The following is a 177365-nucleotide window of genomic DNA, read 5'->3' as shown; positions in this document are numbered from 1 at the left end:
CCAAAACAGAAACTCGGCGGGAAAAACCCCCGGAACAAACCAGAAACATAGGCCAAAAAACAAAACCCTTTGTTAACCCGCCGCTCCCCATGCGACCCCAGGGTGTCATCGGCCGTCCTGCACTGACCGCCATTGCAATCGCCCTTGCACTGGCCCTCGGCGTAACCGGCGCTGCGTGGGCCAAAAATGGGGTTGGTGGTGGGGGCGGCGGTGGTGGTGGTGGCGGTGGGACCGCCAAGCCCCCCACCAAGGGGGCGGTGGCGCCATTCGCCACACCCACACTGCCTGATCCCGTCTTCACTGATGTTAATGCGATTCACGGTTTCGACATCACGGGCTTTATCCAGGACATGACAGTAGACTCCCCTGCCGATACCTGCCCAGGGGTTGCCACCCCAGCGGACCGCAGTGGCGGCAAGATCATGGTCAATGGCACGACCATTACCGTCCCTTGCAACATGATCATCCAGATGCCGGCCAATACCCTTAGTTGGCGCGATTTCGTCAACGGTGGAGCATTGGGGCTCAATAGCTCCCGGGCTTACCCATCGTTCGAGATCCACGTGGTAGGCAATACCGTCAATGGCAAACAGATCGCCGGGTTGATCGATGTCTCCCAACAGACAACCCAGACAGGCAGCGGCTACATCAGTCGGATCGACCTGGACACTGGCAATATCGAGGTGACCAGCACCAACTCGCCGCAGCCCACGATACTGCAGATAAACGACCCGAATGGACGCTTCGGCCGAATCAGGACCGCAGACCCGCGTTTCTCCGTGGATGATGCCAACCCGACCATTCACGCAGCCACCGGCTATCCCATGTGTGTGCCACGTGGCACCAATGACGCAGCGTGCCCGCAGAAAAACCGGCCACTGGCCAAGACGGCGACCACAACCAACAACTGCCGTAATTTCAGCCAGGCCAGTGTCAGTCCGCTGCCAGCCAGTGGCGAATTGAGCCCACCTGCGTTGGGCCAGGTTTATTGCAGCCAGTTCGTCATGAAAGGACCAAAAGACCCTACAAGACTCCCGACGGATCCTGACCCATCCCAGCAAGCACCTTTCGAAGTCGGCGACTTCATCAGCTATTCCGGCACCCTGTTCAAGTCGACAACATCCGGAAGTCCGGACTTCATCTCTGCCCACACCATCGAAGCCAACGTCGGTATCTACACGCAGCCCGGCACGCAGCCCAGCTACCTGTCCATCGGCGAATTCGGCATCGGCAGCGCCGATCCGAACCCGACAGCCGTCAGCGGCGTGGCGCAGGAAACCCAGGACCGGTTGTTCCTTGAGACATCGACAACCGACATCCTGACGCCGGTGGATATTTACCTTATCGATGTGGACAACAACGGAGTGGAACATAACCGTTGGGTGACCCCCTATGAGATGACCGGTGAATGCAATCCCGCACTGACCCTGGCAGCGACTTGCCGTGGTGTTTCGGGCGGCATTACCACCCAGAACACCGGTGCTCAACCACAGCGTGCCAGGCTGCGGGCAAGCAAGGCGCCAACCGGACTTCTCAGCCAGCCGACCCGGACCCTGCGGGTGATGGCGCGCTCAATGTGCGCTCCGGACCCGTCGCAACTCTCACAGGCCCTGGTGGACAACTGCCTCAAAAGTCAATCTCCAGTGGCCAACGGGCTGATTGCGGGGCAATACGTGGCTCCAGTGTTCGAGTTCATCTTTCCGGAGAACGTCAAGCCGGGTGACCCTGTCGTTCCTAACGACTTCTGGCACCTTCCGTTCATTCGCAATGGCGAAGGTTCCGCCATCCCGACGGGTGCTGGACCACTGGCCCCCACCCCATGGTGAGCAATGCCTGACGATGGCGCAAAAAAAAACCGCCGCTCCCAAAGGAGCGGCGGTTTTTTTGAAGAACTGCGTTAAGCCTTAGTAGCCCAGCGCGAAGTCTTCTTCTTTCATGTCCATCAGGTTGTTGGCGCCCGACAGCATGGTTGCTACGTGAGTGCGGGTACGCGGCAGGATGCGCTGGAAGTAGAAGCGCGCCGTCTGCAGCTTGGCGGTGTAGAACGCCTCTTCGGATGTGCCGGCAGCCAGTTTCTCGGCAGCCAGGCGCGCCATGTCGGCCCAGAAGTAGGCCAGGCAGGCATAACCGGAGTACATCAGGTAGTCCACCGAGGCCGCGCCGACTTCTTCGCGATCCTTCATGGCAGCCATACCGACCTTCATGGTCAGCTCACCCCATTCCTTGTTCAGTGCAGCCAGCGGTGCGACGAATTCCTTGACCGCTTCGTTGCCTTCGTTGGTCTGGCAGAACTTGTGCACGATCTTGGTGAAGCCTTTCAGAGCCTCGCCTTGAGTCATCAGCACTTTACGGCCCAGCAGGTCGAGTGCCTGGATACCGGTGGTGCCTTCGTACAGCATGGAAATACGGCTGTCGCGAACGTTCTGCTCCATGCCCCACTCGGCGATGAAACCGTGGCCGCCGTAGATCTGCACGCCGTGGTTGGCCGATTCGAAACCAACTTCGGTCATGAAGGCTTTGGCGATTGGGGTCATGAAAGCCAGCAGTGCGTCGGCCTTCTTCTTCTCTTCTTCGTCCACACCGTACTTGACGATGTCGACCTGCTTGGCGGTGAAGTAAACCATTGCGCGGTTGCCTTCGGCGAACGCCTTCATGGTCAACAGCATGCGGCGTACGTCAGGGTGCACGATGATCGGGTCGGCGGCTTTTTCCGGCGCTTTCGGGCCAGTCAGCGAGCGCATTTGCAGGCGATCGCGAGCGTATTTCAGACCGCCCTGGAAGCCGATTTCGGCGTGGGCCAGGCCCTGCAGCGCAGTCCCCAGACGTGCGGTGTTCATGAAGGTGAACATGCAGTTCAGGCCTTTGTTCGCCGGGCCGATCAGGAAACCGGTCGCGCCGTCGAAGTTCATCACGCAGGTGGCGTTGCCGTGGATACCCATCTTGTGTTCCAGGGAACCACAAGCCACCGCGTTGCGCGCACCCACCGAACCGTCTGCGTTCGGCAGGAATTTCGGCACGATGAACAGCGAAATGCCTTTGGTACCGGCCGGTGCATCCGGCAGGCGGGCCAGCACGATGTGGACGATGTTGTCGGCCATGTCGTGTTCACCGGCGGAGATGAAAATCTTGGTGCCGGAGACTTTGTAGGAGCCGTCAGCCTGAGGCTCGGCCTTGGTGCGCAGCATGCCCAGGTCGGTACCGCAGTGAGGTTCGGTCAGGCACATGGTGCCGGTCCATTCGCCGGACACCAGTTTGGTCAGGTAAGCCTCTTGCTGCTCAGGCGTACCGTGCTCGGAGATGGTGTTCATCGCGCCGTGCGACAGGCCCGGGTACATGCCCCACGACCAGTTGGATTCGCCAACCATTTCGCTGATTGCCAGGCCCAGGGACTCCGGCAGGCCTTGGCCGCCGTGCTCGACGTCATGGGCCAGGCTTGGCCAGCCGCCTTCGACGAATTGCTTGTAGGCCTCTTTGAAGCCGGTCGGGGTTTTAACGCCGGACTCGCTCCAGGTGCAGCCTTCGAGGTCGCCCACGCGGTTCAGCGGAGCCAGCACCTGCTCACAAAACTTGGCGCCTTCTTCGAGAATGGCGTCAACCATGTCCGGAGTGGCATCTGCGCAAGCCGGAAGGCTCTGATAGTGCGCTTCGTAACCAAGCAGTTCGTCACGAACGAAGCGAATATCACGCAAGGGGGCCTTGTAGTCAGGCATAGCGATAAACCTCTGCTGATGTAACCGTGAATGAACGACCGCGTGGATTTGTTGTGGCGGTCAAACAGTTGTTTGAAACATACGTTTACGCCTAAATCTTGTCAAGCGTCGATCTTTTGCCGCTCGTCATCGCCTGCTTCGATTCAGGACGCGCGAAGGCTCGGCGCCGTTGCTCGAAGCAACACGCAGTGTAGGAAAGAATAGTTTGCGGAGAAGGACTTACGCAGAAAAACGCCGCGAATGATCGCGGCGTCAGCGGTGCGGGTTCAGCGAAGAATCAGGCAAAGGTATCGATCAGCGTACCGAGCATTTCATCGGAGGCTTTGGCGACTTTGGCGCCCAGCTCCACCTGAAATTTACCCTGGTCCATTTCCACCAGGTTGCTGGTCAGGTCCGATTGCTGGCTGCGATCAACCGAACGCAGGCGATCGGCTTGAGCCTCGGAAGACTGGCTGGTGACCGAACGCTCGATGGTATTGTTGGCGATCTGCCCGGCGGCTTGATCGACACGGTTCTGCCCTGTCTGAATAGTGCTCAGACCGGCATAAAAAGCGGTGTTTCCTGAGATTTCCATGGGAGAACTCGTCCTTGCAAAGGATCAACAGCGGCCATTGAAACAGACGCGTGGGCAAAACACCCGACAAAAACACTAATGGCACAGTGCCTTGTCATAGGCAAAATTTAGTCGAGCAAATCCAGTTGCAGATGCTCGGCCACCGCTTCTGCCGTCACCACCTTGAGTTTCGGCACCCGCCCCAGGCACGGCGCGGGGATTCGCTCGGCAAGCGTCGCCAGGTTTTCTTCCAGCCGCGACGTCTTCGCATCGATGATGTTGGCCACCCACCCCGCCAGTTGCAAACCATCCTGGGCAATCGCCTCGGCAGTCAGCAACGCATGGTTGATGCAGCCCAGGCGCACGCCGACGACAAGAATCACCGGAAGATCCAGTGCCATCGCCAGATCCGACAGGTTGTCCTGATCTGCCAGAGGCACGCGCCAGCCTCCGGCGCCTTCGATCAAGGTGAAATCGGCCTGCAGGTCGAGAATCTGCCGCATGGGCTCTAACAGCGACTGCACCGTCAGCGCCACACCCGCCTCCCGTGCAGCCAGGTGCGGGGCGATGGGCGGCTCAAAGGCCACCGGGTTGACCTGCTGATAAGTCAGTGGCAGCGAGCATTCCGCCAACAGCGCCAATGCATCGGCGTTGCGCAAGCCTTTGGGCGTTACATCACAACCGGAGGCGACCGGTTTGCCCGCCGCCGTGCTCAAGCCGGCCGACCGCGCCGCGTGCAGCAAACCGGCGGCCACTGTGGTTTTGCCGACATCGGTGTCGGTGCCGGTGATGAAATAGGCTGCACTCATAAGGGTTTCTCCATAACGGCGTACACCACTTGATAAGTCGCCGGCAGGCCCTGTGCCTGACGAAACTGCTCATAAGCCTCGATCAACCCCAGAATCCGCGCCCGGCCAGTCAATCCGCCTGGTCGACCCGGGTTGATGTTGTGTGCGCCCAGTGCCTTGAGTTCATGGGTCAGACTGCGCACATCCGGGTAATGCAGCACGTGGGGACGGGTCTGCAGACTGAGCGCCTGCAGGCCGCTGGCCGCGCATAACTGCTGATAAACCGCGAACTCGCGGAAGCGGTTGACGTGCACCATGCCATCCACTTGCCGCCAGCTGTCACGCAGTTCAAACAACGTGCCCACGCACAGACTAGCAAACGCGAAGATTCCGCCCGGTTTCAGCACGCGATGGGCTTCGCTGAGCACCGAGGCGAAGTCCGCACACCACTGCACCGCCAGGCTGGAGAAGATCAGGTCGCAGGTCGCGTCGCGCAGCGGCAATCGCTCGGCATCGCCGGCAATGAAGTGCGTGGCGCCGCCCAATGGCCGCGCGTGATTGAGCATGCCTTCGGCAATGTCCAGCGCCACACCCTGGCCGGCGGGAAACCGCTCAGCCAATGAGCGACTGAAATGCCCGGTGCCGCAGCCCAGGTCGAGCCAGCGCCCCGGTACGAAATCACCCGGCAACCGGCTCAGCAGTTGACTGCCCACATCACGTTGCAACTCGGCCACGCTGTCGTAGCTCGCCGCCGCCCGGGAGAAGGACGCCGCGACCTGGCGTTTGTCGGGCAAACCGCCGGGTTGCTTTGGAAAGGGAAGCGCAAGAGATAAATCAGTCATCACCGGACTCATGCAAAAAGGCCTGGATCGCCCCCGCCACACCGTGGGGGTCTTCCAGAAGAAATGCGTGGCTGGCCCGTTCAATCAGGCCGATTTCGACATCCGGCAGCAACCTCAGCAAGTCCCCCGCCGCTTCGGCCGGGACCAACCCGTCGAGGCCGGCAAACAGATGCAGTTGCGGACCGCGAAACGTCTGCAAGGCGTATCGGGTATCCAGTTGCGCGAGCACTTCCAGGCCGCTCATCAAAACCGGTGCCGCCGTATGCGGCGCCCCGCCAAGCAGTAATCGCGACAATCCGCGCGGGTCTTCGGCACCTTGTGCGCAGAGCAGCGAAAAGCGTTTCAAGGTCATGCGCGGATCAGCCGCGCAGCCCGCCAGAAACGCATCGAAGGTTTCGCCGGGCATCGCGCTCGGCCACTGTTCATGACTGACAAAAGAAGGATTGCTCGCCAGGGTCAACAAGCCGCAGCAACGATCGCCGCGACGCGCTGCCAACGCCGACGCGAGCATGCCACCCAAGGACCATCCGCCGAGCCAGGCGTCCTGGGGGATCGCCGAATCAAGCTCATCCAGCCACTCTTCAAGATCGCTCGACTCCAGCTCCGGCAAGGGTTCGATTTCCACCCTAAGGTGTTCGTCCAGGCCTTGCAAGGCCGCCGCCAAGGGTTCCAGCGGCGAAATTCCGAGGCCCCAACCGGGCAGCAGAATCAGTCGATCACGCATGGCTTGGCTCCGCTCCCAGTTGTCCGAAACAATCGGCCAATCCCCCTAACAATAGCTGCACCTGCGCTTCGCTGTGGGCGGCAGTCAGGGTCACGCGCAGTCGGGCGCTGCCGGCAGGCACGGTCGGCGGCCGGATGGCGGTCACCATCAACCCGCGTTCGCGCAGCATCTGCGACAAGCGCACTGCGCGTGCGGCGTCGCCGATCAGGATCGGCTGGATCGGCGTGAAACTGTCCATCAGCTCCAGGCCAATCTGCTCGGCGCCCTGGCGGAATTGGCGGATCAGCGTCTGCAAATGCTCACGACGCCAATGCTCGCTGCGCAGCAGTTCCAGGCTTTTCAGCGTGGCGCAGGCCAGGGCCGGCGGTTGGCTGGTGGTGTAGATGTAGGGCCGGGCAAACTGGATCAGGCTCTCGATCAGTTCTTCGCTGCCGGCGACAAAAGCCCCGGCCGTGCCGAATGCCTTGCCGAGGGTGCCGACCAAGACCGGCACGTCTTCCATGCTCATACCGAAATGCTCGACGATGCCGCCGCCGTTGGCGCCCAGAGGACCGAAACCGTGAGCATCGTCAACCATCAGCCATGCCCCCTTGGCCTTGGCTTCCCGGGCCAGCGCCGGCAGGTCGGCGATGTCGCCGTCCATGCTGAACACGCCATCGGTGACCACCAGCGTATTGCCGGTGGCTTTCTCAAGGCGTGTCGCCAGGCTCGCCGCATCGTTGTGCAGGTAGCGATTGAAACGCGCGCCGGACAACAGCCCCGCATCCAGCAGCGACGCATGGTTGAGCCGGTCTTCCAGCACCGTATCGCCTTGCCCCACCAGCGCTGTGACCGCGCCGAGGTTGGCCATGTAGCCTGTGGTAAACAGCAAGGCGCGCGGGCGACCGGTCAGGTCGGCCAGGGCTTCTTCCAGGGCGTGATGCGGGCCACTGTGGCCGATCACCAGATGCGAAGCCCCGCCACCGACGCCCCAGCGTTCGGCGCCGGCACGCCAGGCTTCGATCACTTGCGGGTGATTGGCCAGGCCCAGGTAGTCGTTGTTACAGAACGCCAGCAATGGCTGGCCATCGACCACCACTTGCGGGCCTTGCGGGCTTTCGAGCAGCGGACGTTGGCGGTAAAGATTTTCGGCACGACGGGCAGCCAGGCGTGCGGCGAGATCGAAAGACATGCAGGCCTCGCGAATAGGAAAAAATTGGTCCCCTGTGGGAGCAAAGCTTGCTCGCGATGGGATCGCCGCGGACTTTCAAATTGGACCGAGGCGCCTGCATCGCGAGCAAGCTTTGCTCCTACAGTGACTGGAATCCTTAAACAGCCGCGTTATAGAACTGCTCGCTGCTCTTCTGCTCCACCAGCGCCTGTTCGATGGCCGCCTGATGCACTTCATCAGCGTGCTCTTCACGGGCTTCCGGCAGGATGCCCAGGCGTCCGAACAGCTGCATGTCCTTGTCGGCCTGCGGGTTGGCGGTGGTCAGCAGTTTTTCGCCGTAGAAAATCGAGTTGGCGCCGGCGAAAAACGCCAAGGCCTGCATTTGTTCGTTCATGGCTTCGCGGCCGGCGGACAGGCGCACATGGGATTTGGGCATGAGGATCCGGGCGACGGCGAGCATGCGGATGAAGTCGAACGGGTCGACGTCATCGGCATTTTCCAGTGGCGTGCCGGCCACTTTCACCAGCATGTTGATGGGCACCGACTCCGGATGCTCCGGCAGATTGGCCAGCTGGATCAGCAGGTTGGCGCGATCGTCGAGGGACTCGCCCATGCCGAGGATGCCGCCGGAGCAGATCTTCATCCCCGAGTCACGCACATAGGCCAGGGTTTGCAGGCGCTCGCTGTAGGTGCGGGTGGTGATGATGCTGCCGTAGAACTCAGGCGAGGTGTCGAGGTTGTGGTTGTAGTAATCAAGGCCGGCCTTGGCCAGCGCTTCGGTCTGTTCCTGATCGAGGCGACCGAGGGTCATGCAGGTTTCCAGGCCCAGGGCCTTAACGCCTTCGACCATCTTCAGCACATAGGGCATGTCCTTGGCCGATGGGTGCTTCCAGGCCGCGCCCATGCAGAAACGGGTCGAACCGATGGCCTTGGCACGAGCGGCCTCTTCGAGGACCTTCTGCACTTCCATCAATTTTTCTTTTTCCAGGCCGGTGTTGTAGTGACCGGACTGCGGACAATATTTGCAATCTTCCGGGCAGGCGCCGGTCTTGATCGACAACAGGGTCGACACCTGGACGCGGTTGGCGTCGAAATGCGCGCGGTGCACGGTCTGCGCCTGGAACAGCAGGTCGTTGAATGGCTGAACAAAGAGTGCTTTGACTTCGGCCAAAGACCAGTCATGACGCAGGGTGGCAGAGGTGCTGGCGCTCATGGGCATTACCTTTCTTTTATGCAGGGCACGGTTTTATGCTGGGCAAGCGACTGAGGAATGGAATACCCACAGCCGCGACACGGATGTTCGGCATATTTAAGGAAGAGCGATGCACTGTCAACCACGACACAAAGGACCGGTTTACATCTGGTTAAAAAACGAACAGACCTGTTTGCTCTGCGATGAACCCGCCGATGGTGCCACACCATTGTGCATGGCCTGCGAAACCGAGCTGCCATGGCTCGGCGATCATTGCCAGACCTGCGCACTGCCGTTGCCTGCGGCGGGCCTGACCTGCGGCCAATGCTTGAAACAACCGCCGGCTTTCGAACGGGTCATCGCGCCCTGGACCTACAGCTTTCCGATAGACAGCCTGATCACCCGCTTCAAGCACAGCGCGAAGTGGCCGTTTGGCCACCTGCTTGCCGAACTGCTCGCTCAGGCCCTGCAACATCGCTTCGAGGATGATCTGCCGCGCCCCGATTTACTGCTGCCAGTGCCGCTGGCCACCCGGCGACTGCGTCAACGGGGTTTCAATCAGGCCGCGATGCTGGCGCGCTGGCTCGGCAGCCGGTTGAACCTACTCGGCGACGAACGGTTGTTACTGCGGATTCAGGACACCGACGCGCAGCAAGCGCTGAACGCCAATGAACGGCGCAAGAACCTGCGCAATGCTTTCGCGCTGGCACCCGATGCATCGGTCAAAGGGCGCCACCTGGCATTGGTGGACGACGTGCTGACCACCGGTGCCACGGCGCAGGCGCTGGCCCGCTTGTTGATGAACGCGGGCGCCGCACGGGTCGACGTCTATTGCCTGGCCCGCACCCCCAAACCCGGCGACACAATTTGACCTCAACACACAAAACCCCTGTAGGAGCGAGCCTGCTCGCGATGATCTCAAATGCGCCAAACTAACCCTGACAGTAAGCGTCATCGTTAACGACCATCGCGAGCAGGCTCGCTCCTACAAAGGATTGTGGCTTGACTTGACTCCTGGGCCTCCAGCAGCCAACGTCCTCACCATCGTCACAGCCCGAAGCGTCCTGCCATGTCCTTGCCTACGCTGTTGTCCCAGCACATTGTCCGCCGTCCACAACGAATCGCACTGCTGCAACACATTGCCGAACAGGGCTCGATCACCCGCGCGGCGAAAAGCGCTGGCCTGAGCTACAAAGCGGCCTGGGACGCCATCGATGAACTCAACAACCTCGCGCAGAAGCCGCTGGTGGAACGCAGCGTCGGTGGCAAGGGCGGTGGCGGAGCCAGGCTGTCCAGCGAAGGCGAACGGGTGTTGCGCTTGTATCAAAAGCTGCAAGCCTTGCAGGCCCAGGTGCTGGAAGCCGCCGAGGAGGCCAGCGACCTCGACCTGCTCAGCCGCCTGATGCTTCGGACCAGCGCGCGCAATCAGTTGCACGGCAAGATCGCGGCCATCGAAACCCAGGGCCACAACGACCGGATTCGCCTGGAACTGGCCGAAGGCCTGAGCATCGATGCGCAAATCACCCACGACAGCACCCTGCGCCTGGAGCTGCAACCCGGCACCGAAGTGGTGGCCCTGATCAAGGCCGGTTGGCTGGAGGTGTTGGGCGCCGGGGACAGCGCAACACCTGGTTACAGTTGCCTCAAAGGCACTGTCGAAGAAGTGCTCGATGCGCAAGGCGGTCCCAGCGAAGTACGCATCGGCCTGCCCAATGGCCAGACACTCTGCGCCCTGGCCGAGCCCGCACATCTGCAATCCCGAGGATTGAGCGTCGGAAAACCGGTGAGCGTGCAGTTTTCGCCGTCCAACGTACTGCTCGGCACGCCGCTGTAAACGCGCTGCAACAAAACCTTCATCACCCATCATTAAGGTGACTGCAAAAACCGCAGGGAGCCTGATATGAGCCTTTTGGAAGAAAACCAAACCACCGACCTCGAACAGATGGTCGGCCTCAGCCGCCGTGGTTTCATCAGCGCCGGTGCCCTATGTGGCGCCGCGATGTTCCTGGGTGGCAATCTGTTGAGCCGCAGCGTGCTGGCCGCCAGTGTCAGCGCCGGCACCAGCCAGTTGCTGAGTTTCGACAGCATTCCCGCCGCCACCGCCGACAGCATCAGCCTGCCGCCCGGCTATAAATCTTCGGTGTTGATCAGCTGGGGCCAGCCCCTGCACAAAGACGGTCCGGCATTCGACCCAAGCGGCAATGGCAGCGCCGAGCATCAAGAGGTGCAGTTCGGCGACCACAACGACGGCATGAGCCTGTTCGCCTTTCCCGACAACCCCAACCGGGCGCTGATGGCAATCAACAACGAGTACACCAATTACCGCTACCTCTACCCCCATGGCGGCATGCCGCAGTCGGCCGAAGAGGTGCGCAAGGCTCTGGCCGCCGAAGGCGTGACGGTCATCGAAGTGCAGCGCAACAATGGTCAATGGCAATTCGTCCAGGGTTCGCGCTACAACCGGCGCATCCATGGTAATTCGCCGATCAGCCTGAGTGGCCCGGCTGCCGGTCACGAGCTACTGAAAACCAGTGCCGATCCGCACGGCAAGGCGGTCCTGGGCACCTTCCAGAATTGCGCCAATGGCAAGACCCCGTGGGGCACCTATCTGACCTGCGAAGAGAACTTCACCGACTGCTTCGGCAGCAGCAATGCCGAGCAGAAGTTCGACGCCGCACAGAAACGCTATGGCGCGGTGGCGGCCAGCAAGGAGATCAACTGGCATCCACACGATGCGCGCTTCGACCTGGCGAAAAACCCCAACGAACTCAACCGTCACGGATGGATCGTGGAGATCGACCCCTTCGATCCACAATCCACCCCGGTCAAGCGCACCGCGCTGGGTCGCTTCAAACATGAAAACGCCGCACTGGCTGAAACCGGTGACGGTCATGCCGTGGTGTACATGGGCGACGATGAGCGCGGCGAGTTCATCTACAAGTTCGTCAGCCGCGACAAGATCAACCACAAAAACCCCAAGGCCAATCGTGACCTGCTGGACCACGGCACCTTGTACGTGGCGCGTTTCGACGCCGGCGACGGCAACGCCGATCACCCCAAGGGCCAGGGCGAATGGGTCGAACTGACCCACGGCAAAAACGGCATCGATGCCAGCAGCGGTTTCGCCGACCAGGCTGAAGTGCTGATTCACGCGCGCCTGGCGGCCAGCGTGGTGAAGGCCACGCGCATGGATCGCCCGGAATGGATCGTGGTCAGCCCTAAGGACGGCCAGGTTTACTGCACGCTGACCAACAACGCCAAACGCGGCGAAGACGGGCAACCGGTGGGCGGGCCGAATCCGCGGGAGAAAAACGTCTACGGGCAAATCCTGCGCTGGCGCACTGACCGTGACGATCACGCCTCGAACACTTTTGCCTGGGACCTGTTCGTGGTCGCCGGCAACCCGCAAGTGCATACCGGCACCCCGAAAAGCGGTTCGTCGAACATTACGCCGCAGAACATGTTCAACAGCCCCGATGGCCTGGGCTTCGACAACGCCGGTCGCTTGTGGATTCTCACCGACGGCGATGTCAGCAATACCGGTGATTTTGCCGGCATGGGCAACAACCAAATGCTCTGCGCCGACCCGGTGACCGGCGAAATTCGCCGCTTCATGGTCGGGCCGATCGGCTGCGAAGTGACGGGCATCAGCTTCTCGCCAGATCAGAAGACCTTGTTTGTCGGTATTCAGCATCCGGGCGAAAACGGTGGCTCGACCTTCCCCGAGCACTTGCCCAACGGCAAGCCGCGGTCGTCGGTGATGGTCATTACCCGTGAAGACGGCGGGATCGTCGGCGCCTGATCCGGCCCCATCGCGAGCAAGCATTACTCCCACAAGGAAGCATATTTGACCTGTGGGAGCAAAGCTTGCTCCCGATGACGCCAATGCAGACACCTCACCTCTCAACCCCCTAAAGCAGCCCCGTCTGCGCTACCATGCCTGGCCGGACGCAGCAGCCTGCTGCGCGCAGGAGTCAGCATGGCCCACCCGTTTGAAACCCTCACCCCAGACCTCGTGCTCGATGCCGTCGAAAGCATCGGCTTCTTGAGCGATGCCCGTGTCCTGGCGCTCAACAGTTACGAGAACCGTGTCTATCAAGTCGGCATCGAAGACTCCGAGCCGCTGATCGCCAAGTTTTACCGCCCGCAGCGCTGGACCAACGAAGCGATTCTGGAAGAACACCAGTTCACCTTCGAGCTCACTGAGGTCGAAGTGCCGGTGGTTGCGCCGATGATCCACAACGGTGAAACCCTGCACGAACACAACGGCTTCCGTTTCACCCTGTTCCCCCGTCGCGGCGGCCGCGCGCCGGAGCCTGGCAACCTCGATCAGCTGTATCGCCTGGGGCAACTGCTCGGTCGCCTGCATGCGGTCGGTGCAACCAAACCGTTCGAGCACCGCGAAGCCCTGGCGGTAAAAAACTTCGGCCATGACTCGCTGGCGACCCTGCTCGAAGGCAATTTCATCCCCCGCAGTTTGCTGCCGGCCTACGAGTCCGTCGCCCGCGACCTGCTCAAGCGGGTCCAAGAGGTCTACGACGCAACGCCGCACCAGAACATCCGCATGCACGGCGATTGCCACCCCGGCAACATGATGTGCCGCGACGAGATGTTCCACATCGTCGACCTCGACGACTGCCGCATGGGCCCGGCGGTGCAGGACATCTGGATGATGCTGGCCGGTGACCGCCAGGAATGCCTGGGGCAGTTGTCGGAACTGATGGACGGCTACAACGAGTTCCACGACTTCGATCCACGGGAACTGGCGCTGATCGAACCGCTGCGCGCCCTGCGCCTGATGCACTACAGCGCCTGGCTCGCCCGCCGCTGGGACGACCCGGCGTTCCCGCGCAGCTTTCCGTGGTTCGGCACCGAACGCTATTGGGGCGATCAGGTATTGGCGTTGCGTGAACAGTTGGCGGCGCTGAACGAAGAGCCCCTCAAACTCTTCTAATCACCGCAATACCTGTAGGAGCAAGGCTTGCCCGCGATGGAGTCCTTGAGATCGCCATCGCGGCGGTGCGGCGATCCGACAAGCCTTGCTCCCACAAAAAAAGCGACACAGCACTTCACATAAAATCTCCTTACAATCCCTTCTTTGTTAGCTGCCTAAGCAAGGATTCTGCATGCAAGCCGCCAACCCGCGTCGCGGGTACATTCTGGGCCTGAGCGCCTACATCATCTGGGGACTGTTCCCGCTCTATTTCAAAGCCATCGCCAACGTGCCCGCCGTGGAGATCATCATCCACCGCGTGCTGTGGTCGGCGCTGTTCGGTGCCTTGTTGCTGATGGTCTGGAAGCATCCTGGCTGGTGGCGTGAGCTGCGAGAAAATCCGCGGCGGCTAGCGATCCTGGCCTTGAGCGGCACGCTGATCGCAGCCAACTGGCTGACCTATGTGTGGTCGGTGAATAACGGGCGCATGCTCGAAGCCAGTCTCGGCTACTACATCAACCCGCTGGTGAACGTGCTGCTGGGCATGTTGATCCTCGGCGAACGGCTACGGCGCATGCAATGGATTGCCGTGGGCCTGGCAACCATCGGTGTGGCGCAACAGGTGTGGCAGGTCGGTAGTTTGCCGTGGGTGTCGCTGGTATTGGCACTGACCTTCGGCTTCTACGGGCTGATTCGCAAGCAGGCTCCGGTCAAGGCACTGCCGGGCCTGGTGGTGGAAACCTGGATGCTGGTGCCGATAGCCGTCGCCTGGTTGCTGCTCAACCCGACCGCCAGTAGCGCCCAGGCCGAGTTCTGGACCACGTCCGAAGCCTGGTGGCTGGTGGCTGCCGGACCAGTGACGCTGGTGCCGTTGGTGTGCTTCAACGCTGCCGCCCGGCATTTGCCCTACACCACCCTGGGTTTTCTCCAGTACCTGGCACCGACGCTGGTCTTGCTGCAGGCCGTGTTGTTGTTTGGTGAGCATTTGTCGTCAAGCACGTTAGTGGCATTCATCTTTATCTGGGCCGGTCTGGCGGTTTACAGCGTCGATGCGTGGATAAGTCTGCGCCGTCGCAGCTGATCAAAAAACGCACAAAACCCTGCAGGCCACGGCTGACGTGGTCCGCAGAGTTCCTTCCCAAGGTTATCCACAGCGTGATCCCCGGCGTTTGTGCGCAAGTCACTGAATGCTGGCGGTTTTTTGATCAAACCTCGCCAAGCCACGGCGGATGTGGCCTGGCGGGCTGTCTCTACAGGTTATCCACAGGCAGGTGCACGTTTAACTTGGATAACCCGATCAGGGTTCGCTGCGCAGCACCAACTCCACCATCAGGTCATCGGCCAGGGTTTCCAGGCGTGATTGCAGCACCTCCAGTGACAGCGTCAACGGCACCGCGAGAATCGCTTCGGCGTGAAACAGCGGCTCGCTGCTCATCGGCGCCGGACGCACTTCCGTTACCAGGCGTTCCAGGTTGACCCCCTGCTCACTCAGCAATCGGGTGATATCGCGCACGATCCCCGGCCGGTCATTGCCCACCAACTCCATGGCAATCGGTTTCCAGGTGCACGATTGCTCGATGCTGCTTTCGGCAATCAACACGCGAATGCCCTGGCTGGATAACCCTTTCAGGGCGTCGACCAGCGCATCGTAGGCTTCGGCCGGTACACCCACCCGAAGAATCCCGGCGAATTGCCCGGCCATGCGCGACATGCGGCTTTCCAGCCAGTTGCCGCCATGCTCGGCAATGCATTGGGCAATGCGCTCGACCTGCCCTGGCTTGTCCGGAGCGAAAACAGTGAGTACGAGGTGGTCCATGGCGCAGCCCTCTGGTCATGACTTTTGTTATGGAAAACCAAGTATAGGCAAGGGAAGTTTCTGCGGTGAATCAGTTCCTACAAGGATTGCGCAGGCCTTGTAGGAGCTGGCTTGCCAGCGAATGAAGGCACCGCCAATCCGTGGGCGAACAACAAATCGTGTACAACTTCTTATATTTAGCTGGAACAATCTCATAGTTTTTTGAGAACATCCCGATCCCCGGCGTGACTGCAATGCGTCATGGGGTCGCAGAACGACGTTAATAGTCTAATTTTCACAAGCGCAATTCATCATGTAGTATGCCGCAGCGCGCACTACATAACGTTGGATCGATGTCTGCCACCGGCGCAGTCGCATCCCTGAAAGCCCCGTCAGCAAGGCCTCAAAGCCGTTGATTGGTCCCAACCCAGCCGTCAGAAATGGCATGCACTGGTCGCAGGGTTTGTGGTTTAAATGCCAGAGGCTTCATTGTTAAATTGAAGAGCTGAAAAGCGAAATAGCTGAGCAGAGTGAGGCAAGCAATGACTGAACACGTTCAAGTCGGTGGCCTGCAGGTCGCCAAAGTCCTGTTCGACTTCGTGAACAACGAAGCCATTCCCGGAACCGGCCTCACCGCCGATCAGTTCTGGGCCGGTGCCGACAAGGTCATTCATGACCTGGCCCCGAAGAACAAAGCCCTACTCGCCAAACGCGATGATTTCCAGGCTCGTATTGATTCCTGGCACCAGGAACGCGCCGGTCAGGCGCACGACGCCGTGGCTTATAAAGCCTTCCTGCAAGACATCGGATATCTGCTGCCAGAAGCGGCGGATTTCCAGGCGACGACGCAAAACGTCGATGAAGAAATCGCCCGCATGGCCGGTCCACAACTGGTGGTACCCGTAATGAACGCCCGCTTCGCCCTCAATGCTTCGAACGCCCGCTGGGGTTCGCTGTATGACGCGTTGTACGGCACCGACGCCATCAGCGAAGCCGATGGTGCGGAAAAAGGCAAAGGCTACAACAAGGTTCGCGGCGACAAGGTCATCGCCTTCGCCCGCGCCTTCCTCGACGAAGCGGCGCCTTTGGCAGCCGGCTCCCACGTCGACTCCACCCGCTACTCCATCGTCGGCGGCAAACTGGTCGTCGCCCTCAAAGGCGGCAGCAACACCGGTCTGCGCAACGACGCGCAACTGATCGGCTTCCAGGGCGACGTGGCGGCACCGACCGCGATCCTGCTGAAAAACAACGGCCTGCATTTCGAAATCCAGATCGATGCCAGCACCCCGGTCGGCCAGACCGACGCAGCCGGCGTCAAAGACATCCTGATGGAAGCCGCGCTGACCACCATCATGGACTGCGAAGACTCCGTCGCCGCCGTCGATGCCGATGACAAAGTGGTGATCTACCGCAACTGGCTCGGCCTGATGAAGGGCGATCTGTCGGAAGAAGTCGCCAAGGGCGGCAAGACATTCACCCGCACCATGAACGCCGACCGCACCTACACCGCCATCGATGGCAGCGAATTGAGCCTGCACGGCCGCTCGTTGTTGTTCGTGCGCAACGTTGGTCACCTGATGACCATCGACGCGATCCTCGACAAGGACGGCAACGAAGTACCGGAAGGCATTCTCGACGGTCTGGTGACTTGCCTGGCGGCCTTGCACAACCTCAATGGCAACACGTCGCGCAAAAACACGCGCACCGGCTCGATCTACATCGTGAAGCCGAAGATGCACGGCCCTGAAGAAGCCGCGTTCACCAACGAGCTGTTCGGGCGCATCGAAGAGGTGCTGGGCCTGCCGCGCAACACCCTCAAAGTCGGGATCATGGACGAGGAACGCCGCACCACGATCAACCTCAAGGCCTGCATCAAGGCGGCGAGCGAGCGTGTAGTATTCATCAACACCGGTTTCCTCGACCGTACGGGCGATGAAATCCACACCTCCATGGAAGCCGGCCCAATGGTGCGCAAGGCGGACATGAAGGCGGAAAAATGGATCGGCGCCTACGAGAACTCCAACGTCGATATCGGTTTGAGCACCGGCCTGCAAGGCCGTGCGCAGATCGGCAAGGGCATGTGGGCTATGCCTGACCTGATGGCGGCGATGCTGGAACAGAAAATCGCTCACCCGATGGCCGGCGCCAACACGGCCTGGGTCCCTTCGCCAACCGCCGCTGCGCTGCACGCGTTGCACTACCACAAGGTTGACGTGTTCGCCCGTCAGGCCGAACTGGCCAAACGTGCCCACGCGTCGGTGGACGATATCCTGACCATTCCGTTGGCGGTGAACCCGCAGTGGACTGCCGAGCAGATCAAGAACGAACTGGACAACAATGCCCAGGGCATCCTGGGTTATGTCGTGCGCTGGATCGACCAGGGCGTCGGCTGTTCGAAAGTGCCGGACATCAACGACGTCGGCCTGATGGAAGACCGTGCCACGCTGCGTATTTCCAGCCAGCACATCGCCAACTGGCTGCGTCATGGCATCGTCACTGAAGATCAGGTGATGGAAAGCCTCAAGCGCATGGCGCCTGTAGTTGACCGCCAGAATGCCAACGATCCGCTCTATCGCCCGCTGGCACCGAACTTCGACAACAACATTGCCTTCCAGGCAGCGGTCGAACTGGTGATCGAAGGCACCAAACAGCCGAACGGCTACACCGAGCCGGTTCTGCACCGTCGTCGTCGCGAGTTCAAGGCTGCCAATGGCCTGTAAGTAAGCGCTGATGTCGGACACGAAAAAGCCCTGATCGAAAGATCAGGGCTTTTTTTGTTCGCGTGTCTCGACCTGTAGGAGCCGGCTTGCTGGCGAAGGCGGCGCATCAATCAACACTGATGACGCCTGATACACCGCTATCGCCAGCAAGCCGGCTCCTACAGGTCAACCCCTTAAGGATCCATGCCAAGCTCATGCTTGACCAACCCCAGCAACTTGCCGCTATCGATAGGCTTGAGCAGGAAATCGACCACACTCAAATGCATCGCGGCAATGGCGTCTTTTACGTCGGCGTCGCCGGAAACGATGATGAACGGCATCGCCGCCCGCACCGATTCGCGCACCTGACGAATCAGATCCAGGCCATCGACATGCCCCATGCGCAGATCGGTAATCACCAGGCCGATCGAGGGTTTTTCTTCCAGCATCTTGAGTGCGGTTTCGCCGCTGGCCGCCGTCATGCAATGAATACCGTCCAGCGCCAGAATTTCTGACAGCAACTCTCGGGCGTCCTTGTCGTCGTCAACGATCAGCACCCGTTGCGGCGGCAGGTCGGGTTCCAGCATGACGGCACTGAGCGCCTCGCGCTCGGCGTCACTCAAAATATCGTGGTCGGACATGGCGCTCTCTACATGTTCAGTACAATTCCCTAGCACAGTGGTGAGACATCGCTAAGCAGAGCTTCAATGTGCACTTCGTCGGATACTTTTCCAATAGCAGGATAGAGCGATTTTTCTCTCAATTGCGTAGGGTTTTTCCGACATTCCATCACACTGATTGCCTACCTAGACTTACGTCCAATGGGCACCCTGACCGCAGGGGTCGACCATGGGTGAGTCATCCGACAACAACAACTCCAAAAAAGACTGCGGTAATGGTTATGAGTAAAGCGGACGCCTTCACACAGGCAGGGAAAACCGCGGTGTTGCAGAACATCCAGGGCACGTTGCAATTCCTTCAGCGCTTCCCGCCCTTCAACCAGATGGAACACGCTCACCTGGCGTACCTGGTCGAGCAATGCCAGCTGCGTTTTTATGCCCCCGGCGAGAGCATCATCAAGCCCGCCGATGGCCCGGTTGAGCACTTTTACATCGTCAAGCAGGGTCGGGTGGTGGGCGAGCGTCCGCATTCGGCCAAGGGTGGCACCGAAACCACGTTCGAAATCACCACCGGCGAATGCTTCCCTCTCGCCGCGCTGCTGGGCGAGCGTGCAACTCGCACCGAACACCTGGCCGCCGAAGACACCTTTTGCCTACAACTGAATAAGTTGGCGTTCATCAAGTTATTCGCCATTTCCCACACCTTCCGTGATTTTGCCCTACGCGGCGTGAGCAGCCTGCTGGATCAGGTCAACCAGCAGGTCCAGCAAAAAGCGGTGGAGACCCTCGGCACCCAGTACTCGCTCAATACGCGCCTGGGTGAATTGGCCATGCGCCATCCGGTGACGTGCAACCCGGCCATGCCACTGCGCGAGGCCGTGACCCTGATGCATGAGCAGCAGGTCGGCAGCATTGTGGTGGTCGATGAACATAAAGCGCCGCTAGGGATTTTTACCCTGCGCGATTTGCGCCAGGTGGTGGCCAATGGCACCGGTGATTTCAATGAAGCCATCGCACGGCACATGACCCAGGCGCCGTTTTACCTGAGCCCGGACCACAGTGCTTTCGATGCGGCGATCGCCATGACCGAGCGGCATATCGCCCACGTCTGCCTGGTCAAGGATCAGCGTTTGTGCGGCGTGGTGTCCGAGCGGGATCTGTTTTCCCTGCAACGGGTCGATCTGGTGCATTTGGCCCGCACCATCCGCAGCGCCCAGCGCGTGGAAAACCTGGTGGCGCTGCGTGGCGAGATCGGCCAACTGGTGGAACGCATGCTGGCCCACGGCGCGTCTTCAACTCAGATCACCCATATCATCACCCTGCTCAACGACCACACCGTGTGCCGGGTGATCGAACTGACCCTGGCCGAGAAAGGCGACCCCGGCGTGCCGTTCAGTTGGTTGTGTTTCGGCAGCGAAGGTCGCCGTGAACAGACGCTACACACCGATCAGGACAACGGCATTCTGTTCGAAGCCCGGGACGCGGCCCATGCAGCCGAGATTCGCGGCAAGCTGCTGCCCATCGCTCACCAGATCAACCACAGCCTGGCGCTGTGCGGCTTCACGCTCTGCAAGGGCAATATCATGGCCGGCAACCCCGAGCTGTGCCTGTCCCGGGTCGAATGGGCACGGCGCTTTGCCGCGTTTATTCGCGAGGCCACGCCGGAGAACTTGCTGGGCTCGAGCATCTATTTCGATTTGCGCGTGGTCTGGGGCAGCGAACAGGGCTGCGAACAGTTGCGCCGCGGGATTCTCGACCAAGTGGGCGACAATCGCCTGTTCCAGCGCATGATGGCCGAGAACGCGTTGCGTAATCGTCCGCCGGTAGGACGTTTCCGCGAGTTCGTGCTGGCGCGCAAGAATGGCGAAAAAGCCACCCTGGACCTGAAGATTCAGGGCCTGACACCCTTTGTCGACGGCGCCCGCTTGCTGGCCCTGGCCCATGGCATCGAGGCCAACAATACGCTGGAGCGTTTCCGCCAACTGGTGGATAAAGAGGTCATCGAGCCGCTGGATGGCGCGGCGTACGAAGAGGCGTATCACTTCATCCAGCAAACCCGCATGCAACAACATCAGCTACAGACCCGCGAGAACCTGCCCTACTCCAACCGGGTCGATCCGGACAGCCTCAATCATCTGGACCGGCGAATCCTGCGCGAGTCCCTGCGCCAGGCACAGCGCCTGCAAAGCAGCCTGGCCCTGCGGTATCAACTATGAGCTACCAGCTATGAGCCTGTTTTCATGGCTACGCCCGGCCACCCTGAGCCTGTCCGCTGAACTGCAAGAACGTCTGCAACGCTTGCCGGCGGCCACCGCGCTGAGTGAATGCAGCCTGCGCGAACAACGCTGGGTGGTAGTCGATCTGGAAACCACCGGGCTGAACCTACATAAGGACCGGGTGCTGTCGATCGGCGCGGTGGTGATCGAGGACGGTGCGATCGATTTCCGTCAGCAGTTCGAACGCACCCTGCAATGTGCCGAACTCAAACTCGGCCCCAGTGTTCTGATTCACGGCCTGGGGCCCAGCGCGATTGCCGCCGGCAGTGACCCGGCGCAGGCGCTGCTCGAGTTCATGGAGTTCGTCGGCGACAGCCCACTGCTGGCCTTTCATGCGCCGTTCGACCAGCACATGCTTGGGCGCGCATTGAAAGACCATCTGGGCTACAAGTTGCAGCATGCCTTTCTGGACGTGGCGGACATCGCACCGTTGCTGTGCCCGCAGGCCAATATCCGCGAGGCGGGACTGGACGAGTGGATCGACTGGTTCAAGCTGCAAGTCTTCGAGCGCCACAACGCCAGTGCCGACGCCCTGGCCACCGCCGAACTGGCACTGATCCTGTTCAGCCGCGCGCGGCAGCAGCAGGTGCATAGCCCGTTGAATTTGCAGCAGCGATTGAATCAATGGAAGCGGCGGCAGCATACGCCGTCCTTCTGAATCTCCATCGCCTGTACTGGCCTCATCGCGGGCAAGCCTTGCTCCCACAGGGATAGAGCAAAACCCTGTGGGAGCAAGGCTTGCCCGCGATGAACGATTACACGGTCCATTTGAATACCCACAAACCACCCGACCAGCGCCAATTGCTTTACCGCCCCTGCCTCTGCCACAATCGCGAACAATTCTCGTTAGTTAAAATCTCCCAATCGGTGATGCTGCGTGTCGTCAATCCCAAGCCCTCAAAGTGAGCTCGTCGGTGCGTTGTATCGCGACCATCGCAGTTGGCTACTGGCCTGGCTTCGTCGCAATGTCGCTTGCCCGCAGCGGGCCGAAGACCTGAGCCAGGACACTTTCGTACGTTTGCTGGGTCGTGAAGAACTGAAGGAACCGCGTGAACCACGGGCGTTTCTGGTGGCGATTGCCAAGGGCCTGCTGTTTGACTATTTCCGTCGCGCCGCGCTGGAACAGGCTTACCTCACCGAACTGATGCTGATTCCCGAAGCCGAGCAACCGTCGGTGGAGGAGCAGCAAATGATCCTCGAAGACCTGAAAAACATCGATCGCCTGCTCGGCACACTGTCGAGCAAGGCCCGGGCGGCGTTTCTCTACAACCGGCTCGATGGCCTTGGCCATGCAGACATCGCCGAACGCCTCGGCGTGTCGGTCCCGCGCGTGCGCCAGTACCTGGCCCAGGGCATCCGTCAGTGCTACATCGCGCTGTACGGTGAGCCGACATGAACCCGATCAGTTCCAAACCGGTGTCGACGCAAGTACTGGATGCGGCGATTGCCTGGCAATTGTCCCTGGACTCCGGTAACCCGGTGGAGCGCGAAGAGTTCGCCAGATGGCACGCCGCCCACGAAGAACACGCGCGGGCCTGGCGCCAGTTGGGCATGCTCGACCAGCGCTTCAGTGTCGCCAGCGGCCCGGCCCGCACTGCCCTGCTGCAATCGCGTGAAGGCATTCGCCGCCGGGTGCGCAAGCTCGGCAGCGGCCTGGCCAGTGTCGTCGCGGTGATTGGCCTGGCGCTGTTTGCCGCTGAGCGTTACCTGCCGGTCGACTATTGGCTGGCCGACCAGCGCACCGCCACCGGCGAACAACGCGCCATTCGCCTGGCCGACGGCACGCTGATCAACCTCAACACCCACAGTGCCGTGGACGTGCGCTTCGATGAGAAGCAGCGGCTGATCGTCCTGCAGGAAGGGGAAATCCTCGTCGAGACCGGTCATGGCGACGCCCGGCCGTTTATCGTCGAAACCCGAGAAGGCAGCATGCGCGCATTGGGTACCCGGTTCCTGGTCAAGCGCGAAGAACAAGGCACGCGCCTGAGCGTATTGCAGTCGGCGGTGGCCGCCCATCCGCAATCGAGCCCTGACGAACAGATCCTGCGCGAAGGCCAGCAAGTGCTGATCAGCAACGATGGCCTGGGACCGATTGTGGCGCTCAACCAGGGCGCCGATGCCTGGACCCGCGGCATGCTGGTGGTGGACAACGCGCGCCTGGAAGATCTGGTCCGTGAAATCGGTCGCTATCGCCGTGGGCACCTGGGTGTTGCGCCGGAAGTGGCCGACCTGCGGATCACCGGCAGCTTCCCGCTCAAAGACACCAACCTGGCCTTGAGTGCCCTGCTGCCGACCCTGCCGGTGCAGATCGAACAGCACACGCCGTGGTGGGTGACGGTGGCGGCGAAGACCGAGGTCAAGCCCTGATTCGGTAGTGTCTGGACTGACGCCATCGCGGGCAAGTCGGGTCGCCGCATCGCTTGCTCCCACAGGATGTTGGGTCGTGCACACAATGACTGGTCAATACAAAATCTGTGGGAGCAAGGCTTGCCCGCGATGGGGCCATCAGCCTTATTAAAAATACTGAATCGAAATTATTTTCATCCACCCCTATCACTTTTTGATTCTCGTCCGGCACACAGGCAATTGAGAAGTATTCCCTTTCAGGAGCCGCTGTATGTCCCGTTCGCTAAACACCTTGTTGCGCCCCAGTTTGCTGGCGGTTGCCATAGCCTTTTGCACCCCTTTGGCCAGCAGCCAACTGATCGCCGCTGAACAGGCATCCAGCGTTCGTGCATACAACCTGCCCGCCGCGCCTTTGGCCAGCACCCTGAACCAGATCGCCAGTCAGGCCGGCCTGGCGCTGTCGCTGAACCCTTCCCTGGCTGCGGGCAAGACGTCCGCCCCGGTCAAAGGCCAGTTCGATGCGCCCGGCGCCCTGCGCGAAGCCTTGCGCGGCACCGGTCTGCAGCTGGAACAGAGCGGCAGCACCTACACCCTGGTGGCCGTGCCCGAGGGCGTTATGGCCCTGCCGGCGACCAGCGTGATCGGCGTGGAAAGCACTGAAAGCGCCTGGGGCCCGGTGGAAGGTTATGTGGCCAAGCGCACCGCCGCCGGCACCAAGACCGACACGGCGCTGGTCGAAGTACCCCGCTCGATTTCGGTCGCGACCCGCGAGCAGATGGACGACCGCAGTGTGCACAACCTCGACGACGCCGTGCGCTACATGCCCGGCATCACCGCCAGCAGCTTCGGCAGCGACACCCGTGCCGACTGGTTGCGCGTGCGCGGCTTTGAACCGACCCAGTTCCTCGATGGCCTGCCACTGCCAAAAGGCGTGTACGCCAACCCGAAACAGGAAACCTGGAACCTGGACCGCCTCGCCCTGCTGCGCGGCCCCGCCTCGTCGGTCTACGGCCAGACCCCTCCGGGCGGCCTGCTGGACATGGTCAGCCGCCGTCCCAGTGCTGAATCGAGCAATGAAATCCAGCTCCAATACGGCAGCGACAATTACCGCCAGATCAACTTCGCCAGCACCGGCAAGATCGACGAGGACGGTCAATTCCTCTATGGCGTGAGCGGCGTGGTACGCGACAGCGACACCCAGATCGACCACATCGACAATAAACGCTACAACATTGCACCCAGCCTGACCTGGAACATCGACGAAGACACCCGGTTCACCCTGCTGACGCAGTTCACTCGCGACGATACCGGCATCACCAGCCAGTTCCTGCCGATCCAGGGCACCCGTATCCATTCGCCACTGGGTGAAATTTCCCACCACAAAAACCTGGGCGACCCGGACTGGGAATTCTACGACCGCACTTACTACGCCCTGGGTTACGCCTTCGAGCACCGCTTGAACGATGTCTGGCAGTTCCGGCAGAACCTGCGTTACACCAAAACGGACCTGTCCTTCCAGGCCCTCACGCCCGGCGCCTATCCGTTCACCCAGGTCGACGCCAATGGCAACGTTGGCCGCACGAGCACCAGTGTCGACGAGGACATCAGCCAGTTCGCCGTGGACAACAACTTCCAGGGCGACTTCGCCACCGGCGACATCCTGCACACCCTGTTGATCGGCCTCGATCACCAGCGCAACAACACTAACTTCACGTCGATCTTCGGTGATGGCCTGACCACCAACGTACTCAACCCGATTTACGGACAGCCGATCGTTCGTCCGCCACGCTCCTCGGCGTTCTATGACTACGATCAGAAAACCCATCAGACCGGCCTGTACGTCCAGGACCAGATGGCCCTCGACCAATGGCGCCTGACCCTGGGTGGCCGCGAGGACTGGGTGCACACCGGCACCAAGTTCTTCAACCACGCCGACGCCACCAACACTGAGCGCGACAAGAACTTCAGCGGTAACGCCGCCATCAGCTATGTGTTCGACAACGGTGTCGTGCCTTATCTGTCCTACGCCGAGTCGTTCCAGCCAACCAGCAATGCCACGGCCTCGCCGACCGACTCGTTCAAGCCGACCGAAGGCAAACAGTGGGAACTGGGCATCAAGTACCAGCCACCTGGCAGCAATACCTTGCTGACTGCGGCGGTGTACGACCTGACCCAGAAAAACGTTTCCGTCACCACCACCAACGCCGACGGCGTCTCGATCACCAGCCAGACCGGTGAAGTGAAAGTCAAAGGCCTGGAGCTGGAAGCGGTGTCCGACGTGAACGAAAACCTCAAGCTCATCGCGGCTTACACCCTGGCCAAATCCGAAGTCCAGGATGGCACCTTCAAAGGCAATCGCTTGCAACTGATGCCAAACCAACTGGCCTCGGTGTGGGCTGATTACACCTGGCACAACGGCGTGTTGGACGGTTTCGGCCTCGGCGCCGGCGCCCGTTATACCGGCAACACCTACGGCGACCAAGCCAACACCGAGCTGGGCAAGGCAAACGCCTACACCGTGTTCGATGCGGCGGTCCATTACGACCTCGGTCGCCTGGACAACAGCCTCAAAGGCGCCTCGCTGGCGCTGAACGCGACCAACGTGTTCGACAAGGACTACATCTCGACTTGCGACAGTTTCTACTGCTACTACGGCGACCAACGCAGTGTCGTCGCCAGTGCCACTTACAAGTGGTAACGGCTTGATCTGACACGCCCGGTACCCAGGCCGTCCTTCGAGGACGGCTTTGGTATTTCTGGAGGCTTTATATTGAAAAGCAAAACCATTCGCCGCTGGTCCTTCGTCCACACCTGGACCAGCCTGATCTGCACGGTTTTCCTGCTGCTGCTGGCGGTGACCGGCCTGCCGTTGATCTTCCACCACGAGATCGACCATCTGCTGGGCGATGCGCCTGATGTGAAGGACATGCCGGCGGACACTCCGCGCCTGAATTTGCAGCAGTTGGTGGCGGCAGCCGAGAAACATCGCCCGGGCGAAGTCCTGCAGTATTTCGGCTTCGAGGACGACGAGCCCAATGCCGTGCTGATCATCATGGCGGCGACCGCCGGCACCGAGCCGAACTCGTCCCACACCTTCATGCTCGACGCCCGTACCGGCGAAGCGCTGGAGATGCCCTCGGCCAATGGCGGCTTCATGATGGTCATGCTGCGCTTGCACGTGGACATGTTCGCCGAACTGCCGGGCAAGTTGTGGTTGGCGTTCATGGGTGTGCTGTTTGTCGTCGCGATTATCTCCGGCACCGTGTTGTACCTGCCGTTCATGCGCCGCTTGAATTTCGCCACCGTGCGCCAGGACAAATCCACCCGCCTGCGCTGGCTCGACCTGCACAACCTGATAGGCGTGGTGACGTTGACCTGGGCCTTGGTGGTCGGCGTGACCGGCGTCATCAGTGCCTGCGCCGACCTGCTGATCGCCGCGTGGCGCAACGACAGCCTCAGCGCCATGGTCGCGCCCTACCGCGACGTGCCGCCGCTGACGCATCTGGCACCGGCCACGCGTTTGCTCGACATCGCCCGGGACGTTGCGCCGGACATGCAACCCGACTTCATCGCCTTTCCCGGTACCCGTTTTTCCAGTGAGCATCACTATGCGGTGTTCATGAAAGGCAGCACGCACCTGACGTCACACCTGCTGACGCCGGTGCTGATCGACGCCAGCACCCTGCAAGTCACCGCCGTGGCCGAGCGCCCGTGGTACATGGACGCCATGGGCATGTCGCAGCCACTGCATTTCGGTGACTACGGCGGCATGCCAATGAAAATCCTCTGGGCCACCCTGGATGTGCTGACCATCATCGTGCTCGGCAGTGGCGTTTACCTGTGGGTGGTGCGGCGCAAGGCGGCGAGACCCGTGCTGGAAAAAGCGGAGAGCGTGGCATGAAACCACGACAATCGAACTTCTGGAAGGTCTTCGGCACGCCCACCGTCATCGCCCTGTTTACTGCAGCCGGACTGTTCGCCGCGCTGCTCGGCGATGGCATTTGGGACGCCCTGAGCTGGCTCGGCCTGGGCATCCCCGCCGTCCTCGCCCTGCGCGGCCTCCTGCAACGCCACTGATCCCTGCAGGAGCGAGCCTGCTCGCGATGCACCTGAGAGCGCCTCGGGGTGTCAGGACTCCAGCGTCATCGTTGGCGACCATCGCGAGCAGGCTCGCTCCTACAAGAGTCTGCATTCGTTGGGATATTGAGCAATCGCCTCAACACGCTATGCTGCCTCGACTCCGCCACCGATCGAGACGCTGCCATGTCCGCCCCGAGCATGACCCTGTACCACAATTCCCTCTCTCCCTTCGTCCGCAAGGTCATGGTGCTGCTGCACGAAACCGGTCAACAGGACCGCGTGGCCCTGCAGAATTGCGTGCTCACGCCGGTCGACCCGGACAAGGCGCTGATCGACGACAACCCCCTGAGCAAAATCCCCGCCCTGCGCCTGGCCGACGGCCACGTCATCCACGACAGCCGGGTGATCCTCGACTACCTCGACCACCAGCACGTCGGCAACCCGCTGATCCCCCGCGAAGGCTCCGCCCGCTGGCGGCGCATGACACTGGCGTCAATGGCCGACGGCATCATGGATGCCGCCGTACTGGTGCGCTACGAAGTCGCCCTGCGTGCCCCGGAAAAACACTGGGACGCCTGGCTCGACGGCCAACGCGACAAAATCCGCCGCACCCTGGCGCTGCTGGAAAAAGACGCGATTGCCGAACTGACCAGCCATTTCGATGTGGCGGCGATCAGTGTCGCGTGTGCGTTGGGGTATCTGGATCTGCGCCATCCGGACCTGGACTGGCGTGAGGCGAATCCGCAGTTGGCGGCGTGGTATTTCGAGGTGAGTCAGCGGCCTTCGATGATTGCGACGATGCCGAAAATTTGAAATCTGCAAGTGCACAGGACTAGCAGTTCTGATAGTAGGCAATAGCTGAGAAATCTCCGATGCTAAGTCACCCACCTCATGGACTTTGTTCGGAGTTCAGCTAATGCCTACGCATTCAAGCAAAACTATTCTGTTGGCAACCGATCTGCAGAACTCGGTGTTGAATGCCCTTGTTGCGAGTCAACCTCATCCTATCGTCTATACACCCTATGGTCATTGCCCTCGGGGAAGTGACTTGCTTAACCTGCTTGGGTTTAACGGCGAACTGCCGGATCCGATGACGGGGCATTATCACTTGGGGAGAGGGTATCGGCAGTTCAATCCAGTGTTGATGCGGTTCAACAGTCCGGATAGTTGTAGTCCGTTTGGGGAGGGGGGTTTGAATATCTATGCGTATTGCGGGGGGGATCCCAGAAATCGCAGCGATCCGACAGGGCACGTATTTGGGCTGAACACTGCGCTAAAGAGCACTGGAATGGGGATATCCAAACAGTCGAAAGTCATCTCCAAATCAGCATCTATTAGCAAACATGGCAGACGGGCAGCCAATGCTTCTTCCACATCAATAGAAGCTGTGACACCAGCATCTGGAAGCTCAACTACCGCGTCATCCGCGACGAAAATCGCCGAAATCAATAATGCAGTCGCAAGAATTAATACCAACGAACCAATCGCTGAAATCATCGGAAACTATACTAACCGAGTAAATACTCCTGATATGACCATAAGTGCCAACCACTATGGTGATGCGTTGAAGAACTATCCGTTCATCCCTCTACGTCAAAATCAGAATGTTTTTGTGCCTGATGTCGGGACGCCTCGATGGACGAATGCTGGTCAGCTAGATGTCCATCACTTCGACGTATCGATATCCCTCTTCAGGAATGTGGCAGCCTTTCGCAATCAAAAAATTCCTGGAGATGGTCGCAGATTGTCCATTCTCGCTGACGTACAAGAAATCAGACGGGCCAACTACATCCGGACGCATACAGGTATCAACCTACTTCGTTAGCATCTGCAAGTCTCAACAATCAACAATCAACAATCAACAATCCGGCTTATCCGCCGTAAACCTTCTCGCCGGATTCACCGCCGCCCCAAACTCACGCAACGCCTTGGCCCCAATCAACAACGGATAGTTGAAGCTGCTGCGATCCGTCAGGTTCACCTCAACCGTGCGCTTGACGTTACCCAGGCACAATTCCAGATCAACCACCGGCCGCTTGGTGGGCGCTGCTGCTTCATCCTCGTCCTCTTCGGACCGCGTCTTGATCTTGCTGATCCGCGCGATCTTGTGCTCATACACCTTGTTGCTCGCGTCCTTGGTGGCGAGGCGGAAACGTACCCAGTCTTCGCCATCGCGGGTGAAGGTTTCGATGTCCTTGGCTGACAGCGACGCGGTCAGGGCGCCGGTGTCCATCTTGGCCTTGAGCACTTCGCCGCCGATTTCCGGCAGGGCGATGTATTCGTAGCGTCCGTACAGGGTGGGCTCGGCGGCAAGGACCGGCAGGGCGAGGAGGGACAGCAGGGCGAGGAGGGATTTCACTTGATCGTTGTCCTTGAGAGATGGGCAGCGGGATTTTAGACAGTCAGGCAGCTATTCGTTCGTTCTTGGGACCGAATCGCGGGCAAGCCCGCTCCCACAGGGTTCCGGGGCGCACACAAAACTTGTGGGAGCGGGCTTGCCCGCGATGAGGCCTGTACAGTCACCCGAGCATCTGCACATGGCATCTTCACTCCAGCCTACCGCCACAAACGTGAAACATTCGTCACCCCCGATTTGGCCTGCCGCCCGAAGCCACTTATCATGGCGCGCCCAAACGTTTCCAAGAGTTACCCATGCGCCGCCTGTTCACCGGCTGTTTCGTCACCCTGCTACTGTTGCTCAACACCCTGGTCCTGTTCGGGCCGTTGATGGTGTTTGCCCTGCTCAAACTGGTCCTGCCGGGCCATTTTCGTGATTACGCCTCATGGGCGGTGATGTGGATCGCCGAGACCTGGGCCGAGATCGACAAGTTGATCTTCCGCCTGTGCATTCCCACCCAATGGGACATTCGTGGCGGTGACGATCTTCGCGGCGACACTTCGTATCTGGTGATCAGCAACCATCAATCCTGGGTCGACATCCCGGCGCTGATCCAGACGCTGAACCGGCGCACGCCGTTTTTCAAATTCTTCCTGAAAAAAGAGCTGATCTGGGTGCCGTTTCTGGGCCTGGCGTGGTGGGCGCTGGATTACCCGTTCATGAAGCGCTACACCAAGGCGTTTCTGGCGAAAAACCCGGAGCTGGCCGGCAAGGATCTGGAGATCACCAAACAAGCCTGCGAGCTGTTCAAGCGCCAGCCCGTGACCGTGGTCAATTACCTGGAAGGCACGCGCTACACCCGCGCCAAGAGCACCCAGCAACAATCGCCATTCACCCACCTGCTCAAACCCAAGGCGGGCGGCGTGGCGTTCGTGCTGGCGGCGATGGGCGAGCAGCTGGATGCAATTCTCGACGTAACGGTCGTGTACCCGCAGCAAAAGATTCCGGGTTTTTGGGACTTGATCAGCGGCAACGTGCCGAGGGTCATCATCGACATCAAGACCCGCGAACTCGACCCGGCGCTGTGGCAGGGCGATTACGAAAACGATCCGCTGTTTCGTGAAACGGTCCAGAACTGGGTCAACCAGCTCTGGACCGAGAAGGACTTGCGCATCGACGCCTTGCGCGCCGAAAGTCGCTGATCAGCTGCCGGTTCCGGCACCCCAGATCCCGCCCAGGCTTTGCAGCAGCGGACCCGCGACGCCCTGCTGACCAAGGTATTGCAGGATCACCGGGGTGAACAGGCCGATCATGCCGCTGTCCATGCCCAGCGTGGTGAAGGCATTGTTCAGGTCATTGGTGCTCTTGACGTTGCCCAAGGCGTTATCCAGCCCCGCAGCCTTGCCGCTCGCCCCGAGCAAACCGGCGAGCGCGCCCAGTTCACCACCACCCGAGAGAATGTCGATCCCGGGCACGCTTTTCGCCAGTTCCGAGTAGTCGGTCGAACTCAATTGATTCTTCGCCAAACCGAGCATCGCCCCCGCGCCGCCGATGGCTTGTTCCGGCGTCACGTTCAATTGGCTCAAAGCGCCCAGCAAGTCTGCGGTCTCTGATGTCGGTGCAGCTTGCGTGGCTGCGTTGCCGCCGTTCATCCCGGAAATGGCATTGGCCGCATCGCCCAGGCTGAACTGGGCAAAAACCGGGCTGGCCGCCAGAGTCATGAGCGATGCCAGTGCAAAACCGCGTGAAATCTTCATCCAGACATCCTCAATGAAAACCGCCCGAGAATGGGCGGCGAAAAACTGTGCGTTTGACTGATAAGCCCCAACATTGTTCCCAACCTCCCTGTAGGAGCGAGCCTGCTCGCGATGGTCGTCAACGATAACGCGTACTACCTGAATCAACGTGTTGCCCTTGCGTCTATCGCGAGCAGGCTCGCTCCTGCAAAGGTCAGGGGATCAGGTACAAAAATAATTCTCCGACGCTGCATCCAGTCCGCCCCCACGCCCGTATATCAAGCACGGACAGACATTCCTGGCCGATTCTCCACAAAAGGATCATCACCATGAAACGCACTTCGATCAAAACGCCGTTCATTGCCACCCTGCTGACCTTGGCCCTTGGCGGCGCATTCGCCCTGAACACTTTGCAAGCGGCAACCATGAGCCACGACAACGTGACAGTCGGTGGCCAAGCCATGCTGCCGAGCAAAGACATCGTCGATAACGCGGTGAACTCCGCCGACCACACCACCCTGGTCGCCGCCGTGAAAGCCGCCGGTCTGGTCGATACCCTGAAAGGCAAAGGCCCATTCACCGTGTTCGCACCGGTCAACTCAGCCTTCACCGCCCTCCCCGCCGGCACTGTCGATACCCTGCTCAAACCGGAAAACAAGGCCACCCTGAGCAAAATCCTCACCTACCACGTGGTCGCCGGCAAACTCGACATGGCGACCCTGGCCGAGAAGATCAAGGCCGGTGGCGGTAAAACCGAGCTCACCACCGTTGCTGGCGGCAAACTGTGGGCAATGATGAACGGCCCGCACAACATCACCATCAAGGATGAAAAAGGTGACGTCGCCGACATCACCACTTATGACGTGTACCAGTCCAATGGCGTGATACAGGTCATCGACAAAGTGCTGATGCCGAAAAGCTGAGCCCTGCCGCCGACCTCGTGCCTCGGGGTCGGCGGGTTTGCCGAGGTGTCCGCCCGTGAATGGAACAACTGCACGCCGTGAACTAACCTCAGCCCTCACACAACCCACCTCGTGTGCCTGGAAAACCGTGACCCTCATCGCCGACGCCGATCAGCTCAGGCAACTCCTGGCCCAGTGCTCACTGGGCGACCGCCGCGCTTTCGAGACGCTCTACCGCAGTGTCGGTCCACGGCTGCACGGTGTAGCCCTGCGCTTCATGGCGCGTCCGGACCTGGCGGAAGAAGTGCTGCAGGAAAGTTTCGTGCGCATCTGGAACAACGCCTCGCGCTATGAGGCGCACCTGTCGGCGCCGTTGACCTGGATGATCAACATCACCCGAAATCAAGCCATCGACCAGTTGCGCAAGCATCGCGACAGGCCGTTGGGCGAACTCGAAGAACAGGCGCTGGTGGATGAAAGTCCCTCGGCCGACGAACAGTTGAACAGCGCCCGCGAAGCCAGCGCCTTGAACCGCTGCCTGGACAGCCTCGAAGGCATGCAACGCCAATCGATCACCGTCGCGTACTTTCAGGGATTGTCGTGCGCCGAACTGGCGGAACACCTGGCGGCGCCACTGGGCTCGGTGAAGTCGTGGATCCGCCGTGGCATGGAGCGCCTGCGCAGGTGCCTTGAATCATGAACTACCAAACCCCGACCCTGCGCCGCGCCCTCGCCGCCGACTACGCCATCGGCCTGATGCCCCCGACCGCGCGTCGACGTTTCGAACAGTTGCTGCGGGAGGATGCGGCGCTGCGTGTGGAACTGGCCCAGTGGCAAGAAAGCCTCATAAGCCTGACCGACGCACTACCCGAGCAGCCTGTGCCGGATCGGGTCTGGCAAGGCATAACGGCGCGGATCGAGCCGCAAGAACTGCATCTACCGCAGAAGCGCCCGTTCTGGAATTGGCTGCGAGTGGCTGCGGCAGTTTGTTCACTGGTGATCGCCGTGACCCTGGGCGTGATCTACAACCGCGACGACGCCCGCTACAACGCCACACTCGTCAGCGCCGACGCCCAGCCCGCGCTGAGGATTCGGGCTCACGAGAACTACCTGCAAGTCGAACCGCTGACACTCGCGGCGATCGATCCGGGACGCAGTCTGGAGCTTTGGGCGATTCCGGCGGATGGCAAACCGGTTTCCCTCGGCGTGATTCCGGTGGGGGGCAAAGGCAAGGTAGAGCTCAATGACGCGCAGAAAACGCTGATTGGCAAACCGATTGCGCTGGCGGTCAGCCTTGAACCCAAGGGGGGGTCGCCGACCGGACAACCGACGGGGCCGGTGCTGTATCAAGGGGCGTTGGCGGCGCTGTGACACTATCAGTTCTGCTAGTAGGCAGCTTTGGTTGATTGCGCCAGAGTAAACCCTGAATCGACTGAGGTTTCGGGGAGTCCGCTCCATGCCACGCAATAGCGAAATCCTGCTTTGCCAGTACCACTACGACGCGCTGAATCGACTGGTCGATTGCGCTCCTTCGACGCAACCCACCACCCAACGCTTCTACCTGAAAAATCTCCTGGCCACGGAAATTGAAGGCGCGGAGCAGCGTTCAGTCATGCTGAGCGAAGACCATTTACTCGCCCAGTTACAGCGCCAGAGCGGCACGGTGGAACCCCATTTGCTCGCCACCGACCAACAGCGTTCAGTGCTGAACGTGCTCACTGCCAACCGCCCCAATCCTCTCGCCTACACGCCCTACGGTCATCGCCCGCTCGGTAACGGCTTGCTCAGCCTGCTCGGCTTCAACGGCGAACGGCCAGATCCGGTGACGGGGTGGTATTTGTTGGGAAATGGATATCGGCCGTTTAATCCGGTGTTGATGTGCTTTACCAGTCCGGATAGTTGGAGTCCGTTTGGGGGTGGTGGGCTGAATGCGTATGCGTATTGCGTGGGAGATCCGGTGAATCAAAATGACCCCACTGGGCATACACCAGTCTTGCTGAAAAGATTTCTACGTTCGATAGGGTTAATGAGTCCTCCAACACAAACTTCTCCCAATGTCTTTTCCAGAGCAGAAGGACAGTTTCGAAATCCAATGGCAAGATCGCTCCATCCCCATCCAAACTCGAAAACTCCAGCGTGGACGACGCAAGACAGGTTGGCTTTCGCAGGCACGGAAGCACGTGCCGTTGATGCGGCCGATCTTCCTTCACCACTAACTGCACCTCCGAGCAGTAGCCCCAACACCTCACCACAGCTATATAGGCGTGCAAGAAGTAACGCAAACGTATATGACGCTAGGACATCACGAGGTTTGCGCGATTTAACACCGCGATTTGGTAGCAATAACTCAATCAACTCTACGAGTAGAGTTGGATCGCCAAACAGGCGTGGGTCACTTCCCCCATATACCGACGCGACCTCGTACCCCCTGCTAGAGTATGTAGATGAAGGCTTGCCAGATTATGCGCATGCAATAGCGAACCAAACGAGCCTTGATCTCTCCGAACGACAGAACAGCGTAAGACGAGGCTCACAATCCACGAAGTAAAAAAACGGCGACCCGTAGGTCGCCGCTTTTTATTCCTTGAACCCCTTACGCCGCACTAAACAACTTATGCGGATCAATCACAAACTTCTTCGGCACGCCCGCATCAAACTCGCCATACCCTTCCGGTGCCTGATCCAGGCTGATCACCTGCACGCCCACCACTTCGGCAATGTTGATGCGATCCCACATGATCGCCTGCATCAGCTGGCGGTTGTACTTCATCACCGGGGTCTGGCCGGTGTGGAAGCTGTGGGATTTGGCCCAGCCGAGGCCGAAGCGGATGCTCAGGCTGCCCATTTTCGCGGCAGCGTCCACGGCACCTGGATCTTCGGTGACGTAGAGGCCAGGGATGCCGATCTTGCCGGCAACACGGACCACGCCCATCAACGAGTTGAGCACGGTAGCCGGGGCTTCGTGTTTCACGCCGTCGTGGCCGTGGCCGCGCGCTTCGAAGCCTACGGCGTCGATGGCGCAATCCACTTCCGGTTCACCCAGCAGCGCAGCGATTTGCTCGTGCAGTGGGGTGTCGAGGGACAGGTCGGCGATTTCGAAGCCCTGAGATTTGGCGTGAGCCAGGCGCACGGTATTGACGTCACCGACGATGACCACCGCCGCACCCAGCAGGCGAGCGGAAGCGGCAGCGGCCAGACCAACCGGACCTGCACCGGCGATGTACACGGTGCTGCCAGGGCCAACGCCGGCCGTCACGGCACCGTGGTAGCCGGTTGGCAGGATGTCGGAGAGGCAGGTCAGGTCGCGGATTTTTGCCATCGCGCGATCGCGATCAGGCAGTTTCAGCAGGTTGAAGTCGGCGTACGGCACCATGGCGTATTCCGCCTGACCACCGGTCCAGTCGCCCATGTCCACATAGCCATAAGCACCGCCCGGACGCGCCGGGTTAACGCTCAGGCACACGCCGGTGTGCATTTCCTTGCAGGAACGGCAGCGCCCGCAAGCCACGTTGAACGGTACGGATACCAGGTCGCCGATTTGCAGGTTTTCGACGTCGCGGCCCTTCTCGATCACTTCACCGGTGATCTCGTGACCCAGCACCAGACCGGTTTGAGCGGTGGTACGACCGCGCACCATGTGCTGGTCGGAACCACAGATGTTGGTGGAAACCACACGCAGGATGACGGCGTGCTCGATCTTCCTGCCGCGCGGGTCCTGCATTTTCGGATAGTCGATTTTCTGTACTTCGACCTTGCCAGCGCCGAGATACACCACACCACGATTGCCAGACATGCTTTCACCTCGCTGTTTTGTTTTTATGGATCCGCGTTGCCCAGGCAGGCAGCGCGTTAAGTGCTCGGGTACAGATGCTGTTTCTTGTGTTGCCTGTTAGGGCCTCATCGCGGGCAAGCCTTGCTCCCACGGGATTGGGGCTTACCGCAAAAAAATGGGAACTACCTTAAGCCCTGTGGGAGCAAGGCTTGCCCGCGATGGGCTGCGAAGCGGCCCCAAAAATCTAAAGAACGACCGTGCGATTGGCGTTCAAAAACACCCTCCGCTCAATGTGATAACCCACAGCCCGCGCCAGGGTCAGGCCTTCGATATCCCGCCCCTTGGCGATCAGGTCTTCCGGGTAATGACTGTGATCCACCACCTCGACGCCCTGGGCGATGATCGGCCCTTCGTCGAGGTCGTTGTTGATGTAATGCGCCGTCGCGCCAACCAGCTTCACGCCCTTGTTGTAGGCCTGGTGGTAAGGCTTGGCGCCCTTGAAACCCGGTAGCAGGGAGTGGTGGATGTTGATTGCCTTGCCGTCGAGCTTGCGGCACAGCTCCGGCGACAGGACCTGCATATAGCGGGCAAGGATCACCAGTTCGGCGCCGGACTCTTCGATCACCTGCAACACCTGACGCTCCTGTGAAGGCTTGTCGTTGGGGTCCAGCGGGAAGTGGTAGTACGGAATCTGGTGCCAGTCGGCCAGCGGCTTGAGGTCCGGGTGGTTGGACACCACCGCCGCCACGTCCATCGACAACTGGCCGATGCGCTGGCGGTAGAGCAAGTCGTTGAGGCAGTGATCGGCCTTGGAGACCATGATCACCACTTTCGGGCGGTGATGCGGCGGGGTCAGTTCGAAGATCATGCCGAACGCTTCGCCGCGCTCGGCAAGGCCCGCGCGGAAGGACTGCTCGTCAAAACCGTCAGGCTGGCGAAACTCCACACGAATGAAGAAACGCCCCGAAAGGCGATCATCGAAGGAGTGGTGTTCGGTGACGTAGCAGCTCTGCTCGAACAGAAAGCGGGTCACCGCGTCCACCGTGCCGAGCACGCTGGGGCAGTCGGCGGTCAGAATCCATGTATCCGGGGCGCGGCTCATAGTGCGGTGACTCCTTTTGTTATGGGCAACCGCTGCGCGGTTGATCGCTGGCAAGCCAGCTCCTACAGATCATCACAATCCTGTAGGAGCTGGCTTGCCAGCGAAGGCGATTCAAGCCTGAACGCTAAGGCCATACTCGGCCGAAGCATCCTGCAACCACAACCACCAGTAATCCGAGAAGCTGCGACGAATCAGCAGTTCCCAGGTGTCTTCGGCAGTGTGGCGAATCATCAGTTGCGACTTGGCGAACACCGTGCCCACAGCCTTGCCCACCGGGAAGTTGTTGGGGTGCACGTCATAGCTGGTGGATTTCATCAGCACCTGGCGCACGTTCGGGCCGCTCAGTTCGAGGATCTGCTGGCCGCCGCTGACGTTGACGATCTGGATGTGCAGGTCGCCCAGCGCTTTGCGCAGCTTTTGCTCGGCGGCGAACTCTTCGCCGCTCGGCACGATCAGCAACCACTCATCCGGGCCCATCCATTGCAGGCTGGTTTCGCCCTTGACGATGACGGTCAGCGCCCCCGGCAATTCGATGCCCAGCGCCTTGTGTACGCCGGCGGCGAACGCGGCATCGTGGCCATCGCCACGAATGGTCAGGTGGCCGAGGAGTTTTTTCTCGCGCACGGTCACGCCGGCGCTCTTGCGCCCCTTGCCCACCAGGCTGGCGAGGTCGGCATGATGCAGCGACGACTCGGCCTTGGCCCCATTGGTTGGGCGTTGTTGGTAAACATTGGCTGCGGTCATAAAGCACCTGTTCCTGAATTCGTATTTTCTGTGGGAGCTTGGCTTGCCCGCGATGGGAGCAACTCGGTCTATCCGAAGCACCGCGTTATCGTTCATCGCGGGCAAGCCTTGCTCCCACAAAGGGCTGTGGTGTTAAACGTTCTGGCGTTCGCCTTTCGGATCGAAGAACACCGAAGACACGATTTCCGCCTCGATCACGCTGCCGTCCGCCAGTGGCGCAAACACACGCTCACCCATGCGGTTCAGGCCGCCCTTGACCACGCCCATGGCAAACGAATAGCCCAGGGAGTTGTGCAGGTAACTGGAGGTCACGTGACCGACCATGGTCATCGGGATCGCTTGCTTGGTGTTGAATACCAGTTGCGCGCCTTCCGGCAGCCATACGTTCGGATCGATCGGCTTCAGGCCAACCAGCTGCTTACGCTGATCACGCACGCAGTCTTCACGGTTCATGCCACGCCAGCCGATCCACGAGAACGGTTTGGTGCGACCGACACACCAGCCCATGTTCAGGTCATCCGGGGTCATCGAGCTGTCAGTGTCCTGACCGACGATGATGAAGCCCTTCTCGGCCCGCAGTACGTGCATGGTTTCGGTGCCGTACGGCGTCAGGTTGTACTTCTTGCCGGCGTCGACGATTTTTTCCAGCACGCCCATCGCATAGTCGGCTTGCACGTTGACTTCGTACGACAGCTCACCGGTAAACGAAATCCGGAACACCCGCGCCGGCACACCGCCTACTTCACCTTCTTTCCAGGTCATGAACGGGAAGGCTTCGTTGCTCAGGTCGATGTCGGTGACTTCGCTGAGCAGCTTGCGGCTGTTCGGCCCGGACAGGGTCATGGTCGCCCAGTGGTCGGTCACGGAGGTGAAGTACACCTTCATATCCGGCCATTCGGTCTGGTGGTACAGCTCCAGCCATTGCAGTACGCGTGCAGCGCCACCGGTGGTGGTGGTCATGACGAAATGGTTGTCGGCCAGGCAGGCGGTCACGCCGTCGTCGAACACCATGCCGTCTTCTTTGCACATCAGGCCGTAACGGGCCTTGCCCACGTCGAGCTTGGTCCAGGCGTTGGTGTACACGCGGTTGAGGAACTCCCGGGCATCCGGGCCCTGAATGTCGATCTTGCCCAGGGTCGAGGCGTCCAGCAGGCCGACGCTGTCGCGCACGGCTTTGCATTCACGCTTTACTGCCGCGTGCATGTCTTCACCGGATTTCGGGAAGTACCACGGACGTTTCCACTGGCCGACGTCTTCGAACTCGGCGCCGTTTTTCAGGTGCCATTGATGCAGCGCGGTGTAGCGCACTGGCTCGAAGATGTGCCCGCAGTGACGGCCGGCCACGGCGCCGAAAGTCACCGGCGTGTAGTTCGGACGGAACATGGTGGTGCCCATCTGCGGGATGGTCACGTTCAGCGAACGGGCCGCGATGGCCAGGCCGTTGACGTTACCGAGCTTGCCCTGATCGGTGCCGAAGCCCAGCGCGGTGTAGCGCTTGACGTGCTCCACCGACTCGAAGCCTTCGCGGGTCGCCAGTTCGATGGCCGCGGCGGTCACGTCGTTCTGCAGGTCGACGAATTGCTTCGGCGCCCGTGCGGTGTTCTTTTCATGAGGCACCTGGAACAGCGCCAGGGTCGGCTCTTCCAGACGGGCCAGAGCCTTCGGCAGCGTCGCTTCGACCGCACCGAAACCGGCTTCGCTGGCAGCGCGCACGCCCCCTTCAAAACCATCGGCCAGAGAATCGCCAAGGCCATAGACGCCGTTGATGCCACCGACGCATACGCGTTTCTGCGGTGCTTCGCCCGGTACGAAACCGAGGATGTCTTCACGCCAGATCGGCTTGCCGCCCAGGTGCGAAGCCAGGTGAACCACCGGGCTGTAGCCGCCGGAGCTGGCGACGATGTCGCAGTCGAGCCATTCGCCAGGGCTGGTGACTTTGTGGCCTTTCACATCGATGGCCGCGACACGGGCAGCGGTCACGTGCTTGCTGCCACGGGCCTCGATCACGGCGCTGCCAGTGAGGATGCGAATGCCCTTGGCGCGCGCTTCTTCCACCAGCGCACCGCGAGGGTTGCTGCGGGCGTCGGCGATGGCCACCACTTGCAGGCTGGCGTCGAGCCAATCCAGTGCAACGCGATAGGCGTGATCGTTGTTGGTCGACAGCACCAGCTTCTTGCCCGGAGCCACGCCGTAACGGCGCACGTAAGTCGACACAGCGCCAGCCAGCATGTTGCCCGGCACGTCGTTGTTGCCGTACACCAGCGGGCGCTCGTGGGCGCCGGTCGCCAGGACCACGCGCTTGGCACGAACCCGGTGGATGCGCTGACGCACCTGGCCAATCGGCGCACGGTCGCCGAGGTGATCGGTGAGGCGTTCGTGAATGGTCAGGAAGTTATGGTCGTGGTAGCCGTTGACCGTGGCACGCGGCAACAGCAGCACGTCCGGGGTGTTCTTCAGCTCGGCGATGACGCTGGCGACCCACTCCACGGCAGGCTTTCCATCCAGGCTTTCGCGGGAGTCGAGCAGGCTGCCGCCGAACTCTTCCTGCTCATCGGCGAGGATCACACGGGCACCGCTGCGTGCAGCCGCCAGTGCTGCCGCCAGGCCAGCAGGGCCGGCGCCGACGATCAGTACGTCGCAGTGCTGGTTCATGTAGTCGTAGGTGTCCGGATCGTTCTCGGTCGGCGAGCGGCCAAGACCTGCGGCCTTACGAATGTACTTCTCGTAGGTCATCCAGAACGATTGCGGGTACATGAAGGTTTTGTAGTAGAAGCCCGGCGGCATCAGCTTGCCGCCGACCTTGCCGAGAATCCCCATCATGTCGTTGTTCACGCTCGGCCAGCCGTTGGTGCTGGTGGCGACCAGGCCCTGGTACAGCGCCTGTTGCGTGGCGCGCACGTTAGGAATCTGCGTGGCTTCGGTGGCGCCGATCTGCAGCACCGCGTTCGGCTCTTCGGCACCGGCGGCGAAGATGCCGCGCGGACGGGAGTACTTGAAGCTGCGACCGATGATGTCGACACCGTTGGCCAGCAGTGCAGCGGCCAGGGAGTCGCCTTCGAAGCCTTTGTAGCTCTGGCCGTTGAAGGTGAAGCTCAGGACTTTGTTGCGGTCGATCCGTCCGCCGTTGGACAGGCGATTGATCTGGCTCATACCTTCTCTCCCAGAGCCGTGCTGGCCGCTTTCGGGCTATCGGTCTTGTCGGTGAATTGTGGCTTGGTGCCGATCTTGTAGGTTTCGAGAATCTCGTAGGTCACGGTGTCGCGGGTGACGTTGAAGTACTGGCGGCAACCGGCGACGTGATCCCACAGCTCGTGGTGCAGACCGCGAGGGTTATCGCGGAAGAACATGTAGTCGCCCCACTCCTCGTCGGTGCAGCTGTTCGGATCCAGTGGGCGCGGAATGTGCGCCTGGCCGGATGCATGGAATTCCTCTTCGGAGCGCAGTTCGCCGCAGTGAGGACAGAAGATATGCAACATGGGGATTTCTCCTGTTAGTGGGCAACCGCAGCAGCGCCGTGTTCATCGATCAACGCACCGTTGTGGAAACGGTCGATGGAGAAAGGTGCGGCCAATGGGTGCATTTCACCCTTGGCCAGGCTCGCGGCAAATACGTTGCCCGAGCCAGGTGTTGCCTTGAAGCCGCCGGTGCCCCAACCGCAGTTGAAGAACATGTTCGGCACCGGGGTTTTCGAGATGATCGGGCAGGCATCCGGCGTGGTGTCGACGATGCCGCCCCACTGACGGTTCATGCGTACGCGCGACAGCACCGGGAACATTTCGACGATGGCCTGGATGGTGTGCTCGATCACCGGGTACGAACCACGCTGGCCGTAGCCGTTGTAGCCGTCGATACCGGCGCCAATCACCAGGTCGCCCTTGTCGGACTGGCTGATGTAACCGTGTACGGCGTTGGACATAATCACGCTGTCGATGATCGGCTTGATCGGCTCGGACACCAGCGCTTGCAGCGGGTGTGATTCGATCGGCAGGCGGAAACCGGCGAGCTTGGCCATGTGCCCGGAGTTACCGGCGGTCACTACACCGACGCGCTTGGCGCCGATGAAGCCCTTGTTGGTTTCCACGCCGATGCACACGCCGTTTTCCTTGCGGAAACCGATCACTTCGGTCTGCTGGATCAGGTCCACGCCCAGTGCGTCGGCGGCACGGGCAAAACCCCAGGCCACGGCATCGTGACGGGCCACGCCGCCGCGACGCTGGACGGTAGCGCCCATCACCGGGTAGCGGGTGTTCTTCGAGCAGTCCAGGTACGGAATCTCGTCTGCGACCTGCTTGGCATTGAGCAGTTCACCATCCACGCCATTGAGGCGGTTGGCGCTGACCCGACGCTCGGAATCACGGATGTCCTGCAGGGTGTGGCACAGGTTGTAGACGCCGCGCTGGGAGAACATCACGTTGTAGTTCAGGTCCTGGGACAGGCCTTCCCACAGTTTCATCGCGTGTTCGTACAGGTGCGCCGACTCGTCCCACAGGTAGTTGGAGCGAACGATGGTGGTGTTGCGCGCGGTGTTACCGCCGCCCAGCCAGCCTTTTTCGACCACGGCCACGTTGGTGATGCCGTGTTCCTTGGCCAGGTAGTAGGCGGTCGCCAGACCATGCCCGCCACCGCCGACGATGACCACGTCGTAGACCTTTTTAGGGGTCGGTGTGCGCCACATCCGCTGCCAGTTTTCATGGTGGCTGAGGGAGTGTTTGAAGAGGCCGAAGCCTGAGTAGCGTTGCATAGTCATTTACTCCAAAACCGCACTCAGCGATAAACCGGGAAGTCCGCGCACAGGGCCGAAACCTGCTGGGCAACATTGGCTTCGACGTCGGCGTCGCCGAGGTTGTCGAGGATGTCGCAGATCCAGCCGGCCAGCGTGACGCACTGGGTCACCTTGAAGCCGCGCGTGGTCACCGCCGGGGTGCCGATACGCAGGCCGGAGGTCACGAACGGCGACTGCGGATCGTTCGGGACAGCGTTCTTGTTCACAGTGATATGGGCGCGACCGAGGGCTGCGTCTGCTTCTTTACCGGTGAGGCCCTGACGGATCAGGCTGACCAGGAACAGGTGGTTATCGGTACCGCCGGACACTACATCGTAGCCGCGTTTGATAAACACGCCGGCCATCGCCTGGGCGTTGTCGATCACTTGCTGCTGATAGGCCTTGAAGCCTGGCTCCAGCGCCTCTTTGAAGCACACCGCCTTACCGGCGATCACGTGCATCAATGGGCCGCCCTGGGCGCCGGGGAAAACCGCCGCGTTGAGCTTCTTCTCGATTTCTTCGTTGGACTTGGCCAGGATCAGGCCGCCACGCGGACCGCGCAGGGTCTTGTGGGTGGTGGTGGTCACCACGTCGGCGTAAGGCAGCGGGTTCGGGTACAGGCCGGCAGCGACCAGACCGGCCACGTGGGCCATGTCGACGAACAGCAGCGCGCCCACCTTGTCGGCGATCTGACGGAAGCGCGGGAAGTCCAGGGTCTTGGAGTAAGCGGAGAAACCGGCAACGATCATCTTCGGCTTGTGCTCAACGGCCAGGCGCTCGACTTCGTCGTAATCGATCAGGCCGGTCTTGGTGTCGATACCGTATTGAACGGCGTTGTACAGTTTGCCCGAAGACGACACCTTGGCACCGTGAGTCAGGTGACCGCCGTGGGCCAGGCTCATACCCAGGATGGTGTCACCGGCTTGCAGCAGGGCCAGGTACACGGCGCTGTTGGCCGAGGAACCGGAGTGCGGCTGCACGTTGGCGTAATCGGCGCCGAACAGTTGCTTGGCGCGTTCGATGGCCAGGGCTTCAACCTTGTCGACGTGTTCGCAGCCACCGTAGTAGCGCTTGCCCGGATAGCCTTCGGCGTATTTGTTGGTCAGGCCGCTGCCTTGCGCTTCCATCACGCGCTTGCTGGTGTAGTTCTCGGACGCGATCAGCTCGATGTGATCTTCCTGACGTTGCTCCTCGGCATTCATCGCCGCCAGCAGTGCATCGTCGTAACCCTGGATCTGGTCTTGCTTGCTGAACATCGCGTCTCTCCCAGCGGCATCTGTGCGCCATTCGTCTCGGTAAGGCACTGGCGTTTCGGCAGTGCCCTTTGATAGCGATGGTATGACCGAGGCAGACAGGTCAAATGCCTATGGGCGCCACGTAAAGGTGCGTTTACGACATGTCGGGAAATGGCAGGCCGGGTACAACTCTCAACTCAGCGGCAAACCCTGTGGGAGCTGGCTTGCCAGCGATGACGGATTCACATCCAGCATTGATGGCGGCTGGCCTACCGCTATCGCTGGCAAGCCAGCTCCCACAGGGTTATGCGATTGCCTGTCGTAAAGCGAGCAGAATGAGGAAATGCACGGGATACAGGGCATACGCCCAGCGCCGCATCGGCGGTGGTTTTACGGCATGGGCGTGTCGCAACAGGAACAGCCCCAGCCATGGCGCAATCAGACAAGTGGCAATCGCCGCCATCGCCACGTGATTACCCAATCGAATGGCGTAATACAGCACCTGCCATTGATTGCCCGCCAGGCAGACCAGCCCCGGCAGCAATGCGAAATACCAGGGACGCCGAATCACCAGCAGCATCGCCAACGGCAACAGAACACCGAAAAAACCGAACATCAGCCGCCCCCAAAACAACACCGCCAGAACCAGCGCTGCGCCAGCCAACAATCGCGCCTGCAGCGTGCGGTCTTGCCAGCCCCGCGCCACCAGCAAGCCCAAGGCAAGGGTGGGCAACACGTTCAAGGTGTCGGGATCGGGGATGTAGATTCGGTAGGGAATTTCGCTCACGGCGCTAAACAGCAGCAACCAGCCCAGGTATCGCCACTGCCCGCTGGCCGCGACCACCTCGGTCCGCGCCAGATTCGCCGCCATTGCCAGGCAGAACCACGGGAACGCCAGACGCCCCGGCACATACAGCCAATCGGCGGAGTAACCGACATATCGCAGGTGATCGAGCACCATGCTCAGCAGCGCCAGCCACTTGAGCAAATCCAGTGCGCGGTCGCGCTGCTTTAAGTCAATAGACACGTGCATAATTGCCCGGCATCCCCGTAAATTTCTGACAGTGACATCCCGTGCGCCCCCCGGACGATCTTCGGTAAAGTGCGCACCATCATCGACCACGAGGCGCCTCACCATAGGCGCCTCGACCACGGAAGCAGGCCATGACCGATAAGAGCCAACAATTCGCCAGCGACAACTATTCCGGCATTTGCCCTGAAGCCTGGGCTGCCATGGAACAGGCCAACCATGGCCACCAGCGCGCCTACGGCGACGACGAGTGGACCGCCCGCGCGTCCGACGATTTCCGCAAGCTGTTCGAAACCGACTGTGAAGTGTTCTTCGCCTTCAACGGTACCGCCGCCAACTCCCTGGCCCTGTCGTCGCTGTGCCAGAGTTACCACAGCGTGATCTGCTCGGAAACCGCCCACGTCGAAACCGACGAATGCGGCGCGCCGGAATTTTTCTCCAACGGTTCCAAACTGCTGATCGCCCGCACCGAAAACGGCAAGTTGACCCCGGAGTCGATCCGCGAAATCGCCCTCAAGCGCCAGGACATCCACTACCCCAAACCTCGCGTGGTGACCCTGACCCAGGCCACCGAAGTCGGCAGCGTCTACACCCCGGACGAAATCCGCGCCATCAGCGCCACCTGCAAGGAACTGGGCCTGAACCTGCACATGGACGGCGCACGCTTCTCCAATGCCTGCGCGTTCCTCGGCTGCTCACCGGCCGACCTGACCTGGAAAGCCGGTGTCGATGTGCTGTGCTTCGGCGGCACGAAAAACGGCATGGCCGTGGGCGAAGCGATTCTGTTCTTCAACCACAAACTGGCTGAAGACTTTGATTACCGCTGCAAACAGGCCGGACAGCTTGCTTCAAAGATGCGCTTCCTGTCCGCACCCTGGGTCGGCATCCTGGAAAACGACGCCTGGCTCAAATACGCCCGCCACGCCAACCACTGCGCGCAACTGCTGGCCGAACTGGTCAGCGACATCCCGGGCGTGGAACTGATGTTCCCGGTGCAGGCCAACGGCGTGTTCCTGCAACTGTCGGAACCGGCCATCGCCGCGCTGACGGCCAAGGGCTGGCGTTTCTACACCTTCATCGGCAACGGTGGCGCACGTTTCATGTGCTCGTGGGATACCGAAGAAGAGCGCGTGCGGGAATTGGCTCGGGACATCCGCCAAGTCATGTCTGCATAAGACACCCTGTAGGAGCCGGCTTGCTGGCGAACGCCGCAACGCGGTCCGCTTGACACACCGCCTTCGCTGGCAAGCCAGCTCCTACAGTTTCGCGTACACGGTCTACATTGTCTGTCGAGCCGTACAGACAATAACAACCAGGAGCGTACGCATGTCACTGCAAGGCAAAACCCTGTTCATCACCGGCGCCAGTCGCGGCATCGGTCGCGAGATCGCACTGCGCGCCGCTCGCGACGGTGCCAACGTCGTGATCGCCGCCAAGAGTGCCGAACCGCACCCCAAACTGCCGGGCACGATCTACAGCGTGGCCGAGGAAGTCGAAGCGGCTGGCGGCAAGGCACTGGCCTTGCAAGTGGATGTGCGCGATGAAGTGGCCGTACATCAGGCCCTGGCTCGGGCCAATGAACATTTCGGCGGCATCGATGCGCTGGTCAACAACGCCGGGGCGATCAAGCTGACCGGGGTTCAGCACCTCGAACTCAAGCGCTTCGACCTGATGCACCAGATCAACACCCGCGCCGTCTTGTTGTGCAGTCAGGCGGCGTTGCCATACCTGAAAAAATCCGCCGGGCACATCCTCAACCTGTCGCCACCGTTGAACCTGGCGACGAAGTGGTTCGCCCAATACAGCCCCTATACCGTGACCAAATACGGCATGAGCATGCTGACCCTGGGCATGAGCGAGGAATTCAGGAATTACGGTATCAGCGTCAATTCGCTGTGGCCGCAGACCATGATTGCCACGGCGGCCATTGAATTTCAGCTGGGGTCACGGGAATCGTTCAAACATGCGCGCACGCCGGCGATCATGGCGGATGCCGCCCACGTGATTCTGAGCAGCGCAAACCGCAGCTTGACGGGGCGCTTGCTGATTGATGAGGAAATACTGCGGGAAAACGGCGTAACCGAGTTCGAACACTATCGGTTTGCGCCAGGCACCAGCGACAAGCTGATGCCGGACCTGTTCATTGATTGAAGAAACACAAAAACCTGTGGGAGCGAGCCTGCTCGCGAAAGCGCCGGATCAGTCAACATCAATGTTGAATGTCAGTACGCCTTCGCGAGCAGGCTCGCTCCCACAATGGGATTACCGGTGCGGGTTAGTACTCGATCCGCACATCCCCCTTCGGCACACTGCAGCACGACAGGATGTACCCTTCGGCTTCGTCCTCTTCGGTGATCCCGCCGTTGTGTTCCATCTCCACTTCGCCGCCCAGCTTCAACACCTTGCAGGTGCCGCAGATGCCCATGCCGCAGGCTTTCGGTATCAGCAAACCGGCCTTGGCGGCGGCTGCATGAACGGTCTCGCCCGGCGCCACCCGGATGCTCTTGCCGGACGCGGTGAACTCCACTTGATGCAGGTCCGCGGCATCGACTTGCGGCGCATCGGCGGCCTGTTCGGCATTCTCCACGGCATCGGCGATGGCCTCTGGCGGCGTGGCACCGAATGACTCCTCGTGGTAGCGCTTCATGTTGAAGCCAGCGTTTTCCAGCAGGCGCTTGACCGCATTCATGTAAGGCGTCGGACCGCAGCAGAACACTTCGCGTTCAAGGAAGTCCGGAACCATCAGTTCGAGCATCTTGTGGTTCAGATAACCGCGATAGCCGGCCCAGGGTTCACCGAAACCATGTTTTTCACAGATCAGGTGCAGGCTGAAGTTTTCGATCCGCGCCGCCATGTGTTCCAGCTCGCGGTGATAAATAATGTCTTTCGGTGAGCGGGCGCTGTGGATAAACGCCATATCGACATTGCCGTTGGTATCGAAGAACCAGCGCGCCATGGACATGCACGGCGTGATGCCCACGCCGCCGCTGAGATACAGCACTTTGGGGTTCGGGAAGTCGATGGCGTTGAACAGCCCGACCGGGCCGTGCACCGCCAGTTCGTAGCCTTCATGCAAGGTGTCGTGCAGCCAGTTGGAAACCTTGCCGCCCGGCACACGCTTGATGGTCACCGAGAAGCTGTACGGCACCGACGGCGAGCTGGAAATGGTGTACGAGCGCATGATCGGCTGGCCTTCGATCTCCAGCTCCAGGGTGACGAACTGCCCCGGCTTGAAGAAGAACATGATCGGCTGATCGGCCATGAAGCAAAAGGTGCGCACATCCCAGGTTTCCTGGATGACTTTGACGCAACGGACGATGTGCCGACCATTGGCCCAGGTCTGGGTGGTTACCGGGTTCAGGAAGTTGTTGGACATGCTGATCTCCACGGCCGACTGTCGGCCTTCATGTTGGCGATTCTGCGTATAGCGCAGACCAGCCATTTACCTATCTGCGACATTCACATGCTTATCGCGACCAGCCCCCAACTACCGGGGCTTGCGCGTCGGGAACAGATTGCACCATGTCGCCCATGGATAAGGTTCCGGGCAGCGCCGGCCCCACACTCGCCCCATACCAAGACACAATCCTTACACCTTGCGCAGCAACCCTGACCCAACCTGATTAGCCACTTTCGCCGGCCACGCAGATGGCCTTGAGGATTAAACGATGGACGTCACTACTACACTGAGCCTGGGCGATCCGCTGGAACCCGCACGCAAGGCCACCGCCCAGATGCTGCAAGAGCGCGAGCGCACCTTCTCGCTGCCGCAGCCGTTTTACTCTGACGAGCGCCTGTTTGATATCGACATGCAGGAGATTTTCCAGAAAGAGTGGTTGATCGCCGGCATGACCTGCGAGATTCCCGCCAAAGGCAACTACCTGACCCTGCAAATCGGCAAGAACCCGATCATCGTGATTCGTGGTGCCGAAGGCGTGGTGCACGCGTTCCATAACGTCTGCCGCCACCGTGGTTCGCGCCTGTGCACCAGCGACAAGGGCAAGGTCGCCAAACTGGTCTGCCACTATCACCAGTGGACCTACGAACTGGACGGTCGCCTGCTGTTCGCCGGCACCGAGATGGGCGACGACTTCGACATGAAGCAGTACGGCCTCAAACCGGTGAATGTGAAGACGGCTGGCGGCTACATCTTCATCAGCCTCGCGGAGAACCCGCCGGCCATCGATGACTTCCTGTCGACGCTCAACCATTACATGGAACCGTACGACATGGAGAACACCAAGGTGGCGATCACCACCACCTTGATGGAAAAGGCCAACTGGAAGCTTGTGCTGGAAAACAACCGCGAGTGCTACCACTGCAACGCGTCGCACCCGGAACTGCTGAAAACCCTGCTGGAGTGGGACGACGTCACCGACCCGCGCGCCGACCAGGCGTTCAAGGACCACGTCGCTGCGTCCGCCGCGTCCTGGGAAGCCGAGAAAATCCCTTACGCCCACGCCAGTTTCGGCCTGCGCAACCGCATTGTGCGCATGCCGCTGCTCAAGGGCACCGTGTCGATGACCATCGACGGCAAGCAAGGCTGTGCCAAACTCATGGGCCGCATCAAGAACCCGGACCTGGGCTCGATGCGCATCCTGCACCTGCCGCACTCCTGGAACCACTGCATGGGCGACCACATCATCGTCTTCACCGTGTGGCCGATCAGCGCCCAGGAGACCATGGTCACCACCAAGTGGCTGGTCCACAAGGACGCCGTCGAAGGCGTGGACTACGACGTGGAGCGCATGCGCCAGGTCTGGGACGCCACCAACGACCAGGACCGTCGCCTGGCCGAAGAGAACCAGCGCGGGATCAACTCCACCGCCTACCAGCCAGGGCCGTACTCCAAGACTTATGAGTTCGGCGTGGTGAACTTTGTGGATTGGTACAGCGAGCGCCTGCTGAGCAACCTGGGGGCCGAGCCTGCGCCGTACCTCAAAGGCGTCCCGGTCACCGGCTGACTAGCCTGTCCCTGAACCTGCAGGAGCGAGCCTGCTCGCGATGGATGCCCGAACACCGCGGATTGCCTCATACCCCGCGTTATCGTTCACGACCATCGCGAGCAGGCTCGCTCCTACAGTAGATCTGTGTTGTTCACAAATCCTGTAGGAGCGAGCCTGCTCGCGAAAACGATCTAACTATCCACAAATAAACTCCTGACACCCTCCGCCTCAGAACTGTACGAAATATGATCTATTCCGTTCAGCGCTATGCCCTTCGCGGCTCCCAGCCTTCCGCAAACAAGTTATCCACATCTCCACCCACAGCAAATGGGGACAACTGTGGACATGTTGAAAACTTTCTCCACAGAAACCGAAGAAAATCCGTGACTTATTCAGAACCAGGGTTTTCACCAGCGCCTGATCAATTTTTGATCAAACCTTTGAAAGCCCCGCATTGCATGACTTGTAGCGTATAGCGAACACCTTATCCACAGAAGCGCCAACAGACTTTGGGGGCAACTTCTCCACCGCTGTGGAAAACCGCTATAAGCCGTGAAATTTATGGCTTCCAGCACGATTGAACCGTTAAAAACGATGGATTGATCGATTTTTAACCAGAAGCACGAAAGCCACGTCTTGTAAGGCCTGTAGCGGTAAGTGAACATCTTATCCACAGAAGCGCCAACAGAGATTGGGGGCAAGTCCTGTACTTATCCTCTGAAAAAACCCATGAAAAACCGCAGCTTAGGCTGGTTGTTTTTTGAACGAAGGGCTACAGACCACGGTTTACAAGGTGTTTAGCAAGGGGCGAACATGTTATCCACAGAACCGCCAACAGGGATTGTGGGTAAACACCGCCAGGCGCTCATCAAACCTTGTTGAAACACGACCGCCCCGCGTCGATATCCAGATTCAACTCAAAATCATCGAATGCCCGCCACCCCAGTAGAACCGACGGCACATACCGCCCGCTCACCCACGACGGCGGGATGGTGAAGCCCGGGTAGTATTTGTAAGTGATCGGCAGGCTATGGCCAGGCAGGTTCAGCACGCCTTTGAAGCGTTGGTAGCGATGTCTATCGGGGGTATCGGGAGGGGAATTGCCAGGGGTCATGGACTGCACGACATTGACCTGCTCACCCGGCATGGCCGACGTCAGGTAGTCGACATTGCCGGTATCGACGATGGCCTGCGTCGTCCGGTTGTCCAGGCTAGCCGCGATGGTCAGTCGCTGGTTGAGGTCGGTGCGGGTGTAGTTGATCGGTGAGTCGCAGCGCGGGGACCGGGCGGGGTTGAGCTCCAGGGTTTTACGGGCCAACTTCAGGTGCCCTAACTTGCTGATCAGATCCAGCCCCAGCAAGTTGTCCCGATCGCTGACAAACACCAGCACGTTGTGGAATTCGCTGGCGCCCACCTTCAGCGAGTCGAGAATGCCGAGCCTGGCGGGCAGGTTGCCCTCGCCGTAGAACGTGCCGTAGGCGTAGTGGGAGTCGGTCAGCAACTTGATCCCCATCTGCCGGGCGGTGTCGACATTGACCCGGGTTTGCGGGGCGCCGGTGTCGAGAACGAAACGGGCCGAATGACCATTGGCCGCAGCGACATCAATGAAGGGCAGCTGCTCTCCGGCAATGAAATAGTCACTGGCATACGAATGAATCCTGAGGACTTCACGCTGTGATGTTCTTTTCACCGTGAAATCGCCAGTCGTCCTCAGGGTCAACAGAGACTGCTCCCCGAACATCGAGAACAACATTTTCAGCTCTTGATCGGCCTCTATGGCCGGCGCGTGTTTGCGCTTGATCGCCAGATAGTAATCAGGCAGCTGATTGGCGGCCTTGAGCTCGAACATGCGGGCGATCACCGTCACGGAGCAATCCAGGTTCTTCGCAGCATCCAGCACACGGTCGCAACGCTCGCGCATTTGCGTCAGGGAGGCTTTTGGTCCCTGATCAGATGCCAACCATTGATTGAAGTCCTGCTCGGGCTCATAAAGCGGTACAGGCTTGTTCAGCCGTGTATCGGCCAACGTTCCTGGCGAAAAAATGGCAACCCATACAAACAGAAACAGCGTTAGAGGCTTCATCGCCAACCCGCTCATAAAAACCAGGTTTTATGATCAGCGCTGAATCTATGAAAGCTCCGTAACAGCGTGCTGCACCCTTACCAGCGCACAGTAAAATGTAGTCCAACGCGAAGGGGAAAGGCTTCCTGTAGGAGCCGGCTTGCTGGCGAAAGCGGTGTGTCAGGCGACATCCTTGTCGGATGAGATGGCCTCTTCGCGGGCAAGCCTCGCTCCTACAGAGGATCGGCGCTAGGGCCGATACATGAGATAAGCCTCACCCGTCACCCGAATCATCGGATGTGGCGTGATCTGGCATCGATCAACGATACGGAAACCATGGCGTTCATAGAATCGCCGGGCGCCGGTGTTGGCGGCGTAGTCGATCAGGCTCAGGCCGTTGAGCCCCAGCTGATTGGCGCGATCGTAGGCGTAGGCGAGGAACACTTTGCCCAGCCCCTGATTGCGCCAGCCTTCATGCAGCGCCAGGCTGGAAATGTAGAGGGTGTCGGGAATTTCCATCGTGGCATAGGGTGCCAGTACAGGATCGGTCACCGGCACCGCGAATGGATCGTAACGCATCACATAGCTGTGCATCATGCCCACGACCTGCCCTTGCGCTTCGGCGATCAGGCAGTTTTGCCAGGAAAAATCCACGTCGTCACGGGCGTAGCGCAGGGCGCCGACGTCCAGCAGATCCTGGCCGGGCTCTGCGATCTGGCTCCAGATGTAATCCGAAGCGCCCTCTGATGAAATCTGGAACAACCGCGCAATCTCCCGCGCATCGGCGCGGACTGCCGAACGAAATTCAACTGCCATTGTTTCCCCATGAATTCTGGTAATGCGGGCATCCGGTGGGAGATCAAAATTGTAGGAGCGAGCCTGCTCGCGAAAAACCTGAGGACACCACGTTCATTCAGGCATCCCGCGTCATCGTTGACCACCATCGCGAGCAGGCTCGCTCCTACAGAAGATCTAGCGAACCACGCCTTCCTCGATCAGAAGTTTGAGGATCGCTTCAGCCCCAGCTTGCGCCGTAACGCCCTTGAGCACTTGTCCACCGCCGCCACTGGCTTTCGCCGTTGCGGCTTTCATCCGGTCAGCGCCGCTCTTGGCCTTGATGACTTTCAAGCGTTTTGGCCGCGGCTTGGCCGGTTGCAGAGTGGCGACCGCCAACAGTTCATCGTCGACGATTTCCACCTCATCGGCCTGCAATACCCCGCGCCGGGCCGGGCCGTAGGCGCTCTGCCGTGGCTTGGGCGCGGCGTTATCCACAGTCGCCAGAAACGGCAAACGCACCTTCAAGCGACGACGCTGGCCACGGGGCAAGGCTTGCAACACCAAAGCCGAACCTCCGTCGATGGACTCGACCTGGGCCAGCCCCACCACCAGCGGCCAGCCGAGGCCTTCGGCCAGCAGGAACGGCAGCATGCCCGAGCCTTCACCGGTTTCCGCCTGGCTACCGGTCAGCACCACCTGGGCCCCGGCATCACGCAGATAGCTGGTCAACGCTGGCAGCGCGTCCGCGCCTTGCGGCTGTTCCAGCACATGCAGCTGTTCCAGGCCCATGCCCAGATAAGCCCGCAACGCCGGCTCGGCAACATCGCCGGCATGCAGCACCTGCAAGTTATCCCCAGCCAATTGCAGACCCAATTCCACCGCCCGCGCATCCTGCTCCGCGCGACGTGGCCGGCCGGACGTCGGGTGGGCGCCGATGGACACCAGGCTGATGATTTTCGTGCTCATAACCCTTTCCTTCCCTTAAGCCGCATCGCGCTTGGCGTCGTTGCGGTAAGCCTCTACCGCCGCGATCAAGGCTCGAAGAATCTCGGCGCTCTCGCCGATCACCGACAGGTCGGCCCGTTTGATCATGTCGCAGCCAGGGTCGAGGTTGATCGCCACCACCTTGTCGCAGGCACCGATGCCTTGCAGGTGTTGGATCGCCCCGGAAATCCCCACCGCCACGTAGACCCGTGCAGTGACCCAGGTACCGGACGCACCGACCTGGCGGTCCCGGGCCATGAAGCCATCGTCCACCGCCACCCGGGATGCCCCTTCGGTGGCGCCGAGCGCGGCCGCCGTCTGGTGGAACAAGTCCCAATCCTTGACCCCGTTGCCGCCGGAGAAGATGAACTCGGCCTCGGCCATGGGAATTGCCGCCGGGTCCACCGCCACCGCGCCCAGATCCTCGATGCGCGAGAGACTGCGCGCGACGGTTGTGGATAACTCCACCGGCAAGGCTTCGTGACGGGTTTCGCTGACCGGCTCGGCGCATTCGACGGCAGCCAGAATCAGGCGCGCGACCGGACGGGCCAAGTCTTGCAAGCCAGCACCGGCGCGGCCGATGCACTCCTGATCCTTGACCTGCCAGACCCGCGTGGCCGGGCGTTCGCCCAAAGCCGCGGCGAAGCGCCGACCCAATTCGCCGCCACCGCTGCGGCTGTCCGGCAGCAACCAGTGACGCGGGTTGAACTGGTTATCCACAGCCCGCAGGCCCTGGACCCGTTGTTCCGGTGCATAACCGCTGAATTCGTCGCCTTCAAGCACCAGCAGGCGGTCGACGCCCGCCGTGGCAAAGGCGCTTTCCTTGTGTTCGCCGAAAACCACGGCCAGTACCGCGCCGTCCTTACCGGCCAGTTGATGGGCCAGGCCCAGCAAATCCTTGTCGTGACTGCTCAAACGGCCACCGACCATGTCCGGCACCACGCTGATGTAGAACGCCGGTGCAGGCACCTGATGCAATGGCAGTTGCACTTCAACGGCGGCCGAGCGCTTGGCCGACCCGCCCTGTTGCGCGCCGCTGCGGTCGATGCGCTTGATCCCGTTGGGGCCGATAAAGCCCATGCCATGCAGATTCTTGCGGATGACGCCATTGGGCCCCATCCAGCTGTGTTGCGCCGGTTGCATCGCCGCGTGCAGCGGGTGCAGACGGTTACGGGCGATCCATTCGGCGCGGGGGTCGCGGCGGATAATGTCGCTCATCAGTGCACCTCCGCAGGTTCACGTTTGGCCGGTGTTGACGACTTCGGGACTTCGTCTTCCAACAGCGCATCAGCCACCAGTTCGGCGATGTCCTTGATCAACGGCCGTGGTTCGACCACACCTTCAAGCATCGCGGTGCACTGTGGGCAACCCACGGCCACCAGTTCGGCGCCCGTCTCGCGAATGTCTTCCATGCGCATGTCGGGAATTCGTTGTTTGCCCGGAATGTCGGTGATCGGCGCACCACCGCCACCGCCGCAGCAGCGCGAACGGAAGCCGGAACGTTGCATTTCCTTGATCTCGATGCCGAGGGCGCGCAGTACCTCGCGCGGTGCCTCGTACTCGCCGTTGTAGCGGCCCAGATAGCACGGATCGTGATAGGTCACGCTGTTGCCTTTGTGCTGGCCGAGATTGAGCGCGCCGGCGTCGATGATTTCGGCCATGTAGGTGCTGTGGTGCTGCACCAGGTAATTGCCGTCGAAGGCGCCGTACTCGTTTTTCAGCACGTGGAAGCTGTGTGGGTCGCAGGTGACAATGCGGTTGAAGCTGTATTTGGCCAGGGTCTGGATGTTTCGCTTGGCCAGCAACTGGAAGGTCGCTTCGTCGCCCAGGCGTCGGGCCACGTCACCACTGTCACGCTCTTCGAGGCCCAGCACCGCGAAGTCGATTTTCGCCGCTTTCAGCACTTTGACGAAGGCACGCAGAGTGCGCTGGTTGCGCATGTCGAAGGCGCCGTCGCCAACCCAGAACAGCACGTCGGTGGATTTCTTCTCGCTGAGTAGATTGAGGTTCAAGTCCGCCGCCCAGTTCATCCGCCCTCCCGGTGCAAAACCGCCCGGGTTGTCGGTGGCGATCAGGTTTTCCAGGACTTCGGCGCCCTTGTTCGGGGTCGCGCCTTTTTCCAAAGTCAGATGGCGGCGCATGTCGACGATGGCATCGACGTGCTCGATCATCATCGGGCACTCCTCGACGCAAGCACGGCAAGTGGTGCACGACCACAGGGTTTCGGCATCCACCAGACCGTTGACGATCGGTTGATGCGGATTGCCCGCGTGCTCACCGATGGTTTTGCCCGGATACGGACTGCCGGCGAATTTGGCATCGGTGCCGCCGGCCAGGCCGACGACCATGTCCTGAATCAGTTTTTTCGGGTTCAGCGGCTGGCCGGCGGCGAACGCCGGGCACGCCGCTTCGCATTTACCGCACTGCACGCAGGCGTCGAAACCGAGCAACTGGTTCCAGGTGAAATCCTTGGGTTTTTCCACGCCCAGCGGTGCAGTCGGGTCTTCCAGATCCAGTGGCTTCAAACCCGTGGAACGACCACCACCAAAACGTTCGGCGCGACGGTGCCAGGCCAGGTGCAGGGCACCGGCAAAGGCGTGCTTCATCGGCCCGCCCCAGGTCATGCCGAAGAACAATTCGGACACGCCCCACAGCACGCCGACACCGAGAATCACCGCCAACAGCCAGCCACCGAAGTTTTCCGGCAGGATGCCTGCCACCGGCAGGGTCACCAGGAAGAACGACGCCGAGAACGCCAACAGGCTTTTCGGCAGGCGCATCCACGGGCCTTTCGACAGGCGTGAAGGTGGGTTGCGACGACGCAGGTACACAAAGATCGCGCCGACGAACATCACCGCCGTCATCAACAGCAGCGCATAACCGAGCAAGCGGTTATGCAAACCGAAACCATGCACCAGAATCGCCAGCACGATGGACGCCACCGCGCCGCCGGCCGTGGCGACGTGGGTGTTGGCAATGTACTTGTCCCGCGCCACCACGTGGTGCAGGTCGACCATGTAGCGTTTGGGCATGGCAAACAGGCCGCCGATCAGGTCGACCTTCGAGGCCCGGCCCCGGCGCCACATGTTTATCCGCCGCAACGCGCCCAGAACCGCGAGGCCCAGGGCAGCGAACAACAGGATTGGAAGAAGGGTGTTCAACATGGTGAAGCTCCCAAAGACCGCAGGGTCTTGCAGGCCAAACTACCTGGATGCCTTGCCCGATTTCCTGTGGGAGCAAAGCTTGCTCGCGATGGCGGTATTTCTACCGACAAAGATTCGTCGAATGTTCCAACGCAATCGCGGGCAAGCCTTGCTCCCACAGGGTTATGTGCAAGCTCTTAGAAATCCTTGCACAGCCGCAGGGCGTCGTAGATCGCCGCGTGGACGTTACGCTGGGCCACGCAGTCGCCGATGCGGAACAGCAGGTAGCCGTCGCCGCTCTGCTCCAGGCAAGGCTGTGGCTTGATCGCAAACAAGGCTTCGACGTCGATCTGGCCTTTGTTGCGCGAGCCTTCCTTCAGCGCGTAGTAGATTTCTTCGTCCGGACGCACGCCGTTTTCCACGACCACCTGGTCCACCACCCGCTCCTCTTTGGCGCCGGTGTATTCGTTTTCCAGCACCGCCACCAGCTTGTCGCCTTCGCGGTAGACCTTCTCCAGCATCATGTCGCCGGTCATGATCACTTCTTTCGGGTACATGCTGCGGTAGTAAGTCGGGAACGACGTACCGCCAATCGCCACGCCGGGCTTGATGTCGTCGGTGACGATCTCGACCTGGCTGCCCTTGTCGGCGAGGAAGTCGGCGGTGGACATGCCGGTGAACTCACAAATGGTGTCGTAGACCAGCACGTTCTTGCCTGGCGCCACCTTGCCATCGAGCACGTCCCAGCTGCTAACCACCAGGCCTTCAGCTGCGCCCCAGTGTTCATTCTGCTCCAGGTACGGGTGACCGCCGACCGCCAGTACCACCACATCCGGACGCAGGTCCATGATGGTCGGCGCATCCGCCGCGGTGCCCAGGCGCAGGTCGACTTTCAAGCGTGCCAGTTCCAGCTGATACCAGCGGGTGATACCGGCGATCTGGTCGCGCTGGGGCGCTTTCGACGCCGTGGTGATCTGCCCGCCGATGAATTCCTTTTTCTCGAACAGGGTCACGTCGTGGCCACGCTCGGCAGCCACGCGGGCGGCTTCCATCCCCGCAGGGCCGGCGCCGACCACCACTACCTTGCGTTTTTTACCGGTGGTCTTTTCGATGATGTGCGGCACACCCATGTATTCACGGGAGGTTGCCGCGTTCTGGATGCACAGCACATCCAGGCCTTGGTACTGACGGTCGATGCAGTAGTTGGCACCGACGCACTGCTTGATCTGGTCGACCTGGCCCATCTTGATCTTGGCGATCAGGTGCGGGTCGGCGATATGCGCGCGGGTCATGCCGACCATGTCGACGTAACCGCCCTCCAGAATACGGGTCGCCTGGTTCGGGTCCTTGATGTTCTGCGCGTGCAGCACCGGAACCTTGACCACTTCCTTGATACCGGCGGCCAGGTGCAGGAACGGCTCCGGTGGATAACTCATGTTCGGAATCACGTTGGCCAGGGTGTTGTGGGTGTCGCAACCCGAACCCACGACGCCGATGAAATCGAGCATGCCGGTGTCGTCGTAATACTTGGCGATCTGCTTCATGTCTTCATGGGACAGACCATCCGGGTGGAACTCGTCACCGCAGATGCGCATGCCCACGCAGAAATCGTCACCGACCTCGGCGCGCACGGCCTTGAGCACTTCCAGGCCGAACTTCATACGGCCTTCGAAGGTACCGCCCCATTCGTCGGTACGCTTGTTGACCCGCGGGCTCCAGAACTGGTCGATCATGTGCTGGTGCACGGCCGACAGCTCGACACCGTCCAGGCCACCGGCCTTGGCGCGACGTGCCGCTTGCGCGTAGTTGCCGATCACCCGCCAGATTTCTTCCGGCTCGATGGTTTTGCAGGTGGCGCGGTGCACCGGTTCACGAATGCCCGACGGCGACATCAGCGTCGGCCAGTTGAAACCATCCCAACGGGAACGACGGCCCATGTGGGTAATCTGGATCATGATCTTGGCGCCGTGCTTGTGCATGGCGTCGGCCAGATTCTGGAAGTGCGGAATGATGCGGTCGGTGGACAGGTTCACCGAACTCCACCATTCCTGCGGGCTGTCGATGGCGACCACGGACGAACCGCCGCAGATCGCCAGGCCGATCCCGCCCTTGGCCTTCTCTTCGTAATACTTGACGTACCGGTCGGTGGTCATGCCGCCGTCGGTCGCGTAGACCTCGGCGTGCGCGGTGCTGAGCACGCGGTTGCGGATGGTCAGTTTGCCGATCTGGATCGGCTGGAACATTGCTTCGAAAGCCATGGCGGGATCCTCGACTTACAACGGCTTGACGATGAACAAGCCGTCTTCGTGGCCCTCTTCGGAGCCACCGTAGACTTGCTCGGCCACGGTGCGGATCTTGCTGCCGCGAGCGGCGAGGATCTGATCCATCGCGCCGGCAAACCAGCCGGTGAACATGTAGTCGACCTTGCGTCCGACCTTGCCGTACACGTAGACGAACGCCGAGTGTTCGAGCTTGACGCTGCAGGTGCCCTTGTCGAGGTCGATGTCCTGGATCTTGAACAGGCCCCAGCCGCGCTGCGACAGGCGCTTCATGTAGTGCTCGAACACCGCGACGCCTTCCAGGCCATGGCATTCGGCTTCTTTTTCACACCAGTGCCAGGCGGACTTGTAGCCGGCCTTGTAGAGGATTTCGGCATAGGCTTCGGCGCCCAGCACTTCCTCGATGCCCATGTGATTGTTGACGAAGAAATGGCGCGGCACGTACAGCATCGGCAGGGCGTCGGAAGTCCAGACACCGGTTTCGCTGTCGACTTCGATAGGCAATTGCGGGGCGATCTTGGCCATGGAAACTTAACTCCAGAAAAATTTTGTTGTTGCCCCCGGCACGGACGGCCGGGGGAAAAGATCAGAGATGCGGCGGCTTATTCGCCCCAAACGTCTTTCAAGACGTTCACCCAGTTCTCGCCCATGATCTTGCGCACCACGCGCTCGGAATGGCCGCGCTTGAGCAATGTCTCGGTCAGGTTCGGGAACTCGCCCACGGTACGGATGCCCAGCGGGTTGATGATCTTGCCGAAGCTGGTCAGGCGGCGGGCGTAGCCCTTGTCGTGAGTCAGGTATTCGAAGAAGTCCTGACCGTGACCCTGGGTGAAGTCGGTGCCGATACCGATGGCGTCTTCGCCGACGATGTTCAGGGTGTATTCGATGGCTTCGGCGTAGTCGTCGATGGTCGAATCGATGCCTTTGGCCAGGAACGGCGCGAACATGGTCACGCCGACGAAACCGCCGTGGTCGGCAATGAACTTCAGCTCTTCATCGGACTTGTTGCGCGGGTGCTCTTTGAGACCCGACGGCAGGCAGTGGGAGTAGCAAACCGGTTTTTTCGATTCGAGGATGACTTCTTCGGAAGTCTTGGAGCCGACGTGGGACAGGTCGCACATCACGCCGACACGGTTCATCTCGGCGACGATTTCACGACCGAAACCCGACAGGCCGCCATCGCGCTCGTAGCAGCCGGTGCCCACCAGGTTCTGGGTGTTGTAGCACATCTGTACGATACCGACGCCGAGCTGCTTGAACACTTCGACGTAACCGATCTGGTCTTCATAAGCGTGGGCATTCTGGAAGCCGAAGAGGATGCCGGTCTTGCCCTGCTCCTTGGCCTTGCGGATGTCAGCCGTGGTGCGTACCGGAATCACCAGGTCGCTGTTCTCGCGGATCAGCTTCTGGCTGGCGGCGATGTTGTTGACGGTGGCCTGGAAGCCCTCCCACACCGACACGGTGCAGTTGGCTGCGGTCAGACCGCCCTTGCGCATGTCTTCGAACAGCTCACGGTTCCACTTGGCAATAATCAGCCCGTCGATAACGATGCTGTCGGCGTGCAATTCGGCTGGGCTCATCAGGCTGTCCCCTTCTTAGCGATTCATGCGCCGAATCGTCTGCCGGCGCTTTGGGGCCAGCATATGCCTCGGTGCCTTGGTAGCCGGGTGCAAAAACGACAGGGGAATTGCCGAAAGCGTCAATCCGCGACAAAGGGTCGTCGCCAGGCACAATTCGCGACCTGTTCAAGGGCGCCGGCATGGGCCAGAATTCGCCGCAACTCAGAATGCTTCACTGGACGCTTTATTGGAAAAGGGGCGGCGACATACATGAAATCGATCATCCTGGCACTGGCACTGATTGCGACCGGCGTACACGCAGCGGAAGAAGCCGACGACAACCCCTGCGACAAAGTCGAAAACGACGTCCAGACCCTGGAATGCTCCGCCTTCAGCAAGACCACGGCCGAAGACCTGCTGAGCGAAAACTACAAAAACCTGAACGAGCGCCTGCAGTCGCTGTATGGCAAGAACCCGACGCAATTGGCCGACATCACCGCCAAGCTCAAGGCAGCACAACAACAATGGCTGAAAACCCGTGAGGCCGACTGCGCCGTCGAAGCCTTCCCGGCCACGGCCGGCAGCAAGGCGTTCACCATTGCGCAAAATGATTGCGTGGCGCGCACCAGTGACGAGCGGTCGGAGTTTTTGGAGTCGATTGGGCAGGAGTAACACCACTCCTTTGTCGGATGCTGGCACCACCGCCAGCATTCCCCTTTCAAAAAGTGATCTTTCCCACAAGCCCGTCTGACAAGCCTTACAGCGCTAGATCGCTTCGGAGCCAACCCTATCAATCGGGCAACATTCCGACACCCTTCGTCAATTGGCCAACGTGAAAATATAAGCAAAGATTCGCAAATCTTATAAAAGACTTATATTCTTCCATGAACAGCATCCACTGGACTCGAAAGGCTGTTAAGCAGCTTCTGAAATTGCATTTCGCCCATCAGATTCAAGTTCGTGACGCTGTCACGATTCTTGGCGGCATGCCTGATGTAGGGAATGTCAAAGCATTGGTTGGCCATGACTACGCCTACCGTCTGCGAGTCGGCAATTATCGGGTCATGTTCGACTGGGATGGCGCAATCAAAGTGGTCAGCATTCAAGAGGTCAAAAAACGCGATGAACGCACCTACTGACGTTCAAATTATCAATGATGCAGACGGAAACCCGGCGTTCGTGGTTATTCCTTACGCGCAATACCTGGCACAGAAAATCGAGCCCGACCTGATCCCTCATGAAGTGGTCAGTCGCATCGTCGACGGCGCAACGCCGATCCGCGCATGGCGCGAGCACTTGAACCTTACGCAGGATGAAGTGGCCAAACGCATGGGTATTTCTCAACCGGCCTTCGCTCAGCAAGAGACCGTCGCGAAACCCCGTAAAGCCACTCGCGAAAAAATTGCCGCGGCGTTTGGTATCACTGCCAATCAACTAGAGCTGTAGGCTGCACACATCTTTTGGTTAAAGGGATCTACATGAAAATCTGCGGCATCGAAATAAAAGGCAGCGAAGCGATCATCGCCGTGGCCACCCTTGAGGGTTCGACATTGAGCCATGTCGCGCTGACCACCAAGAAAATCGCCCTGGACGATGACGACGAAGCCGCCAATGTCAAAGTGTTTGCCGCTCAGGTTGCGTCGTTTGTGCGCGAGAATTCGATAGATCGAATCGCGATCAAGAAGCGCAGCAAGAAAGGTGAATTCGCCGGTGGGCCGACCACGTTCAAGATCGAGGGCGTTTTCCAGTTACTGGAGAATTGCGAGGTGACGCTGCTGTCGCCGCAGACCATCAATGCGCAGGCCAAGAAGCACGATTTTGAGCTGCCGGCGACGTTGAACAAGTATCAGCATGAGGCTTACAAAGCGGCCTGCTCGGCACTCCTGAAGAAATAAGTTGCCCATGGTGGGAGCGAGCCTGCTCGCGAAGGCGGTGGATCAGTCAACATCCCTGTTGAATGTGCCGGCCCCTTCGCGAGCAGGCTCGCTCCCACAGTGGTTCTTGCGTATCACGCCTTGGCGGTACGCCGATCTTCCCTTGGGCACCGCTCATACTTCGCCCGATAACTGCGGGTGAAATACGACGGCGATTCAAACCCGCAGGCAATGCTCACTTCCAACACACTCATATCGGTCTGCCGCAGCAATTGCCGCGCCTTCTCCAGGCGCAACCTCAGGTAGAAATTACTCGGCGTGTCGTTCAGGTGCAGGCGAAACAACCGTTCAAGTTGTCTGCGCGTCACTTTGATCGATTCCGCCAGTTCCAGCGTGCTCAAGGGCGGCTCGCTGTGCTGTTCCATCTCTCCAATAACGTGAACGAGCTTCTTGTTGCTGATGCCGTAGCGCGTGGCGACTTCCATGCGTTGGTGGTCTTTGCGCGGGCGGATGCGGCCGAGCACGAACTGTTCGCTGACCTGGATCGCCAGTTCCGGGCCATGGGCCTGGGCGATCAGATCCAGCATCAAATCGATGGATGCAGTGCCGCCGGCGGAGGTGATGCGTCGGCGGTCGATCTCGAACAGCTCCTGGGTGACGCTGAGCTGCGGATAGGACTCCTTGAAGGCATCGATGGCTTCCCAGTGCAGGGTCAGGCGATGGCCGTCGAGCAGGCCGGCTTCGGCGAGGATAAAACTGCCGGTGTCGATGGCGCCGAGGGTCACGCCTTCGTTGTCCAGACGACGCAGCCAATGTTCCAGGGCCGGAGTGGCGAATTTCAGCGGCTCGAAGCCGGCGACCACCAGTAACGTCGCGCCCTTTTTCAGCGGCTCCAGCGCCGCATCGGCGTTGACCGACATGCCGTTACTGGCCAGCACCGCCCCGCCATCGGCACTCAATACGTGCCAGCGATAAAGCTCGCCACGAAAACGATTGGCGACCCGCAGCGGCTCGATGGCCGAGATAAATCCAATGGCCGAGAAACCCGGCATCAACAAGAAATAGAAATCCTGGGACATGGAGCGCACTCGACAGGCAAGTAACGAGAGGACGGGGAGCGTGAGGACGTTGATACGCCACTTGCAACAGGCATTCAAGAGGACAGGTCGCTGCAGTGCAAGAGTCGGTCGCCGCAGTGCGCTTTCATGGCTGATTTGCTGCGTAACGTGACATCACCGGCGCACAAAGACGACCGGACCCACAATAACGAACTGCCGAGGAACCCGAGATGAAACGACTGATCAGCAGCTGTGTTCTTGCACTCAGTGGTACCGCTTTGATGAGCGCCAGTGTCATGGCCGCCGAACCCGCCGCGTGCCAGAACGTGCGCATGGGTGTAGTGAACTGGACCGACGTGATCGCCACCAGTGCCATGACCCAGGTATTGCTCGACGGCCTCGGCTACAACACCAAACAAACCAGCGCCTCCCAGCAGATCATCTTCGCCGGCATCCGCGATCAGCGCCTGGACCTGTTCCTGGGGTACTGGAACCCGCTGATGACCCAGACCATCACCCCGTTCGTCGATGCCAACCAGGTCAAAGTGCTGCAAGCCCCAAGCCTCAAGGACGCTCGCGCCACCCTCGCCGTGCCGACCTACCTTTACGACAAAGGCCTGAAAACCTTCGCCGACATCGCCAAGTTCGAAAAAGAACTGGGCGGCAAGATCTACGGTATCGAGCCAGGCTCGGGCGCCAATACCCAGATCAAGGCGATGATCACCAAGAACCAGTTCGGCCTGGGCAAGTTCCAGCTGGTCGAATCCAGCGAAGCCGGCATGCTCGCCGCAGTGGACCGTGCCGTGCGCCGCAACGAGGCCGTGGTGTTCTTCGGCTGGGCGCCGCACCCGATGAACGTCAACGTGAAAATGACCTACCTCACCGGCAGTGAAGACGCCCTGGGCCCGAACGAAGGCATGGCCACGGTCTGGACCGTCACCGCGCCGACCTACGCCGAACAATGCCCGAACATCGGCAAACTGCTGAGCAACCTGACCTTCACCGCCGAAGACGAGAGCCGGATGATGCAGCCGCTGCTGGAACACAAGGACGCCTTCGAATCGGCCAGGCAGTGGCTCAAGGATCACCCGCAAGACAAGCAGCGCTGGCTCGCAGGCGTGACCACCTTCGATGGCAAGCCTGCAGCTGAAAACCTGAAGCTGACCAGCAAATAAGACCGAACCGAACCACCCATTCGCAGCCCGACCGGGCTGCGAACGGGATCACTACGCCAAAAAATCAAGCCTGAAGGAAACCGCCCCATGAACCACGACGTCATCATCACCTGCGCACTCACCGGTGCTGGCGACACGACCGCCAAGAGCCCACACGTGCCGGTCACCCCGAAACAAATCGCCGCTGCCGCCGTGGAAGCCGCCAAGGCCGGCGCCACCGTGGTTCACTGCCACGTTCGCGACCCACAAACCGGCAAGTTCAGCCGCGACGTGGCGCTGTACCGTGAAGTGATGGAGCGCATCCGCGAGGCCGACGTCGACATCATCGTCAACCTCACCGCCGGCATGGGCGGCGACCTGGAAATCGGCGCAGGCGAGAACCCGATGGAGTTCGGCCCGAACACCGACCTGGTCGGCCCGCTGACCCGCCTGGCCCACGTCGAAGAACTGCTACCGGAAATCTGCACACTCGATTGCGGCACCCTGAACTTCGGCGATGGCGACACCATTTACGTCTCCACCCCGGCCCAACTGCGTGCCGGCGCCAAGCGCATCCAGGAACTGGGCGTGAAAGCCGAACTGGAAATCTTCGACACCGGTCACCTGTGGTTCGCCAAGCAGATGATCAAGGAAGGCTTGCTCGACAATCCGCTGTTCCAGCTGTGCCTGGGCATCCCGTGGGGCGCCCCGGCGGACACCACCACCATGAAAGCCATGGTCGACAACCTGCCGGCCGATGCGGTCTGGGCCGGATTCGGTATCGGTCGCATGCAAATGCCGATGGCGGCGCAAGCCGTGCTGCTCGGCGGCAACGTGCGGGTCGGCCTGGAAGACAACCTGTGGCTGGACAAGGGCGTTCTGGCGACCAACGGCCAACTGGTCGAGCGCGCCGGCGAAATCCTCAGCCGCCTTGGCGCCCGGGTTCTGACCCCGGCTGAAGGCCGCAAGAAAATGGGCCTGAAACAGCGCGGTTAATCCCAAACACAAAACCCTGTAGGAGCAAAGCTTGCTCGCGATGACGCCGGTACATCCGACGCATCTTTGCGGCCGAAAAACCGCTATCGCGAGCAAGCTTTGCTCCTACAGGGGATCACCGAACTCATTAGGAAGTCGCCATGACCTTTATCACCGAAATCAAAACCTTCGCCGCCCTGGGCAGCGGTGTCATCGGCAGTGGCTGGGTCGCCCGCGCCCTTGCCCACGGCCTCGATGTGGTGGCCTGGGACCCGGCGCCCGGCGCTGAAGCGGCGCTGCGCAAGCGCGTCGCCAATGCCTGGGGTGCGCTGGAGAAAAAAGGCCTGGCACCCGGTGCCTCGCAGGACCGCCTGCGCTTCGTCGCCACCATCGAGGAATGCGTGCGCGACGCCGATTTCATCCAGGAAAGCGCCCCTGAACGCCTTGAACTGAAACTCGAACTGCACAGCAAAATCAGCGCCGCCGCCAAGCCCAATGCCTTGATTGGCTCCAGCACCTCAGGCCTGCTGCCAAGCGAGTTCTACGAGAGCGCCACGCACCCGGAACGCTGCGTGGTCGGCCACCCGTTCAATCCGGTTTACCTGCTGCCGTTGGTAGAAGTGGTCGGCGGCAAAAACACCGCCCCTGAAGCGGTGCAAGCAGCGATGAAAGTCTATGAATCCCTGGGGATGCGCCCGTTGCATGTGCGCAAGGAAGTGCCCGGCTTCATCGCCGACCGCCTGCTCGAAGCCCTATGGCGCGAGGCGCTGCACCTGGTCAATGACGGTGTGGCGACTACCGGCGAAATCGACGATGCCATCCGTTTTGGCGCCGGTCTGCGCTGGTCGTTCATGGGCACCTTCCTGACCTACACCCTGGCTGGCGGCGATGCCGGCATGCGCCACTTCATGGCACAGTTCGGCCCGGCGTTGCAGTTGCCATGGACGTATCTGCCCGCGCCTGAACTGACCGACAAACTGATCGACGATGTGGTGGACGGCACCAGCGATCAATTGGGCAAACACAGCATTTCTGCGCTGGAGCGCTATCGTGATGACTGCCTTCTGGCGGTGCTGGAGGCGGTGAAGACCACCAAAGAGAAGCATGGGATGGCCTTCAGCGAGTAAGGCCAAAGCCTTGAGGCCAGCAGGACTGGCCTCATCGCGGGCAAGCCTTGCTCCCACAGCAATTGTGACCAACCTGTGGGAGCAAGGCTTGCCCGCGATGAAGGCGGTCCAGTCACCACATCTTTTGGAACCTGAAATATGCCCGCACTAACCACCTACCAAACCCGAATAATCCCCGACTGGGTCGACTACAACGGCCACCTGCGCGACGCGTTCTATCTGTTGATCTTCAGCTATGCCACCGACGCACTGATGGACCGACTCGGCATGGACAGCAACAACCGCGAAGCCAGCGGCAACTCGCTGTTCACCCTGGAACTGCACCTCAACTACCTGCACGAAGTGAAACTCGACGCCGACGTCGAAGTGCACACCCAGATCATCGGCCACGACAGCAAACGCCTGCACCTCTATCACAGCCTGCATTTGGCGGGTGATGCAAAGGAGCTGGCGGGCAACGAGCAGATGCTGCTGCACGTCGACCTCGCCGGGCCAAGCGCCACACCGTTCAGCGAATTGACCCTGGGTAAACTGCAAGCCATCGTCGCCGAACAGACTGACCTGCCAACTCCCGCGTACATTGGCCGAGTGATCGCATTACCCCCAAAAAAATAACAAGGAGATTGCATGAACACCGCCGCCGCTTTTGCTGACTTCCGTACTTATCCGTTGATCAGCGCGCTGACAGGCGTGCAGGCCATGGCGGATCGTGTTCTGGTGAAGTGGGCCGACAACCGCGTCAGCCCTTTCCATCATCAGTGGCTGCGGGACAACTGCCCGTGCCCGCAATGCGTCTACACGGTGACCCGCGAACAGGTGCTGGAAATTGTCGATGTCCCCGAAGACCTGCTCCCTGTCGAAACCAGCGTCGATGTCGAAGGCTGCCTGAGCGTCCAATGGCAGGACGGCCACCGCAGCCGCTTCGACCCTGGGTGGCTGCGTGCCCATGCCTACGACGACGAATCCCGCGCCGAGCGCCAGGCCGGCAAGCCGAAAGCCAGGCTTTGGCACAGCGATCTAGAGCTGCCGGCGTTCGAGTATCAGGCGTTGATGAACGACAACGACGCGTTGTTGCAGTGGCTGCTCGCCGTACGGGATATCGGCCTGACTCAGGTCCGTGGCGTGCCCACCGAACCGGGCTCGCTGAAGTTGATCGCGCAGCGCATTTCCTTCATCCGCGAGAGCAATTTCGGCGTGCTGTTCAACGTGCAATCCAAGGCCGATGCCGACAGCAACGCCTACACCGCTTTCAACCTGCCGCTGCACAGCGATTTGCCGACTCGGGAGCTGCAACCGGGGCTGCAATTTCTGCATTGCCTGGTCAACGATGCCGAGGGTGGCGAGAGTATTTTTGTCGACGGTTTTGCCATCGCCGACGCCCTGCGCCGGGAAGATCCCGAGTCGTTCAAAAGCCTGTGCGAGATCCCTGTGGAGTTTCGCAACAAGGACCGCCACAGCGACTATCGCTGCCTCGCACCGATCATCGCCCTGGATGCCTCGGGGCAAGTGTCGGAGATCCGCATGGCGAACTTTCTGCGCGGCCCGTTCGATGCGTCGGTGGAGCAAATGCCCAAGCTCTATCGCGCTTATCGCCGCTTCATCGCCATGACCCGCGAGGACCGCTTCCGGGTGATGCAAAGGCTCAATCCGGGCGAACTCTGGTGCTTCGACAACCGCCGCACCCTGCATGCCCGTAACGCCTTCGACCCTGCCACCGGAGCACGGCATTTGCAGGGGTGTTATGTGGACCGGGATGAGTTGTTGTCGCGTATTTTGGTGTTGCAACGCTAGACCGCGTTATCGTTCATCGCGGGCAAGCCACGCTCCCACAGGTTTGTTGTCGTCCACAAAATAGAGGGTCACCCGATCCTGTGGGAGCGTGGCTTGCCCGCGATGGCGTCCGAACATCCAACACAACCATCCAGGATTCACAGGCAAAAAAAAACCCCGATCAAGCCGTGACAGGATCGAGGCAGAGGGTACTGTTGAGGAGCTGCCGCGCTAGGGTGACCAAACCTTCGTGAAGCGAGCTGAGTCCAGTGTGCCGACTCTCTTCGCGGGGAAATAGCCCGAAAACGACGCTTTCATAGCCAATGCAGCCATAGCGACAAATCGCTCTTGCCGCCACTTCGCACCCCTACCAGAATCGAACCACGACACCGTTCCCAGAAGAAGGATTTGCGTCATGATGCACGCCGATTTGATTGACCAGGAAGACCTGTTGGGCCAGCTCAAGGCATTGGGCTTTCAAGTGCCGAACGGCGCCACCGCCGAGCAGGCATGCGAGTGTGCGGTGCGAGGTTTGAACAACGAGCGGGCCATCGTGCTGCGCACCATGGTCAAGCAGATGTACACCAGCAGCGCGACCATCCTGCCGGCCGTGCGCCAGGCCATCGACAAGCAATTGCTGCCAGCATTGGCGGAATACCAACAAAGCCACGTCGCCCGATAAATCCAATCGCGGGCAAGCCCGCTCCCACAGGGTTCTTTGTCGATCACATCATTGATGCTTCGACTCGGAACCTGTGGGAGCGGGCTTGCCCGCGATGAATACGCCCCGGTTTAAAGTCTTACACTGGCAAAGGTCGACTCATTACGCGCCTGGCTCAACGCCGACAACGGCCCGGACAACGGCGACAGCACCAGGGCTTGCGGCAGCGGCATCATCGCCACTTGCTGCGTGGTATTGGACCCTACGCGCTCGTCACGTGGTGGAATGCCGAAGTATTCGCGGTAGCACTTGGAGAAGTGCGGCGTAGACACGAAACCACACACCGACGCCACTTCGATGATCGACATCGGCGTTTGCTTGAGCAACTGCCGGGCGCGGATCAGGCGCAGCTTCAGGTAGTAACGCGACGGCGAGCAATGCAGGTACTTCTGGAACAACCGCTCGAGCTGACGACGGGACACGGCGACATACACCGCCAGTTCGTCGAGATCGATCGGTTCTTCAAGGTTGGCCTCCATCAGCGCGACGATTTCCTGCAACTTCGGCTGGTTGGTGCCCAGCATGTGCTTGAGTGGCACGCGCTGGTGATCCTGTTCGTTGCGGATGCGCTCGTAGACGAACATCTCCGAGATCGCGGCCGACAGTTCACGACCGTGGTCGCGGCTGATCAGGTGCAGCATCATGTCCAGCGGCGCGGTACCGCCGGAACTGGTGAAACGGTTACGGTCGAGGGTGAACAGACGGGTACTCATGGCCACCCGCGGGAAGGCTTCCTGCATCGCTGCCAGGCATTCCCAGTGCACGCTGCAATCGAATCCGTCCAGCAGGCCGGCGCAGGCCAGGGCCCAGCTGCCGGTGCAGACCGCGCCGAGGCGTCGGGACTGACGGGCCTGGCTTTGCAGCCATGACACGTGTTCGCGGGTAACAGTGCGCTGGATACCGATACCGCCACAAACGATGACGGTGTCCATTGGGGGCGCTTTGTGCATGGAGGCGTCGGGCGTGATCTGCAAACCGTCACTTGCCCAGACTTGACCGCCATCGACGGTGAGGGTGGTCCAGCGATACAGCTCGCGGCCGGACAACTGGTTGGCCATGCGCAGAGGTTCGACTGCGGAGGCCAGGGAAATCAGCGTGAAATTGTCCAGCAGCAGAAAGCCGATGGATTGAGGCGCACGGTTCTGGGGTTGGGCCCCGGAGTTGAACGACGTCATCGCGGTATCTCCTCACACAAAGCGGGTGATGGCCTCAGGCGGAGGCTCTTGTTATTGCCATCGTTCTCGCGTGGGAGACGGGCTTTGTAATGACAGAGCAATTGCCATGCCTAAATTTGAATGTGCGTTCAATAACTCCTAAAAACGACGTCGGAATGTGTCTATATATGACACGCGGCGAGTAGGGGTTATAAGTGCCATCAATGGCGGCAAGTGCCCTGTCCCGTTGCGTGTGAGCAATTCGGTAGCACTTGTGGGAATGGGCCTGCGAGCAGGTGCAAAAGAGTGTCACCGCAGGCACACGGTGATGAGTGGTCAGGGGCGTTTTGGAGCCCTGCCCTTGCGTCAGTGTTTTACCTGTTTGCGACGCGCCAAAAGGTGGCGCGATTTGTTACCTGTGTTCACTTTGCGCGCAGTTTTGACTGGTCCGGCGCGATCTGTAGGAGCCGGCTTGCTGGCGAACCATGCGACGCGGTGTGACAGGTACACCGCTTTCGCTGGCAAGCCAGCTCCTACAGGGATTCAGGGTGTGTTCGAGATATCAGCGACACCAAAGAACCTGTGGGAGCTGGCTTGCCAGCGATGAAGCCAACTCGGTCTCAGCACTCCACCGCACTTACAGCCAACCCACCCCGCGATGTCTCCTTATATTTGTCATGCATATCGGCACCGGTGTCGCGCATGGTGCGGATCACCCGATCCAGCGAAATAAAGTGCTGACCGTCGCCACGCAGCGCCATCTGCGCCGCGTTGATCGCTTTCACGGCGGCAATCGCGTTGCGCTCGATGCAGGGCACCTGCACCAGACCACCCACCGGGTCGCACGTCAGCCCCAGGTTATGTTCCAGACCGATTTCCGCCGCGTTGCACAATTGCTCCGGCGTGGCGCCGAGGATTTCCGCCAACCCTGCCGCCGCCATGGCGCAGGCCGAGCCGACTTCACCCTGGCAACCGACTTCGGCACCGGAGATCGAGGCGTTCTTCTTGCACAGGATCCCCACGGCCGCTGCACTGAGGAAATAGTCGACGACATTCGCGTCGGTCACGTCCTCGCTGAACTTCATGAAGTAATGCAGCACCGCGGGAATGATCCCCGCCGCGCCATTGGTCGGTGCCGTAACCATGCGCCCGCCGGCGGCGTTTTCTTCGTTGACCGCCAGGGCGAACAGGTTGACCCACTCCATGGCACTGAGGGTCGAGCCGATCACGTTGGGCTTGTTCAATTCCTGCAAGCTGCGATGCAGCTTGGCCGCGCGCCGGCGTACATTCAGGCCACCGGGCAGGATGCCTTCGTGCTTGAGGCCTTGCTCCACGCAATCCTGCATGGCCCGCCAGAGTGTCATCAGGCCGCTGCGGATTTCCTCTTCGCTGCGCCAGACCTTCTCGTTGGCCATCATCAATTCAGCCACGCGCAGGTTGTGCTTTTTGCACAGTTCCAACAGCTCGGCGGCGCTGGAAAAATCGTAGGGCAACACGGTGCGATCGAGATCGACGACACCGCTGGAGGCCTGTGCTTCGTCGACGACAAAACCGCCGCCGACCGAATAGTAGGTGTCGCGGTGCAACTCGCCGTCATCGCCTTCGACAATCAGGGTCATGGCGTTGGGGTGGAACGGCAGGTTTTCGTCGATCAGGCGCATGTCCCGGGCCCAGATGAACGGCACTGACAAGCGACCGTCGAGCAACAGCGTGTGGGTTTCACGCAGGGTGGCGATGCGGATGCCGATTTGCGACGGATCGATCGCATCCGGCCACTCGCCCATCAGGCCCATGATCACCGCGTTGTCGCTGCCGTGGCCGATGCCGGTGGCCGACAACGAACCAAAGAGCTGAACTTCGACGCGCCGCACGTGTTCCAGCAACCCCCGCTCGCGCAAATCCTGCACGAACAGCGCCGCGGCCCGCATAGGCCCCACGGTGTGCGAACTGGAAGGGCCAATGCCGATTTTGAACAGGTCGAAAACACTGATAGCCATTACTGCCGAACTCCTGGGTGAGCCTGATCCAGGCGCAAAAGCGCCCGGTGGCGGAGCTGCTACGCTCAAGCTGCAATCCGCCGAGATGACCGCATCATCAGGCTTTTGTCATGTCGTTCGACGTCTCTAACCGACGCACTCATGTCCACAAACGCCGCGTGCGTTTTGCGCCATGTTTTCGGCTTTTTTTTGCGATGCAGAGGGGAAAAAGGGGCTGAAAAAATCTGTAAGCGACGTCACTGACACTGGAAGCGACCATCCCTGTACTGGTTACGACGCACCCTGTAGGCGTCAGATTTTCACTGGTACATGATCGTATCGACTCGATTGCAAGGCGCTGCGGTAGAGCTGTCTCCAGAACGCCATCCAACCGCAACCTATAAGTGCGGTGGTCCAGTCGGAACACTGCCAAAAAAAACACCAAGGAGTCCATCCATGAAAGGTTCCCCGTCGTTGTTGTTGGCCGCCATGCTTAGTCTGCCGCTTCTGGCGCAAGCCGCCGAACCGGCGCAATGCAAAACCGTAAACTTCTCCGATGTCGGCTGGACCGACATCACCGCGACAACCGCCACCACCAGCGTCGTGCTCGATGCCCTGGGCTACAAGACCAAGACCACCATGATTTCCGTGCCAGTGACCTACAAGTCCCTGGCCGACGGCAAGAACATGGACGTGTTCCTCGGCAACTGGATGCCGACCATGGAGAACGACATCAAGGCCTACCGCGACGCCGGCACCGTGGATATCGTGCGCACCAACCTCAAGGGCGCCAAGTACACCCTCGCCGTTCCTCAAGCCCTGTACGACAAGGGATTGCATGACTTCGCCGACATCGCCAAGTTCAAGAAAGAACTCGACGGCAAGATCTACGGGATCGAGCCCGGCAACGACGGTAACCGTCTGATCCAGACCATGATCGACAAGAACGCTTTCGGCCTGAAAGACGCCGGCTTCAAGGTCGTCGAATCCAGCGAAGCGGGCATGCTGTCCCAGGTCGACCGTGCACAGAAACGCGACACCGCCGTGGTCTTCCTCGGCTGGGCGCCGCACCCGATGAACAAGCGCTTCAAGATTCAATACCTGACCGGCGGCGACGATTTCTTTGGCCCGGATTTCGGTGCCGCCACCGTGGCGACCAACACCCGCAAGGGTTACGCCGAGGAATGCAGCAACGTGGGCCAACTGCTGAAAAACCTGGAGTTCACCGTCGACATGGAAAGCGAACTCATGGGCAACATCCTGGATGACAAGATGAAGCCTGACGCGGCCGCCAAGGCCTGGCTGAAAAAGAATCCACAGGTGCTCGATACCTGGCTCGCTGGCGTGACCACCACTGACGGTAAACCTGGCCTGGAAGCCGTGAAAGCCAAGCTGAATCAGTAATCGCTTATGCCGGGCAGGTTCGCCTGCCCGGGCTGTTTATTTCCTTGCATGCGGACGTTCACTACCATGCTGATTGATCAGAAAATCCCTTTAGGCCAGCACATCGCGAGCTTTGTCGAATGGTTGACGCAACACGGCGCCAGCACCTTCGACGCCATTGCCGTGACGCTGGAAACGATGATCCACGGCGTGACTTTCGCGCTGACCTGGTTCAACCCGCTGGCACTGATCGGCCTCATCGCCCTCCTGGCCCACTTCATCCAGCGCAAATGGGGGCTGACCGTTTTTGTCATCGCCTCCTTCCTGCTGATCCTCAACCTGGGGTACTGGCAGGAAACCATGGAGACCCTCGCCCAAGTGTTATTCGCGACCCTGGTCTGCGTGGTCATCGGCGTGCCGTTGGGCATCGTCGCGGCGCACAAGCCGATGTTCTACACTTTAATGCGTCCGGTACTCGATCTGATGCAGACCGTACCGACCTTCGTTTACCTCATTCCTACCCTGACCCTCTTCGGGCTGGGTGTGGTGCCAGGCCTGATCTCCACGGTCGTGTTCGCCATTGCCGCGCCGATCCGCCTGACCTACCTGGGCATCCGCGATGTGCCCGCAGAATTGATGGACGCCGGCAAAGCCTTCGGCTGTTCGCGTCGCCAACTGCTTACAAGGATCGAACTGCCCCACGCCATGCCGAGCATCGCGGCGGGCATCACCCAGTGCATCATGCTGTCGCTGTCGATGGTGGTGATCGCGGCACTGGTGGGCGCCGACGGACTGGGTAAACCGGTGGTCAACGCACTGAACACTGCTGATATCGCCCTGGGCTTCGAAGCGGGCCTGGCGATCGTACTGCTGGCGATCATGCTCGACCGTATCTGCAAACAACCCGAAGCCAAAGTAGGGGGTGACGCATGAGCATAATTCGCTTCGAAGACGTCGACGTGATCTTCACCAAAGATCCACGCGAGGCACTGAAACTTCTCGATCAAGGCTTGACCCGCAGCGAGATCCTGAAAAAGACCGGGCAGATCGTTGGCGTCGAAAAGGCCAGCCTGGACATCGAAAAGGGTGAAATCTGCGTGCTGATGGGCCTGTCCGGTTCCGGCAAGTCCAGCCTGCTGCGTTGCATCAACGGCCTCAACACCGTCAGCCGCGGCAAGCTGTTCGTCGAGCACGAAGGCAAGCAGATCAACATTGCCTCCTGCACGGCCGCCGAACTGAAAATGATGCGCACCAAGCGCATCGCGATGGTGTTCCAGAAATTCGCCCTGATGCCTTGGCTGACGGTGCGCGAGAACATCAGTTTCGGCCTCGAGATGCAGGGCCGTCCGGAGAAGGAACGCCGCAAACTGGTCGATGAAAAACTCGAGCTGGTGGGCCTCACCCAATGGCGCAACAAGAAACCCGATGAGCTGTCCGGTGGCATGCAACAACGTGTGGGCCTGGCCCGTGCGCTGGCGATGGACGCCGACATTCTGCTGATGGACGAACCGTTCTCGGCCCTCGACCCGCTGATCCGCCAGGGCCTGCAGGACGAACTGCTGGAACTGCAACGCAAGCTGAGCAAAACCATCGTGTTCGTGAGCCACGACCTCGATGAAGCGCTGAAGCTCGGCAGCCGTATCGCGATCATGAAAGACGGCCGGATCATCCAGTACAGCAAGCCTGAAGAAATTGTCCTGAACCCTGCGGACGACTACGTGCGGACCTTCGTCGCCCACACCAACCCGCTGAACGTACTGTGCGGTCGCAGCCTGATGCGCACCCTGGACAACTGCAAACGCATCAACGGTTCGGTGTGCCTGGATCCGGGCGGTGATTCGTGGCTCGACCTGGCGGAAGGCAACACCATCAAGGGTGCACGCCAGAACGGTTCGGTACTGGACCTGCAGAACTGGGTTCCAGGGCAATCGGTTGAAGGCCTGGGACGCAGGCCGACACTGGTGGACTCGAACATCGGCATGCGCGACGCGCTGCAGATTCGCTACCAGACCGGCAACAAGCTTGTACTGCACGACAACAACCATGTGGTCGGGATCCTCGGCGACAGTGAGCTGTACCACGCACTGCTCGGCAAGAACCTGGGGTAAGGCAACAGACACAAAAACGCCGCGAGAGGATCGCGGCGTTTTTGTTTGCGGGGCATTAAGGGAGATGTGTATTGCTCCATCAGGCCCCATCGCGGGCAAGTCGAATCGTCGCACCGCTTGCTCCCACAGGATTGGGGTGTACCGCAGATGTTGCGCTCACTCCAAACCTGTGGGAGCAAGGCTTGCCCGCGATGAACGCGACGCGGTGCCATGGAAACACCGCGCCAACTCACAACTTAGCTATACACCCGGCCAAGGAGCTGCCGATGGCTTTCAAACTGATCGAGCACGTCACGGGTGATCTGATCCTGGGTGAAACCCATCAAGTCGTAGTCCTGGCTGCCGTTGTGCAGGTACACCTCGGCACGGTAGTAACGCTGGCGCGCTTCATCGGATTGAGCCGATTCGGTTGGCGTGGCCAGGTAGCCATCCAGGCTGACTTCGTAGACAAACGGGTTGCCCTCTTCCATCTCGACACGCACGCCCATGCAACGCTTGGACTTGCCCAGCAGCGTCTGGACTTCCAGGCCCTGGGCACGCATTTGCGTCGTCGCATCTTGCAGCGCCGGGCTCACGTGCTTGTCCATGAAACGCTGCACCACCGACTGGCTCGGTTGCAGGTCCAACTGAGTCAGACGCTCGGTGAAACCACGGCGACCGCGTGCCGCCAGCTCCGCTTGTTCCTGCTCGATTTGCACGTCCTGGCGCATGGCCTTGTGCAAACCGAACATGAAGAACACCAACACTACCGAGAACGGCAGGCCGGCCAGCACTACCATGGTTTGCATGGCTTCGAAGTTGCCGGCGAACAGCAGGCCGATGGTCACCAGCGTGATCACCGCCGACCAGAAAATCCGCAGCCAGTGCGGGGCGTCTTCGTCGACGTTACCGCCCTTGCACGAAAGGTTCGCCATCATTACCGCGCCGGAATCCGCCGGGGTCAGGAACAGCACGAAACCGACGAAAATCGATACGCCAATCACAACTTTCGACGCCGGGTAATGCTCAAGCAACTGGTAGATCGCCATGGACGGCTGTTCCAGTGCCGTCTTGCCCAACTCCACCGCACCGTGGTTCATCACCAGGTCCAGGGCCGAGTTACCGAAGATCGACAGCCACGCCAGGGTGAAACCCAGCGGAATCAGCAGCACGCCGGCGACCATTTCACGCACCGTGCGACCACGGGAAATACGCGCGACGAACATGCCCACGAATGGCGCCCAGGAAATCCACCACGCCCAGTAAAACAGAGTCCACAGGCCCAGCCAGCGGTCGGACTTCTCAGTGTCGCCTTCGTACACATAGAGGTCGAAGGTCTTCAGCACCACGCCGTTGAGGTAGTCACCGATGTTCTGCACAAAGCCGTTGAGCAGGTGCAGGGTCGGACCGAACAACAGCACGAAAATCAGCAGGCCGCTGAACAGCACGATGTTCAGGTTGGACAGACGACGAATGCCGTTTTCCACACCCGACACCGCAGCGATGGTCGCCACGGTACTCATCACGATGATCACGATCAGCAGGTTGGTGTTGCTGTGCTCCATGCCGAACAGGTTTTCCAGGCCCGACGACACTTGCAGCGAGCCGATCCCCAGGTTGGTCACCAGGCCCAGCAGGGTCACGAACATGCCGAAGCCGTCCACCGCATGGCCGGCCGCCCCCTTGACCCAACGCTCGCCCACCAGCGGATACAACGCCGAACGCAACGCCAGCGGCTGGTTATGACGGTAGGCAAAGTACGCCACGGCCAAGCCGACCAATGCGTAGATTGCCCAGCCGTGCAGGCCCCAGTGCAGGAAGGTCAGTTGCACCGCCTGACGGGCCGCCAGGTTGCTGGCGGATACGCCTTCAGGCGGATTGAAATAGTGATCCAGCGGCTCGGACGCACCGAAGTACAGCAACGAGATGCCGATACCCGACGAGAACAGCATCCCCGCCCAGGCGCCATAGCTGAAGTCCGGGGTGTCGTCCTTGCTGCCCAGTTTCAGTTTGCCGTAGGACGAAAACGCCAGGCCGACGACGAAGATCAGATAGGCGGCGATCACCACCATGTAGTACCAGCCGAAGCTGCGGGACAACCAGGCTTGCGCCGTACCCAACATTCTGCCGGCCTCTTGCGGGGCGATGATCAGAATGGCGGTCAACAACAGAATCAACGCGGTAGAGGTGTAGAACACCCAACCGTTGACCGTCACCTTCTCGGGTGGGGTCTTTATAAGCGAGGCAGAACTCATGGCACAGATGCTCCGGGCAGTGCGAGAGAAGAACGCAAGGCAATGTGTTACCCGACCAATCGGTTAGTGGGCAGCCGACCAGTGGGTGATATAAAGACAGCCCGAAAAAAGCCCGAAGCCCTTGAGACGCTGTGGCGTATAGGCTTCGAGCTGTTTCGGATGTCGGTTTGTCGCCATTTACACGTAGGAAAAATCTGTAAGCAGCGACGATTTGTCGCAGATCTTATTCTTTGTTGATTGAACGTTCAATCAAAACAAAATAGACTGGCCCACAAGCCGGTAGCCGTTTGACGTCTGCCGGAAGGCCTAAGGAGATGTGCAAGATGCCCAAGGTCGGTATGCAACCCATTCGCCGCCAGCAATTGATCGAAGCCACTTTGCTGGCCGTCGATCAGGTCGGAATGGGGGACGCCAGCATTGCGCTGATCGCCCGTTTGGCCGGTGTCTCGAATGGCATCATCAGTCACTATTTTCAGGACAAGAACGGCCTGATTGCTGCCACGGCGCAGTATCTGATGAGCGTCCTCAGCGAGAACGTCACCGCGCGCCGTCAGGCGCTGAAGGACAACAGCCCGCGGGCGCACCTTCAGGTGATCATCGAAGGCAACTTCGACGCCAGCCAGGTCAATGGCCCGGCAATGAAAACCTGGCTGGCCTTCTGGGCCACCAGCATGCACCACCCGTCTTTGCACAGGTTGCAGCGGATCAACGATCACCGCCTGTATTCCAACCTGTGCTGCCAGTTCCGCCGCGTACTGTCGCTCGAAGATGCGCGCAGTGCAGCCCGTGGCCTGGCAGCCCTCATTGACGGTTTGTGGTTGCGCGGCGCGCTGTCGGGAGACGCTTTCGACACCGGACAGGCGCACCGGATCGCTTACGAATACATGGATTTCCAACTGGCCAAGCAGGTGAGTTAGAGCACATAGAACGCTCAACCCCTGATTCGAGCCAATCAACTGATGCACTTGCGAGGACTTTATGGCCCGTTTCGAACTGCAAAAACTCTACATCGATGGCGCTTACTCCGACGCTGGCAGCGACGCCACGTTCGAAGCCATCAACCCGGCTAACGGTGAAGTCCTCGCAAAAGTACAACGTGCAACCAAGGAAGACGTCGAGCGCGCTGTTGTCAGCGCCGAAAAGGGCCAGAAAATCTGGGCCGCCATGACGGCCATGGAGCGTTCGCGCATCCTGCGTCGCGCCGTGGAAATCCTGCGTGAGCGCAACGACGAACTGGCTGCCCTGGAAACCCTGGACACCGGCAAGGCCTACTCCGAAACCCGCTATGTCGACATCGTCACCGGTGCTGACGTGCTGGAGTACTACGCTGGTCTGGTTCCGGCCATCGAAGGCGAGCAGATTCCGCTGCGCACCACCTCGTTCGTCTACACCCGTCGCGAGCCGCTGGGCGTCGTGGCCGGCATCGGCGCGTGGAACTACCCGATCCAGATCGCCCTGTGGAAATCCGCACCAGCCCTGGCGGCCGGTAACGCGATGATCTTCAAGCCAAGCGAAGTCACCTCGCTGACCACCCTGAAACTGGCCGAAATCTACACCGAAGCCGGCCTGCCAAATGGCGTGTTTAACGTCCTGACCGGCAGCGGCCGCGAAGTCGGCACCTGGCTGACCGAGCACCCGCGCATCGAGAAAGTCTCGTTCACCGGCGGTACCGACACCGGCAAGAAAGTCATGGCCAGCGCTTCGGCTTCCTCGCTGAAAGACGTGACCATGGAGTTGGGCGGCAAGTCCCCGCTGATCATCTGCGACGACGCCGACCTCGATCGCGCCGCCGATACCGCGATGATGGCCAACTTCTACAGCTCCGGCCAGGTCTGCACCAACGGCACCCGCGTGTTCGTACCGGCACACCTCAAAGCGGCGTTCGAAGCCAAGATCGTTGAACGTGTTGCCCGCATCCGCATCGGCAACCCGGAAGACGAAAACACCAACTTCGGTCCGCTGGTCAGCTTCGCCCACATGGAAAACGTGCTGGGGTACATCGCCAAGGGCAAGGAAGAAGGCGCCCGCGTACTGTGCGGCGGTGAGCGTCTGACCGACGGCGAATTCGCCAAAGGTGCCTTCGTGGCCCCGACCGTGTTCACCGACTGCACCGACGACATGACCATCGTCCGTGAGGAAATCTTTGGCCCGGTGATGGCGATCCTTACCTACGAAACCGAAGAAGAAGTGATCCGTCGCGCCAACGACACCGACTTCGGCCTGGCCGCCGGTATCGTCACCAAGGACCTGAACCGCGCCCACCGCGTAATTCATCAACTGGAAGCCGGTATCTGCTGGATCAACGCCTGGGGCGAGTCCGACGCCAAGATGCCGGTCGGTGGCTACAAGCAGTCGGGTGTTGGCCGTGAGAACGGCATCAGCTCGCTGAACAACTTCACCCGCATCAAATCGGTACAGGTCGAGCTGGGCGATTACGCCTCGGTGTTCTAAGGCGAAAGCTATGCATTGCCTGTGATGCCGTCATCGCGGGCAAGCCTTGCTCCCACAAGGACAGCGCATGACCTGTGGGAGCAAGGCTTGCCCGCGATCGAGTGCGAAGCACTCGCCTGACCATTTTTAACGAGGGTGCATTCAATGTCCCAAGAATTCGATTACATCATCATCGGTGCCGGCTCGGCCGGTAACACCCTGGCGACCCGTCTGACCGAAGACGCTGGCGTCACCGTCCTGCTGCTCGAAGCCGGCGGCCCGGACTACCGCATGGATTTCCGCACGCAGATGCCGGCCGCCCTGGCGTTCCCGCTGCAAGGCCGTCGCTACAACTGGGCCTACGAAACCGATCCGGAACCATACATGGACGGCCGCCGGATGGAATGCGGTCGCGGCAAGGGCCTGGGTGGTTCCTCACTGATCAACGGTATGTGCTACATCCGCGGCAACGCCATGGACTACGACGGCTGGGCAAAACTGCCGGGCCTGGAAGACTGGACTTACCTCGACTGCCTGCCGTATTTCCGCAAGGCGGAAACCCGTGACATCGGCCCGAACGACTACCACGGTGGCGAAGGCCCAGTCAGCGTGACCACGCCCAAAGCCGGCAACAACCCGCTGTTCCACGCCATGGTTGAAGCGGGCGTGCAGGCCGGTTACCCGCGCACCGAAGACCTCAACGGTTACCAGCAGGAAGGCTTCGGCCCGATGGACCGCACCGTGACGCCCAAAGGTCGTCGTGCTTCCACCGCTCGCGGTTACCTGGACGTGGCCAAGAAGCGTTCGACCCTGACCATCGTCACCCACGCCCTGACCGACAAGATCCTGTTCGAAGGCAAGCGTGCGGTTGGCGTGCGTTACCTGGTCGGCGCGGCTGAAGAGCGCGTTGAAGTCAAAGCACGCAAGGAAGTGCTGGTGTGCTCCGGCGCCATCGCTTCGCCGCAGATCCTGCAACGCTCCGGCGTAGGCCCGGCAAAACTGCTGCAAAGCCTCGACATTCCGGTGGTTCACGACCTGCCGGGCGTCGGCGAAAACCTGCAGGACCACCTTGAGTTGTACCTGCAATACGCCTGCACCCAACCAGTGTCGCTGTACCCGTCGCTGCTGCTGCACAACCAGCCGGCCATCGGTGCCGAATGGCTGTTCAACGGTACCGGCATCGGCGCCAGCAACCAGTTCGAAGCCGGCGGTTTCATTCGTACCCGTCCGGAATTCGAATGGCCGAACATCCAGTACCACTTCCTGCCGGTAGCGATTAACTACAACGGCAGCAACGGTGTGAAAGAGCACGGTTTCCAGGCGCACATGGGCTCCATGCGTTCGCCAAGCCGTGGTCGCATCCAGGTCAAGTCCAAGGATCCGCGCCAGCACCCGAGCATTCTGTTCAACTACATGGCCACCGAGCAGGATTGGCAGGAATTCCGCGACGGCATCCGCCTGACCCGTGAAATCATGCAACAACCTGCGCTGGACGCCTTCCGTGGCCGCGAAATCAGCCCGGGCATTGAAGTCCAAACCGACGAAGAGCTGGACAAGTTCATCCGCGAGCACGCCGAAACCGCGTTCCACCCGTCCTGCTCGTGCAAGATGGGTACCGACGAGATGGCCGTGGTCGATGGCGAAGGTCGTGTGCATGGTATGCAAGGCCTGCGCGTGGTCGATGCCTCGATCATGCCGATCATCACCACCGGCAACCTGAACGCGCCGACGATCATGATGGCCGAGAAAATCGCCGACAAGATCCGTGGACGCCAGCCACTGCCACGCAGCAAGGCCAACTACTACGTGGCCGGTGATGCGCCGGTGAAGGGCAAGCCGGTGCGGGAAGTCAGCCAGCCGGCTTAATACCGCGTCGACCTCAATCGCGAGCAGGCTCGCTCCTACAATGGATCTTCGGCAACCCCTGGACCATTGTAGGAGCGAGCCTGCTCGCGATGAGGCCCTGACAAACAAAACACCTCTACCGCTCCAAGCTTGATCCTCCCCCCTCGCAGGCCTACTCTAGCGCCACGCAAACGTTTCACCCTCCCCCCGCAACATCGATGCTCCACACCAAGGAGGTCCCCCGAATGTTCGATTTCCACCCCCAGCTCAAGCTGCGCTTCGCTGCCTTGCGCACGGGCGCTGAATTCTTTTCCCTGCGTTATGTGCGCGAGTCCGGCCAATACCTGTCGGTGCGCAAGAACGTGGCGGAACCGCCGAGCCTGCGCCGTGACGAAGGCGCGATGCTGACCGTACGGGTCAACGGCGTCGAAGCCTACGCCGCCACCAACGACCTGTCGCAGCAAGGCCTGCAAGCGGCCCTCGAACGTGCCGAACAGCAGGCCCGCCGACTCAAGCCCCATGCCCTGCTGGACCTGCGTGAACAAGCCGTGTCCAGCGATCGCGCCGATTACTTCTCGCCGAACCTGGACCAGCCGTTCCCGTCCCTGAGCGATTGCTACCAACTGCTCGGCGCGGAATCCGCCGCCGTGCCCAAGGACGAGCGCCTGGTGAACTGGCAGGTGAGCATTGGCATCACCCACGTCGAGCAGATCTACCTCAACAGCGCGGGCGCCGAACTGCGCCAGGCACAGCGCTTCGTCTACCCCGGCCTGGACGTCACCGCCTACGACGGCAACGACAGCCAGACCCGCACCCTGGGCCGCGAGAACTTCGGCCAACAGGGCGGCTTCGATGTGATCAGCCGCTGCGGCCTGATCGGTGCCGGTCCGAAAATCGCCGATCAGGCGCTGCAACTGCTGCTGGCGCCGAACACCCCGCAAGGCGCCCGCGACCTGCTGTTGATGCCCGATCAGATGATGCTGCAGATCCACGAATCCATCGGCCACCCGCTGGAGCTGGACCGCATCCTCGGCGACGAGCGCAATTACGCCGGCACCAGTTTCGTCAAAGCCGAAGATTTCGGCCGCCTGCAATACGGCTCGAAACTGCTCAACGTGACCTTCGACCCCGACATTCCCGAGCAACTCGCCAGTTACGGTCATGACGACGACGGCACCGCCGCCAGCAAACAATTCCTGATCCGCGAAGGCCTGTTGCTGCGTCCGTTGGGCGGTGCGCTGTCGCAATTCCGCGCCGGCCTGGACGGTGTCGCCAACAGCCGCGCCTGCGGCTGGAACCGGCCACCGATCGATCGCATGGCCAACCTGAACATCGAGCCGGGCGATCAGCCACTGGAACAACTGATCGGCAACATCGAGCACGGCATCCTGATGAGCACCAATCGCTCCTGGTCCATCGATGACGCACGCAACAAGTTCCAGTTCGGTTGCGAATGGGGCCAATTGATCGAGAACGGCGAACTCAAGGGCGTGGTGAAGAACCCGAATTACCGGGCGATTTCCGCGCAGTTCTGGAAGAGCCTCAGCGCGGTCGGCGATGCCGGCACCTTCAAGATCCTGGGCACGCCGAACTGTGGCAAGGGCGAACCGAATCAGGTGATCCGCGTCGGCCATGCGTCGCCGGCCTGCGTGTTCAGCAATGTAGATGTATTTGGGGGAGACGCCTGATGAGTACGTCGAAAATTCAGGCCGAGTCATTCAAGGCATTGGTCAACGGCTTGCGTGACTCGCTGCGTGAACCGGAACAATTCACCCTCAGCTACGCCGCCGAGTCGTCGGCCTTCGTGCGTTTCAACCACGCCAAGGTACGTCAGGCCGGGCAGGTGCAGCAGGCAAGCATCGGTCTGAAACTGATCAACGATGGCCGTCATGCCGACCTCGACATCACCCTTTCCGGCGATCCGCAGGTGGATCAGCAGCGGTTGGTCGAAGGCCTGCAACAACTGCGCGAAACCCTGCCGCTGCTGCCACAGGATCCGTACCTGCTGCTCAACTACAACGGCTGGCAAAGCAAGAATGTGCAGGAGCATCCGCTACCGGACACCGAGCAAGTAGTCGCCGAAATCACCCGTGCCGCCGAAGGCCTGGACCTGGTCGGTTTCTACGCGGCCGGTCCCATCAGCCGGGGCTTCGCCAGTTCCGCCGGGGCGTTCGGCTCGCACCAGGCCAACAGCTTCAACTTCGACTTCAGCCTGTTCCACGAAAACGGCCAGGCCGTGAAGGCCAGCTATGCGGGGCACGACTGGAACAGCGAAGGTTTTGCCAGGCGCTTCCAGCAGGCCCGCGAGCAACTTGAGTATCTGGGCCGGCCGCTGCGCACCCTGGCGCCGGGTCACTACCGCGCTTACCTGGCACCGGCCGCGCTGGAAGAAATCATGGGCATGCTGTGCTGGGGCGGCTTTTCGGCGCAGTCGATTGCCAGCAAAAGCAGTCCGCTGCAGAAGCTTTATGGGGGCGATCAATCCTTTAGCCCGTTGGTGTCGCTGGATGAAAAGGTCAGCGGTTCATTGAGCCCGGCGTTCTCCGACGAAGGCTATCCGCGCAGCGACCTGGGGTTGATTGTCGGGGGCAAGGCCGGTGCGCAACTGGTTGGCTCACGCAGCGCCGCCGAATACGGCCTGACCGCCAACGGCGCCAGCGGTGGAGAATCGCCAAGCGCCTTGAACATGCAGGCCGGTGCGCTACCGGAGGCGGACATCCTCAAGCAACTGGGCACGGGTTTGTACATCAGCAACCTGTGGTACCTGAACTTCTCCGATCAACCGGCCGCGCGCCTGACCGGCATGACCCGGTTTGCGACGTTCTGGGTCGAGAACGGCGAGATCCAGGCCCCGGTCAGCACCATGCGCTTTGATGACAGCGCCTTCAGCCTGCTCGGCTCGCAGCTCGAGGCGTTGACGCAAGAGCGAGAAATGTTGCTGTCAGCGAGTACCTACAGCCAACGCGCGACAGCTTCGGCGCTGTTGCCGGGGGCGCTGGTCAGCCGACTTACGTTGACCCTGTAAAAGCATCGCGGGCAAGCCTTGCTCCCACAGTTTTGGCGTCGTCTGAAAAACCCGGGCAAACCCTAATCCTGTGGGAGCAAGGCTTGCCCGCGATGAAATCACCACGGTTTACCTGATTCACACTGACAAGAGGTCCCATGCCCAACCGCCCGCCTCTCGACCCTGTCACCGCCCGCTGGGTGCCGTGGGTCGTCGCCATTGCCTTTTTCATGCAATCCCTCGACGGGACCATCCTCAACACCGCCTTGCCGGCCATGGCCGCGGACCTGGCGGAAGATCCATTGCGCATGCAGGGCGTGATCATCGCCTACATGCTCACGGTCGCGTTGCTGATCCCCGCCTCAGGCTGGATCGCCGATCGTTTCGGCACCCGGAAAATCTTCTTCGGTGCCATTTTGCTGTTCAGCCTCGGCTCACTGCTCTGCGCGATGTCAAACAGCCTGACCCTGCTGATTGGTGCCCGGGTGATCCAGGGCCTCGGCGGCGCGTTGATGCTGCCGGTCGGGCGACTGGTGGTGCTGCGCGCCTACCCGCGCTCGGAACTGGTGCGGATCATGGGCTTCATCACCATTCCCGGACTGCTCGGCCCGCTGATCGGCCCGACCATGGGCGGCTGGATGGTGCAGTACCTGACCTGGCACTGGATCTTCCTGATCAACCTGCCAGTGGGTGTGGTCGGTTGCTACGCCGTGTGGAAATTCATTCCCGACCTTCGTGGCTCGGAACGCACGAAATTCGATAGCCTCGGCTTCGTACTGTTCGGCGCGGCAATGATCCTGATCACCATCGCCATGGAGGGGCTGGGTGAACTGCACCTGCCGCACCTGCGGGTGATGTTGCTGCTGTTCGGCGGCATGGCCTGCCTGGCGGCTTACTGGTTGCGCGCAGGCCATATCGACAACCCATTGTTCGCGCCGTCGCTGTTCAAGACCCGGACCTTTGCCGTCGGTATTCTCGGCAACCTGTTCGCCCGGCTCGGAAGCGGCGCCCTGCCCTTTCTGGTGCCGTTGCTGCTGCAAGTGGCGCTGGGCTATTCGCCGTCACAAGCCGGGATGAGCATGCTGCCGCTGGCGGCGGCGGCGATGATTGCCAAGTGGGTGGCACGCCCGTTGATCGAGCGCCTGGGCTACCGCATCGTGCTGACCGGCAACACCCTGGCGCTGGGGATCATGCTGGCGGCGATGGGTCTTGTCAGCGAGCAGACGCCGTACTGGCTCTTGTTGTGTCTGCTGGCGATCCTCGGGGCAATCAACTCCTTGCAATTCACCGCGATGAACACCGTGACCCTGATCGATCTCGACGATGCCAGCGCCAGCAGCGGCAACAGTTTGCTGTCGGTGGTAGCGCAATTGTCGTTGAGCCTTGGCGTGGCCTGTGCAGGTGCGCTGCTTGGCGGGTTCACGGCAGAGATCGGAAACGATGGCGTGGAGACGGTTTTGGGTGCATTCCAACTGACCTTTGTGACCGTCGGCATCATGGCGATGCTGGCCGCGACCATCTTCTCGCAACTGTCAAAGAGTGACGGACGGCGAGTCAAACGTCCGGAAGAACACATAGAGCCTTAGGGCGAATGGCCATCGGACTGGTACACTGCGCGACATTTTGTTTTGCAGGCCAGTCCCGTGACCACCATCGCCACCGAATTTAATACTCTGCCGCTGTCCGCCGCCATGCTGGCTAACCTCGATTCCCTCGGTTATACCCAGATGACGCCGATCCAGGCGCAGAGCTTGCCGGTGATCCTCAAGGGGATGGACCTGATTGCCCAGGCCAAGACCGGCAGCGGCAAGACCGCCGCCTTTGGCATTGGCCTGCTGAACCCGATCAATCCGCGCTACTTCGGTTGCCAGGCGCTGATCCTGTGCCCGACCCGCGAGCTGGCCGATCAGGTGGCCAAGGAAATCCGTCGCCTGGCCCGTGCCGAAGACAATATCAAGGTCCTGACCCTGTGTGGCGGCGTGTCCCTCGGCCCGCAGATCGCTTCGCTGGAGCACGGCGCGCACATCATCGTCGGCACCCCGGGACGTATTCAGCAGCACCTGCGCAAAGGTTCGCTGGTGCTCCACGGCCTCAACACGCTGATCCTCGACGAAGCCGATCGCATGCTCGACATGGGTTTCTACGATTCCATCGAAGAAATCATCATGCAGGCCCCGGAACGTCGCCAGACCCTGCTGTTCTCCGCCACGTACCCGGTGGGCATCAAGCAGTTGGCCGCGAAGTTCATGCGCAACCCGCAGCAAGTGAAGGCCGAGGCGTTCCACGACGACACGCAGATCGAGCAGCGTTTCTACGAGATCTCCCCGGAAGAGCGCATGAGCGCGGTGACCAAGGTACTTGGCCACTTCCGCCCGGCGTCCACCGTGGCGTTCTGCTTCACCAAGCAGCAGGTTCAGGAAACCGTCGATCACCTGACTGCCAAGGGCATCTCCGCCGTCGGCTTGCACGGCGATCTGGAGCAGCGTGACCGCGACCAGGTGCTGGCGATGTTTGCCAACCGCAGCACCTCCGTGCTGGTGGCCACCGACGTCGCCGCCCGCGGCCTGGACATTGATTCCCTGGACATGGTGATCAACGTCGAACTGGCCCGTGATTCGGAAATCCACATTCACCGCGTCGGCCGTACCGGTCGCGCTGGCGAGAAAGGTATCGCGGTCAGCCTGGTGGCCCCGTCCGAAGCACACCGTGCGCAAGCCATCGAGCAACTGCAAAAGACACCGTTGACCTGGGATCAGGTGGACAACCTCACTTCCAAGGGCGGTGGCCCACTGCTGCCGCAGATGAGCACCCTGTGCATCGCGGCCGGCCGTAAGGACAAGGTTCGTCCGGGCGACATTCTTGGCGCACTGACCGGTGATGCCGGCATTCCTGGCGCCCAGGTCGGCAAAATCGCGATTTTCGACTTCCAGGCTTACGTGGCCGTGGAACGCGCGGTCGCCAAGCAGGCTTTGCAGCGCCTGAACGACGGCAAGATCAAGGGTCGTTCGTTGCGCGTGCGTATCCTGTAACAACGCCCCCCTGTAGGAGCGAGCCTGCTCGCGATGGACGATGAAACACCGCTGGGCATCAGACAGCCCGCGTTATCGTTGACGACCATCGCGAGCAGGCTCGCTCCTACAGGGACCGCAATAGTTTTTGTGTGAGGACACCGTTTTGCGCTCTACCGAAGTCGTGATCATTGGCGCTGGCGCCGCAGGGTTGATGTGTGCGCTGACCGCCGCCGGGCGCGGGCGCAAGGTGCTGTTGCTCGACCATGCCAACAAGGCCGGCAAGAAAATCCTGATGTCGGGCGGTGGCCGCTGCAATTTCACCAACATGTACACCGAACCGGGCAATTTCCTCTCGCAGAATGCGCATTTCTGCAAATCCGCCCTGGCCCGCTACACCCAATGGGATTTCATCGGCATGGTCGCCAAGCATGGCGTGCCGTACCACGAGAAAAAACTCGGTCAGTTGTTCTGCGATAACAAATCCAGCGACATCCTCGAAATGCTGCTCGACGAGTGCAATCAAGTCGGCGTCAACCTGCACCTGGACACGTCAATCCAGACCATCGAGAAACTTGAGAAAGGCTATTTGCTGGACACCACCATGGGGCAGATCACCTGCGAATCCCTGGTGATCGCTACCGGCGGGCTGTCGATCCCGACCCTGGGTGCCACCGGTTTTGGCTATCAAGTGGCCAGACAATTCGGCCACGAACTGCTGCCGACCCGCGCCGGGCTGGTGCCGTTCACCATCACCGATCAGCTCAAGGAACTCTGCACCGAGCTGTCCGGTACGTCAGTGGATTGCCTGGTCAGCTGCAACGACCAGAGTTTTCGCGAGAACATCCTGTTCACCCACCGCGGCCTCAGCGGCCCGGCGATCCTGCAGATTTCCTCGTTCTGGGAATCGGGCGATACCGTCGAGATCAACCTGCTACCAGACCACGACGCGCCGAGCTGGCTGCAACAGCAGCAAGCCGAACGCCCCAACAGCGAACTCAAAACCCTGCTCGGTGAAATCTTCACCAAGAAGATGGCCAACCTGCTGGCGGACAACTGGTTCGTCTCCAAACCGATGAAGCAGTACACCCACGCCGAACTGGCGGACATCGCCGAAAAACTGGCGAGCTGGAAAGTCGTGCCGGCCGGCACCGAAGGCTACCGCACCGCCGAAGTGACCCTGGGCGGCGTGAATACCAATGAAGTGTCGTCCAAGACCATGGAATCGCTGAAAAGCCCCGGCCTGTACTTCATCGGCGAAGTACTGGACGTAACCGGGCATCTGGGCGGTTTCAATTTCCAGTGGGCCTGGGCTTCGGGCTACGCGGCTGCCCAATACGTCTGACCCACCCGTTATCCTGACACCGCGCCCTGTGGGAGCAAAGCTTGCTCGCGATAGCGGATTAACATTCAACATCAATGGTGAATGTGAGACCGTCATCGCGAGCAAGCTTTGCTCCCACAGGAAAAGCATTTGGCAAGGAAGGAACAGATTTTGCTGTCAGATGTGATCGTCGCCATTGCGTCGGCGTCATTACTGGCTCAATTTAGCGTCATCGCCTCGGAAGGCCTTCGCATTTCATGTCATCGACTTCGCTTCGTCAGTCTCTGCGTCGCCTTTGGGCGCTGGATAAATTCAGCTACAGCGTGCGGGTATTCATCGCCCTGACCGGCACCATGGCGTTGTGTTGGTATCAGGATGAAATGGGACTGTTGATCCCGTTGTTCCTGGGAATCATTGCCAGCGCCCTGGCCGAGACCGACGACAGCTGGCAAGGGCGCCTCAATGCGCTGGCCGTGACGCTGGTGTGTTTCCTGGTCGCGGCGCTGTCGGTCGAACTGCTGTTCCCCTACCCCATCTTTTTCATCATCGCCTTCGCCCTGGCCGCCTTCTGCCTGACCATGCTCGGCGCATTGGGCGAACGCTATGGCGCGATTGCCTCGGCGACGCTGATTCTGTCGGTCTACACCATGATCGGCGTAGACCAGCGCGGTGGCGCGGTGACCGACTTCTGGCATGAGCCCGTGCTGCTGGTGGCCGGTGCGGCCTGGTACGGTCTGCTCTCGGTGGTGTGGCAAGCGCTGTTTTCCAATCAGCCGGTGCAGCAAAGCCTGGCGCGGTTGTTTCGGGAGCTGGGGTTTTACCTGAAGCTGAAGTCGTCGCTGTTCGAGCCGATCCGGCAGATGGACGTTGAGGCACGGCGGTTGGAACTGGCCCAACAGAACGGTCGCGTGGTCGCCGCCCTCAACGCCGCCAAGGAAATCATCCTGCACCGGGTCGGCAATGGCCGCCCGGGCTCGAAAGTCAGCCGTTACCTGAAACTGTACTTCCTCGCCCAGGACATCCACGAGCGCGCCAGTTCCTCGCACTACCCCTACAACGCCCTGGCCGAGGCGTTTTTCCACAGCGACGTACTGTTCCGCTGTCAGCGCCTGCTGCGCCAGCAAGGCAAGGCATGCCGGGCACTGGCCGAGTCGATCCAGATGCGCCAGCCGTTCATCTACGACGCCAGCTTCGCCGAAGCCCTGAGCGATCTGCACGCCTCTCTGGAACACCTGCGTATCCAGAGCAATCCTGCCTGGCGCGGCTTGCTGCGCTCGTTGCGGGCCCTGGCGGCGAACCTTGGCACCCTCGACCGGTTGCTCAGCGACGCCAGCAACCCCGATGCCCTGGCCGACGCCACCGACAGCAGCCTGCTCGACCGTTCGCCGCGCAACCTCAAGGACGTCTGGGTACGCTTGCGCACGCAGCTGACGCCAACTTCACTGCTGTTCCGCCATGCCCTGCGCTTGCCCCTGGCCTTGAGCATCGGCTACGCAATGGTGCATTTGATTCACCCGTCCCAGGGTTACTGGATCATCCTCACCACGCTCTTTGTCTGCCAACCGAATTACGGCGCCACCCGCCGCAAACTCGGGCAGCGGATCATCGGCACCGCCATTGGCCTGACCCTGGCCTGGGCACTGTTCGATCTGTTCCCCAACCCGCTGATCCAGTCGTGTTTCGCCATTGCCGCCGGGGTGGTGTTCTTTACCAACCGCACCACGCGCTACACCCTGGCGACAGCGGCGATCACCTTGATGGTGCTGTTCTGCTTCAACCAAGTGGGTGACGGTTACGGACTCTTCGTGCCACGGCTGTTCGATACCTTGCTCGGCAGCCTGATCGCTGGGCTGGCGGTATTGATGTTCCTGCCGGACTGGCAGGGACGACGCCTGAACAAGGTGCTGGCCAACACCCTGGCCTGCAACAGCGTTTACCTGCGCCAGATCATGCAGCAATACGCCGCCGGCAAGAGCGACGACCTGGCCTATCGCCTGGCCCGACGCAACGCTCACAATGCCGATGCGGCGCTGTCGACCACCCTGGCCAACATGCTGATGGAGCCGGGGCATTTCCGTAAGGAAGCCGATGTGGGCTTCCGCTTCCTGGTGCTGTCACACACGCTGCTCAGTTACCTGTCAGGCCTGGGCGCGCACCGGGAAACCCAGCTTCCGCCAGATAGACGCGAGCATCTGATCGAAGGGGCCGGCGTGAAACTGGCGGTCAGCATCGACGAAATCGCCCAAGGGCTGGCCAGCAAATCCGCCATTGCGATTCACAGCGATGAGGAAGAAGCGCTGGCCAACGAGCTTGAGCAGATGCCCGATGAAATCGACGAAGGGCAGCGCCTGGTGCAGACGCAACTGGCGCTGATCTGTCGGCAGTTGGGGCCGTTGCGCACGCTGGCGGCGCATTTGATCAAGGATACGAGCGAGGATGTGTAGCGCCTGATCGGGCCTTATCGCGGGCAAGCCTTGCTCCCACAGGTTTCGCGTCGTTCGCAAAAACATGCACAACATAAAACCTGTGGGAGCAAGGCTTGCCCGCGATTAGGCGAGCAGCCACACCCTACATCCCATGCTGCCTCATCAACCGCTCATAACTCCCATCCGCCTTCATCGCCGCGATCTCACGGTCGAATCCGGCGACGATCTGTTCATGCCTGGGATTTTTCAGGCTGACCAGGATGTGCAGGCTGTTCTCGCTCAGCGGCTTGGGCAGGAACTCCACGGCATTGCGCACTTTGGCGGATTCGCGGGCCAGGTAGTAGCGCGCGACGTACTCGTCTTCCAGGGTCAGCTTGACCCGGTCGGCGGCGACCATGCGCACGGCCATGGCGAAGTTGTGCACCGGCACTTTCTGCAGTGATGCGTCGTCGTCGAACGCCGGCGAGTAGGCATAACCGCGCACCACCGCCACCGGATAGGTGTGCAGTTGCTGCAGGTTATTGAATTCGATCGGTGCATCCTTGCGCTTGATGAAGCGCACACGGTTGATCAGGTACTCGCTGGAAAACTGACCGAGTTTGGTGCGATCGTCGGTGTACCAGGCATTGACCAGCACGTCGTATCGGCCTTCGCTCACACCCAGCAAGGCCCGTGCCCAAGGCACCTGCTCGAAGTCACTGGCATAGCCGGCCCGCGCCAGGGCGGTGCTGACAATATCCGTGGCCAAGCCACCATTGACCAGCGTGGCATCGGTAAACGGCGGCCAGGCATCAGCCACCAGACGCAACTTTTCCGCTGCCGCGTCATGAACAAGCAACAGCAATCCAATCAAAGCAAAGGCTCGATGCAATCGCGGCATGCTAGAAAATCCTTAGCGGGCGGGCTGCCCGACGTGTTTTCAGCCAAAACTCCAAGACCCCGTACCGGCACACCCAGGCACTAAACGTTAGCTCATTGAAGCCACAGCACATCGCTTGATTCCAGATTACACAAAGAAGTCAGCGGTGCGAGAAATGAATGATGGCATTTTGGTCTTTGTCACAGATTTCTCCGCCATAAAGACATCTTTCCTCGGGACGCTTAGTATCGCTGGTACGTTTACAGGGAATCAGGACATGACAATCGAATGGGTCTGCAAACACCACAGTGACTTGGGCAAGGAGCAGCTGTATGCCATTTTGCAGCTGCGTGCCGAGGTGTTCGTCGTCGAGCAGAAATGCGTCTATCAGGATATCGACGGCCAGGATCTGGAGGGTGACACCCGCCATTTGATGGCGTGGGACGGGGATCGACTGGTGGCGTACCTGCGCCTTCTCGATCCCGAATTACAGGGTGGCGACGTGGTGATCGGACGGGTGATCATCGCCCCCCAGGCACGAGGCACGGGGCTTGGGCATGAGTTGATGGCCCAGGCGCTGAAGCAAGCGGAAAAACACTGGCCCGACATGCCGATCTATCTCTCGGCCCAGGCGCATCTGCAGGGGTATTACGGGCGGTACGGGTTTGAAGTGGCGGGTGAGGTGTATGTCGAGGATGGCATTCCGCATATAGGGATGCGTCGTTCCTGAGGGCTCCATCGCTGGCAAGCCAGCTCCCACAGTGACCGAGAGTGGATCGAAAATTTGCAATCCACATCGGAACCTGTGGGAGCTGGCTTGCCAGCGAAGGCGCCAGCCCAGGCAATGCAAATTTCAGGGATATTCCAACACCGCCTTGATCTGCCGAAGATGGCGCTCGATCCACCCCCGATCAATCGCCCCCCAGTCACGAATCCGGTAGCGCCCGGCATGATTGCGAGCGCCCTCTTCCTGCTCGAACTCACAAACGATATCCAGATCCGCCAGCGCAGCAATGGTGTCCTGGGCCGTACGCCGCGGCATCCCGGTGATGTCGGTCAATGCCGGAACACTGCTGGCCAGCCCGCTGTCGATCAGGTACGCCACATACAAGCGACGATAAAAGCTGCTCTTGGTCTTGCTGACTTCCGTCACATTTGCTCCTTTTTTGAAGATCAAAAGATCGCAGCCCTGCGCCAGCGCCTACGCGCCTGTGGGCGTCGGCAGATCCCGCCAGGTCAAGTACACCCGCACATCGAATTCCACCTGGTGATACCCCGGCAACATGTGTTCGCACAGCTTGTAGAACGCCTTGTTGTGATCGGACTCTTTGAAATGCGCCAACTCGTGAACCACGATCATTTTCAGAAACTCGGAGGGCGCTTCCTTGAACAGCGAGGCGATGCGAATTTCTTTCTTGGCCTTGAGGTTGCCGCCCTGCACCCGTGAGATCGTGGTGTGCAGGCCGAGCGCGCGGTGAGTCAGGTCCAGGCGGTTGTCGAACAACACCTTGTCGATGGCCGGGGCGTTACGCAAGTATTCCTGCTTGAGGTCCAGCGCGTAGGTATACAGCGCCTTGTCGCTCTGCACAGCGTGCTTTTGCGGATAGCGCTTGCTCAAGTAATCGCCCAGCCGACCCTCGGCGATCAGTTGGCGCACCTGATCCTGTAATGAAGCGGGATAGGCCTGAAGGTATTTCAACGCGGTCATCGCAGTGGCAACACAAAAGACGAAAAGATCGCCAGTGTAGCGAATTCAGCGGGTCAGCGCGCTCCAGTCGAAAGGCTGCACGAAGTGCCCCGTATCCTCGGCCATCAGCGGCCGCGCCACCAGAAAGCCTTGCACATAACCGCAGCCGTTGGCTTGCAGCCAGTCATATTGCGCGACGGTTTCCACCCCTTCGGCAATCACCAGCATGCCGTAGTGTTTGCACAATTCGATCACATTGCGCACCAACGCCGCGTCCCGCGAGGACTCCGGCAGCCGCGCGATCAAGTGACGGTCGAGCTTGAGCGTGTCCAGTTCCAGGTCGCGCAAATGCGCCAGCGAACAGGGTCCGGAGCCGAAATCATCCAGCGCCACCCTGACCCCCAGGCTACGCAGTAAACGCAGCTGTTTACGGGTTTCTTCCGGGTTGTGCATCAAGGCTTCTTCCGTGACCTCGACTTCCAGATGACGAGGCTGCAAGCCATGGCGCTCCAGCACCTGGCGCAACTCGGTGGCCAGATGGGGCATGGCGAACTGGCTGCCGCTCAAACTGACGCCCAGCACCAGGTCTTCGGCAAACAGGGTTTCCCATGCCTTGCGTTGTCCGGCACCGCGCTGGTAAATCCAGCTACCCAGGCGACTGATCAAACGCGCCTCTTCCAGCAAAGGTAGAAACAGCCCTGGCGGAACGTCACCGACGCTTGGATGCTGCCAACGCAACAACGCCTCAAATCCGCGAATCTGCCCGTCGGCAATGGCCACCTGCGGTTGATAAACCAGGTTGAAATCACGGTTCTCGATGGCGGTGCGCACGCTTTCTTCGAGCATCAGCCGCGAGCGTGCCCGGCCGTTCATTTCGTGATCGTAGAAGCGATATTGCTGACGGCCGGCGCGCTTGGCCTCGTACATGGCAATGTCGGAGGCCCGCAGCAAACCGTCCAGATTAGCTCCGCAATCGGGGTAGGTGGCAATGCCGATGCTGGCGCCCAGAGCGATATCCAGGCCGTCGATCTGCTGACAGATCGAAACTCGCTCAATCAGTTTCTCGGCGATCTTGGCGGCTTGCTCCGGGAACTCCAGGTCGAGCAATGCGGTGAACTCATCGCCCCCCATGCGCGCCAGAATGTCGAACGGCCGCAGGCAAGCCTTCAACTGCTCGGACACCCAACGCAGCACCCGATCACCGGCATCGTGGCCGAGTGAGTCATTGACCCGCTTGAACCCGTCGAGGTCCAGGTACAACAGGACCCAGGCACTGTCGGTGCGTTCACCGCGCAGCAGCAGGTTTTCCACAGTCTGGTAAAAACCCCGACGGTTCAGCAGGCCGGTGAGCGGGTCGGTGACGGCCTGAAATTCGAGCTGCTGATGCAGGTGGCGCACCACCGACATGTCCAGCACCGTCACTACCATGGCGTGTTGCTCGGCAGGCAAAGGCGCACAGGACAGCGCTACCGGCACCTGCTGGCCAGGCGCGGTGCGCAGCAACGCATCGTGCAGGCGCAACGTCTCACCGCGCCTGTAGCCGGCCAGCAGGTCGGAATCGGCCCAGTTCGGGACATGCGGTTTTTGCAGGAAATCCAGAAAGGCCCGGCCTTGCAGCTCTTGCACCGTGGCATTGAGCAGGCGCGATATCGCCGGGTTGGCAAAGTGGATCAGACCGCCCTCATCGACCACCAGAATACCTTCGGCCGCGTTGTCCAGCACCGAGGCATTGAAAGCGCGAGCCACCTCCAGATCATGACTCAGGCGCTGCAAGGCCCGGCGATTGCGCTGATGCTCCAGCAGCGCCTGGACCTTGGGCTTGAGAATCTGCGGGTCAAACGGCTTGAACAGGTAATCCACCGCGCCACTGGCGTAACCCTTGATCACCGCGGCCTGGGACTGCTCGTTGGCTGTCAGGAAAATGATCGGTGTCAGGCGGGTTCGCTGACTGCCGCGCATCAGGCGCGCGACTTCAAACCCGTCCATGCCCGGCATCTGCACATCCAGCAGTACCAGGTCGATATCGTGTTCTAGCAACAGACCGAGAGCCTCGAAACCCGAGGCAGCGGTCATGACCTGCCAGTCCTGGCGCTGCAACAACGCGCGCATGCTGATCAGGTTTTCAGGGTAATCGTCGACGATTAATAACGTTGAACGGCCTTCAGCTGGCGTGTGGGGCGCGCATTCCATGCTGCTTCTCTATGTTCGGGACGTCAGGCCGGCCTCTTGTGAAAGCCGGACAAATTCTAATGATTCACTCTAGACCTGGATCCCGGAAAGCAGAAGGTGTCAGTACGCCATCATCTAACAATGTGTTCATTTGCCGACTAACGGTCACGCCTGAGGGCCGCTGAAACCGGGAGAGGTGGCCTTTTAACAGGATTTTGACGTCACCCATTTTGTCTGGCCAGCATTAACAAAAAAACCTTGTACGCTTATAAAGAGCGCCCTCAAGGCCCGTGCTAGAGCTTCTGGTACGTCCGTACTGAAAAAAACACCTGGAAGCTTTGCCCATGATCGACCTTGCAACCTGGAACCTCAGCGTTCCCGTCGGCAGCCCGCCGTACACCGTTGAAACCTCAAAACTGGTCAATGGCTTCAAGGATCAGTACTTCCGTTCCGACACCGGCTCGGTGATTTTCTGGTCCCCGGTGACCGGCTCCAAAACCGAAAACGCCATCTACCCGCGCACCGAACTGCGGGAAACCTACAGCAACGGCACGCTGAAAAACTGGTACTACCCTGACGCCGACAACACCCTGCGGGCCACCCTGGCGGTCAACCAGGTGCCAAGCTCGGGCAAGATCGTCGTTGGCCAAATTCATGCCTACAACAGCCAAAAGCCACTGGTGAAGGTCGAGTATCAATACAAAACCAAAACCTCGACCGGCAACATTGTCGCCAAGGTGCGCATGCACCCCGATGACGATGAAGGCCGCGTGATCATTGTCGCTACCGGCGTAAAGCTGGATCAGGAGTTCTCCTACCTCATCCACCTTAGCCCCGGCGGTGCCCTGGGGATCAGCGCCGCAGGCTATCAATGGGACACCCAGATCAGCGCGACATGGCGCGACAAGCCGCTGTACTTCAAGGCCGGGGTGTATGTGCAGGACAACACCGGGTACACCAGTGAGGGCGGGAAAGTGACGTTCAGCAAGCTGGATATCGATCACGATAAGTGAGTAGTGCGCCGTTAAAACCTGTGGGAGCGGGGCTTGCCCGCGATGACGTCGGCACGGTCAAAATCATGCTGACTGACCTACCGCTATCGCGGGCAAGCCCGCTCCCACAGTGTCTGCGGTGACTGCAAATCTTCGGCCATAAAAAAACCCGCATTTCTGCGGGTTTTTTGTGTGGCTCAAACGCTGAGGCTTAGTTGACCTTGGCGTTCAACTCACCTTTCAGGTAACGCTGGAACATCGCTTCCAGGGAGATCGGCTTGATCTTCGAAGCGTTGCCGGCAGTACCGAAGGCTTCGTAACGCGCGATGCACACGTCGCGCATGGCGGTCACGGTGGCGCCGAAGAATTTACGCGGGTCGAATTCGCTCGGGTTGGTGGCCATCAGGCGACGCATAGCACCGGTGGATGCCAGACGCAGGTCGGTGTCGATGTTGACCTTGCGCACGCCGTGCTTGATGCCTTCGACGATTTCTTCAACCGGTACGCCGTAGGTCTCTTTGATGTCGCCGCCGTACTGGTTGATGATCGCCAGCCACTCTTGCGGAACCGAAGACGAACCGTGCATCACCAGGTGGGTATTCGGAATGCGTTTATGGATTTCCTTGATGCGGTCGATCGCCAGCACGTCGCCGGTAGGCGGCTTGGTGAACTTGTACGCGCCGTGGCTGGTGCCGATGGCGATGGCCAGGGCGTCGACCTGGGTGCGCTTGACGAAGTCAGCGGCTTCTTCCGGGTCGGTCAGCATCTGGCTGTGGTCCAGAACGCCTTCGGCGCCGATACCGTCTTCTTCACCGGCCATACCGGTTTCCAGCGAGCCCAGGCAGCCCAGCTCGCCTTCTACCGATACGCCGCAGGCGTGAGCCATGGCCACGGTTTGTTGGGTAACGCGCACGTTATAGTCGTAGTCGGTCGGGGTCTTGCCGTCTTCGCCCAGGGAACCGTCCATCATGACCGAGCTGAAGCCCAGCTGAATGGAGCGCTGGCAGACGTCAGGGCTGGTGCCGTGGTCCTGGTGCATGCACACCGGGATGTGCGGGAATTCTTCGATGGCCGCCAGGATCAGGTGACGCAGGAACGGCGCGCCGGCGTATTTGCGAGCACCGGCCGAAGCCTGGACGATCACCGGGGAGTCAGTCTTGTCAGCGGCTTCCATGATGGCGCGCATCTGCTCAAGGTTGTTGACGTTGAAGGCTGGAACGCCGTAGCCGAACTCGGCTGCGTGGTCCAGCATCTGGCGCATGCTGATAAGTGCCATTGTGTGTGTCTCTCCCGGTTGAGGGTCGTTAATCGTGCCAGCCTGCCGGAGCGGCGGCGGCTATTCAAGTTATTGCAGATCGGGGGTTAATCCGGCCTGCGAATTCGGTGTTACGCACAAATCTGAACATCGACGCAGAACCTGTAGGAGCAAAGCTTGCTCGCGATAGCGGTGTAACTGCCGACACATATATTGAATGTACCGGCCTCATCGCGAGCAAGCTTTGCTCCCACAGGGTTTAGCGTCGGCTCCGTGTTATTGCGCTTTACAGCCACGGCCAATCAAATCATTGGTGGCAACCCAGTAAACCAGGCCTTCCTCACCTTTTATGTGAAACGCCAGCATGTTGTCGCTATACAGCGATCCCGACGCACCGGGCTCCTGCTTCAAGCGGTAGACCTGATCGGCCCCACCCAGTCGCACGTCGACCTCCCTGCGGCTGTCGTCGGTGTAGCGCCAGAGCACCTTGGCCTGGCTGTCACAGGTCCAGGTGGTCCAGTTGTCAGCCGGGGCGGACGACTGGAACGGGTTTAGGTTGGCGCACCCCGCCAGCAGGACCAGTGCCGTAATGGCGATAAAACCTTTCATCCGTGTTCCTCGACCGGCGGCGCACGCTACCGGCCCTGAGTAAAGAGTCAGACCCGTCACGGACAACCATGTTCCTTGGCGGGAGTCTGTGTCTCGTATTTGTCCAGGCCTTCAGGCCCGGAACGCTTGTTGAGCACCGGATTGGTTTCCGCCTGCCAGTCGGCCTGGTAGCAGCCATTCGGCGACGCAGCCGGCGCGGGTTCCGGTGTGGCTTTCGGGTTACTCCCGCAAGCCGCCAGCGAACCCGCGACGATCAACAGCGCTAACGTCTTGACCATATGAACACTCCCTTGCCTGGCCAAACGGGCGAGCCTCAGGCCTTTGCCCGGCTTTCCAGGACTTCAACGGCTGGCAGCACTTTGCCTTCGACGAATTCGAGGAACGCGCCGCCACCGGTAGAAATGTAGGAGATCTGCTCGGCAACGCCATATTTGTCGATGGCGGCCAGGGTGTCGCCACCGCCAGCGATGGAGAATGCCGCGCTGTCGGCGATGGCCTGGGCCAGTACCTTGGTGCCGTTGCCGAACTGGTCGAATTCGAACACGCCGACCGGACCGTTCCACAGGATGGTTTTCGACGATTTCAGCAGTTCGGCGAAGTTCGCTGCGGTCTGCGGGCCGATGTCCAGGATCATGTCGTCGGCTGCCACGTCAGCGATCAGCTTCACGGTGGCCGCGGCGCTTTCGGCGAATTCCTTGGCAACCACCACGTCCACCGGCAGCGGAACGCTGACTTTGGCGGCGATGGTACGGGCGGTGTCCAGCAGGTCAGGCTCGTACAGGGATTTGCCGACCGGATGACCGGCAGCCGCCAGGAAGGTATTGGCGATGCCGCCGCCGACGATCAACTGATCACAGATCTGGCTCAGGCTGTTCAGTACGTCGAGTTTGGTCGACACCTTGGAACCGGCAACGATGGCAGCCATCGGCTGGGCCGGTGCGCCCAGGGCCTTGCCCAGTGCATCCAGTTCGGCCGCCAGCAACGGGCCTGCCGCTGCGATTTTGGCGAACTTGGCTACACCATGCGTCGAACCCTCGGCACGGTGCGCGGTGCCGAAGGCGTCCATCACGAACACGTCGCACAGGGCAGCGTATTGCTTGGCCAGTTCATCGGCGTTCTTTTTCTCGCCCTTGTTGAAGCGCACGTTTTCGAACAACACGATGTCGCCGGCTTTCACGTCGACGCCGCCCAGGTAGTCAGCCACCAGCGGCACTTCGCGGCCCAAGGCCTTGCTCAGGTAGTCAGCGACTGGCTTTAGGCTGTTTTCGGCGGAGAACTCACCTTCGGTCGGACGGCCAAGGTGCGAGCAAACCATCACTGCCGCGCCTTTTTCCAGGGCCAGCTTGATGGTCGGCAGCGAAGCCAGGATTCGCGCATCGCTGGTGACTACACCGTCCTTCACCGGGACGTTGAGGTCTTCGCGGATCAGTACGCGCTTACCTTGCAGATCGAGGTCGGTCATCTTCAACACGGTCATGGGTCGCATTTCCTGGGTTACTGATTTAGAGAGCAGTGGGTGGATTCGCTGTTTGCAGATAGTGCTCTGCAACATCCAGCATTCGGTTGGCAAAACCCCATTCGTTGTCGAACCAGGCCAGGATGTTCACCAGCCGTGGGCCGGAAACGCGGGTCTGACTGGCATCGACGATCGCCGAATGTGGGTCGTGATTAAAATCACAGCTTGCATGGGGTAGCTCGGTATAGGCCAGCAGACCCTTGAGCGGGCCGCTGGTGGCAGCCTCGCGCAGGATCCGGTTGACCTCGGTGGCGTCGGTATCGCTCACGGTCTGCATCGTAATATCGAGGCAAGACACGTTGACCGTCGGCACACGTACGGCTTTGGCCTGAATTCTCCCGGCAAGTTCCGGCAACAGGCGTTCGATGCCGCGCGCCAGACCGGTGGACACCGGGATCACCGACTGGAACGCCGAACGGGTGCGACGCAAGTCTTCGTGGTGATAGGCGTCGATCACCGGCTGATCGTTCATCGCCGAGTGAATCGTGGTGATCGACACATACTCCAGGCCGATCGCCTGATCGAGCAGGCGCAACAACGGCACGCCGCAGTTGGTGGTGCAGGAGGCATTGGACACCAACAGCTCGTCACCGGTCAGGCACTCCTGGTTCACGCCGTAGACGATGGTGGCGTCGACATCCGACTCGCTGGCCATCGGCTGGGAAAACAGCACGCGTGGCGCGCCGGCCTCGAGAAAACGCTGGCCGTCGGCACGGGTGTGGTAAGCGCCGGAGCATTCCAGCACCAGATCGACGCCCAGGGACGCCCAATCGATGCCTTCGGGGGTGGCACTGCGCAGGACCTTCACGCAGTTGCCATTAATATGCAGACAATCGCCATCGACCTTCACCTCACCGGGAAAGCGCCCGTGGGTGGAGTCAAAACGTGTCAGGTATTCGATGCTGGCCATGTCGGCCAGATCGTTGATCGCGACAATCTCAAACCCTGCCGTCGAGCCTCGCTCGAACAACGCACGCAAGACGCAACGACCAATCCGGCCGTAGCCGTTGAGTGCAACTTTGTAGGGACGCGGTTGAGGCATGGGGGTTCTCGATTACCGTGGTGAATCTGTCATTGCAGCGTTGAATGTTCCATTGTCATCGCGGGCAAGCCTTGCTCCCACAGGGCTATGAAATCCGTGGGAGCAAGGCTTGTCGGATCGCCGCACCGCCGCGATGGCGTCAGAACAGGCAATACATACCCTGAACTTAGTCTTCCAGCAGCTCTTCAGCCTGACCCAGGATGTTTTCCAGGGTGAAGCCGAACTCTTCGAACAAGGCCGAAGCAGGCGCCGACTCGCCGTAGGTGGTCATGCCGATCACGCGACCTTCCAGGCCGACGTACTTGTACCAGTAGTCGGCGTGGGAAGCCTCGATGGCGATACGGGCGCTGACCTGCAACGGCAGGACCGATTGCTTGTAGCCGGCATCCTGGGCGTCGAACACGCTGGTGCAAGGCATGGAAACCACACGCACCTTGCGGCCCTGCTCGGTCAGTTTGTCGAAGGCTTGAACGGCCAGGCCGACTTCCGAACCGGTCGCAATCAGGATCAGCTCAGGCTCGCCAGCGCAATCCTTCAACACGTAGCCGCCACGGCTGATATCACCGATCTGCAAGGCATTGCGGGTTTGATGCTGCAGGTTCTGACGCGAGAAGATCAGGGCCGAAGGACCGTCCTTGCGCTCCAGCGCGTATTTCCAGCACACCGCCGATTCAACGGCATCGGCGGGACGCCAGGTATCGAGGTTCGGCGTGCAGCGCAGGCTGGCCAGTTGCTCGATTGGCTGGTGAGTCGGGCCGTCTTCGCCCAGACCGATGGAGTCGTGGGTGTAGACGTGGATCACACGCTGCTTCATCAGGGCCGACATGCGCACGGCATTGCGGGCGTATTCCATGAACATCAGGAAGGTCGCGCCGTAAGGCACCAGGCCGCCGTGCAGGGCGACGCCGTTCATGATGGCGGTCATGCCGAACTCGCGCACGCCGTAGTACATGTAGTTGCCGCTGGCGTCTTCAGCGGTGACGCCTTTGCAGCCTTTCCACAGGGTCAGGTTGGAACCGGCCAGGTCGGCCGAACCGCCGAGGAACTCCGGCAGCAGCGGGCCAAACGCGTTCAGGGCGTTCTGGCTGGCTTTGCGGCTGGCGATGGTTTCGCCCTTGGCCGCCACTTCGGCGATGTAGGCGTCGGCCTTCTCGGAGAAGTCGGCCGGCAGCTCGCCGCTCAGACGACGAACCAGCTCGTTGGCTTCGGCAGGGAAGGCAGCGGAGTAGGCTGCGAAACGCTGATCCCACTCGGCTTCGACCGCGCGACCGGCTTCCTTGGCATCCCACTCGGCATAGATGTCGGCCGGGATTTCGAATGGACCGTGATTCCACTTCAAGGCTTCACGGGTCAGGGCGATTTCCGCGTCACCCAGCGGGGCGCCGTGGCAGTCTTCCTTGCCTTGCTTGTTCGGCGAGCCGAAACCGATGGTGGTCTTGCAGCAGATCAGGGTTGGCTGCGAACTTTTGCGTGCAGTCTCGATGGCGATCTTGATCTCTTCCGGGTCGTGACCGTCGACATTGCGGATCACTTGCCAGTTGTAGGACTCGAAACGCTTCGGCGTGTCATCGGTGAACCAGCCTTCGACTTCGCCGTCGATGGAGATGCCGTTGTCATCGTAGAAGGCAATCAGCTTGCCCAGGCCCAGAGTGCCGGCCAGGGAAGCGACTTCGTGGGAAATGCCCTCCATCATGCAGCCATCACCCAGGAACACGTAGGTGTGGTGGTCGACGATATTGTGGCCGGGACGGTTGAATTGTGCCGCCATGACTTTTTCAGCCAGGGCAAAACCCACGGCGTTGGCCAGACCCTGACCCAGTGGGCCGGTGGTGGTTTCAACGCCCGGGGTGTAGCCGAGTTCCGGGTGACCTGGCGTGCGGCTGTGCAGTTGGCGGAACTGCTTCAGGTCATCGATCGACAGGTCGTAGCCGGTCAGGTGCAGCAGCGAGTAGATGAGCATCGAGCCATGACCGTTGGACAGCACGAAGCGGTCACGGTCGGCGAACGATGGATTGCTCGGGTTGTGCTTGAGGTAGTCGCGCCAAAGCACTTCGGCGATATCCGCCATACCCATAGGGGCACCGGGATGGCCGCTGTTGGCTTTTTGCACGGCATCCATGCTGAGGGCACGAATGGCGTTGGCACGCTCACGACGGCTAGGCATCGCTGTTCTCCTGGGGATTCTGAAACAAGAGTGAATAAACGAAACGGAAAAAAGGCGAGCATTTTCCCTCACCGAGACGCTTCGGGGCAATGACAGATAGTCATATGAAGGCGTTTTTCCAATGGATAACGACGGTTTCGGCGGGTGAAACCTTTCCGCCATTCGTTTGTTGACTGAACGTAACGTTAAGAAGTGCCATCTATCGAGCAATATCAAAACTTTTTGATATTGCTCTTGCGGTGCTTCCGGCGCGTGACTAGACTGCCGGCCTTATGAATTTACGCGTGCCTTCCATTCGCCATGACGATTGCGATGAGCTGGCGGCCCTGTGCAAGGCCGGCGGCGATCCTCTGCGCTTGAATGTATTGCGCGCACTGGCCAACGATTCGTTTGGTGTGCTGGAACTGGCGCAGATCTTCGGTATCGGTCAGTCAGGCATGAGCCATCACCTTAAGGTATTGGCCCAGGCCGGCCTGGTGGCGACCCGCCGTGAAGGCAATGCGATTTTTTACCGTCGCGCCCTGCCCCACACTGATCTGCTGGGCGGCAAGCTGCACGCTGCCTTGCTCGAAGAGGTGGACGACCTGACCCTGCCGGCCGATGTGCAGTCGCGGATCGCTCAGGTCCATGGCAAACGGGCAGCGGCCAGTCAGGACTTTTTCTCACGGGTCGCGGAAAAATTCCGCGCCCAGCAAGACTTGATCGCCGGCCTGCCACAATATCGCGATAGCGTGGTGGCCTTGCTCGACAAGCTGAGTTTCAGCGAAGGCGCCACAGCCATCGAGGTCGGCCCCGGAGACGGCGCGTTTCTACCGGAACTGGCGCGCCGCTTCACCCAGGTCACGGCGCTGGACAACAGCCAGGCGATGCTTGAACTGGCACGCCAGGTGTGCGAACGCCAAATGCTGACCAACGTCAGCCTGCAATTGGCCGATGCCTTGAACGGTGTGAGTCTCAAGGCCGATTGCGTGGTACTGAACATGGTGCTTCACCATTTCGCCGCACCGGCCGATGCCCTTGGGCACATGGCCAATTTGCTGCAACCAGGCGGTAGCCTGTTAGTGACAGAGTTATGTAGCCACAACCAGAGTTGGGCCAGGGAAGCCTGCGGTGATCTCTGGTTGGGGTTTGAACAGGACGATCTGGCCCGTTGGGCCACCGCTGCGGGACTCGTTCCCGGGGAAAGCCTCTATGTAGGCTTACGTAATGGTTTCCAGATCCAGGTCCGCCATTTTCAGCGGCCGGCTGGCGACACTCACCATCGGTAATTTCAGGAAAACATCGAGATGAGCGAATACTCCCTTTTCACCTCCGAGTCCGTGTCTGAAGGGCATCCGGACAAAATCGCCGACCAGATTTCTGATGCGGTGCTGGACGCCATCATTGCTGAAGACAAGTTCGCCCGCGTGGCGTGCGAGACTCTGGTGAAAACGGGCGTTGCGATCATCGCCGGCGAAGTCACTACTTCGGCCTGGGTTGACCTGGAGCAGATCGTTCGTGACGTGATCACCGACATCGGCTACACCAGCTCCAACGTCGGCTTCGACGGCGCGACCTGCGGCGTGATGAACATCATCGGCAAGCAGTCCCCCGACATCAACCAGGGTGTCGACCGTGCCAAGCCTGAAGATCAGGGTGCCGGCGACCAGGGCCTGATGTTCGGCTATGCCAGCAACGAAACCGACGTGCTGATGCCTGCACCGATTACGTTCTCGCACCAGCTTGTGCAAAGGCAAGCCGAAGCCCGTAAATCCGGCCTGTTGCCTTGGTTGCGTCCGGACGCCAAGTCGCAAGTGACTTGCCGCTACGAAAACGGCAAGGTTGTGGGTATCGACGCGGTTGTCCTGTCGACCCAGCACAACCCGGAAGTGTCCTACAACGACCTGCGCGAAGGCGTGATGGAGCTGATCGTCAAGCACGTGCTGCCTGCCGAACTGCTGACCAAGGACACCCAGTTCCACATCAACCCGACTGGCCAGTTCATCATCGGTGGCCCGGTGGGCGACTGCGGCCTGACCGGTCGCAAAATCATCGTCGACAGCTACGGCGGCATGGCCCGTCACGGCGGTGGCGCGTTCTCCGGCAAGGATCCATCGAAGGTTGACCGTTCGGCTGCCTATGCCGGTCGTTACGTGGCCAAGAACATCGTCGCTGCCGGCCTGGCCGAGCGTTGCGAGATTCAGGTGTCCTACGCCATCGGCGTCGCCCAGCCGACTTCGATCTCGCTGAACACCTTCGGCACCGGCAAGATCAGCGATGACAAGATCGTCAAACTGGTCCGCGAAGTGTTCGACCTGCGTCCGTACGCGATCACCAAGATGCTTGACCTGCTGCACCCGATGTACCAGGAAACCGCGGCATACGGCCACTTCGGTCGTACCCCGGCGACCAAGACCGTGGGTGACGACACCTTTACCACCTTCACCTGGGAAAAAACTGACCGCGCCGACGCCCTGCGTTCCGCTGCCGGCCTGTAAGACTTCCCCGGCTGTACCAAAAGCCCCGCACGGTTTGCCGTGCGGGGCTTTTTATTGTCTTTCGCTTGAGACCGTGTCGCCCCCTTCGCGGGCAAGCCCGCTCCCACAGGACCTGCGTCGTCCGCAAAATTTGAACACTCCAACGATCTCTGTGGGAGCGGGCTTGCCCGCGAAGAGGCCGGCCGCGCCAGCAAAAATATCCGGCAAAACACCCATTCATCGCGCCAACCCTTACTGACCTAGCCTTCAAACACCCCACTGAGCAAGGACGCTCGCAATGCCCCTCACCCTGCGCCTGTTACTCACCTGCCTGCTGACCTTTTCCTGCCTGAACGCCAACGCCACCCAATGCCCCGACTGGCCACCCCAACGCGCCTCCAACGAAATCACCGCCCTGCAAAAGCAGATCGACCTCTGGGACGACAGCTATCACGGCCTGGGAAAATCCCTGGTCGCCGACGAACTCTACGACCAGTCCCGCGCGCGCCTTACCCAATGGCGCCAATGCTTCAATCAGATTGCCCCCACAGATCCGCTGCGCACTGCACGCGGCACGATTGCCCATCCCATCGCCCACACCGGCCTGGACAAACTGCACGACGACCAAGCCGTCGAGCATTGGCTGCGCGATCGCACGGATGTCTGGGCTCAACCCAAGGTCGACGGCGTTGCCGTGACCCTGATTTACCGCAATGGCCTGCTGACCCAGGCGATCAGTCGTGGCGACGGCTCACAGGGTCAGGACTGGACGGCTTCGGCACGCCAGATTGCGGCCATCCCCCCACACCTGTCACAACCCCTGGATCTGGTGGTGCAAGGTGAACTTTACTGGCGCCTGGCCGGGCACGTGCAGGCCCGGGATGGCAGCCTCAATGCCCGTTCCACGGTTGCCGGTTCGATGGCCCGCAAGTCATTGAGTGCGCAGCAGGCAACCGGGATAGGTCTGTTTGTCTGGGACTGGCCCCAAGGTCCGGCGAACTGGCCAGAGCGCGTCGCGGCGCTGGATGAACTGGGTTTTCCGGGCACCACGGCCTACAGCCAGCCGATTAGCACGCTGGCCGATGCGCAGCGTTGGCGTGATCACTGGTACCGCTCGCCTTTACCATTTGCCAGCGATGGCATCGTCCTTCGTCAGGAAAAACGTCCACCCGCCGAGCGTTGGCAAGCCAAACCACCCTATTGGAGCATTGCCTGGAAGTATCCCTTCGCCCAGGCGCTGGCCGAGGTGCGCAAGGTTCACTTCAAGGCTGGCCGCACCGGGCGGATCACGCCGGTGCTGGAACTGACGCCGGTGATGCTCGATGACCGCCTGATCAAGCGTGTCAGCGTGAGCTCCCTGCAACGCTGGCAAGCGCTGGACATTCGACCCGACGACCAAGTCGCCATCAGCCTTGCGGGCCTGACCATCCCCCGGTTGGACAGTGTGGTGTTGCGCAGCACCGAGCGCCCGGAACTGAATGTGCCGCGGGCCAAGGACTTTCATTCGCTAAGCTGTTGGCAGCCGACACCGGGATGCGAGGGTCAATTTCTCGCCCGCCTGACCTGGCTCAGTGGCAAACAGGGCCTGGCCTTGCCCCATGTCGGCCCTGGCACTTGGGAAAAACTGCTTCGAGCAGGTCGCCTGAACAGTCTGCTGGATTGGTTAACCCTCGATGCTCAAGAGCTTGCTAACATTGACGGTTTCGGCGAGCGCAGTGCCGCGCGACTTTCGAGCAGTTTCGACAGTGCCCGGCAACGCCCTTTCGCCCGTTGGCTCAAAGCCCTGGGTATGCCGCCGACAGGCCAGGCACACCTCGCGAGCTCTTGGCAGGCACTGGCGCAACGAGACACCGAACAATGGCAGGCCGAAGCCGGTATAGGTCCGGGACGCGCAGCGCAATTGAGCGCATTTTTTCGCGACCCGCAGGTTCTGGCCTTGAGTGAAACTTTACGGGCGACAGGGATAGACGGTTTTTAGCGACCGGCGATGCCTTGGCGTCCGGGAACCCTCTGGTACCGATGGGCTCGAACAACCATCGCCGCATCGACCCGATTGCCTTTTCACATGGAGCTTTTATGAAATTTCTTTCACCGCTCGCCCTGCTGACCCTTTGCAGTGTGTTGGCCACCCCGCTGATGGCCGACGAAGAAGCTCCGGGGCTGACAGGTTGTGCCGCCAAGAAGCAAGGCATCATCAATCAGATCGAACTGGCCAAGTCCCACGGCAATGCCGAGCAGCAGGCAGGCCTGGAAAAAGCCCTGAGCGAAGTCACCGCCAACTGCACCGACGCCTCGCTGAAGAAAGAACGGGAAAACAAGGTACTCGCCGCCAAGCACGAAGTCAGCCAGCGTCAGGCCGATCTCGACAAGGCCATGAAAAAAGGCGATCCCGAGAAGATCAACAAGCGCAAAGACAAACTGGCCGAGTCCCGCAAGGAATTGCAGGAAGCCGTCGACGAACTCGACAAGTGACCTGTAGGAGCTGGCTTGCCAGCGAAGAGGCCCTTGAGGGCGCCAAAAGCTTCGCTGGCAAGCCAGCTCCTACACATTTCAATGATCCCGAAACTTTTTATGGCACGCACTACAAGCGTCTTCGACCTTCTGCACCGCCGGCCCCAGGTTGCTGGCCTTGTAGGGTTGAACCTGGCTGACAATCACCAGCTCACCAGTGGCGGCTTCAAGGGTACGGGCCATTGCCTGGAAGCGCTCCTGCTGCTGCCAGACATCGCTTTTGGCACTGGTGTGGTCCTCTTCACGCACTTGCGGGAAATGCTTCCATGGCTCATGGGACAGCGTGTCGAGCTTCGCCGCGCCGTCAGCGAATTTCGGGCCATCGAACGGAATACGGCCACGCAACATGCCGCCCAGGTCTTCGCCTGTCTTGAGCATTTGCTTGAAAATGGCCTTGCGCTGACCAAGCGGCGAATTGGGATCGACACCGCCGCAAGCGGACAATGTCAGGCAGGCCAGCAATACAACGGAAAGTCTTTTAAGAGTCATGGTGGCTTCAGGTCACGGGAGACGGCGGCCAGTATCCTCGCGTCCCAGGCAAACACCAATACCCCTATTATCAATACGGGTTGCATGCGCGCATGGAGCACACATGCAACCGGCAAAGGAATTACTCCATGAACAGCCGTTTCAAGGCGTGGCGTTACAGCCTGGCCTGGACCCTGCCGATGGTCGCCCTGCTCGCAGGTTGCACCGGTGGCGAAAACAAACAGCCAAAGACCCATGCCCTGGCCACCTATTCCAGCGCCACATGGGAAGCATTGCCGACAGTGTCCGACAACGACCTTGTCGCCGGCTTCGGCTCATGGCGCAGCGCTTGCACGCGACTCAAGGCCGATCCGGTCTGGGGTGGCACTTGCGCAGCGGCGGCCAACGTACCGCAGACGGCCGGCGACATTCGCGGCTTTCTCAAGCAGAACCTCGATGTCTACGGCCTGCGCGCCGCCAACGACAACCCCAACGGCCTGATCACCGGTTACTACGAGCCGGTCTACCCCGGCAGCCTGACCCAGACCGCGGCGGCGAACATTCCGGTGTATGGCGTGCCCGAAGACATGATCATCGTCGCCCTGGACAGCCTCTACCCGGAACTCAAGGGCAAACGCCTGCGTGGCCGGCTCGAGGGTCGCGTGCTCAAGCCATACGACGATGCGGCAACGATTGAAACCAAAGGGGTCAAGGCGCCGGTGGTGGCCTGGCTGACCGATCCGATGAACCTGCAGTTCCTGCAAATCCAGGGTTCGGGCCGTATCCAGCTCGACAGCGGCCGTCAGTTGCGCATCGCTTACGCCGACCAGAATGGCCACCCGTATCGACCGATCGGACGCTGGCTGGTGGAGCAAGGCGAGTTGAAGAAAGAAGACGTGACCATGGGCGCGATCAGCAACTGGGCCAAAGCCAATCCGTCGCGTATTCCGGAACTGCTCGGCAGCAATCCCAGCTATGTATTTTTCACCCGTAATCCCGACAGCAATGAAGGGCCTCGCGGCTCGCTGAACGTGCCATTGACGGCGGGTTACAGCGCCGCAGTGGATCGCAAGGTCATTCCGTTGGGCAGCCTGTTGTGGCTATCCACCACCAAACCGGACGGCAGCGCACTGGTGCGACCGGTAGCGGCGCAGGACACCGGCGGCGCGATTGCCGGCGAGGTTCGCGCGGACCTGTTCTGGGGTACGGGCGATGCGGCCGGGCAACTGGCCGGGGACATGAAGCAACAGGGGCAGATCTGGATGCTCTGGCCCAAAGGCGCGGCGTTGCCGCAGGTGCCTCAAGTCGCTGATGCGGAGAAGACCAAGCCCTGAACCAAGCGTTGGCCGTTAGATAGCCATCGCGAGCAGGCTCGCTCCTACAGGGGTTGTGCATAACCTGTGGGAGCGAGCCTGCTCGCGATGAGGCCCTTATCGGCAATAAGGATTCAGACTGACACAACAAAGAATGCAGCTATCAACCCCATCCCCACAAACCACACCAATGACCGCAATATCGCCCAGTCCGCCAGGTAGCAAATGATGTACAGCAGCCGACTGGTGATGAACAACACCGACAGCACATTGATCGTCACCAGCTCGGCATTGCCAACCAGGTGCGCCACGATCACCGCCGCGGCAAACGCCGGTGTCACTTCGAAGCTGTTCAATTGCGCCGCATGCGCACGCCTGGCAAAACCATTCAGTGATTCCAGAAAGTCCCGGGGGTCATGGTTGTCTTGCAGACGATAACCGCCACTGGCCTTGGCGATGCCCGTACAGACATAGGGCAGGAAAATCGCGATCAAAATGCACCACAGGGCAACCGTCATAGAGCAGTCCTTCTTCACATTGTCAGAGCAGTCAGAATTTCATCACCAGTATGCCGATCAGCACTAAGCCGCAGGCCAGGAGCCTGGGCCCGCCAAAAGGCTCTTTCAGATAACGCATACCGAACAGCACCACCAGAATCACGCTGATCTCGCGCAGCGCTGCCGCTTCGGCTATCGAGCCCATCTGCATGGCCCACAGCACCAGAGCGTAGCTGAACAACACGCAGAACCCGACCGCCAGCCCCAAACGCCACTGCTCGCGCCAGAACAGCCTGAATGCCGGCCGCTTGCGTACCCAGGCCAGCAACGGGAACGGCCAGGCACTGAGCAGCGTCACCCAGACCAGGTAGTCCAGTGGCTGCGACCAGCGCCGCAGCGCCTGGCCGTCGATGTAGGTGTAGCAACCGATACACAGGCCAATCAGCGCCACAACCGGCAACATCGACCAGGGCAGGCGCGCACCGCCTCCGCCCTGCCACAGCAGGCACAGCATGCCGAGCGGGATCAGCAGAATTCCGAAAATCTGCTGATGGGTCAGCGCCTCCCCGGCAAAGATCAGCGTCAGCGCCAGCACCACCAACGGTGACAACCCGCGCATCAGCGGATAGACCAGCCCGAGGTCGCCGACCCGATAGGCCTGAATCAACAAATAGCGATAGAGCAATTCGAACGCGGCCGAGGCCAGAATCCACGGCCAGATTTCAATGGGCGGCAGTTCCACGAAAGGCAGCATCACAACGACAAACAACATCGCCACGCTGTCCATGCACGCCACCACCAGCAACCGTTCGGCGCTGAATTTGATCAGGGTATTCCACGCCGCATGCAACAGCGCCGCCACCAACACCAGAGCCGTCGCAAGCACGGCACACTCCTTTTGCAGTCCACCCCGCCCCCCTGTGGGAGCAAGGCTTGCCCGCGATGGCGCCCTTGAAATCGCCATCGCCGGCAAGCCGTGCTCCCACAAAGTATCGGGGGGAGAATTGATTCGCGATATGTCAGCAGCTGTTTATACTGCAAGCGACCACGCCGCACTCAGTTGCGCACAGACTAAATCCAATAAAATCTGCCCCTGACCACTCTCGTCGAGAAGGGTCGTTGGCATGCGTATGCCTGATCACAGCGTCAAGACTACCGACAGAGACCTTGCGCATGCCACTCGCTTTGCTTGCCCTCGCTGTTGCCGCGTTTGGCATCGGCACCACTGAATTCGTCATCATGGGCCTGCTGCCCGATGTTGCCCGCGACCTCGCGGTGAGCATCCCCAATGCCGGTCTGTTGATTACCGGCTACGCCCTGGGCGTCGTGTTCGGCGCGCCGATCCTCGCAGTCGGCACCGCCAACATGCCACGCAAAGCCACATTGCTGGGCATGACGCTGATGTTCATCCTCGGCAACATGCTCTGCGCCCTGGCGCCGAACTACGCCACGCTGATGGCCGCTCGAGTCGTCACCGCGCTGTGCCACGGCGCGTTTTTCGGCATCGGCTCGGTGGTGGCCGCCGGGTTGGTGGCACCGAACAAACGGGCCCAGGCGATTGCCATGATGTTCACCGGCCTGACCCTGGCCAACGTGCTGGGCGTGCCGCTGGGCACTGCGCTTGGGCAATACGCCGGCTGGCGCTCGACGTTCTGGGCGGTGTCGGTGATCGGTGTGATCGCCGCCGTTGCGCAATGGCTCTGGTTGCCGAAAGACATTGCGATGGACAAGGCCAACCTCGCCAGCGAGTTCAAGGTGCTGGGCAAGGTCAACGTGCTGTTGGCGCTGGGCATGAGCGTGCTGGCCTCGACCAGTCTGTTCAGCGTGTTTACCTATATCGCGCCGATCCTGCAGGACATCACGGGCGTCAGCCCCCACGGCGTGACGATCATGTTGCTGTTGTTCGGGGTAGGTTTGACGGCGGGCAGCATGCTCGGCGGTCGCCTGGCGGACAGCCGCTTGCTGCCGTCGCTGGTCGGCATGGCGCTGGCTGTGGTGCTGGTACTGGCCGCCTTCAGCCAGACCAGCCACTCGGTGATCCCGGCGGCGATCACGCTGGTGCTGTGGGGGATTTTCGCTTTCGCCCTGTGCCCGATCCTGCAATTGCTGATCATTGATCAGGCCCATGAAGCCCCCAATCTCGGCTCGACCCTGAACCAGAGCGCATTCAATCTCGGCAACGCGGCCGGGGCGTGGATTGGCGGGCTGGTGGTGGCCAGCGGCGCGGACCTGGCGGACTTGCCATGGACGGGCGCGCTGGTCAGCGGGCTGACGGTGCTGACCGCGCTGTTCTTTATCCATCTGCAACGTCGCGGCGTAGCGGCGGTTAATGCAGCAAGCTGATATCGACTATTTTTCAATCTTCCGCGGGTCGGGCTCCTCGCCCTGATCCGCTGCGTTTTTCGGCGGCCCGCTTTCACTGCGAATCTGCGCATGGCTGATCAGCGCGAAGATAAAGCTGCCACCGATGATGTTCCCCGCCAGCGTGGGACCGGCGAACACCAGCCAGAAATCCTTCCACGGCAATTCGCCGGCGAACACCAGGTACGAAACCTCAAGCGAACCGACCACGATATGCGTGAAATCCCCCAGCGCCATGAAGTAGGTGATGAGGATGATGATCCACATCTTGGCGCTCTCCATGGACGGAATCATCCAGACCATGGTGGCGATCATCCAGCCCGAAACAATGCCCTTGGCGAACATCTGGCCGGCGTGGTTTTCCATGACCTTGCGGCCGATGTCGAGGAAGGCGATATCGGTCTTGCTGTCGAAAATCGGCAGCTCCAGCATCACGTAGGCCACCAGCAAGGTGCCGCACAGGTTGCCGACCAGCACCACCGTCCACAGCCGCAACAATCGACCGAAGTTGCCCAGCGTGGGTTTGCTCATGATCGGCAGCACCGCCGTCAGGGTGTTTTCGGTGAACAGTTGCTGGCGGGCGAGGATCACCGCGAGAAACCCCGCGCAGTAGCCGAAACTGGCAATCACCTTGAAGCCTTCGCCATCCGGCAGCCGGGAGTTGAGCAAGCCCATGCCCATCAGTGACAGCCCCATGGTCAGGCCGGCGGCCAGCGCGGACCACCACAGCGCGGCAACGCTGCGTTCAAGCTCCTGATCGCCCTGGGTACGGATGATTTCGTGCAACACCGCCGCCCGTGGTGGCTGGCTCTTTTCGACTTCGTGCTGCTCTTTGGCCGAGAGGTCGGGGGTCTTGCCGGCTTTGTGAGTGTCCATAACGCTCCTGAACCGCTGGCGTGCGATTTAGTTACGACCCGCGCGGGTTGGAGCTGTTCACCGCTCTATCAAACGAAACCTTCCCTTGTAGGAGCTGGCTTGCCAGCGAATGGGCCCTCAAGGCAGCCAAATGCTTCGCTGGCAAGCCGGCTCCTACAGGTCCCGCATTATTCGACGGGGGCATCATCCTTGAACTGGTCTTTGACGTACTTGATCTCGGTCCGGCCATGCGGCGCGGGCAAACCATCTTCCCCGAGGTTGACGAAGACCACTTTATCCACCGTCAGGATGCTCTTGCGGGTGATCTTGTTGCGCACTTCGCAACGCAAGGTGATCGAGGTGCGGCCGAATTCGGTGGCGGTGATGCCCAGTTCGATAATGTCGCCCTGGCGCGAAGCGCTGACGAAGTTGATTTCGGAAATGTATTTGGTGACGACGCGCTGGTTGCCCAGCTGGACGATGGCGTAAATCGCCGCTTCTTCGTCGATCCAGCGCAGAAGGCTGCCGCCGAACAGCGTGCCGTTGGGGTTGAGGTCTTCGGGTTTGACCCATTTGCGGGTGTGGAAATTCATGCTCACTCCTGACCGTCTTGCCGATAGATGCCAGGGATCATGGCAGAGCCTGGACCAGAGCTCTATTCGGCATCTTCTATAGCCACTATTACCGTTCGAACATTGACCGACAGAAACCCTTTGGAAGATCAGCATAGCCCGCTATAATCGCCCCCGTTTCAAAACGGTCATCATGACTTGATACCGTTTTCCCGCCACCTGTCCGAGGGGCGCTGCAGCAGGCTAGACCTGTCAGGCTCGGATGGGGCGTTGCCAGGCCTTGATCGGCCCGACACTAAACGCACAACGGCGCCCATTCGCATACTTTACGAATGGAGGCTCTTCATGAGCGCTGTTATCACGCCTGCAGATTTTAACGATTACAAAGTCGCCGACATGTCCCTGGCTGCCTGGGGCCGTCGCGAAACCATCATCGCCGAATCCGAAATGCCGGCCCTGATGGGTCTGCGCCGCAAGTACTCCGAAGAGCAACCGCTCAAGGGCGCGAAAATCCTCGGCTGCATCCACATGACCATCCAGACTGCCGTGCTGATCGAAACCCTGGTTGCCCTGGGTGCCGAAGTACGCTGGTCGTCCTGCAACATTTTCTCGACTCAGGACCAGGCTGCCGCGTCCATCGCTGCTGCCGGCATTCCGGTTTTCGCCTGGAAAGGTGAGACCGAAGAAGAGTACGAGTGGTGCCTGGAGCAAACCATCCTGAAAGATGGCGCGCCTTGGGATGCCAACATGATCCTCGACGACGGCGGCGACCTGACCGAGCTGCTGCACAAGAAATACCCACAGGTACTGGATCGCGTCCACGGCGTGACCGAAGAAACCACCACCGGCGTTCACCGTCTGCTGGACATGCTGGCCAAGGGCGAGCTGAAGATCCCGGCCATCAACGTCAACGACTCGGTGACCAAGAGCAAGAACGACAACAAGTACGGCTGCCGTCACAGCCTGAACGATGCGATCAAGCGCGGTACCGATCACCTGCTGTCCGGCAAGCAAGCGCTGGTCATCGGCTACGGTGACGTGGGCAAGGGTTCCGCCCAGTCCCTGCGTCAGGAAGGCATGATCGTCAAGGTCTCCGAAGTTGACCCGATCTGCGCCATGCAAGCCTGCATGGACGGTTTCGAAGTGGTTTCGCCGTTCATCGACGGCATCAACAACGGCACCGAAGCGAGCATCGACAAGGCACTGCTGGGCAAGATCGACCTGATCGTGACCACCACCGGCAACGTCAATGTTTGCGACTCGAACATGCTCAAGGCCCTGAAGAAGCGTGCTGTCGTCTGCAACATCGGCCACTTCGACAACGAAATCGACACCGCTTTCATGCGCAAGAACTGGGCATGGGAAGAGGTTAAGCCACAGGTACACAAGATCCACCGTACCGGTCCTGGCGCATTCGATGCCCAGAACGACGACTACCTGATCCTGCTGGCCGAAGGCCGTCTGGTTAACCTGGGCAACGCCACCGGCCACCCAAGCCGCATCATGGACGGCTCGTTCGCCAACCAGGTCCTGGCGCAGATCTTCCTGTTCGGCCAGAAATACGCCGACCTGTCGCCAGCCCAGAAAGCCGAGCGCCTGACCGTTGAAGTACTGCCGAAGAAACTCGACGAAGAAGTGGCCCTGGAAATGGTCCGCGGTTTCGGCGGCGTCGTGACTCAACTGACCAAGACCCAGGCCGACTACATCGGCGTGACCGTCGAAGGCCCGTTCAAGCCGCACGCTTACCGCTACTGATCGATTCAGCTATCCGCTCCCCGTGGGGGGGCGGATTCATGCAGAAACCGCGCGCACCTGTGGGAGCAAAGCTTGCTCGCGATAGCATCACCACAGTATGCCCTGGGTACCGAGGCGCCTCCATCGCGAGCAAGCTTTGCTCCCACGGGTAGCGCGATAACTGCAAGGCTTACGCGTTTCCAAGGATATGACCATGTCCCAAGATCGTCGCTACAGCTTCGAGTTCTTCCCTACGAAGACCGACGCTGGGCATGAAAAGCTGCTCGCCACTGCTCGCCAGCTGGCCACGTACAACCCCGATTTCTTCTCCTGCACCTACGGCGCTGGCGGTTCGACTCGTGATCGCACCCTCAACACCGTGTTGCAGCTTGAAAACGAAGTCAAAATCCCTGCCGCACCGCACCTGTCTTGCGTGGGCGACAGCAAGGACGACTTGCGCGGCCTGCTGAGCCAATACAAGGCCGCCGGTATTACCCGAATCGTTGCCCTGCGCGGTGACCTGCCTTCGGGCATGGGCATGGCCAGCGGCGAATTGCGCCACGCCAATGACCTGGTCGAATTCATTCGTGAACAGACTGGCGATCATTTCCACATCGAAGTTGCCGCCTATCCGGAAATGCACCCGCAAGCGCGCAATTTCGAAGACGATATTGCCAATTTCGTGCGCAAGGCCAATGCCGGCGCCGACAGCGCGATCACCCAGTACTTCTTCAACGCCGACAGCTATTTCTATTTTGTCGACCGTGTGCGGGCACTGGGCGTGAACATCCCGATCGTGCCGGGCATCATGCCGATCACCAACTACAGCAAACTGGCACGCTTTTCCGATGCCTGCGGGGCGGAAATCCCGCGCTGGATTCGCAAGCAACTGGAAGCGTATGGTGACGACACCCAAAGCATTCAGCGTTTCGGCGAGCAGGTGATTACCGAAATGTGTGAGCGTTTGTTGCAAGGCGGTGCGCCAGGTTTGCATTTCTATACCCTGAACCAGGCTGAAGCCAGTCTGGCTGTGTGGAACAACTTGAAGCTACCGCGCTGATCGTTTCCACGCTGGTATACGGGGCCCTCTTCGGAGGGCCTTTTACATTCGGAAGAACCTACGGAAAGCTGTAGCCCCATGATGACTGCGCCCTCGACCTCACGCCCTCAACTCGTCTACCTGGTATTCGGCTCCGAAACCTACCATCAGGAAGCCGTGTTCAGCATTGCCAGTGCCTTGGCCTGGCTGCGTGAAACGCCAGACGCGGCGCTCGATATCCAGGTCTTCAGCGACAACCCGCAGCCCTACGAAAAACTGCCGGTGCACGTACGCCCTCTCGACGAAGCAACACGCCGACGCTGGAACGAACCCCACGGCTATCACTTTCGTGCCAAGCATGTCGCCCTGCGCACAGTGCTGGAAGAGTTCGACACGGCGCTGCTGATCGACACCGATACGTTCTTCCACTGCTCACCACTCAAGTTGTTCGAACGCGTGCAACCGGGCACGCTGCTGTGTAACGACTACTACACCCACTACGGCAACAACAAAGAGAACCTGCTCTACACCGCGTTGTCGGCAACGCTCATGGAAAGGGGCCTGGCTGACGACCAGATGATGCTGCTCAATTCCGGTGTCATCGGTTTGAACCGGCAGGACATTCAAGTCCTCGATCGCTCGATCGCGCTGATCGACGAATTGTTCCCGTTGGCGCAGGGCGCATACACCCTCGAAGAGTTCTGCCTGTCGGTAGCTGCCTATCGGACGCTGGAGATCAAAAAGTGTCCGGACCTGATTCACCACTACTGGAGTCGCAAGCAATTGTTCAGGGCCAAGGTCAAAGCCTGGGCTGTCAAACATGCCGCACAACCGACCAGCCCGGCAGCACTGGATGACACCCACCGCGTGTCGGCTCATCTTCCACGGCCACCACGACCACAGCGAATGCTCTACAAAGTCATTACCCTGGCGCTGCCCGAACATCTGCGCCAATTCATTCGCGAAGTCCTTTACGGCTGCTATGAACACCCCAACGAGTTCGACCAGGCCTGCGGACCGGTCTGGTGGGAAAAGGCATTGCAGAACCAGCAGGAACGCCTCGGTACGCCGGTTGGGCAACACCTGCTTGAGGACTGGTTCACCAAGCCCCTGGTCAAGATGATTCTTGGTGAGCGGTGCACAGCGATCCACGCACACTTGCTCAATACGTCGAGCAAATAGCGACGTCGCACCCAATCAGCTCTGGTACAACGCTAAACATGCACGCCAGAGCTTCTCATTAGGCGTTCAGCGTACTAACCTCAGGCCATGCCCGCCATTGCCCAGCTGCTTACCGTTGTGCTTTTTACTTGCCTGAGCTTCGCCGCCCGGGGCGAGAAACTGCGCATTGTCACGGAACCGTGGGCTCCTTATGTCTATGAGGAGAACGGCAAATCCCTTGGGCTCGATTACGAAACCACCGCCATTGTGTTCAAGCGCCTGGGCATCGAAGTGGAATGGCAGTTCCTGCCGTGGAAGCGCTGCTTGTCGATGCTCGAAACGGGTCAGGCCGATGGCGCTCTGGACATTTTCCACAGTGATGAGCGCGACGCGACCCTGCTCTACCCCAGCGAACCGCTCTCGGAAGTCCAGTTCGTAATGTTCTACGCCAATGGTCGACCGCACCCGTTTCGCACCCTCGACGAACTGCGCGGGCTGACCATCGGCACCTCGCCTGGTTACCTTTACAGCCAGGATTTCAGGGAGTCGACGCTGTTCACCCGCGAACCGGCACCGAGCCATGAAGCCAATTTCGGCAAGCTGGTGCGCGGACGGATCGACCTGCTGATCACCGACCGCCGGGTCGGCCAGCATTTGCTCGACGAGCTGAATATCCGTGACAAGATTACCGAAAACCCGACTGTCATCAGCCAGCAGAGCCAGTTTCTGGCGGTGCGTCGCAATGCCGGCATGGATTTGTTGGTACAACGCTTCGGTGCCGAGCTCAAACGCTTTAAGCGCGAGCCGGCCTACGCAGAGCTCAGCGCCCGCTACGGCGCTGCCCCGGTAACCGCTGCAAACGCAGCGAGTACCGCAAGTGCCACCGCGCCCCGTACAAAAACCGTTGAGCAGCAGGAAAGCGGCGCGCAGTGATTGCTCTGTTATACTCCGGCCTTCCCGCCAGGCTCACGCCCGGACGCTCGGAATCGTTCAAGGCATCTCGACCCCGCTACAGCGCAGCTTTTCAGCCCGCGCGAGCACTCCAGACGAACCTTCGAAACCCAGCAGGACCGGACGGGATAGCGTCTCCTTAAACGCCATTCGCGCCAGGCAAGACTCCCATTGGGCCAAGCCCTAACTAAAACAGGATTTCTCATGTCCTTTGCTTCCCTCGGTCTCTCCGAGGCTTTAGTCCGCGCCATTGAGGCAGCGGGCTATACCGAGCCTACTCCGGTGCAACAGCGGGCCATTCCCGCCGTGTTGCAAGGTCGCGACCTGATGGTCGCGGCACAGACAGGTACTGGTAAAACCGGCGGTTTCGCCCTTCCGATCCTGGAGCGGTTGTTCCCCAACGGTCACCCGGACAAATCCCAGCGTCATGGCCCGCGCCAGCCGCGCGTACTGGTCCTGACCCCCACGCGCGAACTCGCTGCCCAAGTGCATGAAAGCTTCAAGGTCTATGCCCGTGACCTGAAATTCGTCAGCGCCTGCATCTTCGGCGGCGTCGGCATGAACCCTCAGGTTCAGGCCATGTCCCGTGGCGTCGACGTGCTGGTGGCCTGCCCTGGCCGTTTGCTCGATCTCGCCGGCCAAGGCAGCGTCGACCTGTCCCACGTGGAAATCCTCGTGCTGGACGAAGCCGACCGCATGCTCGACATGGGCTTCGTCCATGACGTGAAGAAAGTCCTGGCCCGCCTGCCAGCCAAACGGCAGAACCTGCTGTTTTCGGCGACGTTCTCCAAGGACATCACCGACCTCGCCGGCAAATTGCTGCACAACCCGGAACGCATTGAAGTCACGCCACCAAACACCACGGTCGAGCGCATCGAACAGCGCGTGTTCCGCCTGCACGCCAGCCACAAGCGTGCGCTGCTGGCGCACCTGATCACCGCTGGCGCCTGGGAACAGGTGCTGGTGTTCACCCGCACCAAGCACGGCGCCAACCGCTTGGCCGAGTACCTGGACAAACACGGCCTGAGCGCCGTTGCGATCCACGGCAACAAGAGCCAGAACGCCCGCACCAAAGCCCTGGCCGATTTCAAGGCAGGGACTGTGCGCATCCTGGTCGCCACCGACATCGCCGCCCGCGGCCTCGATATCGACCAGTTGCCACACGTGGTCAACTTCGAACTGCCTAACGTCGATGAAGACTACGTGCACCGCATCGGTCGTACCGGCCGTGCCGGTCGTTCGGGCGAAGCGATCTCGCTGGTGGCCCCGGACGAAGAAAAACTGCTGAAAAGCATCGAACGCATGACCAAGCAGAAAATCGCCGACGGCGACCTGATGGGCTTCGATGCCAGCGCCGTGGAAGCTGAAAAACCGGAAGCCCGCGAACGTCCTGACATGCGCAACCCGCGCAATCCACGTGGCCCGCGCGGCGATGGTCCGAACGGCAGCGGTGGCGGTCGTAAAGACAAGGGCAAGGACAAGGGCAAGGAGAAGCCCGCGACGGGTGAGCGTGGCGAGCGTCCGGCCCGTCAGCAGAAGCCTCGCGAAGGCACCCCGGCCCGTGAACAGCGTCAGCCAAGCCAACCACCACGTGCCGCCGCTGATCGCGCTCCAGACGAGTTCCTGGATGACGATATCGATAACTTCGGTAACCGCGTCGACTACGTGCCACAACAGAAACCGGCCCAGGGCCGTGGCCGCCGTCCAGGTGCTCCGGCACAAGGTACGGCCGCCGGTTCGGGCGCTCCACGGGGTGGCAAGCCTCAGGGTCGCCAGAACGGTCCGCGCAACAGCGATGGCGCCAGCACTGGCACGCCGCCAGCCAAGCGCAACGGCCCACGCAACGGTGCGCCACGTGACGGTCAGGCCCGTCGCGAAGACTCGCGCAATCGCCGCCCGGCCCGTGATGACCAGTCCCGTTCCGAACCGGCCGTGCAGAACCCGCGCAGTCCGACACCGAAGATCATGCACAAGGAGTCGAAGGCCGATCGCTTCCCGACACCTGAGCAGCTGGATCAACTGCCAAGCCGTCCTCGCGGTGAAAAACCGGCATTGCTGACTCGCAATCGCTGATTTGTCGCTGAAATGAAAAATGCCCCGGACCGAAAGGTCCGGGGCATTTTTTTGGCGAATGAGAAAACCTGTGGGAGCGAGCCTGCTCGCGAAGGGGGCGTGTCAGTCGCCATCAAAGTTGGATGAACCACCGCCTTCGCGAGCAGGCTCACTCCCACAGGGATTTTTTGATGCCAGCAGGGATTTGTATACAGCAATAAAAAAACGCCCGCGCTCGTGAGAGCAGCGGGCGTTTTTGTGTCAGGCGCGAAAGTTATTTCGCTTTCACACCTTCAAACGAGACGTACATTTCAACCGCATCGGACGATGGGCCCAGGTCTTTCTGCGTGCCGAAATCGGAACGTTTGAGGCCGAAAGTGCCCTCAAAACCGGCACGGTAGCCGCCCCATGGATCCTTGCCTTCACCCAGGAAAGTAGCCTTGACCACGATTGGCTTGGTCACGCCCAGGATGGTCAGGTCACCGGCCACGTCAGCGGTGTCTTTGCCCGCGGCGTTTTTACCGGTTGGCTTGACGCTGGTGGAAACGAACGTCGCCTTGGTGCCGTTCAGGAAGTCTTTGCTGGAAATGTGCTTGTCACGCTCGGCGTTGTTGGTGAACACGCTGGCGGTGTTCACATTGAACTCGATCTTGCTGGCTTCAGGCTTGGCAGCGTCAAAGCTGAACTTGCCGTCGATGTCCTTGAACGTACCGATGATGTAGCTGTAGCCCAGGTGGCTGATCTTGAAGTCAACGAAGGCGTGCTGGCCTTCTTTGTCGACCACGTAGTCAGCGGCCATAACGTTACCGGTGGACAACAGGGCAGAACCGATTGCCAGAGCGGCCAGAGTCTTTTTCAACATACTTTGTTTTCCTTTGGAGTCGAGGTTGAGCTTCAGGCTTTGCGACCCAGCATTCGTTTGAGGGTCACATCGCGATCGATAAAGTGGTGCTTCAATGCTGCCAACGCATGGAGGCCGGAAAAAATGACCAGCACCCACGCCAGGTAGAGATGAATCGCGCCAGCGGTGTCTGCCTGGTCCGGTAGTCCGGACACCAGCGCAGGCACTTCAAACCATCCAAACACCGGAATCCCGACACCTTCTGCGGTGGAAATCAGGTAACCGGCAATCATCACAGCAAACAGCGTGAGATACAGAAAGCCATGGCCGAAGTGGGCGCCGAGGCGTGTCATGCGGCTGTAGCTGGACAAAGTGGGCGGCGGCGGGCTGACAAAGCGCCACAGCACCCGCAGCACCATCACAGCCAGCAACACCAGGCCGATGCTCTTGTGCAAGTCCGGTGCGTCTTTACGCCAGGTGCTGTAGTAGTCGAGACCGACCATCCAAAGGCCCAGCGCGAACAGACCGAACACCGCCAGTGCCACGCCCCAGTGCAGGACTATGCTGACCAAACCATAACGGGAAGTAGAGTTACGTAGCTGCATTGCCTAGATCCTGTGAGTGCTGGCCCAAGACTATCGAGTTATCTATCGAATTAAAGCGGAAAATTTCGCTTTGAAATATCGAAAAATGCGATCAAGAGTCTGAAATGGCTGAGTTAAGGAAAGATTAAAGGGCAGATTGTGAAAAAAAGTGTGTCCAATTGAAGAACACCTTGGCACAAAATTTATTCGATTGCCCTCCGCATCACCTTCAACGACCTTTGTAGGAGCTGGCTCGCCAGCGAAGGCAACCTCGAGCCTTGCATCGCCAGACAGGACGCCTTCGCCGGCAAGCCGGCTCCTACACATGCTGCGTCAACCACAAACTTTTCTGTCATCCCCGCCCCGTGTAGGAGCTGGCTTGCCAGCGAAGACAGCCTCGAGCCGTGCATCGCCAAGCAGGCCGCCTTCGTCGGCACCCTGTTCAAGCGATAAATGTTTTTAAGGCATGCAATAAATATGTATCGGCACTTCAATATTCGAACTTGATTAACTAAGCGCTCGACAGTTCATTAATCAAGGTGAAAACATGGCTTCTACGTTTACCCCATTCCAGGCAAGTGGCACATCGGTACTGCCGCCCAATCAAACGATGTCACCGGGACAGTTCCTTTTGTCCGAGAACAGGCGGTTCAGCTTGTTATTACAGGCCGACGGGAACTTGGTCATTAAAGATGGCGAAGTTGTGATCTGGGTTGCAGATGAGCACCAACCTTATAGCAGGACCCGATATCAGAAAAAAATGAATGAGCCGCTGCGGTTTGCGATCGCCAATAACGGGACGCTCTACGATCCCGCCAGAAAGCGCATGTGGATTGCTGAAAGCACCCATAGGATTGATAAATCGCTTTGGTACAACACTTGTATGGTTATGCAAGATGATGGGAACCTAATCATTTACGATAGGCGCACTGGAAATATGCGCTGGGCTCGCATTGGATTCATACCTGGCCGTATTCCAAAGCCAAAGGACGGTCTGGTTAGAGAGCTACCGAATGGTGAAAAGATTTATGAATGGAATTTTTCATTAGGACCTTTTTAACCATGATTGACTAACTACATACCTAGTAGCTTTTGAAGACAGGAGGCGGTTGTAAGCAATCAGGATCGTAGGGATTTATCTGACATGTATAGGCCAATTCATGACCATACCCTTTAGGAAAAAATTGGCCATTCGTACAGCCAGAAAGTGTTATCAATACAATTATTCCTGCAAGTGTTTTCATATTACCTCCAGTTTTTTAATAGCCTATAGCTAAAGATCAGACGACATCTATCCTTTCGTTCTGATACGTTTGTGGGAAGTCTCTGATTTATCTCTGAGACGTGTAGGACTGCACAGTCAAAACCGAGATGTCTCACTTGAAATACGAGCAAAAAAAAGCGCGGCTCTTAAGCCGCGCTTTTTTACACCTGAACGTTACTGAGCCTTGGTCTCAGTAGTCGCCGCTGGCTTCTTCGCTGGTTCAGCCTTTTTCGCCGGAGCCTTGGCCGGGGCTTTTTTCGCCTCGGTCTTGGCGGCCGGTTTCTTCGCCGGGGCTTTGGCCGGTGCCTTTTTGGCAGGCTCGGCTTTTACCGGTGCAGCAGGCTTCGGTGCCTCGACCGGAGCAGGTGCTGGTGCCGGCGTTGGGGCCGGGGCTGGCGCTGGAGCGACCGGCTCTGGCGCCTTGACCGGCTCCGGCTTCTTCTCGTCATCCGAACTACCGAACAGGTTGCTGAAGAAGTTGCCCTTCTTCGCCGCCACCGCGCCGGCGCCTGCCGCTGCTGCCGCCGCCACTGGAACTGCTTTGGCCGGTTCAAACGACTTGCCGGCCGCCAGATCTTCGACCTGACCGGCTGCACGCTGGCCAGTGCGCAATGCGCCTTCCAGGGTGCCTGGGTACAAGGTGTCAGTGTGTTCGCCAGCAAAGGCTACACGCTGAACCGGACGCTCCCACAGGCGCCAGTACTTGCTGATCTGGCCCGGGCCGAAGGCCAGGTAAGCGCCGCCCATCGATGGGTCGGTGCTGTAGCGACGGATTTCATAGCCGGTAAAGGAACCGCGCGCCTGTGGATAAAACGCATGCAGGCGAATCAGTACCTGGTCGGCCATCTGCTTGTCGCCGAAGGCCTGCATCACCCGGGCGTTGTCGCCGGACAGGTTGATCACCACGTTGGCGCCGCCCTTCAGGGCTGGCTCGACCCACAACATGCCCAGGCCGGTGTTGCTGTAGATCTCGCCGGACATCCGCGCCTTGCTTTCCCATACCGGCGTCTTGAACTTCAGCATGATCTGGTCGCGCCAACCGTAGTTGGTGCCCTTGATCGCCGCCTGGTGCTGATCGTCGAGCGCCGGGATCATCTGGATCTTGTTCAGGGCGCGCAACGGCACGGCCAGCACCACATAGTCAGCCTGATAGCCGACGCTGCCGACCTTGACGGTGACACCGTCCTTTTCCTGAGTGATGGACGAGACCGGGGAATTGGTCTTGATGGTTTTCAGCTGCTTGACGAAGGCCTGGGCCAGCACCGGGCTGCCACCGACCAGACGCGAAGCGCGCAGGTCACGGTCGGCCACACCACGGTAAACGCGGCTCTGCTGAGCGTAATACAGCAGCGACAGACGCGAAGGCTCGTCGTAGCGAGTACGGATCTGCTGGTTGATCAACTGACGCGCGGTGGCCGGCAGGTTCTGCTTGTCGAGCCAGCTGGACACGTTGATCTGGTCCAGGGCGTGCAGCGAACTGGTGGCTGCCGGGTTCTGCGGGTCATCAATCGAACGCGCCAGGTCGTCGAGGGTTTTCTCGTAACGCTTGAGCGCGTCGGCGGTAGCCGGCTGCTTGGTCGACAGATCGGCGGCACTGAAATATTCGCCGTCGATCAGATAGCCCGGCGTACGCACGAACTCAGGCGCCGGCGTGGTGCTCAGCTTGAAGGTCGATACGTACTTGTTCAGGACCGGTTGGGTCTTGTCGTTGCCGATCCACTCGCTGGTGGACATGCCGGAGCGACCGCCCAGGCTCGGCTTGGCTTCCAGCAGCGTGACCTGCCAGCCCTTGTTTTGCAGTTCATAAGCGGCCGTGAGGCCAGCGACCCCGCCACCGATCACGATCGCGGTTTTATCCTTGGCCAGCGCAGACACGCTGAACAGCCCCAACATCACCAGCGCACAGGCGCGCAGCCAACCGACAGACATTCAGCGAACTCCGGAAATACACGAAAAAATAGCGGTTTTGCGAGCCAGTCGGCTCAAGAACCGCGAAGGATACGTCAGCCTTCAGACGCCCGCCAGCAGCGTCTTTCGCCCTATACAAAGTAGCTCATTCGACACAATGGGTTGTCCCCGTGCGATGCATTGCATAGGCTTGCGCGATTGTATGTCCGCGCCTGACACGGACCGCCTCGAGGAGAGTGAGAATGGGCCTGAATAAACAGTGGATGGAACGCGATCTCGCGGTGTTGTGGCATCCCTGCACCCAGATGAAGGACCACGAACAACTGCCGCTGATCCCGATCAAGCGCGGTGAAGGCGTCTGGCTGGAAGATTTCGAAGGCAAGCGCTACCTCGACGCCGTCAGTTCCTGGTGGGTCAACGTCTTCGGCCACGCCAACCCGCGGATCAACCAGCGCATCAAGGACCAGGTCGATCAGCTGGAGCACGTGATCCTGGCCGGTTTCAGCCATCAACCGGTGATCGAGCTGTCCGAGCGCCTGGTGAAGATGACGCCGGAAGGCCTGACCCGGTGTTTCTACGCCGATAACGGCTCGTCCTGCATCGAAGTCGCGCTGAAAATGAGCTTTCACTACTGGCTCAACCGCGGCCAGCCGAACAAGAAACGCTTCGTCACCCTGACCAACAGCTACCACGGCGAAACCATGGCGGCGATGTCGGTGGGTGACGTGCCGCTGTTCACTGAAACCTACAAAGCCTTGCTGATGGACACCATCAAGGTGCCAAGCCCGGACTGCTACCTGCGTCCCGAGGGCATGAGCTGGGAAGAGCATTCGCGCAATATGTTCGCCGCCATGGAACAGACCCTGGCCGAGAACCACGACACGGTGGCGGCGGTGATCGTCGAGCCGCTGATCCAGGGCGCCGGCGGCATGCGCATGTACCACCCGATGTACCTCAAGCTGCTGCGCGATGCCTGCGACCGCTACGGCGTGCACCTGATCCACGACGAAATCGCCGTGGGCTTCGGCCGTACCGGGACGATGTTCGCCTGCGAACAGGCCGGCATCCGCCCGGATTTCCTCTGCCTGTCCAAGGCCTTGACCGGCGGCTACCTGCCACTGGCCGCGTGCATGACCACAGACGAAGTCTATAGCGCCTTCTACGACGATTACCCGACCCTACGCGCCTTCCTGCATTCCCACAGCTACACCGGCAATCCGCTGGCGTGCGCGGCGGCACTGGCGACGCTGGATATCTTCGAAGAAGACAACGTCATCGAGAACAACAAGGCCCTCGCCGCGCGCATGGCCTCCTCCACCGCGCATCTGGCCGACCATGCAAACGTTTCCGAGATTCGTCAGACCGGCATGGTGCTGGCGATCGAGATGGTCAAGGACAAGGCCACCAAGGAGGCATACCCATGGCAGGAGCGCCGTGGTTTGAAAGTGTTCCAGCATGCGCTGGAGCGCGGCGCCTTGCTCAGGCCACTGGGCAGCGTGGTGTATTTCCTGCCGCCCTATGTGATCACCCCGGAGCAGATCGATTTTCTGGCCGAAGTGGCCAGCGAAGGCATCGACATTGCTACTCGCGACAGCGTGAGCGTGGCGGTGCCGAAGGACTTTCACCCGGGTTTCCGTGATCCGGGCTGATTGATTTCACCTGAGATCCTGTGGTGTCTGGACTGCTGCCATCGCTGGCAAGCCAGCTCCCACAGGGGATCACGGTCGTTGTAGGAGCTGGCTTGCCAGCGATAAGGTCGGCACGACCTTCAGATGATTTGCACCTTTTTCAGAGACCCCGTATGAGACTGTCCCGCTTCTTTATCGACGCCCCCCTGAGCACCGGCGAGCACGAACTGCCCGAGGCCCAGGCCCATTACATCGGCCGGGTGCTGCGTATGGCCGAGGGCGATGCGTTGCAGCTGTTCGACGGCTCAGGTCACGAGTTTCGGGCCACGCTGGTCGAAGTCGGCAAGAAACGCGTCGTGGTGCAAATCGATGAAAGCTTCGCCGGCCAGGTCGAGTCGCCGTTGCAGATCCACCTCGGCCAGGGCCTGTCCCGTGGCGAGCGCATGGACTGGGCAATTCAGAAAGCCACCGAATTGGGTGTCAGCGAAATCACGCCGATTTTCAGCGAGCGCTGTGAAGTCCGTCTCAAGGACGAACGCGCCGACAAACGCCTGCTGCACTGGCGCCAGGTGGCGATCAGCGCCTGCGAACAATGCGGGCGTTCACGGGTGCCGGTGATTCATCCGCCGGTGTTGTTGGCCGATTGGTTGAAACACACCCAGGCCGAATTGAAACTGGTGCTGCATCCGGTGGCCGAGCCGTTGGTCAGCCATGCGAAGCCTTCGACACTGGCGTTCCTGATTGGGCCGGAGGGTGGGCTGTCGGATGCGGAAGTGGATCAGGCCAAGGGGGCTGGTTTTCATGCGGCACGCCTTGGGCCGCGGGTGTTGCGCACCGAGACCGCGCCGGTTGTGGCGCTTGCGGTGGCCCAGCAGCTTTGGGGTGATTTCTAGGGCCTCTTCGCGAGCAGGCTCGCTCCCACAGTGGAACGCATTTCAAATGTGGGAGCGAGCCTGCTCGCGAATGGCCGCGACACGGTTCAGTGATTGAAGCCATGCAAGTCGATGGAAGGTTGGTGCTGGCCGATCAATTCGCTGAGCAACCGACCGCTGCCGCACGCCAGGGTGAAACCCAACGCACCATGTCCGAGGTTGAGCCACAGATTGCGATAGGCCGTGGCACCCAATAGCGGCACGCCGCTCGGTGTCGCCGGACGCATACCGGCCCACTCCACCGCAGCCTCGTAATCGCCGGCTTGGGGGAAAGTGTCGCGGGCCTGGCGCTTGATCAGGGCCAGACGCTCTGGATCGATCGCCGGGTCGAAACCAACGATGTCGACCATCGCGGCCACCCGCAACTGTTCGCCGATACGGGCATAAACAATCTTGCGGTCGTAATCGGTGATGCTCACGTCTGGCGCCCGGTGTCCGGTGCCAATGGGCACGGTCAGGCTGTAGCCCTTCAGCGGATACAACGGCAGATGCAGGCCAGGCAATGCCAGCAGCGGGCTGCGGTGGCCGGCGGCGATGACCAATTGATCGACGGCCAGCACTTCATCCCCCAGCTCAATGGCACTGACAGCACCGTTGCCGTGGCGGATTCCGGTCACCGCCCTACCGAAGCGAAACTCGCAACGGCCAGACGCCCTCAACCGCTCGGCCAATCGCTGGCAGAAAGCGTGGCAGTCGCCCACTTCCTCGTCCGGGGTATAGATCGCGCCGACAAAGGGTGCATCGGCCAGCGCCGGCTCCAGATCTGCACACTCGACGGCCGACAACACTTGCTGCTGTTGCGGATCGGCCAGTTTTTTACGCGCATGCCCGAAGCTTGCAGCGTTGCGAAACGTCACCAGTTTGCCGTTGCGTCGCCAATGGAATCCGGTCAGTCCGTCGTCCTCGCGCCAGCCCTTCAGCGTGCTTTGGCTGAACAGCGCAAGACGCAACAGATGCGCCGCGTTTTCACGGTTGACCGAACTTCGACACGCGGCCAGGAAGGAAGCCATCCAGCGCCATTGCACCGGGTCCAGGCGCGGGCGCAGCTTCAAGGGCGAATCGCCGCGCAGCATCCAGCCGATGGCTTGCAGGGGAACACCGGCGTCAGCCAGCGGTGCGACGTAGCGATAGGACAACTGGCCGCCGTTGGCGAAGCTGGTTTCGCTGCCCAGGGAATCCCGAGCTTCGACCACCGTCACCTCGAAGCCGTCGCGCACCAGCGCATAGGCCGTAGCCAGGCCAATCACGCCGCCGCCGATGATGCATACACGCTGAGCCATGTCCGCCCTTAAAACCGTTGTGAAGACGAGGTCGAGGTTAGAGCCAGGTGACAGGCGGCGAACAATGAATAAAGATGCCAAACCCATAAGCTAAGGTTATGGACTTGCCATGCGTCTTCGTCACATCGAGATTTTCCAGGCTATCCGCCAGACCGGGTCAATCAGCGCGGCCGCGCAATTGCTGCACGTCTCGCAACCCGCGGTAACCAAGGTGCTGCAGCATGCCGAGCAGCAGTTGGGGTTCCCGTTGTTCCTGCGGGTTCGCGGCAAGTTGCAGGCGACCCCCGAAGCCCTGGAGCTGGAGCGTGAAGTGGATAAGGTCAGCGAGAGCCTGCAAGGCGTGCGACGCCTGGCCCAGAGCCTGCGCCGTGAACCGGGCCACAGCCTGCGCATCGGCGCCACCCCGGCGCTGGCCCTGTCATTGTTGCCGCCGGCCATTCACGAGTGGACCGCGCGTTACCCGGATATCGCCTGCGAACTGTCCAGCGCCCATAGCCGTGAACTGGTGCAGAACCTGTTGATGCGCGAAGTGGATGTCGCCTTGACTTTGCAGCGACCGGATCATCCGGGATTGAAGGCGCAGGCTTTGGCTTCAGGCGTGCTGGTGGCGTTGGCGCCCAAGGGTTATTGGCCGCCTTCGGCGGCAGGTACGCCGCTGCCGCTGGGGGCCCTGGCGGATGCGCCGTTGATCGGTCTATCCAGCGCGGACCCACTGGCCGCGCGACTAGACAGTTACCTGGAAGCCGTCGAACCGCCACCCCGGGTGCGGATCGCCGTGCAGACCTATTCACTGGCCAGGGCGATGGTGGAGTCAGGCGCCGGGCTGGCGGTGATCGACCCCTTCACGGCACTCGGCGCCTCTCCCGCGACGACAACGATTCGCCCCCTGGCACCGCCACTGCCCATCACTCTGTACGCAGTGACCCGCGCCGACGAACCACCGCCCCACACCTTGAACGATCTGTTGCAGATCTTCAGCCGCCGGGCCCAGGAACAACTTGATCGTCTGATCCCGACAAAATCCTGAACGCCGAAAACCCCTGTGGGAGCGGGCTTGCCCGCGATAGCGGTGGATCAGTCAACGTAGATGTTGGCTGACCTGACGCCATCGCGGGCGAGCCCGCTCCCACAGGGTCAATTGAAATGCGATCTACAGGACATAAAACCAAATCGCCACAAAGTGCAGCAAACTCCCGGCGATCACGAACAAATGCCAGATCCCGTGGGCATGCCGCAGCCGATGGTCCAGAGCAAAAAAGATAATACCCACGGTGTACAGCACCCCGCCCGATGCCAGCCACGCAAACCCGGCGCCACCCAGTGCCGCCAGCAGCGGCTTGACCGCCACCAGCACGATCCAGCCCATTACTGCGTAAATCACAATCGACAGAATCCGCGCTTCCGAACGCGGCTTGATCTCTTGCAGGATCCCGATCAGCGCCAGCCCCCAGACAATCCCGAACAGCGTCCAGCCCCACGGCCCACGCAGGGTCACCAGGCAGAACGGCGTGTAGCTGCCGGCGATCAACAGGTAGATCGAGAAATGATCGACCTTCTGCATGATCGCTTTCTTGCGCCCGCGCACGCTGTGGTACACGGTCGATGCGCTGTACAGCACCAGCAAGGTAAAGGCGTAGATCGCCATGCTGACAATCTTCCACGGACTGCCGTCGAGGCTGGCGACAACGATCAGCCATATACCGCCGACAAAGGCCGCCACAGCTCCGACCAAATGCGTCCAAGCGTTCAATCTTTCCCCGTGATACATCGGTTGCCTCCCCGTCGAAATCGCAAGGCTCAGGCCTCAAGCCTAAAAGCGCAATGTTTCAGAACACAATCCCCCTGTAGGAGCCGGCTTGCCGGCGAAAACGGGTAGTCAGTCAACATCATTTTCGAATTTGACGACGCCTTCGCTGGCAAGCCAGCTCCTACAAGTGCTCGCATGCGTGCACAATCGGATCATTCCAAAAAGAGTTCGCACGATGCTGATCGATGAAGAGTTGACCCTGAAAAAACTCGAGGTGTTCCTGGCCTTCATGCGAACCGGCAACCTGGCCAGGGCCGCCGCCGAGCTGCAGACCAGCAACGTCAGCGTGCACCGGGCGATCCACTCCTTGGAAAGTGCCCTGCGCTGCCCGCTGTTCAAGCACGAAGGCCGCAACCTGACACCGCTGGAGAGCGCCTATGTACTGGAAGAACGGGCACAGAAGCTGATTCAGGACGTGTTGGAAAGCGTGCGCCTGACCCGCGAGGCGGCCGGGTTCTCCGCCGAGCGTTTCAAGCTGGGTTCGCTGTATTCGTTGACGGTGAAGACCGTGCCGCAATTGATCATGGGCCTGAAAATTCGCCGCAGCGAACTCAACATCGACCTGATCCTCGGCTCGAATTTCGATCTGCTGTACAAGCTCAAGAACATGGAAGTCGATGCGATTCTGGTGTCCCTGGACGAGAGCATCATCGACCCGGACCTGGAACACATCCCGCTGTTTTCCGACGACATCTTCCTGGCCACACCGGCCGACTCCAAGTTCGCTCAAAGAAGTGAAGTCGATCTGGCCGAAGTCCGCGACGAAACCTTCATCACCCTGACCCAGGGCTTCGCCACGCATCAGGATGGCAATCGGGTGTTCAGCCAGGCGGGGTTCGAGCCGAAGGTGGCGATGCAGGTCAACGACATCTTCACCCTGCTGAGCATGGTCAGTTCAGGGGTGGGTTACGCGTTGCTGCCGGGGCGGATTGCCGCGGTGTATGAGAACCGGGTGAAGCTGATTCCGTTGCAGGAAAAGTATCGGTTGCAGCAGCACATTGGCGTGGTTTTTCTCAAGGCCAAGGAGCGCGACCCGAATCTGCTGGCGTTGCTGGCAGAGTGCCGGATGTATGCCAATCGCCAGGCTTGAGGCCGAGTCGCGGCAATCGCGAGCAAGCTTTGCTCCCACAGGAGCAAGGCTTTCCCGAGCAGGCTTTGCTCCCACAGGTTTCGAGCCAATCACCTGTGGGAGCAAGGCTTGCCTGCGATGAGGCCATCTCAGACGCTGAAACTACCCGCCTTAACCAACAATCCCGCGAACGATGAAGTACAACAGCGATGGCCCAAGCAAGCACCCAAGCCCGGTATGGAAAGTCGCCGTCAACGCCCCATAAGGCACCAACCGCCGATCCGTCGCCGCCAGCCCCGCCGTCACACCGCTGACCGTGCCGGCCAGTCCGCCGAACACCATCGCCGAACGCGGATTGTCCAGGCCCATCCAGCGCGCCGCCATGGGCGTGCCGACCATCACCAGAATCGCCTTGATCAGGCCGGTGGCAATCGACAGCGCCACGACGTCGGAACTGGCGCCAATGGCCGCGCCGGTCACCGGGCCGACGATGTAAGTCACCGCACCCGCGCCGATGGTGGTCATGCTGATCGCGTCGCGATAACCGAACGCCCAGGCCATGCACGCACCGACAATGAACGGCAGTACCGTGCCCAGCAGCAGCGCGATCACACCGATCAACCCGGCTTTTTTCGCTTCGGTGGCCTGCACTTCAAATGCCGTGGCGACGATGGCGAAGTCCCGCAGCATGGCGCCGCCCATCAGGCCGATACCGGAAAATAGCGTCAGGTCCGCCAGGCCTTTTTGCCCACCGGTCAGGGTGCCGCCGACCCAAGCCAGGACCAGGCCGATGACGATGGCAATCGCCGAGCCGTGGATCCGCCCGAAGGTCAGGCGTTTCGACAGAATGACCGACACCCACATGATCACGCCGACGAAGGCGAATGCAGTGACCAGACTGTTATTGGCCAAGCCTTTTTCCATGAGCTCCCACATATCAGCGGCCTCCTACAGGTGTGCCGACGGGAGAGATTTCCGCCGGTTCATCTGGCAAGGGTTCGCCCTTGTGCGTCCGGCTGATCAGGGCAATGGTGCAGCCGCACACCACCACCGAACCGATCGCTGCCAGCACCGCCACCGGTCCACCATGCAGGGCCGTGACCACGTTCTGCTGCGCCGCCATCGCCACCACTACCGGAATGTACATGGCGCCCCAGAAGCCGACGCCCATCTCGCAATCCTTGGTCATGCCACCGCGCTTTTGCATCCACAAGCGCGCGCAGATCAGCAGGATCATCGCGATCCCGACCCCGCCGACGTTGGATTTGACGCCCAGCAACACACCAAGCATGTCACCCATGATCACCCCTGCCAGCGTACAGATCGCCAGCAGCGCCACACCGTAAATAATCATTGTTGTCGTCCTCAAAGTGCATCGTCGAATGTTGTTTTTGTTGTTCGAAGGCCCGAGTCGCTGATCTAGGGTTGGCGGCTTCCCTCCTCACGCAACAGCGCCTGCAGGGTATCGAGCCGGGCACCGTCAAAAGCGATCACGGTGCCCTGCTCGAACACCCGGCGCGCCAGCCCGGTCAGCACCACACCGGGCGGCAGTTCGATCTGTAGACGTACGCCGCGCTCATAGGCGCTTTGTACCGTACCGCGCCAATCCACCACGCGGCACATGTTGAAAGCCAGGTCGTCGCGCAAGGCTTCGGTGTTGATGATCGGCCGTGCGCGACTGCCGCTCAGGTATCCGATTTTCGGGGTTTGCAGCTTAACGCTGGCGAACGCTTCGGCCAGGGTTTTGGCGGGTGTTTCCAGCAGCGGACAATGTGACGGCACACTCACTGCCAGACGCTTGGCCAGACCTGCACCCTGGCTTCTCGCCAGATCGGCCAGCGTTTTCATCGCGCCTTCGCTGCCGGCGATCACCACCTGGTTATCGGCGTTGATGTTCGCCAGATAAACCGGTGAGTCCTCGCTGTGAACCTGCGCCAGCAACGCTTCCACCGCTGCCAGTTCGAGTCCCGTGATCGCGGTCATGCCATAACCCTGTGGATAAGCCTGCTGCATCAAATCACCACGCAGGCTGACCAGATGCAACGCATCACTGAAATTCAAGGCACCGGCCACCACCGCCGCCGGATAAGCACCGATGGATAATCCGGCGACGTAATCCGCCGGCATTGCCAGCTGCCCCGCAGCCGCCACCCCCGCGATCAACAGGCAAAGTTGCACCGCCCGCGTCGATTGCAACGCCTCGGCAGAATCCAGCCGCGAGACATCCTCGCCCAGCACATCGCTGGCTTCGTCGAGGGTTTCACGAGGTACACGCTGGAGCATGCCCGGCTGCTGCGCACCCTGCCCCGGAAACACCAGCAAGCTGCTCACGCTGCTTGCTCCTGCGGGTTCCATGGATCGAGTACCAGGCAGGCTTCGCAGGCGTTTTTCAGCAGAACGCGATGCGAAGAACCGGCCCACTCACGCAAGGCCACGGCACCGAAGGGAGTTTGCAATTGCATGTCTACCGCACACACCACCGTATCGAGCCGTGTCACCAGCGCCTGTGCCTGAACACGGGTGATTGGCTGTGGAGCACGCAGGATCAAATCGAGATCGCTGCCTTCGTGGAGTGCTTGAAAACCGCTGGCCAATTCAAATCCTGCACTGCCACTGACACCCCATGTCCAGCCACAATCGTCGAGCATCGGGCGTAGTTGCTTGAGCGCCCGAACGGCCGGCAAATCCCGGTCGATGTCGACATGGCATAGCTGTTCCGGCTGCACGCGGCGCGACACCGATTCGAGCGCCATCGACGCCGCGTAACGCTGCTCACGCATGCGCCCACGCACGCCAACCGCCACCTGCCCCGCCGCCGACAGCCCACGACGCACCACTACAGGCTGCCCGACGCGAATCGATTCGACCGCCCACGCCGGCGCATCCGCTGGCAACTGCTCCGGGGTCATGCCCCAGAGCAGGTCGTGGGCCATTAACGCGTTCACCACTGCTCTCTCAACAGTTGGCGAACATGGCTCGATGCCGCACGGTTGCTCGCGCCCAGGCGACTGCTCAGATCCCGGCCTTTTTCGGCGACATCGCCAATGGCCTGGGTCAGGCATTCAGTCACACGGCTCACATCGCTAGAGGTTGGCTGCTCGATCCGGTCCACCGACAAGGTTTCCCAGAGCAAACCCAGGCTGGCATAGCTGTCGATGTCATAGGCCATCGGCGGCACGCTGGCGGCCAGGGTTTCCAGTTCTTCGACGCTGCGCAGTGTCACCCGCGCCGCCGAGGCCTTGCCCATGGCGTGCACCATAACCCCCGGATCACGCAGGGCAATCAAACGGTTGGCTTGATAGCCGTGGGCCAGAAACGCCCCGGACATGGCCTTGCCCACCAGCAACCCGATCACGGCATGCCCGGCCAGACGAGCGCGGGCATAACTGTCCGCCGCGCCGGCCAAAGCCTGATGAATCCCGAGCGCTTCTTCGCGACGACCATAGGCCTGGCTCGGTACGTCGACGATGGCGATCAGTGCGCGTTTTAGCGGCTTGCCTTCGTCAGCCGTAATGACTTCATCCACCGCCTTGGCCAGGCCCCACCCTTCGAGCAGACCTACCTCGCCATTGCGGGCACGGACGAAACGGTTGTCGGGATCGGCGACCACGGCGAGAAACCGCACCGGTTGCCCACCCAAAAAACCATCGGCCACTTTCAATGAAGCAGGCAAGCCATCGACCGGTTTGGCATCGCCACTCAAGGCGTTAAACCAGTGCAAGCCCCGGAGGGAATACGAACTCATGAGCGCGCTCCTTGATACAGGTCGCGAACCGTCGCCGGCTCGATTTGCGGTTCGGCGTCCAGTTGCGCCAGCCGTTGCAGGTACAGATCGGCCTGAGTGCTGCGCTGCTGCGCCGGCAGACCTTGCTGGAGCAACTCGCCGATCTGCTGGCGGATCTGCGCCACGTCATCTTCGGCGTAACGATCCACCAGTCCCGTGGCAAAGCGCTGCTCGCCACCGGTCAGGCTCCAGATGAAGGGCCGGTCGCGGGAGTCGTATTCTTCGAGCCCGGCTTCCTGCTCGATCACCTGAGGACCATTCAAGCCGAGGCGCGCTTCCTGGGTCACCAGCAAGTAGCTGCACAACCCGGCGGCAATTGACATGCCGCCGAAGCAACCGACACTGCCCGCGATCACACCGACCACTGGCTGGTACTGGCGCAGATCGACAATCGCCGCATGGATATCGGCAATCGCCGCCAGGCCAAGATTGGCCTCCTGCAACCGCACGCCTCCGGTTTCCAGCAGCAGCACGGCGCGGGTCGCAATACCGTTGCGGTTGTCTTCGGCAGCCAGTTCCAGGGCGCCGGCAATCTTCGCCCCGCCGACTTCACCGAGGCTGCCACCCTGGAACGCACCTTCGATGGCGGCGATCACCACCGGCAAACCGTCGAGGCTGCCCTTGGCGATCACTACGCCGTCATCAGCTTGCGGCACCACGCCCTGACGGGCCAGCCACGGCGACATGATGCGCTGGAACGGGTCGAGCAATTCGCGAAAGGTGCCAGCATCGAGCAAGGCTTTCGCTCGTTGCCGGGCGCCGAGTTCGATGAAGCTGTGCTTGTTAAGGAGCGCGGCGCTGTCAGTCATGGCCGATCTCCTCGAAGCCCTGTTCCAGACGCAGGCGCACCACGCCGGGAGTGGCGCCGAAATCATGGATATCGATGTCCATCGCCGACGGCATCTGACCGTCAAACATCCGCGCAAACAGATGCTGCCAGCGTTGTTCGCTGCCGTTGACCGAAGTCTGCACGGTGATCGTCAACTTGCCGGGCTGGCCCGGCTGGATCAGCACTTCCAGATCGCCCGAGCCGACACAGCCCACCAGCGTACGACCGCGTGGCGGCTGCCCGGCGGGGAATTCAAAGGATAGGGTTTCCATCAGATCACTCCCTGGATAAGGCAATCGCCCGACTCAATACGGTCGATGAACAGGCAGGCTGCGAGCAGGTCGGCAGCGCCACCGGGCGAGGCATTCAATGCGATTAATTGTTGGTCCAGCTCATGCAGACGACGGCGGCCCGAAAGGCTCGCACTGCCACCCGCGTCGAGTACCGCTTGGGCACCGAGTTGCATGGTGTGCAGGCCCTCTTCCCCGGCGCGGTACAACACGCAGGTGTCGGCCAGTTCGGTCATGACCGCCAGCAGCGCATCGAGTCGGGCGTTCTGCTCACCGTGACCGGCAGCGCGGCTGTGTTTGAGTTGCGGCAGCGCACGCTGGATCACGGCCGGGAAGCCGAGTTGCGCCTCCTCACGAGCACCACGCGCGCCATACCGTTGGGCGACTTGTGCGCCGTGACTGAGCGGACGCGGCATGTAGCGGTCATCGAGCAAGGCCAGGCGTGCGGCGCGCAATGCGATGGAGCCGGCGACGCTGGATTTGGGCTCAAGGGCCACGGCGGCGACCAGCAAGCCCAAGGCCCAGATCGCGCCACGGTGGGTATTCACCCCGTTGGTGGTAGCGAGCATTACCTGTTCGCCCTCACGACCGATAAGGCCAATGGCTTCACGCAGCGGCAAGCCGATCTCGCCAATCTCGATAGCGGCCTCAGCCATTTCCTTGAACGCCGGCCACAGCGCCAGCGCAGAGGCGTGCATCAGTCCAAGGTGCAAATCGGTGTGAGCGCCACTACCGCGACGGTCGACCAGCGCCGGCTTCGGCGACAGGTCCGCTTCGTCGATCAATGCGTCCACTGCCAAGTCCGCCAGCCGTTCGGCCAGGGTCAGGGTTTTCGGTTGCAGGTTGAATGCGTGCATTACCAGCTCCTGAACTTGGCGGGCGGGTTGTAGAGGCCACCGGACCACTCCACCAAATCGGCCACGCTTTTCGCGGCGAGCAGCTCGCGGGTGGCGTCGGTGCGGCGGATGCCCAGGTCTTCGGGCAAGGCGATCAGGCCTTCGCGGCGCATGCGCGCGGTGTCTTTCGGGTTATGTCGCAGGCCAATGGCGGTCACCCCGGCCACGGCGGCGATCATCGCCTGGCGTTCTTCCAGCGAACGGGCCTTGTACAGGTAGGCGATGCCTTCTTCGGTCAGCAGGTGGGTGACGTCATCGCCATAGACCATGATCGGCGCCAGCGGCATGCCGCTTTTCTTCGCCACATCGATGGCATCCAGCGTCTCGACGAAGGTCGGTTTGCCACCCTCCTGAAAGGTCTCGACCATCTGCACCACGAGTTTTTTGCCGCGTTCGAGCATCGGTTCGGCGACGTCGGTGTGGCGCATGTCGAGCCAGGCCGGCGTGCCGTGGCGGCGACCGCGTGGGTCATGGCCCATGTTCGGCGCCCCGCCGAAGCCGGCTAGGCGACCGCGGGTCACGGTGGAGGAATGACCATCGCCATCGACTTGCAGGGTGGCACCGATGAACAGGTCCACCGCGTATTGCCCGGCGAGCTGGCTGAACATCCGGTTGGAGCGCAGTGAGCCGTCGCGCCCGGTGAAGAACACATCGGGTCGGGCAGCGATGTAGTTTTCCATCCCCAGTTCGGTGCCGAAGCAGTGCACGCTTTCGACCCAGCCGCTTTCGATGGCCGGGATCAGGGTTGGATGGGGATTGAGCGTCCAGTTGCGGCAGATCTTGCCTTTCAGGCCCAGGGATTCGCCGTAGGTGGGCAGGATCAGTTCGATGGCGGCAGTGTTGAAACCGATGCCGTGGTTCAGGGACTGGACGTTGTGTTTTTCGTAGATCCCGCGAATCGCCATCATCGCCATCAGCACGTGCACAGGCTTGATGTGGCGGGGGTCGCGGGTGAACAACGGTTCGATGTAGAACGGCTTGTCGGCGACCACCACGAAATCGACCCATGAAGCGGGAATGTCGACCCGAGGCAAGTCACTGACGTCATCCACCAACTGGTTGACCTGGACGATGACGATGCCATCGCTGAAGGCCGCCGGTTCAATGAGTGCAGGGGTATCTTCGGTGCTGGGCCCGGTGTAGATGTTGCCAGCGCGGTCGGCCATGAAACCGGCCGAGAGCACGACGTTGGGGATCAGATCGACCACCAGCCGTGCGTAGAGCTCGATGTAGGTGTGGATCGCGCCGATTTCCAGCAGGCCGTCTTCGAGCAACTGGCTGATGCGCAGGCTTTGGGTGCCGGCGAAGGAGAAATCGAGCTTGCGGGCGATGCCGCGCTCGAACAAATCCAGATGCTCGGCGCGACCGACGCTGGGCATGATCATGTGCAGGTCATGCAGCTTGGCCGGATCAGCCTTGACCAGGGAGCGGGACAGGAAGTCCGCCTGTTTCTGGTTGTTGCCTTCGAGCACCACACGGTCGCCGGGCAGGATCAACGCCTCCAGCGCCGCCACGATGTTCTCGGTGGGCAGCACCACACCATCGGCAAGGCCCTTGACCAACGCCAGACGCCGCTGCTTTTCGCTACGCCGCCGCGTCCATCGCGAGTCGGGGGATATTGTTGTTGTCATGACCACTCCACGGGGTTCGCTGTCGTGGGGGTCACAGTAGGAGGGTTGGGTGGGGGCATCAATCAAGCGCAGCGGTGGATTGTTACGCTCAGGTTAATGGTTGCCTGATCTGACGCCATCGCTGGCAAGCCAGCTCCCACAGGGTTTGTGTCGTACACAAAATTTGTGACCGACGTAGTTACTGTGGAAAAAATGGAGTTGCTAAAACTCATTTAGCCTTGGCGCTCAGCAGAATGGCCGATGGGGTGCATTTGTTGGTGGAGCGGGTTTAGCCGTCAGGTCTTTGGTGAATTGAAGATCGCCATCGCGGGCAAGCCTTGCTCCCACAGGCGCATGACGCAAAACCTGTGGGAGCAAGGCTTGCCCGCGATGGGGCCCGTCAGACTAGCCCTGAATCCACTAGCAACTCCTCCAGCGCCAACAAATCCGGCACTTTGGCCACCTGATCCGCCACCTGCACCGCCGCTTTCTCCAGCGAACACAACGGCACATCCACATAGCTCAACTGGCTGTCGAGCTTGTATGAACGCGGAATGCCCTGGACCAGCATTGCGATGAATTTCAGTTCAGGCCGACCACCCAACGCATTGAGAATGACGATCCGCGCGCGTTCGCCGATGACGATTTTGTTGCCGCAGGCTGATTCGAAGCTGAGCAGGGGAATCTGCCGGTTGCGCCAGCTGACCCGCCCCAGGTACCACGGCGGTGTATCGAGATCGAAAGCCGCAGGCTGGTAGCCGATCAGTTCGGCAACAGCGACGTTGGGCAGGATCAGGTTGCGGTCGGCCAGGGGCAGCAGCAGGCCGGTGAGGCTGATGCTGCGCGGGTTGATGCGCGGCTCAAGCATGGGTTTTGCTCCATTGGGCAATGCTTTCGAGCAGTACCGATTCCTGGTACGGCTTGCCGAGGTAATCGTTGACGCCGATGGCCATGGCCCGATCGCGGTGTTTCTGGCCGGTGCGGGAGGTGATCATGATGATCGGCAAATGCTGCAAACGCTCATCGCCACGCACTTGCTTCGCCACTTCGAAGCCGTCCATGCGCGGCATTTCGATGTCCAGCAGCATGATGTCCGGCATGTGCTCTTCGAGCAGCAGCATGGCGTCGACACCGTCCTTGGCCGTCAGCACGTTCATGCCATGACGTTCGAGCAAGCGGCTGGTGACCTTGCGCACCGTGACCGAGTCGTCGACCACCATCACCAGCAACGGCCGTTGTGGTTCGACCTCGACTTCGAGATTTGCCGGGCGCTGCGGCACATGAGCTTGCAGGGCACGGATCGGCGCCAGCAGATCCAGAATCAGCACCACCCGGCCATCCCCCAGAATGGTGGCACCGGACACGCCCTGCACCGCCGCGAACTGTGGGCCGAGACTCTTGACCACGATCTCGCGGGTGCCGGTCATGGCATCGACCTGCACCGCGATATGGCGCTCGTTGCATTGCACCAGCAGCACCGGCAGCGGCAGGCTCTGGCCCAGGAGTTTTGGTCGGGGACTGGTTTTCAGCAATTCGCCCAGATAGCACAGCTCATAGCGTTGCCCGGCGTATTCATAGGCCGGCGGATCGAGGCGGAAGTGCCCTTCGAGTTCGTTGGGCAACACGCGGACGATGCCGTCAATGGTGTTCAGCGGGATCGCGTACTGGTCCTCCCCGCATTGCACCATCAGCGCACGGTTGACCGACACGGTGAACGGCAGGCGGATGCGGAAATGCACACCCTGCCCAGGTACAGAGTCGATGCTCATGCTGCCACCCAATTGCCGCACCTCTTCGTGCACCACGTCCATGCCGACGCCACGCCCGGAGATTTGGGTGATTTTCTCAGCGGTGGAAAACCCCGGTTGCAGGATGAACTGCAATACATCGTGGTCGCTGATATCGCTGCTTGAATCGAGCAGGCCACGTTTGATTGCCTTGCGTCGCACGGCATCCAGCGGCACGCCGGCACCGTCGTCGCGGATATCGAAAATGATGTCGCCGCCTTCGCGCAGCAGGTCGAGGGTGATTCGCCCCTGCGCCGGTTTGCCTGCCGCGACACGCGCCTGGGCGGACTCAAGGCCATGGTCCACGGCATTGCGCAGCATGTGTTCCAGTGGCGCCGCCATGCGCTCGAGTACGTTGCGATCCATTTCGCCCTCGGCGTTGCCGACGATGAACTCGACGTCTTTGCCCAGCTCTTCGGACACCTGGCGAACGATGCGCTTCAAGCGCGGCAGCATTCGTTCGAACGGCACCATGCGCGTACGCATCAGGCCTTCCTGCAATTCGGTGTTGATGCGCCCCTGCTGCTGCAACAGGTTTTCCGCATCCTGATTGCACCGGTCGAGGGTTTCCTTGAGATCGAGCAGGTCGGAGGCGGACTCGAACAAGGCCCGCGACAGCTGCTGCAACTGTGAGTGGCGGTCCATCTCCAACGGGTCGAACTCTTCGTAGCCCAAGCGTTCGGCGTCGACTTGCTGACGACTGAGGATCCGTCCCTGGGTTTCGGTGTCGAGGCGGCGCAACTGATCACGCATGCGTTCGATGGTGGTTTCCATCTCGTTCAAGGCCACTTGAGCATCGCTGACCTGCTGTTCGATGCGGCCGCGGAAGATCGACGTTTCGCCCGCCAGGTTGACCAGGTCGTCGAGCAGTTCCGCCGAGACCTTGACCATGTCCGCGCCGACATCTGCCGGCAGCAGCGGCGTTTCGACCTTGACCACGACGGGCGGCACAACCGCGGTCTGCGCGTCAGGAATTGCTGGATGACTGAAATTTCTGATCGCATCGAGCAATCGGTCGACCGGTGGCAAGGGCTCCCCGGCGCGAGCGGCGTCGAGCATTTGCGCCAGTCGGTCATGGCTGCGTTGCAGCAGCTCAAACAACGCGCCGGTGGGTTTGAGCAGGCCGGTGGACAAACCTTCGTAGAGATACTCCAGTTCGTGGGCCAGATCGCCGATGGGGGTGATTTCCACCATGCGTGCACCGCCCTTGAGGGTGTGCAGGTCGCGCAGCAGGGTTTCCACTTCCTGGCGATTCGAAGGTTCGGCCTGCCAGCGCAACAGCGCCGCACCGGAGCTTTCGATGATGTCGAAACCTTCCTCGAGGAAGATCTCCAGCAAATCGCTGTCGTGATGGGGCGCGTCGTCGGCCACCGGTTCGATCACTTCGGCGGGGCCACTATGACCATGGCGGAAAGCGTGAATGGCCTCGATCAGTTCAGCGGGATCGCTTAGAGATTGGTGGTTCTGCAATTGCTCAAGCTGCTGCGCCAAGTGGTCATGGCTGTGCTGCAGCAATTGCGTCAGCCCTTCGCTATAGCTGTAGCGGCGGTCCACCAGGCCCTCGTAGAGACCTTCCAGCTCATGGGCCAGATCACCGACCGGCTCGACCTCGGCCATCCGCGCGCCGCCCTTGAGGGTGTGCAAGTCCCGTTGCAGTGACGACAGGGGCGCAGCGTTTTGCGGCTCGTTCAACCAACGGTGCAAGGCCTGGTCGGCGCTGTCGAGGATGTCCACCGCTTCTTCGAGGAAGATCGAGACGATCTCTTCATCCAGCTCACGGTCCCGCTCTTCTGTAGGAGCGAGCCTGCTCGCGATGGACTCACCGGCACCGCGTTCGTCCAGAGACAGCGCGTCATCGTTGACGTCCATCGCGAGCAGGCTCGCTCCTACAGGGGGCGGCGTACTCGCTAATTCGGCGGTGACATCGGACAGTTCACGAATGCTCAGCGTGCGGCTGCCGTCACTGCGGATCAGGCCCATGGCCGATGGGTCCAGGCTTTGATCAAGCAAACCATGCAATGCACGAATGCGTTCCGGGCGGGGGCTGACTTCCTGGCCGGCGGCCAGTTCGTCGAGCATGTTGATCAGCGCGTCGTGGGCACTTTGCGCCTCGTGGAAAAACGCCTCGCTGACGGCCAGGCTGCTTTCTTCCACGGCGCCGTAAAGGTCGAGCAAGGCTTCGCAGAGTTCATCCACCGGATCCAGGTCGGCCAGGTGTGCGCCCTCGCCGAGGGTGGTCAATTCGTCCAGCAGCGCAGTGAGTTCCTGGCGTTCGCCGGGGTGTTGCTGCCAGCGTTGCAACAGGCTTTCGGCGTCCAGCAGGATGTCCATGCCCTGGGCCAGGAAGTTGTTGATCAATTGCGGATCTCGCTTGATCCGCAAGCCGCTGCTCGGTGCATTCAAGAGGCCTTGCAGACGCTCGGCCAGCAACGCCTTGGCCCGCTCGATCAAGGCCTGGGCGCCGGGTATCTCGGCCAGAGGGTCGGTCTTTAGCTGGCGCAAGCCAAGGCGGAACAAGCCTTCGGCTTCCAGCAGCATCTCGACTTCGTCCAGGTCCAGGGCAATCTGGTGGGCCCTGTATTCCCGGGTCAATTGATCCAGCGGCGCCGCCAGTTCGACAATCGGCAGCACCCCGGCCATCGACGCACTGCCCTTGAGGGTGTGCAAGGCACGCAGCAACTCATCGCTGGCCTGCAACGGCACGTGTTCGGCGGCCTGGTCGAGGAAGCGGTTGAGGCTGCCCAGATGGGTTTGCGCTTCTTTGCCGAAGATCTCCAGCAATAGCGGATCGAGTGCCGCGACGTCTTGCGTGTCCTCGTCGGATGCCGGCTCTTCGCCCTTGGCCAGTGCATGGGCGCGGGCGGCCAATTGATCGACATCGTTGCGCTGGCGCTGGGTATTGTCGGCAAATTCGGCGATCAGTTCCGGTAACAGCGCCAGGACCTCACTCAGCAACTGTTGCACTGCCGCGCCCGGCGCAATGCTGTGTTCCAGCACGCGGTTAAGCAGGTTTTCCACCGCCCAGGCCAACTCACCCAACACCAGCGCGCGGACCATCCGGCCACTGCCCTTGAGGGTGTGGAAAGCGCGGCGTATCTCACCCAGGGCCGATGTGTTTTCGGGGCTTGCCGACCAGCGTGGTAAGTACTCCTGGAGGATGCCCAGCACCTCTTCGGTTTCTTCGAGGAACACTTCCCGCAACTCGTCGTCCACCGGTTCTTCCCCGGCTGGCGGCGGCAACAGGCTGCCCGGCGTGTACAGCGCAGGCGGATTAATGGCCGATAGCGGATTGGCCAGCACATCCGCCAGGGTCTGGACGATGGCCGGGGCGTCCAGTTCCTGCAGTTGCTGCATGACCTGCGCTTCGCTGGGGCTCAGCACATCTTCAAGCACCGGCACATGTTGTTCGCTGGGCTTTTCGTTAGGGAAGAAGCCGAGGGCTGCCAGGCTGTTTTCCGCGATGTCGAGCAACTGTTCACCGGGGGCTTCGGGGTCGTCGTTGAGGCGTTCCAGGTAATATTCGAGGCTGGCGATGACGTCGGCCAGACTGTCCAGTTCCTGCCAACCGGGCTGGCCAGGATCGAGCATCAAGTGTTCGCGGATGAAATGGTTGCAGGTTTCGACCAGGACCGCCGCACGGCTCAACGGAATCATCGCCAGCGCGCCACGCACCTGCGTCAGCAAGGCCGGCAGCGCCTGCAATTGCTGACGGTCCCAGTCGGCGTCGATGTAGTCGACGATCATGTCCTTGGCCTGTTGCAGGCAGATGCGTGCTTCCTTGATCACGATCTGATGGATCTGCGTCAGGTCGGTGGTCGGCAGACAGTTGTCTTCCTGGCTCTCCGGCTCGACGGTGCCGACCATGCCGGCCAGGGTGGCTTCGACGTAGAGCAAGGCCCCGGCGACGTCCATGAGAATCGCGTCATCGGGCGCGCGATGCCCCTGGGCGAGGCTCAATACCACCGCCAGTTGATCGATGATGACCTTGCGCGGCTGGCCGAATCCCAGCACCGCCAGGGTGTCGGCGATTTGCCGCAGCGGCGCCAGCAGGCTGTCCAGGTCCGAGGCGTGTTGCCGGTCGCTGCGCACGAACAGGTCGAGGCGCTCCTTGACCCGGACCAGTTCTTCACACAGTGCCGCCAATACCGAACGCATGGCATCTCGGTCGGGACCGGCCAGCCGTGCGCGTTCTTCATCGACCATCGCGCTGTCCGGCAGCGCGTCGTCCAGTCCGTAGCGATCTTTCATGGTCAGCATCTGCCCGGTGGGGTGTTCGGCCTTGGCGATATAGAACAACAAACTCTTGAGCAGCTCCGGCGGCGCCGGCTGATTAATGGCGCGCATGCCCTGTTCGAGCAGGCGCTTGAGTTCCTTGTCGGCGTCCTTGAACAGGCTGCGCAAGGCCGGGCTGTTAGCGATCGCGCCGCCGCGCATGCCTTCGACCAGCGCCGAAGCAACCTGCCACAACGGGCTCAGGGGGGCGTTGCCGCACAGGCTTTCGAGACGGGAAAACACCTTGACCAGGTAGCCGAGGTTTGTGTCGTCATCCTGCTCACGGAGCAGGCCAACCAGGGCCATTTGCAGCATCTGCCGCAGTTTGCGCAATACATTCGGCAAATCTGCCGGTTCCAGCAATGCCAGGGACTCGGCGTTCAGGGGTGGCAGGTCCGGCAATTGCGGACTGAACAGGCTGGTTTCCGACAACAGGCTTTCACCACGGGCGCTGCGCAGGTCGTTGATCAACGGCAGTACCACCAGCGGCAAATCGCGACGGGCGCCCTGCACCCGGTCGAGGTAGATCGGCAGTTGTCCCAGGGCTTGCAGCATCAGATGCAGCGCTTCATCGCGATGGCTGACGCGATTGTGCTGCAACGCGGCGACCAGTTGCTCCATCTCTTCGGCGAGCAGGGCCGCGCCGTAGAACTCGACCATCTGCAAACTGCCGTGAACCTGATGGATGCACGCCAGGCAATCGCTCAGGGCATGCGTCGCCTGCGGGTCATCAAGCTGGGTTTCGATCGCGTGATGAGCCTGCTTCAGCGTTTCGGCAATCTCGCCCTTGACCCATTCGAGGGCCACATAGTCGTGCCGATCACCCATAACCACTCCACTTCCCACTTCAGTCAAGTTGCAAACGCCCGCAGGCGATTCAAGCGTTGTCCGTCACCTGCGCCTTGGTCGCCGGCAAGGTGAAACCGGATACCGACCGCCGCAGCTGGCTGGCCATTTTCGCCAGGTTGCCGATGCTCTCGGCAGTGGCGGTGGAACCGGACGAGGTCTGCGAGGTGATCTGCTGGATCACATTCATCGTCAGGGAAATCTGACCGGCGGACGACGTCTGTTGTTGGGCGGCATTGGAAATGCTCTGGATCAGTGCCGCGAGGGTTTTTGAAACCCCTTCGATTTCTTCCAGCGCCACTCCTGCATCCTGCGCCAGGCGGGCGCCGCGCACCACTTCAGTGGTGGTCTGCTCCATGGAAATTACCGCTTCATTGGTATCGGTCTGGATCGCCCGCACCAGGGTCTCGATCTGCCGCGTGGCAGCCGAAGAGCGTTCCGCCAGCCGTTGCACTTCGTCGGCGACCACCGCGAAACCGCGTCCGGCATCACCGGCCATGGATGCCTGGATCGCCGCGTTGAGCGCCAGGATGTTGGTCTGATCGGCAATGTCATCGATCAGGCTGACAATGTCGCCGATTTCCTGGGAAGACTCACCCAGGCGCTTGATCCGCTTGGCGGTGTCCTGAATCTGTTCGCGAATATTGTCCATGCCATGGATGGTGTTGTGCACCACCTCGTTGCCCTTGTTGGCGATTTCCACCGAGCGCTCGGCCACCGCCGAGGACTCGGCGGCGTTGGCCGACACCTGATCGATGGACTCGGCCATGTCATTGATCGCGGTGGAGGCTTCGGAAATCTGTTGCGCCTGATGCTCCGAAGCCTGCGCCAGGTGCATGGCGGTGGCCTGGGTTTCCTGCACGGCGGCGGCGACCTGCCCGGCGGTCAGGTTGATGGTTGCGACGAGGTCGCGCAGTTGGTCCACGGAATAGTTGATCGAGTCGGCGATGGTGCCGGTGAAGTCTTCGGTCACCGAAGCGGTCACGGTCAGGTCACCATCGGCCAGGTCCTCGATCTCGTCCAGCAGACGCATGATCGCATTCTGGTTGCGCTCATTTTTCTCGGCGGTTTCCCGCAACTGGCGATTGGTTTCGCGCACCATCACCAGACCGATGAGAATGATCGACATCAGCGCTGCCAGGCCCAACACGTAGCCGCCGATGGTATCGGTGCCACGTCCGCCGGCAAGGTTTTCGAAACCGCTGGCCAGGTGCGAGGCTTCGTCGAGCAGGGTTTGCGAAAGGCTGAAAATATTGGTGGCCGATTCGCGCACCTTGAACAGTTCGGGTGAGGTTTCGAGGATTTCATCCACCGAACCGGAAACGAATTCGAACAGCTCCGAAATCTCCATCAATCGCGCCCGCGCATCGCGATCTTCGACCTGGCTGACCCGCAGCGCCACATTGCCCTGAAGCATGCCATTGAGCACCTGGCCGAAACGTGCCGCGTCACGACCGAAGGCGTCGGCAGCCTGTTGCGAGTTTTCGTCCCCGGACAACACCGTATTCACCGCCCCCAGAATGCGCTCGGCCAGCAGCGATTGACGCTGAGCCATGGCTACCTGAGCGGCCGGTGCACCGCGCTGCAAGAGGATCTCCACCACTTTCTCGTACTCGACCTGCAATTGCGGCACGGTTTCAGCCAGTGTCGCGGCGACCTGATGCAGTGACAACACCGTCTGCTCGCTGGAGAGGATGGCGTCGGTGTTTTTCAGCAGGCGTTCCCAGTCCACCTGCACGGCGCGCATTTCCGGGCGTACGGCTGCCGGGGCCGGCGGCAGGCCGGTGGAAGGGTCGCCCTTCTTCAAATAACTCCAGCGCTGGGCAAAATCATTGCGCGCATCGCTAAGCAACTTGAACGCCGCAGCCTTGCCGGCGGCGGCTTCGGTGGCGTTCTTGGCAATGCGCTGGGACAGCACGCGCAGCTCGCCAGCGTGACCGATGTACTGTTTGTCGTACGTGGCCTGGGTATTGAGGTGCGCGAAGTTGGCGAACAACAGCATGATGAAAACGATCAGCGCAATGAACAGCGCGATGATCTGCGAACGACTGCGCGACCCTTCCATTGGCTTGCCTGTTTTTGCTTTTATCATCGGTCTTCGCCTGTTAACCACACCCTTTCAAACCCTGCCGAAAAACCCACAAAGAGCCAGAGCTACACCGCGATGTTCATGAATCCTTGCGACCGCACAAACGCAAACGGACTGAATACCCGCCAGTTCTGCTCGCCGTGAAAACAGCCTTCTACAAACGGCGACATCGCCCCCTGCACTTCATCTGCCGACACAGGATTCAAGCTGTCCCGGGCAAAGTGTTGGAGACCGAAGACCTCATCGACCATCAGCCCGGCGAACACCTCTTGATGTTCCACCACCAACACCCGGCGCTGCCTGCGCGGCGTCGACAGCTCATGACCCGGCTCTTTAGCAGAAAAGAAAGCGCCCAAATCCATGATCGGCAGCAAGCGCCCGCGCAGGTTGGCTACGCCCTTGACCCAGGACTTGACGCCCGGCACCTGGGTAAAGCGCGGCTCGTGCAGCACTTCACTGACCTCGCCCATGGGCGCGACGTACCAATGCTCGCCCAGGCGAAAGCCGATGCCGCTCCAGCTGTCCTGCCGGGTCGGCTGGGACGGCAGGTCCGCGGCCAACAGGCGACAGCGCTGGTCGATCTGCAGCAGCAGCTCAAAGGCCGTCAGCGACTCGGTCATGGCCGCACGTTCAACCGTTGAGCACGTTGTTCAGGGTCTTGAGCAGCGTTTCTTCGTCGACCGGTTTCGTCAGGTAGTCCTTGGCACCCTGGCGCGTGCCCCAGACCTTATCGGTCTCCTGATCCTTGGTGGTGATGATGATCACCGGGATGTGCCCGGTTTCCGGGTCTTTGGTCAATTGACGGGTTGCCTGGAACCCGTTGAGGCCGGGCATGACGATGTCCATCAGCACCGCATCGGGTTTTTCCAGGCGGGCCAGGGCCACGCCGTCGGCGCCGTTTTCGGCTTTCAAGACTTCATGACCGTGCTTTTCCAGCATGCCGGTCAGTTTGTACATTTCAGTCGGCGAATCATCGACGATCAGAATACGTGCCATGGTCTTCCCCATTCTTGTCGGCACACGGCCCGCTGGCCGAGCGTCACTTCAGGTGTCTTACTGCGGCAGAACGGCGGCGAAGCCCGGAACATGGGCCTGGATCGCGTTCAGCAGTTCTTCCTTGCTGAAAGGCTTGGTCAAAAACTGGTCGGAGCCGACGATGCGCCCCTTGGCCTTGTCGAACAACCCGTCCCTGGACGACAGCATAATCACTGGCGTGGACTTGAACGCACTGTTGTTCTTGATTAAAGCGCAGGTCTGATAGCCATCCAGACGCGGCATCATGATGTCGACGAAGATGATGCCGGGGTGATTGTCGGCAATCTTGGCCAAGGCATCGAAACCGTCGATGGCCGTGATGACCTCACAACCCACGTTCTTGAGCAGTGTTTCGGCGGTGCGGCGAATCGTCTTCGAATCGTCGATCACCATCACCTTCAAGGCGCTGGAATGCTGTTCCATAAATGCTCTGCCGTCGCCTTTGCGAATCAAATTGTCCATTTGCGGTAACAGGTGGCTCGAAACCCTTGATGTTCAAGGGCCAGCCCAACATGGCAGCCTTTTTAGCACAGTCTCCAAATCCAATCTATCGACCGGCCATGGCAGTGGTTTTTCCTTGACCGGGAACACACTCGGCGCCACTCTGACGCCACTTTTATACGGTCCTTTGGCCTGCTCTTCTGTAGGAGCGAGCCTGCTCGCGATGGAGTGTCAGTCGACACCAATGCAACTGATCCACCATCGCGAGCAGGCTCGCTCCTACAGTAGATCGACATTGCGCCCCCAACTTTCGAGGAAAGACCCATGAGCGTTCGCGTCGGGATTGTCATGGACCCTATCGCCAGCATCTCCTATAAAAAGGATAGCTCGCTGGCCATGCTGCTGGCCGCGCAGAAGCGCGGCTGGGAACTGTTCTATATGGAACAGCGCGACCTCTACCAGGCCGAAGGCCAGGCTCGGGCGCGCATGCGTCCGCTCAAGGTATTCGCCAACCCGGAAAAATGGTTCGAACTGGAAGCCGAGCAGGATGCCCTGCTCAGTGACCTGGACGTGATCCTGATGCGCAAGGATCCGCCGTTCGACATGGAATTCGTGTATTCCACCTACCTGCTGGAACAAGCCGAAAGCGCCGGCGTGCTGGTGGTCAACAAGCCGCAGAGCCTGCGCGACTGCAACGAAAAGCTGTTCGCCACGCTGTTCCCGCAATGCACGCCGCCGACCATCGTCAGCCGCCGCCCGGACGTGCTGCGCGAGTTCGCCGATCACCACGGCGACGTGATCCTCAAGCCGCTGGACGGCATGGGTGGCTCCTCGATTTTCCGTCACACCGCCGGCCACCCGAACCTGTCGGTGATCCTTGAAACCCTGACCCTGCACGGTCAGCAACAGATCATGATCCAGGGTTACCTGCCGGCCATCGTCGATGGCGACAAGCGCATCCTGATGATCGACGGCGAGCCGGTGGATTACTGCCTGGCACGTATCCCCGCCGCAGGCGAAACCCGTGGCAACCTTGCTGCCGGTGGCCGTGGCGAAGCGCGTCCACTGACCGAGAAAGATCGCTGGATCGCCGCCCAAGTCGGCCCGACACTGCGCGAGAAAGGCCTGCTGTTCGTGGGTCTGGACGTGATTGGCGAGCATCTGACCGAAATCAACGTTACCAGCCCGACCTGCATCCGCGAAATCGACAATGCCTTCGGCACTGACATCGGCGGCCTGTTGATGGATGCCATCGATCAGAAGCTCAAGGCCCGTTGATAAGCCAAACCAACATTGCGTTATCATGCGCGGCCTGTGAAAACGCGATGTTGGTTTCCTTGTCATGACCCTCCCGTCCGATCTGCCCCCCGAACTCGCCCATAGCGGCGTGCGCCCGGCCGATCGCCTCGGTTTTACCCTGTTTCTGGCGGCGCTGGTGCACCTGGCGCTGCTGCTGGGCGTCGGCTTTACGGTGGTCGAACCCAAACAGATCAGCAGAACCCTGGAAATCACCCTCGCCACCTTCAAAAGCGAAAAGAAGCCGGAAAAAGCCGATTTTCTCGCTCAGGAGAATCAGCAAGGCAGCGGCACCCTGGATAAAAAGGCCATTCCCAAGACCACCGAGGTCGCGCCGTTCCAGGACAACAAGGTGCAGAAAGTGACACCTCCACCCGCGGCCAAGCCTGAAGTTCAGGAAGCGGCGCCCAAGGCTGCCGTGACCACCGTCGCGCCGAAGCCGAAAAAAGCAGCGACCAAGACCGAAGAACCCAAGCCTGTCACCAAACCTGCGATCGCTGCGCCGACGTTCGACACCGAACAGCTGTCCAGCGACATCGCCAGCCTGGAAGCGGAACTGGCCAACGAACAACAGCAATACGCCAAACGCCCACGCATCCACCGCCTGAGCGCTGCCTCGACCATGCGCGACAAGGGCGCCTGGTATAAGGACGAATGGCGCAAGAAGGTCGAGCGCATCGGCAACCTCAATTACCCGGACGAAGCCCGTCGCCAACAGATTTACGGGAATTTGCGCCTGATGGTATCGATCAACCGCGACGGCTCGCTGTATGAGGTGCTGGTGCTGGAGTCCTCCGGGCAACCGCTGCTGGATCAGGCGGCCCAGCGCATCGTGCGCCTGGCGGCACCCTTTGCACCGTTTACCGGCGATTTGTCGGACATCGACCGCCTGGAGATCATCCGCACCTGGAAATTTGCGCGCGGGGATCGCCTCTCCAGTAACTGACTGGCAGATGACCTGTAGGAGCTGGCTTGCCAGCGAAGGCGGCGGCTCACTCAACATCTTCGTTGAATATGAAATCGCTTTCGCCAGCAAGCCGGCTCCTACAGCCATTCAATCTCAAGCAAACATCGATTCCCCAGCTTGTCAGTTCGCCCCTCCAACGCCACACTAGCGCTCATGAAAAACGTCAACCCCAGCTACCTCAAGCATCACTTCCTGATCGCCATGCCTCACATGGTCGACCCGAACTTTGCGCACACCTTGACCTACATCGTCGAGCACACGGCCAATGGTGCCATGGGGCTGGTGGTCAACCGCCCGCAGGACCTGAACCTGGCCGATATCCTCGAGCAATTGCGCCCTGAGATCGAGCCGCCAGTCCTTTGCCAGCATGTGCCGATCTTCATCGGCGGGCCGGTCCAGACCGATCGCGGTTTTGTCCTGCACCCGTCGGGCAAGTCCTTCCAGGCGACCGTTGATCTGGAAGACGACTTGTCCTTGTCGACGTCTCAGGACGTGCTGTTCGCCATTGCCGATGGCGTCGGCCCGGCGAAAAGCCTGATCGTCCTCGGTTACGCCGGCTGGGAAGCCGGGCAACTGGAAGCTGAGCTGGCGCAGAACGCCTGGCTGACCTGCCCGTTCGACGCCGACATCCTGTTCAACACCAGCAGCGAACTGCGCCTCGAAGCGGCGGCTAAACACCTGGGCATTAACCTCAGCCTGCTCACCAGTCAGGCGGGGCACGCCTGATGGCCCTGCGGCTGATTCTGGGTTTTGACTACGGCACCAAATCGATCGGCGTTGCGGTCGGCCAGGTGATTACCGGTCAGGCTCGTGAGTTGTGCACCCTGAAAGCGCAGAACGGCATTCCCGACTGGGATAAGGTCGATGCGCTGATAAAGGAATGGAAACCCGACGCCGTGGTGGTTGGCTTGCCATTGAACATGGACGGCACGCCCAGCGACATGTGCGCCCGTGCGGAGAAATTTGCCCGCCGCCTCAATGGCCGTTTCAACCTGCCCTTCTATACCCACGATGAACGCCTGACCACCTTCGAAGCCAAAGGCGAGCGTATGGCCCGTGGCGGACAGAAAGGCAGCTACCGTGACAACCCGGTCGATGCCATCGCCGCCGCCCTGCTGCTGCAAGGCTGGCTCGACGAAAACGGCGCACTGTTCGAATCCTGATGCACCTAACCGAAGAGTCGCCAGGCGCCTCTTTTAGCTACAACCCGAGCCACCTCAAGCACACGCTCGCTCGGGCCCAAGAAGGAGCAACCATGAGCCTGCCCAATCCCGCCGAACTGATCAGCCAGATGGCGATCCGTCTCAAGGCACACCTGGAACACCGTGGCATCAGCGAACCGCGTTACATCGGCATCCGCACCGGCGGTGTCTGGGTAGCCCAGGCCCTGCTCAAAGAGCTGGGGAGCCAGGAGCCCCTCGGCACGCTCGACGTTTCCTTTTATCGCGACGACTTCAGCCAGAACGGCCTGCACCCGCAAGTGCGCCCCTCGGCCCTGCCGTTCGAAATCGAAGGCCAGCACCTGGTGCTGATCGATGATGTGCTCATGAGCGGCCGCACCATCCGCGCCGCCATGAACGAACTCTTCGACTATGGCCGCCCGGCCAGCGTGACCCTCGTGTGCCTGCTGGACCTGGACGCCGGCGAGCTGCCGATCCGCCCGAACGTGTTGGGCGCGACCCTCTCCCTGGCGGCCCACGAGCGAGTGAAACTGTCCGGCCCGGAGCTTACGCTCGAACTGCAAGACCTCGCCCTTTAATTCGCCCTATCGAGAGTCCCCCTTGCGATGACGCCTCCAGAAACCAAGCGCCCGCTGCAGCTCAATGACCAGGGCCAGCTACGCCACTTCCTCTCGCTCGACGGTTTGCGCCGCGAGTTGCTGACGGAAATCCTCGACACCGCCGACTCCTTCCTCGAAGTTGGTGCCCGGGCGGTGAAGAAGGTCCCGTTGTTGCGCGGCAAAACCGTGTGCAACGTGTTCTTCGAGAACTCCACCCGCACCCGTACCACCTTCGAACTGGCGGCCCAGCGCCTGTCGGCGGACGTGATCACCCTGAACGTGTCGACATCGTCGGCGAGCAAGGGGGAAACCTTGCTCGATACCCTGCGCAACCTGGAAGCCATGGCCGCCGACATGTTCGTCGTGCGCCACGGTGATTCCGGTGCCGCGCACTTCATCGCCGAGCACGTATGCCCGCAAGTGGCGATCATCAACGGCGGCGACGGCCGTCACGCCCACCCGACCCAGGGCATGCTCGACATGCTCACCATCCGCCGGCACAAGGGCGGCTTCGAAAACCTGTCGGTGGCCATCGTCGGTGACATCCTGCACTCGCGGGTCGCGCGCTCGAACATGCTGGCGCTGAAAACCCTGGGCTGCCCGGACATCCGCGTGATCGCGCCGAAGACCCTGCTGCCGATCGGCATCGAGCAATACGGGGTGAAGGTCTACACCGACATGACCGAAGGCCTGAAAGACGTCGACGTGGTGATCATGCTGCGCCTGCAGCGTGAGCGCATGACCGGCGGCCTGCTGCCCAGCGAAGGCGAGTTCTACCGCCTGTTCGGCCTGACCACCGCGCGCCTGGCCGGCGCCAAGCCCGATGCCATCGTCATGCACCCGGGCCCGATCAACCGTGGCGTGGAGATCGAATCGGCGGTGGCCGACGGCCCGCACTCGGTGATCCTTAACCAGGTGACCTACGGCATCGCGATTCGTATGGCGGTGCTATCCATGGCCATGAGCGGACAAACTGCGCAGCGCCAATTCGAGCAGGAGAACGTTCAGTGAAGCTCAGCATTCTCGGCGCCCGCGTCATCGATCCGGCCAGCGGCCTGGATCAAGTCACCGATATCCATGTAGAAGCCTGCAAGATCGTCGCCATTGGCGCCGCACCGGCCGACTTCGTCGCTGTTGACACTATCGACGCCAAAGGCCTGGTGGCCGCCCCTGGCCTGGTCGATCTCAACGTCGCCCTGCGCGAACCGGGCTACAGCCGCAAAGGCTCGATCGCCAGCGAAACCCGTGCCGCCGCGGCCGGTGGCATCACCAGCCTGTGCTGCCCGCCAAAAACCAAACCGGTGCTGGACACTTCGGCGGTGGCCGAACTGATCCTCGACCGCGCCCGCGAAGCCGGCAACACCAAAGTGTTCCCGATCGGCGCGCTGAGCAAAGGCCTGGACGGCGAACAGCTGGCCGAACTGGTCGCCCTGCGCGATGCCGGGTGCGTGGCCTTCGGCAACGGCCTGGAGAGCTTCCGCAACACCCGCACCCTGTGCCGGGCGCTGGACTACGCGGCAACTTTCGACCTGACGGTGATTTTCAACTCCCAGGATCACGACCTCGCCGAAGGCGGACTGGCCCATGAAGGCCCGACCGCAAGCTTCCTCGGCTTGCCGGGTATTCCGGAGACCGCAGAAACCGTGGCCCTGGCTCGGGACCTGTTGCTGGTTGAGCAAACCGGCGTGCGCGCGCACTTCAGCCAGCTCACCAGCGCACGGGGCGTGGCCCTGATTGCTCAGGCCCAGGCTCGTGGCTTGAAAGTTACGGCGGATGTGGCGCTCTACCAGCTGATCCTGACCGACGAAGCGCTGATCGACTTCAGCAGCCTGTATCACGTCCAGCCGCCGCTGCGCACCCGCGCCGACCGCGATGGCCTGCGTGCAGCGGTGAAATCCGGCGTGATCTCGGCCATTTCCAGCCATCACCAGCCCCATGAGCGGGACGCCAAACTGGCGCCGTTCGGTGCCACGGAGCCGGGCATCAGCAGCGTTGAATTACTGCTGCCGCTGGCGATGACATTGGTGGAAGACGGCTTGCTGGATTTGCCGACGTTGCTGGCACGTCTCGGCAATGGCCCTGCCGAGGCGCTGCGCCTGCCGGCGGGGAAACTGGCGGTCGGCGGTGCGGCAGATATCGTGCTGTTCGATCCTGCGGCCTCGACCGTGGCCGGTGAGACCTGGCTGTCCAAGGGTGAGAACTGCCCGTTCATTGGCCACAGCCTGCCGGGCGTGGTGCGTTATACCCTGGTGGATGGACGGATCAGTCACCAGGCATAAAACCGCGTCGAGCGGTTCGCCAGCAAGCCGGCTCCTACAAAATGTGAGACGTTCACAGCCTCTGTAGGAGCTGGCTTGCCAGCGAAGGCTTACTGGAAGGCGCCTCGATTCTGGGCATTACGCAGCGAAACCTGGTCGTTCAACGTCCAGAAGTCATACAGCACCCCCACGAAGAACAATCCACCCGTCAGCAGGTACAGCAAACCGCTGATCCATTTCCCCTGATACATCCGGTGTACGCCGAACACCCCGAGAAACGTCAGCAGAATCCACGCCACGTTGTATTCGATCGGCCCGGCAGTGAACCGCAGGTCCGCTTCGCGGTCCATTGCCGGGATCAGGAAAACGTCGATCAACCAGCCAATCCCCAGCAAACCGAAGGTGAAGAACCAGATCGTCCCGGTTACCGGTTTGCCGTAATAGAAGCGATGAGCACCGGTAAAACCGAAAACCCAAAGCAAATATCCGATCACTTTACTGTGGGTGTCCTGATGCGGGACGGGGGGTTGATAGGTGTTCATGGATGACCTCGATTCACACGATAGATAAATATTCTTTAAATCTTTGTGACTTTTTTACGAGCAGCCGACGTATGGCAAATGTTAAGTTCCCCTCCGTCAAACCCTTGTAGCACCTGACTTCTGTCGGACAATTGCGTCAATTTACCGCTTGATTGGTTCCGTTAGACCCCGATGGAATCGACCAACGGCCTCGGAATGCCAAAAAAAGCTGTTATAAAGTTGCGCGCTAACCCATACGAGCCTTGCCTAATGCGTCCATTTTTCAAGACATGGCTAACCATTTGCCTATTATTGCCACTGGCCGCCCACGCCACCAATCGTGAGCAACGTCTTCCGAACGTTAATGGTTACACCCCAAAATCCCATGCCTCTGCTCCTTCGAGCAAAAGCAAGAAATCGAGCAAACACGCTCCACAGTTGGTCAGCAACAAAGGCGGCCTGGTTCCGCCCATGGCGACCAAGGAAAGCAGCAATGTGCTGAGCCGTGCCGTCAACGTCCTCGGTACGCCATACCGTTGGGGCGGCAGCAGCCCGAGCAAAGGTTTCGATTGCAGCGGCCTGGTGAAATACGCCTTCAATGACGCCACGTTTGACCTGCCGCGCACGTCCAATGCCATGGCCAGCGGTCATGGCGACAAAGTCGATCGCGCCGACCTGAAACCGGGCGATCTGATTTTCTTCAACATCAAGAGCCGTCGAGTCAATCACGTTGCCATCTACCTGGGCAACGACCGCTTCATCCACGCGCCTCGCCGTGGCAAGTCGGTGACCATCGACACCTTGAAGAAACCGTATTGGGAAAACCACTACGTGGTGGCCAAGCGGGTTCTGCCGAAAGACCAGAAAGCGTTGCAGGTTGTTCAGCGCTGATTCAAGCGCCCGGGGGCTTACCTGGGATCTTCATTGCATATAATGGCCTCATCGCGGGCAAGCCCGCTCCCACAGGAATTACGCTGTCCTTGTGGGAGCGGGCTTGCCCGCGATGGCGTTTTCGGATCATCAAAAACTGTCCGACGACCGCGCCTTCTCCCGCGCATGATCACGGCTGACCAATCCCCTGGCCACCAGATCCCTCAAGCCCATATCCAGCGTCTGCATCCCCAGCGACCCACCCGCCTGAATCGATGAATACATCTGCGCTACCTTGTCCTCGCGGATCAGGTTCCGGATCGCTGACGTACCGAGCATGATTTCGTGGGCGGCTATACGCCCGCCACCGATTTTCTTCACCAGCGTCTGGGACACCACCGCCAGCAGCGATTCGGAGAGCATCGAGCGCACCATGGATTTCTCGTCCCCCGGAAACACATCGACAATCCGGTCGATGGTCTTCGCCGCCGACGTGGTGTGCAGCGTGCCGAACACCAAGTGACCGGTTTCGGCAGCGGTCAGCGCCAGGCGAATCGTTTCCAGATCGCGCATCTCCCCCACCAGAATTACATCCGGGTCCTCGCGCAACGCCGAGCGCAGAGCGGTGGCGAAGCTGCGGGTATCGCGGTGGACTTCGCGCTGATTGATCAGGCATTTGCGCGACTCATGGACGAACTCGATCGGGTCTTCGATGGTGAGAATATGGTGATGGCGATGGTTGTTCAGGTAGTCAATCATCGCCGCCAGCGTGGTGGACTTGCCGGAACCGGTCGGCCCGGTCACCAGCACCAGCCCTCGGGGCGCATCGGTCATCTTGCGGAACACATCGCCCATGCCCAGTTCGTCCATGCTCAGGACTTTGGATGGAATCGTGCGAAACACCGCGCCGGCGCCCCGACTCTGGTTGAATGCGTTGACCCGGAAACGTGCCACGCCGGGCACGTCGAAGGAAAAGTCGGTTTCCAGATGCTTTTCGAAATCCACCCGCTGGGTGTCGTTCATGATGTCGTAGATCAGCGCCTGTACTTCCTTGTGATCCAGGGGCGGCAAGTTGATACGCCGCACATCACCGTCGACGCGGATCATCGGCGGCAGGCCGGCGGACAGGTGCAGGTCCGAAGCTCCTTGTTTGGCACTGAACGCCAACAACTCAGTGATATCCATAGCACCCCTCAATTCCAGTAGAATGCCGCCAACCTCAGACCTGCTGGCGCCTCTTGAATGTCCACCATAGCAGACAACATTGAACGGGTTAGTTCGCGCATACACGCTGCAACACTCGCCGCCCATCGTGACGAACACAGCGTCCAGCTGCTGGCCGTGAGCAAGACCAAACCCGCACAGGACCTGCGCGAAGCCTATGCCGCCGGCCTGCGCGACTTTGGCGAAAACTACTTGCAGGAAGCCCTGGGCAAGCAGCTCGAATTGGCCGACCTGCCCTTGATCTGGCACTTCATCGGCCCCATTCAATCGAACAAGACTCGCGCTATCGCCGAGCATTTCGATTGGGTGCATTCCGTGGATCGCCTGAAAATCGCACAACGCCTGTCCGAACAACGTCCTGCCGATCTGCCGCCCCTGAACATCTGCATCCAGGTCAACGTCAGCGGTGAAGCCAGTAAATCCGGCTGCACCCCGGCCGACCTTCCGGCCCTGGCCAATGCCATCAGCGCCCTTCCGCGCCTGAACTTGCGCGGGCTGATGGCCATTCCCGAGCCGACGGAAGATCGCGCCGAACAGGATGCCGCTTTCGCCACCGTGCAAAGCCTGCAAGCCAGCCTGAACCTGCCGCTGGACACACTTTCCATGGGCATGAGCCATGACCTTGAGTCGGCCATTGCCCAAGGCGCTACCTGGGTTCGTATTGGTACGGCCCTGTTCGGCGCTCGCGACTACGGTCACCCGTGACCCCATTTATAAGGACCTGACATGAGCAAGACGCGTATTGCCTTTATCGGTGCCGGCAACATGGCCGCCAGCCTGATCGGCGGCCTGCGGGCCAAAGGTCTGGACGCCGCGCAGATCCGCGCCAGCGATCCGGGCGATGAAACCCGTGCTCGCGTGAGCGCCGAACACGGCATCGAAGTGTTCGCCGACAACGCCGAAGCCATTCAAGGTGCGGACGTCGTCGTACTGGCAGTCAAACCCCAGGCGATGAAAATCGTTTGCGAAGCCATTCGCCCAAGCCTGAAACCCGAGCAACTGGTGGTTTCGATTGCCGCCGGCATCACCTGCGCCAGCATGAACAACTGGCTCGGTGCCCAGCCAATCGTGCGCTGCATGCCCAACACTCCGGCACTGCTGCGCCAGGGCGTGAGTGGTTTGTTCGCCACCGCCCAGGTCAGCGCCGAACAGCGCCAGCAAGCCCAGGCACTACTGTCGGCGGTCGGCACCGCCCTGTGGCTGGACGAGGAACAACAGCTGGACGCGGTCACCGCGGTTTCCGGTTCGGGCCCTGCGTACTTCTTCCTGCTGATCGAAGCCATGACCGCCGCTGGCGTGAAGCTCGGCCTGCCGGCAGACATCGCCGCTCAACTGACACTGCAAACCGCCCTGGGCGCCGCGCACATGGCAGTGGCCAGTGACGTCGACGCCGCCGAGTTGCGTCGCCGCGTCACTTCGCCCGCGGGCACGACGGAAGCGGCCATCAAGTCGTTCCAGGCCGATGGCTTCGAAGCACTGGTCGAAAAAGCACTCGGCGCCGCCGCGCACCGCTCGGCCGAGATGGCTGAGCAACTTGGCCGCTAATCAGCACTTAAAAAGGAATCAATAATGCTCGGACTCAATGACGCTGCCATTTTTGTGATTCAAACCCTGGGCAGCCTGTATCTGCTGATCGTGCTGTTGCGCTTCATCCTGCAATTGGTGCGGGCGAACTTCTACAACCCGCTCTGCCAGTTCGCCGTCAAGGCCACTCAACCGCTGCTCAAGCCACTGCGCCGAGTGATCCCGAGCATGTTCGGCCTGGACATGTCCTCGCTGGTACTGGCGCTGCTGGTGCAGATGGCGCTGTTCGCGGTCATCCTGTTGCTCAGCGGCTATGAGATCAACGTGCTGTTCCTGGCGCCATGGGCACTGGTCGGTATCTTCGCGCTGTTTTTGAAGATCCTGTTCTGGGCGATGATCATCAGCGTGATCCTGTCCTGGGTCGCTCCGGGTAGCCACAATCCTGGCGCAGAACTGGTGCAACAGATCACCGAACCGGTGCTGGCGCCGTTTCGCCGGATCATTCCGAACCTAGGCGGCCTCGATATTTCACCGATCTTCGCCTTTATCGCCCTGCAGCTGCTGCAAAGCTGGCTGATCCCGCGCCTGGCGTACTACGCGCTGATGCCGCGTGAGCTGTTTGGCCTGATCTAACGCGTTCGGTAGATCAACCGCGTCATCGTTCATCGCGGGCAAGCCTTGCTCCCACAGGAATTGCGCAAGACCTGTGGGAGCGTGGCTTGCCCGCGATGGCCGCGCCTCGGTCCAGCGGCATGAAATGAGGCCCGGCCTTTGCTTGCCGCTAACCCCAGCGGTCTTTAGACTTACGCCTCATTTCAACGAGAGCAGGGTCGATGCCAGCTGCCTTCCCCCCCGATTCTGTTGGCCTGGTGACGCCGCAAGTGGCGCACTTCAGCGAACCCCTGGCGTTAGCCTGCGGTCGTTCGCTCCCGGCCTATGACCTGATTTACGAGACCTACGGCACGCTGAACGCCACGGCGAGCAACGCCGTGCTGATCTGCCACGCCCTGTCCGGCCATCACCACGCGGCCGGCTTCCACAGCCCCGACGACCGCAAGCCCGGTTGGTGGGACAGCTGCATCGGCCCCGGCAAACCGATCGACACCAGCAAATTCTTCGTGGTCAGCCTTAACAACCTCGGCGGCTGCAACGGCTCCACCGGCCCGAGCAGCATCAATCCGGAGACCGGCAAGCCGTTTGGCGCCGATTTCCCGGTACTGACCGTGGAAGACTGGGTGCACAGCCAGGCACGCCTGGCGGATCTGTTGGGCATCGGCCAATGGGCCGCCGTCATCGGCGGTAGCCTGGGCGGCATGCAGGCATTACAATGGACGATCTCCTATCCGGACCGCGTGCGGCACTGCCTGGCCATCGCCTCGGCACCCAAGCTGTCGGCACAGAACATCGCCTTCAACGAAGTGGCGCGCCAGGCGATCCTCACCGATCCCGAGTTCCACGGCGGTTCGTTCCAGGAACAGGGCGTGATCCCCAAGCGCGGGCTGATGCTGGCGCGGATGGTCGGGCACATCACCTACCTGTCCGACGACTCCATGGGCGAAAAATTCGGTCGCGGCCTGAAAAGCGAGAAGCTCAACTACGACTTCCACAGTGTCGAGTTCCAGGTCGAAAGCTACCTGCGCTATCAGGGTGAAGAGTTCTCCGGGCGTTTCGACGCCAACACCTACCTGCTGATGACCAAGGCCCTGGACTATTTCGATCCGGCGGCCAACTTCGATGATGACCTGGCGAAAACCTTCGCCGGTGCCACCGCCAGGTTCTGCGTGATGTCGTTCACCACCGACTGGCGCTTCTCCCCGGCCCGCTCGCGGGAACTGGTGGATGCGCTGATGGCCGCGCGCAAGGATGTCTGTTACCTGGAAATCGACGCGCCGCAAGGCCACGACGCCTTCCTGATTCCGATCCCGCGCTACTTGCAGGCGTTCGGCAATTACATGAACCGAATTACGTTGTGAGATAGCCATGAGAGCTGATCTGGAAATCATCCAGGAATGGATCCCCGCCGGCAGCCGCGTGCTCGACCTCGGTTGCGGCGACGGCGAACTGCTGACCTGGCTGCGCGACAACAAGCAGGTCACCGGCTATGGCCTGGAAAACGACGCGGACAACATCGCCGAGTGCGTGGCCAAGGGCATCAACGTCATCGAGCAGGACCTGGACAAGGGCCTGGGCAACTTTGCCAGCAACAGCTTCGATATCGTGGTCATGACCCAGGCGCTGCAAGCGGTGCACTATCCGGACAAGATCCTCGACGAAATGCTGCGGGTCGGCCGTCAGTGCATCATCACTTTCCCGAATTTCGGTCACTGGCGCTGCCGCTGGTACCTGGCGAGCAAGGGCCGGATGCCGGTTTCCGAGTTTCTGCCGTACACCTGGTACAACACGCCGAACATTCACTTCTGCACCTTCGCGGACTTTGAAGCCTTGTGCCGCGAACGTGAAGCGAAGGTCATTGATCGGCTGGCCGTGGATCAACAACATCGGCATGGGTGGGCCAGCAAGCTATGGCCTAATCTGTTAGGTGAGATCGGCATTTACCGCGTCAGCAGCCCGGGGCTTGCAGACCACAAGGTTGCGGTCTGAACACCTTATCTGGAGGAGAACGATCATGGGTCGTCTAGCACTGTTTCTACTCACCGCCTGCCTGAGCGTCACGGTCATGGCCGCTGATGCGATCAAAGGTGAACGCAAGGAAGTCTTTGGCGACACGACGGTGCACTACAACACTTTCAACTCCACGTTCCTGACACCGGACATCGCCAAGGCCGCGGAGCTCACCCGCAGCAAGAACCAGGGCGTGATCAACATTTCGGTGATCAAGGATGGCAAACCGCAGATGGCTCAGGTCAGCGGCACGATCAAGGACCTGACCAGCCAGAGCGTGAACCTGAACTTCCGCCAGATCACCGAACAGGGCGCGATCTACTACATCGCCCAATACCCGGTGGATCAGCAGGAAACCCGCACCTTCGACATCAAGGTGCAGACCGGTGACAAAATCAACACCATCAACTTCAACCAAGAGCTCTTTCCCGGCGAATGATCAACTTCACGCAACTCGTACTGGCCAGCCATAACGCCGGCAAACTCAAGGAACTCCAGGCCATGCTCGGCGAGTCGGTGCAACTGCGCTCGATCGGCGAGTTCAGCAGCGTGGAGCCCGAAGAAACCGGTCTGTCGTTCGTCGAGAACGCCATCCTAAAGGCCCGCAATGCCGCGCGCATTTCCGGTTTGCCGGCACTGGCCGACGATTCCGGGCTGGCAGTGGATTTCCTTGGCGGTGCGCCGGGCATCTACTCGGCGCGCTATGCCGACGGCAAGGGCGATGCGGCGAACAACGCCAAACTGCTCGACGTGTTGAAGGACGTGCCAGAAGCCGAACGCGGCGCGCAGTTCGTTTGCGTGCTGGCGCTGGTTCGGCATGCCGACGACCCGCTGCCGATTCTCTGCGAAGGCCTGTGGCACGGGCGCATCCTGACCCAGGCCAGCGGCGAACACGGTTTCGGCTACGACCCGTTGTTCTGGGTGCCTGAGCGCGATTGCTCCAGTGCCGAGCTAAGCCCCGGCGACAAGAACCAGATCAGTCACCGCGCCCGTGCAATGGATCTGCTGCGCCAGCGTCTGGGCTTGAAATGACCATTGAATCATCCGCGCCACTGATCTTCGGCGGCGCGCAAACGCCTCGGGCGGCCTTGCCTGTGCTGCCGCCCCTGGCGCTGTACATCCACATTCCGTGGTGTGTACGCAAATGCCCTTATTGCGACTTCAACTCCCACACCGCCAGCCCGGTGCTGCCGGAAGAAGAGTATGTGGATGCGCTGCTGGCAGACCTTGATCAGGATTTGCACGCCGTCTATGGCCGCGAGCTGAGTTCGATCTTCTTCGGTGGCGGTACGCCGAGCCTGTTCAGCGCCCAGGCATTGGGCCGCTTGCTCAAGGGCGTCGAACAACGCATCCCGTTTGCCAGCGACATCGAAATCACCCTGGAAGCCAATCCGGGAACGTTCGAGCAAGAGAAATTCGTGGCGTACCGGGCACTGGGCATCAATCGCCTGTCGATCGGTATCCAGAGCTTCCAGCAGGAAAAGCTCCAGGCGCTGGGGCGGATCCACAACGGCGACGAAGCGGTGCGAGCGGCTGGAATGGCGCGTCAGGCCGGGTTCGATAACTTCAACCTGGACTTGATGCACGGTTTGCCCGATCAGTCGCTGGACGACGCATTGAGCGACCTGCGCCAGGCCATCGCCTTGAAGCCGACCCATCTGTCCTGGTATCAGCTGACCCTGGAGCCGAATACGGTGTTCTGGAACCAGCCACCGACGCTGCCGGAAGACGACACGCTATGGGACATTCAGGAGGCTGGCCAGGCGCTGCTGGCTGAACACGGTTACGCCCAGTATGAAGTTTCGGCCTACGCCCAGCCCGGTCGTCCGGCACGACATAACCTCAACTACTGGAGTTTCGGCGACTTCATCGGCATCGGGGCCGGCGCCCACGGCAAGCTCAGCCATCCGGACGGACGCATCATCCGCACCTGGAAAACCCGTCTGCCGAAGGACTACCTGAACCCGGCAAAACGCTTTCAGGCCGGCGAGAAAGCGCTGACCAATGAAGAAATGCCGTTCGAGTTCCTGATGAACGCCCTGCGCCTGACCGCGGGTGTCCAGTCGCGACTGTATACCGAGCGCACTGGATTACCCCTGGAAAGCCTGGCCGAAAGCCGCCGCGAAGCCGAACAAAGTGGCCTGCTACAGGTCGAACCGTCACGTCTGGCGGCCACCGAGCGCGGACAACTGTTCCTCAACGACTTGCTGCAGAAATTTCTGAGCTGAATTCAGCCCTAAGGGAAAACGAATGGATTTGATACTCGACCTGCTCGCCACCGTGTCTCGCTGGAGCCGCAGTAACCTCTCGGAAATCGCCCTGGCTTTGGTGGGTTGTCTGCTGGTGCTGTTCGGTGCGGATTTCAAAGGCTGGGTCGAGCAACGCCTGGGCAGCATCGCCGGCGCCTTGCGCGTCCCACTGATGGCCCTGCTGTGCCTGATCGGCAGCGGCGCTGCGCTGATCTATGCCACGCCGTGGATCGTGCGCGGCTTGAGCCAGTTCAACAACTACAGCCTGGCGCCAGTGTTGTTGGTGGTGCTGGTGCTGATCGGCGTCGTCGCAGACCGCCGCTGATTCCAACTACACAAAAAAACTGTGGGAGCAAAGCTTGCTCGCGATTGCAGCCTGACAGTCAGCATAAATGTTGAATGTTGTGGCCTCATCGCGAGCAAGCTTTGCTCCCACAGGTTTTATGCCAGCTTTTCGAACTTCAAGTCCCACACGCCATGCCCAAGCCGTTCGCCACGGCGTTCGAACTTGGTGATCGGGCGCTCGGCCGGGCGTGGAACGCACTTGCCGTCTTCGGCCAGATTGCGATAACCCGGCGCAACGTTCATCACTTCCAGCATGTATTCGGCGTACGGTTCCCAGTCGGTGGCCATGTGCAGAATGCCGCCGACCTTCAACTTGCTGCGCACCAGTTCAGCGAAAGAGGCCTGAACGATCCGGCGCTTGTGGTGACGGCTCTTGTGCCAAGGGTCCGGGAAAAACAGCATCAGGCGATCGAGGCTGTTATCGGCGATGCAGCGGTTGAGCACTTCGATCGCATCGCAATCGTAGACCCGCAGGTTGGTCAGGCCCTGGGTCAGCACGCCATTGAGCAACGCACCGACACCCGGACGGTGCACTTCCACGCCGATGAAATCCTGCTCCGGCGAGGCCGCCGCCATTTCCAGCAGCGAATGGCCCATGCCGAAACCGATTTCCAGCGAGCGCGGGGCCGAGCGACCAAACACTTGGTCGAAGTCCACCGGTGCATCGGCCAGGGGCAGCACGAACAGCGGTGCGCCCTGCTCCAGGCCACGTTGCTGGCCTTCGGTCATGCGCCCGGCGCGCATCACGAAACTCTTGATGCGGCGGTGTTGGCGCTCGTCGCCTTCTTCCGTCTGGATTGGCGTGTCTTTCGATTCAGTCATCAATGGCTCTTACTTGATCAGACCATCCAGCGGCGAAGAGGCGCTGGCATAGAGTTTTTTCGGCATGCGGCCGGCGAGGTAGGCCAGGCGACCGGCAACGATGGCGTGCTTCATGGCTTCGGCCATCATGATCGGCTGCTGGGCGTGGGCGATGGCCGAGTTCATCAGCACCGCGTCACAGCCCAGCTCCATGGAAATGGTGGCATCGGAAGCGGTACCGACACCGGCATCCACCAGCACCGGGATTTTCGCTTCTTCGAGGATGATCTGCAGGTTGTACGGGTTGCAGATCCCCAGGCCCGAGCCGATCAATCCGGCCAGCGGCATCACCGCAATGCAGCCGATTTCCGCCAGTTGCCGGGCGATGATCGGGTCATCGCTGGTGTAGACCATCACGTCGAAGCCTTCCTTGACCAGCGATTCGGCGGCCTTGAGGGTTTCGATCACGTTGGGGAACAGGGTTTTCTGATCCGCCAGCACTTCCAGCTTCACCAGATTGTGGCCGTCGAGCAGCTCACGGGCCAGGCGGCAGGTGCGCACGGCTTCAACGGCGTCGTAGCAACCGGCGGTGTTCGGCAGGAAGGTGTAGCGATCCGGCGAGAGGAAATCCAGCAGGTTCGGTTCGCCCTGGTTCTGGCCGAGGTTGGTGCGGCGCACGGCAAACGTGACAATCTCGGCACCCGAGGCTTCGATGGCCAGGCGGGTTTCTTCCATGTCACGGTATTTGCCGGTACCGACCAGCAAACGCGACTGGTAAGTACGACCGGCCAGGACGAAGGGCTTGTCGCTACGAACGATGCTCATGGGAAATCCTCTGTAGGGGTGAGGTTCTTGCAGAATTCTGTGGCCACTCGGCCGAGGCGACTAGCCGCCGCCGATGGCGTGCACCACTTCGACGTTATCGCCGTCATTGAGTGTGGTATCGGCATGCTGACTGCGCGGGACGATATCCAGATTGAGTTCGACTGCCACACGGCGCCCGGTCAGGTCCAGACGGGTCAGCAGGGCCGCAACGGTTTCACCGTCGGGCAGTTCAAAGGATTCGCCGTTCAACTGAATGCGCATGCCGGATGCCGCCATCATTTTTTGGGGCTGGCATTCTAGCCCGATCGTGACCTAAAGGTCAGCAATAAGCGTCAAGCGGTCAATGGCAAACGCCAGGCGGCGAGGCCCAGGCAGAGCCAGCCCGCGAGGAAGGCCAGGCCGCCGAACGGGGTGACGATGCCGAGCTTGCTGACACCGGTCAGTGTGAGCAGGTACAGGCTACCGGAGAACAGCAGGATGCCGATGGCAAAGGAGGCGCCGGCCCAAGTGACGAGTCGACCCGGAATCTGTGTGGCCAGCAGCGCCACGCCCAGCAGCGCGAGGGTATGCACCAGTTGATAGGTGACGCCGGTGTGGAAGATCGCCAGATACTCGGCACTCAAGCGGTTTTTCAGGCCATGGGCCGCAAAGGCCCCAAGCCCGACTCCGGTGAAGCCGAAAAAAGCGGCCAGCATCAGAAAGCCACGCAGCATGAAGAACTCCAGTCAGACTCGATCAACAGGGTCTGTATAATGGCTCGCTCAACAGGTTCGGCCAAGCCATCTCTATGCTGCGTTTATATTTCCGTCGTTTCACGAAGGCCGTGCTCTGGTTCATGGGCGGCAGCGTATTGCTGGTGCTGATTTTCCGCGTGGTGCCACCACCGGGGACGGCGCTGATGGTCGAGCGCAAGATCGAATCCTGGTTCGACGGCGAGCCCATCGACCTGCAACGCACCTGGACGCCGTGGGAGGACATCTCCGACGACCTGAAAGTCGCGGTGATTGCGGGCGAAGATCAAAAATTCCCGGAGCACTGGGGTTTCGACTTCGGCGCCATTCAGGCTGCCCTGGCCCACAACGAACTCGGCGGTACGATTCGCGGCGCCAGCACCCTGAGCCAGCAAGTCTCGAAGAACCTGTTTCTGTGGTCCGGTCGCAGCTGGCTGCGCAAAGGCCTGGAAGCCTGGTTTACGGGATTGATCGAAGTGCTCTGGCCCAAGCAGCGGATTCTTGAGGTGTATCTCAACAGTGCCGAATGGGATGACGGGGTGTTTGGTGCCGAAGCGGCGGCCAGGCATCACTTCGGCGTGAGTGCAAAGGGTCTCAGTCGCCAGCAATCCAGCCTGCTGGCCGCTGTATTGCCGAACCCGCGAGTATGGAGCGCCAGCCATCCGACTTCTTACGTGGCGCGGCGTGCAGGCTGGATTCGGCGGCAGATGAGTCAGCTCGGTGGTGACAGTTATCTGGTGGAACTCAATGATTCTCGCCGGGCGCCATGGTCTCAATAACACGCACGCCCTATGTAGGAGCAAGGCTTGCCCGCGATGGCGGAGTATCGGTCACTATCACCATCGACTGACACTCCGCCATCGCGGGCAAGCCTTGCTCCTACAGGTTTCGGTGTGATGCAAAACAGTGGACACAAACAAAAACGCCCCGATCAATGATCGGGGCGTTTTTTATTGCCGTTGCCCAGGTTATGCGGCGATCGACAACTTGAGCTTGTTCATCGCGCTCTTTTCAAGCTGGCGAATACGCTCGGCCGACACGTTGTACTTCTGCGCCAGGTCGTGCAGCGTGGCTTTTTCTTCCGCCAGCCAGCGCTGGTAGAGGATGTCACGGCTGCGGTCGTCCAGCACTTCCAGCGCTTCGTGCAGGTTGTGGTTGGAGTTGTCGCTCCAGTCGGCATCTTCCAGTTGACGGGCCGGGTCGTACCGGTGGTCTTCCAGGTAGTTGGCCGGCGACTGGAAAGCACTGTCGTCGTCAGCTTCTGCCGCCGGATCGAAAGCCATGTCGTGGCCGGTCAGGCGGCTTTCCATCTCGCGTACTTCCCGCGGCTCTACGCCAAGGCTTTCCGCCACGCGATGGACTTCCTCGTTGTTCAACCAGGCCAGACGCTTCTTCTGGCTGCGCAGGTTGAAGAACAACTTGCGCTGGGCCTTGGTGGTCGCGACTTTCACGATCCGCCAATTACGCAGGATGAATTCGTGGATTTCAGCCTTGATCCAGTGCACAGCAAAGGACACCAGGCGTACACCCATTTCCGGGTTGAAGCGTTTCACAGCCTTCATCAGGCCAACGTTACCTTCCTGGATCAGGTCAGCCTGAGCCAACCCGTAGCCGGAATAGCTACGAGCAATATGTACGACAAAACGCAGGTGGGCGAGCACCATCTGCCGAGCCGCCTCAAGATCCTGCTCATAATAGAGACTCTCGGCCAGTTCACGCTCCTGCTCCGGCGTCAGCAAAGGAATGCTGTTCACCGTGTGCACATAGGCCTCCAGGTTCGCACCCGGGACCAGAGCATATGCAGGCTGCAAAGAATTGGTCATACGAAAAAACCTCCGACTTACATAACTCGTGCAGTTAAGCACTGCCGAAATTGACCGGAAACCGAAGAACAAGTTCCCAAAAACGCTGAAAGGTCAATACGAGCAAAATGATATTACTTTGGCGCAAGCTCCCTCAGGTGGCGAGCGACTGCAATCCAAGCACCGATATACCCCAACAGCACCGCGCCAAGCAAGAGAGACAGACCGTCGGCTACCGGCACACCGGCCAGCGCAAAATCGCTACCGTACAAACCGGCCAGCCCGACCACCGCGTCGTTCAGCCAGTTCAGGCCGAACGCCAACACGCCCCAGGAAAAAATCCCCGCACCAAAGCCATAAAGCGCGCCCATATAAAGGAAGGGCCTGCGCACATAACTGTCAGTGCCGCCGACGAGTTTAATCACTTCTATCTCTGTGCGGCGGTTTTCAATATGAAGACGAATGGTATTGCCTATCACCAAAAGTAATGCAGAAACCAGAAGCACGGTCAGACCGAAGACAAAACGGTCACCCAGCTTGAGGATCGCTGCCAGACGCTCGACCCAGACTAGATCAAGCTGCGCCTGTTGTACCTTCGGCAACTCGGAAAGTTTTTGTCTTAATGCTTCAAGCGCGGGCTTGTCGACTTCATTTGGCGTCACCAACACCACGCCCGGCAGCGGATTCTCCGGCAACTCCTTGAGCGCCTCGCCCAGACCGGATTGTTGCTGGAACTCTTCCAGCGCCTGGTCCCGACCGACGTACTCGGCATCGGCCACGCCGGGCATGCCCTTGATTTGCTCGCGCAGCGCCTCGCCATCAGCCGGACTGGCTTCGAGTTGCAGGTACAGGGAAATCTGCGCCGCGCGTTGCCACGAACCGCCCAGACGTTCCACGTTACTTAGCAAAAGTGACAGCCCCATAGGCAAACTCAGGGCCACCGCCATCACCAGGCAGGTGAAAAAGCTGCCGATGGGTTGCTTGCCCAGACGACGCAGACTGTCCAGCAGACTGGCGCGATGACTTTCGATCCACGCACGAAACAACGTGGCAAAGTCCGGCCCATCGTCATCGTCGTGTTTTTTCTTCTGCGGCTGCGGGTCGGCGGCTTTCGGCGCCACACGCTCGGAAACCTTGGGACTACGTGTTGCACTCATACGCCGGCCTCCCCGTCGCCGATCAATCGACCGCGCTGCAAGGTCAGCATGCGGTGACGCATGCGCGCGATCAGGGCCAGGTCGTGACTGGCGATCAGCACGCTGGTGCCCAGACGGTTGATGTCTTCGAACACACCCATGATTTCCGCCGCCAGGCGTGGGTCGAGGTTACCGGTCGGTTCGTCCGCCAGCAGCAGGGCCGGGCGGTGAACGATGGCACGGGCGATGCCGACGCGCTGTTGCTGACCGGTGGACAAATCGCCGGGATACAAATCGGTCTTGTCCGACAGCGCCACGCGCTCCAGAGCCGAATCCACGCGCTTGGCGACTTCGGCCTTGGACAGGCCCAGTATCTGCAACGGCAACGCGACGTTATTGAATACGGTGCGATCGAACAACAATTGGTGGTTCTGGAACACTACGCCGATCTGTCGGCGCAGAAACGGAATCTGCGCATTGCTGATGGTGCTCAGATCCTGCCCGGCCAGCAGCAGCTTGCCGCTGGTCGGACGCTCCATGGCCAGCAACAACCGCAACAAGGTGCTTTTACCAGCGCCGGAATGGCCGGTGACAAACAAAAACTCGCCCCGACGGACTCGAAAGCTCAGCTCATGCAAGCCGACGTGACCGTTCGGGTAGCGTTTACCGACCTGTTCGAAACGAATCATGAACGCTCCCGCTCGGCAAACAGTGCCTGGACAAAGGGTTCAGCTTCAAAGGTGCGCAAATCGTCGATGCCTTCACCGACGCCGATATAACGAATCGGCAGGCCAAACTGCTTGGCCAGGGCAAAAATCACCCCGCCCTTGGCGGTGCCATCGAGCTTGGTCAGCGCCAAGCCGGTCAATGCGACGGTCTGGTTGAATTGCTTGGCCTGGTTGATGGCGTTCTGGCCGGTGCCGGCGTCGAGTACCAGCAGCACTTCGTGAGGCGCGTCGGCGTCGAGCTTGCCGATTACCCGGCGAACCTTCTTCAGCTCTTCCATCAGGTTGTCTTTGGTGTGCAGGCGACCGGCGGTGTCGGCGATCAACACATCAATGCCACGGGCCTTGGCGGCCTGCACGGCGTCGAAAATCACCGAAGCGGAATCGGCGCCGGTGTGCTGGGCGATGACCGGAATCTTGTTGCGCTCGCCCCAGACCTGCAATTGCTCGACCGCCGCGGCACGGAAAGTATCGCCAGCAGCAAGCATGACTTTCTTGCCTTCCAGCTGCAGCTTCTTCGCCAGCTTGCCGATGGTGGTGGTCTTGCCGGCACCGTTGACACCGACGACGAGAATCACGAACGGCTTGTTCTGCGAGGTGATTTTCAGCGGTTGCTCGACGGGCTTGAGCATTGCCGACAGCTCGCCCTGCAAGGATTTGTACAGCGCATCGGAATCGGCCAGCTCTTTACGCGCGACCTTCTGGGTCAGGCGCTGGATGATCACCGAAGTGGCTTCCACACCGACGTCAGCGGTCAGCAGACGGGTTTCGAGATCATCGAGCAACTCGTCATCGATGGCCTTCTTGCCCAGGAACAGGCTGGCCATGCCTTCGCCGATGCTGGCGCTGGTCTTGGACAGGCCTTGCTTGAGGCGGGCGAAGAACCCGGCTTTGGTTTCTTCGGTGCGTGGTGGCTCGACCGGGGTTTCTGCGGGAACAACAATAGGCGCAGCGACAATCGGTGCCGGTGCTTGAACAACCGGTGCGGCCGGAGCAACGAATGCAGGAATCACAGGTTCTGGAGCAACAGGCGCAACGGGCGCAACGGGCGCAACGGGCACAGGCTCGGCGACAACCACGGGCGCCACAACCGGTTCAACCACCGGCGCTTGAACCGGCTCAGGTGAAAACACGGGTGGTGCTGGAATCGGCGGTGTAACGTGCGGCGCCAAGTCGTCCACGACCAGTGCCACCGGCTCTTCCGCCACAGGCAAGGTCAGCCACGGCTTGGCGACTGGAGGCAGAGGCTGTTCGGCCACGATTTCAGGTTCGACTTCCACCACCGGTTGCAGCACCGGGTCGGCGATCGGCAATACTGCCGGCGCAGGCTCGGCGTCTATTACCGGTACCGGCGCAGGTGTTGGCTCGGAAAGTGGTTGTGGCTGTTCGACGGCGGGTTCCTGCGGCTTTTTGCGCAGCCATCCGAACAGGCTTTTTTTCTCGCCAGCCGCAGCTGGGGTCTTCTTGTCGTCGTTGGAACCAAACATGGGGGACGGCTATCTCACGGTAGCGACGCGCCAACGGGCGCCCCGGCAAATAAATATTCGATGCAGAACAGACTGCGATTGACGCAGCTTGTTCACGCGCAACATTTTGTCGAGGTGCGAACGGCACCTCACGGAAACGATTTCACGAAGGACTAAAGCGGCAAAATCGGTGAAAAAGCAGAGTTTAGTTGACAAAACCCAGTCTTCTGCCGAAAACCCATACAACCTGATCAAACACAAAGGCCTGATAGGCGTGGCCGCCAGTAAAACGGATCAGTATCCTAGCACCTCCTCGCCCGCCTAGGCTAAGACCAAGCGGGCAGCCCAACAGGTTTAAAAACGAATGAATGCTCTAGCCCGCCGCGCCGCAGGCCTGCTGCTCAGCACAGTTTGTCTGCCCCTCTCAGCCTTGGCTGCAGATCCACAACCCACCCACGAATTTACCCTCGACAATGGTTTGAAGGTCGTCGTGCGCGAAGATCATCGCGCTCCGGTGGTGGTTTCCCAGGTCTGGTACAAGGTCGGCTCCAGCTACGAAACCCCTGGGCAGACCGGTCTGTCCCACGCCCTGGAACACATGATGTTCAAGGGCAGCGAGAAAGTCGGCCCTGGCGAAGCCTCGCTGATCCTGCGCGACCTTGGCGCCGAAGAAAACGCTTTCACCAGCGACGATTTCACCGCCTATTACCAGGTACTGGCCCGCGACCGCCTGGGCGTGGCCTTCGAGCTTGAAGCCGACCGCATGGCCAGCCTGCGCCTGCCGGCCGACGAGTTCGCCCGCGAGATCGAAGTCATCAAGGAAGAACGTCGGCTGCGTACCGACGACAAGCCGATGTCCAAGGCCTACGAGCGTTTCAAGGCCATGGCTTACCCGGCCAGCGGCTACCACACGCCCACCATCGGCTGGATGGCGGATCTGGACCGCATGAAGGTCGAAGAGCTGCGCCACTGGTATCAGTCCTGGTACGTGCCGAACAACGCCACGCTGGTGGTGGTCGGTGACGTGACCCCGGACGAAGTCAAAACCCTGGCCCAGCGTTACTTCGGGCCGATCGCCAGGCGCGACGTGCCGCCGGCGAAGATTCCGCTGGAACTGGCCGAGCCCGGCGAGCGGCAGATCACCCTGCACGTGAAGACCCAATTGCCCAGCCTGATGCTGGCGTTCAACGTGCCGAGCATCGCCACGACCGAAGACAAACGCTCGGTGAATGCCTTGCGCCTGATTTCCGCTCTGCTCGACGGTGGCTACAGCGCGCGCATCCCGACTCAACTGGAGCGTGGCGAAGAACTGGTGTCCGGCGGTTCGTCGAGTTATGACGCCTACACCCGGGGCGACAGCCTGTTCTCCCTGTCGGCCACGCCCAACAGCCAGAAGAAAAAGACCATCGCCCAGGCCGAAGCCGGTTTGTGGAAACTGCTCGAACAACTGAAAACCACCGCGCCGTCCGCTGAAGAACTGGAACGCGTGCGCGCGCAGGTCATCGCCGGGCTGGTTTACGAGCGCGACTCGATCACCAGCCAGGCCACCGCGATTGGCCAACTGGAGACGGTCGGCTTGTCCTGGAAGTTGATGGACACCGAGCTCGCCGAGCTGGAAAGCGTGACACCGGAAGATATCCAGAAAGCCGCCAAGCTGTATTTCACCCGCGAACGTCTCAGCGTCGCCCATGTACTGCCGGAGGAGACGACTCATGAGTGAATCCAAGAAACCTCGGCTGGCCCTGGTCAGCCTGCTCGCTGTGGCCCTGATCGGGTCTGCCGCCTTCTATTTTTCCAGGACCGGCGAGTCCAATGCCAGCGAAGCACTGGACAAGGCCAAGGCCAGCCAGAAGCTGCAATCGTTGACAGAACTCAACGGCAAGTCACCGAGCCACCGCAAACTCGACGTGCAAACCTGGAACACCGCCGAAGGCGCCAAGGTGCTGTTCGTCGAAGCCCGCGAGCTGCCCATGTTCGACATGCGCCTGATCTTTGCCGCCGGCAGCAGCCAGGATGGCGACGCCCCTGGCCTGGCATTGCTGACCAACGCCATGCTGAACGAAGGCGTGGCCGGCAAAGATGTCAGCGCCATTGCCCAAGGCTTCGAAGGCCTGGGCG

The 177365-nt window shown here is 60.6% G+C and carries 161 protein-coding genes and 1 riboswitch (1 of these 162 cut by a window edge); of the genes, 84 read left to right on the top strand and 77 right to left on the bottom strand.

Annotated elements, in window-relative coordinates; genetic code table 11:
• Positions 1–89: 89 nt before the first annotated feature.
• Positions 90–1826, top strand: coding sequence for a hypothetical protein (locus tag GPL81_RS01760; RefSeq protein WP_246218862.1), 1737 nt, complete (start codon positions 90–92; stop codon positions 1824–1826).
• Positions 1827–1904: 78 nt separating this feature from the next.
• Here GPL81_RS01760 and GPL81_RS01755 read toward each other — a convergent pair whose 3' ends face one another.
• The 7 genes from GPL81_RS01755 to bioB form a co-directional block, all read right to left on the bottom strand.
• Positions 1905–3710, bottom strand: coding sequence for a phenylacyl-CoA dehydrogenase (locus GPL81_RS01755; protein WP_160104965.1), 1806 nt, complete (start codon positions 3708–3710; stop codon positions 1905–1907).
• Between the two features lie 277 nt (positions 3711–3987).
• The gene (locus tag GPL81_RS01750) at positions 3988–4284 is read right to left on the bottom strand and encodes a pyrroloquinoline quinone biosynthesis protein PqqE (protein ID WP_160104964.1); all 297 of its coding nucleotides are present in this window, start codon (positions 4282–4284) and stop codon (positions 3988–3990) included.
• A gap of 107 nt (positions 4285–4391) precedes the next feature.
• Entirely contained in the window at positions 4392–5072 is a 681-nt protein-coding gene (gene bioD / locus GPL81_RS01745; RefSeq protein ID WP_096514627.1) for a dethiobiotin synthase, read from the bottom strand.
• The gene (bioC, locus tag GPL81_RS01740) at positions 5069–5893 is read right to left on the bottom strand and encodes a malonyl-ACP O-methyltransferase BioC (RefSeq protein WP_160104963.1); all 825 of its coding nucleotides are present in this window, start codon (positions 5891–5893) and stop codon (positions 5069–5071) included. The genes bioD and bioC overlap by 4 nt, the downstream gene beginning before the upstream one ends.
• Positions 5886–6617 (bottom strand): alpha/beta fold hydrolase, encoded by a 732-nt coding sequence (locus GPL81_RS01735; protein ID WP_160104962.1) that lies wholly within the window; start codon positions 6615–6617, stop codon positions 5886–5888. The genes bioC and GPL81_RS01735 overlap by 8 nt, the downstream gene beginning before the upstream one ends.
• The gene (gene bioF / locus GPL81_RS01730; RefSeq protein ID WP_160104961.1) at positions 6610–7788 is read right to left on the bottom strand and encodes an 8-amino-7-oxononanoate synthase; all 1179 of its coding nucleotides are present in this window, start codon (positions 7786–7788) and stop codon (positions 6610–6612) included. Before bioF ends, GPL81_RS01735 begins: the two co-directional genes overlap by 8 nt.
• Positions 7789–7924: 136 nt before the next feature.
• Positions 7925–8980 carry a biotin synthase BioB gene (gene bioB / locus GPL81_RS01725; RefSeq protein WP_137805022.1) on the bottom strand — a complete coding sequence of 352 codons (1056 nt, stop codon included), beginning with the start codon at positions 8978–8980 and terminating at the stop codon, positions 7925–7927.
• A gap of 109 nt (positions 8981–9089) precedes the next feature.
• On the opposite strand from bioB, the gene GPL81_RS01720 reads away from it, so the two are divergent.
• The 5 genes from GPL81_RS01720 to rarD all read left to right on the top strand — a co-directional run bounded on the left by GPL81_RS01720 (position 9090) and on the right by rarD (position 14973).
• Positions 9090–9830, top strand: coding sequence for a ComFC family protein (locus GPL81_RS01720; RefSeq protein WP_160104960.1), 741 nt, complete (start codon positions 9090–9092; stop codon positions 9828–9830).
• Between the two features lie 198 nt (positions 9831–10028).
• A complete protein-coding gene (locus GPL81_RS01715) occupies positions 10029–10793 on the top strand; it encodes a TOBE domain-containing protein (RefSeq protein ID WP_160104959.1) in 765 nt (254 codons plus the stop codon).
• A gap of 66 nt (positions 10794–10859) precedes the next feature.
• A complete protein-coding gene (locus GPL81_RS01710) occupies positions 10860–12761 on the top strand; it encodes a PhoX family protein (RefSeq protein WP_160104958.1) in 1902 nt (633 codons plus the stop codon).
• A gap of 177 nt (positions 12762–12938) precedes the next feature.
• Positions 12939–13913: a serine/threonine protein kinase gene (locus tag GPL81_RS01705; protein ID WP_096514613.1), complete on the top strand. Its 975-nt coding sequence runs from the start codon at positions 12939–12941 to the stop codon at positions 13911–13913.
• Positions 13914–14085: 172 nt separating this feature from the next.
• Positions 14086–14973 (top strand): EamA family transporter RarD, encoded by an 888-nt coding sequence (gene rarD / locus GPL81_RS01700; protein ID WP_160104957.1) that lies wholly within the window; start codon positions 14086–14088, stop codon positions 14971–14973.
• A gap of 216 nt (positions 14974–15189) precedes the next feature.
• Here rarD and GPL81_RS01695 read toward each other — a convergent pair whose 3' ends face one another.
• A complete protein-coding gene (locus GPL81_RS01695; RefSeq protein WP_096514609.1) occupies positions 15190–15708 on the bottom strand; it encodes a glycine cleavage system transcriptional repressor in 519 nt (172 codons plus the stop codon).
• A gap of 521 nt (positions 15709–16229) precedes the next feature.
• Between GPL81_RS01695 and GPL81_RS01690 the strand changes: the two genes are divergently transcribed.
• On the top strand, positions 16230–18407 hold the full coding sequence (locus tag GPL81_RS01690) for a malate synthase G (protein WP_160104956.1): 2178 nt from the start codon (positions 16230–16232) through the stop codon (positions 18405–18407).
• A gap of 173 nt (positions 18408–18580) precedes the next feature.
• On the opposite strand, the gene GPL81_RS01685 is transcribed toward GPL81_RS01690, so the two are convergent.
• Positions 18581–19027, bottom strand: coding sequence for a response regulator (locus GPL81_RS01685; protein ID WP_160104955.1), 447 nt, complete (start codon positions 19025–19027; stop codon positions 18581–18583).
• Positions 19028–19287: 260 nt separating this feature from the next.
• Here GPL81_RS01685 and GPL81_RS01680 point away from each other — a divergent pair, with 260 nt between their 5' ends.
• The 9 genes from GPL81_RS01680 to GPL81_RS01640 all read left to right on the top strand — a co-directional run bounded on the left by GPL81_RS01680 (position 19288) and on the right by GPL81_RS01640 (position 29533).
• Positions 19288–21222, top strand: coding sequence for a putative nucleotidyltransferase substrate binding domain-containing protein (locus GPL81_RS01680; protein ID WP_343038515.1), 1935 nt, complete (start codon positions 19288–19290; stop codon positions 21220–21222).
• Positions 21223–21232: 10 nt separating this feature from the next.
• Complete coding sequence (locus GPL81_RS01675) at positions 21233–21940, top strand: 3'-5' exonuclease (RefSeq protein WP_160104953.1); 708 nt, start codon at positions 21233–21235, stop codon at positions 21938–21940.
• A gap of 219 nt (positions 21941–22159) precedes the next feature.
• Entirely contained in the window at positions 22160–22678 is a 519-nt protein-coding gene (locus tag GPL81_RS01670) for an RNA polymerase sigma factor (RefSeq protein WP_160104952.1), read from the top strand.
• Entirely contained in the window at positions 22675–23649 is a 975-nt protein-coding gene (locus tag GPL81_RS01665) for a FecR domain-containing protein (protein ID WP_160104951.1), read from the top strand. Before GPL81_RS01670 ends, GPL81_RS01665 begins: the two co-directional genes overlap by 4 nt.
• 250 nt (positions 23650–23899) lie before the next feature.
• Entirely contained in the window at positions 23900–26326 is a 2427-nt protein-coding gene (locus tag GPL81_RS01660) for a TonB-dependent siderophore receptor (protein ID WP_160104950.1), read from the top strand.
• A 72-nt stretch (positions 26327–26398) separates the two neighbouring features.
• Positions 26399–27529, top strand: a complete 1131-nt coding sequence (locus GPL81_RS01655; protein ID WP_160104949.1) for a PepSY-associated TM helix domain-containing protein — start codon at positions 26399–26401, stop codon at positions 27527–27529.
• The gene (locus tag GPL81_RS01650) at positions 27526–27705 is read left to right on the top strand and encodes a hypothetical protein (protein WP_160104948.1); all 180 of its coding nucleotides are present in this window, start codon (positions 27526–27528) and stop codon (positions 27703–27705) included. The genes GPL81_RS01655 and GPL81_RS01650 overlap by 4 nt, the downstream gene beginning before the upstream one ends.
• Before the next feature lie 186 nt (positions 27706–27891).
• Complete coding sequence (locus GPL81_RS01645) at positions 27892–28521, top strand: glutathione S-transferase (RefSeq protein ID WP_160104947.1); 630 nt, start codon at positions 27892–27894, stop codon at positions 28519–28521.
• A gap of 103 nt (positions 28522–28624) precedes the next feature.
• Positions 28625–29533 carry an RHS repeat-associated core domain-containing protein gene (locus GPL81_RS01640; protein ID WP_160104946.1) on the top strand — a complete coding sequence of 303 codons (909 nt, stop codon included), beginning with the start codon at positions 28625–28627 and terminating at the stop codon, positions 29531–29533.
• Between the two features lie 33 nt (positions 29534–29566).
• Here the strand turns inward: GPL81_RS01640 and rloA2 are convergent, their stop codons facing one another.
• Entirely contained in the window at positions 29567–30067 is a 501-nt protein-coding gene (rloA2, locus tag GPL81_RS01635) for a retropepsin-like aspartic peptidase RloA2 (protein WP_160104945.1), read from the bottom strand.
• Positions 30068–30360: 293 nt separating this feature from the next.
• On the opposite strand from rloA2, the gene GPL81_RS01630 reads away from it, so the two are divergent.
• On the top strand, positions 30361–31248 hold the full coding sequence (locus GPL81_RS01630) for an acyltransferase (protein ID WP_160104944.1): 888 nt from the start codon (positions 30361–30363) through the stop codon (positions 31246–31248).
• On the opposite strand, the gene GPL81_RS01625 is transcribed toward GPL81_RS01630, so the two are convergent.
• Positions 31249–31803 carry a DUF2780 domain-containing protein gene (locus tag GPL81_RS01625; RefSeq protein ID WP_160104943.1) on the bottom strand — a complete coding sequence of 185 codons (555 nt, stop codon included), beginning with the start codon at positions 31801–31803 and terminating at the stop codon, positions 31249–31251.
• Positions 31804–32111: 308 nt separating this feature from the next.
• Here GPL81_RS01625 and GPL81_RS01620 point away from each other — a divergent pair, with 308 nt between their 5' ends.
• The 4 genes from GPL81_RS01620 (at position 32112) to GPL81_RS01605 (ending at position 35232) form a co-directional block, all read left to right on the top strand.
• The gene (locus tag GPL81_RS01620) at positions 32112–32705 is read left to right on the top strand and encodes a fasciclin domain-containing protein (protein ID WP_160104942.1); all 594 of its coding nucleotides are present in this window, start codon (positions 32112–32114) and stop codon (positions 32703–32705) included.
• 55 nt (positions 32706–32760) lie between these two features.
• The gene (locus GPL81_RS01615) at positions 32761–33384 is read left to right on the top strand and encodes a sigma-70 family RNA polymerase sigma factor (protein ID WP_160104941.1); all 624 of its coding nucleotides are present in this window, start codon (positions 32761–32763) and stop codon (positions 33382–33384) included.
• A complete protein-coding gene (locus GPL81_RS01610; RefSeq protein WP_160104940.1) occupies positions 33381–34055 on the top strand; it encodes an anti-sigma factor in 675 nt (224 codons plus the stop codon). The genes GPL81_RS01615 and GPL81_RS01610 overlap by 4 nt, the downstream gene beginning before the upstream one ends.
• A gap of 85 nt (positions 34056–34140) precedes the next feature.
• The gene (locus GPL81_RS01605) at positions 34141–35232 is read left to right on the top strand and encodes an RHS repeat-associated core domain-containing protein (RefSeq protein WP_160104939.1); all 1092 of its coding nucleotides are present in this window, start codon (positions 34141–34143) and stop codon (positions 35230–35232) included.
• Between the two features lie 45 nt (positions 35233–35277).
• On the opposite strand, the gene fdhA is transcribed toward GPL81_RS01605, so the two are convergent.
• The 8 genes from fdhA to GPL81_RS01565 form a co-directional block, all read right to left on the bottom strand.
• The gene (gene fdhA / locus GPL81_RS01600) at positions 35278–36477 is read right to left on the bottom strand and encodes a formaldehyde dehydrogenase, glutathione-independent (protein ID WP_160104938.1); all 1200 of its coding nucleotides are present in this window, start codon (positions 36475–36477) and stop codon (positions 35278–35280) included.
• A gap of 223 nt (positions 36478–36700) precedes the next feature.
• Positions 36701–37558: a formyltetrahydrofolate deformylase gene (purU, locus tag GPL81_RS01595; RefSeq protein WP_160104937.1), complete on the bottom strand. Its 858-nt coding sequence runs from the start codon at positions 37556–37558 to the stop codon at positions 36701–36703.
• Positions 37559–37669: 111 nt separating this feature from the next.
• Positions 37670–38302 (bottom strand): sarcosine oxidase subunit gamma, encoded by a 633-nt coding sequence (locus GPL81_RS01590; RefSeq protein ID WP_160104936.1) that lies wholly within the window; start codon positions 38300–38302, stop codon positions 37670–37672.
• 132 nt (positions 38303–38434) lie between these two features.
• Positions 38435–41452: a sarcosine oxidase subunit alpha gene (locus GPL81_RS01585; RefSeq protein ID WP_160104935.1), complete on the bottom strand. Its 3018-nt coding sequence runs from the start codon at positions 41450–41452 to the stop codon at positions 38435–38437.
• A complete protein-coding gene (locus tag GPL81_RS01580) occupies positions 41449–41778 on the bottom strand; it encodes a sarcosine oxidase subunit delta (protein ID WP_007980417.1) in 330 nt (109 codons plus the stop codon). The genes GPL81_RS01585 and GPL81_RS01580 overlap by 4 nt, the downstream gene beginning before the upstream one ends.
• Positions 41779–41792: 14 nt before the next feature.
• On the bottom strand, positions 41793–43043 hold the full coding sequence (locus GPL81_RS01575; RefSeq protein ID WP_003206307.1) for a sarcosine oxidase subunit beta: 1251 nt from the start codon (positions 43041–43043) through the stop codon (positions 41793–41795).
• Between the two features lie 23 nt (positions 43044–43066).
• The gene (gene glyA, locus GPL81_RS01570; protein WP_096514568.1) at positions 43067–44320 is read right to left on the bottom strand and encodes a serine hydroxymethyltransferase; all 1254 of its coding nucleotides are present in this window, start codon (positions 44318–44320) and stop codon (positions 43067–43069) included.
• 283 nt (positions 44321–44603) lie between these two features.
• Positions 44604–45332, bottom strand: coding sequence for a TraX family protein (locus GPL81_RS01565; protein WP_246218861.1), 729 nt, complete (start codon positions 45330–45332; stop codon positions 44604–44606).
• A 131-nt stretch (positions 45333–45463) separates the two neighbouring features.
• Here GPL81_RS01565 and GPL81_RS01560 point away from each other — a divergent pair, with 131 nt between their 5' ends.
• On the top strand, positions 45464–46504 hold the full coding sequence (locus GPL81_RS01560; RefSeq protein ID WP_160104933.1) for a threonine aldolase family protein: 1041 nt from the start codon (positions 45464–45466) through the stop codon (positions 46502–46504).
• A gap of 151 nt (positions 46505–46655) precedes the next feature.
• Positions 46656–47480 (top strand): SDR family oxidoreductase, encoded by an 825-nt coding sequence (locus GPL81_RS01555; RefSeq protein WP_160104932.1) that lies wholly within the window; start codon positions 46656–46658, stop codon positions 47478–47480.
• A 124-nt stretch (positions 47481–47604) separates the two neighbouring features.
• Here the strand turns inward: GPL81_RS01555 and gbcB are convergent, their stop codons facing one another.
• Positions 47605–48705, bottom strand: a complete 1101-nt coding sequence (gbcB, locus tag GPL81_RS01550) for a glycine-betaine demethylase subunit GbcB (RefSeq protein WP_096514560.1) — start codon at positions 48703–48705, stop codon at positions 47605–47607.
• Positions 48706–48997: 292 nt separating this feature from the next.
• Between gbcB and gbcA the strand changes: the two genes are divergently transcribed.
• Positions 48998–50293: a glycine-betaine demethylase subunit GbcA gene (gene gbcA / locus GPL81_RS01545; RefSeq protein ID WP_160104931.1), complete on the top strand. Its 1296-nt coding sequence runs from the start codon at positions 48998–49000 to the stop codon at positions 50291–50293.
• Positions 50294–51143: 850 nt separating this feature from the next.
• Here the strand turns inward: gbcA and GPL81_RS01540 are convergent.
• The 8 genes from GPL81_RS01540 to GPL81_RS01505 all read right to left on the bottom strand — a co-directional run bounded on the left by GPL81_RS01540 (position 51144) and on the right by GPL81_RS01505 (position 61100).
• A complete protein-coding gene (locus GPL81_RS01540; protein WP_160104930.1) occupies positions 51144–52358 on the bottom strand; it encodes a retropepsin-like aspartic protease in 1215 nt (404 codons plus the stop codon).
• Between the two features lie 228 nt (positions 52359–52586).
• Positions 52587–53153 (bottom strand): GNAT family N-acetyltransferase, encoded by a 567-nt coding sequence (locus GPL81_RS01535; protein ID WP_160104929.1) that lies wholly within the window; start codon positions 53151–53153, stop codon positions 52587–52589.
• A 156-nt stretch (positions 53154–53309) separates the two neighbouring features.
• Positions 53310–54080 carry an electron transfer flavoprotein subunit beta gene (etfB, locus tag GPL81_RS01530; RefSeq protein ID WP_160104928.1) on the bottom strand — a complete coding sequence of 257 codons (771 nt, stop codon included), beginning with the start codon at positions 54078–54080 and terminating at the stop codon, positions 53310–53312.
• A gap of 15 nt (positions 54081–54095) precedes the next feature.
• Positions 54096–55316: an electron transfer flavoprotein subunit alpha gene (gene etfA / locus GPL81_RS01525; RefSeq protein WP_160104927.1), complete on the bottom strand. Its 1221-nt coding sequence runs from the start codon at positions 55314–55316 to the stop codon at positions 54096–54098.
• Positions 55316–57262, bottom strand: coding sequence for a dimethylglycine demethylation protein DgcB (dgcB, locus tag GPL81_RS01520; RefSeq protein WP_160104926.1), 1947 nt, complete (start codon positions 57260–57262; stop codon positions 55316–55318). Before dgcB ends, etfA begins: the two co-directional genes overlap by 1 nt.
• 176 nt (positions 57263–57438) lie before the next feature.
• Complete coding sequence (gene dgcA, locus GPL81_RS01515; protein WP_160104925.1) at positions 57439–59499, bottom strand: dimethylglycine demethylation protein DgcA; 2061 nt, start codon at positions 59497–59499, stop codon at positions 57439–57441.
• Between the two features lie 15 nt (positions 59500–59514).
• Complete coding sequence (locus GPL81_RS01510; RefSeq protein WP_008019495.1) at positions 59515–60045, bottom strand: DUF5943 domain-containing protein; 531 nt, start codon at positions 60043–60045, stop codon at positions 59515–59517.
• A 77-nt stretch (positions 60046–60122) separates the two neighbouring features.
• A complete protein-coding gene (locus tag GPL81_RS01505; protein ID WP_096514542.1) occupies positions 60123–61100 on the bottom strand; it encodes a dipeptidase in 978 nt (325 codons plus the stop codon).
• A gap of 249 nt (positions 61101–61349) precedes the next feature.
• Here GPL81_RS01505 and GPL81_RS01500 point away from each other — a divergent pair, with 249 nt between their 5' ends.
• The 4 genes from GPL81_RS01500 to GPL81_RS01485 all read left to right on the top strand — a co-directional run bounded on the left by GPL81_RS01500 (position 61350) and on the right by GPL81_RS01485 (position 62974).
• Positions 61350–61751, top strand: coding sequence for a lysozyme inhibitor LprI family protein (locus GPL81_RS01500; RefSeq protein ID WP_096514537.1), 402 nt, complete (start codon positions 61350–61352; stop codon positions 61749–61751).
• A 212-nt stretch (positions 61752–61963) separates the two neighbouring features.
• Positions 61964–62218 (top strand): type II toxin-antitoxin system RelE family toxin, encoded by a 255-nt coding sequence (locus GPL81_RS01495; RefSeq protein ID WP_160104924.1) that lies wholly within the window; start codon positions 61964–61966, stop codon positions 62216–62218.
• Positions 62202–62525 (top strand): helix-turn-helix domain-containing protein, encoded by a 324-nt coding sequence (locus GPL81_RS01490; protein ID WP_160104923.1) that lies wholly within the window; start codon positions 62202–62204, stop codon positions 62523–62525. Before GPL81_RS01495 ends, GPL81_RS01490 begins: the two co-directional genes overlap by 17 nt.
• Positions 62526–62557: 32 nt before the next feature.
• The gene (locus tag GPL81_RS01485; protein ID WP_160104922.1) at positions 62558–62974 is read left to right on the top strand and encodes a DUF3010 family protein; all 417 of its coding nucleotides are present in this window, start codon (positions 62558–62560) and stop codon (positions 62972–62974) included.
• A gap of 113 nt (positions 62975–63087) precedes the next feature.
• Here GPL81_RS01485 and GPL81_RS01480 read toward each other — a convergent pair whose 3' ends face one another.
• On the bottom strand, positions 63088–64032 hold the full coding sequence (locus tag GPL81_RS01480) for a GlxA family transcriptional regulator (protein WP_085716447.1): 945 nt from the start codon (positions 64030–64032) through the stop codon (positions 63088–63090).
• Positions 64033–64241: 209 nt separating this feature from the next.
• Between GPL81_RS01480 and GPL81_RS01475 the strand changes: the two genes are divergently transcribed.
• The 6 genes from GPL81_RS01475 (at position 64242) to GPL81_RS01450 (ending at position 69719) form a co-directional block, all read left to right on the top strand.
• A complete protein-coding gene (locus tag GPL81_RS01475) occupies positions 64242–65186 on the top strand; it encodes a choline ABC transporter substrate-binding protein (RefSeq protein ID WP_160104921.1) in 945 nt (314 codons plus the stop codon).
• Positions 65187–65273: 87 nt separating this feature from the next.
• Positions 65274–66161: a 3-dehydrocarnitine:acetyl-CoA trimethylamine transferase CdhC gene (gene cdhC / locus GPL81_RS01470; RefSeq protein WP_095195952.1), complete on the top strand. Its 888-nt coding sequence runs from the start codon at positions 65274–65276 to the stop codon at positions 66159–66161.
• A gap of 140 nt (positions 66162–66301) precedes the next feature.
• A complete protein-coding gene (locus tag GPL81_RS01465) occupies positions 66302–67267 on the top strand; it encodes an L-carnitine dehydrogenase (RefSeq protein ID WP_160104920.1) in 966 nt (321 codons plus the stop codon).
• Positions 67268–67405: 138 nt separating this feature from the next.
• Positions 67406–67882: a thioesterase family protein gene (locus tag GPL81_RS01460; protein WP_160104919.1), complete on the top strand. Its 477-nt coding sequence runs from the start codon at positions 67406–67408 to the stop codon at positions 67880–67882.
• A gap of 12 nt (positions 67883–67894) precedes the next feature.
• On the top strand, positions 67895–69058 hold the full coding sequence (locus tag GPL81_RS01455; RefSeq protein ID WP_160104918.1) for a gamma-butyrobetaine dioxygenase: 1164 nt from the start codon (positions 67895–67897) through the stop codon (positions 69056–69058).
• Positions 69059–69452: 394 nt separating this feature from the next.
• On the top strand, positions 69453–69719 hold the full coding sequence (locus tag GPL81_RS01450; protein ID WP_095195956.1) for a hypothetical protein: 267 nt from the start codon (positions 69453–69455) through the stop codon (positions 69717–69719).
• Positions 69720–69829: 110 nt separating this feature from the next.
• Here GPL81_RS01450 and gbdR read toward each other — a convergent pair whose 3' ends face one another.
• Complete coding sequence (gene gbdR / locus GPL81_RS01445) at positions 69830–70933, bottom strand: choline metabolism transcriptional regulator GbdR (protein ID WP_090325880.1); 1104 nt, start codon at positions 70931–70933, stop codon at positions 69830–69832.
• A 599-nt stretch (positions 70934–71532) separates the two neighbouring features.
• Entirely contained in the window at positions 71533–72909 is a 1377-nt protein-coding gene (locus GPL81_RS01440) for an L-serine ammonia-lyase (RefSeq protein ID WP_096514526.1), read from the bottom strand.
• Between the two features lie 435 nt (positions 72910–73344).
• On the opposite strand from GPL81_RS01440, the gene GPL81_RS01435 reads away from it, so the two are divergent.
• From GPL81_RS01435 to choV, 3 genes are all read left to right on the top strand, one after another.
• Positions 73345–74292: a choline ABC transporter substrate-binding protein gene (locus GPL81_RS01435; protein ID WP_160104917.1), complete on the top strand. Its 948-nt coding sequence runs from the start codon at positions 73345–73347 to the stop codon at positions 74290–74292.
• A 66-nt stretch (positions 74293–74358) separates the two neighbouring features.
• Entirely contained in the window at positions 74359–75204 is an 846-nt protein-coding gene (gene choW / locus GPL81_RS01430) for a choline ABC transporter permease subunit (RefSeq protein WP_096514522.1), read from the top strand.
• A complete protein-coding gene (gene choV / locus GPL81_RS01425) occupies positions 75201–76379 on the top strand; it encodes a choline ABC transporter ATP-binding protein (RefSeq protein ID WP_096514520.1) in 1179 nt (392 codons plus the stop codon). The genes choW and choV overlap by 4 nt, the downstream gene beginning before the upstream one ends.
• A gap of 236 nt (positions 76380–76615) precedes the next feature.
• Here choV and GPL81_RS01420 read toward each other — a convergent pair whose 3' ends face one another.
• On the bottom strand, positions 76616–78556 hold the full coding sequence (locus GPL81_RS01420; protein ID WP_246218869.1) for a BCCT family transporter: 1941 nt from the start codon (positions 78554–78556) through the stop codon (positions 76616–76618).
• 380 nt (positions 78557–78936) lie between these two features.
• Here GPL81_RS01420 and betI point away from each other — a divergent pair, with 380 nt between their 5' ends.
• The 9 genes from betI to yccS all read left to right on the top strand — a co-directional run bounded on the left by betI (position 78937) and on the right by yccS (position 92668).
• Positions 78937–79530, top strand: coding sequence for a transcriptional regulator BetI (gene betI / locus GPL81_RS01415; protein ID WP_096514518.1), 594 nt, complete (start codon positions 78937–78939; stop codon positions 79528–79530).
• A gap of 61 nt (positions 79531–79591) precedes the next feature.
• Positions 79592–81064 carry a betaine-aldehyde dehydrogenase gene (betB, locus tag GPL81_RS01410; RefSeq protein WP_160104915.1) on the top strand — a complete coding sequence of 491 codons (1473 nt, stop codon included), beginning with the start codon at positions 79592–79594 and terminating at the stop codon, positions 81062–81064.
• Positions 81065–81208: 144 nt separating this feature from the next.
• Positions 81209–82909, top strand: a complete 1701-nt coding sequence (betA, locus tag GPL81_RS01405) for a choline dehydrogenase (protein WP_160104914.1) — start codon at positions 81209–81211, stop codon at positions 82907–82909.
• Between the two features lie 224 nt (positions 82910–83133).
• Positions 83134–84576, top strand: coding sequence for a TldD/PmbA family protein (locus GPL81_RS01400; protein ID WP_160104913.1), 1443 nt, complete (start codon positions 83134–83136; stop codon positions 84574–84576).
• Positions 84576–85913: a TldD/PmbA family protein gene (locus GPL81_RS01395; protein WP_160104912.1), complete on the top strand. Its 1338-nt coding sequence runs from the start codon at positions 84576–84578 to the stop codon at positions 85911–85913. Before GPL81_RS01400 ends, GPL81_RS01395 begins: the two co-directional genes overlap by 1 nt.
• Before the next feature lie 137 nt (positions 85914–86050).
• On the top strand, positions 86051–87478 hold the full coding sequence (gene mdtD, locus GPL81_RS01390) for a multidrug transporter subunit MdtD (protein ID WP_160104911.1): 1428 nt from the start codon (positions 86051–86053) through the stop codon (positions 87476–87478).
• A 105-nt stretch (positions 87479–87583) separates the two neighbouring features.
• Complete coding sequence (dbpA, locus tag GPL81_RS01385) at positions 87584–88921, top strand: ATP-dependent RNA helicase DbpA (RefSeq protein ID WP_246218868.1); 1338 nt, start codon at positions 87584–87586, stop codon at positions 88919–88921.
• A gap of 145 nt (positions 88922–89066) precedes the next feature.
• On the top strand, positions 89067–90245 hold the full coding sequence (locus GPL81_RS01380) for a BaiN/RdsA family NAD(P)/FAD-dependent oxidoreductase (RefSeq protein ID WP_160104909.1): 1179 nt from the start codon (positions 89067–89069) through the stop codon (positions 90243–90245).
• Between the two features lie 236 nt (positions 90246–90481).
• Positions 90482–92668 (top strand): YccS family putative transporter, encoded by a 2187-nt coding sequence (gene yccS / locus GPL81_RS01375; RefSeq protein WP_160104908.1) that lies wholly within the window; start codon positions 90482–90484, stop codon positions 92666–92668.
• A gap of 124 nt (positions 92669–92792) precedes the next feature.
• Here yccS and GPL81_RS01370 read toward each other — a convergent pair whose 3' ends face one another.
• Positions 92793–93530, bottom strand: coding sequence for a substrate-binding periplasmic protein (locus GPL81_RS01370; protein WP_160104907.1), 738 nt, complete (start codon positions 93528–93530; stop codon positions 92793–92795).
• 256 nt (positions 93531–93786) lie between these two features.
• Here GPL81_RS01370 and GPL81_RS01365 point away from each other — a divergent pair, with 256 nt between their 5' ends.
• Entirely contained in the window at positions 93787–94239 is a 453-nt protein-coding gene (locus GPL81_RS01365; protein WP_160104906.1) for a GNAT family N-acetyltransferase, read from the top strand.
• A 123-nt stretch (positions 94240–94362) separates the two neighbouring features.
• Here GPL81_RS01365 and GPL81_RS01360 read toward each other — a convergent pair whose 3' ends face one another.
• From GPL81_RS01360 to GPL81_RS01350, 3 genes are read right to left on the bottom strand one after another with little or no spacing between them, the layout of a single operon-like run.
• On the bottom strand, positions 94363–94662 hold the full coding sequence (locus tag GPL81_RS01360) for a winged helix-turn-helix domain-containing protein (RefSeq protein WP_160104905.1): 300 nt from the start codon (positions 94660–94662) through the stop codon (positions 94363–94365).
• Positions 94663–94710: 48 nt separating this feature from the next.
• Positions 94711–95217, bottom strand: a complete 507-nt coding sequence (locus tag GPL81_RS01355) for a M48 metallopeptidase family protein (protein WP_160104904.1) — start codon at positions 95215–95217, stop codon at positions 94711–94713.
• Positions 95218–95262: 45 nt separating this feature from the next.
• Positions 95263–97386, bottom strand: a complete 2124-nt coding sequence (locus GPL81_RS01350; RefSeq protein ID WP_160104903.1) for a putative bifunctional diguanylate cyclase/phosphodiesterase — start codon at positions 97384–97386, stop codon at positions 95263–95265.
• 323 nt (positions 97387–97709) lie between these two features.
• Between GPL81_RS01350 and GPL81_RS01345 the strand changes: the two genes are divergently transcribed.
• On the top strand, positions 97710–98378 hold the full coding sequence (locus tag GPL81_RS01345; RefSeq protein ID WP_160104902.1) for a polysaccharide lyase family 7 protein: 669 nt from the start codon (positions 97710–97712) through the stop codon (positions 98376–98378).
• Positions 98379–98568: 190 nt separating this feature from the next.
• On the opposite strand, the gene fba is transcribed toward GPL81_RS01345, so the two are convergent.
• From fba to tkt, 6 genes are all read right to left on the bottom strand, one after another.
• Positions 98569–99633: a class II fructose-bisphosphate aldolase gene (gene fba / locus GPL81_RS01340; RefSeq protein WP_019694035.1), complete on the bottom strand. Its 1065-nt coding sequence runs from the start codon at positions 99631–99633 to the stop codon at positions 98569–98571.
• A gap of 255 nt (positions 99634–99888) precedes the next feature.
• On the bottom strand, positions 99889–100221 hold the full coding sequence (locus GPL81_RS01335) for an MliC family protein (RefSeq protein ID WP_160104901.1): 333 nt from the start codon (positions 100219–100221) through the stop codon (positions 99889–99891).
• Between the two features lie 56 nt (positions 100222–100277).
• Positions 100278–100499: a hypothetical protein gene (locus GPL81_RS01330; RefSeq protein WP_160104900.1), complete on the bottom strand. Its 222-nt coding sequence runs from the start codon at positions 100497–100499 to the stop codon at positions 100278–100280.
• A gap of 35 nt (positions 100500–100534) precedes the next feature.
• Positions 100535–101698 carry a phosphoglycerate kinase gene (locus GPL81_RS01325; protein ID WP_160104899.1) on the bottom strand — a complete coding sequence of 388 codons (1164 nt, stop codon included), beginning with the start codon at positions 101696–101698 and terminating at the stop codon, positions 100535–100537.
• Positions 101699–101723: 25 nt separating this feature from the next.
• The gene (gene epd, locus GPL81_RS01320) at positions 101724–102779 is read right to left on the bottom strand and encodes an erythrose-4-phosphate dehydrogenase (RefSeq protein ID WP_096514484.1); all 1056 of its coding nucleotides are present in this window, start codon (positions 102777–102779) and stop codon (positions 101724–101726) included.
• 166 nt (positions 102780–102945) lie between these two features.
• Positions 102946–104943, bottom strand: a complete 1998-nt coding sequence (gene tkt / locus GPL81_RS01315) for a transketolase (protein ID WP_160104898.1) — start codon at positions 104941–104943, stop codon at positions 102946–102948.
• A gap of 272 nt (positions 104944–105215) precedes the next feature.
• Between tkt and GPL81_RS01310 the strand changes: the two genes are divergently transcribed.
• The 4 genes from GPL81_RS01310 to GPL81_RS01295 all read left to right on the top strand — a co-directional run bounded on the left by GPL81_RS01310 (position 105216) and on the right by GPL81_RS01295 (position 109871).
• A complete protein-coding gene (locus GPL81_RS01310) occupies positions 105216–106211 on the top strand; it encodes an ArsR/SmtB family transcription factor (RefSeq protein ID WP_160104897.1) in 996 nt (331 codons plus the stop codon).
• 18 nt (positions 106212–106229) lie between these two features.
• Positions 106230–107420 carry a methionine adenosyltransferase gene (gene metK, locus GPL81_RS01305; RefSeq protein WP_095195981.1) on the top strand — a complete coding sequence of 397 codons (1191 nt, stop codon included), beginning with the start codon at positions 106230–106232 and terminating at the stop codon, positions 107418–107420.
• Between the two features lie 277 nt (positions 107421–107697).
• On the top strand, positions 107698–109377 hold the full coding sequence (ligB, locus tag GPL81_RS01300) for an NAD-dependent DNA ligase LigB (protein ID WP_160104896.1): 1680 nt from the start codon (positions 107698–107700) through the stop codon (positions 109375–109377).
• 98 nt (positions 109378–109475) lie between these two features.
• Complete coding sequence (locus GPL81_RS01295) at positions 109476–109871, top strand: DUF1090 domain-containing protein (RefSeq protein WP_160104895.1); 396 nt, start codon at positions 109476–109478, stop codon at positions 109869–109871.
• Between the two features lie 78 nt (positions 109872–109949).
• Here the strand turns inward: GPL81_RS01295 and GPL81_RS01290 are convergent, their stop codons facing one another.
• A complete protein-coding gene (locus tag GPL81_RS01290; protein ID WP_160104894.1) occupies positions 109950–110399 on the bottom strand; it encodes a c-type cytochrome in 450 nt (149 codons plus the stop codon).
• A 128-nt stretch (positions 110400–110527) separates the two neighbouring features.
• On the opposite strand from GPL81_RS01290, the gene mltA reads away from it, so the two are divergent.
• Positions 110528–111712: a murein transglycosylase A gene (mltA, locus tag GPL81_RS01285; protein WP_160104893.1), complete on the top strand. Its 1185-nt coding sequence runs from the start codon at positions 110528–110530 to the stop codon at positions 111710–111712.
• Positions 111713–111825: 113 nt separating this feature from the next.
• Here mltA and GPL81_RS01280 read toward each other — a convergent pair whose 3' ends face one another.
• Positions 111826–112209, bottom strand: a complete 384-nt coding sequence (locus GPL81_RS01280) for an MAPEG family protein (RefSeq protein WP_160104892.1) — start codon at positions 112207–112209, stop codon at positions 111826–111828.
• Positions 112210–112240: 31 nt separating this feature from the next.
• Positions 112241–113074: an EamA family transporter gene (locus GPL81_RS01275; RefSeq protein WP_160104891.1), complete on the bottom strand. Its 834-nt coding sequence runs from the start codon at positions 113072–113074 to the stop codon at positions 112241–112243.
• 287 nt (positions 113075–113361) lie between these two features.
• On the opposite strand from GPL81_RS01275, the gene GPL81_RS01270 reads away from it, so the two are divergent.
• A complete protein-coding gene (locus GPL81_RS01270) occupies positions 113362–114531 on the top strand; it encodes an MFS transporter (protein ID WP_121104116.1) in 1170 nt (389 codons plus the stop codon).
• 6 nt (positions 114532–114537) lie between these two features.
• Here the strand turns inward: GPL81_RS01270 and GPL81_RS01265 are convergent, their stop codons facing one another.
• On the bottom strand, positions 114538–115425 hold the full coding sequence (locus GPL81_RS01265) for a formate/nitrite transporter family protein (RefSeq protein ID WP_160104890.1): 888 nt from the start codon (positions 115423–115425) through the stop codon (positions 114538–114540).
• 167 nt (positions 115426–115592) lie between these two features.
• A complete protein-coding gene (locus tag GPL81_RS01260) occupies positions 115593–115997 on the bottom strand; it encodes an acyl-CoA thioesterase (RefSeq protein ID WP_160104889.1) in 405 nt (134 codons plus the stop codon).
• A 198-nt stretch (positions 115998–116195) separates the two neighbouring features.
• Positions 116196–116298: riboswitch (S-adenosyl-L-homocysteine riboswitch) on the top strand.
• A gap of 23 nt (positions 116299–116321) precedes the next feature.
• Between GPL81_RS01260 and ahcY the strand changes: the two genes are divergently transcribed.
• The 5 genes from ahcY to rhlE2 all read left to right on the top strand — a co-directional run bounded on the left by ahcY (position 116322) and on the right by rhlE2 (position 122934).
• The gene (gene ahcY, locus GPL81_RS01255; protein WP_160104888.1) at positions 116322–117731 is read left to right on the top strand and encodes an adenosylhomocysteinase; all 1410 of its coding nucleotides are present in this window, start codon (positions 116322–116324) and stop codon (positions 117729–117731) included.
• A 193-nt stretch (positions 117732–117924) separates the two neighbouring features.
• The gene (gene metF, locus GPL81_RS01250; protein WP_160104887.1) at positions 117925–118770 is read left to right on the top strand and encodes a methylenetetrahydrofolate reductase [NAD(P)H]; all 846 of its coding nucleotides are present in this window, start codon (positions 117925–117927) and stop codon (positions 118768–118770) included.
• 78 nt (positions 118771–118848) lie between these two features.
• A complete protein-coding gene (locus GPL81_RS01245; RefSeq protein ID WP_160104886.1) occupies positions 118849–119931 on the top strand; it encodes a hypothetical protein in 1083 nt (360 codons plus the stop codon).
• An 87-nt stretch (positions 119932–120018) separates the two neighbouring features.
• Positions 120019–120843 (top strand): substrate-binding periplasmic protein, encoded by an 825-nt coding sequence (locus GPL81_RS01240; RefSeq protein WP_160104885.1) that lies wholly within the window; start codon positions 120019–120021, stop codon positions 120841–120843.
• Between the two features lie 222 nt (positions 120844–121065).
• The gene (gene rhlE2 / locus GPL81_RS01235; protein WP_160104884.1) at positions 121066–122934 is read left to right on the top strand and encodes an RNA helicase RhlE2; all 1869 of its coding nucleotides are present in this window, start codon (positions 121066–121068) and stop codon (positions 122932–122934) included.
• A 253-nt stretch (positions 122935–123187) separates the two neighbouring features.
• Here the strand turns inward: rhlE2 and GPL81_RS01230 are convergent, their stop codons facing one another.
• Positions 123188–123775: a YceI family protein gene (locus GPL81_RS01230; RefSeq protein WP_160104883.1), complete on the bottom strand. Its 588-nt coding sequence runs from the start codon at positions 123773–123775 to the stop codon at positions 123188–123190.
• 32 nt (positions 123776–123807) lie between these two features.
• Positions 123808–124359: a cytochrome b gene (locus tag GPL81_RS01225; protein WP_096514446.1), complete on the bottom strand. Its 552-nt coding sequence runs from the start codon at positions 124357–124359 to the stop codon at positions 123808–123810.
• A gap of 526 nt (positions 124360–124885) precedes the next feature.
• Here GPL81_RS01225 and GPL81_RS01220 point away from each other — a divergent pair.
• Positions 124886–125398, top strand: coding sequence for a hypothetical protein (locus GPL81_RS01220; RefSeq protein ID WP_160104882.1), 513 nt, complete (start codon positions 124886–124888; stop codon positions 125396–125398).
• Between the two features lie 378 nt (positions 125399–125776).
• Here GPL81_RS01220 and GPL81_RS01215 read toward each other — a convergent pair whose 3' ends face one another.
• The gene (locus GPL81_RS01215) at positions 125777–127531 is read right to left on the bottom strand and encodes a flavin monoamine oxidase family protein (RefSeq protein WP_160104881.1); all 1755 of its coding nucleotides are present in this window, start codon (positions 127529–127531) and stop codon (positions 125777–125779) included.
• A 221-nt stretch (positions 127532–127752) separates the two neighbouring features.
• Between GPL81_RS01215 and GPL81_RS01210 the strand changes: the two genes are divergently transcribed.
• Positions 127753–129159, top strand: a complete 1407-nt coding sequence (locus tag GPL81_RS01210) for an adenosylmethionine--8-amino-7-oxononanoate transaminase (protein ID WP_160104880.1) — start codon at positions 127753–127755, stop codon at positions 129157–129159.
• Between the two features lie 152 nt (positions 129160–129311).
• Positions 129312–130031, top strand: coding sequence for a 16S rRNA (uracil(1498)-N(3))-methyltransferase (locus tag GPL81_RS01205; RefSeq protein WP_160104879.1), 720 nt, complete (start codon positions 129312–129314; stop codon positions 130029–130031).
• Positions 130032–130117: 86 nt separating this feature from the next.
• Here GPL81_RS01205 and GPL81_RS01200 read toward each other — a convergent pair whose 3' ends face one another.
• Positions 130118–131350, bottom strand: coding sequence for a D-amino acid dehydrogenase (locus GPL81_RS01200; RefSeq protein WP_160104878.1), 1233 nt, complete (start codon positions 131348–131350; stop codon positions 130118–130120).
• A gap of 109 nt (positions 131351–131459) precedes the next feature.
• Here GPL81_RS01200 and GPL81_RS01195 point away from each other — a divergent pair, with 109 nt between their 5' ends.
• Positions 131460–132377 (top strand): LysR family transcriptional regulator, encoded by a 918-nt coding sequence (locus tag GPL81_RS01195; RefSeq protein ID WP_160104877.1) that lies wholly within the window; start codon positions 131460–131462, stop codon positions 132375–132377.
• 123 nt (positions 132378–132500) lie between these two features.
• Here GPL81_RS01195 and trhA read toward each other — a convergent pair whose 3' ends face one another.
• Complete coding sequence (trhA, locus tag GPL81_RS01190; protein ID WP_160104876.1) at positions 132501–133118, bottom strand: PAQR family membrane homeostasis protein TrhA; 618 nt, start codon at positions 133116–133118, stop codon at positions 132501–132503.
• A 214-nt stretch (positions 133119–133332) separates the two neighbouring features.
• On the opposite strand from trhA, the gene GPL81_RS01185 reads away from it, so the two are divergent.
• Positions 133333–134247: a LysR family transcriptional regulator gene (locus GPL81_RS01185; protein ID WP_096514432.1), complete on the top strand. Its 915-nt coding sequence runs from the start codon at positions 133333–133335 to the stop codon at positions 134245–134247.
• A 150-nt stretch (positions 134248–134397) separates the two neighbouring features.
• On the opposite strand, the gene madM is transcribed toward GPL81_RS01185, so the two are convergent.
• From madM to pilG, 15 genes are all read right to left on the bottom strand, one after another.
• Complete coding sequence (madM, locus tag GPL81_RS01180) at positions 134398–135162, bottom strand: malonate transporter subunit MadM (RefSeq protein WP_160104875.1); 765 nt, start codon at positions 135160–135162, stop codon at positions 134398–134400.
• Between the two features lies 1 nt (position 135163).
• Positions 135164–135580: a malonate transporter subunit MadL gene (gene madL, locus GPL81_RS01175; protein ID WP_008063455.1), complete on the bottom strand. Its 417-nt coding sequence runs from the start codon at positions 135578–135580 to the stop codon at positions 135164–135166.
• A 65-nt stretch (positions 135581–135645) separates the two neighbouring features.
• A complete protein-coding gene (gene mdcH / locus GPL81_RS01170) occupies positions 135646–136557 on the bottom strand; it encodes a malonate decarboxylase subunit epsilon (protein ID WP_160104874.1) in 912 nt (303 codons plus the stop codon).
• Positions 136554–137174, bottom strand: coding sequence for a malonate decarboxylase holo-ACP synthase (locus GPL81_RS01165; RefSeq protein ID WP_160104873.1), 621 nt, complete (start codon positions 137172–137174; stop codon positions 136554–136556). The genes mdcH and GPL81_RS01165 overlap by 4 nt, the downstream gene beginning before the upstream one ends.
• Entirely contained in the window at positions 137168–137971 is an 804-nt protein-coding gene (gene mdcE / locus GPL81_RS01160) for a biotin-independent malonate decarboxylase subunit gamma (RefSeq protein WP_160104872.1), read from the bottom strand. Before mdcE ends, GPL81_RS01165 begins: the two co-directional genes overlap by 7 nt.
• On the bottom strand, positions 137968–138819 hold the full coding sequence (locus tag GPL81_RS01155) for a biotin-independent malonate decarboxylase subunit beta (protein ID WP_160104871.1): 852 nt from the start codon (positions 138817–138819) through the stop codon (positions 137968–137970). The genes mdcE and GPL81_RS01155 overlap by 4 nt, the downstream gene beginning before the upstream one ends.
• Positions 138812–139111 carry a malonate decarboxylase subunit delta gene (locus GPL81_RS01150; protein WP_096514425.1) on the bottom strand — a complete coding sequence of 100 codons (300 nt, stop codon included), beginning with the start codon at positions 139109–139111 and terminating at the stop codon, positions 138812–138814. The genes GPL81_RS01155 and GPL81_RS01150 overlap by 8 nt, the downstream gene beginning before the upstream one ends.
• Complete coding sequence (locus GPL81_RS01145) at positions 139111–139986, bottom strand: triphosphoribosyl-dephospho-CoA synthase (RefSeq protein WP_160104870.1); 876 nt, start codon at positions 139984–139986, stop codon at positions 139111–139113. Before GPL81_RS01145 ends, GPL81_RS01150 begins: the two co-directional genes overlap by 1 nt.
• A complete protein-coding gene (mdcA, locus tag GPL81_RS01140; protein WP_160104869.1) occupies positions 139986–141656 on the bottom strand; it encodes a malonate decarboxylase subunit alpha in 1671 nt (556 codons plus the stop codon). Before mdcA ends, GPL81_RS01145 begins: the two co-directional genes overlap by 1 nt.
• 379 nt (positions 141657–142035) lie before the next feature.
• Positions 142036–142503, bottom strand: a complete 468-nt coding sequence (locus GPL81_RS01135; RefSeq protein WP_160104868.1) for a chemotaxis protein CheW — start codon at positions 142501–142503, stop codon at positions 142036–142038.
• Positions 142496–148522 (bottom strand): hybrid sensor histidine kinase/response regulator, encoded by a 6027-nt coding sequence (locus GPL81_RS01130; RefSeq protein WP_160104867.1) that lies wholly within the window; start codon positions 148520–148522, stop codon positions 142496–142498. The genes GPL81_RS01135 and GPL81_RS01130 overlap by 8 nt, the downstream gene beginning before the upstream one ends.
• A 49-nt stretch (positions 148523–148571) precedes the next feature.
• Positions 148572–150632 carry a methyl-accepting chemotaxis protein gene (locus GPL81_RS01125; protein ID WP_160104866.1) on the bottom strand — a complete coding sequence of 687 codons (2061 nt, stop codon included), beginning with the start codon at positions 150630–150632 and terminating at the stop codon, positions 148572–148574.
• Positions 150633–150694: 62 nt separating this feature from the next.
• The gene (locus GPL81_RS01120) at positions 150695–151249 is read right to left on the bottom strand and encodes a chemotaxis protein CheW (protein ID WP_160104865.1); all 555 of its coding nucleotides are present in this window, start codon (positions 151247–151249) and stop codon (positions 150695–150697) included.
• Between the two features lie 10 nt (positions 151250–151259).
• Entirely contained in the window at positions 151260–151625 is a 366-nt protein-coding gene (pilH, locus tag GPL81_RS01115) for a twitching motility response regulator PilH (RefSeq protein ID WP_096514418.1), read from the bottom strand.
• A 57-nt stretch (positions 151626–151682) separates the two neighbouring features.
• Complete coding sequence (gene pilG, locus GPL81_RS01110; protein ID WP_096515628.1) at positions 151683–152087, bottom strand: twitching motility response regulator PilG; 405 nt, start codon at positions 152085–152087, stop codon at positions 151683–151685.
• A gap of 342 nt (positions 152088–152429) precedes the next feature.
• Here pilG and gshB point away from each other — a divergent pair, with 342 nt between their 5' ends.
• From gshB to GPL81_RS01075, 7 genes are all read left to right on the top strand, one after another.
• Positions 152430–153383 (top strand): glutathione synthase, encoded by a 954-nt coding sequence (gene gshB, locus GPL81_RS01105; RefSeq protein WP_096514417.1) that lies wholly within the window; start codon positions 152430–152432, stop codon positions 153381–153383.
• Between the two features lie 64 nt (positions 153384–153447).
• The gene (locus GPL81_RS01100) at positions 153448–154347 is read left to right on the top strand and encodes an energy transducer TonB (protein ID WP_160104864.1); all 900 of its coding nucleotides are present in this window, start codon (positions 153448–153450) and stop codon (positions 154345–154347) included.
• Between the two features lie 174 nt (positions 154348–154521).
• Entirely contained in the window at positions 154522–155094 is a 573-nt protein-coding gene (locus GPL81_RS01095) for a YqgE/AlgH family protein (RefSeq protein ID WP_160104863.1), read from the top strand.
• Positions 155094–155531, top strand: a complete 438-nt coding sequence (gene ruvX / locus GPL81_RS01090) for a Holliday junction resolvase RuvX (RefSeq protein WP_160104862.1) — start codon at positions 155094–155096, stop codon at positions 155529–155531. The genes GPL81_RS01095 and ruvX overlap by 1 nt, the downstream gene beginning before the upstream one ends.
• Before the next feature lie 92 nt (positions 155532–155623).
• Positions 155624–156127, top strand: coding sequence for a bifunctional pyr operon transcriptional regulator/uracil phosphoribosyltransferase PyrR (pyrR, locus tag GPL81_RS01085; RefSeq protein ID WP_096514413.1), 504 nt, complete (start codon positions 155624–155626; stop codon positions 156125–156127).
• Positions 156128–156154: 27 nt separating this feature from the next.
• A complete protein-coding gene (locus GPL81_RS01080) occupies positions 156155–157159 on the top strand; it encodes an aspartate carbamoyltransferase catalytic subunit (RefSeq protein ID WP_096514412.1) in 1005 nt (334 codons plus the stop codon).
• Positions 157156–158427, top strand: a complete 1272-nt coding sequence (locus GPL81_RS01075; protein ID WP_160104861.1) for a dihydroorotase — start codon at positions 157156–157158, stop codon at positions 158425–158427. The genes GPL81_RS01080 and GPL81_RS01075 overlap by 4 nt, the downstream gene beginning before the upstream one ends.
• An 89-nt stretch (positions 158428–158516) precedes the next feature.
• On the opposite strand, the gene GPL81_RS01070 is transcribed toward GPL81_RS01075, so the two are convergent.
• The gene (locus GPL81_RS01070; protein ID WP_096514410.1) at positions 158517–158948 is read right to left on the bottom strand and encodes an NINE protein; all 432 of its coding nucleotides are present in this window, start codon (positions 158946–158948) and stop codon (positions 158517–158519) included.
• 249 nt (positions 158949–159197) lie between these two features.
• Between GPL81_RS01070 and GPL81_RS01065 the strand changes: the two genes are divergently transcribed.
• A complete protein-coding gene (locus GPL81_RS01065) occupies positions 159198–159818 on the top strand; it encodes a C40 family peptidase (RefSeq protein ID WP_160104860.1) in 621 nt (206 codons plus the stop codon).
• Positions 159819–159947: 129 nt separating this feature from the next.
• Here GPL81_RS01065 and GPL81_RS01060 read toward each other — a convergent pair whose 3' ends face one another.
• The gene (locus GPL81_RS01060; RefSeq protein WP_160104859.1) at positions 159948–160982 is read right to left on the bottom strand and encodes a type IV pilus twitching motility protein PilT; all 1035 of its coding nucleotides are present in this window, start codon (positions 160980–160982) and stop codon (positions 159948–159950) included.
• 57 nt (positions 160983–161039) lie between these two features.
• Here GPL81_RS01060 and GPL81_RS01055 point away from each other — a divergent pair, with 57 nt between their 5' ends.
• From GPL81_RS01055 to GPL81_RS01015, 9 genes are all read left to right on the top strand, one after another.
• Positions 161040–161726, top strand: coding sequence for a YggS family pyridoxal phosphate-dependent enzyme (locus tag GPL81_RS01055; RefSeq protein WP_160104858.1), 687 nt, complete (start codon positions 161040–161042; stop codon positions 161724–161726).
• A 21-nt stretch (positions 161727–161747) separates the two neighbouring features.
• Positions 161748–162566 (top strand): pyrroline-5-carboxylate reductase, encoded by an 819-nt coding sequence (proC, locus tag GPL81_RS01050; protein ID WP_160104857.1) that lies wholly within the window; start codon positions 161748–161750, stop codon positions 162564–162566.
• 24 nt (positions 162567–162590) lie between these two features.
• Positions 162591–163178 carry a YggT family protein gene (locus tag GPL81_RS01045; RefSeq protein ID WP_160104856.1) on the top strand — a complete coding sequence of 196 codons (588 nt, stop codon included), beginning with the start codon at positions 162591–162593 and terminating at the stop codon, positions 163176–163178.
• Positions 163179–163378: 200 nt separating this feature from the next.
• Positions 163379–164518, top strand: coding sequence for a homoserine O-succinyltransferase MetX (gene metX, locus GPL81_RS01040; protein WP_160104855.1), 1140 nt, complete (start codon positions 163379–163381; stop codon positions 164516–164518).
• Positions 164519–164525: 7 nt separating this feature from the next.
• Positions 164526–165146 (top strand): methionine biosynthesis protein MetW, encoded by a 621-nt coding sequence (gene metW / locus GPL81_RS01035; RefSeq protein ID WP_060542415.1) that lies wholly within the window; start codon positions 164526–164528, stop codon positions 165144–165146.
• A 25-nt stretch (positions 165147–165171) separates the two neighbouring features.
• Positions 165172–165606 (top strand): DUF4426 domain-containing protein, encoded by a 435-nt coding sequence (locus tag GPL81_RS01030; protein WP_160104854.1) that lies wholly within the window; start codon positions 165172–165174, stop codon positions 165604–165606.
• The gene (rdgB, locus tag GPL81_RS01025; protein WP_033043028.1) at positions 165603–166199 is read left to right on the top strand and encodes an RdgB/HAM1 family non-canonical purine NTP pyrophosphatase; all 597 of its coding nucleotides are present in this window, start codon (positions 165603–165605) and stop codon (positions 166197–166199) included. Before GPL81_RS01030 ends, rdgB begins: the two co-directional genes overlap by 4 nt.
• The gene (hemW, locus tag GPL81_RS01020) at positions 166196–167395 is read left to right on the top strand and encodes a radical SAM family heme chaperone HemW (protein ID WP_160104853.1); all 1200 of its coding nucleotides are present in this window, start codon (positions 166196–166198) and stop codon (positions 167393–167395) included. The genes rdgB and hemW overlap by 4 nt, the downstream gene beginning before the upstream one ends.
• 22 nt (positions 167396–167417) lie before the next feature.
• Positions 167418–167741 carry a DUF3392 domain-containing protein gene (locus GPL81_RS01015; RefSeq protein WP_096514400.1) on the top strand — a complete coding sequence of 108 codons (324 nt, stop codon included), beginning with the start codon at positions 167418–167420 and terminating at the stop codon, positions 167739–167741.
• A gap of 116 nt (positions 167742–167857) precedes the next feature.
• Here GPL81_RS01015 and trmB read toward each other — a convergent pair whose 3' ends face one another.
• From trmB to GPL81_RS00995, 4 genes are all read right to left on the bottom strand, one after another.
• Positions 167858–168583 (bottom strand): tRNA (guanosine(46)-N7)-methyltransferase TrmB, encoded by a 726-nt coding sequence (gene trmB / locus GPL81_RS01010; protein WP_160104852.1) that lies wholly within the window; start codon positions 168581–168583, stop codon positions 167858–167860.
• Between the two features lie 9 nt (positions 168584–168592).
• Entirely contained in the window at positions 168593–169387 is a 795-nt protein-coding gene (locus tag GPL81_RS01005; protein ID WP_096514398.1) for a thiazole synthase, read from the bottom strand.
• A 60-nt stretch (positions 169388–169447) separates the two neighbouring features.
• A complete protein-coding gene (thiS, locus tag GPL81_RS01000; protein ID WP_007953386.1) occupies positions 169448–169648 on the bottom strand; it encodes a sulfur carrier protein ThiS in 201 nt (66 codons plus the stop codon).
• A gap of 71 nt (positions 169649–169719) precedes the next feature.
• Positions 169720–170100 (bottom strand): DUF423 domain-containing protein, encoded by a 381-nt coding sequence (locus GPL81_RS00995; RefSeq protein ID WP_160104851.1) that lies wholly within the window; start codon positions 170098–170100, stop codon positions 169720–169722.
• 74 nt (positions 170101–170174) lie between these two features.
• On the opposite strand from GPL81_RS00995, the gene mtgA reads away from it, so the two are divergent.
• Positions 170175–170897 (top strand): monofunctional biosynthetic peptidoglycan transglycosylase, encoded by a 723-nt coding sequence (gene mtgA, locus GPL81_RS00990; protein WP_160104850.1) that lies wholly within the window; start codon positions 170175–170177, stop codon positions 170895–170897.
• Between the two features lie 189 nt (positions 170898–171086).
• Here the strand turns inward: mtgA and rpoH are convergent, their stop codons facing one another.
• The 4 genes from rpoH to ftsY all read right to left on the bottom strand — a co-directional run bounded on the left by rpoH (position 171087) and on the right by ftsY (position 175268).
• Positions 171087–171941, bottom strand: a complete 855-nt coding sequence (rpoH, locus tag GPL81_RS00985) for an RNA polymerase sigma factor RpoH (protein ID WP_047534555.1) — start codon at positions 171939–171941, stop codon at positions 171087–171089.
• Positions 171942–172054: 113 nt separating this feature from the next.
• Positions 172055–173077 carry a permease-like cell division protein FtsX gene (gene ftsX / locus GPL81_RS00980; RefSeq protein WP_160104849.1) on the bottom strand — a complete coding sequence of 341 codons (1023 nt, stop codon included), beginning with the start codon at positions 173075–173077 and terminating at the stop codon, positions 172055–172057.
• Complete coding sequence (gene ftsE, locus GPL81_RS00975; protein WP_077046069.1) at positions 173074–173745, bottom strand: cell division ATP-binding protein FtsE; 672 nt, start codon at positions 173743–173745, stop codon at positions 173074–173076. The genes ftsX and ftsE overlap by 4 nt, the downstream gene beginning before the upstream one ends.
• Positions 173742–175268, bottom strand: a complete 1527-nt coding sequence (gene ftsY, locus GPL81_RS00970; protein WP_160104848.1) for a signal recognition particle-docking protein FtsY — start codon at positions 175266–175268, stop codon at positions 173742–173744. Before ftsY ends, ftsE begins: the two co-directional genes overlap by 4 nt.
• A 343-nt stretch (positions 175269–175611) precedes the next feature.
• On the opposite strand from ftsY, the gene GPL81_RS00965 reads away from it, so the two are divergent.
• Both GPL81_RS00965 and GPL81_RS00960 read left to right on the top strand, forming a co-directional pair.
• The gene (locus GPL81_RS00965; protein WP_160104847.1) at positions 175612–176967 is read left to right on the top strand and encodes a M16 family metallopeptidase; all 1356 of its coding nucleotides are present in this window, start codon (positions 175612–175614) and stop codon (positions 176965–176967) included.
• On the top strand, positions 176960–177365 hold the 5' end (the start) of the coding sequence (locus tag GPL81_RS00960) for a M16 family metallopeptidase (protein ID WP_160104846.1). It continues 1085 nt past the right edge of the window; only the first 406 of its 1491 coding nucleotides appear in the window; it begins with the start codon at positions 176960–176962; its stop codon lies beyond the right edge, outside the window. Before GPL81_RS00965 ends, GPL81_RS00960 begins: the two co-directional genes overlap by 8 nt.

Origin of the sequence: Pseudomonas izuensis, from assembly GCF_009861505.1 — a bacterium.
GTDB classification, from domain to species: domain Bacteria; phylum Pseudomonadota; class Gammaproteobacteria; order Pseudomonadales; family Pseudomonadaceae; genus Aquipseudomonas; species Aquipseudomonas izuensis.
This window is presented reverse-complemented; position numbering and strand designations above follow the sequence as displayed.

What these genes read in the sequence shown, in the direction of transcription:
- GPL81_RS01760 (WP_246218862.1), top strand. Translation starts at nt 90, where the DNA reads ATGCGACCCCAGGGTGTCATCGGCCGTCCTGCACTGACCGCCATTGCA.
- GPL81_RS01755 (WP_160104965.1), bottom strand. Translation starts at nt 3,710, where the DNA reads ATGCCTGACTACAAGGCCCCCTTGCGTGATATTCGCTTCGTTCGTGAC.
- GPL81_RS01750 (WP_160104964.1), bottom strand. Translation starts at nt 4,284, where the DNA reads ATGGAAATCTCAGGAAACACCGCTTTTTATGCCGGTCTGAGCACTATT.
- bioD (WP_096514627.1), bottom strand. Translation starts at nt 5,072, where the DNA reads ATGAGTGCAGCCTATTTCATCACCGGCACCGACACCGATGTCGGCAAA.
- bioC (WP_160104963.1), bottom strand. Translation starts at nt 5,893, where the DNA reads ATGACTGATTTATCTCTTGCGCTTCCCTTTCCAAAGCAACCCGGCGGT.
- GPL81_RS01735 (WP_160104962.1), bottom strand. Translation starts at nt 6,617, where the DNA reads ATGCGTGATCGACTGATTCTGCTGCCCGGTTGGGGCCTCGGAATTTCG.
- bioF (WP_160104961.1), bottom strand. Translation starts at nt 7,788, where the DNA reads ATGTCTTTCGATCTCGCCGCACGCCTGGCTGCCCGTCGTGCCGAAAAT.
- bioB (WP_137805022.1), bottom strand. Translation starts at nt 8,980, where the DNA reads ATGAGCGCCAGCACCTCTGCCACCCTGCGTCATGACTGGTCTTTGGCC.
- GPL81_RS01720 (WP_160104960.1), top strand. Translation starts at nt 9,090, where the DNA reads ATGCACTGTCAACCACGACACAAAGGACCGGTTTACATCTGGTTAAAA.
- GPL81_RS01715 (WP_160104959.1), top strand. Translation starts at nt 10,029, where the DNA reads ATGTCCTTGCCTACGCTGTTGTCCCAGCACATTGTCCGCCGTCCACAA.
- GPL81_RS01710 (WP_160104958.1), top strand. Translation starts at nt 10,860, where the DNA reads ATGAGCCTTTTGGAAGAAAACCAAACCACCGACCTCGAACAGATGGTC.
- GPL81_RS01705 (WP_096514613.1), top strand. Translation starts at nt 12,939, where the DNA reads ATGGCCCACCCGTTTGAAACCCTCACCCCAGACCTCGTGCTCGATGCC.
- rarD (WP_160104957.1), top strand. Translation starts at nt 14,086, where the DNA reads ATGCAAGCCGCCAACCCGCGTCGCGGGTACATTCTGGGCCTGAGCGCC.
- GPL81_RS01695 (WP_096514609.1), bottom strand. Translation starts at nt 15,708, where the DNA reads ATGGACCACCTCGTACTCACTGTTTTCGCTCCGGACAAGCCAGGGCAG.
- GPL81_RS01690 (WP_160104956.1), top strand. Translation starts at nt 16,230, where the DNA reads ATGACTGAACACGTTCAAGTCGGTGGCCTGCAGGTCGCCAAAGTCCTG.
- GPL81_RS01685 (WP_160104955.1), bottom strand. Translation starts at nt 19,027, where the DNA reads ATGTCCGACCACGATATTTTGAGTGACGCCGAGCGCGAGGCGCTCAGT.
- GPL81_RS01680 (WP_343038515.1), top strand. Translation starts at nt 19,288, where the DNA reads ATGAGTAAAGCGGACGCCTTCACACAGGCAGGGAAAACCGCGGTGTTG.
- GPL81_RS01675 (WP_160104953.1), top strand. Translation starts at nt 21,233, where the DNA reads ATGAGCCTGTTTTCATGGCTACGCCCGGCCACCCTGAGCCTGTCCGCT.
- GPL81_RS01665 (WP_160104951.1), top strand. Translation starts at nt 22,675, where the DNA reads ATGAACCCGATCAGTTCCAAACCGGTGTCGACGCAAGTACTGGATGCG.
- GPL81_RS01660 (WP_160104950.1), top strand. Translation starts at nt 23,900, where the DNA reads ATGTCCCGTTCGCTAAACACCTTGTTGCGCCCCAGTTTGCTGGCGGTT.
- GPL81_RS01650 (WP_160104948.1), top strand. Translation starts at nt 27,526, where the DNA reads ATGAAACCACGACAATCGAACTTCTGGAAGGTCTTCGGCACGCCCACC.
- GPL81_RS01645 (WP_160104947.1), top strand. Translation starts at nt 27,892, where the DNA reads ATGTCCGCCCCGAGCATGACCCTGTACCACAATTCCCTCTCTCCCTTC.
- GPL81_RS01640 (WP_160104946.1), top strand. Translation starts at nt 28,625, where the DNA reads ATGCCTACGCATTCAAGCAAAACTATTCTGTTGGCAACCGATCTGCAG.
- GPL81_RS01630 (WP_160104944.1), top strand. Translation starts at nt 30,361, where the DNA reads ATGCGCCGCCTGTTCACCGGCTGTTTCGTCACCCTGCTACTGTTGCTC.
- GPL81_RS01625 (WP_160104943.1), bottom strand. Translation starts at nt 31,803, where the DNA reads ATGAAGATTTCACGCGGTTTTGCACTGGCATCGCTCATGACTCTGGCG.
- GPL81_RS01620 (WP_160104942.1), top strand. Translation starts at nt 32,112, where the DNA reads ATGAAACGCACTTCGATCAAAACGCCGTTCATTGCCACCCTGCTGACC.
- GPL81_RS01610 (WP_160104940.1), top strand. Translation starts at nt 33,381, where the DNA reads ATGAACTACCAAACCCCGACCCTGCGCCGCGCCCTCGCCGCCGACTAC.
- GPL81_RS01605 (WP_160104939.1), top strand. Translation starts at nt 34,141, where the DNA reads ATGCCACGCAATAGCGAAATCCTGCTTTGCCAGTACCACTACGACGCG.
- fdhA (WP_160104938.1), bottom strand. Translation starts at nt 36,477, where the DNA reads ATGTCTGGCAATCGTGGTGTGGTGTATCTCGGCGCTGGCAAGGTCGAA.
- purU (WP_160104937.1), bottom strand. Translation starts at nt 37,558, where the DNA reads ATGAGCCGCGCCCCGGATACATGGATTCTGACCGCCGACTGCCCCAGC.
- GPL81_RS01590 (WP_160104936.1), bottom strand. Translation starts at nt 38,302, where the DNA reads ATGACCGCAGCCAATGTTTACCAACAACGCCCAACCAATGGGGCCAAG.
- GPL81_RS01585 (WP_160104935.1), bottom strand. Translation starts at nt 41,452, where the DNA reads ATGAGCCAGATCAATCGCCTGTCCAACGGCGGACGGATCGACCGCAAC.
- GPL81_RS01580 (WP_007980417.1), bottom strand. Translation starts at nt 41,778, where the DNA reads ATGTTGCATATCTTCTGTCCTCACTGCGGCGAACTGCGCTCCGAAGAG.
- GPL81_RS01575 (WP_003206307.1), bottom strand. Translation starts at nt 43,043, where the DNA reads ATGCAACGCTACTCAGGCTTCGGCCTCTTCAAACACTCCCTCAGCCAC.
- glyA (WP_096514568.1), bottom strand. Translation starts at nt 44,320, where the DNA reads ATGTTCAGCAAGCAAGACCAGATCCAGGGTTACGACGATGCACTGCTG.
- GPL81_RS01565 (WP_246218861.1), bottom strand. Translation starts at nt 45,332, where the DNA reads ATGCACGTGTCTATTGACTTAAAGCAGCGCGACCGCGCACTGGATTTG.
- GPL81_RS01560 (WP_160104933.1), top strand. Translation starts at nt 45,464, where the DNA reads ATGACCGATAAGAGCCAACAATTCGCCAGCGACAACTATTCCGGCATT.
- GPL81_RS01555 (WP_160104932.1), top strand. Translation starts at nt 46,656, where the DNA reads ATGTCACTGCAAGGCAAAACCCTGTTCATCACCGGCGCCAGTCGCGGC.
- gbcB (WP_096514560.1), bottom strand. Translation starts at nt 48,705, where the DNA reads ATGTCCAACAACTTCCTGAACCCGGTAACCACCCAGACCTGGGCCAAT.
- gbcA (WP_160104931.1), top strand. Translation starts at nt 48,998, where the DNA reads ATGGACGTCACTACTACACTGAGCCTGGGCGATCCGCTGGAACCCGCA.
- GPL81_RS01540 (WP_160104930.1), bottom strand. Translation starts at nt 52,358, where the DNA reads ATGAAGCCTCTAACGCTGTTTCTGTTTGTATGGGTTGCCATTTTTTCG.
- GPL81_RS01535 (WP_160104929.1), bottom strand. Translation starts at nt 53,153, where the DNA reads ATGGCAGTTGAATTTCGTTCGGCAGTCCGCGCCGATGCGCGGGAGATT.
- etfB (WP_160104928.1), bottom strand. Translation starts at nt 54,080, where the DNA reads ATGAGCACGAAAATCATCAGCCTGGTGTCCATCGGCGCCCACCCGACG.
- etfA (WP_160104927.1), bottom strand. Translation starts at nt 55,316, where the DNA reads ATGAGCGACATTATCCGCCGCGACCCCCGCGCCGAATGGATCGCCCGT.
- dgcB (WP_160104926.1), bottom strand. Translation starts at nt 57,262, where the DNA reads ATGTTGAACACCCTTCTTCCAATCCTGTTGTTCGCTGCCCTGGGCCTC.
- dgcA (WP_160104925.1), bottom strand. Translation starts at nt 59,499, where the DNA reads ATGGCTTTCGAAGCAATGTTCCAGCCGATCCAGATCGGCAAACTGACC.
- GPL81_RS01510 (WP_008019495.1), bottom strand. Translation starts at nt 60,045, where the DNA reads ATGGCCAAGATCGCCCCGCAATTGCCTATCGAAGTCGACAGCGAAACC.
- GPL81_RS01505 (WP_096514542.1), bottom strand. Translation starts at nt 61,100, where the DNA reads ATGAGCCCAGCCGAATTGCACGCCGACAGCATCGTTATCGACGGGCTG.
- GPL81_RS01500 (WP_096514537.1), top strand. Translation starts at nt 61,350, where the DNA reads ATGAAATCGATCATCCTGGCACTGGCACTGATTGCGACCGGCGTACAC.
- GPL81_RS01495 (WP_160104924.1), top strand. Translation starts at nt 61,964, where the DNA reads ATGAACAGCATCCACTGGACTCGAAAGGCTGTTAAGCAGCTTCTGAAA.
- GPL81_RS01490 (WP_160104923.1), top strand. Translation starts at nt 62,202, where the DNA reads ATGAACGCACCTACTGACGTTCAAATTATCAATGATGCAGACGGAAAC.
- GPL81_RS01485 (WP_160104922.1), top strand. Translation starts at nt 62,558, where the DNA reads ATGAAAATCTGCGGCATCGAAATAAAAGGCAGCGAAGCGATCATCGCC.
- GPL81_RS01480 (WP_085716447.1), bottom strand. Translation starts at nt 64,032, where the DNA reads ATGTCCCAGGATTTCTATTTCTTGTTGATGCCGGGTTTCTCGGCCATT.
- GPL81_RS01475 (WP_160104921.1), top strand. Translation starts at nt 64,242, where the DNA reads ATGAAACGACTGATCAGCAGCTGTGTTCTTGCACTCAGTGGTACCGCT.
- cdhC (WP_095195952.1), top strand. Translation starts at nt 65,274, where the DNA reads ATGAACCACGACGTCATCATCACCTGCGCACTCACCGGTGCTGGCGAC.
- GPL81_RS01465 (WP_160104920.1), top strand. Translation starts at nt 66,302, where the DNA reads ATGACCTTTATCACCGAAATCAAAACCTTCGCCGCCCTGGGCAGCGGT.
- GPL81_RS01460 (WP_160104919.1), top strand. Translation starts at nt 67,406, where the DNA reads ATGCCCGCACTAACCACCTACCAAACCCGAATAATCCCCGACTGGGTC.
- GPL81_RS01455 (WP_160104918.1), top strand. Translation starts at nt 67,895, where the DNA reads ATGAACACCGCCGCCGCTTTTGCTGACTTCCGTACTTATCCGTTGATC.
- GPL81_RS01450 (WP_095195956.1), top strand. Translation starts at nt 69,453, where the DNA reads ATGATGCACGCCGATTTGATTGACCAGGAAGACCTGTTGGGCCAGCTC.
- gbdR (WP_090325880.1), bottom strand. Translation starts at nt 70,933, where the DNA reads ATGACGTCGTTCAACTCCGGGGCCCAACCCCAGAACCGTGCGCCTCAA.
- GPL81_RS01440 (WP_096514526.1), bottom strand. Translation starts at nt 72,909, where the DNA reads ATGGCTATCAGTGTTTTCGACCTGTTCAAAATCGGCATTGGCCCTTCC.
- GPL81_RS01435 (WP_160104917.1), top strand. Translation starts at nt 73,345, where the DNA reads ATGAAAGGTTCCCCGTCGTTGTTGTTGGCCGCCATGCTTAGTCTGCCG.
- choW (WP_096514522.1), top strand. Translation starts at nt 74,359, where the DNA reads ATGCTGATTGATCAGAAAATCCCTTTAGGCCAGCACATCGCGAGCTTT.
- choV (WP_096514520.1), top strand. Translation starts at nt 75,201, where the DNA reads ATGAGCATAATTCGCTTCGAAGACGTCGACGTGATCTTCACCAAAGAT.
- betI (WP_096514518.1), top strand. Translation starts at nt 78,937, where the DNA reads ATGCCCAAGGTCGGTATGCAACCCATTCGCCGCCAGCAATTGATCGAA.
- betB (WP_160104915.1), top strand. Translation starts at nt 79,592, where the DNA reads ATGGCCCGTTTCGAACTGCAAAAACTCTACATCGATGGCGCTTACTCC.
- betA (WP_160104914.1), top strand. Translation starts at nt 81,209, where the DNA reads ATGTCCCAAGAATTCGATTACATCATCATCGGTGCCGGCTCGGCCGGT.
- GPL81_RS01400 (WP_160104913.1), top strand. Translation starts at nt 83,134, where the DNA reads ATGTTCGATTTCCACCCCCAGCTCAAGCTGCGCTTCGCTGCCTTGCGC.
- GPL81_RS01395 (WP_160104912.1), top strand. Translation starts at nt 84,576, where the DNA reads ATGAGTACGTCGAAAATTCAGGCCGAGTCATTCAAGGCATTGGTCAAC.
- mdtD (WP_160104911.1), top strand. Translation starts at nt 86,051, where the DNA reads ATGCCCAACCGCCCGCCTCTCGACCCTGTCACCGCCCGCTGGGTGCCG.
- dbpA (WP_246218868.1), top strand. Translation starts at nt 87,584, where the DNA reads ATGCTGGCTAACCTCGATTCCCTCGGTTATACCCAGATGACGCCGATC.
- yccS (WP_160104908.1), top strand. Translation starts at nt 90,482, where the DNA reads ATGTCATCGACTTCGCTTCGTCAGTCTCTGCGTCGCCTTTGGGCGCTG.
- GPL81_RS01370 (WP_160104907.1), bottom strand. Translation starts at nt 93,530, where the DNA reads ATGCCGCGATTGCATCGAGCCTTTGCTTTGATTGGATTGCTGTTGCTT.
- GPL81_RS01365 (WP_160104906.1), top strand. Translation starts at nt 93,787, where the DNA reads ATGACAATCGAATGGGTCTGCAAACACCACAGTGACTTGGGCAAGGAG.
- GPL81_RS01355 (WP_160104904.1), bottom strand. Translation starts at nt 95,217, where the DNA reads ATGACCGCGTTGAAATACCTTCAGGCCTATCCCGCTTCATTACAGGAT.
- GPL81_RS01350 (WP_160104903.1), bottom strand. Translation starts at nt 97,386, where the DNA reads ATGGAATGCGCGCCCCACACGCCAGCTGAAGGCCGTTCAACGTTATTA.
- GPL81_RS01345 (WP_160104902.1), top strand. Translation starts at nt 97,710, where the DNA reads ATGATCGACCTTGCAACCTGGAACCTCAGCGTTCCCGTCGGCAGCCCG.
- fba (WP_019694035.1), bottom strand. Translation starts at nt 99,633, where the DNA reads ATGGCACTTATCAGCATGCGCCAGATGCTGGACCACGCAGCCGAGTTC.
- GPL81_RS01335 (WP_160104901.1), bottom strand. Translation starts at nt 100,221, where the DNA reads ATGAAAGGTTTTATCGCCATTACGGCACTGGTCCTGCTGGCGGGGTGC.
- GPL81_RS01330 (WP_160104900.1), bottom strand. Translation starts at nt 100,499, where the DNA reads ATGGTCAAGACGTTAGCGCTGTTGATCGTCGCGGGTTCGCTGGCGGCT.
- GPL81_RS01325 (WP_160104899.1), bottom strand. Translation starts at nt 101,698, where the DNA reads ATGACCGTGTTGAAGATGACCGACCTCGATCTGCAAGGTAAGCGCGTA.
- epd (WP_096514484.1), bottom strand. Translation starts at nt 102,779, where the DNA reads ATGCCTCAACCGCGTCCCTACAAAGTTGCACTCAACGGCTACGGCCGG.
- tkt (WP_160104898.1), bottom strand. Translation starts at nt 104,943, where the DNA reads ATGCCTAGCCGTCGTGAGCGTGCCAACGCCATTCGTGCCCTCAGCATG.
- GPL81_RS01310 (WP_160104897.1), top strand. Translation starts at nt 105,216, where the DNA reads ATGAATTTACGCGTGCCTTCCATTCGCCATGACGATTGCGATGAGCTG.
- metK (WP_095195981.1), top strand. Translation starts at nt 106,230, where the DNA reads ATGAGCGAATACTCCCTTTTCACCTCCGAGTCCGTGTCTGAAGGGCAT.
- ligB (WP_160104896.1), top strand. Translation starts at nt 107,698, where the DNA reads ATGCCCCTCACCCTGCGCCTGTTACTCACCTGCCTGCTGACCTTTTCC.
- GPL81_RS01295 (WP_160104895.1), top strand. Translation starts at nt 109,476, where the DNA reads ATGAAATTTCTTTCACCGCTCGCCCTGCTGACCCTTTGCAGTGTGTTG.
- GPL81_RS01290 (WP_160104894.1), bottom strand. Translation starts at nt 110,399, where the DNA reads ATGACTCTTAAAAGACTTTCCGTTGTATTGCTGGCCTGCCTGACATTG.
- mltA (WP_160104893.1), top strand. Translation starts at nt 110,528, where the DNA reads ATGAACAGCCGTTTCAAGGCGTGGCGTTACAGCCTGGCCTGGACCCTG.
- GPL81_RS01280 (WP_160104892.1), bottom strand. Translation starts at nt 112,209, where the DNA reads ATGACGGTTGCCCTGTGGTGCATTTTGATCGCGATTTTCCTGCCCTAT.
- GPL81_RS01270 (WP_121104116.1), top strand. Translation starts at nt 113,362, where the DNA reads ATGCCACTCGCTTTGCTTGCCCTCGCTGTTGCCGCGTTTGGCATCGGC.
- GPL81_RS01265 (WP_160104890.1), bottom strand. Translation starts at nt 115,425, where the DNA reads ATGGACACTCACAAAGCCGGCAAGACCCCCGACCTCTCGGCCAAAGAG.
- GPL81_RS01260 (WP_160104889.1), bottom strand. Translation starts at nt 115,997, where the DNA reads ATGAATTTCCACACCCGCAAATGGGTCAAACCCGAAGACCTCAACCCC.
- ahcY (WP_160104888.1), top strand. Translation starts at nt 116,322, where the DNA reads ATGAGCGCTGTTATCACGCCTGCAGATTTTAACGATTACAAAGTCGCC.
- metF (WP_160104887.1), top strand. Translation starts at nt 117,925, where the DNA reads ATGTCCCAAGATCGTCGCTACAGCTTCGAGTTCTTCCCTACGAAGACC.
- GPL81_RS01245 (WP_160104886.1), top strand. Translation starts at nt 118,849, where the DNA reads ATGATGACTGCGCCCTCGACCTCACGCCCTCAACTCGTCTACCTGGTA.
- GPL81_RS01240 (WP_160104885.1), top strand. Translation starts at nt 120,019, where the DNA reads ATGCCCGCCATTGCCCAGCTGCTTACCGTTGTGCTTTTTACTTGCCTG.
- rhlE2 (WP_160104884.1), top strand. Translation starts at nt 121,066, where the DNA reads ATGTCCTTTGCTTCCCTCGGTCTCTCCGAGGCTTTAGTCCGCGCCATT.
- GPL81_RS01230 (WP_160104883.1), bottom strand. Translation starts at nt 123,775, where the DNA reads ATGTTGAAAAAGACTCTGGCCGCTCTGGCAATCGGTTCTGCCCTGTTG.
- GPL81_RS01225 (WP_096514446.1), bottom strand. Translation starts at nt 124,359, where the DNA reads ATGCAGCTACGTAACTCTACTTCCCGTTATGGTTTGGTCAGCATAGTC.
- GPL81_RS01220 (WP_160104882.1), top strand. Translation starts at nt 124,886, where the DNA reads ATGGCTTCTACGTTTACCCCATTCCAGGCAAGTGGCACATCGGTACTG.
- GPL81_RS01215 (WP_160104881.1), bottom strand. Translation starts at nt 127,531, where the DNA reads ATGTCTGTCGGTTGGCTGCGCGCCTGTGCGCTGGTGATGTTGGGGCTG.
- GPL81_RS01210 (WP_160104880.1), top strand. Translation starts at nt 127,753, where the DNA reads ATGGGCCTGAATAAACAGTGGATGGAACGCGATCTCGCGGTGTTGTGG.
- GPL81_RS01205 (WP_160104879.1), top strand. Translation starts at nt 129,312, where the DNA reads ATGAGACTGTCCCGCTTCTTTATCGACGCCCCCCTGAGCACCGGCGAG.
- GPL81_RS01200 (WP_160104878.1), bottom strand. Translation starts at nt 131,350, where the DNA reads ATGGCTCAGCGTGTATGCATCATCGGCGGCGGCGTGATTGGCCTGGCT.
- GPL81_RS01195 (WP_160104877.1), top strand. Translation starts at nt 131,460, where the DNA reads ATGCGTCTTCGTCACATCGAGATTTTCCAGGCTATCCGCCAGACCGGG.
- trhA (WP_160104876.1), bottom strand. Translation starts at nt 133,118, where the DNA reads ATGTATCACGGGGAAAGATTGAACGCTTGGACGCATTTGGTCGGAGCT.
- GPL81_RS01185 (WP_096514432.1), top strand. Translation starts at nt 133,333, where the DNA reads ATGCTGATCGATGAAGAGTTGACCCTGAAAAAACTCGAGGTGTTCCTG.
- madM (WP_160104875.1), bottom strand. Translation starts at nt 135,162, where the DNA reads ATGTGGGAGCTCATGGAAAAAGGCTTGGCCAATAACAGTCTGGTCACT.
- madL (WP_008063455.1), bottom strand. Translation starts at nt 135,580, where the DNA reads ATGATTATTTACGGTGTGGCGCTGCTGGCGATCTGTACGCTGGCAGGG.
- mdcE (WP_160104872.1), bottom strand. Translation starts at nt 137,971, where the DNA reads ATGAGTTCGTATTCCCTCCGGGGCTTGCACTGGTTTAACGCCTTGAGT.
- GPL81_RS01155 (WP_160104871.1), bottom strand. Translation starts at nt 138,819, where the DNA reads ATGACTGACAGCGCCGCGCTCCTTAACAAGCACAGCTTCATCGAACTC.
- GPL81_RS01150 (WP_096514425.1), bottom strand. Translation starts at nt 139,111, where the DNA reads ATGGAAACCCTATCCTTTGAATTCCCCGCCGGGCAGCCGCCACGCGGT.
- GPL81_RS01145 (WP_160104870.1), bottom strand. Translation starts at nt 139,986, where the DNA reads ATGCACGCATTCAACCTGCAACCGAAAACCCTGACCCTGGCCGAACGG.
- mdcA (WP_160104869.1), bottom strand. Translation starts at nt 141,656, where the DNA reads ATGACAACAACAATATCCCCCGACTCGCGATGGACGCGGCGGCGTAGC.
- GPL81_RS01135 (WP_160104868.1), bottom strand. Translation starts at nt 142,503, where the DNA reads ATGCTTGAGCCGCGCATCAACCCGCGCAGCATCAGCCTCACCGGCCTG.
- GPL81_RS01130 (WP_160104867.1), bottom strand. Translation starts at nt 148,522, where the DNA reads ATGGGTGATCGGCACGACTATGTGGCCCTCGAATGGGTCAAGGGCGAG.
- GPL81_RS01125 (WP_160104866.1), bottom strand. Translation starts at nt 150,632, where the DNA reads ATGATAAAAGCAAAAACAGGCAAGCCAATGGAAGGGTCGCGCAGTCGT.
- GPL81_RS01120 (WP_160104865.1), bottom strand. Translation starts at nt 151,249, where the DNA reads ATGACCGAGTCGCTGACGGCCTTTGAGCTGCTGCTGCAGATCGACCAG.
- pilH (WP_096514418.1), bottom strand. Translation starts at nt 151,625, where the DNA reads ATGGCACGTATTCTGATCGTCGATGATTCGCCGACTGAAATGTACAAA.
- pilG (WP_096515628.1), bottom strand. Translation starts at nt 152,087, where the DNA reads ATGGAACAGCATTCCAGCGCCTTGAAGGTGATGGTGATCGACGATTCG.
- gshB (WP_096514417.1), top strand. Translation starts at nt 152,430, where the DNA reads ATGAGCGTTCGCGTCGGGATTGTCATGGACCCTATCGCCAGCATCTCC.
- GPL81_RS01100 (WP_160104864.1), top strand. Translation starts at nt 153,448, where the DNA reads ATGACCCTCCCGTCCGATCTGCCCCCCGAACTCGCCCATAGCGGCGTG.
- GPL81_RS01095 (WP_160104863.1), top strand. Translation starts at nt 154,522, where the DNA reads ATGAAAAACGTCAACCCCAGCTACCTCAAGCATCACTTCCTGATCGCC.
- ruvX (WP_160104862.1), top strand. Translation starts at nt 155,094, where the DNA reads ATGGCCCTGCGGCTGATTCTGGGTTTTGACTACGGCACCAAATCGATC.
- pyrR (WP_096514413.1), top strand. Translation starts at nt 155,624, where the DNA reads ATGAGCCTGCCCAATCCCGCCGAACTGATCAGCCAGATGGCGATCCGT.
- GPL81_RS01080 (WP_096514412.1), top strand. Translation starts at nt 156,155, where the DNA reads ATGACGCCTCCAGAAACCAAGCGCCCGCTGCAGCTCAATGACCAGGGC.
- GPL81_RS01070 (WP_096514410.1), bottom strand. Translation starts at nt 158,948, where the DNA reads ATGAACACCTATCAACCCCCCGTCCCGCATCAGGACACCCACAGTAAA.
- GPL81_RS01065 (WP_160104860.1), top strand. Translation starts at nt 159,198, where the DNA reads ATGCGTCCATTTTTCAAGACATGGCTAACCATTTGCCTATTATTGCCA.
- GPL81_RS01060 (WP_160104859.1), bottom strand. Translation starts at nt 160,982, where the DNA reads ATGGATATCACTGAGTTGTTGGCGTTCAGTGCCAAACAAGGAGCTTCG.
- GPL81_RS01055 (WP_160104858.1), top strand. Translation starts at nt 161,040, where the DNA reads ATGTCCACCATAGCAGACAACATTGAACGGGTTAGTTCGCGCATACAC.
- proC (WP_160104857.1), top strand. Translation starts at nt 161,748, where the DNA reads ATGAGCAAGACGCGTATTGCCTTTATCGGTGCCGGCAACATGGCCGCC.
- GPL81_RS01045 (WP_160104856.1), top strand. Translation starts at nt 162,591, where the DNA reads ATGCTCGGACTCAATGACGCTGCCATTTTTGTGATTCAAACCCTGGGC.
- metX (WP_160104855.1), top strand. Translation starts at nt 163,379, where the DNA reads ATGCCAGCTGCCTTCCCCCCCGATTCTGTTGGCCTGGTGACGCCGCAA.
- metW (WP_060542415.1), top strand. Translation starts at nt 164,526, where the DNA reads ATGAGAGCTGATCTGGAAATCATCCAGGAATGGATCCCCGCCGGCAGC.
- GPL81_RS01030 (WP_160104854.1), top strand. Translation starts at nt 165,172, where the DNA reads ATGGGTCGTCTAGCACTGTTTCTACTCACCGCCTGCCTGAGCGTCACG.
- rdgB (WP_033043028.1), top strand. Translation starts at nt 165,603, where the DNA reads ATGATCAACTTCACGCAACTCGTACTGGCCAGCCATAACGCCGGCAAA.
- hemW (WP_160104853.1), top strand. Translation starts at nt 166,196, where the DNA reads ATGACCATTGAATCATCCGCGCCACTGATCTTCGGCGGCGCGCAAACG.
- GPL81_RS01015 (WP_096514400.1), top strand. Translation starts at nt 167,418, where the DNA reads ATGGATTTGATACTCGACCTGCTCGCCACCGTGTCTCGCTGGAGCCGC.
- trmB (WP_160104852.1), bottom strand. Translation starts at nt 168,583, where the DNA reads ATGACTGAATCGAAAGACACGCCAATCCAGACGGAAGAAGGCGACGAG.
- GPL81_RS01005 (WP_096514398.1), bottom strand. Translation starts at nt 169,387, where the DNA reads ATGAGCATCGTTCGTAGCGACAAGCCCTTCGTCCTGGCCGGTCGTACT.
- thiS (WP_007953386.1), bottom strand. Translation starts at nt 169,648, where the DNA reads ATGCGCATTCAGTTGAACGGCGAATCCTTTGAACTGCCCGACGGTGAA.
- GPL81_RS00995 (WP_160104851.1), bottom strand. Translation starts at nt 170,100, where the DNA reads ATGCTGCGTGGCTTTCTGATGCTGGCCGCTTTTTTCGGCTTCACCGGA.
- mtgA (WP_160104850.1), top strand. Translation starts at nt 170,175, where the DNA reads ATGCTGCGTTTATATTTCCGTCGTTTCACGAAGGCCGTGCTCTGGTTC.
- rpoH (WP_047534555.1), bottom strand. Translation starts at nt 171,941, where the DNA reads ATGACCAATTCTTTGCAGCCTGCATATGCTCTGGTCCCGGGTGCGAAC.
- ftsX (WP_160104849.1), bottom strand. Translation starts at nt 173,077, where the DNA reads ATGAGTGCAACACGTAGTCCCAAGGTTTCCGAGCGTGTGGCGCCGAAA.
- ftsE (WP_077046069.1), bottom strand. Translation starts at nt 173,745, where the DNA reads ATGATTCGTTTCGAACAGGTCGGTAAACGCTACCCGAACGGTCACGTC.
- ftsY (WP_160104848.1), bottom strand. Translation starts at nt 175,268, where the DNA reads ATGTTTGGTTCCAACGACGACAAGAAGACCCCAGCTGCGGCTGGCGAG.
- GPL81_RS00965 (WP_160104847.1), top strand. Translation starts at nt 175,612, where the DNA reads ATGAATGCTCTAGCCCGCCGCGCCGCAGGCCTGCTGCTCAGCACAGTT.